General features: G+C 70.6%; 200 protein-coding genes, 4 pseudogenes and 1 riboswitch (2 of these 205 cut by a window edge). Of the genes and pseudogenes, 71 read left to right on the forward strand and 133 right to left on the reverse strand.

All coding sequences use genetic code 11. The features are described from left to right. The 9 genes from OG698_RS14450 to OG698_RS14490 all read left to right on the forward strand — a co-directional run. Positions 1-7 carry the 3' end of a PAAR domain-containing protein gene (locus OG698_RS14450; RefSeq protein WP_406103412.1) on the forward strand. It extends 311 nt beyond the left edge of the window, so 7 of the gene's 318 nt are visible here — the last part of the coding sequence; its start codon lies beyond the left edge, outside the window; its stop codon occupies positions 5-7. After that, entirely contained in the window at positions 7-429 is a 423-nt protein-coding gene (locus OG698_RS14455) for a GPW/gp25 family protein (RefSeq protein WP_406103413.1), read from the forward strand. Before OG698_RS14450 ends, OG698_RS14455 begins: the two co-directional genes overlap by 1 nt. Next, on the forward strand, positions 429-2,390 hold the full coding sequence (locus OG698_RS14460) for a putative baseplate assembly protein (RefSeq protein ID WP_406103414.1): 1,962 nt from the start codon (positions 429-431) through the stop codon (positions 2,388-2,390). Before OG698_RS14455 ends, OG698_RS14460 begins: the two co-directional genes overlap by 1 nt. Next, a complete protein-coding gene (locus OG698_RS14465) occupies positions 2,387-2,953 on the forward strand; it encodes a phage tail protein (protein ID WP_406103415.1) in 567 nt (188 codons plus the stop codon). Before OG698_RS14460 ends, OG698_RS14465 begins: the two co-directional genes overlap by 4 nt. Before the next feature lie 4 nt (positions 2,954-2,957). Next, positions 2,958-4,199: an NADase-type glycan-binding domain-containing protein gene (locus OG698_RS14470; RefSeq protein ID WP_406103416.1), complete on the forward strand. Its 1,242-nt coding sequence runs from the start codon at positions 2,958-2,960 to the stop codon at positions 4,197-4,199. A 125-nt stretch (positions 4,200-4,324) separates the two neighbouring features. Next, complete coding sequence (locus OG698_RS14475) at positions 4,325-5,650, forward strand: DUF692 domain-containing protein (protein WP_406103417.1); 1,326 nt, start codon at positions 4,325-4,327, stop codon at positions 5,648-5,650. A gap of 103 nt (positions 5,651-5,753) precedes the next feature. Next, complete coding sequence (locus OG698_RS14480; RefSeq protein WP_406103418.1) at positions 5,754-6,503, forward strand: DUF4142 domain-containing protein; 750 nt, start codon at positions 5,754-5,756, stop codon at positions 6,501-6,503. Positions 6,504-6,615: 112 nt separating this feature from the next. Then, positions 6,616-7,386 (forward strand): TIGR04222 domain-containing membrane protein, encoded by a 771-nt coding sequence (locus OG698_RS14485; protein WP_329569393.1) that lies wholly within the window; start codon positions 6,616-6,618, stop codon positions 7,384-7,386. A gap of 149 nt (positions 7,387-7,535) precedes the next feature. Further along, positions 7,536-9,128, forward strand: coding sequence for an alpha/beta hydrolase (locus OG698_RS14490; protein ID WP_406103419.1), 1,593 nt, complete (start codon positions 7,536-7,538; stop codon positions 9,126-9,128). Positions 9,129-9,203: 75 nt separating this feature from the next. Here OG698_RS14490 and hemQ read toward each other — a convergent pair whose 3' ends face one another. Further along, on the reverse strand, positions 9,204-9,923 hold the full coding sequence (gene hemQ, locus OG698_RS14495; RefSeq protein WP_100591268.1) for a hydrogen peroxide-dependent heme synthase: 720 nt from the start codon (positions 9,921-9,923) through the stop codon (positions 9,204-9,206). A gap of 4 nt (positions 9,924-9,927) precedes the next feature. Then, a complete protein-coding gene (gene hemG, locus OG698_RS14500; protein WP_406103420.1) occupies positions 9,928-11,394 on the reverse strand; it encodes a protoporphyrinogen oxidase in 1,467 nt (488 codons plus the stop codon). Between the two features lie 193 nt (positions 11,395-11,587). Here hemG and OG698_RS14505 point away from each other — a divergent pair, with 193 nt between their 5' ends. Both OG698_RS14505 and OG698_RS14510 read left to right on the forward strand, forming a co-directional pair. After that, positions 11,588-12,535 (forward strand): DUF4349 domain-containing protein, encoded by a 948-nt coding sequence (locus OG698_RS14505; protein ID WP_406103421.1) that lies wholly within the window; start codon positions 11,588-11,590, stop codon positions 12,533-12,535. A 27-nt stretch (positions 12,536-12,562) separates the two neighbouring features. Further along, positions 12,563-13,942, forward strand: coding sequence for an FAD-dependent oxidoreductase (locus tag OG698_RS14510; RefSeq protein WP_406103422.1), 1,380 nt, complete (start codon positions 12,563-12,565; stop codon positions 13,940-13,942). Between the two features lie 51 nt (positions 13,943-13,993). Here OG698_RS14510 and OG698_RS14515 read toward each other — a convergent pair whose 3' ends face one another. Together OG698_RS14515 and hemE are read right to left on the reverse strand one after the other, a co-directional pair. Next, positions 13,994-14,350, reverse strand: a complete 357-nt coding sequence (locus OG698_RS14515) for a hypothetical protein (RefSeq protein ID WP_406103423.1) — start codon at positions 14,348-14,350, stop codon at positions 13,994-13,996. A 133-nt stretch (positions 14,351-14,483) separates the two neighbouring features. Further along, the gene (gene hemE, locus OG698_RS14520; RefSeq protein WP_406103424.1) at positions 14,484-15,551 is read right to left on the reverse strand and encodes a uroporphyrinogen decarboxylase; all 1,068 of its coding nucleotides are present in this window, start codon (positions 15,549-15,551) and stop codon (positions 14,484-14,486) included. Between the two features lie 152 nt (positions 15,552-15,703). Between hemE and OG698_RS14525 the strand changes: the two genes are divergently transcribed. The 6 genes from OG698_RS14525 (at position 15,704) to OG698_RS14550 (ending at position 23,170) form a co-directional block, all read left to right on the forward strand. Beyond that, the gene (locus tag OG698_RS14525; RefSeq protein ID WP_399967453.1) at positions 15,704-16,339 is read left to right on the forward strand and encodes a DUF3000 domain-containing protein; all 636 of its coding nucleotides are present in this window, start codon (positions 15,704-15,706) and stop codon (positions 16,337-16,339) included. Positions 16,340-16,667: 328 nt separating this feature from the next. Continuing rightward, the gene (locus tag OG698_RS14530; RefSeq protein ID WP_100591261.1) at positions 16,668-17,330 is read left to right on the forward strand and encodes a response regulator transcription factor; all 663 of its coding nucleotides are present in this window, start codon (positions 16,668-16,670) and stop codon (positions 17,328-17,330) included. A gap of 258 nt (positions 17,331-17,588) precedes the next feature. Next, on the forward strand, positions 17,589-18,872 hold the full coding sequence (locus OG698_RS14535; RefSeq protein WP_406103425.1) for an HRDC domain-containing protein: 1,284 nt from the start codon (positions 17,589-17,591) through the stop codon (positions 18,870-18,872). 97 nt (positions 18,873-18,969) lie between these two features. After that, entirely contained in the window at positions 18,970-19,680 is a 711-nt protein-coding gene (locus tag OG698_RS14540) for a ferritin-like domain-containing protein (RefSeq protein WP_406103426.1), read from the forward strand. A gap of 134 nt (positions 19,681-19,814) precedes the next feature. After that, positions 19,815-21,041 (forward strand): thiolase family protein, encoded by a 1,227-nt coding sequence (locus OG698_RS14545; protein ID WP_406103427.1) that lies wholly within the window; start codon positions 19,815-19,817, stop codon positions 21,039-21,041. Beyond that, positions 21,038-23,170: a 3-hydroxyacyl-CoA dehydrogenase NAD-binding domain-containing protein gene (locus tag OG698_RS14550; RefSeq protein ID WP_406103428.1), complete on the forward strand. Its 2,133-nt coding sequence runs from the start codon at positions 21,038-21,040 to the stop codon at positions 23,168-23,170. The genes OG698_RS14545 and OG698_RS14550 overlap by 4 nt, the downstream gene beginning before the upstream one ends. 76 nt (positions 23,171-23,246) lie before the next feature. On the opposite strand, the gene OG698_RS14555 is transcribed toward OG698_RS14550, so the two are convergent. From OG698_RS14555 to OG698_RS14575, 5 genes are all read right to left on the reverse strand, one after another. Then, positions 23,247-24,317, reverse strand: coding sequence for a C40 family peptidase (locus OG698_RS14555; protein WP_406103429.1), 1,071 nt, complete (start codon positions 24,315-24,317; stop codon positions 23,247-23,249). Positions 24,318-24,339: 22 nt separating this feature from the next. Beyond that, complete coding sequence (locus tag OG698_RS14560; RefSeq protein ID WP_100591255.1) at positions 24,340-24,822, reverse strand: poly-gamma-glutamate biosynthesis protein PgsC/CapC; 483 nt, start codon at positions 24,820-24,822, stop codon at positions 24,340-24,342. Next, positions 24,819-26,372, reverse strand: coding sequence for a poly-gamma-glutamate synthase PgsB (pgsB, locus tag OG698_RS14565; RefSeq protein WP_406103430.1), 1,554 nt, complete (start codon positions 26,370-26,372; stop codon positions 24,819-24,821). The genes OG698_RS14560 and pgsB overlap by 4 nt, the downstream gene beginning before the upstream one ends. Before the next feature lie 6 nt (positions 26,373-26,378). Next, positions 26,379-28,613: a HAMP domain-containing protein gene (locus OG698_RS14570; protein ID WP_406111072.1), complete on the reverse strand. Its 2,235-nt coding sequence runs from the start codon at positions 28,611-28,613 to the stop codon at positions 26,379-26,381. Between the two features lie 230 nt (positions 28,614-28,843). After that, a complete protein-coding gene (locus OG698_RS14575) occupies positions 28,844-30,061 on the reverse strand; it encodes a CapA family protein (RefSeq protein WP_406103431.1) in 1,218 nt (405 codons plus the stop codon). 20 nt (positions 30,062-30,081) lie between these two features. On the opposite strand from OG698_RS14575, the gene OG698_RS14580 reads away from it, so the two are divergent. Then, a complete protein-coding gene (locus tag OG698_RS14580) occupies positions 30,082-31,056 on the forward strand; it encodes a hypothetical protein (protein WP_406103432.1) in 975 nt (324 codons plus the stop codon). Beyond that, positions 31,053-31,403 carry an NTP pyrophosphohydrolase gene (locus OG698_RS14585; RefSeq protein ID WP_406103433.1) on the forward strand — a complete coding sequence of 117 codons (351 nt, stop codon included), beginning with the start codon at positions 31,053-31,055 and terminating at the stop codon, positions 31,401-31,403. Before OG698_RS14580 ends, OG698_RS14585 begins: the two co-directional genes overlap by 4 nt. A gap of 306 nt (positions 31,404-31,709) precedes the next feature. On the opposite strand, the gene OG698_RS14590 is transcribed toward OG698_RS14585, so the two are convergent. The 9 genes from OG698_RS14590 to ngcE all read right to left on the reverse strand — a co-directional run bounded on the left by OG698_RS14590 (position 31,710) and on the right by ngcE (position 43,857). Further along, positions 31,710-33,200, reverse strand: coding sequence for an amino acid permease (locus OG698_RS14590; RefSeq protein WP_406103434.1), 1,491 nt, complete (start codon positions 33,198-33,200; stop codon positions 31,710-31,712). Between the two features lie 148 nt (positions 33,201-33,348). Further along, positions 33,349-35,274: a 1-deoxy-D-xylulose-5-phosphate synthase gene (dxs, locus tag OG698_RS14595; RefSeq protein WP_406103435.1), complete on the reverse strand. Its 1,926-nt coding sequence runs from the start codon at positions 35,272-35,274 to the stop codon at positions 33,349-33,351. A gap of 213 nt (positions 35,275-35,487) precedes the next feature. Next, positions 35,488-36,774: a sugar ABC transporter permease gene (locus tag OG698_RS14600; protein WP_406103436.1), complete on the reverse strand. Its 1,287-nt coding sequence runs from the start codon at positions 36,772-36,774 to the stop codon at positions 35,488-35,490. Further along, a complete protein-coding gene (locus OG698_RS14605) occupies positions 36,771-37,562 on the reverse strand; it encodes an ATP-binding cassette domain-containing protein (protein WP_199841620.1) in 792 nt (263 codons plus the stop codon). Before OG698_RS14605 ends, OG698_RS14600 begins: the two co-directional genes overlap by 4 nt. A gap of 233 nt (positions 37,563-37,795) precedes the next feature. Continuing rightward, positions 37,796-38,920, reverse strand: a complete 1,125-nt coding sequence (locus tag OG698_RS14610; protein ID WP_406103437.1) for a substrate-binding domain-containing protein — start codon at positions 38,918-38,920, stop codon at positions 37,796-37,798. Positions 38,921-39,041: 121 nt separating this feature from the next. Continuing rightward, entirely contained in the window at positions 39,042-40,241 is a 1,200-nt protein-coding gene (locus tag OG698_RS14615) for an ROK family transcriptional regulator (RefSeq protein ID WP_100591239.1), read from the reverse strand. A 301-nt stretch (positions 40,242-40,542) separates the two neighbouring features. Continuing rightward, on the reverse strand, positions 40,543-41,451 hold the full coding sequence (locus OG698_RS14620; RefSeq protein WP_406103438.1) for a carbohydrate ABC transporter permease: 909 nt from the start codon (positions 41,449-41,451) through the stop codon (positions 40,543-40,545). Next, complete coding sequence (locus OG698_RS14625; protein WP_398376183.1) at positions 41,448-42,509, reverse strand: carbohydrate ABC transporter permease; 1,062 nt, start codon at positions 42,507-42,509, stop codon at positions 41,448-41,450. Before OG698_RS14625 ends, OG698_RS14620 begins: the two co-directional genes overlap by 4 nt. A gap of 7 nt (positions 42,510-42,516) precedes the next feature. Next, positions 42,517-43,857, reverse strand: coding sequence for an N-acetylglucosamine/diacetylchitobiose ABC transporter substrate-binding protein (gene ngcE / locus OG698_RS14630; protein WP_398376304.1), 1,341 nt, complete (start codon positions 43,855-43,857; stop codon positions 42,517-42,519). Between the two features lie 882 nt (positions 43,858-44,739). On the opposite strand from ngcE, the gene OG698_RS14635 reads away from it, so the two are divergent. Continuing rightward, positions 44,740-48,549, forward strand: a complete 3,810-nt coding sequence (locus OG698_RS14635; RefSeq protein WP_406103439.1) for a GH92 family glycosyl hydrolase — start codon at positions 44,740-44,742, stop codon at positions 48,547-48,549. 74 nt (positions 48,550-48,623) lie between these two features. Here the strand turns inward: OG698_RS14635 and OG698_RS14640 are convergent, their stop codons facing one another. Continuing rightward, the gene (locus tag OG698_RS14640; protein ID WP_406103440.1) at positions 48,624-49,214 is read right to left on the reverse strand and encodes a TetR/AcrR family transcriptional regulator; all 591 of its coding nucleotides are present in this window, start codon (positions 49,212-49,214) and stop codon (positions 48,624-48,626) included. Between the two features lie 153 nt (positions 49,215-49,367). Between OG698_RS14640 and OG698_RS14645 the strand changes: the two genes are divergently transcribed. Further along, on the forward strand, positions 49,368-50,309 hold the full coding sequence (locus OG698_RS14645) for an alpha/beta hydrolase family protein (protein ID WP_406103441.1): 942 nt from the start codon (positions 49,368-49,370) through the stop codon (positions 50,307-50,309). After that, the gene (locus OG698_RS14650; RefSeq protein WP_406103442.1) at positions 50,306-50,524 is read left to right on the forward strand and encodes an NAD-dependent epimerase/dehydratase family protein; all 219 of its coding nucleotides are present in this window, start codon (positions 50,306-50,308) and stop codon (positions 50,522-50,524) included. The genes OG698_RS14645 and OG698_RS14650 overlap by 4 nt, the downstream gene beginning before the upstream one ends. Here OG698_RS14650 and OG698_RS14655 read toward each other — a convergent pair. The 4 genes from OG698_RS14655 to OG698_RS14670 all read right to left on the reverse strand — a co-directional run bounded on the left by OG698_RS14655 (position 50,488) and on the right by OG698_RS14670 (position 59,234). Continuing rightward, positions 50,488-52,056, reverse strand: coding sequence for an ABC transporter substrate-binding protein (locus OG698_RS14655; protein ID WP_406103443.1), 1,569 nt, complete (start codon positions 52,054-52,056; stop codon positions 50,488-50,490). The genes OG698_RS14650 and OG698_RS14655 overlap by 37 nt on opposite strands. Beyond that, complete coding sequence (locus OG698_RS14660) at positions 52,053-54,230, reverse strand: ATP-binding protein (protein WP_406103444.1); 2,178 nt, start codon at positions 54,228-54,230, stop codon at positions 52,053-52,055. The genes OG698_RS14655 and OG698_RS14660 overlap by 4 nt, the downstream gene beginning before the upstream one ends. A gap of 166 nt (positions 54,231-54,396) precedes the next feature. Next, positions 54,397-57,603, reverse strand: a complete 3,207-nt coding sequence (locus OG698_RS14665) for an NACHT domain-containing protein (protein ID WP_406103445.1) — start codon at positions 57,601-57,603, stop codon at positions 54,397-54,399. A 188-nt stretch (positions 57,604-57,791) separates the two neighbouring features. After that, positions 57,792-59,234, reverse strand: coding sequence for an MFS transporter (locus OG698_RS14670; RefSeq protein ID WP_406103446.1), 1,443 nt, complete (start codon positions 59,232-59,234; stop codon positions 57,792-57,794). A 125-nt stretch (positions 59,235-59,359) separates the two neighbouring features. Between OG698_RS14670 and OG698_RS14675 the strand changes: the two genes are divergently transcribed. Beyond that, positions 59,360-59,671, forward strand: coding sequence for an ArsR/SmtB family transcription factor (locus tag OG698_RS14675; protein ID WP_399967407.1), 312 nt, complete (start codon positions 59,360-59,362; stop codon positions 59,669-59,671). Positions 59,672-59,735: 64 nt separating this feature from the next. On the opposite strand, the gene acnA is transcribed toward OG698_RS14675, so the two are convergent. Further along, positions 59,736-62,462 (reverse strand): aconitate hydratase AcnA, encoded by a 2,727-nt coding sequence (gene acnA / locus OG698_RS14680; protein ID WP_399967406.1) that lies wholly within the window; start codon positions 62,460-62,462, stop codon positions 59,736-59,738. A gap of 333 nt (positions 62,463-62,795) precedes the next feature. Between acnA and OG698_RS14685 the strand changes: the two genes are divergently transcribed. After that, on the forward strand, positions 62,796-64,325 hold the full coding sequence (locus OG698_RS14685) for a helix-turn-helix domain-containing protein (RefSeq protein WP_406103447.1): 1,530 nt from the start codon (positions 62,796-62,798) through the stop codon (positions 64,323-64,325). Positions 64,326-64,340: 15 nt separating this feature from the next. On the opposite strand, the pseudogene OG698_RS14690 reads toward OG698_RS14685, so the two are convergent. Continuing rightward, positions 64,341-64,649 (reverse strand): annotated as a pseudogene (locus tag OG698_RS14690) (NAD(P)-dependent oxidoreductase); the annotation flags it as partial. 150 nt (positions 64,650-64,799) lie between these two features. On the opposite strand from OG698_RS14690, the gene OG698_RS14695 reads away from it, so the two are divergent. From OG698_RS14695 to OG698_RS14715, 5 genes are all read left to right on the forward strand, one after another. Then, complete coding sequence (locus OG698_RS14695) at positions 64,800-66,002, forward strand: RNA-guided endonuclease InsQ/TnpB family protein (RefSeq protein WP_406103448.1); 1,203 nt, start codon at positions 64,800-64,802, stop codon at positions 66,000-66,002. Positions 66,003-66,099: 97 nt separating this feature from the next. After that, positions 66,100-66,585: an MFS transporter gene (locus OG698_RS14700; protein WP_406111074.1), complete on the forward strand. Its 486-nt coding sequence runs from the start codon at positions 66,100-66,102 to the stop codon at positions 66,583-66,585. Positions 66,586-66,639: 54 nt separating this feature from the next. Further along, positions 66,640-67,434, forward strand: a complete 795-nt coding sequence (locus tag OG698_RS14705; RefSeq protein ID WP_406103449.1) for an IclR family transcriptional regulator — start codon at positions 66,640-66,642, stop codon at positions 67,432-67,434. 70 nt (positions 67,435-67,504) lie between these two features. After that, entirely contained in the window at positions 67,505-68,545 is a 1,041-nt protein-coding gene (locus OG698_RS14710) for an NAD(P)-dependent alcohol dehydrogenase (RefSeq protein ID WP_406111076.1), read from the forward strand. Positions 68,546-68,746: 201 nt separating this feature from the next. Then, positions 68,747-70,204 (forward strand): NF041680 family putative transposase, encoded by a 1,458-nt coding sequence (locus tag OG698_RS14715; RefSeq protein ID WP_406103450.1) that lies wholly within the window; start codon positions 68,747-68,749, stop codon positions 70,202-70,204. Between the two features lie 169 nt (positions 70,205-70,373). On the opposite strand, the gene OG698_RS14720 is transcribed toward OG698_RS14715, so the two are convergent. Further along, positions 70,374-70,778: a RidA family protein gene (locus tag OG698_RS14720; protein WP_406103451.1), complete on the reverse strand. Its 405-nt coding sequence runs from the start codon at positions 70,776-70,778 to the stop codon at positions 70,374-70,376. Further along, positions 70,775-71,905 carry an acyl-CoA dehydrogenase family protein gene (locus OG698_RS14725; RefSeq protein ID WP_406103452.1) on the reverse strand — a complete coding sequence of 377 codons (1,131 nt, stop codon included), beginning with the start codon at positions 71,903-71,905 and terminating at the stop codon, positions 70,775-70,777. The genes OG698_RS14720 and OG698_RS14725 overlap by 4 nt, the downstream gene beginning before the upstream one ends. Positions 71,906-72,056: 151 nt before the next feature. Here OG698_RS14725 and OG698_RS14730 point away from each other — a divergent pair, with 151 nt between their 5' ends. Next, positions 72,057-73,691: an AMP-binding protein gene (locus OG698_RS14730; RefSeq protein ID WP_406103453.1), complete on the forward strand. Its 1,635-nt coding sequence runs from the start codon at positions 72,057-72,059 to the stop codon at positions 73,689-73,691. A gap of 4 nt (positions 73,692-73,695) precedes the next feature. Further along, positions 73,696-74,517 (forward strand): PaaX family transcriptional regulator C-terminal domain-containing protein, encoded by an 822-nt coding sequence (locus OG698_RS14735; RefSeq protein WP_406103454.1) that lies wholly within the window; start codon positions 73,696-73,698, stop codon positions 74,515-74,517. Here OG698_RS14735 and OG698_RS14740 read toward each other — a convergent pair. Further along, positions 74,501-76,795, reverse strand: coding sequence for a bifunctional salicylyl-CoA 5-hydroxylase/oxidoreductase (locus OG698_RS14740; protein WP_406103455.1), 2,295 nt, complete (start codon positions 76,793-76,795; stop codon positions 74,501-74,503). The genes OG698_RS14735 and OG698_RS14740 overlap by 17 nt on opposite strands. Beyond that, positions 76,780-77,607, reverse strand: coding sequence for an enoyl-CoA hydratase family protein (locus OG698_RS14745; protein ID WP_100591225.1), 828 nt, complete (start codon positions 77,605-77,607; stop codon positions 76,780-76,782). Before OG698_RS14745 ends, OG698_RS14740 begins: the two co-directional genes overlap by 16 nt. Positions 77,608-77,836: 229 nt before the next feature. Here OG698_RS14745 and OG698_RS14750 point away from each other — a divergent pair, with 229 nt between their 5' ends. Continuing rightward, positions 77,837-78,361 carry an ATP-binding protein gene (locus OG698_RS14750; protein WP_406103456.1) on the forward strand — a complete coding sequence of 175 codons (525 nt, stop codon included), beginning with the start codon at positions 77,837-77,839 and terminating at the stop codon, positions 78,359-78,361. Between the two features lie 27 nt (positions 78,362-78,388). On the opposite strand, the gene argF is transcribed toward OG698_RS14750, so the two are convergent. From argF to OG698_RS14770, 4 genes are all read right to left on the reverse strand, one after another. Continuing rightward, entirely contained in the window at positions 78,389-79,396 is a 1,008-nt protein-coding gene (gene argF / locus OG698_RS14755) for an ornithine carbamoyltransferase (RefSeq protein WP_406103457.1), read from the reverse strand. Positions 79,397-79,508: 112 nt separating this feature from the next. After that, positions 79,509-80,732 carry an arginine deiminase gene (locus OG698_RS14760; RefSeq protein WP_406103458.1) on the reverse strand — a complete coding sequence of 408 codons (1,224 nt, stop codon included), beginning with the start codon at positions 80,730-80,732 and terminating at the stop codon, positions 79,509-79,511. A 75-nt stretch (positions 80,733-80,807) separates the two neighbouring features. Continuing rightward, positions 80,808-83,381 carry a polynucleotide kinase-phosphatase gene (locus OG698_RS14765; RefSeq protein WP_406103459.1) on the reverse strand — a complete coding sequence of 858 codons (2,574 nt, stop codon included), beginning with the start codon at positions 83,379-83,381 and terminating at the stop codon, positions 80,808-80,810. Further along, on the reverse strand, positions 83,378-84,892 hold the full coding sequence (locus OG698_RS14770) for a 3' terminal RNA ribose 2'-O-methyltransferase Hen1 (RefSeq protein ID WP_406103460.1): 1,515 nt from the start codon (positions 84,890-84,892) through the stop codon (positions 83,378-83,380). Before OG698_RS14770 ends, OG698_RS14765 begins: the two co-directional genes overlap by 4 nt. A 104-nt stretch (positions 84,893-84,996) precedes the next feature. Between OG698_RS14770 and OG698_RS14775 the strand changes: the two genes are divergently transcribed. Both OG698_RS14775 and OG698_RS14780 read left to right on the forward strand, forming a co-directional pair. Beyond that, positions 84,997-85,920: an LLM class F420-dependent oxidoreductase gene (locus OG698_RS14775; protein ID WP_406103461.1), complete on the forward strand. Its 924-nt coding sequence runs from the start codon at positions 84,997-84,999 to the stop codon at positions 85,918-85,920. A 233-nt stretch (positions 85,921-86,153) separates the two neighbouring features. After that, the gene (locus tag OG698_RS14780) at positions 86,154-86,351 is read left to right on the forward strand and encodes a hypothetical protein (RefSeq protein ID WP_406103462.1); all 198 of its coding nucleotides are present in this window, start codon (positions 86,154-86,156) and stop codon (positions 86,349-86,351) included. Positions 86,352-86,423: 72 nt separating this feature from the next. Here OG698_RS14780 and OG698_RS14785 read toward each other — a convergent pair whose 3' ends face one another. The 8 genes from OG698_RS14785 to OG698_RS14820 all read right to left on the reverse strand — a co-directional run bounded on the left by OG698_RS14785 (position 86,424) and on the right by OG698_RS14820 (position 92,663). Continuing rightward, positions 86,424-86,903: a DUF6099 family protein gene (locus OG698_RS14785; protein WP_406103463.1), complete on the reverse strand. Its 480-nt coding sequence runs from the start codon at positions 86,901-86,903 to the stop codon at positions 86,424-86,426. A 188-nt stretch (positions 86,904-87,091) separates the two neighbouring features. Continuing rightward, the gene (locus tag OG698_RS14790; RefSeq protein WP_329569443.1) at positions 87,092-87,424 is read right to left on the reverse strand and encodes a nucleotide pyrophosphohydrolase; all 333 of its coding nucleotides are present in this window, start codon (positions 87,422-87,424) and stop codon (positions 87,092-87,094) included. Then, on the reverse strand, positions 87,421-88,575 hold the full coding sequence (locus OG698_RS14795) for an AAA family ATPase (RefSeq protein WP_406103464.1): 1,155 nt from the start codon (positions 88,573-88,575) through the stop codon (positions 87,421-87,423). Before OG698_RS14795 ends, OG698_RS14790 begins: the two co-directional genes overlap by 4 nt. 92 nt (positions 88,576-88,667) lie before the next feature. After that, positions 88,668-89,054: a cell division protein SepF gene (gene sepF, locus OG698_RS14800; protein WP_399967376.1), complete on the reverse strand. Its 387-nt coding sequence runs from the start codon at positions 89,052-89,054 to the stop codon at positions 88,668-88,670. 139 nt (positions 89,055-89,193) lie between these two features. Then, positions 89,194-90,531 (reverse strand): FtsX-like permease family protein, encoded by a 1,338-nt coding sequence (locus tag OG698_RS14805; protein WP_406103465.1) that lies wholly within the window; start codon positions 90,529-90,531, stop codon positions 89,194-89,196. A gap of 3 nt (positions 90,532-90,534) precedes the next feature. Then, a complete protein-coding gene (locus tag OG698_RS14810) occupies positions 90,535-91,335 on the reverse strand; it encodes an ABC transporter ATP-binding protein (RefSeq protein ID WP_406103466.1) in 801 nt (266 codons plus the stop codon). 151 nt (positions 91,336-91,486) lie between these two features. Next, positions 91,487-91,882 carry a helix-turn-helix transcriptional regulator gene (locus OG698_RS14815; RefSeq protein ID WP_326773687.1) on the reverse strand — a complete coding sequence of 132 codons (396 nt, stop codon included), beginning with the start codon at positions 91,880-91,882 and terminating at the stop codon, positions 91,487-91,489. 73 nt (positions 91,883-91,955) lie between these two features. Beyond that, positions 91,956-92,663, reverse strand: a complete 708-nt coding sequence (locus tag OG698_RS14820; RefSeq protein ID WP_406103467.1) for a hypothetical protein — start codon at positions 92,661-92,663, stop codon at positions 91,956-91,958. Positions 92,664-93,074: 411 nt separating this feature from the next. On the opposite strand from OG698_RS14820, the gene OG698_RS14825 reads away from it, so the two are divergent. Then, positions 93,075-93,629, forward strand: coding sequence for a hypothetical protein (locus tag OG698_RS14825; RefSeq protein WP_406103468.1), 555 nt, complete (start codon positions 93,075-93,077; stop codon positions 93,627-93,629). A 130-nt stretch (positions 93,630-93,759) separates the two neighbouring features. Here the strand turns inward: OG698_RS14825 and OG698_RS14830 are convergent, their stop codons facing one another. Further along, on the reverse strand, positions 93,760-93,936 hold the full coding sequence (locus tag OG698_RS14830) for a thiazolylpeptide-type bacteriocin (protein WP_406103469.1): 177 nt from the start codon (positions 93,934-93,936) through the stop codon (positions 93,760-93,762). A 141-nt stretch (positions 93,937-94,077) separates the two neighbouring features. Between OG698_RS14830 and OG698_RS14835 the strand changes: the two genes are divergently transcribed. Next, a complete protein-coding gene (locus OG698_RS14835) occupies positions 94,078-94,332 on the forward strand; it encodes a multicopper oxidase domain-containing protein (protein ID WP_406103470.1) in 255 nt (84 codons plus the stop codon). A 63-nt stretch (positions 94,333-94,395) separates the two neighbouring features. Here the strand turns inward: OG698_RS14835 and OG698_RS14840 are convergent, their stop codons facing one another. From OG698_RS14840 to OG698_RS14880, 9 genes are all read right to left on the reverse strand, one after another. Then, positions 94,396-94,737: a MerR family transcriptional regulator gene (locus tag OG698_RS14840; RefSeq protein WP_406103471.1), complete on the reverse strand. Its 342-nt coding sequence runs from the start codon at positions 94,735-94,737 to the stop codon at positions 94,396-94,398. Positions 94,738-94,921: 184 nt separating this feature from the next. Then, positions 94,922-95,233: an SCO5918 family protein gene (locus OG698_RS14845; RefSeq protein WP_406103472.1), complete on the reverse strand. Its 312-nt coding sequence runs from the start codon at positions 95,231-95,233 to the stop codon at positions 94,922-94,924. A 7-nt stretch (positions 95,234-95,240) separates the two neighbouring features. Further along, the gene (locus OG698_RS14850) at positions 95,241-95,435 is read right to left on the reverse strand and encodes a hypothetical protein (protein WP_406103473.1); all 195 of its coding nucleotides are present in this window, start codon (positions 95,433-95,435) and stop codon (positions 95,241-95,243) included. A gap of 145 nt (positions 95,436-95,580) precedes the next feature. Further along, positions 95,581-97,035 carry a DEAD/DEAH box helicase gene (locus OG698_RS14855; protein ID WP_406111078.1) on the reverse strand — a complete coding sequence of 485 codons (1,455 nt, stop codon included), beginning with the start codon at positions 97,033-97,035 and terminating at the stop codon, positions 95,581-95,583. 214 nt (positions 97,036-97,249) lie between these two features. Then, the gene (locus tag OG698_RS14860; RefSeq protein WP_100591190.1) at positions 97,250-97,453 is read right to left on the reverse strand and encodes a cold-shock protein; all 204 of its coding nucleotides are present in this window, start codon (positions 97,451-97,453) and stop codon (positions 97,250-97,252) included. A gap of 284 nt (positions 97,454-97,737) precedes the next feature. Then, entirely contained in the window at positions 97,738-98,205 is a 468-nt protein-coding gene (locus OG698_RS14865; protein WP_406103474.1) for a hypothetical protein, read from the reverse strand. A 51-nt stretch (positions 98,206-98,256) separates the two neighbouring features. Next, positions 98,257-98,688, reverse strand: coding sequence for a cupredoxin family copper-binding protein (locus tag OG698_RS14870; RefSeq protein WP_406103475.1), 432 nt, complete (start codon positions 98,686-98,688; stop codon positions 98,257-98,259). A 175-nt stretch (positions 98,689-98,863) separates the two neighbouring features. Further along, positions 98,864-99,553: a M24 family metallopeptidase gene (locus OG698_RS14875; protein WP_406103476.1), complete on the reverse strand. Its 690-nt coding sequence runs from the start codon at positions 99,551-99,553 to the stop codon at positions 98,864-98,866. A 26-nt stretch (positions 99,554-99,579) separates the two neighbouring features. Continuing rightward, positions 99,580-100,317, reverse strand: a complete 738-nt coding sequence (locus OG698_RS14880; RefSeq protein ID WP_406103477.1) for a class I SAM-dependent methyltransferase — start codon at positions 100,315-100,317, stop codon at positions 99,580-99,582. Positions 100,318-100,442: 125 nt separating this feature from the next. Between OG698_RS14880 and OG698_RS14885 the strand changes: the two genes are divergently transcribed. Both OG698_RS14885 and OG698_RS14890 read left to right on the forward strand, forming a co-directional pair. Beyond that, entirely contained in the window at positions 100,443-100,886 is a 444-nt protein-coding gene (locus OG698_RS14885) for a gamma-glutamyl-gamma-aminobutyrate hydrolase family protein (protein WP_406103478.1), read from the forward strand. A 180-nt stretch (positions 100,887-101,066) separates the two neighbouring features. Next, positions 101,067-102,269 (forward strand): IS110 family transposase, encoded by a 1,203-nt coding sequence (locus OG698_RS14890; RefSeq protein ID WP_406103479.1) that lies wholly within the window; start codon positions 101,067-101,069, stop codon positions 102,267-102,269. A gap of 135 nt (positions 102,270-102,404) precedes the next feature. Here OG698_RS14890 and OG698_RS14895 read toward each other — a convergent pair whose 3' ends face one another. The 3 genes from OG698_RS14895 to OG698_RS14905 all read right to left on the reverse strand — a co-directional run bounded on the left by OG698_RS14895 (position 102,405) and on the right by OG698_RS14905 (position 104,128). Next, on the reverse strand, positions 102,405-102,827 hold the full coding sequence (locus tag OG698_RS14895) for a hypothetical protein (RefSeq protein WP_406103480.1): 423 nt from the start codon (positions 102,825-102,827) through the stop codon (positions 102,405-102,407). Positions 102,828-102,862: 35 nt separating this feature from the next. Further along, the gene (locus OG698_RS14900) at positions 102,863-103,348 is read right to left on the reverse strand and encodes a PLDc N-terminal domain-containing protein (protein ID WP_406103481.1); all 486 of its coding nucleotides are present in this window, start codon (positions 103,346-103,348) and stop codon (positions 102,863-102,865) included. Positions 103,349-103,465: 117 nt separating this feature from the next. Continuing rightward, a complete protein-coding gene (locus OG698_RS14905; protein ID WP_399967324.1) occupies positions 103,466-104,128 on the reverse strand; it encodes an HdeD family acid-resistance protein in 663 nt (220 codons plus the stop codon). Positions 104,129-104,406: 278 nt separating this feature from the next. On the opposite strand from OG698_RS14905, the pseudogene OG698_RS14910 reads away from it, so the two are divergent. Next, a pseudogene (locus tag OG698_RS14910) lies at positions 104,407-104,718 on the forward strand (DUF2252 family protein); the annotation flags it as partial. Here OG698_RS14910 and OG698_RS14915 read toward each other — a convergent pair. The 5 genes and pseudogenes from OG698_RS14915 to OG698_RS14935 form a co-directional block, all read right to left on the reverse strand. Further along, positions 104,719-104,928 carry a hypothetical protein gene (locus OG698_RS14915; protein WP_227297834.1) on the reverse strand — a complete coding sequence of 70 codons (210 nt, stop codon included), beginning with the start codon at positions 104,926-104,928 and terminating at the stop codon, positions 104,719-104,721. A 128-nt stretch (positions 104,929-105,056) separates the two neighbouring features. Then, positions 105,057-105,538, reverse strand: a pseudogene (locus OG698_RS14920) (hypothetical protein). Between the two features lie 35 nt (positions 105,539-105,573). Continuing rightward, the gene (locus OG698_RS14925; protein WP_406103482.1) at positions 105,574-108,234 is read right to left on the reverse strand and encodes a LuxR C-terminal-related transcriptional regulator; all 2,661 of its coding nucleotides are present in this window, start codon (positions 108,232-108,234) and stop codon (positions 105,574-105,576) included. A 430-nt stretch (positions 108,235-108,664) separates the two neighbouring features. Continuing rightward, entirely contained in the window at positions 108,665-108,895 is a 231-nt protein-coding gene (locus OG698_RS14930; RefSeq protein ID WP_406103483.1) for a hypothetical protein, read from the reverse strand. Beyond that, positions 108,892-109,191 (reverse strand): hypothetical protein, encoded by a 300-nt coding sequence (locus OG698_RS14935; protein ID WP_406103484.1) that lies wholly within the window; start codon positions 109,189-109,191, stop codon positions 108,892-108,894. The genes OG698_RS14930 and OG698_RS14935 overlap by 4 nt, the downstream gene beginning before the upstream one ends. A gap of 225 nt (positions 109,192-109,416) precedes the next feature. Between OG698_RS14935 and OG698_RS14940 the strand changes: the two genes are divergently transcribed. Further along, positions 109,417-110,259 carry a helix-turn-helix domain-containing protein gene (locus OG698_RS14940; RefSeq protein WP_406111080.1) on the forward strand — a complete coding sequence of 281 codons (843 nt, stop codon included), beginning with the start codon at positions 109,417-109,419 and terminating at the stop codon, positions 110,257-110,259. After that, positions 110,241-110,450, forward strand: a complete 210-nt coding sequence (locus OG698_RS14945) for a DUF397 domain-containing protein (RefSeq protein ID WP_406103485.1) — start codon at positions 110,241-110,243, stop codon at positions 110,448-110,450. The genes OG698_RS14940 and OG698_RS14945 overlap by 19 nt, the downstream gene beginning before the upstream one ends. 67 nt (positions 110,451-110,517) lie before the next feature. Here OG698_RS14945 and OG698_RS14950 read toward each other — a convergent pair whose 3' ends face one another. The 4 genes from OG698_RS14950 to OG698_RS14965 all read right to left on the reverse strand — a co-directional run bounded on the left by OG698_RS14950 (position 110,518) and on the right by OG698_RS14965 (position 115,272). Next, positions 110,518-111,849 carry a class I SAM-dependent RNA methyltransferase gene (locus tag OG698_RS14950; protein ID WP_399967313.1) on the reverse strand — a complete coding sequence of 444 codons (1,332 nt, stop codon included), beginning with the start codon at positions 111,847-111,849 and terminating at the stop codon, positions 110,518-110,520. 112 nt (positions 111,850-111,961) lie between these two features. Next, positions 111,962-114,010, reverse strand: coding sequence for an APC family permease (locus OG698_RS14955; protein ID WP_406103486.1), 2,049 nt, complete (start codon positions 114,008-114,010; stop codon positions 111,962-111,964). A gap of 111 nt (positions 114,011-114,121) precedes the next feature. Then, positions 114,122-114,544 (reverse strand): lytic transglycosylase domain-containing protein, encoded by a 423-nt coding sequence (locus OG698_RS14960; protein ID WP_406103487.1) that lies wholly within the window; start codon positions 114,542-114,544, stop codon positions 114,122-114,124. Positions 114,545-114,876: 332 nt separating this feature from the next. Beyond that, complete coding sequence (locus OG698_RS14965; RefSeq protein ID WP_406103488.1) at positions 114,877-115,272, reverse strand: ArsR/SmtB family transcription factor; 396 nt, start codon at positions 115,270-115,272, stop codon at positions 114,877-114,879. A 59-nt stretch (positions 115,273-115,331) separates the two neighbouring features. Here OG698_RS14965 and OG698_RS14970 point away from each other — a divergent pair. The 3 genes and pseudogenes from OG698_RS14970 to OG698_RS14980 all read left to right on the forward strand — a co-directional run. Further along, positions 115,332-115,820, forward strand: a pseudogene (locus OG698_RS14970) (hypothetical protein); the annotation flags it as partial. A gap of 169 nt (positions 115,821-115,989) precedes the next feature. Further along, positions 115,990-116,661, forward strand: a complete 672-nt coding sequence (locus OG698_RS14975) for a potassium channel family protein (protein ID WP_406103489.1) — start codon at positions 115,990-115,992, stop codon at positions 116,659-116,661. Further along, positions 116,661-117,338 carry a TrkA family potassium uptake protein gene (locus tag OG698_RS14980; protein WP_100591176.1) on the forward strand — a complete coding sequence of 226 codons (678 nt, stop codon included), beginning with the start codon at positions 116,661-116,663 and terminating at the stop codon, positions 117,336-117,338. Before OG698_RS14975 ends, OG698_RS14980 begins: the two co-directional genes overlap by 1 nt. A gap of 118 nt (positions 117,339-117,456) precedes the next feature. On the opposite strand, the gene OG698_RS14985 is transcribed toward OG698_RS14980, so the two are convergent. The 10 genes from OG698_RS14985 to OG698_RS15030 all read right to left on the reverse strand — a co-directional run bounded on the left by OG698_RS14985 (position 117,457) and on the right by OG698_RS15030 (position 126,531). After that, positions 117,457-118,197, reverse strand: coding sequence for a DUF3159 domain-containing protein (locus OG698_RS14985; protein WP_406103490.1), 741 nt, complete (start codon positions 118,195-118,197; stop codon positions 117,457-117,459). A 3-nt stretch (positions 118,198-118,200) separates the two neighbouring features. After that, entirely contained in the window at positions 118,201-118,611 is a 411-nt protein-coding gene (locus OG698_RS14990; RefSeq protein ID WP_100591174.1) for an OB-fold nucleic acid binding domain-containing protein, read from the reverse strand. 41 nt (positions 118,612-118,652) lie between these two features. Then, on the reverse strand, positions 118,653-119,336 hold the full coding sequence (locus tag OG698_RS14995; RefSeq protein WP_406103491.1) for a response regulator: 684 nt from the start codon (positions 119,334-119,336) through the stop codon (positions 118,653-118,655). Then, the gene (locus OG698_RS15000; protein ID WP_406103492.1) at positions 119,333-121,888 is read right to left on the reverse strand and encodes an ATP-binding protein; all 2,556 of its coding nucleotides are present in this window, start codon (positions 121,886-121,888) and stop codon (positions 119,333-119,335) included. Before OG698_RS15000 ends, OG698_RS14995 begins: the two co-directional genes overlap by 4 nt. 144 nt (positions 121,889-122,032) lie before the next feature. Then, a complete protein-coding gene (locus OG698_RS15005) occupies positions 122,033-122,776 on the reverse strand; it encodes an ABC transporter ATP-binding protein (protein ID WP_406103493.1) in 744 nt (247 codons plus the stop codon). Between the two features lie 73 nt (positions 122,777-122,849). After that, on the reverse strand, positions 122,850-124,076 hold the full coding sequence (locus OG698_RS15010; RefSeq protein ID WP_406103494.1) for an alginate lyase family protein: 1,227 nt from the start codon (positions 124,074-124,076) through the stop codon (positions 122,850-122,852). Positions 124,077-124,193: 117 nt separating this feature from the next. Next, positions 124,194-124,424 carry a hypothetical protein gene (locus tag OG698_RS15015; RefSeq protein WP_406103495.1) on the reverse strand — a complete coding sequence of 77 codons (231 nt, stop codon included), beginning with the start codon at positions 124,422-124,424 and terminating at the stop codon, positions 124,194-124,196. A 229-nt stretch (positions 124,425-124,653) separates the two neighbouring features. Next, the gene (locus tag OG698_RS15020) at positions 124,654-125,421 is read right to left on the reverse strand and encodes a DUF3710 domain-containing protein (RefSeq protein ID WP_399967296.1); all 768 of its coding nucleotides are present in this window, start codon (positions 125,419-125,421) and stop codon (positions 124,654-124,656) included. A gap of 1 nt (position 125,422) precedes the next feature. Further along, positions 125,423-125,950 (reverse strand): dUTP diphosphatase, encoded by a 528-nt coding sequence (gene dut, locus OG698_RS15025; RefSeq protein ID WP_100591168.1) that lies wholly within the window; start codon positions 125,948-125,950, stop codon positions 125,423-125,425. Further along, complete coding sequence (locus OG698_RS15030; RefSeq protein ID WP_383087907.1) at positions 125,947-126,531, reverse strand: PaaI family thioesterase; 585 nt, start codon at positions 126,529-126,531, stop codon at positions 125,947-125,949. The genes dut and OG698_RS15030 overlap by 4 nt, the downstream gene beginning before the upstream one ends. A 58-nt stretch (positions 126,532-126,589) precedes the next feature. On the opposite strand from OG698_RS15030, the gene OG698_RS15035 reads away from it, so the two are divergent. Further along, positions 126,590-127,036, forward strand: a complete 447-nt coding sequence (locus tag OG698_RS15035) for a DUF3093 domain-containing protein (protein ID WP_356281593.1) — start codon at positions 126,590-126,592, stop codon at positions 127,034-127,036. Between the two features lie 6 nt (positions 127,037-127,042). Here OG698_RS15035 and OG698_RS15040 read toward each other — a convergent pair whose 3' ends face one another. The 4 genes from OG698_RS15040 to OG698_RS15055 all read right to left on the reverse strand — a co-directional run bounded on the left by OG698_RS15040 (position 127,043) and on the right by OG698_RS15055 (position 130,684). Further along, complete coding sequence (locus OG698_RS15040) at positions 127,043-128,008, reverse strand: hypothetical protein (RefSeq protein WP_406103496.1); 966 nt, start codon at positions 128,006-128,008, stop codon at positions 127,043-127,045. A 13-nt stretch (positions 128,009-128,021) separates the two neighbouring features. Further along, a complete protein-coding gene (locus OG698_RS15045; RefSeq protein WP_030357326.1) occupies positions 128,022-128,318 on the reverse strand; it encodes a DUF4193 domain-containing protein in 297 nt (98 codons plus the stop codon). A 461-nt stretch (positions 128,319-128,779) separates the two neighbouring features. Then, on the reverse strand, positions 128,780-130,024 hold the full coding sequence (locus tag OG698_RS15050; RefSeq protein WP_406103497.1) for a sensor histidine kinase: 1,245 nt from the start codon (positions 130,022-130,024) through the stop codon (positions 128,780-128,782). A gap of 6 nt (positions 130,025-130,030) precedes the next feature. Then, entirely contained in the window at positions 130,031-130,684 is a 654-nt protein-coding gene (locus OG698_RS15055; RefSeq protein WP_100591163.1) for a response regulator transcription factor, read from the reverse strand. A 322-nt stretch (positions 130,685-131,006) separates the two neighbouring features. On the opposite strand from OG698_RS15055, the gene OG698_RS15060 reads away from it, so the two are divergent. Beyond that, on the forward strand, positions 131,007-131,180 hold the full coding sequence (locus tag OG698_RS15060) for a hypothetical protein (RefSeq protein WP_399967289.1): 174 nt from the start codon (positions 131,007-131,009) through the stop codon (positions 131,178-131,180). Between the two features lie 84 nt (positions 131,181-131,264). Here the strand turns inward: OG698_RS15060 and OG698_RS15065 are convergent, their stop codons facing one another. Both OG698_RS15065 and OG698_RS15070 read right to left on the reverse strand, forming a co-directional pair. Then, entirely contained in the window at positions 131,265-132,062 is a 798-nt protein-coding gene (locus tag OG698_RS15065; protein WP_406103498.1) for an inositol monophosphatase family protein, read from the reverse strand. A 10-nt stretch (positions 132,063-132,072) separates the two neighbouring features. Beyond that, the gene (locus OG698_RS15070; protein ID WP_406103499.1) at positions 132,073-133,209 is read right to left on the reverse strand and encodes a ferrochelatase; all 1,137 of its coding nucleotides are present in this window, start codon (positions 133,207-133,209) and stop codon (positions 132,073-132,075) included. Between the two features lie 106 nt (positions 133,210-133,315). Between OG698_RS15070 and OG698_RS15075 the strand changes: the two genes are divergently transcribed. After that, positions 133,316-134,587 carry an MFS transporter gene (locus OG698_RS15075; protein WP_399967283.1) on the forward strand — a complete coding sequence of 424 codons (1,272 nt, stop codon included), beginning with the start codon at positions 133,316-133,318 and terminating at the stop codon, positions 134,585-134,587. Beyond that, the gene (locus tag OG698_RS15080) at positions 134,514-135,875 is read left to right on the forward strand and encodes a D-arabinono-1,4-lactone oxidase (protein ID WP_406103500.1); all 1,362 of its coding nucleotides are present in this window, start codon (positions 134,514-134,516) and stop codon (positions 135,873-135,875) included. Before OG698_RS15075 ends, OG698_RS15080 begins: the two co-directional genes overlap by 74 nt. A 6-nt stretch (positions 135,876-135,881) precedes the next feature. Here the strand turns inward: OG698_RS15080 and OG698_RS15085 are convergent, their stop codons facing one another. After that, positions 135,882-137,075, reverse strand: coding sequence for a hypothetical protein (locus tag OG698_RS15085; protein WP_406103501.1), 1,194 nt, complete (start codon positions 137,073-137,075; stop codon positions 135,882-135,884). Positions 137,076-137,537: 462 nt separating this feature from the next. Here OG698_RS15085 and sepH point away from each other — a divergent pair, with 462 nt between their 5' ends. Then, positions 137,538-138,608, forward strand: coding sequence for a septation protein SepH (gene sepH, locus OG698_RS15090; RefSeq protein WP_399967277.1), 1,071 nt, complete (start codon positions 137,538-137,540; stop codon positions 138,606-138,608). 70 nt (positions 138,609-138,678) lie between these two features. Here the strand turns inward: sepH and OG698_RS15095 are convergent, their stop codons facing one another. Further along, positions 138,679-139,533 (reverse strand): sulfurtransferase, encoded by an 855-nt coding sequence (locus OG698_RS15095; RefSeq protein WP_406103502.1) that lies wholly within the window; start codon positions 139,531-139,533, stop codon positions 138,679-138,681. Between the two features lie 250 nt (positions 139,534-139,783). On the opposite strand from OG698_RS15095, the gene OG698_RS15100 reads away from it, so the two are divergent. Beyond that, a complete protein-coding gene (locus OG698_RS15100) occupies positions 139,784-140,569 on the forward strand; it encodes a VOC family protein (protein WP_406103503.1) in 786 nt (261 codons plus the stop codon). 78 nt (positions 140,570-140,647) lie between these two features. Here the strand turns inward: OG698_RS15100 and OG698_RS15105 are convergent, their stop codons facing one another. The 4 genes from OG698_RS15105 to OG698_RS15120 all read right to left on the reverse strand — a co-directional run bounded on the left by OG698_RS15105 (position 140,648) and on the right by OG698_RS15120 (position 146,026). Then, positions 140,648-141,298: a thymidine kinase gene (locus tag OG698_RS15105; RefSeq protein WP_326773743.1), complete on the reverse strand. Its 651-nt coding sequence runs from the start codon at positions 141,296-141,298 to the stop codon at positions 140,648-140,650. A gap of 37 nt (positions 141,299-141,335) precedes the next feature. After that, the gene (locus tag OG698_RS15110) at positions 141,336-142,523 is read right to left on the reverse strand and encodes an alkaline phosphatase family protein (protein ID WP_100591154.1); all 1,188 of its coding nucleotides are present in this window, start codon (positions 142,521-142,523) and stop codon (positions 141,336-141,338) included. Beyond that, positions 142,523-143,110, reverse strand: coding sequence for a DUF5998 family protein (locus OG698_RS15115; RefSeq protein WP_326773745.1), 588 nt, complete (start codon positions 143,108-143,110; stop codon positions 142,523-142,525). Before OG698_RS15115 ends, OG698_RS15110 begins: the two co-directional genes overlap by 1 nt. 93 nt (positions 143,111-143,203) lie before the next feature. After that, positions 143,204-146,026, reverse strand: a complete 2,823-nt coding sequence (locus OG698_RS15120; RefSeq protein WP_406103504.1) for a GNAT family N-acetyltransferase — start codon at positions 146,024-146,026, stop codon at positions 143,204-143,206. A gap of 177 nt (positions 146,027-146,203) precedes the next feature. Here OG698_RS15120 and OG698_RS15125 point away from each other — a divergent pair, with 177 nt between their 5' ends. Continuing rightward, positions 146,204-146,485, forward strand: coding sequence for an HPr family phosphocarrier protein (locus OG698_RS15125; protein ID WP_329569543.1), 282 nt, complete (start codon positions 146,204-146,206; stop codon positions 146,483-146,485). A gap of 193 nt (positions 146,486-146,678) precedes the next feature. Here OG698_RS15125 and OG698_RS15130 read toward each other — a convergent pair whose 3' ends face one another. From OG698_RS15130 to OG698_RS15145, 4 genes are all read right to left on the reverse strand, one after another. Then, a complete protein-coding gene (locus OG698_RS15130; protein WP_406103505.1) occupies positions 146,679-147,365 on the reverse strand; it encodes a GntR family transcriptional regulator in 687 nt (228 codons plus the stop codon). 261 nt (positions 147,366-147,626) lie between these two features. After that, a complete protein-coding gene (locus tag OG698_RS15135; RefSeq protein WP_406103506.1) occupies positions 147,627-148,412 on the reverse strand; it encodes a M23 family metallopeptidase in 786 nt (261 codons plus the stop codon). Between the two features lie 13 nt (positions 148,413-148,425). Continuing rightward, positions 148,426-148,582: riboswitch (cyclic di-AMP (ydaO/yuaA leader) on the reverse strand. Between the two features lie 196 nt (positions 148,583-148,778). Next, positions 148,779-150,164: a M16 family metallopeptidase gene (locus OG698_RS15140; protein WP_406103507.1), complete on the reverse strand. Its 1,386-nt coding sequence runs from the start codon at positions 150,162-150,164 to the stop codon at positions 148,779-148,781. Continuing rightward, the gene (locus tag OG698_RS15145; protein ID WP_406103508.1) at positions 150,161-151,576 is read right to left on the reverse strand and encodes a M16 family metallopeptidase; all 1,416 of its coding nucleotides are present in this window, start codon (positions 151,574-151,576) and stop codon (positions 150,161-150,163) included. The genes OG698_RS15140 and OG698_RS15145 overlap by 4 nt, the downstream gene beginning before the upstream one ends. A 235-nt stretch (positions 151,577-151,811) precedes the next feature. Between OG698_RS15145 and OG698_RS15150 the strand changes: the two genes are divergently transcribed. Further along, positions 151,812-154,268: a DNA topoisomerase (ATP-hydrolyzing) subunit A gene (locus OG698_RS15150; protein ID WP_406103509.1), complete on the forward strand. Its 2,457-nt coding sequence runs from the start codon at positions 151,812-151,814 to the stop codon at positions 154,266-154,268. Here the strand turns inward: OG698_RS15150 and OG698_RS15155 are convergent. After that, positions 154,265-155,386 (reverse strand): CobW family GTP-binding protein, encoded by a 1,122-nt coding sequence (locus tag OG698_RS15155; protein WP_406103510.1) that lies wholly within the window; start codon positions 155,384-155,386, stop codon positions 154,265-154,267. The genes OG698_RS15150 and OG698_RS15155 overlap by 4 nt on opposite strands. 332 nt (positions 155,387-155,718) lie before the next feature. On the opposite strand from OG698_RS15155, the gene OG698_RS15160 reads away from it, so the two are divergent. Both OG698_RS15160 and OG698_RS15165 read left to right on the forward strand, forming a co-directional pair. After that, positions 155,719-156,246: a DUF6082 family protein gene (locus tag OG698_RS15160; RefSeq protein ID WP_406103511.1), complete on the forward strand. Its 528-nt coding sequence runs from the start codon at positions 155,719-155,721 to the stop codon at positions 156,244-156,246. 201 nt (positions 156,247-156,447) lie between these two features. Then, the gene (locus tag OG698_RS15165) at positions 156,448-156,684 is read left to right on the forward strand and encodes a hypothetical protein (protein ID WP_406103512.1); all 237 of its coding nucleotides are present in this window, start codon (positions 156,448-156,450) and stop codon (positions 156,682-156,684) included. Between the two features lie 75 nt (positions 156,685-156,759). Here OG698_RS15165 and OG698_RS15170 read toward each other — a convergent pair whose 3' ends face one another. Further along, positions 156,760-157,926, reverse strand: a complete 1,167-nt coding sequence (locus OG698_RS15170) for a citrate synthase/methylcitrate synthase (protein WP_406103513.1) — start codon at positions 157,924-157,926, stop codon at positions 156,760-156,762. A 98-nt stretch (positions 157,927-158,024) separates the two neighbouring features. Here OG698_RS15170 and OG698_RS15175 point away from each other — a divergent pair, with 98 nt between their 5' ends. The 4 genes from OG698_RS15175 (at position 158,025) to OG698_RS15190 (ending at position 162,789) form a co-directional block, all read left to right on the forward strand. After that, positions 158,025-159,305 (forward strand): citrate synthase, encoded by a 1,281-nt coding sequence (locus OG698_RS15175; RefSeq protein WP_406103514.1) that lies wholly within the window; start codon positions 158,025-158,027, stop codon positions 159,303-159,305. 16 nt (positions 159,306-159,321) lie between these two features. Then, positions 159,322-160,275 carry a sucrase ferredoxin gene (locus tag OG698_RS15180; protein ID WP_406103515.1) on the forward strand — a complete coding sequence of 318 codons (954 nt, stop codon included), beginning with the start codon at positions 159,322-159,324 and terminating at the stop codon, positions 160,273-160,275. Positions 160,276-160,402: 127 nt separating this feature from the next. Beyond that, complete coding sequence (locus OG698_RS15185) at positions 160,403-162,112, forward strand: ATP-binding protein (RefSeq protein WP_406103516.1); 1,710 nt, start codon at positions 160,403-160,405, stop codon at positions 162,110-162,112. Continuing rightward, positions 162,109-162,789, forward strand: a complete 681-nt coding sequence (locus OG698_RS15190; protein WP_406103517.1) for a response regulator — start codon at positions 162,109-162,111, stop codon at positions 162,787-162,789. Before OG698_RS15185 ends, OG698_RS15190 begins: the two co-directional genes overlap by 4 nt. A 24-nt stretch (positions 162,790-162,813) precedes the next feature. Here the strand turns inward: OG698_RS15190 and OG698_RS15195 are convergent, their stop codons facing one another. The 3 genes from OG698_RS15195 to OG698_RS15205 all read right to left on the reverse strand — a co-directional run bounded on the left by OG698_RS15195 (position 162,814) and on the right by OG698_RS15205 (position 165,628). Beyond that, entirely contained in the window at positions 162,814-163,872 is a 1,059-nt protein-coding gene (locus tag OG698_RS15195; protein WP_406103518.1) for an ABC transporter substrate-binding protein, read from the reverse strand. Between the two features lie 87 nt (positions 163,873-163,959). Continuing rightward, positions 163,960-164,823, reverse strand: coding sequence for an ABC transporter permease (locus OG698_RS15200; protein ID WP_399967245.1), 864 nt, complete (start codon positions 164,821-164,823; stop codon positions 163,960-163,962). Beyond that, positions 164,813-165,628, reverse strand: coding sequence for an ABC transporter ATP-binding protein (locus OG698_RS15205; protein ID WP_100591136.1), 816 nt, complete (start codon positions 165,626-165,628; stop codon positions 164,813-164,815). The genes OG698_RS15200 and OG698_RS15205 overlap by 11 nt, the downstream gene beginning before the upstream one ends. 160 nt (positions 165,629-165,788) lie before the next feature. Between OG698_RS15205 and OG698_RS15210 the strand changes: the two genes are divergently transcribed. After that, entirely contained in the window at positions 165,789-166,481 is a 693-nt protein-coding gene (locus tag OG698_RS15210; protein ID WP_406103519.1) for a response regulator, read from the forward strand. 78 nt (positions 166,482-166,559) lie between these two features. On the opposite strand, the gene OG698_RS15215 is transcribed toward OG698_RS15210, so the two are convergent. The 6 genes from OG698_RS15215 to OG698_RS15240 all read right to left on the reverse strand — a co-directional run bounded on the left by OG698_RS15215 (position 166,560) and on the right by OG698_RS15240 (position 173,551). Beyond that, positions 166,560-168,152 carry a cation acetate symporter gene (locus OG698_RS15215; RefSeq protein ID WP_406103520.1) on the reverse strand — a complete coding sequence of 531 codons (1,593 nt, stop codon included), beginning with the start codon at positions 168,150-168,152 and terminating at the stop codon, positions 166,560-166,562. Beyond that, positions 168,149-168,646: a DUF485 domain-containing protein gene (locus tag OG698_RS15220; protein ID WP_406103521.1), complete on the reverse strand. Its 498-nt coding sequence runs from the start codon at positions 168,644-168,646 to the stop codon at positions 168,149-168,151. Before OG698_RS15220 ends, OG698_RS15215 begins: the two co-directional genes overlap by 4 nt. A 95-nt stretch (positions 168,647-168,741) precedes the next feature. Then, positions 168,742-169,398: a response regulator gene (locus OG698_RS15225; protein WP_406103522.1), complete on the reverse strand. Its 657-nt coding sequence runs from the start codon at positions 169,396-169,398 to the stop codon at positions 168,742-168,744. Positions 169,399-169,547: 149 nt separating this feature from the next. Then, positions 169,548-170,702, reverse strand: a complete 1,155-nt coding sequence (locus tag OG698_RS15230; protein WP_406103523.1) for a sensor histidine kinase — start codon at positions 170,700-170,702, stop codon at positions 169,548-169,550. Beyond that, positions 170,699-171,223 carry a DUF1453 domain-containing protein gene (locus tag OG698_RS15235; protein WP_406103524.1) on the reverse strand — a complete coding sequence of 175 codons (525 nt, stop codon included), beginning with the start codon at positions 171,221-171,223 and terminating at the stop codon, positions 170,699-170,701. The genes OG698_RS15230 and OG698_RS15235 overlap by 4 nt, the downstream gene beginning before the upstream one ends. 192 nt (positions 171,224-171,415) lie before the next feature. Further along, positions 171,416-173,551: a type IIA DNA topoisomerase subunit B gene (locus OG698_RS15240; protein WP_399967232.1), complete on the reverse strand. Its 2,136-nt coding sequence runs from the start codon at positions 173,549-173,551 to the stop codon at positions 171,416-171,418. 440 nt (positions 173,552-173,991) lie between these two features. Between OG698_RS15240 and OG698_RS15245 the strand changes: the two genes are divergently transcribed. After that, complete coding sequence (locus OG698_RS15245) at positions 173,992-174,222, forward strand: hypothetical protein (protein ID WP_406103525.1); 231 nt, start codon at positions 173,992-173,994, stop codon at positions 174,220-174,222. 125 nt (positions 174,223-174,347) lie between these two features. Here OG698_RS15245 and OG698_RS15250 read toward each other — a convergent pair whose 3' ends face one another. The 9 genes from OG698_RS15250 to OG698_RS15290 all read right to left on the reverse strand — a co-directional run bounded on the left by OG698_RS15250 (position 174,348) and on the right by OG698_RS15290 (position 188,578). Continuing rightward, a complete protein-coding gene (locus OG698_RS15250; RefSeq protein ID WP_406103526.1) occupies positions 174,348-175,178 on the reverse strand; it encodes a S1 family peptidase in 831 nt (276 codons plus the stop codon). Positions 175,179-175,333: 155 nt separating this feature from the next. Continuing rightward, a complete protein-coding gene (locus OG698_RS15255; RefSeq protein WP_100591750.1) occupies positions 175,334-176,863 on the reverse strand; it encodes an RNA polymerase sigma factor in 1,530 nt (509 codons plus the stop codon). Positions 176,864-177,324: 461 nt separating this feature from the next. Further along, positions 177,325-178,212, reverse strand: a complete 888-nt coding sequence (locus OG698_RS15260; RefSeq protein ID WP_406103527.1) for a FadR/GntR family transcriptional regulator — start codon at positions 178,210-178,212, stop codon at positions 177,325-177,327. A 162-nt stretch (positions 178,213-178,374) separates the two neighbouring features. Then, entirely contained in the window at positions 178,375-180,300 is a 1,926-nt protein-coding gene (locus OG698_RS15265; protein WP_406103528.1) for an ATP-binding cassette domain-containing protein, read from the reverse strand. A gap of 190 nt (positions 180,301-180,490) precedes the next feature. Continuing rightward, a complete protein-coding gene (locus OG698_RS15270) occupies positions 180,491-181,252 on the reverse strand; it encodes an NUDIX domain-containing protein (protein WP_406103529.1) in 762 nt (253 codons plus the stop codon). A gap of 119 nt (positions 181,253-181,371) precedes the next feature. After that, positions 181,372-183,288 carry a glycogen debranching N-terminal domain-containing protein gene (locus OG698_RS15275; protein WP_406103530.1) on the reverse strand — a complete coding sequence of 639 codons (1,917 nt, stop codon included), beginning with the start codon at positions 183,286-183,288 and terminating at the stop codon, positions 181,372-181,374. 824 nt (positions 183,289-184,112) lie between these two features. After that, positions 184,113-185,561 carry a DUF4192 domain-containing protein gene (locus tag OG698_RS15280; protein ID WP_406103531.1) on the reverse strand — a complete coding sequence of 483 codons (1,449 nt, stop codon included), beginning with the start codon at positions 185,559-185,561 and terminating at the stop codon, positions 184,113-184,115. Between the two features lie 214 nt (positions 185,562-185,775). After that, complete coding sequence (locus tag OG698_RS15285) at positions 185,776-186,258, reverse strand: SRPBCC family protein (protein WP_406103532.1); 483 nt, start codon at positions 186,256-186,258, stop codon at positions 185,776-185,778. Positions 186,259-186,418: 160 nt separating this feature from the next. Next, positions 186,419-188,578 carry a RecQ family ATP-dependent DNA helicase gene (locus OG698_RS15290; RefSeq protein ID WP_406103533.1) on the reverse strand — a complete coding sequence of 720 codons (2,160 nt, stop codon included), beginning with the start codon at positions 188,576-188,578 and terminating at the stop codon, positions 186,419-186,421. Positions 188,579-189,034: 456 nt separating this feature from the next. On the opposite strand from OG698_RS15290, the gene OG698_RS15295 reads away from it, so the two are divergent. Next, positions 189,035-189,676: a hypothetical protein gene (locus OG698_RS15295; RefSeq protein WP_406103534.1), complete on the forward strand. Its 642-nt coding sequence runs from the start codon at positions 189,035-189,037 to the stop codon at positions 189,674-189,676. Between the two features lie 106 nt (positions 189,677-189,782). Here OG698_RS15295 and OG698_RS15300 read toward each other — a convergent pair whose 3' ends face one another. The 3 genes from OG698_RS15300 to OG698_RS15310 all read right to left on the reverse strand — a co-directional run bounded on the left by OG698_RS15300 (position 189,783) and on the right by OG698_RS15310 (position 191,974). After that, a complete protein-coding gene (locus OG698_RS15300; protein WP_406103535.1) occupies positions 189,783-190,448 on the reverse strand; it encodes a hypothetical protein in 666 nt (221 codons plus the stop codon). Positions 190,449-190,515: 67 nt separating this feature from the next. Further along, on the reverse strand, positions 190,516-191,217 hold the full coding sequence (locus tag OG698_RS15305) for a ribonuclease HII (protein WP_406103536.1): 702 nt from the start codon (positions 191,215-191,217) through the stop codon (positions 190,516-190,518). 133 nt (positions 191,218-191,350) lie between these two features. After that, the gene (locus OG698_RS15310; RefSeq protein WP_406103537.1) at positions 191,351-191,974 is read right to left on the reverse strand and encodes a TetR/AcrR family transcriptional regulator; all 624 of its coding nucleotides are present in this window, start codon (positions 191,972-191,974) and stop codon (positions 191,351-191,353) included. Between the two features lie 137 nt (positions 191,975-192,111). On the opposite strand from OG698_RS15310, the gene OG698_RS15315 reads away from it, so the two are divergent. Further along, complete coding sequence (locus OG698_RS15315; protein ID WP_399967210.1) at positions 192,112-193,686, forward strand: MFS transporter; 1,575 nt, start codon at positions 192,112-192,114, stop codon at positions 193,684-193,686. A 149-nt stretch (positions 193,687-193,835) separates the two neighbouring features. Here OG698_RS15315 and OG698_RS15320 read toward each other — a convergent pair whose 3' ends face one another. From OG698_RS15320 to OG698_RS15335, 4 genes are all read right to left on the reverse strand, one after another. After that, positions 193,836-194,744: an ADP-ribosylglycohydrolase family protein gene (locus OG698_RS15320; protein ID WP_406103538.1), complete on the reverse strand. Its 909-nt coding sequence runs from the start codon at positions 194,742-194,744 to the stop codon at positions 193,836-193,838. Positions 194,745-194,756: 12 nt separating this feature from the next. Further along, positions 194,757-195,416, reverse strand: a complete 660-nt coding sequence (locus OG698_RS15325; RefSeq protein WP_406103539.1) for a histidine phosphatase family protein — start codon at positions 195,414-195,416, stop codon at positions 194,757-194,759. Between the two features lie 95 nt (positions 195,417-195,511). Continuing rightward, positions 195,512-196,117, reverse strand: a complete 606-nt coding sequence (locus OG698_RS15330) for a YdbC family protein (protein ID WP_326773777.1) — start codon at positions 196,115-196,117, stop codon at positions 195,512-195,514. Between the two features lie 33 nt (positions 196,118-196,150). After that, positions 196,151-196,975 carry an arylamine N-acetyltransferase gene (locus OG698_RS15335; protein ID WP_406103540.1) on the reverse strand — a complete coding sequence of 275 codons (825 nt, stop codon included), beginning with the start codon at positions 196,973-196,975 and terminating at the stop codon, positions 196,151-196,153. A gap of 90 nt (positions 196,976-197,065) precedes the next feature. On the opposite strand from OG698_RS15335, the gene OG698_RS15340 reads away from it, so the two are divergent. Then, entirely contained in the window at positions 197,066-197,593 is a 528-nt protein-coding gene (locus tag OG698_RS15340) for a TerD family protein (protein WP_326773779.1), read from the forward strand. Positions 197,594-197,670: 77 nt separating this feature from the next. Here the strand turns inward: OG698_RS15340 and OG698_RS15345 are convergent, their stop codons facing one another. Next, the gene (locus tag OG698_RS15345) at positions 197,671-200,577 is read right to left on the reverse strand and encodes a vitamin B12-dependent ribonucleotide reductase (protein WP_399981999.1); all 2,907 of its coding nucleotides are present in this window, start codon (positions 200,575-200,577) and stop codon (positions 197,671-197,673) included. 137 nt (positions 200,578-200,714) lie between these two features. Continuing rightward, entirely contained in the window at positions 200,715-201,260 is a 546-nt protein-coding gene (nrdR, locus tag OG698_RS15350; RefSeq protein WP_326773781.1) for a transcriptional regulator NrdR, read from the reverse strand. Positions 201,261-201,776: 516 nt separating this feature from the next. On the opposite strand from nrdR, the gene lexA reads away from it, so the two are divergent. Then, positions 201,777-202,562 (forward strand): transcriptional repressor LexA, encoded by a 786-nt coding sequence (lexA, locus tag OG698_RS15355; RefSeq protein WP_100591111.1) that lies wholly within the window; start codon positions 201,777-201,779, stop codon positions 202,560-202,562. A gap of 183 nt (positions 202,563-202,745) precedes the next feature. Here the strand turns inward: lexA and OG698_RS15360 are convergent, their stop codons facing one another. From OG698_RS15360 to OG698_RS15380, 5 genes are all read right to left on the reverse strand, one after another. Then, positions 202,746-204,728, reverse strand: coding sequence for an ATP-dependent DNA helicase (locus OG698_RS15360; RefSeq protein ID WP_399981994.1), 1,983 nt, complete (start codon positions 204,726-204,728; stop codon positions 202,746-202,748). Positions 204,729-204,768: 40 nt separating this feature from the next. After that, positions 204,769-206,739: an IucA/IucC family protein gene (locus tag OG698_RS15365; protein WP_406103541.1), complete on the reverse strand. Its 1,971-nt coding sequence runs from the start codon at positions 206,737-206,739 to the stop codon at positions 204,769-204,771. A gap of 57 nt (positions 206,740-206,796) precedes the next feature. Next, positions 206,797-207,696: a GNAT family N-acetyltransferase gene (locus OG698_RS15370; RefSeq protein ID WP_406103542.1), complete on the reverse strand. Its 900-nt coding sequence runs from the start codon at positions 207,694-207,696 to the stop codon at positions 206,797-206,799. A 39-nt stretch (positions 207,697-207,735) separates the two neighbouring features. After that, positions 207,736-209,952, reverse strand: a complete 2,217-nt coding sequence (locus tag OG698_RS15375; protein ID WP_406103543.1) for an IucA/IucC family protein — start codon at positions 209,950-209,952, stop codon at positions 207,736-207,738. Positions 209,953-210,109: 157 nt separating this feature from the next. Further along, positions 210,110-211,516, reverse strand: a complete 1,407-nt coding sequence (locus OG698_RS15380) for a diaminobutyrate--2-oxoglutarate transaminase family protein (RefSeq protein ID WP_406103544.1) — start codon at positions 211,514-211,516, stop codon at positions 210,110-210,112. 384 nt (positions 211,517-211,900) lie between these two features. Here OG698_RS15380 and OG698_RS15385 point away from each other — a divergent pair, with 384 nt between their 5' ends. Together OG698_RS15385 and OG698_RS15390 are read left to right on the forward strand one after the other, a co-directional pair. After that, positions 211,901-213,127, forward strand: a complete 1,227-nt coding sequence (locus tag OG698_RS15385) for a trypsin-like serine peptidase (protein ID WP_406103545.1) — start codon at positions 211,901-211,903, stop codon at positions 213,125-213,127. A 208-nt stretch (positions 213,128-213,335) separates the two neighbouring features. Further along, positions 213,336-214,538 (forward strand): trypsin-like serine peptidase, encoded by a 1,203-nt coding sequence (locus OG698_RS15390; protein WP_406103546.1) that lies wholly within the window; start codon positions 213,336-213,338, stop codon positions 214,536-214,538. Positions 214,539-214,632: 94 nt separating this feature from the next. On the opposite strand, the gene hflX is transcribed toward OG698_RS15390, so the two are convergent. The 6 genes from hflX to miaA form a co-directional block, all read right to left on the reverse strand. Further along, positions 214,633-216,141: a GTPase HflX gene (gene hflX, locus OG698_RS15395; protein WP_399981977.1), complete on the reverse strand. Its 1,509-nt coding sequence runs from the start codon at positions 216,139-216,141 to the stop codon at positions 214,633-214,635. A 225-nt stretch (positions 216,142-216,366) separates the two neighbouring features. Then, positions 216,367-217,845 carry a M1 family metallopeptidase gene (locus OG698_RS15400; RefSeq protein ID WP_406103547.1) on the reverse strand — a complete coding sequence of 493 codons (1,479 nt, stop codon included), beginning with the start codon at positions 217,843-217,845 and terminating at the stop codon, positions 216,367-216,369. A 67-nt stretch (positions 217,846-217,912) separates the two neighbouring features. Next, complete coding sequence (locus OG698_RS15405) at positions 217,913-220,042, reverse strand: RelA/SpoT family protein (RefSeq protein WP_406103548.1); 2,130 nt, start codon at positions 220,040-220,042, stop codon at positions 217,913-217,915. Positions 220,043-220,179: 137 nt separating this feature from the next. Next, complete coding sequence (gene dapF, locus OG698_RS15410) at positions 220,180-221,058, reverse strand: diaminopimelate epimerase (RefSeq protein WP_406103549.1); 879 nt, start codon at positions 221,056-221,058, stop codon at positions 220,180-220,182. Positions 221,059-221,142: 84 nt separating this feature from the next. Continuing rightward, complete coding sequence (locus OG698_RS15415) at positions 221,143-221,610, reverse strand: hypothetical protein (protein WP_399982017.1); 468 nt, start codon at positions 221,608-221,610, stop codon at positions 221,143-221,145. A 107-nt stretch (positions 221,611-221,717) separates the two neighbouring features. Then, positions 221,718-222,656: a tRNA (adenosine(37)-N6)-dimethylallyltransferase MiaA gene (miaA, locus tag OG698_RS15420; RefSeq protein ID WP_326773792.1), complete on the reverse strand. Its 939-nt coding sequence runs from the start codon at positions 222,654-222,656 to the stop codon at positions 221,718-221,720. A gap of 182 nt (positions 222,657-222,838) precedes the next feature. Here miaA and OG698_RS15425 point away from each other — a divergent pair, with 182 nt between their 5' ends. Beyond that, complete coding sequence (locus OG698_RS15425) at positions 222,839-223,126, forward strand: hypothetical protein (RefSeq protein WP_406103550.1); 288 nt, start codon at positions 222,839-222,841, stop codon at positions 223,124-223,126. Positions 223,127-223,151: 25 nt separating this feature from the next. Then, entirely contained in the window at positions 223,152-223,415 is a 264-nt protein-coding gene (locus OG698_RS15430; protein ID WP_406103551.1) for an antitoxin, read from the forward strand. Positions 223,416-223,536: 121 nt separating this feature from the next. On the opposite strand, the gene OG698_RS15435 is transcribed toward OG698_RS15430, so the two are convergent. Together OG698_RS15435 and miaB are read right to left on the reverse strand one after the other, a co-directional pair. Beyond that, positions 223,537-224,244, reverse strand: coding sequence for a class III extradiol dioxygenase subunit B-like domain-containing protein (locus tag OG698_RS15435; RefSeq protein WP_406103552.1), 708 nt, complete (start codon positions 224,242-224,244; stop codon positions 223,537-223,539). Between the two features lie 47 nt (positions 224,245-224,291). After that, positions 224,292-225,776, reverse strand: coding sequence for a tRNA (N6-isopentenyl adenosine(37)-C2)-methylthiotransferase MiaB (miaB, locus tag OG698_RS15440; protein WP_399981957.1), 1,485 nt, complete (start codon positions 225,774-225,776; stop codon positions 224,292-224,294). A 99-nt stretch (positions 225,777-225,875) separates the two neighbouring features. On the opposite strand from miaB, the gene OG698_RS15445 reads away from it, so the two are divergent. Next, the gene (locus OG698_RS15445; protein ID WP_406103553.1) at positions 225,876-226,871 is read left to right on the forward strand and encodes a TAXI family TRAP transporter solute-binding subunit; all 996 of its coding nucleotides are present in this window, start codon (positions 225,876-225,878) and stop codon (positions 226,869-226,871) included. A gap of 18 nt (positions 226,872-226,889) precedes the next feature. On the opposite strand, the gene OG698_RS15450 is transcribed toward OG698_RS15445, so the two are convergent. Both OG698_RS15450 and OG698_RS15455 read right to left on the reverse strand, forming a co-directional pair. Further along, positions 226,890-228,296, reverse strand: a complete 1,407-nt coding sequence (locus tag OG698_RS15450; RefSeq protein ID WP_406103554.1) for a sensor histidine kinase — start codon at positions 228,294-228,296, stop codon at positions 226,890-226,892. A 9-nt stretch (positions 228,297-228,305) separates the two neighbouring features. Beyond that, a complete protein-coding gene (locus OG698_RS15455) occupies positions 228,306-228,992 on the reverse strand; it encodes a response regulator transcription factor (RefSeq protein ID WP_406103555.1) in 687 nt (228 codons plus the stop codon). Between the two features lie 293 nt (positions 228,993-229,285). On the opposite strand from OG698_RS15455, the gene OG698_RS15460 reads away from it, so the two are divergent. After that, a complete protein-coding gene (locus OG698_RS15460) occupies positions 229,286-230,062 on the forward strand; it encodes an amino acid ABC transporter ATP-binding protein (RefSeq protein ID WP_399981947.1) in 777 nt (258 codons plus the stop codon). 62 nt (positions 230,063-230,124) lie between these two features. After that, positions 230,125-230,686, forward strand: the 5' portion of a protein-coding gene (locus tag OG698_RS15465; protein ID WP_406103556.1) for a glutamate ABC transporter substrate-binding protein. 359 nt of this gene lie beyond the right edge of the window; 562 of the gene's 921 nt are visible here — the first part of the coding sequence; its start codon is at positions 230,125-230,127; its stop codon lies beyond the right edge, outside the window.

The raw sequence follows: 230,686 nt of genomic DNA on the forward strand, positions 1-230,686 counted from the left end.
CGTGTGATGAGCGAGCGGTTCATCGGCCGCGGCTGGGCCTTCCCGCTGCGGGTCGGGCCGACCGGCGGCATCGCCATGGTCGAGCGGGGGCAGGAGATCGAGGAGGCCATCCGGCTCGTCCTCGGCACGGCGCCCGGCGAGCGGCCGATGCGCCCGGAGTTCGGCTGCGGCATCCACGACTACGTGTTCGCGCCGGGCGACGGCCACACCGCCGGGCGGATCGCCCAGCAGGTGCGCGAGGCGCTGGAGCGGTGGGAGCCGCGGATCGCGGTCGACGACGCCGTCGTCGCCTTCGACTCGGTGGACGCGGGGACCCTGTACATCGACGTGCACTACACGGTGCGCACCACCAACGACCGGCGCAACCTGGTCTTTCCCTTCTACACGATCCCCTCCGAGGACGGGGTCGGGAATACGGTCGCGAACTGATGGCCCTGCCCTCACCCAACCTGGACGACCGGCGGTTCCAGCAGCTCGTCGACGAGGCGAAGCGGTACGTGCAGCAGCGTGCGCCGGAGTGGACCGACCACAACGTCTCCGACCCCGGCGTCACCCTGATCGAGACGTTCGCCTACCTCGTGGACCAGCTGCTGTACCGGCTGAACCGGGTGCCGGACAAGAACTACCTGGCGTTCCTCGACCTGTTGGGGATCCGTCTCTTCCCGCCCGCGGCCGCGAGCGCCGACGTCGACTTCTGGCTCTCGGCGCCGCAGCCGGAGACGGTGGTGCTCGCCGCGGGCACCGAGGTGACGACGGCGGCCGGCGAGACGGAGGAGGCCGTGGTGTTCGCCACGGCGGACGAACTGCGGATCGTGCCCAGCGAGTTGGTCCGCCTGGTGACGGCGCCCCGGACCGGCGAGCAGACCGACCGGACCGGCGCGCTCACCGAGGGCCGCGACGTGCCGTGCTTCCAGGCGGCGCCCGAGCCCGGTGACGCGCTGCTGTTCGGCCTGCCGACGGCGGTGCCGCGCTGTGTGGTCGCCATTCGCCTCGACAGTCGCGTCGAAGGCGTCGGCGTCGACCCCCGGCAGCCGCCGCTGGTGTGGGAGGCGTGGGACGGCGGGCGCTGGCAGCGGTGCGAGACCGGCGAGGACAGCACGGGCGGCCTGAACCGGCCCGGTGAGGTGATCGTGCACGTCCCGGCCGGGCACACCGCGTCGGTGATCGGCGGCACGCGCGGCGGCTGGCTGCGCTGCCGGGTCGTCGAGCCCGAGCCGGGCCAGCCGTTCTACTCCGAGTCCCCCACGGTGCGCGAGGCCGCCGTGTTCACCATCGGAGGCACGATGGCGGTCGAGCACGCCGAAACGGTGACCGACGCGCCGCTCGGCACCTCGGAGGGGGTGGCCGGGCAGCGGTTCCGTCTGGACCGCCCGCCCGTCCTGCTCGACGGCGAGCCGCCGGTGGTCGAGGTGTCCTCGCCCGAGGGCTGGCGGCGCTGGGACGTCGTCGACCATTTCGGCCGCTCGGGCCCGCAGGACCGGCACGTTCAAGTGGACGCCACCACGGGGGAGTTCACGTTTCCGCCGGTGCTGCGGGAGGCCGACGGCACGCTGCGCCCCTGCGGCGCCGTGCCCCCGAAGGGCACCCAGGTGCGGGTGGCCCGTTACCGCACCGGCGGCGGCCCGGCGGGCAACGTCGCCCGCGGCGCGATCAACGTGCTGCGCAGTTCCGTGCCGTACGTGGCCCGGGTCGGCAACCGGGAGGCGGCGCGCGGCGGAGTCGCCGGCGAGAGCGTCGACAACGCCAAGCTGCGTGCCCCGCAGGCGCTGCGGATGCAGGAGCGGGCGGTGACGGCGGAGGACCACGAGATCATCGCCCGGCAGGCGGCGCCGTCCGTCCGCCGGGTGCGCTGTCTGCCCGCGGCCGACGATCCGGGCGCGGTCCGGGTCCTGGTGGTGCCGGACGCGGTCGCCGACGAGGGCGACCGGCTCCGGTTCGAGCAGCTGATCCCGTCCGACCAGGTGCTCGCCACGATCACCGAGGCGCTGGACGAGCGTCGTCTCATCGGCACCCGGCTCGTCGTCGAACCGCCCGTCTACCAGGGCGTCACCGTGGTGGCGCGCCTGTCCGTACCGGCCGGCGAGGATGCGGACCGGGTGCGCGACGCGGCCCTGGCCGCGCTGTTCCGTCATCTCAACCCGCTGCACGGCGGCCCGGACGGCACGGGCTGGCCGTTCGGGCGGCCGGTGCAGTACGGGGAGGTGTTCGGCGTGATCCAACGCGCCGTCGGGGACGTGCTGGTGGAGGACATCCGGCTGTTCGCCGCCGACCCGATCACAGGCCGGCGCGGCTCCCCCGCCGACCGCATCGACATCGGCGCGGGCACGCTCGTCTTCTCGTACCAGCATCAAGTGGTCGTCGCTGCCGCGGAGTCGGGAGGCCGCGCATGAGCCGCGCCTCCGTCCCCGGCCTGCCGAGCCGGCACCCGATCGGGGAGCAACTGCCCGCCCTGTACGCCGAGGACGACTTCGCCCAGCGGTTCACATCGGGCCTCGACACGGTCCTGGCGCCGGTCTTCGCCACGCTCGACAACCTGCCGGCCTATCTCGACCCCCGGGTGACCCCGGCCGACTTCCTGGCGTGGCTCGCGTCCTGGGTCGGCGGGGTCGACGATCCGCGCTGGCCCGTCGAGCTGCGCCGCGAGGCGGCCGTCCGCGCCATGGAACTGCACCGCGGCCGGGGCACGCGGTGCGGGCTCGTCGAGGCGCTGCGCCTGGTGCTCGGGGTGCGGGCCGAGGTGGTCGGGGACGGCGCGGCGGTCTGGTCGCGCACGGCCGGGTCCGAGCTGCCGCCCGCGCCGGCCGCGGAGGTCGTCGTCCGGGTCTGGCCGGACCGTGCGGCGACGGTCGACGCCGGACAGGTCCACGAAGTCGTCCGGGCCCTGTGCCCGGTGCACACGGTGTGCCGCGTGGAGGTCCTGCCCGGACCGCCCGCCGGCGGCGAAGGGAGCTGACGTCATGCGCGCGTGTCCCGCCTGTGGGGCGGCCAACGAGGAGACGGACGACTTCTGCGGCAACTGCGGGAGTTATCTGGGCTGGTCGGATGCCGAAGGGGCGGCGGATCCGGAGGGGGCGGGGACACCGGACCGTCCGGCCGACCCTCCGGCGCGGATCGACAGCGCCCCCGGTGACTCCGATGGTTCCAGCGGCTCCGGGGGCACGGACCGCCCGGGAGCAGCGGTCGCCACCGCCCGGCCCGACGAGTCCCGCGAGCCCGAGGTGCCGCCCACCTCCCCGGAGGAAACCCCGTCGGCCGGCACGCGAAACGGCTCCGCCGATGACACCCCCGCTCCGGAGCCCCGGGAAGACACCCCGCCTCCCCCGCGGGAACCGCCCGCGCCACAGCCACAGCCACCGGTCCCGTCACAGCCACCGGTCCCGCCGCAACCGCCGGCCCCCTCGCCGCCCCCGCGCCGGGCCGCCGCCCCCCAGCCGGTCAAACCCGCGAAGGCGGCCGCCCCGCGCCCCGTCGTGCGGCCGGTCTCCGCGGACGACCCGACCGCCGGTGTGCCGTGCCCGCGGTGCGGCACGCCGAACCCGCCGCACCGTCGCTTCTGCCGCCGGTGCGCCGCACCACTGACCTCGGTCTCCGCGCCGGACCCGCTCCCGTGGTGGCGGACCGTATGGCCGCTGCGCCGTCGTACGCGGGCGGGCTCGGGCCGGACGGTGCGGCTCCTGGTGATCCTGGGCGTCGTGCTGGCGCTGTGTGTCTGCGGCTTCCTGCTGCTCCCTGCCGGACGCCACCTGTTCGAGGACACCCGCGACAAACTGGGCAAGGCGAAGCCGGTGACCCCGGCACAGGTGGAGGCGACCGCACAGGTGCCCGGGCATCCGGCGGACGACACGACGGACGGGCTCAGCAACCACTACTGGGGCGCGCCCGGCCCCGGGGCCTCCGTGACGTACACCTTCGAAAAGCCGTTCCGTCTGGTCGACGTGATCATCACCAACGGCGCCTCGAAGTCCGCGACGGCGTACGCCCGCCAGGGACGCGCGCTCCATATGGACATGGAGGTCACGGCACAGGACGGCCAAGTGCATCGGAAACAGCTCACGCTGAGCGACAAACCGGGATTTCAGACGTTCCCCGCCGGCATCAGCGACGTGACGACGATCCGTCTTACGCTCACCTCCCCCGCCGGACTGACCCGTGGCAGCCATATCGCCCTCGCGGAGGTGGAGTTCTTCCGGCGCGACTGACTCCAGGGGGCGTCGCGGAACCTCAAATGAACCTCTGAACGTCCCCTCTCCGGGGTTCGGCGGCGTCCGCCGGGGTCATGACACCGGCATCGCACGGCGTACGGCCGGGGTGGAGGAGGGGAACCATGCAGCGGATCGAGCGTCTGGGTACGGGCATCGGCTGGCGTCCGGAGATCGCGGAGGCCGTGGAGGCGATGCCCGGCATCGACTGGGTCGAGGCCGTCGCGGAGAACGTGTGCCCCGAGCACGTCCCCGACTCCCTGCTGCGGCTGCGCGAGCGCGGCGTCACCGTCGTGCCGCACGGCGTCTCGCTCGGCCTCGGCGGCGCGGAACGGCCCGACGAGAGCAGGCTCGCCGACCTGGCGGCCCGCGCCGAGGCCCTCGGCTCCCCACTCGTCACCGAGCACATCGCGTTCGTACGGGCGGGCGGCGCGCTCACCGCGTCGCAGCCGCTGGAGGCCGGCCATCTGCTTCCGGTCCCGCGCACGAGGGACGCCCTCGACGTGCTCTGCGAGAACATCCGCATCGCCCAGGACGCACTGCCCGTACCCCTCGCCGTGGAGAACATCGCGGCCCTGTTCTCCTGGCCCGGCGAGGAGATGACGGAGGGGCAGTTCCTGTACGAACTGGTGGAGCGCACCGGCGTCCACCTCCTGATCGACGTGGCGAACCTGCACACGAACCACGTCAACCGCGGCGAGGACCCCGTGAAGGCGCTCGGCGAGCTGCCGGTCGAGGCCATCGCGTACGTGCATGTGGCGGGCGGCTTCGAGCGCGACGGCGTGTGGCACGACAGCCACGCGCACCCCGTGCCGCGCCCCGTCCTCGACATCCTCGCCGACCTGGCGTCCCGGGTCTCGCCGCCCGGAGTCCTCCTGGAGCGCGACGAGAACTTCCCGGCTCCCGAGGAGCTGGAGCGTGAACTCGCCGAGATCAGGGGGACGTTGGCGACCGCGCCAGCCGATGGGCGCACCGTGCGCTTCCTTTCGGGCAAGGCTGCTCAGGGCACCGACCCCGCCCGTCAGCGGCTCGCGCTCGCGCAGGCCGCGCTCCTGTCCGCCCTCGTCGCGGGGACGCCCGCGCCGGAGGGGTTCGACCGGGTGCGGCTCAAGGTCCAGAGCCGGGCGCTGTGCGCCAAGCGGGCGGACGTCGTGGCGAAGGTGGCCCCCGAACTGCCGGAGATCCTCGGCGCGGCCGCGTACCGCCCGGCGTTCCTGTCGTACGCGCAGTGCCGGCCCATGACGGGCGGCTACCGCCGTGACGCCCTCGACTTCGCCGAGCACCTGCTCGACTCCGGCGGGCCCGGGGACGCGGGGGTGCGGCGGGAGCTGGAGCGGTGGTGGCGGGAGCGGTCGGGGCCCACCCCGCCGGCCGCGCACCCGGGGGCACGTCTGGTGCGCGCGGCGCGGTACGCCCTGCACCGGGGGCGTCCGGCTCTCCGGTCCGCCTGAGCGTCGCCACCCCGCGCCCGTACCGCAGTTGGCGTATTCGCGGGGTTGCCCGAGCCCACGTCCGTGAGGCGGACTAGCGTGCGGTGCCGCACCAGGAGGCATCATGCGCACCCGATTCGTCAACGGCACCGGACTCATCGTCGCCGGGCTCGTCACCACACTCGCCGCTCTCGTGTTCCCGGTCTGGTCGTACGCCGACCGCTCCGGCACGGGCGTGGACCTGCTCGACGAGGGGACCGTGTCGACCAGATTCGGCCCCCTGTCGGCGCTGGACCGCGAGTTCGTCACGAAGGTGCGTCTCGCGGGCCTGTGGGAGCTGCCCGCGGGCCAGCAGGCCGAGGCGAGAGGGACGAGCACGGCGGTGCGGACGGCGGGTGAGCACCTCGTCGAGGGGCACACCTTCCTGGACGCGCGCGTGCGCGAGGTCGCCGCGCGGCTCGGCCTCGAACTCCCCAACCAGCCGGGCAGCCAGCAGCAGCACTGGCTCTCCGAGCTGAGCGCGGCGCACGGCGACGACTACGAGCGGAAGTTCGCCAACATCCTTCGCCGGGCCCATGGGAAGGTCTTCTCGCTGGTCGCCCAGGTCCGCGCGACGACACGCAACTCGCTCGTACGGGACCTGGCGGACGACGCGAACAAGACCGTCCTCGACCACATCAAGATCCTGGAGTCCACGGGCCTGGTCGACTTCGACGCGCTCGCGCGGGACGCCGCCGGTACGAGTACGCCACCGGAGACCCGCTCCCCCGCCCCGCCGGGTCCGGTGACGTCCCCCGAGCCCCCGACGCCCCTCTCCCCCTCCCCGTCCCCGTCCTTCCCGCTGCCCCCGGCGGCCTCCCGGCCCAAGCCCTGACACGACCTGACGCAACCAGGCACAACAAACGGAACGTCACATACCGACAACGCTCTGTCCATATGGTGAACAAGCCGTGGCGCCAGCCGAACGCGTGGCATAGAAAAACGCCATGTTCTGGCTTCTGTTCCTGCTCATGGCCTGCGCCGCCGCCTTTCTGTCCTGCGCGCGCCTCTGCCTCGCCGCGGTGCACGCCGCGCACAGCGAGCCGGCCGGCGGCGGCGCGCACGAACTGACGCTGTACGAGGCCGCGTTCCTGTCGGGCGGCCCCTTCCGGGTCGCCGATCTGACCCTCGTCTCGATGGCGCGCAGCCGGCGGCTGCTGCTCGCGCACACCGGCTGGGCCACCGTGGTCGACCCGGTCGGCGGCGACGACATCGAGCGCTCGGTGATCGGCGCCATCGGGCCGGACGGGCAGTCGCGGATAGGGGCGGTGCGCCGGGCGACGGCGGCCGCGGACGCGGTACGGGCGCTGGCCGACCGGCTCGTCGCGGCGGGCCTCGCCGTTCCCGACGGGGCGCGGGGCGGGGTCGCGGCCGCGGTCCGCCAGGTGCGGGCCGCCGCGCTCGCCGTCGTGGTCCTGGCCGCCGTATCGCTGACGATGCCGGGCGGGGAGCCGGGCGACGGCGTGCTGATCGCCGCGTGGTTCGCGCTGCCCCTGATCCTCACGCTGTCCTGTCTGGCGATCGCCCGCTTCGAGGTCCACCCCTACACGCGCTGGGCCTCACCCACCGGGCAGCGGCTGATCGGCGCCCTGCCGAGGGGCGTACGTGAAGGGGTCGGGGAGGCCGCCCTGCTGACCGCCGTCGCCGTGCACGGCGTCCGCGCGGTGTCCGACCCCGCGCTGCGCTCGGCCTTCGGAACGGCGCAACGGGGTCATTGAGCCGACACCGGCAGGCCGGTGCTTTACTTCGTCAACTGCCGCACGAAGTATCCCCTTTGTTCACGTCTGCTCCCAGCAGGCGGGTGACAGCCCCAAAGGCCGTGCGAAGCGGCCGTACGAGGGCCGGACGAAAGGGACCCAGAAGAGCGATGAGAGCAGCCCCCTCCGTCTACGCGGCCGCCGGATCCCTGGTCCTGACCGCCCTCGTCGCCGCCCCGGGCCGCGCCGACACCCAGGGCCCTTCCGGCACCGCCGAACTGCGCGGCACGGCCGTCGCCGCCGCCCGCGCCGCGGCCACCGGCATCACCTTCGGCACCTGCGCCGCCGCCGAGAGCCTCCCGGACCACGTCAAGTGCGGCACGGTCTCCGTCCCCCTCGATTACGCCCACCCCGACGGCAAGCAGATCAAGCTCACCGTCAGCCGCGTGAAGGCCACCGGCACGAGGGCGCGGGAGGGCGGCAGGCCGGTCCGCAGGCAAGGCTCCTTCGTCTTCAACCCGGGCGGCCCGGGCGCGTCCGGCATGTACTTCCCGCTCGTCGGGCTGATGCCGGAGTGGAAGCGCATCGCCTCCGCGTACGACCTCGTCGGCTACGCGCCGCGCGGCGTCGGCCGCTCGGCCCCGCTTTCCTGCGCGGACCCGAAGCGGTTCGCGAAGGCCCCCACGCATGCGCCGACGCACCCCTCCGCCTCGTACAAGCTGGAGCGGATCGCGCAGGCCAAGGCGTACGCGCGGGGGTGCGCGAAGAACGCCGGGGGCGCGCTGCGGCACTACACGACGCTCAACAACGCCCGCGACCTGGACGTGCTGCGCGCCGGGCTCGGCGAGCGGAAGCTGAACTTCATGGGGTCGTCGTACGGCACGTACTTCGGGGCCGTGTACGCGACGCTCTTCCCCACGCATGTGCGCCGCATGGTCTTCGACTCGGCCGTGAACCCCGACCCGAAGCAGATCTGGTACACCAACAACCTCGTGCAGTCGGTGGCCTTCGAGCGGCGCTGGGCCGACTTCCGGCGGTGGGTGGCCAAGCACAACAAGACGTACCACCTGGGCGCGACCGCCGCCGGTGTGCAGCTGAGCTACGAGAAGGTCAGGGCGCAGCTCGCGAGCGAGCCGGTGGGCGGCACCGTCGGCCCCGGCCAGCTCCAGGCCGCATACCTCCAGGCCGGGTACTACGACGACTACTGGGCGATGCGGGCGTCCGCGCTGTCCGAGTATCTGAAGGGCAATCCGAAGCCTCTCGCCGAGCAGGCCGCGCCGCGGACCGCGGCGGCCGCCGAGAACGAGAACAGCGCCGCCGTCTACACGGCCGTCGAGTGCAACGACTCGGCGTGGCCCACCGACTTCCGCGTCTGGGACCGCGACAACACCGAGCTCGCGCGCCGCGCCCCGTTCGAGACGTGGGACAACGCCTGGATGAACCTGCCCTGCGCGTACTGGCCCGCCCCGCGCCAGCGCCCCGTCGACGTACGGACCGCCCCCGGCGCGCTGCCTCCGACCTTGATCCTGGCCGCCGAGCGGGACGCGGCCACCCCGTACGAGGGCGCCCGCGAGCTGTGGCGCAGGCTTCCTGGGTCGGTCCTGGTCACGGAGCGCGGCGCGGGCACCCACGGCATCGCCGCCGGCCCGAACAAGTGCGTGAACAGCCACCTCGACGCGTATCTGATGGAGGGGCGGGTCCCGGTGACCCGCGCCGCGTCCTGCGCCCCGCACCCCGAACCGGCGCCGCTCGCCGTGGACTGACGGCGGGCACGGAGTGCGAAGGGGCCGACCGGTCGTCGAACCGGTCGGCCCCTTCGCGTACGGACCGGGTGCGAACTACGCGAGACCCTCGACCAGTTCGGCGACGCTCTTGCGGCGGCCCGTGTAGAACGGGACCTCCTCGCGGACGTGCATACGAGCCTCGGAGGCGCGCAGGTGACGCATCAGGTCGACGATGCGGTACAGCTCGTCGGCCTCGAACGCGAGGAGCCACTCGTAGTCGCCCAGCGAGAACGAGGCGACCGTGTTGGCGCGGACGTCCGGGTAGCCGCGGGCCATCTTGCCGTGGTCCGCGAGCATGCGGCGGCGGTCCTCGTCGGGCAGCAGGTACCAGTCGTAGGAGCGCACGAACGGGTAGACGCTCACGTAGTTGCGGGGCGTCTCGTCGGCGAGGAAGGCCGGGATGTGCGAGCGGTTGAACTCGGCGGGGCGGTGCAGCGCCATGTTCGACCAGACCGGCTCGAGGGCGCGCCCCAGCTTCGTACGGCGGAAGAGGTTGTACGCCTCCTGGAGCTGGTCCGCGGTCTCCGCGTGCCACCAGACCATGACGTCGGCGTCCGCGCGCAGGCCCGACACGTCGTACGTGCCGCGGACCGTCACGTCCTTCGCGGCGAGCTGGTCGAAGAGCTCCTGGACCTCGTCGGCGTAGCCGGCCCGGTCCTCGGGGAGGACGTCTCGGAGCTTGAAGACGGACCACAGGGTGTAGCGGATGACCTCATTGAGGTCCTTGGCCTTCTTGCCTGCGTTCGGGATCTTGGCGGGGGCGTCGTCACTCATGTGGCTATTCTCCCGCGCCGCCGTGCAGACTCTGCACCGGGTTCGCGGTGAGCTCCTCCACGCCCGTCAGGTCGCCGTCCAGCTGGTCGACGGCGGCGTAGGCGCTCGCGATGCAGGCCGGGATACCGACGCCGTCGTACGCCGCTCCGCACACGGCAAGTCCGGGGATCCTGGCGACGTGGCCGCGGATGCGGGCCACGCGCGCGTGGTGGCCGACGGGGTACTGGGGCAGGCCCTCGTGCCAGCGCGTGACGCGCGTGGCGACGGGCGTGGCGCTCAGGCCGGTGGCCTCCCGCAGATCATGGCGCGACACCTCGACGAGCCCGTCGTCGTCGCGCGCGAGGTCCTTCTCGTCCTGGTAGCGGCCCACGGAGGTGCGTACGACGACCAGGCCGGGGTCCTCGGCCGCGATCCACCCCCACTTGTTCGAGGCGAACGTGGACGCCTTGATCGTGTGGCCGTCGACCGGCGGCACGAGGAAGCCGGAGCCCTCGGGCAGGTGTGCCTCGTCGCGCCGGAACGCGAGGGTGATCAGGGCCATCGACGCGTACTCGACGGTGCGCAGCTCGGCGGCGGCGGCCGGCGACTCGGTGTCGAGGAGCCAGGCGGCCTTCTGCGCGGGCACGGCGAGGACGACGGCGTCGGCCTCGATGACGCGGTCGTCGACCCGGACCTCCCAGCCGTCGGGCGTGCGGCGCAGTCCGTGGGCGGGGCTGTCGAGGAGGATCTCGCCGCCCCGCGCGCGCACCGAGTCGGCGACGGCGAGCGGGAGCTGTCCGATGCCGCCCTCGATACCCATGAAGACGGGGCCGGTCTGCTGGTTCCGCGCCGCGCGCTCCTGGATCTCGCGGACGGCCTCGGTCAGGGAGCGGTGGCTGCGGGCCTCCTCGAAGAGCTGGGGGACGGCGCTGCGCATCGAGATGCGGTACGCGTCGCCCGCGTAGACGCCGCCGAGCAGCGGCTCCACTAGCCGGTCGACGACCTCGCGGCCGAGGCGCTCGGCGACGTACGCGCCGACGGCGACGTCGTCGCCGAACTCGGTGGCGGGCAGGTCGCGGTCCTGCTCGATGCGGGCAAGGCCCTCGTCGGACAGGACCCCGGAGAGTGCGGCGGCGGTGCCGGGGACGCCCATCACATGGCCCTTGGGCATCGGGCGCAGCGCGCCCCTGGTCCAGAGCGAGGCCGTGGCCGTACCCGGCGGCTGGAGCCGGTCTCCGAGCCCGACCTCGCGGGCGAGGTCCACGGCCTCGGGGCGCCGGGCGAGCATCGACTCGGCACCGAGGTCGACCCGTACGCCCGCGATCTCACCGGCGCGCAGCTTGCCGCCGAGGCGACCCGACGCCTCCAGGACGGTGACCTGCGCGCCCGCCGCGAGCAGCCGGTGGGCCGCGGCGAGCCCCGCGATGCCACCGCCGATGACGACCGCCTTCGGGGCCTGTCCCGTTCCCGTACCTGTGTCCGCTTCGCGCATGCCCCCACTGTCTCAGACCGGCGAGTCCCGACCGTGACCGCATCGGGACCACCCGGCAACCACCGAAAGGGGCCGCCGGACCGTCAAAGGAGGCGGCCAGGGCCTCTCCTTGGGCCGGCCGTCCCACTCAACCTCCGGGGGTACGTCGATGCGGATATCAGGCACCACAGGAAAGCGGCCGGGGCGCCGCGGGATGCGAGCGGCCGGCGCCGTCCTGCTCGTGGCGGCGCTGGCGCTGACGGGGTGCAGCGCCGGCGCCTCGGACAGCGGCGACTCCAGCAAGGCCGCGGGCGGCGAGGCGGCCGCCGCGGACCAGGGCTCCGCGAAGGAGGCGGGCGGGGGACAGTCGGACGCGAAGTCGTCCCGGCGTGAACCGCCGAAGCTGACCGGCGTCCACATCATCCGCACGGCGACGCTCACCGTGCAGGTCAAGGACGTCCCGCAGGCACTCGACAAGGCGCGCACGGCGGCCGAGGACGCGGGCGGCATCGTCGGCAACGAGTCGACCGACCGCGACGGCAGGGGACATGAGCGTTCCCGGGTCGTCCTGCGCGTGCCGCAGGAGCGCTACGAGCAGGTCCTCGCGGACCTCGCGGGCTCGGGCCGGCTCATCGAGCGGAACGAGAAGGCGCAGGACGTCACCGACCAGGTCGTCGACGTGGAGAGCCGCGTCAAGTCGCAGCGGGCGAGCGTGGCGCGGGTGCGCGAGCTGATGGACAAGGCGACGAAGCTGAGCGATGTGGTCGCCCTGGAAGGGGAGTTGAGCACCCGCGAGTCCGATCTGGAGGCCCTGCTCGCGCGGCAGGCGTCCCTCAAGGACCGCACGAGCCTCGCGACGATCACGCTGTCACTGACCGAGACCCCGGTGAAACCGGCGGGGCACAAGGACGACGACCCGGGGTTCACCGACGCGGTCGCGGGCGGCTGGGGAGCGTTCGTGACGATGCTGCGCTGGGTCGCGGTGGCCGTCGGCGCCGTCCTGCCGTTCGCCGTGGTGGGCGGCCTGCTGGTCTTCCTGTGGCTGCGCCTGGTGCGTCCGCGGCTGCCGCGCAGGTCCACCTCTGCCGGGCGGCCGCCGGCGACGGCGCTCGGCCCGCTGCCCACGCATCCGCCGGCCGGGAAGCGGGGCGAGGAGGAGTGACAGGGGCGCGGACGTAGTTTGGTGGGCATGAGCCCTACACGTGAGCGACTGGTGGTCATCGGCGGCGACGCGGCGGGCATGTCCGCCGCGTCGCAGGCCCGCAGGATGCGCGGCCCCGACGAGCTGGAGATCGTGGCCTTCGAGCGGGGGCACTTCTCCTCGTACTCGGCGTGCGGCATCCCGTACTGGGTCGGTGGCGAGGTGGAAGGGCGCGACGAGCTGATCGCGCGCACGCCCGAGGAGCACCGGGAGCGGTCCATCGACCTGCGCATGCGCACGGAGGTGACCGAACTCGACGTCGAGGGCGGACGGGTGAGGTCGCGCGCGCTCGACACGGGGACGGAGGCCTGGACCTCGTACGACAAGCTCGTGATCGCTACGGGTGCCCGGCCGGTGCGGCCGCGGATTCCCGGCATCGACGCGCCGGGCGTGCACGGCGTGCAGACCCTCGACGACGGCCAGGCCCTGCTCGACACGCTCGCCGCGACGCAGGGGCGGCGGGCCGTCGTCGTCGGCGCGGGCTACATCGGCGTCGAGATGGCGGAGGCGCTGATCCGCCGCGGGTACGAGGTCACGGTCGTCAACCGCGGGCCGGAGCCGATGTCGACGCTCGACCCCGACATGGGCCGCCTGGTCCACGAGTCGATGACCGGCATGGACATCACCATGGTCGACGACGCCGAGGTCACCAAGATCCTCACGGGCGGCGACGGGCGGGCGCGGGCGGTGGCGACGACCGCCGACGAGTATCCGGCGGACGTCGTCGTCCTCGGCATCGGCGTCCGCCCGGAGACCTCGCTGGCACGCGCCGCGGGGCTCCCCCTGGGCGAGCACGGCGGGCTCCTCACCGATCTCGCCATGCGCGTGCGCGGACACGAGAACATCTGGGCGGGCGGCGACTGCGTGGAGGTCCTCGACCTGGTCTCGGGCCGCGAGCGCCACATCGCGCTCGGCACGCACGCCAACAAGCACGGGCAGGTCATCGGCACGAACGCGGGCGGCGGTTACGCGACGTTCCCGGGCGTCGTCGGGACGGCGGTGAGCAAGGTGTGCGACCTGGAGATCGCGCGCACGGGCCTGCGCGAGAAGGACGCGCGGCGAGCCGGTCTGCAGTTCGTCTCCGCGACGATCGAGTCGACGAGCCGCGCGGGCTACTACCCGGGCGCGGCCCCGATGACGGTGAAGATGATCGCCGAGCGCCGCACGGGCCGCCTGCTCGGCGTGCAGATCGTCGGCCGCGAGGGCGCCGCGAAGCGGGTCGACATCGCGGCGGTCGCCCTGACCGCGGGCATGACGGTGGACCAGATGACGGCCCTCGACCTCGGCTACGCACCGCCGTTCTCACCGGTGTGGGACCCGATCCTGGTGGCGGCCCGCAAGTCGAGCGCGGCGGTGCGCAGGGGCTAGGGCCTTTCGTTCGGATCAGGCGCGAGCCCGGCGTGATCCGAACGAGAGGCCCTAGGGCACCTCCGGGCCGGATGATGTGGGCGGCATCGGGGTGGACGTGCCGTTGATCTTCTCTATGGCCTGGCGCGCCTGGTCGCCGGGGGCGCGGGGCGTGGCCGCGCTCAGGGCGGAAGCGGCCGTGGCCTGCGCAGGTTTGGCGTGGGCCGCGGGCAGGCGGGTGCGCAGGCGGTGGCTGACGGCCTCGTCGAGCGTGACCGGGCGGTGCGTGCGGGCGGCGATGCGGCCCGCCTCCTGACCGAGCGCGGCCAGATCCTCCCAGGTCAGGCGCAGTACGACGGCGAGCTGGGCCTCACCGTCGGGCAGGGCGGTGAGGGGAGGGACGGGGGCACCCGGCTGATGGTCGGTCATGGGCTGGTCTCCTCGCTTGGGGCGGCGGGACACTGCTCGGCATGACGTACGCGCGGCGGGCGCCTTGCGTTCAGGAGGGCGGCGCTGTTCGTCCGGCGGGGCGGGGTCGGTCAGGACCCCGCCGTGGCCACCCCTAGCGGGCGGTCTGCGTGTGGACGTACTCCACGAGACGCGACAGGGCGTCCGGGTCGGTGGTGGGCGGCACGCCGTGGCCGAGGTTGAAGACGTGGCCCTCCAGGTCCGCCGCCGCGTCGAGCACCTCGCGGGCCTTGGCCTCCACCGCTTCCGGCGTGGAGAAGAGGACCGCCGGGTCGATGTTGCCCTGGAGCGCCTTGCCGGGGCCGACGCGGCGCGCGGCCTCGTCGAGCGGCACGCGCCAGTCGACGCCGACCACGTCGGCGCCGGCCTCGCCCATGAGACCGAGGAGCTCGCCGGTGCCGACACCGAAGTGGATGCGCGGCACGCCGTACTCCTCGACGGCCTTGAACACCTTGGCCGACGCGGGCATCACGGAGCGCCGGTAGTCGGCGGGGGCGAGCGCGCCGACCCACGAGTCGAAGAGCTGGACGGCGGAGGCGCCCGCCTCGATCTGCACCTTGAGGAACGCGGAGGTGATCTCGGCGAGGCGGTCGAGCAGGTCGGCCCACAGCTGCGGGTCGCCGTACATGAGCGCCTTGGTGTGCTCGTGGTTCTTGGACGGACCGCCCTCCACGAGGTAGCTCGCGAGGGTGAAGGGCGCGCCCGCGAAACCGATGAGCGGGGTGGAGCCGAGCTCGGCCGTCAGCAGACCGATCGCCTCGGTGACGTACCAGACGTCCTCGGGCGTGAGGTCGCGCAGCCGCGCGAGGTCGGCGCGCGAGCGGATGGGCTGCTCGACGACGGGACCGACGCCCGGCTTGATGTCGAGGTCGATGCCGATGGCCTTGAGCGGCACGACGATGTCGCTGAAGTAGATGGCCGCGTCGACGTGGTGGCGGCGCACGGGCTGCATCGTGATCTCGGCGACGAGCTCGGGCATCATGCAGGACTCGAGCATCGGAATGCCCTCGCGCACCTTGAGGTACTCGGGCAGCGAGCGACCGGCCTGCCGCATGAACCACACCGGGGTGTGCGGCACCGGCTCACGCCGGCACGCCTTGAGGAAGGCGGATTCGTACGTCGCTGTCGGCTGCTGGCCCGTGGGGCGGAGGTTGGCACTCACATCGCAAAGTCTCGCACGGCTGCGAACCCCGCCGGGCGCGGGGACATCGGGGCGGAGGTGCCGGGTGTCTCTCCCTGCGCGAAGGCCGCGTTCCCCTTAATCTTCCCCGCATGGCTGCGGCTGAGGGACGACTGTCGGACGGCGCTGAGGGAATGAGTGAAGCGGAGCGGGAGGGGCGCAAGACGAAGGATCCGGTGGACTCGGCACCACCGCCGTTCCGGGCTGCGGTCGAGGCCTTGCAGGGAGCGCGGCTGCGCCCGGAGATCGAGGTGGACCCGACCAAGCCGCCCCAGCGCCTCGCGCCCCACGCATACGCGCTGGAGGCCGCGGTGGTGGACGGCGACGACGACCTCGCGGACGGCCGCCTCGTCCTGCTGCACGACCCGGCGGGGCACGACGCTTGGCACGGGACGTTCCGTCTGGTGACGCTGGTGAGGGCGGAGCTGGAGCCGGAGATGGCGGCGGACCCGCTGCTCCCCGAGGTCTGCTGGTCGTGGCTGACGGGCGCGCTCCAGGGGCGGGGACTCTCGTACGGAGAGGCGAGCGGCACCGTGACGCGGGCGAGTTCGCACTACTTCGGCGGGCTCAGTGAGCGTGCGCCGGCGTCGCAGATCGAGATCCGGGCCTCGTGGACACCGCGTGAAGGGCCCGCCGGGGTGCCGGACACGGCCTCGCACCTGGCGGCCTGGTGCGATCTGCTCAGCCAGATCGCGGGCCTGCCGCCGGCCGGCCCCGGGGACGCATCCGTGGTGACGCTGCCCCAGCGCCGGGGGCCGCAGAAGTCCTGAACGGCGGTGCAGGAGTCCTGACGGGCGAAGAGGTACAGCCATCCGTAGGCGATTTTCGGCCTTTCGCTGCCGGCGACCAGAGGCAGGGACAGTGACAGGTACAGAACGGATCAGGACCGGACCTCGAAGAGTTCCGGTCTCGTTGTGATTCGGTTCGATCTTCGGATGATCGATCGCGTGTCCGAATTGCACGAATTGTTACTCACTAAATCGTGATCTTTCTCTAAAGGCGGGCGGGTTTACTGCCGAAGAGGTCTGTGACCTTGAAAGCACGGTTCGCCCCGGCTTCATCCCCGAGCCGGTCCCGTCCCGCACCCCAGGAGGCCTGGTGTCCGTTCTCCTCGAGCAGCCCGCAAGCCTGGTCGCCTACCGCCCGAACAAGCCGACCGCCATGGTGGTCGTGGCCGACCCGCGCGTCCGTTCCACCGTCACCCGCCACCTGTGGGCGCTCGGTGTACGTGACGTCATCGAGGCCTCGTCCGTCGCGGAGGCTCGTCCCCGCATCGGCAACCCCCGCGACATCTGCGTCGCCGACGTCCACCTTCCCGACGGCTCCGGCCTGACCCTTCTGTCCGAAACCCGTGCCGCGGGCTGGCCCAACGGGCTCGCCCTCTCCGCCGCCGACGACATCGGTGCCGTACGCAACGCCCTCGCGGGCGGAGTCAAGGGCTACGTCGTCACCGGCACCCGTACCAACGTCGGGCTGCCCTCCCGCCCCGGCGCCGCCCCCATCGGGTCCGCCGCGGCCCGTATGCACCGCCGCCCCCCGGGTGCTCCGAGCCACCCGGGCGGCTACCGCGAACTGTCAGGCCGTGAGGTCGAGGTGCTCCGGCTCGTCGCCGAGGGCCAGTCGAACAAGGCCATCGGAGTCTCGATGGGCCTGTCCGCGCTGACCGTCAAGAGCCACCTCGCCCGCATCGCACGCAAGCTCGGCACGGGCGACCGCGCCGGAATGGTCGCCGTGGCCCTGCGCACCGGCATCATCCACTGACCCTGACTGGTTCACGTACCTTCAGCGCCCGTCGACGGAACGTTCCGTCGACGGGCGCTGTACGTGCACAGGTACTTCGATCTGTCACAGCATGGGCCTGAAGTATGGATTGTTGGGACTAAAGTGCATATTCCGGACACTCTGGTGCGAGAACCCCCCAGACGTACCGGGAGCTGTCGAGACGCGTTTTCGCAGGTCAGTTGACCAATGGCCAGAACACGCAGGTCAGGCATACGTACGTGCAGATACCCTTGACAGGTGACCGACGCCCAAGAGACCGCAGCAGACACTTCACTGCGAACCACCGGGGGCGCACCTCCGGACGACGGCGGCTCTGTTGCGGAGGTGCCGATCCCCCTGCTCGAGCCGCGCGAGGGCATCCCGCCGGTGATCGCCGACGAGGCCTCCCTGGCCGAGGTGGTCGCGGCCTTCGCCGCGGGCAGCGGGCCCGTGGCCGTCGACGCCGAGCGCGCCTCCGGCTACCGCTACGGGCAGCGCGCCTACCTGGTGCAGCTGCGCCGCGAGGGCGCGGGCTCCGCGCTCGTCGACCCCGTCGCGTGCCCCGACCTGTCCGCCCTCGGCGACGCGATCGCCGACGCCGAGTGGGTACTGCACGCCGCGACGCAGGACCTGCCGTGTCTGCGCGAGATAGGTATGGTCCCCAGCCGCCTCTTCGACACCGAGCTCGCCGGGCGCCTGGCCGGTTTCCCGCGCGTGGGGCTCGGCGCGATGGTGGAGAGCGTCCTCGGCTACGTACTGGAGAAGGGCCACTCCGCCGTCGACTGGTCGACGCGGCCCCTGCCCGACCCGTGGCTGCGCTACGCCGCGCTGGACGTGGAGCTCCTCGTGGACCTGCGGGACGCGCTGGAGAAGGAGCTCGACCGGCAGGGCAAGCTGGACTGGGCGCACCAGGAGTTCGACGCCATCGCCTCGGCGCCGCCCGCGCCGCCCCGCAAGGACCCGTGGCGGCGCACGTCCGGGATGCACAAGGTGCGGCGCCGCCGGCAGATGGCCGTCGTGCGGGAGCTGTGGACCGCGCGGGACCGGATCGCGCAGCGGCGTGATGTGTCGCCGGGCAAGGTGCTCGGGGACGGCGCGATCGTCGAGGCGGCGCTCTCGCTTCCCCCGAATGTGCACGCTCTGGCGGCGCTGCCCGGTTTCGGGCACCGCACGGGCCGGCGTCAGCTGGAGCAGTGGCAGGCGGCCGTGGACCGGGCGAAGGAGCTGCCCGACGCGGAGCTGCCGCAGCCCGGGGCGCCGCTCGCCGGGCCGCCTCCCCCGCGGGCCTGGGCCGACAAGGACCCGGTCGCCGCGGCGCGGCTCTCCGCGGCGCGGGCCGCGGTGTCGTCGCTGGCCGAGACGCTGAACATGCCGCAGGAGAACCTGATCACTCCCGACACGGTCCGCCGCGTGTGCTGGGAGCCCCCGGGCGACCGCTCCGAGGCGGCGGTGGCCGAAGCGCTGCGCGGGTACGGGGCGCGGCCCTGGCAGATCGAGCAGGTCACGCCGCTGCTCGCCGAGGCGCTGAAGCAGACCGCCTGACGCGGCGCCCCGCGCGGCGCCCCGCGTTCGTCGCGGTTTCGTACCGGTGGGCCCTCCTCGCTCGTATCGGCGAGGAGGGCCTGTCTAACGTCACCCCATGATCACCAGGGGGTACGCGGGATGGGTGCGGGAGTTCGAGGCCGAGCGGGAGCGCCGGGCCGCGGCAGGGGAACCCGCCTGGGAGCGGGGTGCGCGGGTGGATACGGCGATCTGGCGGAGCGTGCGGCGCTTCCAGATCGGTGAGAGCGGTGACGGGGCGAATCTGATCGCCAAGGCCGACCGGGCGGGCGACGCGCCTTACGCGCGTGCCGTCCGGCTGTTCGTGGCCGAGGAGCAGAACCACGCCCGGCTGCTCGGGCTGCTGCTCGGCGCCGGCGGGGTGTCGCCGCTCTCGTCGCACTGGAGCGACACCGTCTTCGTCCGGCTGCGCCGGCTTCTCGGGCTGCGGCTCGAACTCCTGGTCCTCATGGTCGCCGAGGTCGTGGCGCTGCGTTACTACCGGGCGCTGCGCGACGGCACCGACGACGGGCTCACGACGCAGGTGGCCGGCGCGATACTCGCCGACGAGGAGCGGCATGTGCCGTTCCACTGCGAGCGGCTGCGCGGGGCTTTCGCGCGGGTGCCGCGCCCGGTGGGGCGCCTGGCGCTCCTGGGGTGGCGGGCGCTGCTTCTCGCCGCGGCGCTCGTCGTCGCCTGCGACCACGGCTCGGCGCTGCGCGGGTTCGGGGTGGGACGGGTGCGGTTCGTCCGTGACGTGGTGGCTTCGGCGGGGCCCGTGGTGCGCTCGATCCTCGATCGCGCGGTGTGACCTTCGCCGCTCCGGCCGGGGGGACTACACGTCTTGGTTACCCGCAAGTAGCATGACGGTATTCGCAGCGCGCTTCCCGCACCCCGGGTGCGTGCCGCGCGGCAGTGCCATCCCGCATCTGGAGGAGAGCCATCGTGCCTCGTACCGTCAGGGACGTCGTCTTCGTCGACGGCGTCCGCACCCCGTTCGGCAAGGCGGGCCCGAAGGGCATCTACCACGAGACCCGCGCCGACGATCTCGTCGTGAAGGCCATCAGGGAGCTGCTGCGCCGCAACCCGGCCCTCGACCCCGCGAAGATCGACGAGGTCGCCATCGCCGCGACCACGCAGATCGGCGACCAGGGCCTGACCCTCGGCCGCACCGCCGGCATCCTCGCGGGCCTCCCGCAGTCCGTGCCCGGCTACTCCATCGACCGCATGTGCGCCGGCGCGCTGACCGCCGTCACCGCCACCGCGGGCTCCATCGCCTTCGGCGCGTACGACGCCGTCATCGCCGGCGGTGTCGAGCACATGGGCCGCCACCCCATGGGCGAGGGCGTCGACCCGAACCCGCGCTTCGTGTCGGAGAAGCTCGTCGACGAGTCGGCCCTGTTCATGGGCATGACCGCCGAGAACCTGCACGACCGCTACCCGCAGATCACCAAGCAGCGCGCCGACGAGTACGCCGTGCGCTCGCAGGAGAAGGCGGCGAAGGCGTACGCGAACGGGAAGATCCAGCAGGACCTGGTCCCGATCTCCGTGCGCAACACCAACCCGGACGTCGGCGAGACCGGCTGGGGCCTGGTCACCGCCGACGAGCCGATGCGCCCGGGCACCACGCTGGAGAACCTGTCCGGCCTCAAGACGCCGTTCCGCGTGCACGGCCGCGTCACCGCGGGCAACGCCGCCGGTCTGAACGACGGTGCGACCGCGTCGATCATCGCGTCCGAGGACTTCGCCCGCGAGAACAACCTCCCGGTGAAGATGCGCCTCGTCTCCTACGCCTTCGTGGGCGTCGAGCCGGAGGTCATGGGCTACGGCCCGATCCCGGCGACGGAGAAGGCCCTCGCCAAGGCCGGTCTGTCGATCGAGGACATCAACCTCTTCGAGATCAACGAGGCCTTCGCCATCCAGGTCCTCGCCTTCCTGGACCACTACGGCATCGCCGACGACGACGCGCGCGTCAACCAGTACGGCGGCGCCATCGCGTTCGGTCACCCGCTGGCCTCCTCCGGCGTGCGCCTGATGACGCAGCTCGCCCGCCAGTTCGAGGAGCAGCCCGAGGTCCGCTACGGCCTGACGACGATGTGCGTCGGCTTCGGCATGGGCGCCACGGTCATCTGGGAGAACCCGCACCACAAGGACGCCGGAGGCGACAAGTGAGCACCACCACCGCTGAGCTCCTGAAGGGCGCCGCCGAGCTGTTCCCGGACGAGGTCGTCACGTCGGCGAACGTTCGCCACCTCGACCTGCCGTTCGGCGCGGGCCGGTTCGCGCTGATCACGCTCGACAACGGCTTCGACCACACCAAGCCGACCACCTTCGGCCCGGCCTCGCTCGCGAACCTGAACGCCGCGATCGACCAGGTCGAGAAGGAGGCGGCCGAGGGCACGATCGTCGGCGCCGGCATCACCGGCAAGCCGTTCATCTTCGCCGTCGGCGCTGACCTCAAGGGCGTCGAGCTCCTCGAGAAGCACGACGACGCGCTGGCCATCGGCAAGGGCGGCCACGAGGTCTTCAAGCGCCTCTCGGGCCTCGCCGTGCCGACGTTCGCGTACTACAACGGCGCGGCCATGGGCGGCGGTGTCGAGGTCGGTCTGCACTGCACCTACCGCACCGTCTCCAAGGCGCTCCCGGCCTTCTCGCTCCCCGAGGTCTTCCTCGGTCTGGTCCCGGGCTGGGGCGGCTGCGCCCTCCTGCCCAACCTGATCGGCGCCGACAAGGCCGTCTCGGTCATCATCGAGAACTCGCTCAACCAGAACCGCCAGCTCAAGGGCAAGCAGGTCTTCGAACTCGGCATCGCCGACGCGATCTTCGAGGGCGCCGACTTCCTGGAGCAGTCGCTGATCTGGACGGCGAACGTCCTCAAGGGCGACGTGGCCGTCGAGCGCGCCGAGGTCGACCGCGGTGACGCGTGGGACCAGGCCGTCGCGCGCGGCAAGTTCATCGCCGACAGCAAGGTCCACGGCGCCGCCCCGGCCGCGTACCGCGCCCTCGACATCATCGCCGCCGCCAAGGACGGGAACCTGCAGGCCGGGTTCGACGCCGAGGACAAGGCGCTCGCCGACCTCATCATGGGCGGCGAACTGCGCGCGGGCATCTACTCGTTCAACCTCGTCCAGAAGCGCGGCAAGCGCCCGGCAGGCGCCCCGGACAAGTCGCTCGCGCGTCCGGTCACCAAGGTCGGCGTCGTGGGTGCGGGCCTGATGGCCTCGCAGCTCGCGCTGCTCTTCCTGCGCCGCCTCGAGGTGCCGGTCGTCCTGACCGACATCGACCAGGAGCGTGTCGACAAGGGTGTGGGCTACGTCCACGCCGAGATCGAGAAGCTGCTCGGCAAGGGCCGTATCAACCAGGACAAGGCCAACCGCCTCAAGGCGCTGGTCTCCGGTGTCCTGGACAAGGCCGAGGGCTTCTCCGACGCCGACTTCGTCATCGAGGCCGTCTTCGAGGAGATCGGCGTCAAGCAGCAGGTGTTCGCGGAGGTCGAGGCGGTCGCCCCGGCGCACGCGATCCTCGCCACCAACACCTCGTCCCTCTCGGTCTCCGAGATGGCGTCGAAGCTGAAGCACCCCGAGCGGGTCGTCGGCTTCCACTTCTTCAACCCCGTCGCGATCCTCCCGCTCCTGGAGATCGTCCGCGGCGAGCAGACCGACGACGCCTCGCTGGCCACGGCCTTCGGTGTCGCCAAGAAGCTGAAGAAGACGGCGGTTCTGGTGAAGGACGCCCCGGCGTTCGTCGTGAACCGCATCCTCACCCGCTTCATGGGCGAGATCCAGAACGTCATCGACGAGGGCACCCCGGTCGAGGTCGCCGAGAAGGCCGTCGAGCCGCTCGGCCTGCCGATGTCCCCGCTGGTGCTCCTGGAGCTCGTCGGTCCGGCGATCGGTCTGCACGTCTCGGAGACCCTGAACCGCGCCTTCCCGGAGCGCTTCACGGTGTCCCCGAACCTCGCGGCGGTCGTCAAGGCCGGCAAGCGCGGCTTCTACGTGTACGACTCCGGGAAGCCGGAGCTCGACCCCGAGGTGGCCGCGCTCCTCAAGCAGGGCGATGTCGTCCTGACGGAGGAGCAGGTCCGTGACCGCGTGCTCGACGCGGTGGCGCAGGAGATCGGGCTCATGCTCGACGAGGGTGTCGTCGCCGAGGCGCAGGACATCGACCTGTGCCTGATCACCGGTGCCGGCTGGCCCTTCCACCTGGGTGGCATCACGCCGTACCTGGACCGCGAGGGCGTCAGCGAGCGGGTGACCGGCAAGCGGTTCCTGGCGCAGGGCGTGGCCAGCGTTCCGGCGTAACTCCCCGGCGTTCCCGGTGCCCGGCATGCCGACTGGCGTGCCGGGCACCGGCGTTTGCGGACGCCGCGGCGCGGGGTCAGAGCCGCTTCGCGCTGCGCAGGGTGCTCGCGTAATAGCCGTTGCCGTCGAGGCGGGACGTGCCGCCCTTGTCGCCGATCGTCGGGCCGTTGACCTCTTCGCGGCTCGACACGAAGATCATGTGGCCGTCCGTGTCGTGGCCCATGTACAGACCGACGTGGTCGAGGCGCTGATTCGTGCGGGCGTCGAGCTTGAAGAACACGAGGTCTCCGGGCTGGAGCACGTCGATGGACTTGGGCCGGTCCGCGGCGCCGACACCCTTGAGCGGGATGATGTCGGCCCCGACGTCCGAGCGGGCCATGCCGTTGGCGGTGCGCGGCAGACCGTCGCCCGACTTGTCGGAGGACATCAGGGGGTAGCGGGCCCGGTAGCCCCACACCAGACGCTGGAAGCCGGAACAGTCCACGGACCGGGCGCGCTTGGTCTCGGGCTGCTGCGTGACCCCGTCCCGGAAGGTGTACGGGATGCCCAGGTAGTCGTAGAAGTCGGAGAGTTCGTCGCGCAGGTCGTTGCCCTCGCTGCCGTTCGGGTTGATCGGCCCGAAGCTGGCGTCACCGCCGTAGGCGATGCCCTCGTCGTCCTTCTTGACCGGGGCGCCCTCCAGGTACTGGAAGGCGAAGGCGAAGATGTCGTCCTCCTCGCTGCCGTAGAACTCCTTGAACCAGTCCTTGAACCACTTCTCCTTCTCCGCGCCCTTGCGCCAGGGTTCCGGCATGAGGCGCACCCAGTCCTCGGTGACCACGCGGGACTTGGTGTTGGCGGGCTCGGTGAAGGTGCGGCTCGGGCCCTTGAGTGTGGCCGTGCGCGCGCTGTCGGTGAAGGTCGCGAGGACCTGGCCGCCCTCGCCGCGCAGGACGGAACGCTCGGGGTTCTTCAGCCGCTCCCAGTTCTGCTCGCCGCCTTGCTGGCCCGTGCTGGACTCCAGGAGCGGGGTGTCGGTGACGGCCTGGACGGCGGGCGCCTTCGCCTGCTCGTCCTTGCGCAGCTCCACCGTCAGATAGGCGCTGCCGCCGAGCAGCGACAGAACGATCGCGGTGTGCAGTACGGGGTGCTTCTTCTTGGCACTCATGGGGTCGGCTCCGGTGCGTGGTTCAGGCGGACGGCATGACGCCGAGGAGGATTCCGGCGGTGAGGACGACGTACGCCATCAGCGTCACCGAGCCGGTGGCGAGGATCGTGGGGCCCTTGGGCTGGCGGACCAGCTGGTAGGCGATGAGGCCGGGGACGATGAAGCCCAGGGTCTGGTTCGCGTACATCAGCGGGAACTCGAGGGAGAGGACGATCATCACGGTGGCCTGGAGCGTCACTCCGAGCAGCACTACGGCGGCGAACAGGCGCTTGCCGTAGAGGATCACGTAGCGCTGCATCAGGAGCGTGCCCACATAGGTGAGGACGGTGACGCCGACGACCATGGCCGCGCGCTGGAGGTCTTCGACGAGCGTCAGCGCGATCCAGCCCGGGGTGATCATTCCGCCCGGCGAGAGGTTCGTCGTGAGGTAGCAGACCAGGGAGAACAGCAGCCCGATCGCGATGCCGATCGCAGCGATCTCGGGGGTGAGGACGGTGGGGATCAACGTGGTTCTCCTGGGCTGCTGTGCCACTGCTGCGGGTCTTCGGCGGGAGGTGCGGGCGGGATGCGCGGTTCGAACAGGCCACGGGGGACGTTCTGTTCGGCTGGCTGGACGGGCTGGTGCTGAGTGACGGCGGGCCAGGCCTGGCGGGGCCGCTGCGGATCCTGGTACTCGGGATGCGGGTGGTCCGCGTCGCGCTGCACGGGGATGTGCAGCGGGGGCGTGTAGCGCGTCTCGTACGCCTCGGGGTACTGCTGGTACGGGTCGATGCGGGGCGCGTACAGCTGCACCGTCTCGATGTGTTCCGGTACGGCCGGTGCGTCCTGCCAGGAGGCCTCGGCGGGCTCGAAGCGGTCCGCCGGGTCGTCGGACTCGTCCGCGGGGAGTTCGGCGAGGTGCTCCAGGAGGTGCTCACCCTGGCCGTGGATGTTGCCGATGGCGACGAGCGAGGAGTCGGGGCCGAGGCTGCCGAGCAGCTTGCCCATGAACTCCTCGGCCTCACGCCGGTCGCCGCCGAGGTCCACGGCCCGGTCCCGGTACGCGGCTGGGATCGCGTCGATGGCGGACTTGGCCGGGTGGCCGATGACGAAGACCTGGTCCGGATCGAGCTCGGGGATGATCTCGCCCATCTGGCCGTTGCGTTCGACGCGGTCCGGGCGGCAGTTGATGACGACGTTCAGCGGGCGGTGGATGGCACCGAGGTCGAGGAGCTGGTTGATGTTCATCAGCGTCGACTCGGGGTCGTTGGCCGCGAAGACGTTCGCGAAGCGGAGCTTCTTGTCGTCGTGCGTGAGATAGCGCTCGACGGAGAGGACTCCGGGGTCCGGCGGGGCGTCGTACATGCCCTGGAGCGCGGTGTCCCGGTCGACGCCCACCAGCTCGGCGACGGTCAGCGCGATCGCCACGTTCTCCTTGAAGGTGAACCAGCTGAACCCGCGCAGCTCCTCGTCGCTGACCGTCTCGGGGTCGGCGTAGATCAGCTTGCAGTCCCTGGCGTCCGCCTCCTCCTGGAGGATGTGGAAGCGCTCCTGCTCGGCGGTCACGCAGATGCCTCCCTCCGGCATAGAGCGGCACAGCGAGCGCGCCACGTCGTCGAGGGTGGGGCCCATCTCGGCGAGGTGGTCCTCACGGACGTTGCACAGGACGCCGATGGTGGAGCGGATCAGCTTGGACTGGTTGATCTCCTGGAGTGCCGGCATGACGGCCATGCACTCGATGACGAGCGCGTCCGGGTTGTAGGCGGCGGCGCGGCGCACGATGCCGATCTGCTCGACGACGTTGGCGATACCGAACTTGCGGTAGACCGGCTCCTCGGTGGCGTCGGGGTGGATGAAGCGGGCCGCCGTGCCGGTCGTCTTGGCGACCGTGGTCAGGTCGCCGCCGCGCAGGGCGCCCGCGCACAGGCGCGTGATGGACGACTTGCCGCGAATGCCGTTGACGAGGACGCGGGTCGGTATGTGTTCGAGGTTGGCGAAGTGCCGCCGCTGTTCGACGATTCCGGCGATCAGCAGGACGGCTCCGCACACCACGAGCACGGTGTAGAGGAAGAGCACGGGGTTCTAGTTCCTTCCGGCTCCGGCGGGCGTGCGGGCACCGCCGTCGCGTTTGCGCTGCTGGCTCTGGACCTGCTGCCTGATCAGCTCCAGGCTGCGGGCGACGGCGCCGACCTCGTCGTGGTGGCGTGGGAACAGGACGGTCTTGCGGTCACCGTCCGCGAGCGACTCGGCCTGCCGGGCCAGGTCGCGCAGGGGCCGTACGACGACGATGTGCAGCCAGCCCAGGCAGGCGGCCGCCGCGGTGATCCCGAGCAGACCGGCCAGGACCGTGCGGTTCTGGAGGCTGTACTCCGGGATGGCGAGACTCGATGCGGGCTGCCAGCTGACGACGGTCCAGCCGAGCGACTTGGCCGCGCCGCCGCCGACGAAGGGCGCGGCCGCGGCGATCTGGATGTCGCCGCCGTCACGGAACAGGACCCCGCTGGGGCGCGGGCTCATGCCGACCTTCTGGTTGGTGCCGTCGGCGAGCTCGTCGAGGCGGTTGCCGGGCAGCTTGTGGAAGGCGAGATAGCCGGTGTTGCCGCCGATGACGCGCCGCTCGGCGTCGACGACCCGGACGTCACCGAGCCCGGGGCGCTTGAGCAGTGAATTGAGGAAGTCGATACGGAACTCGCCGACCACGGCGGCACCCTGGCGGCCGGGCAGTTCGGCGGTGCCGACGATGACCGGCTTCTTGCCCTGGTCGTCCAGGACGCGGATGGGCTGCGCCGAGGGGCCTTCGCCCTTCTCGTTGTGCGGGCCGTGCCCGGACCTGGCGAGGACCTTGCCCTGGGCGTCGAGTACATAGAGGGACTCGTAGCGCTCGTGTTCGTGCATGGTGGCTTCGAGCACCTCGGTCATCTGCGAGGGCTTGGTGCGGTCGCCGATGAGGGAGGCGACCGACATCAGGTCGGCGTGCCCCTCGTTGAGTGCGCGGCGCACCCGGTCGGACAGGGTGTCGGTGCGTTCGCGCTGGTCGTTGACCATCTGCTGGGGTACGACGACGGTGTCGCCGGCGCGGTTGAGCATGAGCAGCAGGGGGCCCGACCAGACCAGTAGCAGGACCCCGGCGACCGCGAGGAGCGAGCGGGCGCCGAAGCGGCGGCGGGCCGGCGCAGCGGGCTGTGGGAGTTCGCCGAGCAGCTGGCGGCGCAGGCGCTCCAGGGCCGCGCCGATCCTGGCGGCCTCGCCGCGCCGGGGCACGGCGACGGGCCGGGCGAGGTCGCCGCGGGTGATCCGGCGGCTCTCCAGGAACAGCCTGATCAGTGGCCGTTGCACGGTGCCGAGCAGCAGCGCGACGGTGAGGCCGCCGATGAGCAGCAGGGCGGCCGCGGCCGCCAGGCCGAACATCGGGCTGGCGGTGACCGCCGGGTCCTCGGCGACCTTGACCATGGCGACGACGGTCAGGCCGAGGCCGGTGGCGACCGTGGGCTCACCGGGCTGTGGCGACGCGAGCGTGGCGTAACCGGCGACGGACCGCTCGCCCATGTAGCGGTCGCCGCTGAGGCTGCCGCTGACGCCGAGAAAGCCGCCGGAGCCGGGCTCCTTGGACTTGACGGGGTGCTGTTCCGCCTTGGCGGCGGCGCTCTTCGCGAAGGCCTTCAGCTGCCGGTTGGACTCCTTGACCTCGGCGCGCTGAAGGTCGGTGAGCACCTGCTCGGGCTCGGGGATGCCGTCGCTGCTGAGGATCGTGCCGGCCTGGTCGATGACGGCGATGGAGCGGAACTCGCCGAGGCTGATGCCGGGGAACTTCAGACTGTTGGAGGCGACGAGCAGCTGCTGCGGCTGACCCTTCCAGTTCAGGAGCGCGAAGGTGAGCAGGCGCGTCTCGCCGTTCTGGAGGCGCACCATGCGCGGGGCGAGGCCGTTGTCGTCGGAGAGCTTGGCGCGGTCGATCGCGGTCAGCGGCACGTTCTCGCCGCGAGCGGCGAGGAGTTTGCCGGACTTGATCTCGACGACGGCGGTGCCCGTCCACTTCTGGTAGACGTTGCCGATCTTGTCGAGGACGGCGTCGGCCGACACCGGATCGCCGGCGCTGAACAGCGCGGCCGTCCTGGTGAGGTCGGTGACGCCCTCGTCGACGGAGGCGCGCAGGCCGATGGCCCCGTCCTCGGCGAAGTGCTGCTGCGAGGTGCGGACGGCTTCCGGGACGCGGTCGTGTCCGACGCGGCCGAGGGTGAGGGCGGTGATGCCCGCGAGGGCGAGGAGCAGAACCGACAGCACTGCGATGGGCGGACGTATGCCGCCCAGCAGGGACATGTCGGCCCGTCGGCGGACCTTGTGCCGCCGCTTCGGGCGCGAAGCGGCCAACGGAGGGCTCCTCTCTGGAACGTGGGGGCGCGTCCGGACACGCGAAAGTCGCTCCGCGGCCGTGGGGGTTGTGCGCACCGGAACGCACAGGAGTGCGATCCGGAAACATCTGACCCACGTCGACGTCAAAGGGTTGTACTGGTGAGGAAAAAGGTGAGAAGCGTCGCTTTGCCGAGGTCCTACTCGGGCAGCGGCTCCAGCGGGGCGAGTCCGTCCTTGGCCGCGCCGCGGTTGAGCATCGTGCCCTCCGTGCGCTCGAAGGCCAGGCGGTAGCGGGCGCGCTGCTGCTCGCTCAGCTTCGTGTCACCGTCACCCCGGCCGTCCCGCAGGGCCGCCGCGATGTCCACGAGCCGGTGGTTCTCGACCGCACCCTTGGGGAGATTGCCCGACTCGTCCGGGTCCGGTGGGATCTGCGTGAACGTCGGCACGTACTTCGCCTGTACGTCCCACTTCCCGGCCCTCTTGGTGAATTCGAACCAGCCGATGACGCCCTCCTCGGTCAGGCCGGTCGGCACGTCGTGGCGGGCGATCTGGTTGCCGAGCCCGTAGGCGATCCAGGTGCCGTCGACCTTCTCCATGGGCTGCACCACGTGCGCGTGGTGGCCGATGATCAGGTCGATGCCGGTCTCGCGCGCCAGCTTGCGGCCCAGCTGGAGCTGGGAGCGGCTGGGGTTCGGCTGGTTCTCACGGCCCCAGTGGATGCTGAGGATCACCACGTCGGCGCCCGCGGCGCGGGCCCGCTTCTCGGCCGCGGCGATGTTCCTGAAGTCGATCTGGTTGACCAGCCAGGGCTTGTCCGCCGGAATCTCGTTGCCGTTGAACCCGAAGGCGTACGAGAGCTGGGCGACCTTGACGCCCTTGACTTCCATGATGAGCGGCTTGGCCGCCTCGGCGGCGCTGCGTGCCGAACCGGTGTGCTTCAGGCCCGCCCGGTCGAGGACGTTCAGCGTGTTCTGCACACCGGCGGCGCCGTGGTCGAGAGTGTGGTTGGAGGCGCTGGAGCAGGTGTCGTAACCGACGTGCTTGATGGTGGTGGCGATCTGCGGCGGCACCAGGAACGCGGGGTAGCTCTCGAAGGGGCCCTCGGGCTTGCCGGCGACCGGTTCGAAGTGGCAGATGGCCAGGTCGGCCTTGCTGATGACGGGCTTGACCCCGGCCAGCATCGGGTCGAAGTCGAGGCCCTTCTCGCCCTGGCCGGTCACCTTGGCGTCCTTGCGCGCCTGTTCGGTGAGCTGCGGGTGGATGAGGATGTCTCCGGCCGCCGCGACGGTGAACGAGGGGCCGTCCGCGGCCGCCTTGCCGTCGTCCGAGCCGAAGGGGCCACAGGCCGCGGTTCCCGCGAGCAGCACGGACAGGGCTATGCCGGACCACGACCGGCGGGAGGGGCGTCTATTCACCGGGCTATCTTTATACAAGCATGAGGACGAACAGGACGAAGACGGTAACGATTGCAACAATCCTGCTGATCGCAGCGGTCGTTGCGACCGCGCTCGTGGTCGGGACCACGCACCGGGACGAGCCCGTGGACCGCCGCGACCCCGGCACACGGACCGGCGGCCGGACGGGCGTCGACCTGTTGACCCGGATCACGGACTACACCGCCCGCTTCGCACCCGGAACCGGCTACCGGCCCCCGACACGCAATGAGCGGCGCACGGCCGCGAGCGGTCTCCGGCTGCTGCTCGCCGGCCACGCGGACCAGGCAAAGGAGCGCCTGTCCGGCATCGACCTCTCGCTGGACACCGTCACGGACAGCTCCACCGGGCGGCGGTACGCGGAGATCGCCGACCGCACCGAGCAGGGCCGCGCGCCGCGCGGCTGGGGGCGCGTGTACGTGGAGACCGGCTCCCCCGCACGCTGGTCCGTGCAGGTCCCGCACCCCGTCGCCGACCGCAACACCGAGCGGCTCGCGGTGGGCGTCCTGCGCGGCGGCCATGGCGGCGTCCTCGTGATTGCTGGCGCACATCGCAAAGCCGGCGCGGGTGACGCGGCGGACGTCGCGCACCGCCGGGACAGCGTTTTCGACGCGTTCTGCGACGAGCTCGCGGAGCGCGGACTCCCCGGACTCCAGATCCATGGCTTCGCCGACGACTCGGCGCCCGGTCGCGACGTGATCGCGTCGACGGGGCGGGGCCGGGAGGGCCGCGCCGATGGCCGGCTGCTCGCCGACGAACTGCGTGCGCGGGACTTCGACGTGTGCCGCGCCTGGGTACGCTCCTGTCCCCTCGAGGGGCACACCAATGTGCAGGGCGCGAAGGCGGCCGCCGAGCATGTGCCGTTCCTGCACGTCGAGTTCGCCAACGCGCTGCGTACGGACGCCCCGCGCACGGCGCGCGCCGTGGAGGCGATGCGGCGGGTCACCGCCGCGTGGGAGAAGGGCGGGACCTCATGACCATGCTCCTGATCGTCGACGGCGCCAATGTCGTCGGTTCGGTCCCCGACGGCTGGTGGCGCGACCGACGGGGCGCGGCCGAACGCCTGCGGGACAGCCTGGTGACGTACGCCGAGCGCGAGGGCGTCGACATCGTGCTCGTCGTGGAGGGCGCGGCGAGCGGCGTGGAGCCGGTGCCGGGGGTGCGGGTCGAGTCGGCGGCCGGGAGCGGGGACGATCACATCGTGGAGCTGGTCGCCGCCGCCGGGAGGCCGTGCACCGTGGTGACCGCCGACCGTGAACTGCGCCGCCGCGTGGGTGAGTTGGGCGCCACGTGTGTGGGGCCGCGGACGGTGCGTCCCGCGTGAGGCGCGCGGGCCGCAACACGACTTACTGGTCCGACGCCGCGAGCTCCGCGATCGCGGCCGTCGCGCGGGCGCAGTTGTCGCGGTCCTCGAAGGCGAAGAACGCCCGCGCCCTGCGGTCGTACTGCGGCTCGCGCACACCCGTTGCCGCGGTAGCGGATCACTTCGGTCACGACCTCGTCGACGTCGCCGCACACCGGCCCGAATCCGTCGTGCTCCGCCTCGAAGCAGCCAACCCCGAGTCCGCCAAGAAATCCCCGGCGCAGGGTGGCCGACCGGTCGTCAGGCAGCCCTCGCGTCGGCGTACCCCTACTGCCGGCCCGCCTCCTCCGTCCGCCCCAGCCGGCTGTGCGAGCGCCCGTACACGAAGTAGACGATGAAGCCGAGCACCATCCAGGCGGCGAAGCGGATCCAGGTCTCCGCGGGCAGGTTCAGCATCAGCCACAGCGACGCGAGCACCGACAGGATCGGGATCAGCGGTACCAGGGGGGTGCGGAAGGCGCGGGGCAGGTCGGGGCGGGTGCGGCGCAGGATGATGACGCCGAGCGCGACGACGACGAACGCGAAGAGCGTGCCGATGTTCACCAGCTCCGCGAGCTCGCTGAGGCTGGTGAACCCGGCCAGGATCGCGATGATCACGCCGAGCAGGATGGTCGGCCGGTACGGGGTCTTGAACCTCGGGTGGACGACGGAGAAGAAGCGCGGCAGCAGCCCGTCACGGCTCATCGCGAAGAACACCCGGGTCTGGCCGAGGAGGAGGATCAGACAGACCGTCGTCAGGCCGACCGCGGCGCCGAAGCTGATGACACCCGCGTACCAGGGGTGCCCGGTCGCCTTGAAGGCGTCCGCGAGCGGGGCGTCGATGGACAGCTCGCTGTACCTCTGCATGCCCGTGACGACGATCGACACCGCCACGTAGAGCGTGGTGCAGATGATCAGGGAGCCGAGGATGCCGCGCGGCATGTCCCGCTGCGGGTTCTTCGTCTCCTCGGCGGCGGTGGCCACGACGTCGAAGCCGATGAAGGCGAAGAAGACGACGGAGGCGGCGGTGAAGATTCCCATGACGCCGAAGTCGGTCGGCTCGTAGCCGAACATCAGCTGCACGAGTGGGGACTGGATGCTGGCGCCCGCTTCCTGTGCCTGCGCCTTCGGGATGAAGGGCTTGTAGTTGTCGGCCGTGACGAAGAAGGCCCCCGCGACGATCACGATGAGGACGACGGCCACCTTGATGGCGACGACGACCGTGGTGACGCGGGCGGAGAGCTTCATCCCGAGGACGAGGATGACGGTGAGCACCAGGACCAGGGCGGCGGCGAGGATGTCGAAGCCGAACCCTGTGGCCCCGTCCCGCCCGCTCAGCGACAAGGGCAGATGCCAGCCCGCGTTGTCCAGCAGCGAGCGCACATAGCCGGACCAGCCGACGGCGACGACCGCCGTGCCGAGCGCGAACTCGAGTACCAGGTCCCAGCCGATGATCCAGGCCGGCAGTTCGCCGAGCGACGCGTACGAGAAGGTGTAGGCGGACCCGGCGACCGGGACGGTGGAAGCGAACTCCGCGTAGCACAGCGCGGCCAGGCCGCAGACGACGCCGGCCACGATGAACGCCAGCGCCACCGAGGGGCCCGCGTTCTCCTTGGCGACTTTGCCGGTGAGGACGAAGATGCCGGTGCCGATGATGACACCGACCCCGAACACGGTGAGGTCCAGAGCGGACAGCGACTTCTTGAGTGCGTGCTCCGGCTCCTCAGTGTCCAAGATCGACTGTTCGACCTTCTTCGTCCTGAAGAGGGTGCTGCTCACGGGCGTACCTCCCACGCATTGTCGTCCTCGACATGATCGAGGGGGCTTTCGCTCCGTATGCCACGGCGCGGGCGCGTTCACGCGAATGGGCCGGTCCCACCACCCTTGCGTGGTGGTGGGACCGGCCCATGGAGCAGCCTCTGGAGGGTCAGTCGCGCGCGGGCTCCACGGCGTCCGTGGCCGTGGCACGCTCGAAGCGGCCGTCCAGCTTGGCGACCAGCCCGGTGACCTGACGCGCGATGTCGGGGGCCGTGAGGCCGATCTCGGCCATGACCTCCTTGCGCGAGGCGTGGTCGAGGAAGCGCGGCGGGATGCCGAAGTCGCGCAGCGGTACGTCGACGCCCGCGTCGCGCAGGGCCTGCGCGATCGCCGAACCGACGCCTCCCACACGGGAGTTGTCCTCGACGGTGACGACGACGCGGTGCTGCTCGGCGAGCGGCGCGAGCGCCTCGTCGACCGGCTTGACCCAGCGCGGGTCGACGACGGTCGTGGTGATGCCCTGCTTGTCGAGGAGGCCGGCGATCTCCAGGCACATCGGGGCGAGCGCCCCGACGGAGACAAGGAGCACGTCCGGCTTGACGGCCGACGGCCCGAGCAGCACGTCCATGGAGCCGACCTTGCCGACGGCCGGGACCGCGGGTCCGACGACGCCCTTCGAGTAGCGGACGACGGTCGGCGCGTCGTCGACCTCGACGGCCTCGCGCAGCTGGGCGCGCAGTTGCTCGGCGTCGCGCGGGGCGGCCAGGCGCAGGCCGGGGACGACCTGGAGCATGGACATGTCCCACATGCCGTTGTGCGAGGCGCCGTCGTCGCCCGTGACGCCGGCCCGGTCCAGGACGAAGGTGACGCCACACTTGTGCAGCGCGACGTCCATGAGGACCTGGTCGAAGGCGCGGTTGAGGAACGTCGCGTAGACCGCGAAGACCGGGTGCACCCCGCCGGTGGCGAGGCCCGCGGCCGAGGTGGCGGCGTGCTGCTCGGCGATGCCGACGTCGTAGATGCGGTCGGGGAAGGCGTCGGCGAACTTCTTCAGGCCGACGGGCTGGAGCATCGCGGCGGTGATCGCGACGATGTCCTCGCGGTCGTGGCCGAGCTTGACCATCTCGTCGCCGAAGACGGACGTCCAGCTGGCGGCCGAGGCCTTGATGGGCAGGCCGGTGTCCGGGTGGATCGGGCCGATGCCGTGGAAGCGGTCGGCCTCGTCCTGCTCGGCGGGCTTGTAGCCGCGGCCCTTCTCGGTGAGGCAGTGCACGATGACCGGTCCGCCGAACCGCTTGGCGCGGGCCAGGGCCGATTCCAGGGCCTCGATGTCGTGGCCGTCGATGGGGCCGACGTACTTCAGGCCGAGGTCCTCGAACATGCCCTGCGGGGCGATGAAGTCCTTGAGGCCCTTCTTGGCGCCGTGCAGGGTCTCGTAGAGCGGGCGGCCGACGACCGGCGTGCGCTCCAGGAGGTCCTTGCCGCGGGCCAGGAACCGCTCGTAGCCGTCCGTGGTGCGCAGGGTGGCCAGGTGGTTGGCGAGGCCGCCGATGGTGGGGGCGTACGAGCGCTCGTTGTCGTTGACGACGATCACGAGGGGGCGGTCCTTGGCGGCCGCGATGTTGTTCAGGGCCTCCCAGGCCATGCCGCCCGTGAGGGCTCCGTCGCCGATCACGGCGACGACGTGGTCGTCCTTGCCGCGCACCTCGTTCGCCTTGGCGAGACCGTCGGCCCAGCCGAGGACCGTGGAGGCGTGCGAGTTCTCGATCACGTCGTGGTCGGACTCGGCGCGCGAGGGGTAGCCGGACAGGCCGCCCCTGGTGCGCAGCTTGGCGAAGTCCTGCCGGCCGGTGAGCAGCTTGTGCACGTAGGACTGGTGACCGGTGTCGAAGAGCACCCGGTCCTTCGGCGAGTCGAAGACGCGGTGCAGCGCGATGGTGAGCTCGACGACGCCGAGGTTGGGGCCGAGGTGGCCGCCGGTCTTGGATACCGCGTCGACGAGGAAGGTCCGGATCTCACCGGCCAGCTGGTCCAGCTGTTCCGGGCTGAGCCGGTCCAGATCGCGCGGTCCCGTGATGCGGGTCAGCAGCGGCACCCGTGCCTCCTTGCGATAGAGCTGTTCGAGCTTTTGCCGGGTCTGTCGAGTCTAATGTTCCGCCTCAGCGCTCGGCGCCCGGGCTGTGCGTTGTACATCACGCGATCGGCCGTATCCGAGGGGTACGTGCGTTCGGTGGCGGCTTCGCGAGACATGGCTGTGCCCGGCGTCGTCATTGACGCCGGGCACAGGATCCAGGGGGCGTGCTGACCGCTAGGCGCGGCCCGCCGACTTCTGGGTCTTGCGGGTGACCGAGTCGATGACGACCGTGGCGAGGAGCACGCCACCGGTGATCATGTACTGGATCGGCGTGGCGATGCCCTGAAGGGCGAGGCCGTACTGGATCGACGTGATCACGAGGACACCGAGCAGGGCGTTCCAGGTGCGGCCCCGGCCGCCGAAGAGGCTGGTGCCACCGATGACGGCCGCCGCGATGACGTTCATCAGGAGGTCGCCGGAACCGGCGCTCTGGTTGGCCGCCGCGATCTTGGAGGCCCAGAAGAGGCCGCCGACCGCCGCGAACAGACCCGCGACGGCGAAGACCGAGACGCGGACCGCCGTGACGTTGATACCGGCGCGGCGCGATGCCTCGACGCTGCCGCCGAGCGCGAAGATCTTGCGGCCGTACGAGGTGCGGCGCAGCACGAAGTCGGAGGCGACCAGGACGATCGCGAACAGCAGCACGGCGAGCGGCAGGCCCTTGTACTGGTTGAACATGATCGCCACGGCGAAGGCCGCGATCGCGAGCAGCACCGTGCGCAGCACGAGCTCGCTCAGCGGGCGGGACGGGATCCCGGCGGCCTCACGGCGCCGGTTGCCGAGGAAGGCCGACAGGAAGTAGCCGGCGACCGCGACGACCGCGAGCCCGTAGGCGGCGGCGACATCGGAGAAGTAGTACGTGGTGAGCCTGCCGACCACGCCGTCGCCGTCGATGTTGATCGTGCCGTTGGAGCCCAGGATCTGGAGCATGAAGCCGTTCCAGAACAGCAGGCCCGCCAGGGTCACGGCGAAGGCGGGCGCACCGATCCGGGCGAAGAAGAAGCCGTGCAGGGCGCCGATGACGGCACCGGCCGCGAGGGCGGTGAGGACCGCGACCCACTCGTTGACGCCGTGGGTGACGCTCATCACGGCCGTGATCGCCGCGGAGACACCGGAGACGGAGCCGACCGAGAGGTCGATCTCACCGAGCAGCAGCACGAAGATGATGCCGACCGACATCATGCCCGTCGCGACCATGGCGACGAAGATGTTGTTCAGGTTCTCCGCACCCAGGAACGCCGAGTTGAGGCTCTGGAAGATCGCGCAGATGACGATCAGGCCGATGACGACCGGGGTGGCGCCGAGGTCACCGGCGCGCATCTTGCGCTTGAACTCGCCTATGTAGCCCGCGAATCCCTGCTCGCGCACGAGGAGGCGGGGGTCGATGGCGACACTCGCGTCGCCGGCGACCGCCGGGGCGTCCACAGGGGCCTGCGGCTTGTCGGTCTTTTCGATGCTCACTTCTGAGCCTCCGCGTTGCTGCGCGCCGCACGACGGGTCACGGCGTTGTCCGTGGCGCCGGTGATGGCGGAGATGATCTCTTCCTGCGAGGTGGTCTTGACCTCGAATACGCCGTTGTTGCGGCCGAGCCGCAGGACGGCGACCTTGTCGGCGACGGCCTTCACATCGGCCATGTTGTGGCTGATGAGGATGACCGCGTGCCCGCGCTCGCGAAGACGCTCGACGAGGTCGAGGACCTGCGCGGTCTGCTCGACACCGAGGGCAGCCGTCGGCTCGTCGAGGATGACCAGCTTGGGCTCGCCGAGCATGGAGCGGGCGATGGCCACGACCTGGCGCTGACCGCCGGAGAGCGAGGCGATCGGGATGCGCACGCTCGGGATGCGGATGGAGAGCGTCTCGAGGAGCTCCCTGGAGCGGCGCTCCATCTCGACCTCGTCGAGGACACCGCGGCGCTTGAGCTCACGGCCCAGGAAGAGGTTGCCGACGACGTCGATGTTGTCGCACAGCGCGAGGTCCTGGTAGACGGTCGCGATGCCCAGGGCCTGGGCGTCGTGCGGCCGGTTGACCGCGACGGCCTTGCCGTCCCACTCGATGACACCGTCATCGATGGGGTGCACGCCGGCGATCGTCTTGACCAGGGTGGACTTTCCGGCACCGTTGTCGCCGACCAGGGCGACCACCTCACCGGCGTGGACCTCAAGCTCTACATCGGTGAGCGCCTGGACGGCACCGAATCGCTTGGAGACTCCGCGCAACGCCAGCACGGGCGTAGCGGACACGTGAACCATCTCCTTCGCCGCCAAAGGCCTGACCCGGCGGGAGGTTGAACAGAAAAGACTGAGAGGGGGGTGCGTACGTGCAGGGTGGTGCTGTCGTACGTCGTTCCGTCCGGCGCCCCGCCGTTGAGCTTGCGGGGCTGTCGGCGGCGGGGCGCCGGACGTGCTCACACGGGGCGCTCCTTCAAGGTGCGCTCACGTCCCGTGCAGGACAAGGGAGTTGCCGCAGGGCGACTCCGGCCTGGTTAGTTCAGGCCGATCTTGTCGCAAGCGGCCTTGTACTTGGTCGTGCAGATCTCGCCGAGGGTGTAGTAACCCTCCTTGATGACCGTGTCCTTGATGTTGTCCTGGGTCAGGGAGACCACCGGGACGATCACGGAGGGGACAGCCTTCTCGGTGCCGCTGTCGACCGTGCTGGTCTCCAGGGAGCTGTCGAGCTTGCCCGTCTTGGCGATCGAGACGGCCATCTTGGCGACGGTCTCGGCCTCCGCCGGGTACGACTTGAAGACGCTCATGTACTGGTCGCCCGTGACGATGCGCTGCACACCGGCGAGCTCGGCGTCCTGGCCGGTGACCGGCGGGAGCTTGCTCAGGCCCGCGGCCTTCAGGGCGGTGATGATGCCGCCCGCCATGCCGTCGTTGGCGGAGTAGACGCCGGCGATCTTGTCCTTGCCGATCGCGGAGATGGCGCCTTCCATGTTCTGGTTGGCGTTCTCCGGCTTCCACTCCTTGGTGTCGTAGGACTTGGCGACGGTCACCTTGTCCTTGAGCACGGAGAGGGCACCCTTCTTGAAGAAGGCTGCGTTCGGGTCGGTGATCGCGCCGTTCATCATGACGATCTTGCTGCTCTTGGTGGCCTTGGAGCCCATGGCCTTCAGGAGCGCCTCGCCCTGCGTCTTGCCGACCTCCTCGTTGTCGAACGAGGTGTACGCGGCGATCGGACCCTCGGCCAGGCGGTCGTACGCGACGACGGGGATACCGGCGTCCTTGGCCTTCTTCACACCGCCGGCGACGGCCTTGTAGTCGACCGCGTCCAGGATCAGCACGTCGACCTTCTTGGTGATCATCGTGTCGATCTGCTGCGACTGGACGGTCGCGTCCTGCTTGGCGTTCAGGTACTCGACCTTGCCCTTGCCATTGGTCAGCGTCGAAATCTGCTTCTCAATGATCGGCTTGTCGAACTTCTCGTAGCGCGCGGTCTGGTTCTCCGGCAGCAGCAGGCCGACGGTGATGGCGTCGCCCTTCTTGGAGCTCGCCTTGTCGCCGCTGTCCTTGTCGCCGGACTCCTTGGCGCTGCCGCAAGCGGCGAGAGAGACGGCCATACCAGTGGCACAGAACGCAACGGCGGCACGACGCATACGCGTGTTCACTTCAGAAACCTCCCTGACGAGGCCGCGACGTTGCGGCCGAGGTAGCGGGAAGTCAACTCGGCCGCAACCCCAGCGTCAAGGAGTAAATCCTTAACGAGATGGCAACGGTGTCATGCGTTCTCTAAGTGAAGGCAGGTGCCACAGCGGACAGCGATCCGTCCAAAAGGGTCGAATCGCCCATCTCGCTGAGTGCCAGGGCGAGCGCCCCGAGCACCTCCGCGCGGCCGCCCAACGCCCCTGGAAGGACGGACAGTTGGCGCGCCGCACTGGGGATCGCATAGCGTCCCACGGACTCCCTGATCGGCCCCAGGACCAGCTCTCCGGCCTCCGCCAGATCACCGCCGAGGACGACCCGGCTGGGGTTGAGCAGGTTGCAGAGATTTGCGACACCACTGCCGATGTGACGGCCCACGTCGGCGATCACCCGCCGGCACCCCGGGTCGCCGTCCCGCGCGAGCCGCACGACGGACTCCATGGTCAGCCCGGTGCCGTGGCTGGACTCCAGGAGCGGCAGCACGTAGCGCGCCGCGGTGAAGGTCTCCAGGCAGCCGCGGTTGCCGCACCGGCAGACGGGACCCGACTCGTCGAGGGTGATGTGCCCGATCTCGCCCGCGGTCCCGCCGGGGCCCCGGTAGATCTTCCCGTCGATCACGAGCCCGGCGCCGACACCGCTGGCGACCTTGATGTACGCGAGGTCCTTGACGCCGCGCCCGCTGCCCCAGACCAGCTCGCCGAGGGCGCCCAGGTTGGCGTCGTTGTCGACGTGCACGGGCACGCCGAGGCGCCTGCTCATCTCCTCGGCGGGCTTGGTGCCGGTCCAGCCCGGCAGGATCGACGTGGAGCCCAGCGTGCCGCTCTCGACGTCGATGGGGCCCGGTACGCCGAGCCCGACGCCCGCCACCTTCGTACGGTCCACGCCGGTGGCCGCCACGAGCCGCTCGACGAGCTCCTCGGCCCGGTCGAAGCCCTGCGCCGCGGAGGCGTCCACATCGAGGGGTTCGGCCTCCTCGGCGAGCACCTGGTGGGCGAGGTTGCCGATCGCCACGCGCAGGTGGGTGTGGCCGAAGTCGACGCCGATGACGATGCCCGCGTCGCCACTGAGCGACACGCTGCGGGCCCTGCGTCCCCCGGCCGAAGTGGGCGTGACCTCGACCGTTCCCCCGTCCTTGAGCTCCCGGACGATGTTGGAGACCGTCGCCGCGGACAGGCCCGTCGTCCTCGCGATCTCCGCCTGCGTGAGCGAACCCGCGAGCCGCACGGCGCGTACGACCCGCTCCAGATTGGCCCGGTGCAGCGACGACTGCGACCCCGGAGTCTCCATTGACCCACACCCTCGTCCCGTTGACTGGGGAGCCCCTTCGCCCCCCTGTGGTCCGCCTCACACACACAGAGTGACCGGACCTTGTACAAGTTATGAACCCCAAGCTCCGCTGAAGGTACCTATGCCGTCAAGCCCTTGACGGAAATCGGTTCCTGCCGTTGCGCACAGGGGTCGGGCCCCGGAGAGTTCCCTCTCCGGGGCCCGACCCCTGTGCGCAACGGGTGAAGCAGCGGTTACGTGATGGCGCCGGCCGCCGGATTGGCAAAGCGGCCCGGCCGGCCGTACGGCGCGACGGTGGGCGTCAGCGGAAGGTGCCCTGCGACACCGAACCGGCGATCCGGCGCTGGAAGATGATGTACACGATCAGTACGGGCACGACCGTGATCACGATCGCCGCGAACAGGCCACCGTAATCGATGTTATAGACCTGCGAGGACGCGTAGGCGGACATCCCCTGGGTCAGGACCCACTTGTCCTGGTTGGTGTTGAGCGCCACCGGCAGCAGGAACTGGTTCCACAGCCCCAGGAAGTTGAAGATCGCCACCGCCGCCATGCCCGGACGCGCCATCGGCAGCATCACCTGGAAGAACGCCCGCCAGTCACCGGCGCCGTCGATCAACGCGGCCTCGTAGACGTCATGCGGCAGGGACCGGAAGAACGAATAGAGGAAGAACATCGTGAACGGCAGCGCGAACGCGACGTAGGTGAGGATCAGTCCCAGCCGCGTGTTCAGCAGCCCGAAGTTCTGCAGCTGGAAGAAGAGCGGCACGATTGCCAGGAAGACCGGGAAGGTCAGCCCGGCGAGCATCACGTAATAGATCAGCCGGCGTCCGGGGAACTCGAACCGGGCCAGGATGTAGGCACACATCGCGCCCAGCAGCATCACCAGGACCAGCGCGGAGACCACGACGATCACCGAGTTCAGGAAGTACTTCCCGATGTTCGCGTCGGTCCACGCGTGCGCGTAGTTCTCGAACCTCCAGCGATGCGGCAGCTTGAAGGGCGAGGACAGGATCTCGCTGGTCGACTTGAAGGACGAGACCAGCACCCACAGCATGGGCACGATCACGATCACGGACCACAGGATCAGCAGGGCGTGCGCGGTCACCGCGAACCTGCGGTCGCTGCTCACGACGGCCCTCGTCAGCTTCCGGTCGCTCGCCGGCTTCCGGTCACTGGCCGACTTCCGGTCGGCGGCTATGGCGCTCACTGGGCCCCTCCCTTGGCTGCGGCACGCCGAGCCCTGAACCCAGGCGCTTTCGTCTTGCCCTCGCTCTCGCCGCCGCCGGTCAGGCGGTTGACGAGAAACACCAGCGCCGCGAACACCAGGGTGACGACGGCGAGGACGACGCCCATCGCGGTGGCGTATCCGAACTGCTGCTTGGCGAAGGCGACGTTGAACAGCCGCTGGCTGATCGTCAGGGTCGAGTTGTTCGGGCCGCCGCCCGGCAACATCGCCTGTACGTAGACGAACGCGTCGAGGGCGGCAATGCCCAGGTAGATGTACGCCGTCTGCACCGTGTCCCGGATCGCCGGCAAGGTGATCGAGATCGTCGTCCGGAACCGGCCGGCTCCGTCGATCCTGGCCGCTTCGTACAGCTCGCCGGGAACTCCCTTGATCGCGGCGATGAAGAGCACCGCGTAGAACCCGACGAGCCCCCAGACGATGACGAACATCAGGGCCGGCATCGCGCTCACCGTTTCGCCCAGCCAGGCGAACTTGTCGAACCCGTCGAGGCCGAGCCCGGTGAGGATGCCGTTGAGCAGGCCAGCATTCGGGTCGTACATCTGCGCCCAGATCAGGCCGACGATGATCGCCGGCACGACGTAGGGGAAGAACGAGATGATCCGGTAGAAGGACGCTCCCCGGATCCCCCGGACGGGGCCCTTGCTGGGCCCGCCCAGGGTGATGGCCACCGCGACCCCAAGGGCGAGCGTCAACGTCACCAACGGCACGCAGATCGCCAACAACGTGACGTTGCGCAACGCCTTCAGGAAGATGTCGTCCTGGAACATCTTGGTGAAGTTGTCGAAGCCGACGAAGGTGTAGTCCGGGCTGAAGCCGCGCCAGTTGGTCATCGCCCAGAAGACCGCCTGGGCGAAGGGGTACAGGACGAAGAGCACGAAGATGGTCAGCGGGACACCGAGGAACGCGAGGAAGAACGTCACCCGGTCGAAGGTGAGCTTGCGGCGCCGGGGCCGCCCACCGCGAGCGGCCGGCGTAGGCCGGCGGCTCGCGGTGTCGGAGGTGGTGGTCGTGTCTTTCATCGCAGTGCTAGCTGACCTTGATCTTGTCGACGGAGTCGTCTTCCCTGACCTTGTCGGAGATCTTCTGCAGGGCCGAGGTCAGCCCCTTGGCGTCGATGTCGCCGGAGAGGAACGAGTTCCACGGCACCAGTTGGTCGGTGTTCATGCCGTAGGCCTCGACGAAGTTGTAGGTGAAGATGTTGGTGCCGGCGGCCTCGAGCATCTTCGTCTGCGAGACGAGGGCCGACGATCCGTAACCGTCGGCGGGCACGGTGCCCTTGACGATCGTCGGGGCCAGCTTCGTCTTGGAGAAGTTGGCCGCCGCCTTCTCGGACAGCATCGCGCGCAGCACTTCCTTGCCGCCGGCCGGGTTCTTGCCCTGCTTGGGAACGATGAACGGCTCGCCGGCGGCCGCGCGAAGCGACTCGTAGGGCAGCTTCGGCTTGTCGGTGAGCGTCATCGACGGGAACCCGGTCATCTGGAAGTCGGCCTTGGTGGCCTTCTTCATCTCGTTCTCGATCCAGCCACCGGACGGGTAGAGCAGCGCCTTCTGGTCGTTGCTCCAGATCGCCTGCGCCTTCTGGAACTGGGTGCCGGAGCCGCCGGGGACGAACATCTTCTGCTTGACCATGGTCTCCATGACCTTGATCACGCCCTGGACGGCCGGGTGCGACCAGCAGCCCTTCTCCAGGTTCTCCAGCGCGAGCCGGACCTCGTCGCCGCCCTCCTTGATCGCCGAGTCGATCAGGAGCGTGCGGTAGTAGGTCGCCGCCTCCTTGCCGTGGACGAAGAGGTACTTGCCCTTCTTCTTCGCCTTCTGGCCGAGGTCCAGCGCCTCGTCCCACGTCTTCGGCGGGGTCCAGCCGTTCGCCTCGAACAGCGTCTTCGAGTACCAGACGCCGTAGACCGTCATCACGTAGTTGAGCGCGACGAACTTGTCCTTGAACGTGCCGGGGTCCTTGACGCCGGGGTAGACGATGTCGGCGATCTTCTTGCCTTCGTAGGTGTTGGCCTCGAAGACGTCATCGAGCTCCTCGAGCTGGTCGAGGATGCCGAGGAAACCGATCTGGTCCTCACCGGAGTTGTCGATGAGGTCCGGCGGGTTGCCGCCGACGAACCGGGGCTGGAGCTCCGGGGCGATGTCGACGACCGGCTTGACCTGGACCTTGAGGCCCTTGACCTGGCCCCCGACCACCTGGTTGACGTAGTCGACGTAGTCGGTGCCGTAGCCGCCGTCGAAGATGGCCGCGTCGACCTTGGAGTTCGCGGCGACGCCGAACGGGTTCTTGGCGCCCTTCTTGCCCTTCGGGCCGCTGTCATCGTTGTCGTTGCTGGAGGGAGAGCCACACGCAACCGCGAACGAACCCATGGCTGCAGCTGCGATCGCCCCGCGCAGGAGCGTCCGCCTGTCAAGAGAGCCGGCACGAATGGTCATCTCTGCATCCTCACTGATCGATTGGATCTGTACGGTTTGCTGCGTGTTCGGCTGCCGGGCCGGGGTGGCCCCGTGCTTGCCGCACTTCTCTTTGAGCGCGTCCTGGTGTGGGTCTCCGCCTGAAAGTTCGGCGGAGATGCACATCGGGGCGTTTCGCCGTCGTCTCGGAGCCGCTCAGCGGCACCGATGGTGATCAGCTGAGTGATGTGGGAAAAGCGGTCGCCGGGGCCGTGGTTGGAGCGACAGTCGCGCTCCGCTCGATCAGATCGCGATGGCCTACACCGGGGGTGGATCCCATGCTCAAGTCCTCGCCTTCTCCAGGACTCAGGCGGTGAACCGGATCCTCCCCGGCACCGCGGTGATGTGCTGTGTTGTGCCCCTGCTGAGGGGGAACGCAGATGGAGCTGGGTAGTGCGTGAGGACCGGGGTGCGCGGGGAGACACGGATGCGGGGACGCTTGAGCCGCCCCCTGCCGTTTCCCCCCGTCCCCCGGGCCCGGCCTCGGTCTGTGTGCGGTCCGGGCCAGACGCCGACAGGTATAGTCCACTTCACGTCAACTGGGCAAGATCGAAAGCAGGTTTGGACGGCGTTCTTTCCCGAGTTGAGACCTCTCGGATATATGAGGCGCCTTTGAGCGGCCCATGCGTGCCCCGGACGACCGATGACCTCGCTTAATGGATGGTCGCGCCAGTCTTCTCGTCCCGCGCGCCGCACACGCCGATTCCAACACCCTTGACACCACAGGCGACTTACCTCCCTACTGGACCCTGCGCTGCGAACTGACAACGTTGTCTCGCGCCGGGAGGGTGCTCGCGAATGCATGGCAGATCCAGACACAGACTTAGGTCCACGGCCGCCCTGGGGGCGGCCTCACTAGCGCTCGTCGCCGCCGGCCAGGGGGCGTCCGCCGCGTCCCCCGGCCAACAGCCGCGCGCCGACCGCGAGTTCAGCTCCTCGTTCGAAACGGGCGATCCCGCCCCCAACTGGCTGAACACGGTGGATACCGCCGCGGACAGCACCAAGCGGTCATCCGGGGTCGACGGCGGCGACAGCGGTGGATTTCCGGGCAATGTCAACAGCCATGTCACGGAGGTCCGCGCCAGCGACGAGAACGCGGGCGGCGGTGAGACCAAGGAGAACCTCGTCGACGGCGAGTCGAGCACCAAGTGGCTCTCCTTCGAACCGACGGCCTGGGTCGAGTACGACCTGGACGCACCGGCCAAGATCACGACGTACGCCCTGACGTCGGCCAACGACCACGCCGAACGCGACCCGAAGGACTGGACGCTCAAGGGTTCCACCGACGGCAAGGAGTGGACGACGCTCGACACCCGCACCGGGGAAAGCTTCGCCGACCGCTTCCAGACCAAGAAGTACGACCTCCAGAGCCCGGCCGAGTACCAGCACTTCCGGATCGAGTTCACCAAGAACAACGGCGCGAGCGACGCCACGCAGCTCGCCGACCTCCAGCTGGCCACCGCCGACACCGGCTCGCCCACGCCCGACGACATGCTGTCCCTCGTGGACAAGGGCCCCAGCGGCTCCCCCACCGCGAAGGCGGGCGCGGGCTTCACCGGCAAGAAGGCGCTGCGCTACGCGGGCACGCACAAGGCCGACTCGCGCGCGTACTCGTACAACAAGGTCTTCGACGTCGACGTGGCCGTCGCCCGTGACACGGAACTCTCGTACAAGATCTTCCCGTCGATGGCGGACGGCGACCGCGACTACGACGCCACGAACGTCTCCGTGGACCTCGCCTTCACCGACGGCACCTATCTGAGCGACCTGAAGGCCACCGACAGCAACGGCGGGCTGCTGACGCCGCAGGGCCAGGGCGCGGCCAAGCGGCTCTACGTCAACCAGTGGAACGCCGTCGCCTCCTCCATCGGCTCCGTCGCGGCCGGCAAGACCGTCGACCGGATCCTGGTGGCGTACGACTCGCCGAAGGGCCCTGCGAAGTTCCGCGGCTGGGTCGACGACATCGCGCTGAAGGCCGCGAAGCCGGAGCCGCCGAAGGCGCATCTGTCGGACTACGCGGTCACGACCCGCGGCACGAACTCCAGCGGCGGCTTCTCGCGCGGCAACACGTTCCCGGCCACCGCGGTCCCCCATGGCTTCAACTTCTGGACGCCGGTGACCAACGCCGGCTCGCTCAGCTGGCTCTACGACTACAGCCGCGACAACAACGCGGACAACCTGCCGACGATGGAGGCGTTCAGCGCCAGCCACGAGCCCAGCCCCTGGATGGGCGACCGGCAGACGTTCCAGATGATGCCGTCGGCGGCGTCCGGCACCCCGGACACCTCCCGCACCGGCCGTGCGCTGCCGTTCAAGCACGAGAACGAGACGGCCCGCCCCTACTACTACGGGGTGCGCTTCGAGAACGGTCTCAAGGCCGAGATGACGCCGACCGACCACGCGGCGATGCTGCGGTTCACCTACCCCGGTGACGACGCGAGCGTGATCTTCGACAACGTCTCCGACCAGGCGGGCCTCACGCTCGACAAGGACAAGGGCATCGTCACCGGCTACTCGGACGTGAAGTCCGGGCTCTCCGCGGGCGCGACCCGGCTCTTCGTCTACGGCGTCTTCGACACCCCGGTCACCGGCGGCGACTCCACCGGCCCCAAGGGCTACCTCCGCTTCAAGCCGGGCGCCGACAAGGCGGTCACCCTGCGTCTCGCGACGTCCCTGATCGGCATCGACCAGGCCAAGGCGAACCTCGCGCAGGAGCTGCCGTCCGGGTCGTCGTTCTCCTCCGTGCGGGACAGCGCCCGCGCCCAGTGGGACAAGCTCCTCGGCAAGGTCGAGGTGGAGGGCGCCACGGCCGACCAGCGCACCACGCTCTACTCGTCCCTGTACCGGCTGTACCTGTACCCCAACTCCGGCTTCGAGAAGGTCGGTTCGAAGTACCAGTACGCCTCGCCGTTCTCGCCGATGCCGGGCCCGGACACCCCGACCCACACCGGCGCGAAGATCGTCGACGGCAAGCCGTACGTCAACAACGGCTTCTGGGACACGTACCGCACGACCTGGCCGGCGTACTCGCTCCTGACGCCGAAGAAGGCGGGTGAGCTCGTCGACGGGTTCGTGCAGCAGTACAAGGACGGCGGCTGGATCTCGCGCTGGTCGTCGCCGGGCTACGCGGACCTGATGACCGGCACGTCGTCGGACGTGGCGTTCGCCGACGCGTATGTCAAGGGCGTCAAGTTCGACGCGGAGGCGGCGTACAAGGCGGCCCTGAAGAACGCGAGCGTCGTGCCGCCCGCGGCCGGCGTGGGCCGCAAGGGCATGCAGACGTCGCCGTTCCTCGGCTACACGAGCACGGACACCCACGAGGGCCTGTCCTGGGCGCTCGAGGGCTACCTCAACGACTACGGCATCGCGCAGATGGGCCAGGCCCTCTACAAGAAGACCGGCGAGAAGCACTACAAGGAGGAGTCGGAGTACTTCCTCAACCGGGCCCGCGACTACGTGAACATGTTCGACCCGAAGGCGGGCTTCTTCCAGGGCAAGAGCGAGAAGGGCGACTGGCGCGTCGAGTCGTCGAAGTTCGACCCGCGCATCTGGGGCTACGACTACACGGAGACCAACGCCTGGGGCTACGCCTTCACCGCCCCGCAGGACTCGCGCGGGCTCGCCAACCTCTACGGCGGCCGCGACGGCCTCGGCAAGAAGCTCGACACGTTCTTCGCCACCCCGGAGACGGCGTCGAACGATGTCGCGGGCTCGTACGGCGGCGTCATCCACGAGATGACGGAGGCGCGTGACGTCCGGATGGGCATGTACGGCCACTCGAACCAGGTGGCGCACCACATCACGTACATGTACGACGCGGCGGGCCAGCCGTCCAAGACGCAGGAGAAGGTCCGCGAGGTCCTCTCCCGGCTCTACACGGGCAGCGAGATCGGCCAGGGCTACCACGGCGACGAGGACAACGGCGAGCAGTCGGCCTGGTACCTCTTCTCCTCGCTCGGCTTCTATCCGCTGGTCATGGGCAGCGGCGAGTACGCCATCGGCTCCCCGCAGTTCACGAAGATGACGCTGCACCTGGAGAACGGCAAGGACCTCGTCGTCAAGGCTCCCAGGAACAGCGCGAAGAACATCTACGTGCAGGGGCTGAAGGTCAACGGCAAGAACTGGACGTCGACGTCGCTGCCGCACTCGGTCGTCGCGAAGGGCGGGGTCCTGGAGTTCGCCATGGGCCCGAAGCCGTCCAAGTGGGGCACCGGCAAGAACGCGGCACCCGTCTCGATCACGCAGGACGACAAGGTGCCGTCGCCGCGCAAGGACGCCATCACGGGTTCGGGTCCGCTGTTCGACAACTCCTCGGAGACGAGCGCGAGTTCGGAGTCGGTGGAGCTGCCGGTCGGCACTGACGGCGCGAAGGCCGTGCAGTACACGCTGACGTCGGACGACAGGGCGAAGGCCCCGGCGGGCTGGAAGCTGGAGGCCTCGGCCGACGGTTCGTCGTGGCAGACGCTGGACCAGCGGTCCGGCGAGTCCTTCTCCTGGGACAAGCAGACGCGGGCGTTCTCGGTGAGCAAGCCGGGCACGTACAAGCACTACCGGCTGGTGTTCGCCGGTGGGGCCGCGACGGTGGCGGAGGTGGAGCTGCTGTCGTGACGGACTGAGTGACTCGCGCAACGGGCGGGGCGGGACCGGCAGTTGTCGGTTCCGCCCCGCCCGCCGTCGTGGGGTCAGCGCGGCTCGCGCAGGCCTGCGACGAGGAGCCCGACCAGCCGGCGCACGTCGTAGCGGGGGTCGTTCTCGGCGCCGATGCAGAGGTTTCCGATGCCGCGCATGAGCTGGTAGGCGTCGAGGTCGGCACGGATCTCGCCGGAGGCGACGGCGGCGTCGATGAGCTGGGTGCACACCGGCACGAGGCGGTCGAGGAAGTAGGCGTGCAGCGTCTCGAAGCCGGCGTTGTCGGCCTGCATGGCCCCCGCGAGACCGTGCTTGGTGACCAGGAAGTCGACGAAGAGGTCCACCCACCGCCCCAGCGCGACGTGCGGTGTCGGGCCCGCCGCGAGGAGGGCCGGGCCGGCCTCGGCACAGGCCTCGACCTGGTGGCGGTAGACGGCGATGACGAGGTCGGCCCGGGTCGGGAAGTGGCGGTAGATCGTGCCCATCCCGACGCCGGCCTTCGCCGCGATGTCGCGTACCGGCGCTTCCACGCCCGAGGCCACGAAGACCGCGGCGGCCGCGTCAAGGAGGGTCTGCTGATTGCGCCGGGCGTCCTTGCGCTTCGATCCGGCCGCGCCTCCCGTGCCCTGACCGCTGTCGTTCACCGCAGCACTCCTTCTCTGTTCTTCGAGGCCCTGAGGCCTCGAGGCTTGCAAAGCGGAACGGCGCTCCGTATCGTTAGCGGAGCGAGGTTCCGTTTCGCTCATGATGTCAGACCGGGCGACCGGCGAACAAGCAACCGAACGGATGGCACTCCCATGCCCCACTCCCCCACCGCGAACGCGCCGAAGACCGCGGTCGCACCCACCCCCGTGATCTCCGCGAAGCCGGTCGTCCTGCCCGCCCCGGGCCGCGGTGAGGACCTCCAGGTCCGCGTGTCCGCGCCCGCGACCGGCACGGACCTGCCCGTCATCGTCTTCTCGCACGGCTTCGGCTGGTCGATGGACGGCTACGCCCCGCTGGCGGATCACTGGGCCGCGCACGGCTTCGTGGTCGTCCAGCCCACCCACCTCGACTCGCGGACGCTCGGCATCCCCGCCGACGATCCCCGTACGCCGCGGATCTGGCGTATCCGTATCGAGGACCTCACGCGTGCGCTGGACGGGCTCGACGTCCTGGAGGCCGCCGTTCCGGGCCTCGGCGGGCGCGTGGACCACGACCGCATCGCTGTGGCCGGCCACTCCTGGGGAGCGCAGACGGCGAGCACTCTGCTGGGCGCGCGCGTCCTCGATGCCGACGGCGTTCCCGGCGAGGACATGTCCGACCCGCGCGTGAAGGCGGGTGTGCTGTTCGCCCTGACCGGCCTGGGCGACGATCTGACGCCCTTCGCGCTGGAGCATCTCCCCTTCATGAGGCCGTCGTTCGACACCATGACCCCGCCATCGCTGATCGTCGCCGGGGACAGCGACCAGTCCCACCTGTCCACCCGCGGACCGGACTGGTTCACCGACCCGTACACGTACAGCCCGGGCAGCAAGAGCCTGCTCACCCTGTTCGGTGCCGAGCACTCGCTCGGCGGCATCCCCGGCTACGAGGTCGCCGAGACGACGGACGAGAGTCCCGCCCGCGTGGCCCTGATCCAGCAGCTCACCACGGCCTTCCTGCACAGCGCCCTCTCCCCCGAGGGCGCGGACTGGAAGACGGCGGCCGCCGCCCTGGACGACGACCCCAACCCGCTGGGGACGCTGCAGAGCAAGTGAGGAAGGACGACTCCAAGCAGGACCCACAGAAAGGACAGGGGCGATGGTCCTCGTCACCGGTCGTCACCGGAGGTCTCGGCTTCATCGGATCCCACACCGTACGAGCACTGCTCGGCCTGGGCGAGGACTGCGTCGTCGTCCAGCGCCGCGCCATGGCCGGCGGCGCGGCTGACACCGCTCAGGAAGGGCAGGTGCCCGCCTTGTCGCCGCGGTAAGTGCGGTACAGCGGAGGCGACTTCGCTGATGTGGACGGGAACTCGACGATCGGGACGGGCTTGCAGACCGCCCACTGGTCGTTCTCGCCCGGGCCCGTGAAGCCGTACGTGCCGCCGGCGCCCACCAGGCAGCCGGTGCAGTCGTTTCCGTCGATGGTCGAGATGGTCAGGGTGCTGTACACGTCCTTGGCCGTGGGGAGCCCGGCGGGCTCCCGCGTCTGCGTCCCGCCCTCGTTGACCTCGCTGTACGTGCGGTCCACCGCGCCGGCGAGCAGGGTGAAGCCGTCGTAGTACATCGCCGCGTAGCCGTCGGAGAGCGGCGACGGCCCCACACCGTAGGTCTTGTCGATCTTCTGGAAGCGGGCCAGGAAGGCGGCGGAGCCTCGGGGCGGGGAGTTCTCGCCCTTCGCCCAGTCGGGGTCGTAGGCGGAGGCGTCCACGATCGTCGTGTTGGTGGTGTGCAGGCTGAGCACGGTGGACGGGGTGGTGAGGGTGGGCTCCAGGCCGATGCCGATCTTCAGGATCCGCAGCTGCTGACTCCGGTCACAACTGCCCTCGTCCGCGAGGCGGTTGATGAACGCGGGCAGGTCCTGGTCCCGGCCCGCGAAGAAGACCGTGTCCGCCTTGTCACGGCATATCTTCTCGGCCGCGTCGGCGAACCGCCGCGGGATGCCCTGGTCGTCGCCGGACGAGCCGATGAAGTGTGAGTTGTTGGCGTCCAGGTCGTAGTCGGTACCGAAGCGTTTCTTGAAGACGGCCCGCAGGTCCTGCGAGTAGACGTCGTCCTCGCGGCTGTCCCAGACAAGAAAGCCACGGCTCTTGCCGGGGTGTTCCTTCAGGTACTCGCCGAGGGCCTGGGCGAACTGCTCGTTGTTGGGGGACGCCTTGAAGAAGTAGCGGGAGTTCATCGAGGCCGCGGTGATCACGGGGCCCACGGTGGGAATGGAGCGGCGGGAGAGTTCGGCGACCGCCTCGCGGGTGTGGATCGTGCTGCTGGGGATGCCGGTCACACCGACCAGTGGTGCTTCCTTGTCCCGGGTCAGTTCGCCGAGCCGGTCGACGACGTCCTGCCACTGGTCGAGGTCGCGGCCGTCGGGGGCGAGGAGCAGCTGGTAGTGGGGGCCACTGGCGCTGTTCGCCTGCTGCTGCGCCGCGAGCGCGCCGGCCAGACTGCGCCGGATCATCTCGCGGGTCATCGCGCTGGTGGAGTCCGAGGTGAACGGCATCATCAGCGCGATCCGTGCGTACGGGATGCGGGCCGACTGGCCCTGCGGGTCGTCCCGTTGGCGCTTCACGCGCGCGTTTTCGTCCGCCACGGCACGGAGCAGGCTGTCGACGGTGTCGTCGCCCGTCTCGAAGGCCCGGTCGGTGACGCCGACGCAGTCGTCCCCGCGCTTGTCCATGCCGTCGCCGCACGGGCCGGGGCGGGTCTGCTGCCACGCGACGAAGCCACCGATCAGGACGAGTACGACGACCAGGGCGACGCACCAATCCAGCGGACCCCACTCCTTGGGTCGGCCACTGAACATCATGATCCTTCGATGGCGGGGATGGGCAGGGGTTGTCTCTTGCGAGCGGCGGGCGGCCAGTCGCGGGCGGCCCTGCCGAGCGCCGCGTACCACGTGGGGTGGCGCCGGGAGAGGAAGCCCAGTTCGTCGCCGACCGCCTGGCACAGCGTCTCGGCATCGGGGTCGATGGACGCGTCGGCGTACGGCTCGGACAGGTACCACAGGGCGTGCAGCAGGCGGTTGATGCCGCGACCCGCCTCGTCGAGGTGGGTGTAGCGGGAGGCGTGCTCGCCGAGCGCGATCTGTACGCGCTCGTCGGTCCAGGGGGCGGCGCCGTCCGGTGAGCTGTCGGCGGGCGGGGTCGGGGCCGAGGCACAGCGCCGCAGGCAGAGCAGCCAGTGCTCGACGCTCTGCTCGGCCTCCTCGGCGTCGAACTCGTCGGCGAGCATGTCCACGACCTGCGCCGCGTTCCCGGTGGCCAGGCTGTGCCGCAGCGCGTCGGCCTCCTCGGTGTCGGCGCGCTGTACGTGGTGCAGGTGCAGGAAGCGGTGGATCTGGTGCCAGCTGTGCGGCTCGCCCGCCGGGGGCGAGGTGCGGCGGGCCTCGTGGACGAGGAGCGTCTGCAGCAACGCGTGGTCCACCAAGGGCACTTCGGGGGGCACGGGGCGCTGCCAATGGCGCTCGACGAGGTACTGCGCCGCCGCGTTCACGGGCAGTTGCTCCGGGCCGTCCAGGGCCAGGTCCTCGGCGAGCGCCGCCGCGGCCTGGTGGTCCCTGGCCAGACACAGCACGACCAGGCGGTCGCGCTGGCGGCGGTCGGGCAGCAGGTCCTCCAGGAGCACCTGAGTGACGGGCCGCCCGCTCTCCGTCTCCAGGTCGAGCAGGTCCTTGGGCGTGACGGTGCGGCGCTCACCCGCGGCGTGCACCACCGCGTCGCAGAGCAGCTTTCCGGCCAGCGGGTGCCCGCCGGTCAGGGCGTGCAGTGCGGAGGCCAGGTGGGGGTGGAGCAGCCGGGAGGAGGCCCGGTCGAGCATGGCCAGGACGTCGTCGCGGCCGAGCGGGGTGAGCGGCACGACGAGCAGACCGGCCGACGGGTCGTGGCCGGTGCGCTGCCAGACCTGGGCGGCGTGGTCGCCCTGCGGGCCGCCCGCAGGGGGCAGCAGGTCGGCGAGTTCCCTGCGTACGGCGTGCGGGGCCTCGTCCTCGGGGAGGTCGCCGAGGCGGGCGGCGACGACGGTGATGCGGTCGCGGCCGGTCCGCTGCGGCGCGGCGCGGTGTTCGAGGAGCAGGTCCAGGAAGCGCTGCCCTGCGGGGGTGTGCGCCTCGTCGAGCAGGATGAGTGGCCAGGGGTCGCGGTTCAGGAGGTGCACCCAGCCATAGGCCGCGCCGACTTCCTGAAGGAAGGCCGCCATGAGGTCGGACTCGACGGCGCGCCGGTAGTCGCCGCCGCGGTGGAAGCGGCGGCCGAGCTGCACCAGCGGGTCCCGGCCGCCGTCGGCACCCTCCGCACCGTCGACGCCTGCGACATCGTCGGCGAGGGGGTGCCGCTTGGCGTACCACTGGCGGGCTGCGCCCGCCGGGCGCAGCGTGTCGAGTTCGCGCAGGACGGCCCGGGTGACCGGCAGGGAGTCGGCCTCCTCGGCGGCGTCGGCCGCGCCGTCGGCGTGCGCCGCGATGGACGCCTCCACCTGCGCGGACCACTCGCGCGCCACGTCGCGCTCGTCGCCGGTACGCAGGCCGCAGGCGATCAGCAGGCGGGCGTGGCGAGCGCAGAGGGCGTCCCGCTCCTCGACGTCGCCCGCGTGCCAGCCGGAGACGGCGAACAGGCCGGGGACCAGCACGGGGAACCGGGCGAGCGAGGGAGTGAACGCGCACACCAACCGCTCGACGATCTCCACGAGGTCGGCGGCGCGGGCCGGTTCGGGACCGCCCGCAGGGGCCGGCCGTGCGGCGTCCGGTGCGGCGGTGGTGCCCGCGGGCACCACGCGTACATGGGCGAGGGAGAGTCTGCGGTGGTAGTGCCGGGCGAGCCCGTCGAGGACGGCGCTGCGGCCCATGCCGTGCTGACCGGTGATCAGGACGACGGGCACGTCGTCGCCGAACTCCCGCTTTCTGCGGGCCCGTTCGTCGTAGGCGAGGCCGGTGAGGGCGGGGACGAGGGAACGCACCAAGGGGTCGCGCGCGTACAGAAATGGCACTGGCGACCTGCCCATCAGAAGTGTCCCGGTTCCCCTCGGTGTGCACAACTGCCTCTCGTACCACCGAACTTACCGGCGTGGTGGATCTCTCGCCAGAGGATCACGCGGGCGGTCGCGGCCCGGCAGGGCAGGGCAAGGCGTCAGGGCAGTGCGTCAAGGCAGTGCGTCAGGGATGCGGATATATCTCCAGGTCGACTCCGGCGGGCAGTTCCTCGGCCGCGCTCACGTCGCGCGCATAGGCGAGCCGCACCCGGCGCAGCGCGCTCATGCCCTTCAGCGGCGCCAGGTCTATGTCGGTGCCCTGGGTGAGGTGGAGCTCCGTCAGGCCGGGCAGCCAGCGGGCGATACGCCGCAGCGACACGGGGGACCCGGGTTTCGCGTACACGTAGAGGTGGGTGACCGCGGATATCTGCGCGCGCTGGCCGAACAGCAGCACGCTCAGCTGCTCCGGCGACACGGTCAGCGTGCGCAGCGCCGTCAGGGTGGCGAGGGTCTTGCCCCAGTCGTCGGGGAGCAGGTTGTCGCCGGCTTCGTGCAGGCGCAGTTCCCGCAGCGCCGTGCAGCGGGCGAGCTCGGCCAGCTCCACGGTGCCCGGGGGCAGCGCGAGGACCCGCAGCCGGTCGAGGAAGGGCAGTTCGGCGAGGCCGCGCCAGGGTACTTGGGGCCCCAGGTGCAGGGCGTCCAGGCCGGGGCAGCCTGCCAGGTCGGACAGCGCCTCGAACTGCGGCAGGTCGGCGAGGGTGAGGCTGCGCAGCCGGGGCAGCCGGGTGAGCGGGGCGGGGTCCGTGAGGTTGCGGCAGCCCTGCAGGGTGAGCTCTTCCAGGGCGCCGAAGTCGTCGAGCAGCGTCAGGTCGCGCAGCTGCCGGGCGCCACGCAGTCGCAGTTCGCGCAGCCGGCCCGGGTCGAGAGCGGCTCGGATGGCCTCGGGGTCGAAGTCGCCGTGGATCCCCACTCGTTCGCAGCCCGGCAGGGCGGCGAGGGCGGCGAGCTCGGCCGCCGAGCGCACGGTGACGGACTCGGCCGGGGAGGTGGCGAGCAGCGGCCGGATGATCTCCTCGGCGTAGGTGTCGGTGTCGAACCGGTCCCAGTGACCGAGGAGTTGAGCGCGTACGGCCGACTGACGGGTGTCGAGGAACTCGCGCAGCCGAGGGATGGCGGAGTCCCCGCCGATCTGGCAGATGGCGTGGACCGTGGCGAGTTCCTCATCGCTGTCGAGCGCGTCGGCGCGCGGCAACAGGCCGAGCAGGAGGGGCCCGGTGCGGGCGAGAACCCGGGCCTGGCGCAGACTGCGCGGTGGCAGCATGCGCGCGGCCTCGGCCTCGATGGTCTGCCGCACGGCGGGTTGCAGACGGGTCGCCTGCTCCAGGGAGGCGAGGGCGAGGAGACGTAACCGGGCCCGGACGGTGTCGTCCTTCTCGCGGTTGCCGCGGTCGCTCAGCCGCATCAGCAGTTCGGCGCGCCCGTTGTGGTCGGCCTGCGCGACGGCCATCTGGACCACGTCCTCCCATTGATCGACATGAGCGTTCCTCACCAGCATGCCGAAGTCACGCTCCTCCAATACAGCCTTGGCGCCCAGGTAGTCCTGAAACGTGCGATGGATGAAGTCGACGGCGCCCGCGACGGGTTCGCGCAGCAGCCCGGAGCGTTCGAGCAGGTACTGGAGGGCGTCCTCGGGTTCTCCGAGGTGGTCCAGGCTGGGTACTTGGGGCTGGAGGCGGCGCACCACGTCCACGGCGTCGTCCCGCTCGATCTGGGTGCGCTCGTTGCGGATCAGCCAGTACGCGAGGCGCTTGAGAGGCTCGGTGGCGGCCTCCTCGTCCAGCTCGGGTCCGCCGCCGCGTCCGTACAACTCCCTTTCCATGTCGCGCCGTTCGAGCAGCATGGACAGCGCGGCCTTGTAGAGGGCGGCGCGGCCGCGCGGCAGGAATCCGCGGCGCTCGCGGTGCAGGGCGCAGATCAGCCTGCACATCAGCGGGTTGGTGGCGAGCCTGCTCAGGCCGGGGCTCGCGCGCAGCGCCTGGATCAGCTCGTCGCCGAGTCCCGGGCGCGCGCCGGCCGCATCGTGCCAGCGGCCGATGAAGCGGCGCAGGTCGGCGGGGCGCAGCGCGTCGAGGGTGAACTCGTGGAAGTCCTCCCGCCGCAGCCAGCCGGGGCCGAGCGCGGAAGGGCGGGTGGTGGCCAGCCACAGGTTGCCGGGGAAGATGCCGAGGAGCTCGCGCAGCCAGTTCCGGGTGCGGGTGCGGTCGGCCTTGGGGATCTCGTCCAGGCCGTCGACGAGGATCAGGCCGCGGCCGTTCTGCAGCACGCGGGTGGCCCAGCCGTCGGGTTCGGTGCCGACCAGCGGGCAGTCCATCCAGCGCAGGAAGTCGTCGGGCAGCGGGAGCCCGGCGCCTTCGCGGGCGAGGTTGCGCAGCGGGAGCACGAAGGGGACGCGGCCCAGGAGCTGCGGCAGGTTGCCGGGCACGCTGTCCTGCCGCGCGGTGGTGAGCGCGAGCCACTGCACGAGGGTCGTCTTGCCGGTGCCGGCCAAGCCGTGCAACAGGACGCGGCCGCGGGTGGCGAGGGCCTCCTCGACGCTCTCGTCCAGGCCGCTCTCCGGCTCGTCGTCGGGATCGTCGGACTCGCTGCCGGGGGCCGGTGCGGCGACGGCGCGCAGACTCAAGTAGGCGGTGTCCAGGGGCCATTCCAGGCCTCCGGGGTCGCGCAGGTCGACTCCGTAGATGGTGAGGGTGCCGTGCCGCCGGACGACGTACTGCGCGTAGCTCTCCTCGAATCGGCCGTCGAGCAAGGCCCGGTCGTCGCCCGACACCCTGCGCAACACGACCTCCAAAGTCCGGTGGACATCGCGCAGTTCGCGGGCGTCCGCGAGCCGCGCCCGCGCGTCGAACCCCGGCCGCTGCGTGAAGAACCGCACCAGGTGCACACAGGCCGTCTCCAGGAGGCGGTCGTGAAAGAGGGCCGCGTCCCGGGTAAGGAGCCGGCGGGTGTCGGGGCCGGCCTGCCGGGACAGTGCGGCGGCCAGCTTCTCGGGCCCCATGAGGAAGATCTGTACGTCGTCCATGTCCAGCTCGCCGAAGGCGAACAGGGTCCGGGTCAGGGCCTGGCCGACGGCGTCGTGCTCGTCGTCCTCGACGGGCCGCTCGTGGGGACCGGCCGCGCGCACCGCACGCCGCACCAGCTCCCGGGCGAGCCGGTGCAGATCGTCGCGGCTGACGGTGGGGTGGTCCCCCACGAAGGACAGCAGGCCCTGGATGCGCACGGGCCGTTCGGTGAACTCGGCTCCCGGGACCTTGGGCGGGGGCAGCACGAGCCGCTTCAGCAACGGCACCACCACCGCGGACGCGATCCGCAGTCCCACTGTCCCCGGATCCACTGCCCACCCCCGTCGGCCACCTGCGTCGGCGTACGTTCCTCGACGCGCATGCGTCACGGAACGCCTTCCACCATAAGGGCAGGCATCAGGAATCGAAGTAAGTGTCCTGTGGCCGTGGGGAGTTCAGGCCAGCCCGGTGGTGCGCCGGACCTCGCCTCACTTCCGCCAGAACAGTTGGGCCCGGGAACTCATCGCCGCGCGCGACGCGCCAGGTCTGCCCGCGGCGTCCCCACAGGCCCGCGCAGCAGCCATGCAATCACCGCACCGAGCCCCAGACTCACCCCCGCGAGACCCCAAAGGAGGCCGTGGAAAGCGGAGTTGTACGTGTGACCGCCGCCCAGCAGCGTCGTGAGCAACGACCCGTACACCGCCACCGCGACGGCCTCGCTGCCGAGGCGGAGCGTATTGACGAACCCGGCGGCCATGCCGGCCTTCTCCGGGGGTACGAGGGCGAGGGCCTGTCCGTCGACGAGACCGGCCGACAGGCCCATCCCGGCCCCGGTGACGATCATCGGCAGCGCGACGACGGCGACCGCCGCGTGCGCCGAGAAGAGCAGCAGCCCGAGGTCGCCGACGACGAGGCAGCCGAGGCTCGTGAGGATCAACGCCTGTGCGGGAACACCCCGTTCGACGATTTTCGCAGCGGCCACGGGTGAGACCAGGACCGGTGCGGTCAGCAGCAGCATGAGCCATCCGGCGGCCGATCCGTCGCGCCCGGTGACGGCCGTGAGGTAGCTCGGCAGATACGTGAGCTGTGTGACGAAGCCGAACGAGGCCGCGACAGGGACGAGCGCAAGGCCGAGGAAGCGGCGCTCGCCGAGCAGCCCGAGGTCGAGGACGGGGTGCGCGCTGCGCCGCTCCACGCGGACGAACGCGATCAGCGCGAGGGCCGCCGCGGCGAACAGCGCGAGCACTCCCGCACTCCCCCAACCCCACTGCGAGGCCTGCACGATTCCACAGGTCAGCAGCACCATCGCGGCGACGAAGACGAGGGCGCCCGGGACATCGAGGCGCGCCGATCCCCCTACGGTCGCGGGCACCGAGCGCGCGATCACCGGCACCGCGAGCAGCGCCACGGCCAGCGCGGCGGCGTGGAGCGCGAACACCCAGCGCCAGCCGACGCCCGCGACCAGCTGACCGGCGATGGTCGGGCCGAGCGAGACGCCGATGCCCGCGACGGCCCCGAAGAGCGCGAACGCCCGGGCGCGGGTGGGCCCTTCGTACGCCGTGGAGAGGATCGCGGCCCCGGCGGAGAAGATCGCGGCACCGCCGACCCCGGCGAGGGCGCGGGCGGCGTCGAGCACGAGGGCGCTCCCGGCGAGGGCACTCGCTGCGGCGGCGACGGCGAACAGCGCAGCGCCCGCGGCGAAGACACGCACCCGGCCCACATTGTCGGCGACGGAACCCCAGACGAGGGTGCAGCACGCGAAGGCAACGTTGAAGGCGTTGACGACCCACTGCAGGGCGGCGTCGGAGGCGCCCAGGTCGGCGTCGATGCCGGGCAGGGCGACGGCCGTGCCGGAGATCGACATGGGGACGACGAAGACGGCGAGGAGGACGGCGGCGAGGGTGAGGCCCTGGCGCCGCGCCCCCTCAACGGGCGGGACGTGAAGGGTAGTTGTTCCGGACATGCGTAGGAGCCCCCGAAGAAGAGAGGTCGGACAGAGGTTCGCAATTGATCGAACCTGACCCTCGCACGGCAGAAAGGTACGATGCAAGTAGAACCTGGGCGACGATCGGGACGAAGGGACACACCATGCCGGACGAGGACGGCCACCCCACACCGGCCGAGATGGACCTGCGCACGGTCCTGCACGCACTCGCCGACCCGCTGCGCTTCGGGGTGATCGCCCAGTTCCTGAGAGAACCGGCGGACACCGAACGCACCTGCGCCTACTTCGAGTTGCCCGTCTCCAAGTCGACGACCTCGCACCACTTCAAGGTGATGCGCGAGGCGGGCCTGCTGCGCATGGTCGACCACGGCAACAGCCGCACGGCCGTCCTGCGGCGGGCCGAGCTGGACAAGCGCTTCCCCGGCCTGCTGGGCCTGGTGCGCGCCGAGGTCTGAACACACGCGAAGGGCCGCACCCCCGAAAGCTCGGGGATGCGGCCCAACCGCCTTGCCGGACCGCCTACTTGCGGATCAGGCTGCGGAGCACGTACTGCATGATGCCGCCGTTGCGGTAGTAGTCCGCCTCACCGGGGGTGTCGATGCGGACGACCGCGTCGAACTCCACACCGGTGTCGGTGGTGACCTTGACCGTGCGCGGCGTGGTGCCGTTGTTGAGCTCCTCGACGCCGGTGAAGGAGAAGGTCTCCTCGCCGGTCAGGCCGAGGGACTCGGCGGTCGCACCCTCCGGGAACTGGAGCGGCAGGACGCCCATGCCGATGAGGTTCGAGCGGTGGATGCGCTCGTACGACTCGGCGATGACGGCCTTGACGCCGAGGAGCGCGGTGCCCTTGGCGGCCCAGTCACGGGACGAGCCCGAGCCGTACTCCTTGCCGGCCAGGATGGCCAGCGGAATGCCCTGCTCGATGTAGTTGCGCGAGGCGTCGTAGATGAACGACACCGGAGCCGCGTCAGCAGTCGCAGCCTGGGTGAAGTCGCGGGTGTAGCCGCCCTCGGTGCCCGGCGCGATCTGGTTGCGCAGGCGGATGTTGGCGAACGTGCCGCGGATCATGACCTCGTGGTTGCCACGGCGCGAGCCGTAGGAGTTGAAGTCACGGCGCTGGACGCCGTGCTCCGTGAGGTACTGACCGGCCGGGGTGTCGGCCTTGATCGCACCGGCCGGGGAGATGTGGTCGGTGGTGACCGAGTCGCCCAGCTTGGCGAGGACGCGCGCGCCCGTGATGTCGGAGACCGGGGTGGTCTCCATCGTCATGCCCTCGAAGTACGGGGGCTTACGGACGTAGGTGGACTCGGTGTCCCACTCGAAGGTGTTGCCGGTCGGGATCGACAGGGCCTGCCACTGGGCGTCACCCGCGAAGACGTCCTGGTAGGACTTGTTGAACATGTCCTCGCCGATGGAGTTGGCGACGACGTCGTTGACCTCGGCCTCCGTCGGCCAGATGTCCGCGAGGTAGACCGGCTTGCCGTCCTGGTCGATGCCCAGGGCGTCCTTGGTGATGTCGACCTTCATCGAACCCGCGAGGGCGTACGCGACGACCAGCGGCGGGGACGCCAGGTAGTTCATCTTGACGTCGGGGTTGATGCGGCCCTCGAAGTTGCGGTTGCCGGAGAGGACCGACGTGACCGCCAGGTCGTGCTCGTTGACCGCCTTCGAGACCTCCTCGGGCAGCGGGCCCGAGTTGCCGATGCAGGTGGTGCAGCCGTAGCCGACGAGGTTGAAGCCGACCTTGTCCAGGTACGGCGTCAGACCGGCCTTGTCGAAGTAGTCGGTGACGACCTTCGAGCCCGGGGCGAGGGTGGTCTTGACCCACGGCTTGCGGGTCAGGCCCTTCTCCACGGCCTTCTTCGCGACGAGCGCGGCGGCGACCATCACGTACGGGTTCGACGTGTTGGTGCAGGAGGTGATCGCGGCGACGGTGACGGCGCCGTGGTCGATCTCGTACGTCGAGCCGTCGGGGGCCGTGACCAGGGTCGGGCGCGACGGGACGCCGTTGGTGGCGGCCGGGGAGTCGGAGGCCGGGAAGGACTCCTTGCCCGCCTCGTCGTCGTCCTCGACGTAGTTGCGCACGTCGAGCGCGAACTGCTGCGCGGCGTTCGCGAGGACGATGCGGTCCTGCGGGCGCTTCGGGCCGGCGATCGACGGGACGACCGTGGAGAGGTCGAGCTCCAGCTTCTCGGAGAAGTCGGGCTCGGCGGCCGGGTCCAGCCAGAGGCCCTGCTCCTTGGCGTACGCCTCGACGAGCGCGACCTGCTGCTCGTCGCGGCCCGTCAGCTTCAGGTACTTCAGCGTCTCGTCGTCGATCGGGAAGATCGCGGCGGTGGAGCCGAACTCCGGCGACATGTTGCCGATGGTGGCGCGGTTCGCCAGGGAGGTGGCGGCGACGCCCTCACCGTAGAACTCGACGAACTTGCCGACGACGCCGTGCTTGCGCAGCATCTCGGTGATCGTGAGCACGAGGTCCGTGGCGGTGGTGCCGGGCTTGAGCTCACCGGTGAGCTTGAAGCCGACGACGCGCGGGATGAGCATGGAGACCGGCTGGCCGAGCATCGCGGCCTCGGCCTCGATACCGCCGACGCCCCAGCCGAGGACGCCCAGGCCGTTGACCATCGTGGTGTGCGAGTCGGTGCCGACGAGGGTGTCGGGGTAGGCCACACCGTTACGGACCATGACCGTACGGGCCAGGTGCTCGATGTTGACCTGGTGGACGATGCCGGTGCCCGGGGGGACGACCTTGAACTCGTCGAAGGCGGTCTGGCCCCAGCGCAGGAACTGGTAGCGCTCCTTGTTGCGGCCGTACTCCAGCTCGACGTTCTGGCCGAAGGCGTCGGCGGTGCCGAACTTGTCGGCGATGACGGAGTGGTCGATGACCAGCTCGGCCGGGGCCAGCGGGTTGATCTTGGCCGGGTCGCCGCCGAGCTCCTTCACGGCCTCACGCATGGTGGCGAGGTCCACGACACAGGGCACACCGGTGAAGTCCTGCATGATCACGCGGGCGGGCGTGAACTGGATCTCCTGGGACGGCTGGGCCTGGGAGTCCCAGCTGCCGAGCGCACGGATGTGGTCGGCGGTGATGTTCGCGCCGTCCTCGGTGCGGAGCAGGTTCTCAAGGAGAACCTTCAGGCTGTAAGGGAGGCGCGCGGAGCCCTCGACCTTGTCCAGCTTGAAGATCTCGTACGACTCGTCGCCCACGCGCAGCGTGCTGCGGGCGTCGAAGCTGTTCGCCGACACGACAGTCTCCTTCATATATGTGCGCGTTCCACCGCATCCTGCCGCCACGACGATTTCGCCGATCCGCTAAGGTAAGGCTAAGTTAGGTAACCCTTACCGGGCATGGCGGCTGCGGTGTGCCTCTGTAGATATCTCGATGTCGAGATAACTCTAATACATGAGGCCGGACTGGTCATGCCCGGCCTTGGCCGAGCCGTCCCGCCGCGCCACCGGCGGACCGTCCCCCTCATCGTCCCGCACACGCGCCCGCGCGCCACCAGGGCCGATTGACGGCCCGTCACTCCAATGGACCCCTCGGAATGCGGCATCTCATATGTGAGATAGCCTGCCGACATGGCAGACGACTACCTCGTACGCATCGGCAAGCTCATCCGTGACGCCCGTCAGCACCGGGGCTGGACACAGTCGCAGCTTGCCGAGGCGCTCGGTACCAGCCAGAGCGCCGTCAACCGCATCGAGCGGGGCAACCAGAACATCAGCCTTGAGATGATCGCCCGCATCGGCGAAGCGCTCGACAGTGAAATCGTCTCCCTGGGCTACTCGGGTCCGATGCACCTGCGCGTGGTCGGCGGCCGTCGCCTGTCCGGGGCGATCGACGTGAAGACGAGCAAGAACGCCTGCGTGGCGCTGCTGTGCGCCTCGCTCCTCAACCGGGGCCGCACCACCCTGCGCCGCGTCGCCCGCATCGAGGAGGTCTACCGCCTCCTCGAGGTCCTGAACTCCATCGGCGTCCGCACCCGGTGGATAAACGACGGCGTGGACCTGGAGATCGTGCCGCCGGCCGCCCTCGACATGGACGCCATCGACGCGGCCGCCGCCCGCCGCACGCGCTCGATCATCATGTTCCTCGGCCCGCTCCTGCACCGCCTCGACCACTTCAAGCTGCCGTACGCGGGCGGCTGCGACCTCGGCACCCGCACCATCGAGCCGCACATGATCGCGCTGCGCCGGTTCGGCCTGGACATCACGGCGACCGAGGGGCTCTACCACGCGCAGGTCGAGGCGGGGGTCTCCCCCGGCCGGCCGATCGTGCTGACCGAGCGCGGCGACACCGTGACCGAGAACGCGCTGCTCGCGGCCGCCCGCCACGACGGCGCCACCGTCATCCGCAACGCGTCCTCGAACTACATGGTCCAGGACCTCTGCTTCTTCCTGGAGGCCCTGGGCGTACGCGTCGAGGGCATCGGCACGACCACCCTCACCGTGCACGGCGTGCCGCAGATCGACGTCGACGTGGACTACTCGCCGTCCGAGGACCCGGTCGAGGCGATGAGCCTGCTTGCCGCCGCGGTGGTCACCGAGTCCGAACTGACGGTGAAGCGGGTGCCGATCGAGTTCCTGGAGATCGAGCTCGCGGTCCTGGAGGAGATGGGCCTCGACCACGACCGCACGGCCGAGTACTTCGCGGACAACGGCCGCACGCGCCTGGTGGACCTCACCGTCCGGCCCTCCAAACTGGAGGCGCCGATCGACAAGATCCACCCGATGCCGTTCCCGGGCCTCAACATCGACAACGTGCCCTTCTTCGCGGCCATCGCCGCGGCGGCGCAGGGCCAGACCCTCATCCACGACTGGGTCTACGACAACCGCGCGATCTATCTCACCGACCTGAACCGGCTCGGCGGGCGCCTCCAGCTGCTCGACCCGCACCGCGTCCTCGTCGAGGGCCCGACGCGCTGGCGCGCCGCCGAGATGATGTGCCCGCCCGCGCTGCGCCCCGCCGTCGTCGTACTCCTCGCGATGATGGCCGCCGAGGGCACGTCCGTGCTGCGCAACGTCTACGTGATCAACCGCGGCTACGAGGACCTGGCCGAGCGGCTCAACTCCGTCGGCGCGCAGATCGAGACGTTCCGGGACATCTGACTCGATTGGCGCCGTTCAGGGCCGCGGGAAGAGGTTGAGCAGTTCCTCTTCCGCGGCCCATCGGCGTATCTGCTCCGCGATCAGGCGCTCGGCGCGCGGGCGGAAGGCCGCCGAACCGCCGGCCACGTGCGGGGTGATGAGGACTCCGGGGGCGTGGCGCAGGGGGTGGTCCGCCGGGAGGGGCTCCGGGTCGGTGACGTCGAGCGCGGCGCGCAGCCGGCCCGTGGCGGTCTCGGCGAGCAGGGCCTCGGTGTCGAGGGTGCGGCCGCGGCCGACGTTGACGACGAGGGCGCCGTCCGGCAGCGCGGCCAACTCCTTCTTCCCCCGAGTCCTTTCGTGGGTACCCCCTGTCTGAGCCGGGGGAGGAAAGGGAAACCCCCACGGAGCAGGACAGGGAGCGGGGTTTCGCCGCCAAGGGCGAAAGACCGTGCTCTGACCGGCAGGTTTGGCCTTCACGTGTGGCACCACTAGTTTGTGAGAGCGACCACGACGTGCGTGAAGCGGGCGTTCAAGTACCGCTTCTATCCGACCGATGCGCAGGCAGCCGAGCTGTCGCGCACGTTCGGTTGCGTGCGCAAGGTCTACAACCTGGCGCTCGCGGCCCGTACGGAGGCGTGGGCGCGGCAGGAGCGGGTGAACTACAACGCCACGTCGGCGATGCTGACGGCATGGAAGAAGACCGAGGAACTCGTGTTCCTCAACGAAGTCTCTTCGGTACCGCTCCAGCAGTGCTTGCGGCACTTGCAGACGGCGTTCACCCACTTCTTCGCCAAGCGGGCGAAGTACCCGCGCTTCAAGTCGAAGAAGAAGTCCCACAAGTCCGCCGAATACACCACGTCCGGCTTCCGCTTCCGTGACGGCCAGCTGACGCTGGCGAAGATGTCGCAGCCGTTGGACATCGTCTGGTCCCGACCGCTCCCGGAGGGAGCGAAGCCGTCCACCGTGACCGTGTCCCAGGACACGGCGGGGCGCTGGTTCGTCTCCATGCTGTGCGAGGACCCCGGCGTCCAGCCGCTGCCCGCGAACGGCAACGCGGTCGGTATCGACGTCGGCCTTAACCACCTGCTGACCCTGTCCACCGGTGAGAAGATCGCCAACCCGCGCCATGAGCGCCGCGACCGTGCCAGGCTGTCCCTGGCCCACAGTCGCCTGGCGAAGAAGGCCACGGGGTCGGCGAACCGGGCCAAGGCCCGACGCAAGGTCGCCAAGATCCACGCCCGGATCGCCGACCGGCGCCGAGACCACCTGCACAAGCTGACCACCCGACTCGTGCGTGAGAACCAAACGCTCGTGATGGAGGACCTGACCGTCCGCAACATGGTCAAGAATCGGCACCTGGCCCGCGCCATCAGCGACGCGGCGTGGGCCGAGTTCCGGAGCATGCTGGAGTACAAAGCCGCCTGGTACGGGCGGGACGTGGTCGCGGTCGACCGCTTCTTCCCCTCGTCCAAGCTGTGCTCCTCCTGCGGCACTCTCCAGGAGAAGATGCCGCTCAACGTCCGTACCTGGACGTGCGGAAGCTGTGGCACGACCCACGACCGGGACGTGAACGCGGCGAAGAACCTGCTGGCCGTCGGACTGACGGTGACAGCCTGTGGAGCCGGTGTAAGACCTCAACGGAGAACTCCGGGCGGGCAGTCGGCGACGAAGCAGGAAGCCCCACGGCGCGAGCCGTAGGAATCCCCCCTCGTTTACGAGGGGGGAGGAAGTCAACTTCTGGCTGCCGTCGAGAAAAAAGAAGGGCTCCTGTGAGGGCATCGGCAGCACCGGTCTGCTGACCGCCGTGCCGTACGCGTTCGCGGTCGTCGCCATGTTGCTCAACTCGCGCCTGTCCGACCGCAGCGGGCGGCGCAAGGCGGCCGTGTGGCCCTGGCTCGCCGCCGGCGGCCTCGCCCTCTTCGGCTCGTACGCGGCCGGGTCCCACTTCCCCGTGGCGCTCGCGCTGCTCGTGGTGGCCGGACTGTGCCTGTACGCGCCCTACGGCCCGTACTTCGCCCTCGTCTCCACGCTCGCCCCGGCGGGCGTCTCGGGCGCGGCGGTGGCGCTGGTCAACTCGTTCGGCGCGCTCGGCTCGTTCGCCGGGACGTATCTCGTGGGCTGGGTACGCGGCACGTCGCTCGGCGACGCGGGGGCCTTCGCGTTCATGGCGGCGGGCGCGCTGGTCTCGGCCGCGCTGATGCTGGCGGTGCACGAGCCCCGGCCGTCCGGTTCACGCCCGGGTACGGTGAACCGGCAGCCCACCGCTGCCACCACCACCTGAGTGCGCCGGGAACCGGTCCCGGCGTACGGGCGCAGCACACGGGAGACGAGCAGCGTGACCACGACGTCCGGCGACGACATGCTCGGCCGGGGCCTGCGACTCCTCACCGTGCTCGCCGACCATCCCGCGGGCCTCGGGGTGAGCGCCGCGGCCCGCGCCGCGGCGCTCCCGGTCAGCAGCGCCCACCGGCTCCTCGGGCGGCTCGCCGCCGAACGGTTCGTGGCGTACGACGAGGACACCCGGCGCTACGCCCTGGGGGCCCGGGTGCTCGAACTGTCGCGGGGTTTCCAGCGCTCACCGGCCGGCTACTCCGCGGCGGCGGCTCCGATGCGCAGGCTCGCCGACCGCACGGGCCTGCCCGCCATCGCGGGCATCCTCTACGACACGGACGTGCTGCTCGTCCTCACCGCGCAGGGCACCCAGCACCTCCAGCTGCGCAGTGCGGAGGGCACCCGTAACGCCTGGCACGCGACCTCGCTCGGCAAGGTCCTCGTCGCGGGCCTGCCCGAGCGTGAGCGCGACGAGTTGCTCGCGGCCGAGCTGGCCGCGGTGACCGACCGCACGGTGACCGACCCGGCGGCGGTCCGCAAGGAGCTCGACGCCGTGCGCGAACGCGGCTGGGCCGAGGTCGACGAGGAGAACGAGGTCGGCGTCCGGTCCATCGCCGTCGCCGTGCCCTCCCCGCACGGGGAGGCGCCGCGCCTCGCCGTCTCGCTCGGCGCGGCCGTCGCCCTGACCGGCGCCGACGAACTGCGCGCGCGTCCCGGCCCTGCGCGCGTGCGCCGAGGACATCGCGGCGCACATGGACCACTGAGCAGATCTTCGGGTGTGACGGCCGCCGCCCGGTGACATTCATCCCGGGGAGGGCTGCCACGGGGCCCCGCACCGCTCCCGGGAGGAACGCACGATGACCGAGCTGATGAAGGCCGTCCAGTACCGCGCGGTGGGTGCCGCCCCCGAAGTCGTGCGGATCCCCGTGCCCGCCCCCGGTCCCGGCCAGGTGCTCCTGCGCGTGACGGCGGCCGGTCTCTGCCACTCCGACTTCGCCGTGATGAGCCGGCCCGCCGAGCAGCTGGGCTTCCCGCTGCCGCTCACGCTCGGCCACGAGGGCGTCGGCACGGTCACGGAGGTGGGTGACGGGGTGACGGATGTCGCGGTCGGCGACGCGGTCGCCGTCTACGGGCCGTGGGGCTGTGGCACCTGCGTCAAGTGCGCGGAGGGCAAGGAGAATTACTGTCTGCGCGCCAGGGAACTCGGCATCTTCCCGCCCGGCCTCGGCGCGCCCGGCGCCATGGCCGAGTACATGATCGTGGACAGCCCCCGCCACATCGTGCCGCTCGGCGGCCTCGACCCGGTGCAGGCGGTGCCGCTGACCGACGCCGGCCTGACCCCGTACCACGCGATCAAGCGGTCGCTGCCGAAGCTGGTGCCGGGGTCGACGGCCGTCGTGATCGGCACGGGCGGGCTCGGGCACGTCGCGATCCAGCTCCTGCGCGAGCTGTCCCCGGCCTGGGTGATCGCGCTCGATGTGAACGAGGAGAAACTGGCGCTCGCCCGTGAGGTGGGCGCCCACGAGGCGATCCTGTCGGACGCCGAATCCGTGGGAATGGTAAGGGAGTTGACCGGCGGCAGGGGCGCCGAGGCGGTCTTCGACTTCGTCGGGGCCGCGCCCACGGTGGCCATGGCGGGCAGCTGCGTGGCGGTCGAGGGCGATGTCGCCATCGTGGGCATCGGCGGCGGCAGCCTCGCGGTCGGCTTCGGCACGACACCGTACGAGGTGTCGGTGACAGCCCCTTACTGGGGCAGCCGCAGCGAGCTGATGGAGGTACTCGACCTGGCGCGGGCCGACGTCATCTCCGTACACGTGGAGACGTACGGCATCGACGACACGCCCACCGCCTACCAGCGGCTGCACGACGGGACGGTGCGCGGACGCGCGGTGATCCTGCCGCAGGAGTAGTCGGCCGCGAGCGTGCGTTCCGGACGCCGCCAGGCAGGCGGGAATTTGACGACAGGCCCTAGCTTGATCTTTAACGTGCGGCGTCGAATGGTCCGTCGAACTTGATCACTCGGTTTGGTATCTGCCGGACATGAAGGCGGCCTTCGTCTGAACATGTGCTCCGACCAAGGAACACACACATTCAGCACGAAGGCCGTGAGGATGAGTCTGCTGCATCATGCTGTCCGGCGAGAGCCGTTGGCGGAACTGTCATGCTTCCGGGGCGAGTTCTACTCCTGCCTGACCGCTCGTTCGGACGCGTTGTTCGAGCTGGCTGATGCCGTTCTGTGCAGCGACGGACCGGTGAGGTCGCTGGCCGAGCTGTCCCTGGTGGGTGAACATCGCCGCGGCCATGGCGGGCTCTACGCCGCTCTGGCCCGTGGACGCATTAACCCGGGCCAGCTGCGGCGGGCACTGGCCGAAGTGCCACTGCCGCGGACTGCTGACGGCCGACTGGTCCTGGCCATCGATGTCACCTGCTGGCTGCGGCCTGACGCCCACACCTCACCGCAACGGATCCTGTGCCACACCTACGGCAGAGGAAAAGACCAGCACATCCCCGTCCCCGGCTGGCCCTACTCGATCATCTGCGCACTGGAGCCAGGCCGCAGCTCATGGACCGCACCACTAGACGCGCTTCGTCTGGCGCCCGGCGATGACACCGCCACCGTCACCGCCCGGCAGCTGCGCGATCTGCTTCAGCGCCTGATCACCGCGGGGCAGTGGCAGACGGGCGACCCGGACATCCTCATCGTCGCGGACGCCGGATACGACGCCCCCCGCCTCGGCTTCCTCCTGAGGGACCTGCCCGTGCAGGTGGTGGCCCGGATGCGATCAGACCGCGTCCTGCGCAGGGCTGTCCCACCCCGGCTGCCCCACACCCAGGGCCGGCCGCCCCGGCACGGAGGCGAGTTCGTCTTCGGACAGCCTGACACCTGGTGCACCCCGGACACCGAAACCGTCACCGACACACGCCTCTACGGCACCGCCAGGGCCCGTTCCTGGGACCGACTCCACCCCAAACTGACCCACCGCTCCTCCTGGGCCACAACCGACGGCACCCTCCCCATCGTCGAGGGCACCGTGATCCGCCTGGACATCCACCACCTGCCCAGCGGAGCAACACCGAAGCCGGTCTGGCTGTGGTGGTCAGGCACCCACGCCACACCAGCAGACGCCGATCGCCTCTGGCAGGCATACCTGCGGCGCTTCGACATCGAGCACACCTTCCGCCTCTTCAAACAGACCCTCGGCTGGACCTCCCCAAAGCTCCGCACCCCCGAGGCAGCCGACCGATGGACCTGGCTGATCCTCGCTGCCTACACCCAACTGCGGCTCGCCCGCCCACTCGCAGCCGACCGGCGCCGTCCCTGGGAGAAACCCACCCCGCCGGACAGACTCACCCCCGCCCGAGTCCGCCGCGACTTCCGGCACATCCGCCCGCAATCGGCCTGTCCAGCCCAAGCACCGAAACCTTCGCGCCCTGGCCCCGGACGGCCGCCGGGCCAAATGAACACACGACCCACACCCCGCCACGACGTGCATACACCCCGCAAAACAGCGGCAGCGAAAAAGAGAACGACGAAGTCAACCACCCCACGACCACGCCGCACAGGTTAAAGATCAAGCTAGGGTCTTTCGTTTGGATCAGGCCGGATCAGGGAGCGGGGTCATGGGGGTCCCCCCTGCTCGAGCGCAGCCGAGAGCTTGGTGGAGTCGGCGACTGACGACAACGCCGCGAGGTACGGCACCAGACCCCGCGAGCCCGGCCTGATCCAAACGAGAGGCCCTAGTCCGGCAAGACCGCCAGCCCGTCCAGTTCCACCAGTGCCTGCTCGTCCCACAGCCGCGTCGTGCCGATCACCGCCATCGCCGGATAGTCGCGGCCCGCCAACTCGCGCCAGATACGACCGAGTTCACGTGCATGGGTGCGGTAGTCGGCGACGTCGGTGGCGTAGACGGTGACGCGGGCGAGGGTGTCGGGGGTGCCTCCCGCGTGGCGCAGTGCGGTGAGGAGGTTGGTCAGGGCCCGCTCGAACTGCTCCGGGAGCGTGTCGCCGGTGATCTTGCCGTCCGCATTGAGGGCGGTCTGTCCGGCGAGGAAGACCAGGCGGCCGCCGGTGGCGGTGACGGCGTGCGAGAAGCCGGTGGCCGGGGAGAGTTCGGGTGGATTGATCCGCTCGATACTGCTCACGCGTACAACTCCTTGGCGATGATCGCGCGTTGGACCTCGCTGGCCCCTTCATAGATGCGGGGTGCCCTCACCTCGCGGTAGAGGTGTTCGAGGAGGTGGCCGCGTTGCAGGGCGCGGGCGCCGTGCAGCTGGACGGCGGTGTCGACGACGTGCTGGGCGGTCTCGGTGGCCAGGAGCTTCGCCATCGCGGCACGCTGCGGCACGTCGGGAGCGCCCGCGTCGTACGCCGAGGCCGCCGCGTAGACCATGAGGCGGGCCGCCTCCGTGCGCAGGGCGAGATCGGCCACCTGGTGGGCGACCGTCTGGAGGTCCTTCAGCTTGCCGCCGAACGCGTCGCGCCGGGCGGTGTGGTCGAGCGTCGCGTCGAGCGCGGCCTGCGCCATGCCCACGGCGAAAGCCCCGACGCTCGGGCGGAAGAGGTTCAGGGTGGTCATGGCGACGCGGAAGCCGCGGTCCGGTTCACCGAGCACGTCGTCGGCGGTGACCGGGACCGCGTCGAAGTCGAGGGAGCCGATGGGGTGCGGGGAGAGCATGTCCAGGGGGGTGCCGGTGAGGCCGGGGCGGTCCGCCGGGACCAGGAAGGCGGTGACGCCACGGGCGCCGGCGTCCTGGGCCGTACGGGCGAAGACGGTGTAGAAGTCGGCCTCGGGGGCGTTCGAGATCCAGGTCTTCTCGCCGATGAGGCACCAGCCTCCGGTGCCGTCGGGCTCGGCGCGCAGGGCGAGGGCCGCGGCGTCGGAACCCGCGCCCGGCTCGCTGAGCGCGAAGGCTGCGACGGCCGTGCCGTCGCTGACGCGCGGCAGCCAGTGCGCGCGCTGCGCGTCGGTGCCGTACGCGTGCACGGGGTGTGCGCCGAGTCCCTGAAGGGCGAGAGCGGTCTCGGCCTCCGTGCAGACGCGGGCGAGGGACTCGCGCATCAGGCACAGGTCGAGGGCGCCGGAGCGGAACAGCCGCTCCAGGAGGCCGAGCCGGCCGAGCTCGGCGACGAGCGGCCGGTTGACCTTCCCCGGCTCGCCCTTCTCGGCGAGGGGTGCGAGCCGCTCGGCGGCGAGCGCGCACAGCTCGGCACACCAGGCGGTCTGTGCTGGGTCGAGCGAGAATGACGGAGCTGCGGACTTTGCGGTCATCTGTCGGCGCCTCCCGGTTCGCCGGCGGCTCGGGCCGGCTCCGTCACGTTATCGCGGACCGTTGACTGTCGTCACCATCACGATACGCTCGTTCCGCGAGCCCACCGACACCTGTTTGCGCGAGCCCACCATGACAAGGGGGCGCACGGCCATGACAGACGCTCCACCGCAGCACACATCGGCCCACGTCGACACCTTCGCGCGCGACCATCTCCCGCCGCCCGAACTCTGGCCCGACCTCGTCTTCGACCTCCCCGAACTGCGCTATCCGCAGCGGCTCAACTGCGGGGCCGAGCTGCTCGACCGCACCGTCGAGCGGTTCGGCGCGGAGCGTCCCGCGTTCCGCACCGGCGACGGGGAGGTGTGGACGTACGGGGAACTCCTCCGCCGCGTCGACCGGATCGCGCACGTACTCAGCGGCGAGCTGGGCGTGCGGCCGGGGAACCGGGTGCTCCTTCGCGGCCCCACCACGCCCTGGCTCGCGGCCTGTTGGCTGGCCGTGATGAAGGCGGGCGCGGTCGCCGTCACCGTCCTCGCGCAGGCGCGGTCGCAGGAGCTGGCGACGATCTGCTCCATCGCGCGGGTCACGCACGCGCTGTGCGACGCCAGGACCATGGACGACCTGGTGAAGGCCGAGGTGCCCGGGCTACGGGTCACGCCGTACGGCGGCGAGGGGCCCGACGACCTCCTGCGGCGCGGCTCCGGACAGCCGGAGACGTACGACGCCGTGGCGACCGCCGCCGACGATGTCGCCCTGATCGCGTTCACCTCGGGCACGACCGGACGCCCCAAGGGCTGCATGCACTTCCACCGGGACGTCCTCGCCATCGCCGACACGTTCGCGCGCCATGTCCTGCGGCCGAGGCCGGACGACGTGTTCGCGGGGAGCCCGCCGCTCGGTTTCACGTTCGGGCTCGGCGGTCTCGTCATCTTCCCGCTACGGGCCGGCGCCTCGTCGCTGCTGCTGGAACAGGCCGGGCCGCGGCAGCTGCTGCCCGCCATCGCCGAGCACGGGGTGTCCGTCCTGTTCACCGCGCCGACCGCGTACCGCGCACTCCTCGACGGGATCGACGGCACCGACGGGCGCGCCCTCTCTTCGCTGCGGCGGTGCGTCTCGGCGGGCGAGAACCTGCCGGCCGCGACCTGGCGCGCCTGGCACGAGGCGACCGGGATCCGCATCATCAACGGCATCGGCGCCACGGAACTCCTGCACATCTTCATCTCCGCCGCCGACGACGCGATCCGCCCCGGGACGACTGGCGTGCCCGTACCCGGCTGGCAGGCGCGCGTGATCGACGCCACCGGGGCCGAAGTACCGGACGGAGAACCGGGGTTGCTCGCCGTGCGCGGCCCGGTCGGCTGCCGCTACCTCGCCGACGAGCGGCAGACGACGTACGTCCGCGGCGGCTGGAACGTCACCGGGGACACGTATGTCCGCGATCCCGACGGCTACTTCCGGTACGTCGCCCGCGCCGACGACATGATCATTTCTGCGGGGTACAACATCGCGGGCCCTGAGGTCGAGGACGTGCTGCTGCGGCACCCGGACGTCGCGGAGACCGCGGTGGTGGGCCGCCCCGACGACGAGCGCGGGCAGATCGCGGTCGCCTACGTCGTGCTGCGCGAGGGCGCCCGCCGGGACCCGGAGGCGCTGCGGGCGTTCGTGAAGGCCGAGCTGGTGCCGTACAAATGCCCGCGCGAGATCGTGTTTCTGGACGCGCTGCCGCGCACGGCGACCGGGAAGCTGCAGCGGTTCCGGCTGCGCTCCACCGGCGATCTAGAGTGACCACGTGTCCGACCTGCACACTCCCCGGTCCCTGATCGTCACCCTCTACGGCGCCTACGGGCGCGGCTTTCCCGGCGCCGTGCCGGTCGCCGAGCTGATCCGTCTCCTCGGCGCGGTCGGCGTCGACGCGCCCGCCGTGCGGTCCTGCGTGTCCCGCCTCAAGCGGCGCGGGCTGCTCCTGCCGGAGCGCACGGGGTCGGGCGCCGCCGGGTACGCGCTGTCGCCGGCCGCGCGGCAACTCCTGGACGACGGCGACCGGCGCATCTACGGGGCGCCGGCCGGCGGGGCGGACGGCTGGGTGCTCGCGGTGTTCTCCGTGCCGGAGGCCGAGCGCGCCAAGCGGCACGTCCTGCGCTCACGCCTTGCCGGGCTCGGCTTCGGCTCGGCGGCGCCCGGCGTGTGGATCGCCCCGGCGGGCCTGCACGAGGAGACCCGGCACACCCTGGAGCGCCTCGGGCTCTCCCCGTACGTCGATCTGTTCCGCGGCGAGCACCTGGGGTTCGCGGCGACGGCGGACGCGGTCGCGCGCTGGTGGGACCTGGACCGTCTCGCCGCGCTGCACGAGGCGTTCCTGGACGAGCACGCGCCGGTGCTCGCCGCCTGGCAGGCCCGCTCCCCCGGCGACGCCTCGCCGGAGGAGGCGTACCGGGACTACCTCCTCGCCCTCGACTCCTGGCGCCATCTGCCGTACGCCGACCCGGGGCTGCCCGCCGGGCTGCTGCCTGCTCGGTGGCCGGGGACCCGCTCGGCGAGCGTGTTCCGGGCGCTGCACGAGCGGCTGCGGGACGCGGGGGCGGCGTTCACCACCGTCAACCGCCCAGCGTGAGCCGGGGCTTGGGCGCGTCCAGACGTCCGGTCTGCGGTGGCCTGCTGCCCGCCTCGTACGGCTTCGGCCAGGCGACACCGGGACCCGCGTAGCCCTGTTCGGCCGCCGCGTGCAGGGTCCAGTGCGGGTCGTAGAGGTGGGGGCGGGCCAGCGCGCACAGGTCGGTGCGCCCGGCCAGGATCAGCGAGTTGACGTCGTCCCACGAGGAGATCGCGCCGACCGAGACCACCGGAATGCCGGTCTCGTTGCGGATCCGGTCCGCGAACGGCACTTGGTAGGAGCGTCCGTAGGCGGGTTTCTCGTCGGCGACGACCTGGCCGGTGGACACGTCGATCGCGTCTGCGCCGTGCGCGGCGAAGGCACGGGCGATCTCTACGGCGTCGGCCGCGTCCGTGCCGCCCTCCGCCCAGTCGGTGGCGGAGATCCGGACGGTCATGGGCCGGTCACCGGGCCACACTTCGCGTACGGCGTCGAAGACTTCGAGGGGGAAGCGCAGCCGGTTCGTGAGCGGGCCGCCGTACGCGTCGGTCCGGTGATTGCTCAGCGGCGACAGGAACCCGGACAGCAGATAGCCGTGGGCGCAGTGCAGTTCGAGGAGGTCGAAGCCGGCGTCGGCGGCGCGCACGGCGGCGGACGTGAACTGCTCGCGGACATCGGCGAGTTCGTCCCGCGTCAGCTCGTGCGGAATCTGGCTGCCCGGCTTGTACCGGAGCGGGGAGGCGGCCACCAGCGGCCAGTTCCCGTCGGGGAGCGGGTCGTCGATGCCTTCCCACATCAGTTTCGTGGAGCCCTTGCGGCCGGAGTGCCCGAGCTGGACGCCGATCGCCGTGCCGGGGGCCTGGGCGTGCGCGAACTCGGTGATGCGGCGCCAGACCGCGGCCTGTTCCTGCGTGTAGAGACCGGCGCAGCCCGGGGTGATGCGGCCCTCGGGGCTGACACACACCATCTCGGTCATGACGAGTCCGGCGCCGCCGAGGGCCCGCGCGCCGAGGTGGACGAGGTGGAAGTCGCCGGGGACGCCGTCCTGGGACGAGTACATGTCCATGGGCGAGACGACGACGCGGTTGCGCAGGGTCAGCTCGCGCAGGCGCAGCGGCGTGAACATGGGGGGTGTGCCGGGCGGGCAGCCGAAGTCGCGCTCGACGGCCTCGGTGAAGCGGGGGTCGCGCAGGCGCAGGTTGTCGTGCGTGACGCGGCGGCTGCGGGTGAGGAGGTTGAACGCGAACTGGTGTGAGGGCTGGTCGAGATAGAGGCCGAGGTTCTCGAACCACTCCAGGCTGGCGCGGGCCGCGCGCTGCGTGGAGGCGACGACGGGCCGCCGTTCCGCCTCGTACGCGGCGAGCGCCTCGGCCGTGGTGGGCTGCTCCTGGAGACAGGCGGCGAGCGCGAGGGCGTCCTCGACGGCGAGCTTGGTGCCGGAGCCGATGGAGAAGTGCGCGGTGTGCGCGGCGTCGCCGACGAGGACGACGTTCCCGTGCGACCACTTCTCGTTCACGACCGTGCGGAAGGCGGTCCAGGCGGATTTGTTCGACCTCAGGCCACGGCCGCCGAGGGCCTCGGTGAAGATCTTGGCGCAGCGCTCGACGGACTCGCGCACGTCGAGCCCGTCGAATCCGGCCGCCCGCCAGACCTCCTCGCGCATCTCGACGATGACGGTGCTGTCGCTCGCCGAGAACGGGTATCCGTGCAGCTGCATGACGCCGTGCTCGGTCTCGGCGGTCTCGAAGCGGAACGCGTCGAAGGCGAAGTCGGCGGCGAGCCAGATGTAGCGGCAGCGGTGCTCCTCGATGTGCGGCCGGAATGCGTCGGCGTGGGCCTCGCGGGTCGCGCTGCGCACTCCGTCGGCGGCGACGACGAGGTCGTGGTCGCGGGCGAGGTCGGCTGCCGAGGGGGCTTCCGAGCGGAAGCGGAGGTTCACGCCGAGCTGCCGGCAGCGCTCGTGGAGGATTTCGAGGAGCCTGCGGCGGCCGAGCGCGGCGAAGCCGTGGCCGCCCGAGGTGCGGCGGGTGCCGCGGTGCACGACATCGATGTCGTCCCAGCGCACGAACTCGGCCTGGAGTGCGGCGTGGACGACGGGGTCGGCGTGCTCGATGCCGCCGAGCGTCTCGTCGGAGAGGACGACGCCGAAGCCGAAGGTGTCGTCGGGGGCGTTGCGCTCCCAGACCGTGATGTCGCGGCGCGGGTCGAGCCGCTTGAGGAGGGCGGCGGCGTACAGGCCGCCGGGTCCGCCGCCGATGACGGCCACGCGCAGGGGTCCCATGGTCACCGCCCCCGCCATTTGGGGGCGCGTTTCTCCGTGAAGGCCGCGTGGAACTCGGCGTAGTCCTCGCCGTTCATGAGGAGGGCCTGGGTCGCGGCGTCCATTTCGACGGCGGCGGCCAGCGGCATGTCGAGTTCGGCGGTGAGCAGCGCCTTGGTCTGGGCGTACGCGAGGGCCGGGCCCTCGGCGAGGCGGCGGGCCAGAGCCTGCGCGGCCTCGTCGACCTGGCCCTCGTCGGTCAGCTCGCTGATCAGGCCGATGCGCTCGGCCTCCGGGGCGCGCACCGGTTCGCCCAGCATGAGCAGGCGCGTCGCGTGGCCGAGGCCGACGACGCGGGGCAGCAGATACGCGGCACCCATGTCGCCGCCGGACAGGCCGACGCGGGTGAAGAGGAACGCGAAGCGGGCGCTCGGGTCGGCGACGCGGAAGTCGGCGGCGAGTGCGAGGACGGCGCCGGCGCCCGCCGCGACGCCGTGCACGGCGGCGATCACGGGGAAGGGGCACTCGCGCACGGCCCGTACGACCTGGCCGGTCATCCGGTTGAAGTCGAGGAGCTGGGCGGTGTCCATGGCCAGGGTGGCGCCGATGATCTCGTCCACGTCACCGCCGGAGCAGAAGCCGCGCCCCTCTCCGGCCAGGACGAGGGCGCGTACGGAGCGCTCACGGGACAGCTCGGCGAGCAGGTCGCGCAGGTCGGCGTAGGCGCCGAAGGTGAGCGCGTTGAGCTTGTCGGGGCGGGCCAGGGTGACGGTGGCGACCCCGTCGTCGACGGCGTACCTCAGGTGCCGCCAGTCGTCGGTGCGGGGCGCGGAGCCGGTGAAGGGACTCATGGCGGTGCGGCCTCCTCGGGCGGGGGCGGCGGACGGGACGGCGCGCCTGCCTCGGGCACGTCGCCCCATGAAGTTATCACCGGTTCGTGACTTCCGTCACGAGTACGCGATACGCCATCCTGACAGCGCGCCACCTACAGCCCATGTAGGGCGGGTGCGGGGAGGCCAGTGCCGGACGTCACGAAGAAGGGAGTCGGGCGGCTCTGTCCACCGACGCCCTACCATTCGTATGGTTGAAAGCAGGACAGCTCCTCCGCTGTCAGCCCCTGTCACCCCCTGTCAGGACACCTGCACCCTGAACGGACCCGCCGTGCCCACACCGCCCGCCCCCACCTCGTGGCGCATCGCACTGCCGCACACCGCGGCCGCGGTGCCGGTCGCGCGCGCTCTGGTGCGCACGGCCCTGACGGAGATCGAGTCGCCCGCCGCCGACAGCGACACGGCGGAGCTGCTCACGGCCGAGCTGGTGGCGAACGCCGTCGAGCACACGGCGGGGGCGGGCCCCATAGAGCTGGTGGTGGAGCTGCTGCCGTCGGGCTGTCAGGTCGAGGTGCACGACGGTGACCCGGAGCCGCCCGGCGATCTGACCCTGCCCGGCCCGGCCGAGGAGCCGGACCCGTGGCAGGAGCACGGGCGCGGCCTGCTGCTGATCCGCACCCTGAGCTCGTCCTGCGGACATCGCCCCACCGCGTCCGGCAAGGCGGTCTGGTTCACCCTTCCCGCGATACCGGCGCAGCGGACGAGCCCGGAGTAGTACGCCCCTCCCCTGTCGGGGCGGGCGTCAGGCCAGTGTGGCGACCATGATCGCCTTGATGGTGTGGAGCCGGTTCTCGGCCTCGTCGAAGACGACCGAGTGCGCCGACTCGAAGACCTCGTCCGTGACCTCCAGCGAGTCCAGGCCGTACGTCTCGTGGATCTCGCGCCCGACCTTGGTGCCCAGGTCGTGGAAGGCGGGCAGGCAGTGCAGGAACTTGACGTCCGCGTTGCCGGTGGCGCGCAGGACGTCCATCGTCACGGCGTACGGCTTGAGAGCGGTTATGCGCTCGGCCCACACCTCCTTGGGCTCGCCCATGGAGACCCAGACGTCGGTGGCGATGAAGTCGGCTCCCGCGACGCCCTCGGCGACGTCCTCGGTGAGCGTGACGCGGGCGCCGCTCGCCTCGGCGAGCTTGCGGGCCTCGGCGACGATCTCCTCGGCCGGCCAGTACTCGCGCGGCGCCACGATCCGGACGTCCATGCCGAGCAGCGCGCCGGTCACCAGGTACGAGTTGCCCATGTTGAAGCGGGCGTCGCCGAGGTAGGCGAAGGCGATCCGGTCGAGCGGCTTGCCGCAGTGCTCGACCATCGTGAGCACGTCGGCGAGCATCTGCGTGGGGTGCCAGTCGTCGGTCAGGCCGTTGTAGACCGGCACGCCCGCGTACGCGGCGAGTTCCTCGACGCCGGACTGGCTGTCCCCGCGGTACTCGATGGCGTCGAACATCCGGCCGAGCACCCGGGCGGTGTCCCGCACGGACTCCTTGTGGCCGATCTGCGAGCCGGACGGGTCCAGGTAGGTCGTGAACGCGCCCTGGTCGGCCGCGGCGACCTCGAAGGCGCAGCGCGTACGCGTGGAGGTCTTCTCGAAGATCAGCGCGATGTTCCGGCCCGCCAGGTGCCGCGTCTCCGTCCCCGCCTTCTTGGCCGCCTTCAACTCGGCGGCGAGGTCGATCAGGCCGCGGAACTCCTCGGCGGTGAAGTCCACCTCCTTGAGGAAGTGGCGGCCGGTGAGGTCGGGACGGACTGTCGCCATGGGGCGCTCCTGGGGTACGCGTAAAGGACTAGGGCATCAGAGACACTGGAAGTCTATACGACGTTACACATTTCTATACAGGACTCCACGGGCAGCCTTTTCCACAGGGCCCCTATACAGGGTCCCTCTCCACCGGGCAGCTCATGCAGCGCGGGCCGCCCCTGCCGCGCCCCAGCTCGCTGCCGAGGATCTCTATGACCTCGATGCCCTGCTTGCGCAGATAGGTGTTCGTCGTGGCGTTGCGTTCGTAGGCGACGACGACGCCCGGCTCCACGGCCAGCACGTTGCACCCGTCGTCCCACTGCTCCCGCTCGGCCGCGTGCACGTCCTGCGTGGCGGTCAGGACCCGGATCTCGCTGAGGCCGAGCGCGGCCGCGATGGCCCGGTGCATGTGCTCCGGCGGATGGTCGGTTACCTTCAATTCCCGCTCGCCCACGCCAGGTTCGATGGTGTACGAGCGCAGCATGCCGAGACCCGCGTACTGCGTGAACGTGTCGCCGTCGACCATCGTCATCACGGTGTCGAGGTGCATGAACGCCCGGCGCTTCGGCATGTCGAGCGCCACGATCGTCTGCGCGGAGCCCGCCGCGAACAGCTTGTGCGCCAGCATCTCGACGGCCTGCGGGGTGGTGCGCTCGCTCATCCCGATGAGGACGGCGCCCCGCCCGATCACCAGGACGTCGCCGCCCTCGATCGTGGACGGGTAGTCGGCCTGCCCCTGAGACCACAGGTGGAAGCCCGCGTCGCGGAACAGCGGATGGTGCCGGTAGATCGCCTCGAAGTGGACGGTCTCGCGCTGCCGGGCGGGCCACCGCATCGCGTTGATGGAGACGCCGTCGTAGATCCAGGCCGAGGTGTCGCGGGTGAAGAGGTGGTTGGGCAGCGGGCCGAGCAGGAAGTCGTCGAGGTCCATCGCGTGGAAGCGGACCGACGTCGGCTCCGGGTGCCGGTCGAGGAACTCCCGCTTGGTCATTCCGCCGACCAGCGCCTCGGCCAGGTCCGTGGCCGGCATCGTCTCGAAGGCGGCCCTGAGGTGGTCGGTGGCGAGCGGCCCGTACTCCTTCTCGTCGAAGACCCGGTCGAGGACGAGGGATCTGGCGTCCCCGACGGCGAGCGTCTCGGTGAGCAGATCGCCGAAGAGGTGCACGGTCACACCGCGGTCGCGCAGCACGTCGGCGAACCCGTCGTGCTCCTGCCGCGCGCGGCGTACCCACAGCACGTCGTCGAAGAGCAGCGCGTCCTTGTTGCTCGGGGTGAGCCGCTTGAGCTCCAGATCGGGGCGGTGCAGGATGACGCGGCGCAGCCGCCCGGCCTCGGAGTCGACGTGGAATCCCATGGATCCATCTTTCCCCGGCCGGACGGCCCGTGCCCGTGCAATCAAGGAGCTGGGTGGTGGCTCACATCCGCGCGCTCACAGCCTGGGGTCGACCGGCTCCGACTCGAGCGCGAGGACCGCGAACACCGCTTCGTGGACGCGCCACAGCGGCTCCCCGTCCGCGAGCCGGTCGAGTGCCTCGAGACCGAGCGCGTACTCGCGCACGGCGAGCGAGCGCTTGTGCCCGAGGAAGCGGCCGCGCAGGCGTTCCAGGTGGTCGGGGCGCGTGTACTCGGGACCGTAGATGATCCGCAGGTACTCGCGGCCCCGGCACTTGATGCCCGGCTGTACGAGACGGCCCTTGCCGTCGCGCGTGAGCGCCTCGACCGGCTTGACGACCATGCCCTCGCCGCCGCGGCCCGTCATCTCCAGCCACCAGTCGACACCGGCGCTCACGGACGCCTCGTCGCCGGTGTCCACGAAGAGCCGCCGGGTGGTCTGCAGGAGCCCGGACCCGTCGTGCTCGACCATGCGGTCGATGAGGGCGAGCTGCTCGTCGTGCGGGAGCGCGGCCAGCGACCGGCCCTGCACGGCCAGGATCTGGAACGGCGCGAGCCGCACCCCGTCGAGCCCGTCCGTCGTCCAGCAGTAGCGCCGGTAGGCGTCCGTGAACGCGGCCGCGTCTTCGGCCCGTTCACGCTGCCTGCCGAGCAGTTCACCCACGTCGACGCCGCGCGCCGCCGCCGCTTCCAGGCCGGCGATGGCACCCGGGAACACGGCACCGGACGCGGCGCCCACGGCGGCGTACTGCGAGCGCAGCAGGCCCGACGCCTTGAGCGACCAGGGCATCAGCTCCGAGTCGAGCAGCAGCCAGTCCGTGTCGAGTTCGTCCCACAGGCCGGCGTCCGTGACGGCGGCGCGCACCCGGCCGAGGATCTCCTCGGTGACCTGCTCGTCGGCGAAGAAGGACCGTCCGGTACGGGTGTAGAGCGCGCCGGTGGGCCCCTCCGGGACGCCGAAGCGCTCGCGCGCCACGTCCGCGTCCCGGCACACCAGGGCCACGGCCCGCGAGCCCATGTGCTTCTCCTCGCACACGACGCGCCCCACTCCGTCGGCGGCGTACTGGGCGAAGGCCTCGGCGGGGTGCTCCAGGAAGTGCTCATCAGCGGCTCCGCCGCGGGCCCCTTCCCGTGACGTCGCCGTCGGCGCCATCGTCGGCGGCAGGTACGGGACCAGGCGCGGGTCGACGGCGAAGCGGCTCATGACCTCCAGGGCCGCCGCCGCGTTCTCCTCGCGCACGGCTACGCGTCCGGCGTGCCGGGTCTCGACGGCCCGCCGTCCGTGCACGTCGGCGAGGTCGAGCGGCCGCCCGTCGTGTCCGCCGGGCGCCTCGGTCCGCAGCGGCCTCGACGGCTCGTACCAGACCCTCTCGGCGGGTACGTCGACGAGTTCGCGCTCCGGCCAGCGCAGCGCGGTCAGCTTGCCGCCGAACACGGCGCCGGTGTCGAGGCAGATGGTGTTGTTGAGCCAGGTGGCCTGCGGGACCGGCGTGTGGCCGTAGACGACGGCCGCGCTGCCCCGGTAGTCCTCGGCCCACGGGTAGCGCACGGGCAGGCCGAACTCGTCGGTCTCGCCGGTCGTGTCCCCGTACAGCGCGTGCGAGCGCACCCGCCCGGACGTGCGGCCGTGGTACTTCTCGGGCAGGCCCGCGTGGCACACGACGAGCTTGCCCCCGTCGAGGACGTAGTGGCTGACGAGGCCGTCGACGAACTCCGCGACCTCCTGTGTGAACTCCTCGCTCTCACCCGCGAACTGCTCGACGGTCTCGGCGAGGCCGTGCGTGTGCTGGACCTTTCTGCCCTTGAGGTAACGGCCGAACTTGTTCTCGTGGTTCCCGGGCACACACAGCGCGTGGCCCGACTTGACCATCGACATGACGCGGCGCAGGACGCCCGGGGAGTCGGGCCCCCGGTCGACGAGGTCGCCGACGAACACCGCGGTGCGGCCTTCGGGGTGCACACCGTCCGTGTAACCGAGCCTGGTGAGCAGCGTCTCCAGTTCAAAGGCGCAGCCGTGGACGTCGCCGATGATGTCGAAGGGGCCCGTGAGGTGCGTGAGGTCGTTGTAGCGCTTCTCGCGTACGACCTCGGCGCTGTCGGCCTCTTCTGCGCCGCGCAGGATGTGGACCTTTCGGAAGCCCTCACGCTCCAGGTGACGCAGGGAGCGCCGCAGTTCACGGGTGTGCCGGGAGATGACGCGGCGGTGCATGCCGGCGCGGTCGGCGCGCTCCGCGTTGCGCGCGGCGCAGACCTCCTCCGGGATGTCGAGGACGATGGCGATGGGCAGCACGTCGTACTGCCGCGCCAGGTCGACGAGCTGCTTGCGGCTCTCCTGCTGGACGTTGGTCGCGTCGACGACGGTGAGCCGCCCGGCCGCGAGGCGCTTGCCCGCGATGTAGTGGAGCACGTCGAAGGCGTCACGGCTGGCGCTCTGGTCGTTCTCGTCGTCGGCGACGAGCCCCCGGCAGAAGTCGCTGGAGATGATCTCGGTGGGCTTGAAGTGCCGCCGCGCGAAAGTCGACTTGCCGGACCCCGAGGCGCCGACGAGGACGACGAGCGACAGGTCGGTGACGGGGAGCGTACGAGCGTGGGAACCGGGGGTGGTGGTCATGCTGCCTTCGCCTCCTTCGGACTCGGGTCGGCCGGGGTCCGGTCAGTCAGGGTCTGGTCGGTCGAGGTCTGATCGGTCAGGGTGAAGACGGCCATCTGCGTGGGCGGGCCGACCTCCGGGTCGTCGGGTCCTACGGGCTCGAACTCCACGTCGTAGCCGTGCCGTTCGGCCACCGCGCGCGCCCAGGTGCGGAACTCCTCGCGGGTCCACTCGAAGCGGTGGTCGCCGTGCCGGACGTGCCCGGCGGGCAGGGTCTCCCAGCGGACGTTGTACTCGACGTTCGGCGTCGTCACGAGGACGGTCCTCGGCCGCGCGGAGCCGAACACCGCGTACTCCAGTGCGGGCAGCCGCGGCAGGTCGAGGTGCTCGATGACCTCGCTGAGGACCGCCGCGTCATACCCCTTGAGCCGCTTGTCGGTGTACGCGAGCGAGCCCTGGAGCAGCGTGACGCGGGCGGCCTGGCGCTCGCCCATCCGGTCGATCCTGAGGCGCCGGGCGGCGATCGTCAGGGCCCGCATCGACACATCGACACCGACGACCTCGGTGAACCGGGTGTCCTTGAGTAGCTCGTGCACCAACTGGCCCTGCCCGCAGCCCAGGTCGAGCACCCGCCCGGCCCCCGCCGCCCTGAGCGCGGCGGTGATGGCGTCGCGCCGCTGAACAGCCAGCGGTACGGGCTGCTCCTCGGTGTCCGTCGCCTCGTCGACCGCGTTGTCGATGGCCTCGACGTCGGTGTCGTCCGCGTCGGCGAGCCGCACCAGCTCCAGGCGCTCCATGGCGCTGCGGGTGAGTGCCCAGCGTCGCGAGAGGTAGCGGCTGGTGATCAGCTTCTGCTCGGGGTGCGTGGGCAGCCAGCCCTCACCCGCCCGAAGCAGCTTGTCGACCTCGTCGGCCGAGACCCAGTAGTGCTTGGCGTCGTCGAGCACGGGCAGCAGCACATACAGGTGCCGCAGCGCCTCGGCGAGCCTCAGCTCGCCCTCCAGGACGAGACGCACGTAGCGCGAGTCGCCCCACTCGGGGAACTGCTCGTCGAGCGCCACCGGGTCGGCCGTCACCGTGGTCCAGCCGAGCGGCTCGAAGAGTCGGCGCACCAGCGCGGCCCCGCCGCGCGCGGGCACCGCGGGCACCTCGATGCGCAGCGGCATCGGCTGCTCGGCCCGCTCGGGCATGGCCTTGCACTGTCCGCGCAGGGCGCTGGAGAACACATTGCCGATCGCCACGGCGAGCAGGGACGACGCGGCGTACGGCCGGTCGTTCACATACTGCGCGAGCGCCGCGTCGGGGGCACCGCCGCGGCCCTTGCCCTTGCCGCGGCGCACGAGCGCGACCGGATCCACCTCAAGGAGCAGCGCCGCGGTGCAGCGCTCCGGGGACGCCTCCGGGTAGAGGACGTGCGCGGTTCCGTGCGAGGTGGAGAACGCCTGCGCGTTGTCGGGATGCTTGTGCAGCAGAAACCCGAGGTCGGTCGCGGGGCGTTCAGGGGTGCCGGTCGTACTGATCGTCAGGAACACGCGTCCGAGTATGGTCCGCCGGTACCGCCTCCGACCACGCATTTCTCTCCGGGGACGCTGCGGTTCTAAAAGGTCACCAGAAGTGACCGGTGCATGATGGATGAATGGATCTTCGAGTCTTCACCGAACCGCAACAAGGCGCGACCTACGAGACGCTTCTCCGCGTCGCGAAGGCCGCTGAAGACCTCAATTATGGAGCGTTTTTCCGGTCTGACCATTACTTGCACATGGGCTCCGCCGACGGGCTCCCCGGCCCCACCGATGCCTGGATCACGCTGGCCGGGCTCGCCCGCGAGACCAGGCGGATCCGCCTGGGCACACTGATGACCGCCGGCACCTTCCGCCTCCCCGGCGTCCTCGCGATCCAGGTCGCGCAGGTCGACCAGATGTCGGGTGGGCGCGTGGAGTTGGGCCTCGGCTCCGGCTGGTACGGGGCGGAGCACGAGGCTTACGGCATCCCCTTCCCGAAGGAGAAGTTCGGCCGCCTTGAGGAGCAACTCGCCATCGTCACGGGCCTGTGGAGCACGCCCGTCGGCGAGCGATTCAACTTCAACGGCACCTACTACCAGCTGACGGACTCCCCCGCGCTGCCGAAGCCGACGCAGGGCAAGGTGCCCGTCCTGATCGGCGGGCACGGCGCCAAGCGGACCCCGGCGCTCGCCGGGCAGTATGCCGACGAGTTCAACATCCCCTTCGCGTCGCTCACCGACACGGAGCAGCAGTTCAAGCGGGTCCGTGCGGCGGCGGAGCAGCACGGCCGCAGCGCCGACAGCCTCGTCTACTCCAACGCCCTGGTGGCGTGCGTCGGCAAGACCGACGCCGACGTCAGGCGCCGCGCCGCCACGATCGGCCGTGACGTGGACGAACTGAAGGCGAACGGGCTCGCCGGGTCGCCGGCCGAGGTCGTCGAGCAGATCGCCGCGTACCAGGCCGTCGGCTCGCAGCGGATGTATCTCCAGATGCTCGACCTGGACGACCTGGACCACTTGGAACTGATCGCCACCGAGGTGATGCCCCAGCTGTCCTAGGCCACGCGTCAACTCCGCTGTTCCCGGTGCTCCGGCCCCGCCCCTGTCGGGTGAATATCCGTCAACCGGGCACGTGGCCGGGGACCCGGCCAGTGACCCGTTCACGCGAGTGATCGTTGGCTCGGGCGGAGCCGGACCGCCCGGCACCCGCACCGGCGGCGGCTGCCGCTGTCGGGCGACGCTTGCGTCAACTGCCTTCCCCCGCGGGGAGGGCGAGGGCCGAGGAGGCCGCCATGTCCCAGGAAGCCATGTCCGAGCAGGTCGTCCACGAACCGGCAGGGCCGGATCAGGAGGGCGCGCCCAAGGGTCTGGTGCAGCAGATGGAAGAGCTGATGGCCGCGCTCAACGCGGATCTGTCGCAGCTCGACGCCGACCTTCAGCAGTCCACCGGACCCGGCGCCCCGTCCGCCGACGAGAGCCACCGCCTCTGACCCCGCCGGGGGCGCGTCGCACCGATGCCGGTGCGCCCCCGAAGCCCGCCACCGCACCAACTGGCGCGCCCTCTACGCCGCCGAGTCAGGCTCCGACTCCGACATGGTGTCGCGGCGCAGCGTGAGCCGGCGGATTATCTCGAGGGCCCTGTCCCGTGATTCGTCGGCGGCGTCGATGGCGTCCATGCAGTGCCAGTAGTCCCCCTCCTCCTCCGCCTCGCTGGCTATGCCCACCAGGGCGATCCCCACTTCCCCGAGCAGCGCCGCCAACCCGATCAGTGCCTTGTGCGCCTCCGGCAGCTCCGTGAGCTGCGCCGCCCGTATGCCGCCCGCCCCGATGACCGGGATCGCCGAGCCCGAGCAGCCTCTGCCGCCCGCCTCGCTCAGTCCGCGCGCCTCACCCCTCAGCTCCGGCGGGCCCTCTCTCGCCAGCCTGTTCCCCATTGCCTGTGCGAGGGCCTGGGCCTGCCATGCCTCCCGCGTGATGGCCGGCGCGTCCTGGCTCTCCGCCAGGGCCCGTCGGCTCGCCCTGATGAGTCGCACCGCGTCCATGCGCCGCCCCCGTCCCGAACTCCCTTGTCCACTACCCAGAGTGAGGGTCGGAGAGGCGAAAAGCCAGAGGACGACCGAAATCTGTGGACACGGAATCCAATGTTGATAATTCTGTGACTCCATAGAGTGACAAGACCGGTCGTGCGGTCCTTCCAGCCGGTCTCAGCCGCCGGTCTCAGCCGCCGACCTCAGCCCTCCCCCGGCACCGGAAACCGTTCCTCGTTGCGGTCGATCTTCGCCGACAGGGCCGCCAGCGCGTCGATCCCGAGCACCTCGCACAGCTGCAGCAGATACGCGAGGACGTCCGCGACCTCGTCGCGCACCCGGTGCGCCGTGTCCGGGTCCGCCATCACGCCGGCCGACTCCTCCGGGGTCAACCACTGGAAGATCTCGACCAGTTCGGACGCCTCCACGCTCAGCGCGGCCACCAGGTTCTTCGGCGTGTGGTACTGCTCCCAGTTCCTGGCCTCAGCGAACTGCGCCAGCCGGCGCTGCAGTCCCGCCACATCAAGTTCTGTCACGGCCCCAGGTCTACCACCGCCGCTCCGTGCTCCCGCGCCGCCCACGTCCCGTCGCCGACCGCCCCCGCCAGCCGGATGTGCCCGCGCCCGCACATCCGCACCGCGAGCGCCGTCAGCTCCCGCAGCTGCCGCGGGTCGAGGCTGCGGTCGAGGCCGTCGGCGAGGACGGTGAGCGTCTGGTACGCCTCGGGGACCTCCGCCGCCGGGTCGACCGCGAGCACACGGGGGCCGGTGAGCAGGACCAGGGCGAGTGCCAGGTACCTCAACTCGCCGTCCCCGAGCCGGTCGACGGGGGTGCGCAGACCGTCGCCGCGGTCGAGCACGGCCCGTACCGTGCCGTTGCCGAGGTCCTCCGACAGGACGTCGACGACGGGCCCCGCGCAGCCGGCCCGGGCGGCGGCGACGAGCAGCGCGTGCCGGATGCCGCACTCGGAGCGCGTACGCCACAGGACGGCGGCGAGGTTGTCGCAGCCGCTCAGCAGACGGTCGGCGGTGGCCTGGGCGGGGCCGCGCATGCGGGCGGGCTGGGGGTCGCAGGAGAAGACGCAGCGCAGGGCGACCACCACTTGTTCGGCGGCGGCGATGACGAGCCGCTGGCCGTCCGTCTTGCCCGCGACGCGCAGCGGCAGGAGCGCCGTGCCGAGCAGGTCGTCCGGCAGGGGCGCGCGGGTCACCGGGGTCACGCCCGCCGTGTGCCAGGCGGCCTGGACGACGCGGCGTCCGGGGTCTCGCAGGGCGGTCTCCAGGAGGATGCGGCCGTCGCAGGCCAACCGCTCGCCGACGATGCGCAGTTCGGGCTCGGCCTGGATCGCGAGGTCGAGGCGGACCGGGCCGACGGGCCCGGTGACGGTGCAGCCGATGCGGAAGCCGCGGCGCCGCTGGGCGTCGGGGCGGGCGCGGTCGGGGACGTAGGCGGACGGATCGGGGAACACCTCGTCGAGGGCCGCGCCGCCGCCGAGCCGGGCCAGGCCCTCGTAGGCCTTCAGGGCGCTGGACTTGCCGCTGCCGCTCGGTCCCGCGAAGAGGGTCAGCGGGCCGAGCGTGAAGCCGGCGCCTCGGTGCGCGGCGAAGGCGGACAGCCGCAGTTCGGTGAGGCTCGGCCGGTCCTGGGGAGCCGGGGGTGCGCCGCCGTCCCGCGCGAGCAAGGTCATGTTCCGGACGGTAGGCGGCACTCCGCCCGGAGAACCGTTCTTCCGGGCGGATCTTCCTTCGATCGGGGGACCGGAGGGCCTGGGCCGGGTGACTAGACTCGGGGAACGGCCCCCGCCACGAAGTCCTGCACCTCGGTGCCGGGAGGGGCGAGCAGGAAGACATTGCGGTCGACGCGGTGCATTCCGCAGCCGAGGCCCATGACCACTCCGCTGCTGAAGTCCAGGACGCGCTTGGCGACATCGGACTCTGCGCCGCTCAGGTCGAGCAGCACGGGGATGCCCGTCATCACGGTCTCGGCGACCTCGCGGGCGTCCGCGAACACATTGATCCGCAGCACGACGAACCGTCGCCGCGCCTCGGTCTCCGCTTCGGGGACGGCCCTGTGGTCGACCGCCGACGGCCATGCGTTACGGCCGCGCAGAGGTACGACCTGGGCGAGCCCTTCCCACTGTTCGTCAGTGACGTCGTGGCTGTTCACTGCCCCCACCCCGTCCGGGCTCGTACTTTTGTCTGCACCCGCCATTCTTACGCCAAGTCACCCGTTCAGCCCAACAGCGACACGGTCCGCATCCGCCGTGGTGGCGGGTGCGGACCGTGCCGGGCGCTTCGATCCGGTGTCAGGCGGCGATCGCGACGGCGTCCACGGCCTTGACGCGCAGGGTCCTGCGGGCCGTGCCCAGACTGGTCACCAGGGTCGCTGCGGCCGCGAGTGCCACGACCGTGAGCCAGATGCCGAGGCCCTGGTCGGGCAGGAGCGAGTCGGTGCGGACCGCGGTGAAGGGCACGATTCCCGCGAGGCCCGCGACCGTGCCGAAGAACACACCCGTCACCGTGAGGACGAGGCTCTCGACCGCGACCGTCCCGAGGACCTGGACCGGCGTGGCACCGGCGAGGCGCTGCTGGCCGAACTCGCGGACCCGATAGGAGGTGGCCGCGTACAGGGTGTTGACGAGCATGACGCAGGCGAAGACGACGATGATGCCGACGACCGCGAAGTTGAGGGTCTCCAGGTTCTTGTCCCCGACGGACTTGGCGACGCCGGACGCCTTGATCGCGTCGCTCTCGACGGCCTGCATGTAGAGGGTGGCCGTGGCCATGCCGGTGAACAGGATCAGCGGCATCAGGACACCGGAGAGCTGGTCGGCGCGCTGCCGCATGTTTCGTACCGTCAGATAGCCGCTCGCGCCGGTGAGTGCGGTGAGCAGGGGTTCCGTGCGGCCGAGGAAACCGCGCAGCAGCGTCGGGGAAAGCATCGCGAAGCCCACGGAGAGCAGGATCGCGCCGTAGGCGGGCGCCGCCATGAGGGCCGCGTCGGTGGCCTTCATGGCGAAGGTGCAAAGGACACCGGCGGCGCCGACGGCGAGCGCGCCCCAGGCCGCGAACTTCCGTGCCCTGCCTCGCCCTTGCCGCATCCCGGCGGCGGCCTTCGTGGCGCGCCGCACCGCGAGGAACGCGGCGCCCGCGGAGGCGAGCACAGTGATGGCGACGCCGGACGTGAGGGCGACGGGACCGAATACGTAGCTGACGCCGTCGGCGACCTGGCCGCTGTCCTTGAACACGTCGAGCAGGGCCTGGCCGCCGAGCATCGCGGGCCCGACGGCGAGCGCCGAACCGGCGAGGGCGACGATCACGGACTCGCCGACGATCATGCGCTTGATCTGGGCGGGGGTGGCGCCGGTGTTGCGCAGGAGGGTGATCTCGTCGGCTCGCCTGCTGACGTTGACGGTCAGGGTGGAGGCGACGGCGAAGAACACGAGGAGCGTCCCGTAGCCGCCGACGACACTCGCCGCGGTGGTGAGGGTCTCCGCGCTGACGTGGTCGACACCGGCGGCGCCCGCCGTGTCGTGCAGCGAGTTGAACGTCATGATGATCGCCGCGCCGAGGAAGGCCGACAGGAGCGTCGCGAGGAGACGTCCGGGGCGCAGCCTGACGGAGCGCAGGGCGAGTGCGAACATCCCTCACACCCCCGTCAGCGTGCTGTCGCCGAGGTGCGCGAGGCGTTCGGCCACGGCGTCGACGGTGGGTGCGGTCATCTCCCCGGCGAGGCGGCCGTCCGCGAGGAAGAGCACGGAGTCCGCGTACGAGGCGGCGACCGGGTCGTGCGTCACCATGACGACGGTCCTGCCGTGCAGGCGCACGGCTTCCTGGAGGAGGCGCAGGACGTCGCGCGCGCTGCGGGTGTCGAGGGCGCCGGTCGGTTCGTCCGCGAAGATCACGGCGGGTTCGGTGACGAGGGCGCGGGCGATGGCGACACGCTGGCGCTGGCCGCCGGAGAGCTGGTCGGGGCGGTGGCCGAGCCGGTCGCCGAGGCCGACCTGGGTGAGGATGTCCTGGGCGCGGGCCCGGTTGACACGCCGCCCGGCGAGCCTGAGCGGCAGGGTGGTGTTCTGCGCGACGGTCAGCGTCGGCAGCAGGTTGTACTGCTGGAAGACGAAGCCGATCCGGCGGCGGCGGAATTTGGTGAGGGCCGCCTCGGTGCCGCCCGTCATCTCCTCGCCGTCGACCATCACGATGCCGCTGTCGGGCCGGTCGAGTCCGGCCGCGCACTGCAGGAGCGTGGACTTGCCGGAGCCGGAGGGCCCCATCACTGCGGTGAACGTCCCGGCCCGCAGGCTGAGGGTCACGTCGTCGAGTGCGGTGACGGCGTTCTCGGCGCCCTCTCCCGCCCCGTACGTCTTGCTGACCTTGACGAGGCGCAGGGCCTCGCCGCCGTGCCCTGCCGGTCCGCTGCCGCCCGCTCGGCCCGTACGTCGGAACATGGTCTCTCCCCGTCCACCGTCGTTGTCACGGCGCTGTCTGCACCGTGACTACGACGTTAGGGACGGCGGCGTTCCCGCACATGGGGCGTACAACCCGGACCTCGGGTGTCGCTACGTACACCCCGCACATACGGGTGCCCGGTGGGCCGGGTCAGGTGAGGTCGATGTGCACGTTCGTCGACTTCACGCGGGCGATGGCCTGCATGCCCACTTCGAGGCCGAGCTCCTCGACGGCCTCGCGGGTCAGGAGCGAGACGAGCCGGTGCGGGCCCGCCTGGATCTCGACCTGGGCCGCCACGTCGCCGAGCTTCACGCCGGTGACGATGCCGGGGAAGGCGTTGCGCGCGGAGGTGTACGAGGCGTCCTCGTCGTCGCCGCCCGACTGGCCGACCTCGATCGAGAACGCCGCCAGGTCCTGGCCGCGGATCAGGCGGCGGCCGCCCTCGTCGCGGTGGGTGGCGACGCGGCCCGCGTCCGCCCAGCGGCGTGCCGTGTCGGGGCTGACGCCGAGCAGACGCGCCGCCTGCCCGATGGTGTAGGACTGCATGTGCGGAAGACTATGCGGCGGCCCGACGCCCGGTCACATTCCCCCGTCACGCCCCGAGGACAGACCCCCGAAGTCACACCCCTGAAGGCACCACGCTGCGTCCCGTCTCGTGGGCGTACAGCGTCGTGCGGTCGCGCAGGGCCTCCTCCAGGGAGCAGCCGTCGGCGCCGCGCCGGTCGAGCATGCGCGGCAGGACGCGGGCGCTCAGGGCGCTGGTCAGGTCGATGTACTGCGGCTTCTGCTGGAGCCGCTTGGACTGCACGTCGGGGGCGCCCACCGAGAGGGGTCCCTCGCCCTCGGGCGCGTTCTTGATGACGACCTCCGCGGCGACGCCATGGCGGACGCGCCACGCGGTGAGCGCGAGGAACCGGTCGTACTCGTCGGGTCCCGCGGCGACCGCGGTGATGAGTTCGTCGCCGCCGTACCAGCGGCGGCGGCCGATGAGGACGCCGCCGACGGCCATGCGGGGAGCGGTCCAGGTGGTGGCGCGGTCCCACGGCGTCGCGGCGTGCCGGCTGTTGGGCAGGCTGTTGAGGAGCCGGCCGCTGATGGCGAGGCCCGAGACGGCGGACAGCGGTGGCGGGAACAGGCCGGGGTGGCCGGTGCCGAGCGGCAGGACGCGCAGGGGCGCGCCGTCGGCGTCCTCGACGCGCAGCGTGTCGATGTCCGGGTCGTGCGCGAGGCGCAGCGTGAACCAGTCCTCAAGGGTGAGGCCGCCGGGCAGGATCGGCGCGTGCGCGTTGACGTTGAGGCGATCGGTCCAGTCGGGGCCGCCCGGCACCGCGAGGGCGAGGACGTCGATGTGCGGGCCGTGCAGCCGGCCGCCTCAACTGGACGGCTGAGGCGCCCCGTTCGCTCAGGACGCGGGCGACCGGCGCGACGTGCGTGGCGAGCCACGCCGGTGTCACCGGCATCCGTGCGTGGAGCCGCACTCCCGTCAGGCCGGCGGAGTCCGGCTTCACGGCAGTACGCTCCGGCGCTTCGGCCCTTTTCGCACGTTCCAGGAAATCTTCAACAGATCTTGCGGAATGTTTTGACTGGAATTCCGTGGCGCCGGATTGTGCCCGGAAAGGGAATGTGGGGCGGCCGCTTACATACGCCACTGCTTTCGTGACAGCGACGCCCGCCGAGTCACGGACGGGTTGACCGAAAGCTGCCAGCCAGGCGCCAAGATCGCTGTACCCTCCGGGCCATGACTACGGACACGGAGTGCCTGGCACTCACGCAGAATCTGCGCCGCCGCGGGGCTGTCGTCCTCGCGGTTTTTGCCCTGGTGTGGGCTTTTGCGGGCGGCTCCGGCATAAGTGCCGTGGGGGTTTCGGTGACGGTCGGCGTGCTCGCCGCCGCGGTGACCGTCGTGGCGGTGGTCCTGGCCTTCCGCGGCGGGGCCGGACCGGCCTCGCGCATGGTGCGACTCCCGGAGAAGTGGAACCGCGGGGTCGGCATGGTGAACACGGCCGAGCTGGTGGCGATCTTCGTGGTCATCGCGGCGTCGAACGCGAGCGGCCACCCCGAGCTGATCCCACCCGGTATCTGTCTGGTCGTGGGCCTGCACTTCTTCCCGCTCGCCCGCCTCTTCGACCAGTGGCAGTACAAGTGGACGGCGGTCTTCCTGACAGCGGTCGCGGTGGCCGGCCTGGTGGTGGCGGCGGCCGGCACGACCATGGAGACCGTGCGTGTGGTGGTCGGCCTGGGCGCCGCGCTGGTGCTGTGGGCCTCGTCGTTCCACGTCGCCGTGCGCGGCTGAGGCAGGGACCCGGCGGCACCGCAAAGGTCCCCCGAAAGGCCGCGCGAAAGGTTCCGGAAAAGGTCCCCACACAAGGATGTACCCATCCAGCTCCCGGCTGGATGAGCGACGCATCCTTTGGAACGGTGGATCAGCAGGCGGAGCAGGTGCTGGACGCGGACGACGAGGTGCCGATCGAACCGCTGGAGGCGCCCATCTCGGGGAGCGCGACACCCTGCGCGACCTCAAGGGTCTCCAGCTCGTCGACGTCGAAGCTGTCGAACGCCTTCTCCGCGTCGTCGCCGTTCTTGATGTCGTTGATGCTCATGTGGTGAATTACTTTCTCGAGTTCACGAGTTTCCGGAGATTCCCCGGAGCGATGTTCCCAGAAATTTCCGGGGCTCCTTCTTCTTTCCGCAACCGGTGGCTGCGCAATTGATAATGCTCGGCCGGTCATTTGCCGGTCCCCGTGTCCAAGGTCCTCGCCCCGTACCGGAGAACGAGCACCGCCGACTACTACACGGTCACCATGAGCCGCACCAGCCACCAGATCCTGCCCGGCACCCGCACGGACGTCCTCACCTGCAACGGCACGTTCTCCGGCCCCACCGTCCGGGCCCGCAAGGGGCGCACCGCGGTGGTCGGACAGATCAACGCCCCGGACATGCCGACCTCCGTCCATCTGCACGGCGGCAGCAACCCCGTGGAGCACGACGGGGCATGACGGACACGGTCGCGCCGGGCGCTCCAGGACGTACGTGTACGCCAACGGGTCTTCGGGTGGGGCCTATCGGCCCTCGGCCCCCGCGTCCGGTACTTCCGCCGCGCGGCGGAACTCCGCGTTGATGCGCAGGGCCTCCTCGAGCTGGTCCTCGAGGATGATGATGCGGCAGGCGGCCTCGACGGGGGTGCCCCGGTCGACGAGCTCGCGGGCACGTGCCGCGATGCGCAGCTGATAGCGGGAGTAGCGGCGGTGTCCGCCGGCCGACCGCAGCGGAGTGATCAGGCGCGCTTCGCCGAGGGCCCGCAGGAACGCGGGCGTGGTGCCGATCATCTCGGCGGCCCGTCCCATCGTGAAGGCGGGGTAGTCGTCGTCGTCGAGACGGCCGAGCGGTCCTTCTGCAGTCATTTCACCTCGTCGAGGGGCGCATGGAGGGGCCCCGGCGCCGCCGCGGCGGCCGTGCCCCGGGCAAATTGAACACCATGCGTCCGCAAGGACACGCCGCCGGGCCGCGCACACGCCGAGGACCCCGACCGGTGATCCGGTCGGGGCCCTCGGCACCGCCCGGCCTCGGGGGCCGGCGGTGGCGTGTCTACGCGGAGACCGGCAGGCCCATCAGCGCCGACGCCGCCTGGAGCGGGGTGAGTTCAGCCCCGGCGGAGCCGCCCGCGGAGACCTCGGTACAGGTGAAGCCGAGCGCGGTCAGTGCCCTGACCACCTCACCGGAGGTGAAGTCGCGCCGGTCCTGCCGGGTGATGACGGCCCCGACCTGCTTGACGGGGTAGCGGCGCCGCCCGATGAGCACGGAGTCGCCGGTGACGGGTTCGGGTTTGACGCCCTTCATCGCCTCCAGCACATCACTGCTGAACAGGTCGAAGGGGAATCTGGCGATGACACAGCGCATGAGGGCCTCACAGGGAGAAGGACGGTCCGGAGCTGTGGACGATGTCCCGCAGCTGGATGCGATCGGTGTAGCCGGCGCTGTCGCGCACGGCGCTCAGCTCGGCGCGGCTGACCGTACCGGTGCAGCGGCCGTCCTCGTCGCAGAGGAGAAGCCGGCCGGCACGGGAGCTGTCGAGGACGGACAGGGCGACCTCGACGGTCATGTCGGCCCAGACGCGAGGTCCCGACGGCCTCAGGGACGCGGCCCCCGAAGGGGGGCGGGCCGTCTCGCGCGGATGTGTCTCGACCAGTGTCAAAGTGCCTCCTACGGGATGGCGGAAGGGGACAAGGGGGCCGTGGCGCAACAGGTCAGGACGCCGTGGCGACCGCGGACGCGGACTGCCGGAAGGTTCCCGTGCCCTGCCCCGTGCACGGCTGGTCGGCGGCGCGCCTCGGATCGGTGGCGCGCCGGGCCTCGGCGGAACGGCTGCGGCGGCCACGGGTGCTCGACCCGCTGCGCCGAGGGCGCTCCGCCACCGGCGCGGTGATGACGACCGGCACACCGGACGGCGCCCGCGCCCCGGTGATGCGGCTCAACTCGGCTTCGCCCGAGCGGACTTGGGCGATCTGCGGGGTGATCCCGGCGTCGCGCATCAGCCGGCTCATGTCGCGGCGCTGGTTGGGCATGACCAGGGTGACGACGCTGCCGGACTCACCGGCACGGGCCGTACGGCCGCCGCGGTGCAGGTAGTCCTTGTGGTCGGCGGGCGGGTCGACGTTGACGACGAGGTCGAGGCTGTCGACGTGGATGCCGCGGGCGGCGACGTTGGTCGCGACCAGGACGGTGACGTGGCCGCTCTTGAACTGGGCCAGGGTGCGGGTGCGCTGCGGCTGGGACTTGCCGCCGTGCAGGGCGGCGGCGCGCACACCGACGGCGAGCAGGTCCCGGGTCAGCCGGTCCACCGCGTGCTTGGTGTCGAGGAACATGATGACCCGGCCGTCGCGGGCGGCGATCTCGGTGGTGGCCGCGCGCTTGTCGACGGGATGCACGTGCAGGACGTGATGTTCCATCGTCGTCACCGCGCCGGCCGACGGGTCGACGGAGTGGACCACGGGGTCGTGCAGGTAGCGGCGCACGAGGAGGTCGACGTTGCGGTCGAGCGTGGCGGAGAACAGCATGCGCTGCCCCTCCCGCCGCACCTGGTCGAGCAGGGCCGTGACCTGGGGCATGAAGCCCATGTCGGCCATCTGGTCGGCCTCGTCGAGCACGGTGACTGCCACCTCGTCGAGCCGGCAGTCCCCTCGGTCGATGAGGTCCTTGAGCCGCCCCGGGGTAGCGACGACGATCTCAACGCCCCCTCGCAGCGCTCCCGCCTGACGTCCGATGGACATGCCGCCCACGACAGTGGCCGTCCGCAGCTTCAGCGACCGCGCGTACGGGGTGAGTGCCTCGGTGACCTGCTGGGCGAGTTCACGGGTGGGGACGAGGATCAGAGCGAGCGGCCTGCGGGGCTCGGCGCGTCGCCCTGCGGTACGGGCGAGGAGCGCGAGCCCGAACGCGAGGGTCTTGCCGGACCCGGTACGGCCGCGGCCGAGCACGTCACGCCCGGCGAGGGAGTTGGGCAGGGTCGCTGCCTGGATGGGGAACGGCTCGTTCATGCCGAGGCTGGTGAGCATCCGCAGGAGCTCGTCCGGCAGAGCGAGCTCCCCGAAGGAAGCGACGGCGGGGAGGCCCGGCTGAACGGTCTTCGGCAACGCGAACTCCCCGGAAACCACACTCTGGCTCGTTCGCCCGGCTCGACTCTCTCGACCTGCCCCATACATACGTTTCATGATCGGCACTACCTTCCTGGACGCGGCACGAAAATGCACGGCACGCGTCAAGGAATTCCCGCGACATTTGAACAGCGCAGGGAAACGCAGGAACGAGCCGAATAATTGGATGCCAAAAAGATGAACGGCACCCGGAAAAGCAACGAGCTGGGGCCCGCACCCCAAGGTGCGGGCCCCAGCTACGGTCTACGCGTCAGCGACGACGTCAGGCGGGAACGATGTTCTCGGCCGTCGGGCCCTTCTGGCCCTGACCGATGTCGAAGCTCACCTTCTGGCCTTCCTGCAGCTCACGGAAGCCCTGGGCGGCGATGTTCGAGTAGTGGGCGAAGACGTCGGGGCCGCCACCGTCCTGCTCGATGAAGCCGAAACCCTTTTCCGCGTTGAACCACTTCACGGTGCCAGTAGCCATGTCATATCTCCTTCGGGGCAGTGCCCGGAGCCCACACTGTGCGAACTCCTGTCGCCGCGATCATCGCCCCGCCCGGAAAGACACCGGAAACACAGAAGCGCTCCCGCCGGAACAAATATCCCGGCGGAGGCACTCGAAGTTTTTGGGAACCACAACTGCAACTAAATCCAACAGTAGCATGCCACCCCGAAATCCCGCAGAACTCCAATTTCCCAGCCCTGTCGCCCGGAAAAAAGCTTCAGCCTCCCGCCCTCGATTTCTGCACTCGCCGGAACAGATATCACTCAGTGTCCGGAGACCGACCGCCGGGTCAGGAGCCGTTCGCGACCCCGGCCGACCAGGAGCACGGTCATCGCCACGACGGTCAGGACCTGCGAGATCACCACAAGGTCCTTCTCGGCGTACCAGACGGGTTCGTACATGTTGGGCAGCGGTCCGAATGCGCCGACGTCGACGTAGCGGTAGACGAGCAGGGCAGCGAGCCCGCCGGCCGCGGTGAGCCAGGCGAAGACGTCGCCGAGGGACCGGCGCCAGAACAGGACGAGCACGGCGGCGAGCGCGGCGAGGGCGGTCTCGATCCTGAAGAGGGAGCCCTGGCTGATCGTGGCGCTGACAGGGTCGTAGCGGGAGGCGAGGTCCGCGTGCACGTACGCGTTGACGGCGAGCCCGGCGGCGGCGAGGATGCGGGCCGCCGCGCGCCATGGCCGGCGCGCGGGGCGGGGGGACGGGGGGTCGGTCGGTTCATGGGACACGGCGGGGGCCTCCCGGTGACGCGGGCGTGCGGGGTGCGGGGTGCGCCGACGTCAGCGGACCGTGAGAGTGCCCTTCATATTCGGGTGGATGGTGCAGGTGTAGGAGTACGAGCCCGGCTCGGACGGCGCGGTGATGGTCGCCGACTTCCCCTGCGCGAGGTCGCCGGTGTCGAAGGACTTGTCGTCCGCGGTCAGCGTGTGCGTGGCCGAGTCCTCGTTCGTGACGGTGATCTTCGTGCCGGGGCTGACCTCGAACGTGGCCGGGTGGAAGGCGAAGTCCTTGATGGTGACCTTCACTTCGCCCTTTCCGCTCTCGGAGGACGAGGGGGACGCCGAGGCAGGGGCGGAGACACTTGCGGAGGCGGACGCGGGCGGGGTGCTGCTGGAGGAGGGCCCGTCGCCCGAGTCCGAGCATCCGGTGAGGGTGGTGACCAGACACAGGGCGGCGCCGATCAGGGCCGAGTGCGGTCGGCGGTGTCGCATGGGCATCGTGTCTCCAAGTGGTGTGCGGGGCACGCCGATGTCCGGCAGGAGCCCGGCCCGTGCACGGATCCGTCCGTCGGACGGTGAACACGGGCACCGCTGAGAGATGTCGACAGGAGGAGGCCGTCGCACGAGTGACAGCGCCTGAACGGCCTACACAACGGCCTGCATACGGTCATCCCAGGTCGAGAAGCTCCTCGTGGAAGCCGCCGAAGCCGCGCTCGCGGTCGATCAGATGGATCTCCAGGATCCAGTGGCAGTCGCGTCCGGCCCGGTCGGGGCGCCGGAGCCGGGTGGCGTTCCCGGGTGCGATGTACGACTCGATGTCGGCGCCGTCGATCTTCTCGTGCGGGAACTCACCCACCGGGTGACCGGCGTGCCAGCCGCCCAGTTCCCAGCCGCGCGTGGCGGCCAGCCGGGCGACCTCGGCGTGGAGCGCGGCGCCCGTGATGTCCGGGTCGGCCTCGAAGGCGCGGCGTCCGGCGGCGAAGACCTCGGGCAGGTCGTCGCGCAGCCGGAGCTTGTCGGGGTCGTCACCGAGGACGAAGGTGCGGCCGAAGTCGGCTTCCCACTCCTCGAAGATCGGCCCGAAGTCCGCGAAGGCGATGTCGTCGTGGCCGATGATCCGGTCCGGGGGATTCTCCTTGTACGGGTGGAGGGTGTTCGGGCCCGAGCGCACGATGCGCTTGTGCCAGTGGCGCGTGGGCCCGAACAGTTCGTTCGCGAGGTCGCGGATCCGGTCGCTGACCGCCCGCTCCCCCTCCCCCGGCGCGACCAGCTTCCTCGACTCGATCTGGGCGAAGAGCTCGGCGGCTTTGGCCTGGGCGCCCAACAGGCGTGCGGCGCGGTCGAGTTCGGCGTTCATGAATCCCCTCCGGTCGGGTGTTCCGCTCAGTTGTGCGCCTCGTCGGCGACGCGGACGGCACGGGCCAGGAAGTACTCGGACTTGTCCTCGTAGCAGACGAGTTGCCAGCCGTTGCCGTCCAGCATGGGCCTCAGATTCGGCTCGCCCAGCGGGTCGTCGGAGCTCAGGGGGCGGCCGTGGCGGGCTGCGCGTTCGGCGCGGCCGGAGGGGTGGAAGAGGAGAAGCGTGCCGCCGGAGGCGGTGACGCGGGCCCATTCCCGCAGGGCTACGGGTGGGGCGGGGAGATGGTCGAGCAGCCCGGCACTGAAGATGCCGTGGGTCGCGCCCGTCGGCAACGGCAGGCGGTGGCAGTCGGCGACCAGCAGGCAGGCCGGACCGGCGCGCCCCTCCCGGGCGGCTGCCGTGAGCATGGCCGAGGTGACGTCCACCCCGAACACCTTCCCCTTGTCACCCACCCCGGCACGCAGGGCAGGCAGGGCGCGTCCGCTGCCGCAGCCCAGGTCCAGGGCCGTCTGGCCGGGGAGAAGTCCCATGCGGGCGACCGCTGCCGCGTACCTCGGGCCGTCAGCGGCGAAGCGCGCCTCCCAGGCATCGGCCCTGGGGGCGAAGAACGTACGGGTGGCGGTGTGCGCGGCGCGTGCGGCCACCAGCGCGGCGAACCGCCCGAACACCAGGTCCCGGTACGGGGCCGGCTCGGCCGGTTCACCCGTCGCGGCATCGCGGATGTCGGGAGCGGTGGCGGCCTCTTCCGGGAATGTCGTCACGAAGGCGTCCACGGCGGCCTCGTCGGCCTCCAGGTGAAACTACAGCCCCCACGCCGAGCCGCCCACCCGGAACGCCTGCACCGGATGCCTCTCGCAGGAGGGCACTGGTGGTGATGGGCGGGCCCATGGCCGCTCACAGCGATGCCGGGTTCCCTGCGCGTCGTGTCGAACTGGCCCTGCTGCGTCAGGCGTTGGCCGCCGAGGTGCCGGTGCTCGGGGTGTGTCTGGGGGCCCGGCTTCTTGCCGTTGCGGCGGGCGGCGCGGCCCGTACGGGTTCCGGCTCGCAGCTGGGGTGGGGTGAGGTACGCACCGGTCCGGCGGCCGACCGGGATCCGCTGTTCGCGGGTGCGCCCGAGCGGCTGCGTGTGCCGCACCGGCACGGCGACACCCGGTCGCCTCGAGCACGCCGAGGTCGAACAGCGCGTGAACCAGGCGCTCCTGCGCCGGCCGGCCGACGCCTCGGACGTCATCCCGGCCGACGAGCCCCCCCGTTATGTTTTCCGCGGTCCTGCAAGAGGGCCGCTGGCCTCCGGGCCCGGCATGGCTGTTCCCCCCTGTCGAGGGCATGACCTGGGGGGTGGTGCTACCGGGCCCGAGAGGCGCCGTTGGAGACGCTGATGAGAGGTCCGACTACCGCCCCGCCGAGCGCAATGCCCGGCACCTGGTGGGCGGCAGGTCTGCATAACGTGGATGCGCGCACGACGCCAACGCCCCGGCCAGCACCGCACCAACCCGTTCGGGAGGACGGCGTGAACGACAGCGACGAGATAGGCGTCTTCCTCGGCCTGGACGTCGGCAAGAGCGCCCACCACGGCAATGGACTCACCCCTGCCGGCAAGAAGGTCTTCGACAAGCAACTTCCCAACACCGAACCGAAGTTGCGGCAGGTCTTCGACAAGCTCCGCGAAAAGTTCGGCACCGTCCTGGTCATCGTGGACCAGCCCGCCTCGATCGGCGCCCTGCCCCTGACGGTCGCCCGGGACACCGGCTGCAAGGTTGCCTATCTGCCCGGCCTGTCGATGCGGCGGATCGCCGACCTCTACCCCGGCGAGGCCAAGACCGACGCCCGCGACGCGGCCGTGATCGCGGACGCCGCCCGCACCATGCCCCACACCCTGCGCTCGCTCGAACTCACCGACGAGATCACCGCCGAGCTCACCGTCCTTGTCGGCTTCGACCAAGACCTCGCGGCCGAAGCCACCCGCACCAGCAACCGGATCCGCGGCCTGCTCACCCAGTTCCACCCCAGCCTGGAACGCGTGCTCGGGCCGCGCCTGGACCACCAGGCCGTCACCTGGCTGCTCGAACGCTACGGATCCCCGGCCGCACTGCGAAAGGCCGGACGCCGCAGGCTCGTTGAGGTCATCCGGCCCAAGGCGCCCCGCATGGCCACGCGCCTGATCGACGACGTCTTCGACGCGATCAACGAGCAGACCGTCGTCGTTCCCGGCACGGGCACCCTCGACATCGTCATCCCGTCCCTGGCCCGCTCGCTCGGCGCCGTCCACGAACAACGCCGCGCGGCAGAAGCCCAGATCAGCGCCCTGCTGGAGGCACACCCTCTTTCCGCGGTCCTGACCTCGATGCCGGGGATTGCGGTCAGGACCGCCGCCACACTGCTGGTCACCATCGGCGACGGCACCAGCTTCCCCACCGCCGCCCACCTCGCCTCCTACGCCGGACTCGCCCCGACCACCAAGTCGTCCGGGACCTCGATCCACGGCGAACACGCACCCCGCGGCGGCAACCGTCAGCTCAAACGCGCGATGTTCCTGTCCGCGTTCGCCGCCCTGCACGACCCCGCCTCCCGCACCTACTACGACAAATGCCGAGCCAGAGGAAAGACCCACACCCAAGCCCTCCTCCGCCTCGCCCGACAACGCATCAACGTGCTCTTCGCGATGCTCCGCGACGGCACCTTCTACGAACCAAGAACCCCACGCCTCGCTTGACGAAAGACATAGAGGCACCCCCCCCGCTGTCCCGGCGTCGACCTACCGGTCCCGGCGGGCCACCCGGGCCCCGCCGGCGAGGTGGAGACCGCCTCGCAACAGTTCGCGCGTCACTCACACGCCGTGAGGTGTGCCCTAGAGCCAGTCGGACTCGTCCTTCCGGACCACGCACAGCGCCCAGATGACGAAGCCCGAGATCGCGATCAGCACGACCGACCAGACCGGGTAGTACGGCAGGGAGAGGAAGTTGGCGATGATGGCGAGTCCGGCGATGACCACACCGCCGACGCGTGCCCACGTCGCGGTCCGGAGCAGCCCGACGCTGACGATCACCGCGAGTACGCCCAGGACGAGGTGGACCCAGCCCCAGCCCGTCAGGTCGAACTGGAAGATGTAGTTGCGTGTGGTCACGAAGATGTCGTCCTTGGCGATCCCCATGATGCCCCGGCAGATGCCGAGCACACCGACGAGCATGAGCATGGTGCCGGCGAAGATCGTCAGGCCGCCTGCCCACGCCTGCTTCGTCGTGTCGGCCGGCTGCGAGTGTGTCGCGGTCATGGTGGTGCCTCGTTTCGTGTTCGTCCGGCACGCGCTCAGCGTCCGGAGCCGGAGGAGCCGGAGCCAGCGGCGGTGTCGGTACCCGGGCCTTCGGCCGGACCGTGGCCGGCCAGCACCAGTTGCTTCGCCTTGCTGAACTCCTCGTCCGTGATGTCGCCGCGGGCGCGGATCTCGGACAGCCTGGCCAGTTCGTCGACGCTGCTGGGCCGGTCCGTACCGCCCGCGGTCTTCTTGATGTAGCTGTCGAAGGCCTTCTGCTGCTCACGGGCCTGCGCTATCTCCCGGCGGCCCATGTTCTTGCCACGGGCGATCATGTAGACGAAGACGCCCAGGAAGGGCAGGAAGACGGTGAGCACCAGCCAGCCGGCCTTCGCCCAGCCGTTCATGCCGTCGTCGCGGAAGATGTCGCCGATGACGCGGAAGAGCAGGACGAACCACATGATCCACAGGAAGAACCAGAGCATGCTCCAGAAGACGCTCAGTAGGGGATAGTCGTACGCCAGGTACATCTGCGCGTTCATGTCTCTTCTCCGTCCGTCCCGGGCGCTCGCCCAGCCGCCTTTGCCTGCCGTCTTCAGCGTGGGCCGACGGGGGCCGGGTGGCCTCACCCGACGGGGGTGAGCTCGGTGGGTGGGGTGTCAGGCCGTCGGGGCCTGGCCGGGCGAGCCCGTGACGCCCGCATTCCGAAGCGCGGACCGCCAGGCGAAGGCGACCGCCGCCTCGGCCAGAGCGAGCACGACGAGCCACAGGCCGAGCAGCCGGGTCAGGGCCTGTGCCGACTCGGCAGGCAGGGCCAGGACGACGATCCCCGCGACGATGCCGAGCACCGCGACGCCAAGGAGCACGCCGCGGTGCGGCAGGTCCTTGGCGGCGATGGCGGTGTAGAGGGTGAGGACGCCGGACACGAGCCAGACGATGCCGACGATCAGGGAGAGCGCGGTGATGGTCTGCAGCGGGTTCCGCAGGCACAGCACCCCGGCCAGGAGGAACAGGACGGCCAGGAGCAGCCCCGACAGCCGTTCGCCGTGCTCCTCCCGCGCGAAGACGGCCACGAACCTGAACACTCCCATGACCAGCAGGTACAGGCCGATGAGGACCGCCAGGACGTGCAGTGTCTCCGACGGCCAGACCAGGATCAGGACGCCGGGCACCAGCGTGACGACCGCCGAGCCCAGGATCCAGGTCCATGAGCGGCCCAGTCGCCCCAGTGCGTCGGCGGGATCGTCGACCGGCCGGGGGGCCGCCCCGCCGGCGGGGGGTTCCGGTCCGGTCTGCGGCGCCGGACCACGCGGCATGGTCATGGCTCCTCCTCACACGATCGAGCGGGTCGTTCCCGGACCGCCGAAGGGGCCGGCGATACGCGGGGACCTGACCGCCTCAGCGTCCCGCGTGCCGCTGCCCGCCGGGTCACCCACGGCGGGTGATCCGGCGGCGCCGCCAGGGCGATGAGGTGGAACCGGAGGAGGCGTTCGCACGCCCTGCGGCTGGACGCGCGGCGGACGGGAGCTAAGAGCGACGAGACGACCGATCCCACAGCCGCCCGGACGGTTGCCGGCCGATCCGGGCCCGCCCCGGCGGAGGCCGCGACGGGCAGGACCGGGACCGGGGCTTCTACGTGCGCCGGTTGCGGGACTGGAAGAGCATCGCGCGGCCGGAGACCATGGATCCGGGCCTGCTCACCCTCTTCGGCCGGCTGTGCGGGGCCTCCCTGGCACGGGCCCACGCCCGCTCCGGCGACCCCATCGCCATCGCCGCGTGCCTGGGCGCCAGCGACCAATTCGACCGCGCGCTCACCGGGTTCGCCCAGTCCTGGACCGACCAGAACGAGCGGGACTTCGAGGCGCTGGGAGCCGCCGGCCGCTCCGGGCGGATCAGGGCGGAGCGCCTCTGATCAGTCGGCCCGGCCCTCCGGCAACTGCCGCATCTCCAGCACCCGCAGTCCCAGCGACTGGAGCCGGGCCAGCAGCCCGTACAGGTGCGCATCGTCCACGACGGGGCCGAACAGGACCGTCTGGCCGGCCATCATCACGTGGCCCAGTTCCGGGAAGGCCTTGGTCAGTGTTTCCGACATGTGTCCCTCGACGCGGATCTCGTAACGCATGGGCTTTTCTCCCGCGAGCAGCGTGGGGCGGGTGGGCGACGTCCTTACCTGCGAGCGTCCGCCTCCGCGCCCGGCCCGGCCTCACCCGGTACAGGTGACCGGGCTTCTCCGGCGCACGACGATCCGGCTCAGTACTTCAGGACGATCTTGAAGGTGATGATCAGCAGACCGAGCACAGGTTGACCAAGGCGGTGACGGCCATGAGACGCCGGGGCACCGGCCCGGCGTGCCGCGGCCACGGACCAGCCCTCCTGCCCGGCCACGGCGACCGGCAGCGCCGGCCAGAGCGCGCCCTTCACGTCCAGCCCGATGAGAGGGCTGAGGGAGACGGTGGCGGCGGGCGGGATGGCCGCATTGACGATCGGCCACTCGTCGCGGCACACGCGCAGCACGGTCCCGCGGTCCAGTGCCTTCCGCCGCGCGCCGGCCGCGCTCCGAACAACTGCGCGCGTACGTGGGCGATCCAGAACACCAGGCCGGTGAGCAACAGCCGCAGCACCAGCTCCGCGAGGGGAGAGGAGCCCAGCGAGCCGGCGCCGACGACCACGGAGGCCGCGAGCAGGGATCCGTAGACACCGCCCGTGCAGGGGAGGGACTGCGCTCGCGGCAGGGCCGGCGTGTTCGGTCCCGGCCGCCGAAGCCCGTTCACACCAGTCCGAGTTCACGCGCGCGGCGCACCGCTTCGTTGCGCCGGTTCACCGCCAGCTTCCGGTAGACGCTCTTGAGGTGGGTCTTCACCGTGTTCACCGACACGTAGAGGTCGGCGGCGATCTCCTCGGTCGACATCATCCGGGCCAGCCGCTCCAGCACGTCCCGCTCGCGTCCGCTCAGTTCCTCCGCGACGAGCGCAGCGGGCCGGGCGTCGACCGTGGCCGGTTCACCAGGACGCGACGGAGCGGGCGTCAGCCAGTCCGCGGCCAGTTCCTGGAGCGGCGCGGCGGAGAGCAGAGGCCGGATCCACTGCCGCGCATCGAGGAAGGGTCTGCGAAGCCGCTCGCGCCGGGCGCTGAGGAGTGCCTGCGCGACGAGCCTGTGTGCTGTGGCGTCGTCTCCCGCCCCCTGCGCGGCCTGTGCCCTGACAAGCGCTGCCCGAACGGTCACCGCCGGCCCGGTCCGCCCCCCGGTGTCGATGCTGTCGAGCAGACCGACGGCCTCTTCCGGGCGACCTGCGGCGAGCAGCATCCGCGCGGCTTCCACAGCGCAGGCCGGCTGGTCGCCGGGGACGTCCTGGAGCACCTCGGCGGCCGTCCGAGGCCGTCCTTCGGCCATGTGCGCGGCCGAGGCGACCACCGCCTCCTGGCCCGCCGCCCAGGGCGAGGCCGCAACGACGCGAATGCCTGGGTCCGCCGCCTCGACGGCGGCCCGAGCGTGGCCCTGGACCAGCAGGAGACGCGCCTTGGTGACGGCCCGGACCGCGGCGATCACCGGATCGTGCGTCGCAGAGGGGAGTTGGTCCGTCTCGTCGAGAAGAGTCTGCGCCCGGCTCAGCTCGTCACGGTCCACGGCCACGGCGGCCAGCACCAGCAACCCGATGCCCGTGCCGGCACCGGAGACGCCCGGCTCGGGAAGACGGAACCTCTCCGCCTCGGAGGCACCCGCGAGCGCCTTGCGCTCCGCCCTGCCGATCCAGCCGTTCAGGTAGTCGATCAGTGCCAGGTGCCCCAGCGACTCCTCACGGGGCACGACGGTGGACGCCTCGCCATGGGTGCCCGCCACTGTGGTCAGGGCGGCACGCGCGTCCTCGAAGCGCCCGGCCCACAGGCGGGCGGAGCCGAGATGGGTCATGAGGAGGGCATGGAGTTCGGGATGCCTGTCCAGGAGGTGCTCCGGCACCTCCCGCCGGAGCCGGGCGGCCGTCTGAGCGGCCTCCTCGGCCCGCTCGGGAGAACCGGTCAGCCGGGCGGCCAGCGTCTCCAGCAGCGCACAGCTCAGCTGCGCGGCCGCCCCGACGTGCGGATCGGCGGCAAGACGCTCCTCGGCGCGGCGCAGATGGGAGAGACCGCGCTCGACGTCGCACCGGGACAGGTCGCGGGCCGCCCGGACGAGCTCCGGCGCGGGGCCGGTGGCCTCGGGGTCCATCCCGGAGAACAACTGGTCGAGGTCGGCCGAGCGCAGACCGGTGAAGAGCTGTCCGATCGCCAGGTCGTCGACGAGGGCGCCGGCGGTGAAACCCCAGTCGCCCGATGCGGCACCGTGAGCGAGTGTCTCCGGCAGGAATCCGGAACGGCGCAGCCACAGCGCGGCACGTCGGTGGAGCTCGGGCTCAAGGCCCGGCAGGCGGACCCGCAGGTGGGCCCGGAGTATCTCCCCGAACAGCGGGTGGAGCCGGTACCACGAGTGCCCGAGGTCCTCGACGAACGCGTTCGCGCGGTGCAGCTCGACGAGCAGGGGCTCGGCGTCGGTCCGCCCGGTCAGCGCGTTCGCCAGATCAGGACTGAAACGCTGGAGGACGCTGACGCGCAGCAGGAGATCCTGTGTCTCCTCCGGCTGCCGTTTGAGCACTTCGGCCAGCAGGAAGTCCGCGACCGCGCTCCGGTCCGCCTCGAACTCCTTCAGATAGAGCTCCGGGGCCGCGCTCTCCCGCGCGGCCAGGGCGCACAGGCACAGGCCGGCGGCCCAGCCCCGGGTGCGGTCCACCAGGCCGCGCGCGGCGTCGACCGGCAGGCGCAGACCGTGCAGTTCCAGCAGCGAGACGGCCTCCTCGGGGGTGAAGGCCAGCTCGGCGCCGCGCAGCTCCGTCAGCTCGCCGGCCGCCCGGTAACGGTGCAACGGCAGCAGGGGTTCGGTGCGGGTGACGAGGACCAGGCGCATGCCCTGCCCGGCGTGGTGCAGGACGAATTCCAGCTGCTCCGCGACCTCGGGGGTGGTCACGCGGTCGAACTCGTCGATCACGACGGTCACCGGCTGGTCGCGTGCGTCCAGATCGGCGGCGAGCGCCGCCAGGAGCTTGCGGTCCACGCGGGCCGCCTCCATCGGGACCCCGACCGCGCCGGAGACCGGCGCACCGCACGCGCGCAGAGCCTCCAGCACGTACGCCCAGAACACACCGGGCTGCCGGTCCTCGTCCTCAGCGGTGAGCCAGGCGACCGGCTGTGGCAAGCCGGCGGCCCAGTCGGCGGCCAGCAGGGTCTTGCCCGCGCCCGCCGCTCCGTTGATCAGGGTCAGCCGCGTCCGAAGAGCCTTGTCGAGGTGCCGGTCGAGCCGCTGCCGCCGCAGGTAGACGGCGGGTCGCGTCGGCAAGGCGATCCGCGTGCGAAGAAACGAGTCCCCCAGAGGATCCACGCACGGAACAGTCGAAGGATCCACGCCCGGAACAGTCGGACCGGCCGCTCCAGCAGCATCCTCGTGGATCTCCGCCACAGCGCTCACCACCGCTGCCTGTCAGGGGTCGAGTCATGGGCCCGCTCACCCATAGGATCCCAGCGTTTCCGCCGCGGCGCGCGGGGGCGGATTTCTCGACGGGGAATGCAGGTCGTGCCGGCACCCGCACACCAACGGTCACCGCACCCTCAAGAAGGGCGGCGGGAATCGCTCGCCCACACGAGCCGCCGACAGCAAGGAAACGCCCCCAGGCAGCACGAAGACTCGTGCGAGTGGAGGCATGCCCCCAGTTTCCGCGAGCGGGCGGATCAGGAAGCCCGCCGGGCCGCCGAGAGGGTTCTCGTCATCCCGGGTCAGCGCGGGGATCACGAGGAGGGCGTCGGCGGGATTCCGCGCTCGGTGGACCGCCGCGCCGTCAGATGCCCTGTCTGCTACGGGCGTTCGCCTCGGCCACCAGGGCGCGCAGCAACTCGTCCTGGGTCAGGATCCGGAGGTCGCCGGTCTGGGCGTCCCATTCGCGGCCACCGGCCAGCGGACGGATCTGGAGATACGGCCCTTCATGGCCCATGACCCGCCCGAACCGGTCGCGCACGGTGTCGTGGACGGCGTCTCCCACCTCCGGGAACGGCACCGGCTCCGGCGTCACGAACCGACCCCCTTGGCGATCACAGCCGCCAGCTGCAGCGCCACGGGCGCCGAGCAGACCCCGAGGTGGACGAGCGCGTAGCGGCTCTCGCCCTCTCCGTCACCCGCCCATGGGGTGCGGACGTCCATTGCGGGGAGCTGGACGCCTGCCTGGCTGAGAGCACCGGCCAGGGCGTCGCGGGCATCGAGCGCTTCCTGGACCTTGGGCGTACGGGGTTTCGAAGGGCCCGTGACGATGGCGGTGTGGCCGGTGGCGGGGGTGATCGAGTGGTGCGGGGGCCGCTGTGTGGGGGGCATATGTGTCCTCGTTCTTCGCCGGTCGGGCTGTCGGGTTCGTCGGTCCGACTGATTCCATGGCCCCGGCAAGCTGCGTGAATTACGCTGCGTAGTCCGGGTGTTACGAGGATGCGCCCGGATGTGACCGATCACGCCGTGGACGTGCGGTGCTTCCCCGCCGTACGGCGCTGGTTCCACACCTTCCACACCGACCACGAGCCGGCGGCTCGGAGGGGAGTCGGCCGTATGCCGCAGCGACGGGTCGTCACCGGCCGCAGCCAGGAGCCGCGTCAGAGGTTCGCCGAGGAGCTGCGGACCCTGCGGGCCGGGAGCGGGACGAGTCTGCGGCAGCTCGGCGAACGGCTGGGCTGGGACTACTCCCTGTTCGGCAAGATGGAGAAGGGCGAGACGCTCGGCAGCCCCGAGGTCGTCCAGGCCCTGGACCAGCACTACGGGACGCCGGGGCTGTTACTGGCGCTGTGGGAGCTCGCCGCCGGGGACCATACGCAGTTCCGCGAGCGGTACCGGCGGTACATGGCGCTGGAGGCCGAGGCGGTGAGTCTGTGGCACTTCGCGGTGAGCGTGCTGCCGGGGTTGCTGCAGACGCCGGGGTATGCGCGCGAGGTGCTGGCGGCGGGCGGGCTCCGGGGTCAGGAGCTGGAGCAGCAGGTCGAAGCCCGGATGGGGCGGCGGGAGTTGCTGGAGGGAGAGGACGCGCCGCCGTTCCGGACGATCCTGTCGGAGGCGGTACTGCGGACGCCGTTGCGGGAAGTGGCGGAATGGCGGAGGCAGTTGGAGTACGTCGCAGAGGTGGCGGAGCGGCCGACTGTGACGATGCAGGTGCTGCCCCTGAGCGCCGGGATGCACGGCCTGGACAGCACCGCACTCATGTTCCTGCGGCTCTCCGGCGGGCTTACGGTTGCGTATACGGAGAACGCACACCGTGGCGAACTCATCGAAGCGGACTCACCAGTTGAGCGGCTACAGCGTGCGTACGATGCGATGCGCGACTTGGCGCTGTCCCCAGCTGAGTCGCGGAATTTCGTCCTGGCCACCTTGGAGGAAGTACCGTGCGAGGCATCGACCTGAGTGCCGTTAGCTGGCGTAAGAGTTCCTACAGCAACTCGGATGGTGGCGAGTGCGTCGAGGTCTCTGACGACTTCACGGTCATCGTCCCGGTACGGGACAGCAAGGTTTCGCACGGGCCGGTGCTCGTGTTCCCGGCCGCCGGCTGGTCCTCCTTCGTCTCAGCAGTCAAGGGCGGACGGCTGAGCGCCTGAACGAGCAAGCTGGCGGCCCCGCGACGGTTCGCCTCGCGGGGCCGCCTCACACTCGTGAAACCTCAGGTCAGGCGTCCTTCTTCACCGGCTCCAGAATCGCCACGCACTCCACATGGTGCGTCATCGGGAACAGATCGAACGCCCGAAGCATCCGCACCTTGTACCCACCGTCCCGGAAGTACGCCAAGTCCCGCGCCAGCGCCGCCGGGTCACACGCCACATAGGCGATCCGGCGGGCGCCGAGCGACGCCAGGTGCTCCACCGTCTTCTTGCCCGCGCCCGCGCGGGGCGGGTCCAGGACGATCAGGTCTACCTCGGTGATGCCCGTGCGCGGGAGGACCGATTCGACCTTGCCCTGTTCGATGCGGACGCGGTCGAACGCGGCCAGGTTGTGGCGGGCGTCCTCGACCGCGCGCTTGCCCGACTCGATGCCGAGCACCGCGCCCTCGTCGCCGATGCGGTCCGCGATCGCGCCGGCGAAGAGGCCGACGCCGCAGTACAGGTCGAGCGCCATCTCGCCCTTGCGGGGCAGCAGGCCCTGCATGACCGCCTTGACCAGCGTGTCCGCCGCCTGCGGATGCACCTGCCAGAAGCCGCCGCTGCCGACGCGGTGCGTGCGGCCGTCGGCGCGCTCGCGGACGAACCCGCGGCCGTGGACCCGGTGGATGCCGCCGTCCTTCTCGTCGACGCGCAGCACGGAGACCGGCTTGTCGAGTTCGACCAGGGGCAGGCGCGCGCCGGGGCGCGGGGTCAGGATGACCTGGCGGTCCTGGGAGCCCGTCGCCGCGATCGCCTCGATGGACTCCATGCCCGTCCAGTCGCGCTTCTCGATGCCGAGCTCGGAGACCCCCGGCGCCGCGATCATGCAGTGCTCGACCGGCTCGACCTCGTGCGAGCGGTGGCGGCGCAGGCCCGCCTTCCCGGTGTCGGGGTCGACCGCGTACTGCACGCGCGTGCGCCACTGCGGGACCTCGCCCGCCGGGAGCTTGTCGCCCTCGGCCGGCATGACCGTGCCGTCCCAGCCGGCCTCCTCGGGCGTGAGGCCCGCGAGGCGCTGGAGCTGCTCGGCGATGACCTCGCCCTTGAGGCGGCGCTGCGCGCCCGGCTTGGCGTGCTGCCAGTCGCAGCCGCCGCAGCGGCCGGGGCCGGCGTACGGGCAGGGCGCCTCGACGCGGTCCTTGGACGCCTCGATGACGGTGACCGCGTCGGCGCGCAGGAAGCGGGCGCCTTCCTCGCCGTCCGTGACGCGGGCCACGACCTTCTCACCGGGCAGCGCGTGCCGGACGAACAGGACCTGGCCCTCGTCCGTGCGGGCGATGCAGTGGCCTCCGTGGGCGACGGGGCCGATCTCGACCTCGTACTCCTCCCCGACCAGCGACTTCTTCGGTTCTGCCTGCATGGCGGGGGACTCCACAACGTAAGAAAGCAAGGGACACGGCGAACGGCCGGACAACAGCCCACCAGTCTACGTGGGTGTTGTCCGGCCGTTCGCCACACGACAGCCGAGGGGGTCAGCCCTTGTTCGAGGGCTCCTTGGGGCGCTTCTCGACGGGACCGCGGCGCACCGCACCCGGCGCGTTCCACTCCGAGCGCCTGCGGGCCCGCTTCTTGGCGGCCTCGGAGGACTCCAGCTGGTAGGGCACCGAAGTGACCATGATGCCGGGGGTGAACAGGAGGCGGCCCTTGAGGCGCAGAGCGGACTGGTTGTGGAGCAGGTGCTCGTACCAGTGGCCGACCACGTACTCGGGGATGATCACGCTGACCGCGTCGCGCGGGGAGTCGCGGCGCAGGCTCTTCACGTACTCGATGATCGGGCGCGTGATCTCGCGGTACGGCGAGTCGAGGACCTTGAGCGGTACGTCGATGCCGCGCCGCTCCCACTCCTCGCGCAGGGCCTTCGTCTCGGCCGGGTCGACGTTCACGCTGAGCGCCTCGAGGGTGTCGCTGCGCATGAGCTTGGCGTAGGCGAGGGCACGCAGCGTCGGCCGGTGGATCTTGGAGACGAGGACGATCGAGTGCACGCGGGACGGCCGGACGCTGTCGTCGGTCGGTGTCTCGGGGGCCTGGATCTCCTCGGCCACGCGGTCGTAGTGCTTCCGGATCGCGGTCATCGTCGCGTAGAAGATGCACATGCCGAGGAGGGCGACCCAGGCGCCGTGCGTGAACTTCGTGACGAGGACCACGACGAGCACGAGGCCGGTGAAGAACGCGCCGAAGGTGTTGATGGCGCGCGAGCGGACCATGTGGCGGCGCTTGGCCGGGTCCTTCTCGGTGCGCAGGTGGCGGTTCCAGTGCCGGACCATGCCGGTCTGGCTCAGCGTGAACGAGACGAACACGCCGACGATGTACAGCTGGATGAGGCGCGTCGAGTCGGCGCCGTAGATCACGACGAGGAGCGCCGCCGCGCCCGCGAGCAGCACGATGCCGTTCGAGAACGCGAGGCGGTCGCCGCGGGTGTGCAGCTGGCGCGGCAGGTAGCGGTCCTGGGCGAGGATCGAGCCGAGGAGCGGGAAGCCGTTGTACGCGGTGTTGGCCGCGAGGAAGAGGACCAGCGCGGTGGCCGCGGCCAGGATGATGAAGAGGAAGCTGCCCTTGCCGAAGACGGCCTCGGCGACCTGGGAGATCACCGGGTTCTGGACGTAGCTCCCGCCGACCGCGACGCCGTTGTGGATCAGGTCGGTCGCCGGGTTCTCGGCCATGCGGACCTTGGTCGTCATGGCCAGGGCGATGATGCCGCAGAACATGGTGACGGCCAGCAGGCCCATCGCCGCGAGCGTGGTCGCCGCGTTCTTCGACTTCGGCTTGCGGAACGCCGGTACGCCGTTGCTGATCGCCTCGACGCCGGTGAGCGCGGCACAGCCGGAGGAGAACGCGCGAAGCAGCAGGAAGACGAGGGCGAAGCCCGCGAGGCCCTGGTGCTCGGCCTTGATGTGGAAGTCGGCGGTGGGCGCCTTCATGGTGTCGTCGAGGACGAGCCCACGGAACGCACCCCACGCGATCATGATGAAGACGCCGGCCACGAAGACGTAGGTCGGGATGGCGAAGAGCTTCCCGGACTCCTTCACGCCGCGCAGGTTCATCAGCGTGAGCAGGACGATGACCAGGACCGCGCACAGGACCTTGTGCTCGACGACGAACGGGATCGCCGAGCCGAGGTTCTCGATGCCGGAAGCGATCGACACGGCGACGGTGAGGACGTAGTCGACGAGGAGGGCGCTCGCGACGGTGAGGCCGGCCTTGGGGCCGAGGTTCGTGGTCGCGACCTCGTAGTCGCCGCCACCGCTCGGGTACGCGTGGACGTTCTGGCGGTAGGAGGCGACCACGGTGAACATCAGCACCACGACCGCGACCGCGATCCAGGGGCTGAAGTGGTACGCCGACACGCCCGCGATGGACAGGACCAGCAGCACCTCTCCCGGCGCGTAGGCCACGGAGGACAGCGGGTCGGAGGCGAAAACGGGGAGGGCGATGCGCTTCGGCAGGAGCGTTTCTCCGAGCCGGTCGCTGCGCAGAGCGCGCCCGATCAAGATCCGTTTGGGCACGTCGGTCAGTTTGGACACGCAGAGGATCGTAAGCGTTCGAACGGGGAGCCGCCCACCCACCACCCCTCAAGTGCACCGGAACCTCACACCGGGCGCCTGACCGGGCAGCCCTGGCGAGGGCTTGCGGCCTCAGTTGCCGCCGGTACGGGAGGCGGATCGCCCCGCCTTGTCCCAGTTCGAACGCAGCCGGGCCAGATAGTCGGCGGCCTGACTCCCGGGCTTCGCACCGCGCGCGAAGGCCTGCATGTTGCCCGCGCCCGTGTTGTAGCCGAGGGCAAGCAGTTCCTCCCTGTCGTACGGGCCCGAGGGGTGCGCGGGCAGTTGCCGCGCCAGGTCGTGGAGATACCAGGCAGCCGCGCGCACAGCGAGGTCCCGGTCGTCGGGCAGTTCCTCCCACCGGCGCCCCGCGAAGGCCCGGCCCCGCTTGGTCTCGTCGAACGCGGCGCGGTGCATATTGGCGATCCCGAAGGCGGCGCCCGGCTTGTAGCGCTGCCAGGCGCGCTCCAGGGCCGGGTCGTGCGGCTTGTACGACTCGTTGTAGAGGATCGCCATGAGGAGTTGCGGGCTTACGCCGGCCTCGGCGGCGCGGGAGCGGACCTGCGGGGCGTATGCCGCCGGGTCGTACTTGCCTGCGGGGACTGAGGAGGTGGTGGGGCTGCTGAGGCTGGGCTTCGGGGCGTGGCTCGGAGTGGGCGTTCGCGAGGGGTGGGCGGACGTATCCGGCTTCCCAGTGGTTCCCGTGGCCCCCCTGGCCCCACCGGTCCCGTCAGCCCCCGTCTCCCCCGACCGCCCGCACGCCCAAGCCGCAACCAGAACGAGCACCGCCGCACCCCAGAGCCAGGGCCTGCGCCTGGCGTGCCCGCCCCGCTCCGCCATCACACGGCCTAGGCCCCGGCGCCGCGGAGCCGGCGGGCCGGGGTCCGGTCGCCGCGTTCGGCGAGGCGGCCGATCAGCAGCCGCACCACGGCGACGATGTCCGGGTCGTCCACGAAGTAGACCTGGCGGCGCCCCTCGCGCCGGGACCGGACGAGCCCGGCGAGCTTCAGTTTGGTGAGGTGCTGGCTCACTGCCGGCAGCGCGCCGCCGACGCGTTCGGCGAGGCCTGTGACATCACTCTCACCCTGCGCGAGGGCCCACACGATGTGCAGCCGGGCCGAGGACGCGAGCAGCCCGAACGCGCCGGCCGCCTCCGCGATGACCTCGGCGGGCGGGTCGTCGAAGGCGGGCCGGTCACCGAAGTCGCGTACGCGCGTCACCACCGTCGTCGTCCTCTTCCACATCCGCTTCGGCTCACCGGGCCAAGGAGGACCCCAGTCTAGGTGGGCACTGTGACGCCCGGGCGCGGATCCTTGCCGCCCCCGTCTTCGCGGTCGCGCTGCTGTTCGCGTACTGGGCGGCCCCGCGCATGAACGCCGCCTGGTTCTACCGACGCGACAGCGCGCAGGAACTCGGCGCCCCCGGCTGGTCGGGCGCCGTCATGACGCTCGCGATGTTCGGCTGCTCCGTCGTGCTCGTCGCGTGCTTCTTCGCCTGGGTCCCGCGCCGCAAGATGTGGTTCACCGCCCTCGGCGCAGGCACCCTGTACGGCTACCTGCTGCACGGCTTCGTCGCCAAGGGCTCCCGCTTCTGGGACTGGTACGACCTTCAGTGGCTGCACACCCCGCTCGGCGAGATCACCGTCACGCTGACAGCAGCCGCCCTCATCACCAGCCTGTGCACCCCGCCCGTGCAGCGCCTGTTCCGCTTCGCGATGGAGCCGGAGATGAAGTGGGCGTTCAGGCGGGACGCGGCCCGGATCGCGGGCGGGGGCAGCGCGCGACCAAGCTGATCAAGCTTCCGGCTACGCGGATGCTGGCAACGGAGGCCATGCGGCTTAAGCTCGTCTCCTGGCAACGCGGCACGCGATTGCCTCTAGTTGCCCGGCAGACTGAGAGAGAAGAGTGAGCGAGATGTTTTCGCAGGTCATCGGGGCGACCAGGAGTGCGGGGTAGCGGCCGGTGCACATCGTCATCATGGGGTGCGGCCGGGTGGGTTCCGCCCTGGCCCAGACCCTTGAGCAACAGGGGCACACGGTCGCGGTCATCGACCGGGACCCCACGGCCTTCCGCCGCCTGGGTTCCGGCTTCGGCGGCCGCCGCGTCACCGGGGTCGGCTTCGACCAGGACACCCTGCGCGAGGCGGGGATCGAGGAAGCCGGCGCGTTCGCCGCGGTCTCCAGCGGCGACAACTCGAACATCATCGCCGCCCGCGTGGCCCGCGAGATGTTCGGCATCGAGAACGTCGCGGCCCGTATCTACGACCCGCGTCGCGCCGAGGTCTACCAGCGCCTGGGCATCCCGACCGTCGCGACCGTGCGGTGGACCGCGGACCAGATGCTGCGCAGGCTCCTGCCGTCGGGCGCCGAGCCGCTGTGGCGCGACCCCACCGGGGGCGTCCAGCTCGCCGAGGTGCACGCCTCGGTGGCATGGGTGGGACACAAGATCAGCCGGCTCCAGGAGGAGACCGGCGTCCGGGTCGCGTTCGTCACCCGGCTCGGCGAGGCGATCCTGCCCACGTCGCAGACGGTGCTGCAGGAGGGCGACCTGGTGCACGTGATGATGCGCACCGACGACGTCGAGAAGGTCGAAGCGGCGTTCGCCGAGGGTCCTGAAGAGGAGGGCGGTCACTGATGAGGGTCGCCATTGCCGGAGCGGGCGCGGTGGGCCGTTCCATCGCCGGTGAGCTCCTGGAGAACGGGCACGAGGTCCTTCTCATCGACAAGGCGCCGACGGCCATCTCGGTCGAGCGCGTCCCGCAGGCGGAGTGGCTGCTCGCCGACGCCTGCGAGATCACGTCCCTGGACGAGGCGGCGCTCCAGCGCTGCAACGTGGTCATCGCGGCCACCGGCGACGACAAGGTCAACCTCGTCGTCTCGCTGCTCGCGAAGACCGAGTACGGGGTCCCGCGGGTCGTCGCCCGTGTGAACAACCCGAAGAACGAGTGGCTCTTCAACGAGTCGTGGGGCGTCGATGTCGCGGTCTCCACGCCGCGCCTGATGTCCGCGCTCGTCGAGGAGGCGGTGAGCGTGGGCGATCTGGTCCGCCTGCTGCGCTTCAGCCACGGCGACGCGAACCTGGTGGAGCTGACGCTGCCGCCCGAGTCGGCCCTCGCCGGCACGCGCGTGGGCGACGTCCAGTGGCCCGAGGACACGTCCCTGGTGACGATCATCCGCGGGACCCGCGTCCTGGCCCCGTCCCAGGACGACTCCCTGGAGGCGGGCGACGAGCTCCTGTTCGTGGCGGCCCAGGCTCGCGAGGAACAGCTCGAGGACCTGCTGTCGGTCCGCCGCGAGGACGTCGCGGGCTGAGGGTTCTTCCGTAGGTACGAAGAGGGGCCCCGGAGTCGAAACCCCGGGGCCCCTCTTGCTTTAGGGGCGCGGGGAACTGCGCGACCAGCCCCCACCGGCCCGCAGACGCCAACGAACCTCAAGCCTTGCGATGCCGCGCAGCCCCCGCCTCCTTGCGGGCAGCCTCCGCTTCCTTCTCGGCCTTCTCCTCCGCCTCCATCTCCGCGAACACGTCGATGGGCGCGGGCGCCTTCGCCAGGAAGACCCAGGTCAGCCAGACGGCGAGCAGGAACGGGGGGATCTTCAGGGCGATCAGGACCCAGCCGAACTTCGTGGTGTCGGCCCACCAGTACATCGGGAAGAGGATCGCGCACTTGGCGAGCAGAATCAGGCCCCAGGCCCAACTGGCCTTCGCGTAGGCCTTCTTGCGGCCGGGGTTGCGCGTGCGCCAGGAGAGGTTCTCCTTGAAGACCGGCCCGAGGATCAGGCCGATCAGCGGCACCCCGCACAGCGTGGTCACGATGTAGGCGACGGCCAGGCCCAGCGTGTAGAGCATGCCGGGCAGGTAGAAGTCCTTGGCGTTGCCCGTCATCATCGCGAAGACGACGCCGAAGGCCACGCCGAAGACGCCGCTGAAGGCGTGCTTGACGGTGTCCTTCATGACCAGGCGGACCACGACCAGGACCAGGGACATCGCGAGGGCCGCGATGGCCGACATGTGCAGGTCCTTGTTGATCGTGAAGATGGTCACGAAGAGGAGGCCGGGAACGACCGTCTCCACCATGCCCCGCACGCCGCCGAAGGCCTCGAAGAGGGCGGCCTCGGTCACCGCCTTCGAGTCGGCGTCCTGATCCGCGGTCGGCTTGTCGAGGGACGTCACCGGCTACTCCCGTCCGAGCGGTCTGAGTTCGTACTTCGGGTTGAAGAGCACCCTACGGCCCCGGCTCATCGAAACCCGTCCGGAAGCGATCAGCTTGCGGCCCGGTTCGATGCCGACGATGGACCGGCGGCCGAGCCATACGACGTCCAGAGCCGCGGAGCCGTCGAACAGCTCCGCCTCCAGGGCCGGGACTCCGGCGCGTGGTCGGAGGGTGACCGTGCGCAACGTACCAGTAACGGTGACTATCTGCCGGTCCTGGCAGTCACCGATGCGGGTACAGCCCGTGGTCTGCGAGTCCTCGCGCAGCTCTTCCGACTCCAGGTCCTCCTGGGAGGAGGACAGCCGGTCGAGCATGCGCCGGAAGCGGCCTGCCGGCTTCTCGGACGGCGTATCGGAACGAGGGACAGCACTCATAAATCAAGCGTACCGGGGGGCAGGGACAACGGATGAGCGGGTCAGCGCTCGAAGCGATACCCCATGCCGGGCTCGGTGATGAAGTGCCGCGGGTGGGAGGGGTCGGACTCCAGTTTGCGGCGGAGCTGGGCCATGTAGACGCGCAGATAGTTCGTCTCGGTGCCGTAGGAGGGGCCCCAGACCTCCTGGAGGAGCTGCTTCTGGCTGACGAGGCGGCCCGTGTTGCGGACCAGGACCTCCAGGAGGTGCCACTCGGTGGGGGTCAGGCGCACGTCGCGGCCGTCGCGGTTGACCTTCTTCGCGGTCAGGTCGACGGTGAAGTCGTCGGTCTCGACGATGCCCTCGTCCTCGCCGCCGCCGGTGGGCTCGGCCCGGCGGACCGCGGCGCGCAGCCGGGCCAGGAGCTCGTCCATGCCGAACGGCTTGGTGACGTAGTCGTCGGCGCCCGCGTCGAGCGCCTCGACCTTCTCGTCGGAGGAGTGCCGGGCGGACAGCACCAGGATCGGTACGCGGGTCCAGCCGCGCAGGCCCCTGATCACCTCGACACCGTCCATGTCGGGCAGGCCCAGGTCGAGCACGACCACGTCGGGGTGGAACGCGGCGGCGAGCTGGAGCGCGCCCGCGCCGTCGGCCGCGGCCTCCACCTCGTACTTGCGCGCCTTCAGGTTGATGACGAGGGCGCGCACGATCTGCGGCTCGTCGTCGACCACGAGCACCCGGGTCATGCGTACCTGCCTCTCTGAGCAATGGCTGAGCTGGTGGGGCCGGCCGGCGGGTGGCCGGGCGCGGCAGTGAGCGTGAGGACCATGGTCAGGCCTCCGCCGGGGGTGTCCTCCGCCGTGAGCGTGCCGTTCATCGCCTCGACGAAGCCGCGCGCGACGGCGAGGCCGAGGCCCACACCGGCGCCGCGCGGTGCGTCACCGTAGCGCTGGAACGGGGCGAAGATCCGGTCCTTCGCGGTGTCGGGGACGCCCGGCCCGCGGTCCACGACGCGGACCTCTACGCGGTCGCCGAGCGTGCTGGCGGCCACGAGGACCGCCTCGTCCTCGGGGCTGTACTTGACCGCGTTCTCGACGATATTGGCGACGGCGCGCTCCAGGAGTCCCTTGTCGACGGTGACCATGGGCAGGCTCTCCGGAATGTCGAGGTCGACGCTGCCGTCGGGAACGCCCACCAGCGCCATCGGGACCACCTCATCGAGATCGATCTCGCGCATCAGCGGGGTGACGGTGCCGGTCTGGAGGCGGGACATGTCGAGGAGGTTGCCGACGAGGTGGTCGAGGCGGTCGGCGCCCTCCTCGATGCCGGCGAGGAGTTCCGCCTGGTCCTCCTCGGACCAGGCGACGTCGTCGGAGCGCAGCGAGGAGACGGCGGCCTTGATGCCGGCGAGCGGGGTCCGCAGGTCGTGGCTGACGGCGGCGAGCAGGGCGGTGCGGATGCGGTTGCCCTCGGCGAGGGTGCGGGCCTGGTCCGCCTCGGACTGGAGGCGCTGGCGGTCGAGCACGACGGCGGCCTGGGCCGCGAAGGCCGCGAGGACGCGGCGGTCCTCGGCGGGCAGCACGCGGCCGGACAGGGCGAGCGCCATGTGGTCGCCGACCGGCATGTCGACGTCCGCGTCCTCGGGCCGTTCCTGAGGGTGCGGGCCGACGCTGGCGGCGCAGGTCCACGGCTCCACGTCGTTCGCGCGCTCGAGGAGGGCCACGGAGTCCATGGCGAAGGTCTCGCGGACCCGGTCGAGCAGCGCGTCGAGGCTGTTCTCGCCGCGCAGGACGCTGCCGGCGAGGAAGGAGAGGATCTCGGACTCGGCCCGGAGCCTGGCGGCCTGATGGGTGCGCCTTGCCGCCAGGTCGACGACGGAGGCGACCGACACCGCGACCCCTACGAAGATCACGATGGCGACGATGTTCTTGGGGTCGGCGACGGTGAACAGGTGCAGGGGCGGCGTGAAGTAGTAGTTCAGGAGGAGCGAGCCGACGGCGGCCGAGGCCAGGGCCGGCAGGAGGCCGCCGACGAGCGCGGCGGCCACTGTCACGGACAGGAAGAGGAGCATGTCGTTGGCGAGGCCGAGATCGGTGGCGACATGGGTGAGCGCGAGGGCCAGCAGGGCGGGCCCGCCGACGCCGACGAGCCAGCCCCAGATGATCCGGGAGCGGCCGAGGCGGGCGCCGCGTGCGACGGGCAGGCCGCGGCCCTTGGCCACTGCCTCGTGCGTGACGATGTGCACATCGAGGTCGGGGCCCGACTCCCGGGCGACGGTCATGCCGACGCCGGGTCCGAAGATGTACTGCCATGTCTTGCGGCGCGAGGAGCCGAGGACGATCTGGGTCGCATTGACACCGCGCGCGAACTCGAGGAGCGCGGCCGGTATGTCGTCCCCTATGACGTGGTGGAAGGTGCCGCCCAGGTCCTCGACGAGGGTGCGCTGGAGGGCGAGTTCCTTCGGGGACGCGGCGGTGAGGCCGTCGCTGCGGGCGATGTAGACGGCGAGGATCTCGCTGCCTGAGCCCTTGGCGGCCATCCGCGCCGCGCGCCTGACCAGCGTGCGGCCCTCGGGTCCACCGGTCAGGCCGACGACGATGCGCTCGCGGGCCTGCCAGGTGGAGCGGATGTTGTGTTCGCCGCGGTACTGCTGGAGGTATTCGTCGACGCGGTCGGCCACCCACAGGAGGGCCAGTTCGCGCAGGGCGGTGAGGTTGCCGGGGCGGAAGTAGTTGGAGAGGGACGCGTCGATCCGGTCGGGCTTGTAGATGTTGCCGTGGGCCATGCGGCGCCGCAGCGCTTCCGGCGACATGTCGACCAGTTCGATCTGGTCGGCGCGGCGCACGACCTCATCGGGGACGGTCTCGCGCTGGCGCACGCCGGTGATCGACTCGACGACGTCGCCGAGTGACTCCAGGTGCTGGATGTTGACGGTGGACACGACGTCGATGCCGGCCGCGAGGAGTTCCTCGACGTCCTGCCAGCGCTTGGCGTTGCGCGAACCGGGCACGTTCGTGTGGGCGAGTTCGTCCACCAGGGCGACGTCGGGGCGGCGGGCCAGTACGGCGTCGACGTCCATCTCGGTGAAGGCGGCGCCGCGGTAGGTGAGCTCCTTGCGGGAGATCTGTTCGAGGCCGTGGAGCATCACCTCCGTACGGGGCCTGCCGTGGTGCTCGACGAAGCCCACGGCGCAGTCCGTGCCCCGCTCGATACGGCGGTGGCCCTCGGAGAGCATCGCGTAGGTCTTGCCGACGCCCGGTGCCGCACCGAGGTAGATCCGAAGCTTGCCGCGTCCCATGGCCCCATTGTCTTCCCGCTTCACGTGTTGTACGCAGCGTCGACCCTACGGCCACCAATTGCGGCAAATGGGGTGAGGGGGCCGCGGACGTGCGTCTTTGACGCAACTCTGATGCGAGCCTCGCCGCACCGGGCGGCGTGTTGGTCAGCGCCCCCGCACTGCGGTGATCTCCGTGATCTCGCCGTCGCGGAGTTCGAGCACCCGGTCGGCGAGGTCGAGCAGCGCCGCGTCGTGGGTGGCGACGAGCGCGGTGACGTGTTCGCTGCGGACGACGGCGCGCAGCAGCTGCATGACGGCGAGGCCGGTCTCGGCGTCGAGCTGGCCGGTGGGTTCGTCGGCGATGAGGAGGGCGGGCCGGTTGGCCAGGGCGCGGGCGATCGCGACGCGCTGCTGCTGGCCGCCGGACAGTTCGCCGGGGCGCTGCTTGGCGTGGTCGGCGAGCCCGACGAGGGCGAGGAGCAGCTCGACGCGTTCCTCGCGTTCGCGGGGGTCGGCCTTGCGCAGCCGCATCGGCACCCCGACGTTCTCGGCGGCGGACAGGATGGGGATCAGGCCGAAGGACTGGAAGATGAAGCCGATGCGGTCCCTGCGCAGTTCCAGGAGCCCGTCCTCGCCGAGCCCGGAGAGGTCCTGGCCGTCGACGGTGATGCGGCCGCCGTCGGGTTCGTCGAGCCCTCCGACAAGGTTGAGGAGGGTCGTCTTGCCGGATCCCGAGCGGCCCTTGAGGGCGACGAGTTCACCGCGCGGCACCTCGAAGGACACGCCGCGCAGGGCGTGCACGGCCGCGGCCCCGGTGCCGTAGGAGCGGTGCAGGTCCTCGATGACGACCATGGGGCCGGCACCGTCCCGGTCGAGGACGGCGGCCCCCGCTTCCGTGCTCTCGCTCATGTGCGCTCCCCCGTGCGTTCCCCGGCCGGGCGCCAGTATGGTCACGCGGCGCCCGGCCGGGCAATGGCCGGGATCAGTTGGGGTTCTCGGCGTGGGTCAGGGTCTCCCAGGCGACGAACAGGTTGTTGGAGCCCGCCGGGCGGTTCTGCTCGGTGAGCTTCTGGGTGTTCGTCATGGCGTTGCCGAGGCGGGTGTGCATCGCGTTGTAGCCGACCTCGGTGACGGGGCCGAGCCCGCGCTTGACGGACCCGCCGCACAGCCAGCTCGGCGGCGCCTCGCCGAGCTCGTACTTGGCCTGGAAGCCGAGAGCCTGCTGGAGGCGCTGCCCGACGTCGGTGCCGTACAGGTCCTGGCCCTGGATGCGGCTGGTCTCGGCGATGTGGGAGATGGCGGAGATGCCGTATCCGGTGTGCACGAAGTCGCGGCAGGTCTCCTGGGTGAGGCCGGTGACGAAGGTGGACTGCCCCTGCCAGTAGCTGACGATCTTGGCCTTGGTGTCGAGGTTCTGGCTCGGCACGGTCTTCGGCAGGTCGCCGTCGGAGGCGAGGTAGACGTAGGCGGCCGTGCGCGTACGGAACTTGGCCATGGCCTTGTCGTACGACGTCTTGTCCTCCAGGAAGACGGAGATGCCGACGGCGGCCTCCATCATCGACAGCTCCCAGTTGCCGTTGGAGTTCGAGCCGTTGATGACCTTGGGGAGGTAGACGTCGCGCAGCATCGTCCCGAAACGGCCCTCGTTCGCCCAGCCGCCGGTGTACGTGTACTTGATGATCTCGGCGGCCTTGGGCCAGGAGGAGCCGGCCCAGCCGGTCTGGAGGGGCGCGTTGCTGTTGGTGTGCTCCTTGATGGTGGCCGACCAGGCGTCCATCAGCTCGATGGCCTTCTTCGCGTAGCGGTCGTCACGCGTGATGTACCAGGCCAGCGCGTCGGTGTACGCGGCTATCGCGTCCTCGCGCTCGTCGGTGCAGCCGTAGTTGGGGTTGGAGTACGAGCCGCACTCGACGGTGGCGCGGGGCTTGGCGGTGCGCGTGAGGGAGGCGTACTTGCTCGCCAGCATCTGGTCGTACGCGCCCTTCCAGGGCTGGGCGCCGGCGTTGACCTTGTCGCGGGCGAAGTCCAGCTGCCCCTTGGAGACGGTGACGCCGGGGTGGGTGAAGGTGGCGGGCGCGGCGTCGGCGCGGTCGGCGCCGGGCCAGGCGAGGAGGGTGGCGACGAGAGCGGTGGTGGTCGTCGCGAGGGTGGCGAGGAGGGCGGTGCGTCGTCTGCGCCGGTGGCGGGCGGGGGCCTGTGTGTTCGGCATGTGGGGGGCCATCCGTTCTTCTATGTGAACGTGAAGTACCTTTATGAACACGGGTGTTGGCCGGAGACCCTAGGTACGGACCAGCCTTCCGTCAAGAGGTGAAGAAAGAGCCGCAGTTCAGCTGTCGGTCCCGTCGTCGCGATCCGGCCACACGTCCACGTGGCCCGCCTCACCCGTGGGCCGAACCCGACCGCGGAGCCCGTACCGCTCCACGTAGTCGTGCGGCAGCTGGAGCCGGCCCGCCCGGTCCAGAACCGTGAACCCCTCGCCCTCCCCCCGTTCGCGCAGCGTCTCCGTCGACGTGCGGCCGTCGCGGATGCGGACCGTGCGGCGCACCTGGCCGGACACGAGCGGGTCGCCGGGGACGACGAGAACGGTCGCCCCAGCTCCTCGTCGGCGCGCCGCAGGGCCGTGAACACGCCCTCCCCGCTCGCCGTGTCGAGCTCGCCGGTCGGCTCGTCGGCCGGCAGGACGCGCGGCGCGTTCGCAGAAACCTTCAACTGCCCCGCCGCGCAACGCCGATGGGCCGCACACTCCCATGGAGTGTGCGGCCCATCGATGGCCGTACAGGTGCGGCTCAGCGCACCTCGGTGATCTCGGGGCCGCGCGCCAGCTGCCCCATGCCGCCGGCGAACCGGGAGCCTTCCTGCGGCTCCTGCTGCACGCCCTCGGCGACCATCTGCGCGTCGTCCGGCAGCTTCAGGACGATCGGGTCGCGCGGAGCCATCGGGCCCTCACCGCGGACCACGACGGTGTCCCGGAAGATCTGCTCGAGAAGCCCGGCGGCCTGCGGCTGCACCGCGCCCTGCCCGGAGATCACTCCGCGCAGGAACCAGCGGGGGCCGTCGACGCCGATGAACCGGACGACCTGGAAGCCGCCCGTGCCGTCCGGCAACTGCACCGGCACCTGGGCCCGCAGCTCCCAGCCGAGCGGACCCTCGACCTCGTCGATCACGCCACCCTGCTGAGTGATGCCCGAGGCGATCTCCTCACGGACCTCGCCCCAGATGCCCTCCTTCTTGGGGGCGGCGAAGCCCTGGAGCTGCACGGCGCTGTCCTGGAGGACCACGGTGGCCGCGACGATCGCGTCACCCGCGACCTCGACCCGCAGCTCCATGCCCTCGACTCCGGGTACGAAGAGTCCGCCCAGGTCCACGCGGCCCTCGCCGGGCTCACGGACCTCGGAGGCGTCCCAGGGGCCGTCGGGACGCGGCTCGGGCTCGAGCCGCACGCGCTGGGGCTCGTCCTCGTCCGCGTCGCTGTCGCCGGCTACGCCGTCGACGACCTGCTCGGCCTCGCCCGCCGCGTCATCGGCGGCGCCGTTCTTCTTGCGACGTCCGAACACGTCACTGTCCTTCCCGGTCGGATACGACCGATGCGTATCGATTCCCACCCTGATGCCCACCCGGGCCCGGCCCCACGGCGGCATGACCACCGGTGGACCCGAAGCCCCCCTCGGCCCGCGCCGAGTCGGGAAGTTCCGCCACCTCCTGGAAGCGCACCTTCTCGACCTGCTGGACGACCAGTTGGGCAATCCGGTCGAAGCGCTCGAACCGCACGCTGTCGCGCGGGTCGAGATTCACCACGATCACCTTGATCTCTCCACGGTACCCGGCATCCACCGTCCCTGGGGCATTCACCAGGGCGACACCGCAGCGGGCGGCGAGGCCGGATCTCGGGTGCACGAAGGCGGCGTACCCCTCGGGCAGTGCGATCGACACCCCCGTGGGGAGTACGGCCCGCTCGCCCGGCGCGAGCTCGCACGCCTCGGTGGTCCGCAGATCCGCGCCCGCGTCACCGGGGTGCTCGTACGACGGCAGCGGTACGTCGGGGTCGACACGCCTGATCAGCACGTCGAGAGGGGCTCGGGTCACGGGTTCACCTCGAAGGCACGGGTGCGCCGGACCTGGTCCGGGTCGCTCATGGCCGCCTGGATCTCCTCCGGGCGTCCGTTGTCGATGAAGTGGTCGACCTTCACCTCGATGAAGAGGGCCTCGGCGCGGACCGCGACGGGCCCGTCGGGGCCGCCGATCCGGCCGGTGGCGGTCGAGTAGATCTTGCGGCCGGCGACGGCGGTGACCTCGGCGTCCAGGTACAGCACGGTGTCCACGGGCACGGGCCGCACGAAGTCCGTCTCGAGCCGGCCGGTCACCGCGATGACACGCAGCAGCCAGTTCAGCGAGCCGAGCGTCTCGTCGAGGGCGGTGGCCAGGACTCCGCCGTGCGCGAGGCCGGGCGCGCCCTGGTGCGCGGGGCGCACCGTGAACTCGGCGGTGACGCGGACGCCGTCCTGCGCGCGCGCCGCCAGGTGCAGCCCGTGCGACTGTTCGTCGCCGCAGCCGAAACAGTGTCCGTAGTGCGCGCCGAGGAGCTCGCCGGGTGCGGGGGCATCGGGGTGCCGCACGGGCGCTATGGCGTCGGCGGGGGGCGTCAGAGCTGCAGAAGTACCACTCACAGGCGCAGACCTTACCCGCGCGTCCTGGGAGAAAGCGCACCGTGCCAAGCTTGGCTGCATGGAGCTCTCCACCGCACCGTTCGAAGAACGCCTCACCGCCCCCCGCTCGTGGTGGCTCGTCTCACTCCTGCTCGGCGTCGCCTGCGCCCTGGTCCTGCTGCCGTTCGGCACGCTGCCGCTGCTCGGAGGGCTCGTCGGCGGGACGGCCGCGGCGGCGGTGGTGACGAGTTCGTACGGCTCCGTACGCATCCGTGTCGTGGCGGACTCGCTGGTCGCCGGGGACGCGAAGATCCCGCTGTCGGCGCTGGGTGACGCGGAGATCCTGGACGCCGAGGGGGCGCGCGCCTGGCGCACGCACAAGGCCGACCCGCGCGCCTTCATGCTGCTGCGCAGCTATGTGCCGACGGCCCTGCGCGTGGACGTCACCGACCCGCAGGACCCGACCCCGTACCTGTACCTGTCGACGCGGGACCCGAAGGGGCTGGCCAAGGCGCTCGGCAAGTAGCGCCGGTCAGCTTCCGAGCTCCTTGGGATTGGACGCGTCACCCGGGATCAGCGGGTGCGGGTCGCTGGGGCGCTCCAGGGGCGGCAGCTCCGGGAGGGCGTCCCAGGGGACCTGGATCTTGCGCAGGTCCTTGCGGATCCGCTCCGCGAGCTTCTTGGTGTCGCGGCGGTTCATGACCGCCCCGACCGCGGCGCCGACCATGAACGGCATCAGGTTCGGCAGGTTGCGCACCATGCGCTTCATGATCTGCTGGCGCAGCTCGCGCTTCATCTGGCCGCCGAGCGCCGCGTTGATCGTCGCGGGCTTCGTCACCTCGATGCCGCGCTCCTCGGTCCACGAGGCCAGATAGGCGGCGCTGCGGTCCTTGAGGGCGCCGGGCGGGCGCACGCCGTAGACCTCGTGCAGCTCGGCGACGAGCTTCATCTCGATGGCGGCGACGCCGGTGATCTCGGCCGCAAGCTCCGCGGGCATCGCGGGCGGTACGGGCATCATCGCGGCGGCGCCGATCCCCGCACCCACGGTGGAGGTGGCGTTGGCCGCGCCCGCGACGAGTTTGTCCGCGAGCTGTTCGGCGCTCAGGCCGGGGAACTGTCTGCGCAGGGTCGCCAGATCGCGCACCGGCACACGCGGCGCGTTCTCGATGATCCGGTCGGCGAGGTAGCCGAGTCCTGCTTTGGCGGCGGTGCCGCTCTTGCGGACGCCGTCTCTGACGGCGGCCACACGGCGCCTGGCGACCTGCACACGGCCGCCGCTCGGCGCTTGGTCACCCGCGGTGGGCACGACGGGAAGGTCGCTGTATCCCGCCGCCGCGAGGTCGCCCGTCACTTCTTGGTCGTCCGCGTCCTCGAGCGAGGCTGCTCCAGTGGGGGAAGAGCCTCGCTCGTCGTCACGCACGCCGTCGTCGGACGGGCCACCGTCCGCTTCCCGGTCCTTCCGGGAGCGGCGCTTCCAGGGCGGGGTCGAGCCAGTCACGGCCGACCCTGCCTCAGTCGCAGTCGCGGCAGATCGGCTGGCCGTTCTTCTCCCTGGCCAGCTGGCTCCTGTGGTGCACCAGGAAGCAGCTCATGCAGGTGAACTCGTCCTGCTGCTTGGGCAGGACCCGGACGGCCAGCTCCTCGTTCGAGAGGTCGGCGCCGGGGAGCTCCAGGCCTTCGGCGGCCTCGAACTCGTCGACGTCGACCGACGAGGTCGACTTGTCGTTCCGCCGAGCCTTGAGCTCCTCGATGCTGTCCTCGTTGACGTCATCGTCGGTCTTGCGTGGGGTGTCGTAATCCGTTGCCATGTGTCGCTCTCCCCCTCTGGGTGTATGCGGTGTCTCCAGCGCACAACGCGCGGGAGGCCGGACTTTGTGCCCGACCTGAGGCGGAGATTTTGCCTCACATCAAGGTCTGTTACTCAATCGACACCCAACCGGATCCCTCATGAGTGATCGGGTTGGATGGCGATCGGGACCGTACACGGTCCGAAGGTGGCACCTCACGGGCGCCACCCCGTGTACTTCCCGTGATCCGGACCCCTGAAAACCCGGATTTTCCCGGCTTTCCGGGGGCTTTCACGATCACGGAGAGTAGATGGCCGGAAATTCGCCCTTGTGATCGATCACACACGGTCTCTCCGGGATCAGGTCCCGAAAATTCCGCTAAAAGCGAACTCGCCCGGCACGTCGGCGGAAGCATCTCAGATCGGTCGCCGAGCCGCATCTCGGAAGGCTCGAATCGGCGGGTGACACGCGTCTCGGAGGCCTCAGATCGGCAGGGTGACCCGCATGACGAGCCCACCCCCTTCACGCGGCTCCGCGATGATACGGCCCCCATGAGCGCGCGCCACCGAGCGGGCGATCGACAGACCGAGCCCCACTCCCTTGTCGCTCCCGGTGCGCTCGGTGCGCAGCCGCCGGAACGGCTCGAAGAGGTTGTCGATCTCGTACGCGGGCACCACGGGCCCCGTGTTGGACACCACGAGGACCGCCTGACCGTGCTGGGCCTCGGTGGTGACCTCGACCCAGCCGCCCTCCGGGACGTTGTACCGGACGGCGTTCTGGACGAGGTTCAGGGCGATGCGCTCCAGGAGCACGCCATTGCCCTGGACGACGGCCTCCTTGCGCTCGCCGCGGATCTCGACGCCCTTCGCGTCGGCCTCCGAGCGGGTCTGGTCGATGGCCTGCGAGGCGACCTCGGCGAGGTCGACCGGCTTGCGCTCCACGATCTGGTTGTCGCTGCGGGCGAGCAGGAGCAGGCCCTCGACGAGCTGCTCGCTGCGCTCGTTCGTCGCCAGGAGCGTCTTGCCGAGCTGCTGGAGCTCCACCGGCGCTCCGGGGTCGGAGAGGTGGACCTCGAGCAGTGTGCGGTTGATCGCGAGCGGCGTGCGCAGCTCGTGCGACGCGTTGCCGACGAACCGCTGCTGCGCGGTGAAGGCTCTCTCCAGGCGGTCGAGCATGTCGTCGAAGGTGTCGGACAGCTCTTTCAGCTCGTCGTCCGGGCCGTCCAGCTCGATGCGCCGCGACAGGTCCGTGCCGGCCACCCGGCGCGCGGTGCGCGTGATGCGGCCCAGCGGGGACAGGACGCGGCCCGCCATCGCGTACCCGAAGGCGAACGCGATCACGGCGAGGCCGAGCAGGGCGAGGAGCGAGCGGCTGAGGAGATTGTCGAGTGCGTGCTGACGCATCTCGTTGACGCACTCGTTCAGCGCGGAGTTGAGCTGGCCCGTCGTGGGGTGGTCGGGCAGGCCCGAGAAGTTGCGGCAGGTCCCGCTGCTCACCGAACCGTTCGTGACGGTGAACGGCAGGTCACTGCCGACGTTCAGGGCCTGCGCGGCGAGCAGATAGATGATCGACAGCAGCACAATGCCGGCGATCAGGAACATGCCGCCGTACAGCAGGGTGAGGCGTATACGGATGGTGGGGCGCAGCCACGGGTAGGGCGGCTCGGCTTTTCTGGGGTCCCACGTGGGTTTCGGAGGCGCGGCCGGTGGCGCGGGTGACGAGGCCACAGGGGATCAGATCCGGTATCCGGAGCCGGGCACGGTCACGATGACAGCGGGCTCTCCGAGCTTGCGGCGCAGGGTCATGACGGTGACCCGTACGACGTTCGTGAAGGGGTCCGTGTTCTCGTCCCAGGCCTTCTCCAGGAGCTGCTCGGCCGAGACGACGGCGCCCTCGCTGCGCAGCAGCACCTCGAGGACGGCGAACTCCTTGGGCGCGAGCTGGATCTCCTTGCCGTCGCGCAGGACCTCACGACGGTTCGGGTCGAGCTTGATGCCCGCGCGCTCGAGGACGGGCGGCAGCGGCACGCTCGTACGGCGTCCGAGCGCCCGCACACGGGCCGTCAGCTCGCTGAACGCGAACGGCTTGGGCAGGTAGTCGTCGGCACCGATCTCGAGGCCCTCGACGCGGTCGCTGACGTCGCCGGAGGCGGTCAGCATCAGGACGCGGGTCGGCATGCCGAGTTCGACGATCTTGCGGCAGACGTCGTCGCCGTGCACGAGCGGGAGGTCCCGGTCGAGGACGACCACGTCGTAGTCGTTCACGCCGATGCGCTCGAGGGCGGCCGCGCCGTCGTACACGACGTCGACGGCCATGGCCTCCCGGCGCAGTCCGGTGGCCACCGCATCGGCGAGCAGCTGCTCGTCCTCGACGACGAGTACGCGCACGTCGCTGTCCTTCCTGTGTGACCTGCGGGCAGGTTCTGAGCACCTGTGAGCAGGTCCGGGTCGTGGAGTGTGGCCTCCATCCTGCCCCTTTCGGCCATAAACCGGCTGTAAGGCGGTGTGGCGCCCCGGGCATGCGGATTTTCTCGCCGGTCGAGGTTTCTGCGGAAGTGAGCGCGGGGAGGACGGATTTACACCCGCGATCACGCTTTGTATGTGGCGTGCCACGACCCGCTTTCCGCAGGGCGGTTTGAGACGTGATCGCCCCTTCCGAGGGCACACCCCCGTGCCACTGACCCACGACCCAGGACGAGGGGGCGCAACCATGGACGCATTCACCGCAGGACTTCTGCAGCGCATCAAGGCGACCGAGTCCGATCTGAGCCGGGCTCGCGAGACGGGCGACGAATTCCTCGTCGAGATCGAGCAGGACGAGCTGGACGACCTGCACCGGCTCGCCGCCGAACACGGCGTGGAGCTCGGCGTCTCGCCCGTCTGACGCAGCACGGAAGGGCCCCGGCGCCTGGTCGATCCAGGCAGGCACCGGGGCCCTTCTCTGTGCTCAGCGGGCTGGGGACGCCCTTCAGTCGTGCCAGGCCCCGAGCTCCTCGAGGCGGTTCTGGAGCTGCTCGAAGAGTCCGGGCGGCGCCGCGATCGTCAGCTCGCCGGACGGCACTTCGCCCGGACGGCCACCGGTGAGCGCGCCCGCCTCCCGCGCGATGAGGTCGCCGGCCGCGAGGTCCCAGGGGTTCAAGCCGCGCTCGTAGTACGCGTCGAGGCGTCCGACGGCGACGTCGCAGAGGTCGATGGCGGCCGAACCGCCACGCCGGATGTCGCGCACATGAGGCACCAACTCCCGTACGACATCGGCCTGGTGGGCCCGGCGGGCGGCGAGGTAGCCGAATCCCGTGCCGACCAGCGCCTGCTCGAAGGGGGGCGCCACGCGCGCGTGTGCCGGGCGGTCGTTCACGTACGCGCCCTGGCCGAGGACCGCGCGGTAGGTCTCTCCGCGCAGGGGCGCAGCGACGACCCCGACGAGGGTCTCGTCGCCCTGGCGCGCGGCGATGGAGACCGACCATTCGGGGCGCCCGTACAGGTAGTTGACCGTTCCGTCGATGGGGTCGATCACCCAGGTGATCCCGCTGCTGCCCTCGGTGCTCGCGCCCTCCTCGCCCAGGACGCCGTCGTCCGGCCGGCGCTCGGCGAGGAAGCCCGTGATCAGCTTCTCGGAGGCGATGTCCATCTCCGTGACGACGTCCACGACGCTGGTCTTGGTGGCGGCGACGCCGAGGTCGGCGGGGCGTCCGTCGCGCAGGAAGGTCCCGGCGCGGGCGGCGGCCTCCAGGGCGACCTCGAGGAGTTCGGCCTTCAGGTCTGTCACGTCGGGATCCTTATGCGTACGGGCTGTCGGCGCCCGCGGCCGCGGGCTTGGGGGCACGGGAGGGGCAGCAGCCCACCGGGCAGAGGTTGTGGCTCGCGCCGAGCGCGCCCAGGGCGCAGGGCGTGACGGCCCGGCCGCTCTCGGCGGCGGACCGTTCGAGGACGAGGTCGCGGACCGCGGCGGCGAAGCGGGGGTCCGCGCCGACCGTGGCGGAGCGGCGCACCGGGAGGCCGAGCTCGGCGGCCTTGGCCGTGGCCTCGGTGTCGAGGTCGTAGAGGACTTCCATGTGGTCGGAGACGAAGCCGATGGGCGCCATCACGACGGCAGGCACACCGGCGCTGTGCCGCTCCTCGAGGTGGTCGCAGATGTCGGGCTCCAGCCACGGGATGTGCGGGGCGCCGGAACGCGACTGGTAGACGAGCCGCCAGTGGTGCTCGATGCCGGTCTCCTCGCGGACCGCGTCGGCGATCACGCGCGCGACGTCCAGGTGCTCCTTCACGTAGGCGCCGCCGTCGCCGTGGTCACCGACGGGCCCGGAGACGTCGGCTGCCGCGGTCGGGATGGAGTGCGTCGTGAACGCGATGTGGGCGCCGTCCCGTACGCCGTCGGGGAGGTCGGCGAGCGACTTCAGGACACCGTCGATCATGGGGCGCACGAAGCCGGGGTGGTTGAAGTAGTGCCGCAGCTTGTCGACGCGCGGCACCTCGAGCCCCTCCGCTTCGAGGGCGGCGAGCGAGTCCGCGAGGTTCTCGCGGTACTGACGGCAGCCCGAGTACGACGCGTACGCGCTGGTCGCGAGGACGAGGATGCGCTCGTGGCCGTCGGTGACCATCTCGCGGAGGGTGTCCGTCAGGTACGGCGCCCAGTTCCGGTTGCCCCAGTAGACGGGCAGGTCGAGGCCGTGGTCCGCGAAGTCCTTGCGGAGCGCGTCCAGCAGGGCGCGGTTCTGCTCGTTGATGGGGCTGACCCCGCCGAACAGGAAGTAGTGCTGCCCCACCTCCTTGAGCCGCTCCTTGGGGATTCCCCGGCCGCGCGTCACGTTCTCCAGGAACGGGACCACGTCGTCGGGGCCTTCGGGGCCTCCGAACGAGAGCAGCAGCAGGGCGTCGTAGCCGTCGAAGGGCGTGGGATCGAGCGCATCGGACATGCCTTTGATCCTGCCATCCGTCACTGACAGGCGGAAAACGGGCATGCCCGCAAGCCCCGGGACCCGTAAGCTGTCTTGGCCACCTACGCGCCTTACCGGAGTCGACTTGCCCAGCCCCTACCGCGCCATTTTCGCCCTGCCTGGCACCAAGAGCTTCTCGGTCGCCGGGTTCCTGGGCCGGATGCCCCTGTCGATGATGGGCATCGGGATCGTCACGATGGTCTCCCAGCTGACCGGCCGATACGGGCTCGCGGGTGCCCTGTCCGCCACCGTGGCGCTCTCGGCGGCGGCCATCGGCCCGCAGATCTCACGCCTCGTCGACCGCCACGGACAACGCCGTGTGCTGCGGCCCGCGGCCCTGGTGTCGCTGGTCGCGGTCGCCGGTCTGCTGCTGTGCGCGAAGTTCGAGGCGCCGGACTGGACGCTGTTCGCCTTCAGCGCCCTGATCGGCTGTGTGCCGAGCGTCGGCTCGATGGTCCGGGCGCGCTGGGCGGCCCTCTACAGGGACACCCCTCAGCTGCACACCGCGTACTCCTTCGAGTCCGTCATCGACGAGGTGTGCTTCATCTTCGGGCCGATCATCTCGATCGGTCTGTCGACGGCATGGTTCCCGGAGGCGGGGCCCCTGCTCGCGGGCGGCTTCCTCGCTGCCGGGGTCTTCTGGCTGACCGCGCAGCGCTCGACCGAGCCGGTGCCGCACCCGCGCGGACAGCACTCCGGGGGGTCCGCCCTGAGGTCGCGCGGTCTTCAGGTCCTGGTGGCCACGTTCGTCGCGACGGGCACGATCTTCGGTGCGGTGGACGTGGTGACCGTCGCGTTCGCCGAGGACGAGGGCCACAAGGCGGCGGCCAGTCTCGTGCTCGCGGTGTATGCGGCGGGTTCCTGCGCCGCCGGAGCGGTCTTCGGGCTGCTGCACTTCAAGGGAGCGCCCGCGCGCAGGTGGCTGGTCGGTGTCTGCACGACGGCCGTGAGTATGATCCCCCTCCTACTGGTCGGGAACCTTCCGTTTCTGGCCGTGGCGCTCTTTGTCGCGGGCCTGTCCATCGCACCGACGATGATCACGACGATGGCCCTCGTCGAGCAGCACGTACCACGCGCGAAACTGACCGAGGGCATGACCTGGGTGAGCACCGGACTCGCGGTCGGTGTCGCGCTCGGCTCCTCCGCGGCCGGCTGGGTGATCGACGCCGCCGGTGCGAAGGCCGGGTACGGGGTTCCGGCCGTGGCCGGCGCCGTCGCGGTGGCGGTCGGGTTCCTGGGGTACCGCCGGCTGAAGCAGCCGGTGCCGCAGCGGGGAGGAACCAATGAGTACGGGGAACTCGGGCAGCGACACGACGAACGCCCGGCAGGCCAGGACACGGAACGAACCGTGGCGTAACTGGGCGGGGAACGTCACCGCGCGGCCGGTCCGCGAGGTGACGCCCGCGTCGGTGGAGGAGCTGTCGGCGGCCGTCCGCGCGGCGGCCGATGACGGCCTCAAGGTGAAGGCCGTCGGTACGGGGCACTCGTTCACCGCGGCGGCGGCCACCGACGGTGTGTTGATACGCCCTCAACTGTTGACCGGCATCCGCAACATCGACCGCGACGCCGGCACTGTCACGGTGGAGGCCGGCACCCCGCTCAAGAGGCTCAACCTCGCCCTGGCCCGCGAGGGCCTGTCGCTCACGAACATGGGCGACATCATGGAGCAGACCGTCTCGGGCGCCACCAGCACGGGCACGCACGGCACGGGCCGCGAATCGGCGTCCATATCCGCGCAGATCAAGGGCCTCGAACTGGTCACCGCCGACGGCACGGTCCTCACGTGCTCGGAGAAGGGGACCGCAGAAGAACGCGCGGTCTTCGCGGCCGCACGGCTCGGACTCGGCGCCCTAGGCATCATCACGGCGATCACGTTCGCCGTGGAGCCGATCTTCCTGCTCACCGCCCGCGAGGAGCCGATGACCTTCGACAGGGTCACGAGCGACTTCGACGCGCTGTACGCGGAGAACGAGCACTTCGAGTTCTACTGGTTCCCGCACACGGGCAACTGCAACACCAAGCGCAACAACCGCAGCGCCGGCCCGGAAGCCCCTGTCAGCAGGTTCAGCAGCTTCCTCGAGGACGAGCTCCTGTCGAACGGCCTCTTCCAGGCGGTCAATTCACTCGGCCGCGCGGTCCCCTCGACGATCCCGTCGATCGCCAAGATCTCCAGCCGCGCGCTCTCCGCCCGCACCTACACGGACATCCCCTACAAGGTCTTCACGTCCCCGCGCCGCGTCCGCTTCGTGGAGATGGAGTACGCCGTCCCACGGGCGGCCCTCGTCGAGACGCTGCGTGAGCTGAAGACCATGGTCGAGCGCTCGAACCTGCGCATCAGCTTCCCGGTCGAGGTCCGCACGGCCCCCGCGGACGACATCACGCTCTCCACGGCGTCCGGCCGGGAGAGCGCGTACATCGCCGTCCACATGTACAAGGGCACCCCGTACCAGGCCTACTTCACGGCGGCCGAGCGCATCTTCACCGCGCACGAGGGCCGGCCGCACTGGGGCAAGGTGCACACGCGCGACGCGGGCTACTTCTCGACGGTCTATCCGCGCTTCGGCGAGTTCACGGAGCTGCGCGACCGTCTCGACCCGGACCGCCTGTTCGCCAACGACTATCTGCGCCGGGTCATCGGCGACTGACCTCGCTCATCCCTCGGGCGTCTCGTCCTGCTGCTGCGGCACGTCAGCTCCGTCGCTGCTCTCCGAGGTGCTCGGAGAGGGCGTCGGGGTAGGCGTCGGCGTGGACTTGTCCCCGCCGGTCCCGGAACCGCTGCCCGAGCCGTTGTCGTGACCGGTGTCGGAGCCCTCGCTCGCGCTGGGCGTGGGCGTGGGCTGCTCGGTGTCGCCCTTCTGCCTCCCGTCCCCGTCCTGCGGCGTGCCGCTCTGCGTCCCGGAACTGCTGCTGTCCGACGGCTCCTGCGAGGTGCTCGGCACGGGGGTGTGGTCGTTACGGGACGGGTGGCCGCCTCCGCCGGTGAAGGCCTCGCGGAGCGTGGTCCGCTGCCCGTCACCGCTGAAACTCTGCCCCGAGGCGAGTTCGTACGTCGTGATGCCGCCCATCGTCACTCCGAAGACCACGGCAGCGGCGACGAGGGGCCGCTTCCAGCTCCGCACACGCGCGCGATGCGTGGTCCCTTCGGTGAACTCGTCGCCCAAGTCGCCCGGCGGAGGCGGCAGTTCCGGCCTGACGGGCCCGACCCCTCCCCCGTCCGCCGGTGCGGCACGCAGCACGCGCGTGGCGTCGTCCACGACACCGGGACCGGCTCCGGCCCCGACCCTCAGCAACTGGGTCTTCTCCGCGGCGGCACCACCGGCCGTCAGAAGCTGCGTCCGATCCGGATCGCCGGCATCCGCCGTGAGGAGCTGCGTCCGCTCGGCGTCCAGCGCCGGGAGGACAGTCGTCGCGTCGGCACCCTGTGCCGATGCGCCGCCCATCCCCCACGACGTGGTCCTCGGCAGCACGTCCGTCCGCATCGCCGCCGTGGCCGCGGGCGGCGTCACGGAGGCGGGGACCATGTCGGACCGGAAGGTCTCCGGCACCGGACGCCCGTCGCCCGTCACCGGGGTCTGCCGGCCCTTCGGTATCGCCTGGCCCGCGACGTCACGTATCTGCTCGCCCGTGCGCCGGAAGAAGTGCTGGAAGAGCGAGCCACCGCAAGTGGCCAGCGCGCTCACCACGCCCGCGCCCACGATCGTCCCGTACACACCGAGCCCGGCGGCCAGCTTGGCAGCCACCACGGCGGCCACGGCGCTGCCCGCCACCTGCGGCACACTCAGGTCGAGCCGCTTCCCCTTGGGCTTTTCCTGTGCATCCTGGGAGGTTTCCGGCTTCTCGCCCATCTCCGACCCTTGCCTGCCTTTCTCGACTTACTTCACGAGAAAGGGACGGATGGACGAAGTGATTGGTTCCGTTTCTGGGGATTCCGTGAAGCACGCCACGTCCATGAACCCCGAACGAGGGACACCCCGCACCCAACTCCCGTCCCCCATGAGAACTTCGATGGCGTGCCGGTCCACCCGAGTGGCCCGAATGGAGTACCGTTGCGAGCCCTGGGTCCGGTCTCCCGTCAGGGTGCCCGGGGCCTTCCAGGACCGCCGGGAGGGGGTTCGTTGCACAGGGTGACGAGCTCGGTCACTTAGCGTTGCGAACAGGTAACCGTGCCATAACGGCGATCCAGGGCCCATGCCCGACACGCCGGGCAACTCGGCAAGGTTGTGGCAGGCTGCACCCGGGCAGGCCACACTCGACTAGCGGAAGCAGCGACGCACGTGACGTCGGCAGGCACCACCCGGGAGGTCCCCATGCCCGAACTGCGTGTCGTGGCCGTCTCTAACGACGGCACACGGCTGGTGCTGAAGGCTGCGGACAGCACGGAGTACACGCTTCCGATCGATGAGCGCCTCCGGGCCGCCGTGCGCGGCGACCGTCCGCGCCTCGGCCAGATCGAGATCGAGGTGGAGAGCCATCTCCGCCCCCGCGACATTCAGGCGCGTATACGTGCCGGTGCCTCCGCCGAGGAGGTGGCCCAGCTCGCCGGCATCCCCGTCGACCGCGTCCGCCGCTTCGAGGGCCCTGTCCTCGCGGAGCGCGCCTTCATGGCCGAGCGGGCCAGGAAGACCCCCGTACGCCGTCCCGGCGAGAACGCGGGCCCCCAGCTCGGCGAGGCGGTGCAGGAGCGTCTGCTGCTGCGCGGCGCCGACAAGGAGACCGTCCAGTGGGACTCGTGGCGCCGCGACGACGGCACCTGGGAGGTCCTGCTCGTCTACCTGGTCGCGGGTGAGCCGCACTCGGCGAGCTGGACGTACGACCCGCCCCGGCGGCTCGTCCAGGCCGTCGACGACGAGGCGCGCTCGCTCATCGGCGAGACCGACGACATCGCCGCGCCGGAACCCAGCTTTCCGTTCGTGCCGCGCATCGCGAGGCTGCCCCGCGACCGCCCGCTCGACCGGGCCCTCGACCGGCAGTTGGAGCGCCCCCTGCCGCCGGCCCCCGCACCGGAGATCACCGAGGAGAGCCCGGCGGCCGTCTCCGCCGCCGAGCGTGACTCGCTGACCAGCCTTCTGGAAGCCGTACCCAGCTACCGGGGCGACATCGTGGTCCCCGAGCGCCCCACGGTGCCCGCACCCGATCCCGTCACGGACGAGCCGGAGCCCGCCGAGGCGGAGGAGCCCCCGGCGCCCGCCGCGTCCGCGGGAGCGGGTTCCGCCTACGCGGACGTCCTCATGCCGCGCAGCGTCGCGGGACACCGGGACCGTCTCACCGGCACCACCGACCGCCAGGCCGAGGCCGACGGGGTCCGTCCCGGACGGCGCGCGGCCGTGCCGAGCTGGGACGAGATCGTCTTCGGCACGCGCCGCAAGAAGCAGGACTAGCCGCAGACGGCACGCAGAAGAGGCCCGCGCCGATCGGCGCGGGCCTCTCGCGCACTCACCTGCCGAAGCCCTACTGAGGCTCCTGGCCGGTCGCCACGGGGCGTGACTCGTCCGAGGACCACTCGGACCACGAACCGACGTACAGCGCCGCGTCGATGCCCGCCACCGCGAGGGCGAGCACCTCGTGGGCGCCCGAGACGCCGGAGCCGCAGTACACGCCGACCTCGCCCGAATCCCCGGACGCGCCAAGGGACTTGAAGCGGGAGGCGAGCGCGTCGGCGGGCAGGAAACGGCCGTCCTGCGCCACGTTCTCCGACGTCGGCGCGGACACCGCGCCCGGGATGTGACCGCCGACGCGGTCGATCGGCTCCACGTCGCCCCGGTAACGCTCGGCGGCGCGGGCGTCGAGCAGGGTCCCCGAGCGCGCCAGCGCGGCCGCGCCGTCGGCGTCCAGGAGCCCCACTGCGCCCGGCGCGGGCTCGAACGTGCCCGGCGCGGGCGACGGCACCACGGTCTCCAGCGGGCCCTCCCACGCGCCGAGACCGCCGTCGAGAACTCGCACGGACGGGTGACCCGTCCAGCGCAGCATCCACCAGGTGCGCGCGGCGGCCCAGCCCTGCCCGCCGTCGTACACGACCACGTCCCGGTCGGCCGACACGCCGGCCCGCCGCATCACGGCGCCGAAGGACGCCACATCCGGGAGGGGGTGCCGACCTGTCGCTCCGGCCGGTCCCGCGAGGTCGGCGTCGAGGTCGACGTAGACCGCGCCGGGGATGTGTCCGGCCTCGTATGCGGCCCGTCCGTCGAAGGCCGGGGCGCCCGCCGCCTTGGCCACGCTCAGCTGCCAGCGGATGTCGAGGATGGTCGGCGGGGCCCCACCGGCCAACTCGCTCGCGAGTTCGATTGCGGAGATGATGGCATTCATGAGGGCCATCCTTGCTCATGCTCTGGCCCGAGCGCCGTCGGTCGGCTAGCGTGCACGATCGACTACCGAGCGTTGACCGACCGGACATCGCGAGGCCGTGGCGCGGCAATGGATGCGGACATCTCACCGGGCATCCTCGTGCGAGGATCCGGCCGTGGCGGCGCGGCCGATGGGCGTCGTGCGGCACGGAGTGCCACCATCAGCTCGGGCGCGTTGCGACACGTGATTTTGTTCCGAGGAGAGAGTGACGATGACCGAGGCAGCAGCCAGGCGCGCGCCGGGCACCCCGTGCTGGGTGAGTCTCATGGTGCACGGCATGGCGGCGACCCAGGAGTTCTACGCGGCGTTGTTCGGCTGGGAGTTCCGGCCGGGACCGCAGCAGCTCGGCCCCTACGTGCGGGCCCTGCTCGACGGTCATGAGGTGGCCGGGATCGGGCAGATGCCGCCCGACCGCCATCTGCCCGTCGCCTGGACCCCGTACCTCGCCTCGGACGACGTGGACGCCACGGCCGAAAGCATCCGCCACTGCGGCGGCACCGTCGGCGTCGGCCCGCTCGACGCCGGGGAGGCGGGCCGGATGGCCATCGCCTCGGACCCGGCGGGCGCCGTGTTCGGCGTCTGGCAGGCGGCGGAGCATCTGGGGATGGCGCTCACCGGGGTGCCGGGGGCGCCGGCGTGGAACGAGCTGGTGACGCAGGAGACGGCGAGCGTCGCCAAGTTCTACGAGGTGACCTTCGGCTACGAGGAAGAGGCCGTCGTCTCCGCCGACTTCGACTATCTGACGCTGCACCTCAACGGCAGCCCGGTGGCATCGGTGCACGGCGTGGGCCAGGCGCTCCCCCGCGACCGGGGCGCGCACTGGATGACGTACTTCGAGGTGGCTGACGTCGACGAGTCGGTGTCCCTGGTCGAGGAGCTCGGCGGCCACGTCCTGAAGCCCGCACGCGACGGCTCCCAGGGCCGCCTGGCGACGGTCGCGGACCCGGAGGGCGCGGTGTTCACCCTCGTACGGTCAGCGCCGCGCGAGACGGACTAGGGTCTCGCGTTCGGATCGAGCCCGGCATGATCCGAACGAGAGGCCCCAGGGTCTCCTGAAACGGATGCCTGCGACAGCTCAGGCCGAGGCGACGGGCAGAACTTCGGGTGACAGGGCCGCCGCGTGCGCGGTGGCGCTTGTCAGTTGCTTGCGGTGGTGGCGTCGGCAGAGGACCTCGTAGCCGACCTCGTCGTCGCTCCGGTCGACGTCGCCGACGACGACCTGGGCGCCCTCGACGACCATCCGCCCGCCCACCGTGCGGGCGTTGTGCGTGGCGCGGGCGCCGCACCAGCACAGGGCCTCGACCTGGAGGACCTCGACGCGGTCGGCGAGTTCGACCAGGCGCTGGGAGCCGGGGAACAGCTTGGACCGGAAGTCGGTCGTGATGCCGAAGGCGTAGACGTCGAGGCCGAGGTCGTCGACGACGCGGGCGAGCTGGTCGATCTGGTCGGGCGCGAGGAACTGCGCCTCGTCCGCGATGACGTAGTCCACGCGGCCGCCCTGGGACAGCTGGTCTACGACGTACGCGTACACGTCGAGGTCGTCGGCCACCTCGACGGCGTCGGTGACGAGGCCGAGGCGCGAGGAGAGCTTGCCCTCGCCGGCCCGGTCGTCGCGCGTGAGGATCATGCCCTTGAGGCCGCGTGCCGAGCGGTTGTGCTCTATCTGGAGAGCCAGGGTGCTCTTTCCGCAGTCCATCGTTCCGGAGAAGAACACGAGCTCGGGCATGGGGAGTTGAGGACCTTTCCGCGGTGGTGGGGGACGATCAGGAGCGTACTTCGAGCAGCGGTACTAGCTGCTCGGCGGGGGTCATCGAGCCGTGGTTGCCGACCATGGCCGACTCCTTGGGCTCCCGCTCCGAGGCGATGATCACCACGTCGTCGTGGGCGGCCGCGATGACGTCGCCCAGGCGCGCGTAGACCCGCTCGTCGATCTGCGGGCCGAACCAGCCGGCCTCGATCGCCTCGTCCCGGCTCGCGATCCAGAACTGCTCGCCGAGCACCTCGCGCCAGACGGTCAGGACGTCGGACTCGGCGCCCGGCACCGCGTAGACGTGGCGGGCGCGGCCCTCGCCGCCGAGGAGGGCGACGCCTGCGCGCAGCTCCCAGTCCTCGTCGAAGTCGATGCGGGACTGCTCGTCGAACGGGATGTCGATCATGCCGTGGTCGGCCGTGATGTAGAGGGCGCTGCGCGGCGGGAGCTGCTCGGCGAGGCGCTGGGCGAGGCGGTCGACGTACATGAGCTGGCCGCGCCACGGGTCGGAGTCGACGCCGAAGCGGTGACCCTTGCCGTCGACCTCGCTGTAGTACGTGTACACCAACGACCGGTCGCCGGCCGCCAGTTGCTCCGCGGCCAGGTCCATGCGGTCCTCGCCGGAGAGACGCCCGCGGAAGGTGCCGCCGCTGAGGGCGATCTTCGTGAGAGGGGTCGACTCGAACGCGGGGGCGGAGACCTGTGCGGTGTGCACCCCGGCCTCGTGGGCGCGCTGGAAGATCGTCGGGTACGGCTGCCAGACGTGCGGCTGGGTCCAGGGGATCCAGCGGAGCTGGTTCATCAGCTCGCCGGTGTCCGGGTTACGGACCGTGTAGCCGGGCAGGCCGTGTGCGCCGGGCGGCAGGCCGGTGCCGACGGAGGCGAGCGAGGTCGCGGTGGTCGCCGGGTAGCCCGCGGTGATCGGGCGGCCCGTGCCGCCGCGCGAGGACGCGAGCAGCGAGGTCAGGAACGGCGCCTCGTCGGGATGGGCCTGGAGCTGCTGCCAGCCGAGCCCGTCGATCAGGAACACGCACGCGCGGTCGGCGGGCGCGAGCTCGGGTATCGCCGGAGCGCAGTCCGGGACGCCCAGGTGGGAGCCGAGGGTGGGCAGCAGGTCGGCGAGGGAGCCGGCGCCGTACTCGGGCACGGGGGCGGACCGGACGGCGAGCGGCTCCACGTCGTCCCAGCTGGGCATGGCCATCAGCGCGCGGTCGCCGCGGTGGCCTCGGACAGGGACTGGGCGAAGGCGAGGGTCTGCCGGACGGTGTCGGGACCGTCCCCGGTCTCGCTGACGCGCAGGCTCAGGTCGTCGGCCGTCGAGCTGCCCGTGTACCCGTGGTCCGCCTCGCAGTTGGGGTCGCCGCAGGCCGCGGGCTCCAGGTCGATGCGGGCGACGGCGCCCCAGCCGATGGTCAGGACGACTTCGCGGGGCAGGGTGCCCGGAACGTACTTCTCCGGGTTGGCGACGACGCGGCTGAGCACGACCGACGAGATCCGGCCGAGCTTCACGGACTCGGTGGACGTCGTGGCGTACGGCGTCGGCGACGTGTTGTCGGCGGCCTGCTCGTCGGTGTGGCTGACGATGAAGCGGGTGCCGGTGAGGACGAGCACGGTGACGTGCCTGCGCACCTCGTTCGAGTCGAAGGTGGTCTCCTGGTGGACCAGGTACGACCCGATGGGTTCGCCGCCGACCGCGGCCTCCACCGCCTCGGCCACGAGGGCCGGGTAGTAGCCGCTGCGCTCGATCGCCGCGCGAAGCCCTTGGGTCGTCGTACTGGTCTTGGCCATGAGACCCATCCTAAAGCCCGGCGGGGGGCTCGCGGTGCGCCTGTGGACGGGTGCGGAAATCACCCGTATGTGGGGCTCGTCTCACCGGTCTGCTCAGTACGCGGGCAGGGTGCGCGGGCCGAGGTCGTCGCGGGCGGGCGGCGGGGCGAGCCGTATCGAGGCGCCGAGGACCGACAGGCCTCTCTGGGCGACGACGACGGGCTCCAGGGAGACGGCGACGACCTCGGGGTGGTCGTCCACGAGCCGCGAGACCCGTTGCAGCACCTCTTCGAGCGCGGCCGTGTCGACGGGCGCGGAGCCGCGCCAGCCGAAGAGCAGGGGCGCGGTCTTGATGCCCCTGACGATCGACTGGGCGTCCCGGTCGGTGACCGGAATCAGCCGGTGCGCGGTGTCGCCGAGCAGCTCGGAGGCGGCGCCGGCGAGCCCGAAGGAGAGCACCGCGCCTGCGGCCGGATCGATGACCGCACGGACGACGGTGTCGACGCCTCGGGGTGCCATGGCCTGGACGACGGGCCGCAGCTCCTCGGGCTTGCCGAGCGTTTCGGACAGCTCTTCGTAGGCGCGGCGCAGCTCCTCCTCGTTCGCCAGGTCGAGGCGTACTCCTCCGAGGTCGGCGCGGTGGCGCAGGTGCGGGGCGGTCGTCTTGAGGGCGACGGGGTAGCCGAGGATGCGCCCGGCGGCGGCCGCCTCGTCGGGTCCGGGGGCGGGCAGGGTCTGCCGTACGACGATGCCGTAGCGGGCGAGGAGGGCGCGGGCGTCCTCGGGGGCGAGCTCGGCGCCGCGCGGGTCGTCGTCCTTCGCGAGGAGCGCGGTGATGAGCTCGGCGGCGCCCGTCTCGTCGATGCCGTCGTACTCGGGGACCTTGCCGGGCTCCGCGGCGTCGCGCCGCCACTGGGCGTACTTGACGGCTTCGGCGAGGGCGTGGACGGCGCGCTCGGCCGCGGGGTAGGCGGGGATGAGCGCGGGCGTGGGGGCGGGCTCGTCCGTGGGCGGGCGTCCGGCCGGGGGGCCGCCCGGGGTCTTGGCGAGCGCGCGCGGGCCGGTGCTGGTGGCCGCGGAGAGCGCCTCGGCGAGGCCGCCGAGCTCGACGTGCACGACCAGGACCGGCTTGGTGGGGGTGCCGGCGGCGGCCGAGCTGAGTGCCTCGGCGAGCGCCGCGTCCTCGGCGGTCGACTCCCCCACCGCGGGCATGGCCGTGACGACGACCGCGTCGCACTTGTCGTCCGCGAGCGCCTCCGTGAGCGCCGCGTGGAAGTCCTCGGCGGACGCCGCGGTCGTCAGGTCCCGCGGCGGCTTCGGCCGCAGGCCCTCGGCGAGGCAGACGTCGTACGTGAGGAGGCCGAGCGACTCCGAGTTCCCGAGGATCGCCACGCGGGGGCCCGGCGGGAGGGGCTGGCGGGCCAGCAGCAGGCCGGTGTCGACGAGTTCGGTGATGGTCTCCACGCGGATGACACCCGCCTGGCGCAGCAGGGCGGAGACGGTGGCGTACGGCAGGCGGGTGGCGCGGACGGCATGGCCGAGGGGCGCGATGCCACTGTGCCGGGCGCCCTGCACCACGACGAGGGGCTTCGCTGCGGCCGTGCGGCGGGCGAGGCGGGTGAACTTGCGCGGGTTGCCGATGGATTCGAGGTACATCAGGGCGACGTCCGTGTCGGGGTCGTCGTACCAGTACTGGAGTACGTCGTTCCCGGACACGTCCGCGCGGTTGCCGGCGGAGACGAACGTCGACACACCTGTCACCCCGGTCACGCCGCCGCCGCGCCGCTGGAGGCGGGCGAGCAGCGCGATACCGATGGCTCCGGACTGGGCGAACAGGCCCATGCGCCCCGCGCGCGGCATCTCGGGCGCGAGCGACGCGTTGAGCCGCACCTCGGGCGAGGTGTTGATGACGCCGAAGGCGTTCGGCCCGATGAGGCGCATGCCGTACGAGCGGGCCTGGCGCACCAGTTCTCGCTGGCGGGCGCGGCCCTCGCTGCCGGACTCGGCGTATCCGGCGGAGATCACGACGATCCCCTGCACGCCACGCTCGCCGCATTCGGCGACGACTTCGGGGACCTGCTCCGCGGGAACCGCGACGACGGCCAGGTCGACGGGCTCGGCGGCGTCGATGTCGTGGACGGAGCGGTGGGCAGGGACGCCGTCGAAGTCGCTCAGGTCGTCGGGGAACGCCTTGTTCACGGCGTGGAGGCGGCCGGTGAAGCCGGCGTCGCGGAGGTTGTCGAGGACGCTGCGGCCGACTCCGCCGGGCGTGCGGCCCACGCCGATGACGGCGACGGAGCCGGGGGCGAGGAGCCGGTGCACCGAGCGGGCCTCGGCGCGCTGCTCGCGGGCGCGCTGCACGGCGAGCGAGGCCTCGGTGGGTTCGAGGTCGAACTCCAGGCGCACGACGCCGTCCTCGAAGTGGCGCTTCTGGGTGTATCCGGCGTCCGTGAACACCTTGATCATCTTGGTGTTGGCGGGCAGCACCTCGGCGGCGAAGCGGCGGATGCCACGCTCACGGGCGACGGCGGCGATGTGCTCCAGGAGCGCGGACGCGACGCCCCTGCCCTGGTGGGCGTCCTGTACGAGGAAGGCGACCTCGGCCTCGTCGGCAGGGGCGGAGGCGGGCATTCCCTGGGCGTTGATGCGGTCGTAGCGGACGGTCGCGATGAACTCGCCGCCCACAGTCGCCGCGAGGCCCACCCGGTCCACGTAGTCGTGATGGGTGAAGCGGTGGACGTCCTTGGCGGACAGTCGCGGGTACGGCGCGAAGAAGCGGTAGTACTTCGACTCGTCGGAGACCTGCTCGTAGTAGCTCGTGAGCCGCTCGGCGTCGTCGATCGTGATGGGCCTGATGCGCGCGGTGCCGCCGTCGCGCAGCACCACGTCTGCTTCCCAGTGGGCGGGGTATGCGTGCCGGTCCGACGGGGTCTGCATGGGGCCAGCGTACGGCGCAGCGGTGACAGTCGTACGGGTCGCGGCGCGAGCGGACCGAAGGCACGCTATGAGGGCCGACGGGCGTGTGCGGGCGGTACGCAGGGCTCACATCGGGCACGTCCACCGATATGGCAGACTGGTCTAGACAACTGTGAGAATCCTGAAGGGCAGCATCACATGGCTGAGCGCCGCGTCAACGTCGGCTGGGCCGAGGGCCTTCACGCCCGCCCCGCCTCCATCTTCGTCCGCGCGGCCACGGCGGCCGGCGTCCCCGTGACGATCGCCAAGGTCGACGGCAACCCCGTCAACGCCGCGTCCATGCTCGCGGTGCTCGGCCTGGGTGCCGGCGGCGGCGAGGAGATCGTCCTGGCCTCCGACGTCGAGGGTGCGGACATCGCGCTCGACCGTCTGGCCAAGCTGGTCGCCGAGGGGCTCGAGGAGCTTCCCGAGACCGTCTAGTACGGGCCCCGGTACCGGGTCTCTCGATTCTTGGGCGCCGCCTCCTGCTCACAGAAGATCGCGCCACATAAAGGGTCTGTTCGGATTTTCCGAGCAGACCCTTTTACTTTCTGCGGCTCTGTTCTCAGAATTCCGGGGCAGCGGAAATAGAGCCCCTGGAAATGAGCCGCCCCCTTTGTATACGGCGCCTCTGTTAATGCTGAAGCCCCACCGTGTTGACGGGATGTTGCGAAGTCCTCACACGGCCACCCGGACGGGGGGCGCGCAAGCGGTGAGCGGCCGCGGCGCGCTCTGTGTGCTGCGCCGTGAGCGCCCGCGCGCGCTCCACGTCGCCGCGCGCCACGGCGTCGACGATCGCCCCGTGCTCGGCCCAGGAGTCGGCGGGCCGCGCGGGCTGCTCGACGGTGTACATCCACGCGATCTTGTGGCGGAGCTGCGTGAGCATCGTGATCAGCCCCGGGCTGCCGGACGCCTGCGCCAGCGTCTCGTGGAACCAGCTGCCCAGCGAGCGCAGATCCTCGCTCTGACCTCGCCTGGAGCGCTCCTGGCCGAGCCTGACCAGGCCCCGCAGGACCTTCAGGTGCGCCTCGGTGCGGCGCTGCGCGGCGCGGGCCGCTGCGAGCGGTTCGAGGAGCATGCGGATCTCCAGCTGGTCCGCCGCCTCCTGCGCGGAGGGTTCGGCGACGCACGCACCCGCGTGTCTGCGGGTGACGACGAAGCCCTCGGCCTCCAGCGTGCGCAACGCCTCGCGCACGGGGACGCGCGAGACGCCGTAGCGGCGGGCGAGCACCTCCTCGGTGAGTCTGCCGCCGCGCTCGTAGACACCGGAGACGATGTCGTCGCGGATCGCCGTGCATACCGAGTGCGCCGGAATGCGCATGCCCCGACCTCCGCCTTAATCCCCGCGAAACGCGGTCGATAGTCGCCCGTACAGCGCGATTGACGTCTGTTCAGCTCGCCTGTCCAGCGACTCTATTCCAGCGGGCGCGAATTTCCGACGGCAGGCCGTAATCCATGGATATTTTTTGGACACCGACGTCAGGAACAAGCGGGCCGGGAACGAGCGGATCCGGGAACGACGAATGCCCCGGCTCGGTGAGCCGGGGCATTCGGTGCGTCTTCGCGAGGTACGCGGCGAAGGTCAGACGTTCACGCCGTGGGAGCGCAGGTACGCGACGGGGTCGATGTCCGAGCCGTACTCGGGGCTCGTGCGCGCCTCGAAGTGGAGGTGCGGGCCCGTGACGTTGCCGGTCGCTCCGGAGAGACCTATCTGCTGCCCCGGGGTGACCGTCTGGCCGACGGAGACACCGATGGACGACAGGTGGCCGTACTGCGTGTACGTACCGTCGTTCATCTTGATGACGATGTTGTTGCCGTAGGCGCCGCCCCAGCCTGCCTCCACGACCGTGCCCGCGCCCACCGCGTGGACCGAGGTGCCGCTCGCGGCGTGGAAGTCGATGCCGGTGTGGCTGCCGGAGGACCACAGGCCGCTGCTGGCCTTGTACGCGGTGGACACGTACGAGCCGGTGACCGGAATGACGAAGGCGTTCAGGCGCTTGCGCTCGGCCGCACGGGCGGCGCGCTCCTTGGCCTCGCGCTCGGCCTTGGCCTTGGCGGCGGCCTTGCGCCGGTCCTCCTCGGCCTTCTTCTCGGCCTCGGCCTCCGCCTTCTTCTTCGCGGCGGCCTCGTCGGCGGCCTGCTGCTGGGCGGCGGCCTGCGCGTCGATCTGCTCCGCGAGGGAGTCACCGATGGAGATGGCCTTGGTCAGGCCGGTCTGCTCCACAGCCGCGTCGGCGGCGAGGGCGGGGGCGGCGAGGCCCCCGATGACACCGGTCGTGGTGAGCGCGGCGACGCCGGCGACCTGCGCGGTGGTGCGCGTGAGACGGCTCGGGCGACGGTGCTTCCCGGTGGCACGGGTGAACGCCATGGGGTGGCTGAGTCCTTTCCTTCCTTCTCGCCTACCGGGTTAGCTGACGGGTTCGGAGCAGGAAGGTCTCCTACGGACCCCCTTCAGGGAAGGGCGTCCGATTCACCCCAGGGACGGTGGGTCCCCGGCTCCCCCGGCTCGCGCCTTGGGGGACTCGGCGATGACTGTCCGGTGCCACGGGCGCGGCGTACATCTGGCGGACAGCCGGACCGACGCTAAGCGGGGCAACTTTCAATCAACAAACGGAACCGGGCTTTTGTAGCGCATGCCACAGGGCAGACAGGCAACCACCGGTTCAATTCGGACAAACAAGGGCCCCGGTGGTCATCTCGCCCACCGGGGCCCCTCGTTGCGCACCGGTCACGATCAGCCCGTGACGACGGTCACCTCTCCGATACCGAGCGCCCTGACGGGCTCCTCGATCTGCGCGGCGTCACCGACGAGCACCGTCACCAGACGGTCCATCGGGAAGGCGTTCACGACGGCCGCGGTGGCCTCCACGGTGCCCGTCGCGGCGAGCCGCCGGTACACCTCCGCCTGGAAGTCGTCCGGCAGGTGCTGCTCGACCTGGTCGGCGAGCGTCCCCGCGACGGCCGCGGCGGTCTCGAACTTGAGCGGGGCGACGCCCACCAAATTCTGTACAGCCACGTCCCGTTCGGCGTCGGTGAGGCCCTCCGCCGCGAGCGTGCGCAGCACCCTCCAGAGGTCGTCGAGCGCCGGACCCGTGTTCGGCGTGTCCACGGAGCCGCTGATGGCGAGCATCGCGGCGCCCGTCCCGTCCGGCGCCGAGCGCAGCACCTGGGCGAACGACCGCACGCCGTAGGTGTACCCCTTCTCCTCGCGCAGGACGCGGTCCAGGCGGGAGGTGAGGGTGCCGCCCAGGCAGTACGTGCCGAGCACCTGCGCCGGCCACACCCGGTCGTGCTTGTCCGCGCCGATGCGGCCGATCAGGATCTGCGTCTGCACCGCGCCCGGGCGGTCGACGATGACGACCCTGCCGGTGTCGTCGGCCGTCACGGGCGGTACGGGGCGCGGCTCGGCCGTGTTCCCCGTCCAGGCGCCCAGCGTGTCCGCGAGGAGGGCGTCGAGGTCGATGCCCGCGAGGTCGCCCACGACGACCGCGGTGGCCGTGGCGGGACGCACGTGCCGGTCGTAGAAGGCACGTACGGCCGCCGCGTCGACAGCCGCGACGGTCTCCTCGGTGCCCTGGCGCGGGCGGGACATGCGCGCGGCGGCCGGGAAGAGCTGCTTCGAGAGCTCCTTGGCGGCGCGGCGGCCCGGGTTCGCCGTCTCGTGCGGGATCTCGTCGAGGCGGTTGCGCACGAGGCGTTCGATCTCGCTGTCCGCGAACGCGGGCGCCCTGAGGGCGTCGGCGAGCAGGCCGAGCGCCTTCGGCAGGCGGGAGACGGGCACTTCCAGGGAGACCCGTACGCCGGGGTGGTCGGCGTGCGCGTCGAACGTCGCGCCGCAGCGCTCCAGCTCGGCGGCGAACTCCTCGGCGGCCAGCTTGTCGGTGCCTTCGGAGAAGGCCCTCGCCATGATGGTGGCGACGCCGTCGAGCCCGGCGGGCTCGGCCTCCAGGGGCGCTTCGAGGTTGATCTCGACCGCTACGACCTGCTGGCCCGGGCGGTGGCAGCGCAGCACCGTCAGGCCGTTGTCGAGGGTGCCGCGCTCGGGCGCGGGGAAGGCCCACGGCCTGGCCGTGCCGGCCTGGGGCTGCGGGTGGAAGTCCATGGTCGCGAGCTCGGTCACTTGCCGGCCTCCTTGTCTGCGGTCTCGACGGCGTCTGCGGTCTCGCCGACGGCCTCGTCCGCGGCCTCGTCCGTGATGGACGCTTCGGCGGTTTCCTCGGCCTCTTCGGGGGCCGTGGGCTCGTAGACGAGCACCGCGCGGTTGTCGGGACGCAGGTGGGCCTTGGCCACCTCCTGGACCTCCTCGGCGGTGACGTCGAGGACGCGCTGGACGGCGGTCAGGGCGAGCTGCGGGTCCCCGAACAGGACGGCGAACCTGCACAGTTCGTCGGCGCGGCCCGAGACCGTGCCGAGCCGGTCGAGCCACTCGCGCTCCAACTGGGCCTGGGCGCGCTCCATTTCCTCCGGGGTGGGCCCGTCGGCGGCGAACCGCGCGAGCTCCTCGTCGACGGCCTCCTCGATGGCCGGGACCTCGACGTCGGCGGACGTCTTCACGTCCAGCCAGCCCACGGAGGGCGCCCCCGCGAGCCGCAGGAGACCGAACCCGGCGGCGACGGCGGTCTGGTCGCGCCGTACGAGACGGTTGTAGATCCGGGACGACTCGCCGCCGCCGAGGACCGTCAGGGCCACGTCGGCCGCGTCGCACGCGCGCGTACCGTCCTGCGGCAGCCGGTAGGCGGCCATCAGCGCGCGGGCCGGGACCTCCTCCTCGATGACCTCGCGCACGCCCTCACCGATCAGGTCGGACAGGGCGCCGTCGCGCGGGGGCTGCTTGCCGTCGTGGCGCGGGATGGAGCCGAAGTACTTCTCGACCCAGGCCAGCGTCTCCTCGGGGTCGATGTCCCCGACGACCGAAAGCACGGCGTTGTTCGGCGCGTAGTACGTACGGAAGAAGTTCCGCGCGTCCTCCAGGGTGGCCGCGTCCAGGTCGGCCATGGAGCCGATGGGCGTGTGGTGGTACGGGTGGCCCTCCGGGTAGACGAGGGCGGTCAACTTCTCGAACGCGGTCCCGTACGGAACGTTGTCGTAGCGCTGGCGGCGCTCGTTCTTGACGACGTCGCGCTGGTTCTCCATCGACTCCTCGTCGAGCGCGGCGAGGAGGGAGCCCATCCGGTCGGCCTCCAGCCAGAGCGCGAGCTCCAGCTGGTGGGTCGGCATGGTCTCGAAGTAGTTGGTGCGCTCGAAACTCGTCGTCCCGTTCAGCGAGCCGCCGGCGCCCTGCACCAGCTCGAAGTGCCCGTTCCCGTGGACCTGCTTCGAGCCCTGGAACATCAGGTGCTCGAAGAGATGAGCCAGGCCCGTGCGGCCCTTGACCTCGTGGCGCGAGCCGACGTCGTACCAGAGGCAGACGGCTGCGACCGGGGTCAGGTGGTCCTCGGAGAGCACCACGCGCAGGCCGTTGGCGAGGCGGTGCTCGGTCGCTGTCAGGCCGCCGGAGCCGGCCTCGGCGGTGGCCGTGTGACCCATGGGCATGTACGTCCCTTCGATCGCTGAACTATCGCGGAAACTGCAGATGTGCTGCCAGTTCTGCCACTGTATGCAAGCGTTCTGACGCCTGGCGAAGTTCCCGCACTGGGTACGCCGAGAGCGAGCACCGAACGCGCTACGGACGGGTCGCGGTCGGCGTTGTCAGTGGGGCGGTCCACAATGGTGCGCGTCAGATTCTCGTACATGCCCCGGCAGCATCTGTGAAGGAGCCGCAGCAGCGATGGCCCGCCGCAGCACGAAGACCCCGCCTCCCGACGACTTCGAGGAGCGGATCCTCGACATCGACGTTGTCGACGAAATGCAGGGCTCCTTCCTCGAGTACGCGTACTCGGTGATCTACTCCCGGGCCCTGCCGGACGCCCGTGACGGCATGAAGCCCGTGCACCGGCGCATCGTCTACCAGATGAACGAGATGGGCCTGCGCCCCGACCGCGGCTACGTGAAGTGCGCCCGCGTCGTCGGCGAGGTCATGGGTAAGTTGCACCCGCACGGAGACGCGTCGATCTACGACGCCCTGGTGCGGCTCGCCCAGCCGTTCTCGATGCGTCTCCCCCTGGTCGACGGCCACGGGAACTTCGGCTCCCTGGGGAACGACGACCCGCCGGCCGCCATGCGGTACACCGAGTGCCGGATGGCCCCGGCGACGTCGCTCATGACGGAGTCGATCGACGAGAACACGGTCGACTTCGGGCCGAACTACGACGGCCAGGAGCAGGAGCCCGCCGTCCTGCCGGCCGCCTACCCGAACCTCCTGGTCAACGGCGCGTCCGGCATCGCCGTCGGTATGGCGACGAACATGCCGCCGCACAATCTCGGCGAGGTCATCGCCGCCGCGCGCCACCTGATCAGGCACCCGGGCGCCGACCTCGAGACGCTCATGAAGTTCGTCCCGGGCCCCGACCTGCCGACGGGCGGCCGGATCGTCGGCCTGTCCGGCATCAAGGACGCCTACGAGTCGGGCCGCGGCACCTTCAAGATCCGCGCCACGGTCTCCGTGGAGGACGTGACGGCGCGCCGCAAGGGCCTCGTCGTCACCGAACTGCCCTTCGCGGTGGGCCCCGAGAAGGTCATCGCGAAGATCAAGGACCTGGTCGGCTCGAAGAAGCTCCAGGGCATCGCGGACGTCAAGGACCTCACCGACCGCCAGCACGGCCTGCGCCTGGTCATCGAGATCAAGAACGGCTTCGTGCCGGAGGCCGTCCTCGAGCAGCTCTACAAGCTGACGCCGATGGAGGAGTCCTTCGGTATCAACAATGTGGCGCTGGTCGACGGCCAGCCCCTGACCCTCGGCCTCAAGGAGCTCCTGGAGGTCTATCTCGACCACCGCTTCGAGGTCGTGCGCCGCCGCAGCGAGTTCCGCCGTACGAAGAAGCGGGACCGGCTGCACCTGGTCGAGGGCCTCCTCGTCGCGCTGGTGGACATCGACGAGGTCATCCGCCTCATCCGCTCCAGCGACAACTCCGCACAGGCGAAGGAGCGCCTGATGGAGCGCTTCTCGCTGAGCGAGATCCAGACGCAGTACATCCTGGACACGCCGCTGCGCCGCCTCACCAGGTTCGACCGCATCGAGCTGGAGACGGAGCGCGACCGGCTCAACGGCGAGATCGACGAACTGACCGGGATCCTCGACTCCGACGCCGAGCTGCGCAAGCTCGTCTCGGCCGAACTGGCGGCGGTGGCAAAGAAGTTCGGCACCGAGCGCCGCACCGTCCTCCTGGAGTCGGCGGGCACGACGGTCGCCGCTGTGCCCCTCCAGGTCGCCGACGACCCGTGCCGCGTACTCCTGTCGTCCACGGGCCTCCTCGCGCGCACGGCGAACGCCGAACCGTTCGGGGAGGACGAGGACGCCAGGCGCACCAAGCACGACGTGATCGTCTCCGCGGTGCCGGCGACGGCACGCGGCGAGATCGGGGCGATCACGTCCACGGGGCGCCTGCTGCGGCTCAATGTCATCGACCTGCCGCGGCTCCCGGAGACGGCATCGGCGCCGAACCTGTCCGGGGGCGCGCCTGTCACGGAGTTCCTGTCGTCCCTGGAGGCGGACGAGAAGGTGGTCTGTCTGACCACCCTCGACGAGTCCTCGCCCGGCCTCGCGATCGGCACCGAGCAGGGCGTGGTCAAGCGCGTCGTGCCCGACTACCCGACCAACAAGGACGAGTTGGAGGTCATCGGCCTGAAGGACGGTGACCGCATCGTCGGTGCCGTGGAGCTGCGCACCGGCGAGGAGGACCTCGTCTTCATCACGGACGACGCGCAGTTGCTCCGCTACCAGGCGTCGCAGGTACGTCCGCAGGGCCGGGCCGCGGGCGGCATGGCGGGCATCAAGCTGACCGATGGCGCCAAGGTGATCTCGTTCACCGCCGTCGATCCGGCTGTCGACGCGATCGTCTTCACGGTGGCCGGGTCGCGCGGCACGCTCGACGACTCCGTCCAGACGACCGCGAAGCTCACCCCGTTCGACCAGTACCCGCGCAAGGGGCGCGCCACGGGCGGCGTGCGCTGTCAGCGCTTCCTGAAGGGCGAGGACTGCCTGAGCCTGGGCTGGGCGGGCCCGACGCCGGCCCGCGCGGCGCAGAAGAACGGCACCCCCGCCGAGCTGCCCGAGGTCGACCCGCGCCGCGACGGCTCGGGCGTCTCTCTCGCGAAGACGGTCTCGGTGGTGGCGGGACCGGTCTAGCCCGCGTCGCTTTCCGCGTCGCTCGGCTCCTGTACGTATCTCAGGACGCCCCACATGCTGTGCTCGTCGGCATAGGTGTGCGGGGCGTCCTGGGCGCAGGCGGTCAGTTCCTTGCTCAGCCGCGGTGCGTCGATCCCGGCGCCGATGAGGACGAGCCGGCTGAGGCGCGGCTCCCCTGGAGCCCAGGGCTCCGGCGAGAACCGCAGGAACCGCCCGACGGCGTGCACGGTGTACTTGTTGCGCGCGTCGGCCGCACCGAAGTCGACGTACCCCTTGATGCGGTAGAGCCCTTCGGGCCTGCTGTCGAGGAAAGCCATCAACCGGCGCGGATCGAGCGGCACTTCGGACTCGACGGAGACGCTGTCGTAGGCGGAGTGCAGATGGCCGTCGTGCACGTCGCGCTTGTCGCACTCGTCTCCACCCGAACTGCCGCCGTCGTACCGGTGGAGGTCATCGAACGACAACTGGCCGATCCGCTCGCGCGTCGGCCGGCAGTCGAAGAGGAACTCGGGGTCCACGCGCGCGTACGTCGCGGGAACGACTGCCGCGCCTCCGGCGAGCCCGCGCACACGCTCCAGGACGCGCCGGTGCTCTGTCTCCGGGATCCGGTCGGCCTTGTTGACCACCACGAGGTCGGCGATGGCCAGATGCCGGTCGAGCTCGGGGTGCCGTTCCCGCGTCGCGTCGAACTCGACGGCGTCGACGACCTCGACCAGACCGCCGTACATGATCCGCGGATTCTCGCTGGCGAGCACCATGCGCACGAGCTCCTGCGGCTCGGCGAGCCCGCTCGCCTCGATCACGATCACATCAATGCCATCGATGCCGTTGCGGGCCGACGGCCGGGTGAGCCGGTCCAGATACTCGTCGAGCTCGCTCGCGTCGACGGCGCAGCACAGGCACCCGTTTCCGAGGGAGACGGTGGAGTCACCGAGCTGCCCGGCGACGGCCATGGCGTCGATCTCGATGGAGCCGAAGTCATTGACGATCGCACCGATCCGCGTGCCGCCGCCGTGGTGCAGCAGATGGTTCAGCAGGGTGGTCTTGCCGGAACCCAGAAACCCGGCAAGCACGACGACCGGGATCTGCTGCGAAAGCTCCTGCCTCGGCTGACTCAACGCACGACCTCTCTCACACCGACGCGCACGCCGGTCTCATACGGACGCGCATACCGGCGTTCTTACGACGAATGAATGCCGCCCCAGGATACGAGCGCGTAGAAACACCGCGAAGTGAACGATTGTTAGCGTCGCGGGCTGGGCACACGACAGGCATGGCGCCCGGACGAGCGACCCCTGCTTCCCTCCGTGTGCCTCCTCTCCGCCTCCCCGCCGACCAGCGCCGCTCGGCACCCCGGGGGGCGGCAAGCGCGCCGCCCACCGCTCGCCGGTCCTTTCCCGTCGCCCCGCACCCGACGACCGGCGGACGGTCGCCTGATTCGGGGGTTGACATGGCCACACAGAGTTCTGGGATACGGGGGATCGGGTCCGCCGCCACGGCAGGCCTGGCTTTCGCGCTGGGCGCAGTCACGATCCTGACCACTTATCGGCGCAGGTACGAGCAGCAGTCCGAGCACCATCGCCACGCGGCCCTGGCCGCACAACAGCGGCTGCAGTTCGACATGTTGGGCAAGGCCATGGACGACCCCGACCTGGCAGCCGTCCTGGACACGTTCGACGCCCCCCTGGACCCCCGGACGCTCAGGCAATACCTGTTCGCCAACGCGCTGTACACGAATGCCCTGCTCGCCTGGCGCGTCGGCATCCTGGGGTGGGAGGAACTGCACGGGCATCTGCGGCTCATCTGCCAGAATGCGATCTTTCGGGGCTACTGGGAGGCCACACGACCGCATCGGGCGAGCCTGGTAGACGCTTCGGACGAGGCCCGTCTGGGCCGAATGGTCGACAAGATCGTTCAGGATCTCGGGGATGCAGATACCGACGAGTGGTGGGTTGTCGGTGAACCGCCTTCGAAATGAAGGCTAGTTGAGGATCAGCAGGGGCGCCACGCCGGTTGACGGCCCCGGTTGTGATCGGACATCTCCTGTCCCTAAGGTGGGCGCGCGCGTCATACCCCAGGCCGCCAGTATCGAAACTTTACTGCCACACCAAGGGCAGCAAAACCGCTCTGTCACACCCGCGGCAGCGATCCCCCTGCTACTCCTACGACTGGAATACCGTTGAAGATCGTGCGCCGCATCGGTGCCTCACCCCAGCAGCGGGGGAGCGTTTCAGGACAGTCATGCCCCGACGTCTTCGAACTGAGCGATGGAAACTTCGCCATCATCGGGACAGAGGCAACCGCGGTGCTCGAGAAGGAACTCCCACCCGATGCCTCACGAGCAGACTACGAACGCATCGTGGTCGTCAGCCGAGAGACGCTCGTCCGGGCCAGACTCGACATTCCCGAGGCGTAGGCCCGGAGCCGGCCAGTCGGTCGGCACGCAGGGCTCAGTGGCCCGGCATCCTGCAGGTGCCGGGCCGCCCCGTGTTCACCTCTGCTCGGGCACCGGCACCGGAGCCGCCGGGCCCACATACCGGGCCGCCGGGCGAATGATCTTCGAATCCCGTGCCTGCTCGAGGATGTTGGCGCTCCACCCCACCACCCGCGCAGCGGCGAACGTGGGGGTGAACATCGTGCGCGGCAACCCGCACAGCTCCATGACCACGCCCGCGTAGAACTCCACGTTCGTGTGAAGTTCCCGCCCCGGCTTCAGCTCCGCGAGGATCGACTCCACATGGCGCTCGACCTCGACGGCGAACTCCACCATCGGCCCGCCGAACCCCTCGGCGATGCCCCGCAGCATCCGCGAGCGAGGGTCCTCCGTGCGGTAGACGGGGTGACCGAAGCCCATGATCCGGTCACCCGCGAGAACCCGCTCGCGGATCCACCCGTCGATCCGGTCCGGCGTGCCGATCGCGTCGAGCGTGTCGAGCGCGCGGCTCGGGGCACCGCCGTGCAGCGGCCCGGAGAGCGCCCCCACGGCGCCGACGAGACAGGCCGCGACATCGGCACCGGTCGATGCGATGACTCTCGCCGTGAACGTTGACGCATTGAACCCGTGATCAATGGTGGAGATCAGGTACTGCTCGATGGCACGGGCGTGAGCGGGCTCCGGCTCCGAACCCGTAAGCATGTAGAGGTAGTTGGCCGCGTACGACAGGTCGTCGCGCGGTTCGACGGGTTCGAGCCCGTCGCCGAGCCGGTGCAGCGCCGTGAGCAGCGTCGGCACGACCGCCGCGGCGGCCAGCGTGTCGTCGCGCCTCCGCCCGTCGTCGATGTCGTACACGGGGCGGAAGCCCTGCGAGGCGCCGAAGAGCGACAGAGCGCTGCGCAGCCCGGCGAGCGGGCCGGAGAGCGCTCCGGCGCGGGCGATCGCAGGCAGTGCGGCCCGCACGTCGTCGGGCAGGCTGCGCAGGGCGGCAGTACGCGTGGCGAAGGCCGCGGACTGCGCGGCGTCAGGCAGCTCGCCGTGGATCATCAGGTGCCATACGTCCTCGAAGCTGCGGGTCTGCGCGAGCGCGACGGCCGAGTACTGGCGGTAGTGGTAAAAGCCCTCACGCCCTCTGACGTCACCCAATTCGGTGTCGGTGACGACGACGCCCGCGAGTCCCCGCGGTACGTCGACAGGGGCGGCCGTGATCCCGTTGATCGGCATGTTTCCTCCCTGGACTTGATTCGACTGTCTATGCTTGACTCAATGCTTGTCAATATTGATTGAATCAATACAAGCGATGCGGATATACGGTGGCGCGCATGACGGATCACGAACCCGCACCCGCGCGGGAAGCCCGGCGGCTCAGCACCAAGGAGACGGCCGAACTGCTGGGCGTGAAGCCCGAGACCGTGTACGCGTACGTGAGCCGCGGTCAGCTCAGCAGCCGCCGGGCGGCGCCGGGCTCGCGCGGCAGCACGTTCAACGCGGCCGAGGTGGAGGCGCTCGCGCAGCGCAACAAGCGGGAACCCACGGTCGGTTCGACCCCTGGCGAGCTCTCGGTGCGCACCCGCATCACGTTGATCGACGAGGACCGCTACTACTACCGCGGGGTCGACGCGGCCGAGCTCGCCGCGCACCACAGCTACGAAGAAGTCGCCGAGTGGCTGTGGACCGGGGTACTGCGGCCGGGAGTCCGGTTCACCGCTCCCCGGCAGTCGCTCGCAGCGGCCCGGCGCGCCGTTGGGGCCCTGCCGGAACACAGCAGTCCCGTCGACCGCCTGCGGGTCGCCGCGGTCGCCGCCGCCGTCGCCGATCCGCTGCGCTTCGACCTCTCCGAAGAGGCCGTACTCGGCACGGCCCGCACCCTCATCCCGACACTGGTGACCGCCTTGCCACCCGTACGGCACACGCACCGCGACGGCGGGCCGCTCGCACAGCGCCTGTGGGGTCGCCTCTCCGGACGCGAACCCGACGATCCGTCACTGCAGGCACTGGACACGGCACTTGGGCTCCTCGTCGACCACGATCTCGCCGCGTCGACGCTCGCCGTCCGGGTCGCAGCGTCGGCGCGCGCGCACGCGTACGCGGCGGTGTCCGCGGGCCTCGGTGTCCTGGAGGGGCCGCTCCACGGCGCCGCCAGCGGACTCGCGCACCGCATGCTCCTCGAAGTCCTCGACCGCGGCAGCGCGGCCCCCGTGGTGGCGGACGAACTGCGTGCCGGGCGCCGCGTACCGGGTCTCGGCCACCGCCTGTACCAGGGCGAGGACCCGCGCGCCCAGGCCCTGTTCGCCCTCCTCGAAGAGATCCCGCAGGCCCACTCGGCGCTCGCCGCGGCCCGTGACGTCGTGACGACGACCGCCCGTCACACCGATCTCCACGCCAATGTGGACCTCGCCCTCGCGGTCTTCACCGTCTCGTGCGGCATGCCCGCCGAGGCCGGCGAGACCGTATTCGCGGTGGCCCGGACGGCGGGCTGGATCGCGCACGCCCTGGAGGAATACGGCGAGCGCCCGCTGCGGATGCGGCCGAGCGGCCAGTACGTGGGACGGCGCCCGCCTCAGCCGTTGCCCGCGCCCGACGCCCCAATGCCGGCCAGGTGAGGTTAGGCTCCCCTACGTGAGTACGTGTACGACCGCCTCGCAGGACCTGAACGAGCCCCTCGCGGGGACCGCCGCCACCGCGAGTACCTGGCTACTGATCGAGCAGCCGGGCCCCTGGGGTGTGAAGGCGCTGACGTCCAGCCATCTGGACCCGGAGCTCGGCAGGGCCCTGGAGGCGGCCGCGGACGGGACCGGCGTACGCGTGGCCCTCATCAGGCGCCCGGGCCGGCATGCGGACTTCCACGCCACCACCCGGCGCCATGTGTATGTGGCCCACACCATCCCGGGAAACACCTGGCTGCGCGGCACCATGACCGAGTCCCCACAGGACTTGCTCGCGCTCGACTTCGCCGCCCTCGGAGCGGGTGACCATCGCGGCTTCGGCGCGCCGCACGAGGGCGCGCCGCTCGCCCTCGTCTGCACCAATGGCAAGCGCGACCGCTGCTGCGCCCTCCTGGGCCGGCCTCTGGCCGCCGACCTCGCCGCGTCCGGACAGGACGGCATCTGGGAGGTCACCCACCTCGGCGGCCACCGCTTCTCCCCCACGCTCCTCGTCCTGCCCTACGGGTACGCGTACGGCCGTGCCGAGGCCTCGCACGTCAGGGACACCCTCGACGCGGTACGGGCCGGCCGGATCGCCACCGACGGGTGCCGCGGGAACTCCGCGTGGGAGCGGCCCGGGCAGGCCGCCGAGCTCGCCGTGCGCACGTCTGCGGGCATCGATGACGCAGGAGTGCTGAGTGTCGTCGGCACGAAGGGCGTGGCGCAGGGAGCCGTGGCTCCGCTCTGGGAGGTGACCGTCGCCCACACGGACGGCCGCCGCTGGCACGTCACCGTCGCGCAGAGCGCTTCGCAGCCGCCCCGCCCCGAAAGCTGTGGTGCCGCACTGGGCGCTCCGGCGCGCATGGACGTACTCGCCGTGGACGAGACCGCGCCCGTCGCCACAGGCCGCCTCAGCGCGAGCGGCTGACCCGGGGAACGCCCCGCAACGGCTTGCTCGCGGCACCCCACCACCCCGTACGAGGCGCGTCCCAGGTCGCGAGATACCCGCCACATCCGCTACGGAGTAGCCCGCTCGCCCCCTTACCGTTCTTCGTATGAGCCCCACTCCCCCCACGCGCCGGCTGCGCTTCGGCCTGCCGCGGCGCGTCTTCGCGCAGGTGCTGCTGATGCAGGTGGCGATCGCCGCCGGGGTGGCCGTGCTCGCGACGGGGCTCTTCCTCGCGCCGCTCAGCGATCAGCTCGACGACCAGGCGATGCGCCGCGCGCTCGCCATCGCGCAGACCACCGCGGCCCAGCCGAGCATCGCCGAGGACCTGCGTCATTCGCGTCCCACGGTCGACGGTCCCGTCCAGCGGGAGGCCGAGCGGATCCGCCGGGCCAGTGGCGCCGAGTACGTAGTGATCATGAACAAGGAAGGCGTCCGCTGGTCCCACACGGATCCGGGCGAGGTCGGCAGGATCGTCTCCACGGACCCCAGCGAGGCGCTCGCGGGCCACGAGGTCATGGAGATCGACAGCGGCACCCTGGGGCGCTCAGCGCGCGGGAAGGTTCCCCTGCGCGACGCACAGGGCGACATCGTCGGGGCCGTCTCCGTGGGCATCGAGTACGACAGCGTCAGGGCGCGGCTCATCCACGCCATTCCGGGTCTGTTCGCGTACGCGGGCGGCGCCCTCGCGGTGGGCGCGCTGGCCGCCTACCTGATCTCGCGCCGGGTCCAGCGGCAGACCCGTGACCTGGCGTTCTCCGATATTTCGGGGCTGCTGTCGGAGCGCGAGGCCATGTTGCACGGCATTCGCGAAGGCGTCGTCGCGCTGGACCGGAGCGGGCGGATCCGGCTGCTCAACGACGAGGCGCACCGGCTCCTGGGCATCGGCGACGAGGTGATCGGGCAGTCGCTCGACGACGTCCTGGGCCCAGGTCGTACGACCGATGTGCTGGCGGGCCGGGCCACGGGCACGGATCTCGTGACCGTCCGCGGACAGCGCGTCCTGATCGCCAACCGCATGCCCACGGACGACGGCGGCGCCGTCGCCACCCTCCGGGACCGCACCGAGCTGGAGCAGCTGGGGCGCGAGCTCGACTCGACGCGCGGGCTGATCGACGCCCTGCGCGCCCAGGACCACGAGCACGCCAACCGCATGCACACGCTGCTCGGCCTGCTCGAACTGGAGATGTTCGACGACGCCGTCGAATTCGTCGGCGAGGTGGTGGGCGACCACAGGGCGACCGCGGAACAGGTGACCGAGAAGGTGCACGATCCGCTGCTCGCGGCGCTCCTGGTCGGCAAGGCGACGGTGGCCGCGGAACGCGGAGTCGCCCTGTGGATCTCCGACAGGACACTCCTCCCCGACCGGTTGATCGACCCGCGGGGACTCGTCACGATCGTCGGAAATCTGGTCGACAACGCGGTGGACGCGGTCGCGGGCACCCCCCACGCGCGCGTGGAGGTCGATGTACGGGCGACCGACGACCGCACAGTGGAGTTGCGGGTACGCGACACGGGACCCGGCATCCCCGCCGCCCGACGGGAGTTGATCTTCACGGAGGGGTGGTCCACCAAGAAGCTGCCCTCCCACGGGAAGCGCGGCATCGGCCTGCCCCTCGTGCGCCGGCTCGCGGAACGGCAGGGCGGCAGCGTCCTCGTCGGCGAACCGGACGGCGGGGGCGCCGAGTTCACCGTCGTCCTGCCCGAGGCGCTCACAGATCCGGGCCTCGCGCAGGACGCCACCGAAGCACCCACGACCACCACAGCCAACACCGTCGCCGATGCCATGGCCACCCCCACGAAGGAGGACCCGCGATGATCGAAGTGCTGGTCGTGGACGACGACATCCGCGTCGCGCGCGTGAACGCGGCCTACGTGCAGAAAGTGGCGGGCTTCCGCGTGACGGCCGAGGCGCACAGCTCGGCCGAGGCCCTGCGCGAGGTGGAGGCCCGGCCGCAGATCGACCTGATCCTCATGGACCACTACCTCCCGGACGAGACGGGTCTGGCGACCGTTCAGGAGATCCGGCGCCGCGGCCACCAGACCGACGTGATCATGGTGACGGCGGCGCGAGACGTCTCCACCGTGCAGGCCGCCATGCGACTCGGGGCGCTGCAGTACCTGGTCAAGCCGTTCGCGTTCGCGGGTCTGCGCGCCAAACTGGAGGCGTACGCGGGGCTGCGCCGCACCCTGGACGGCGGCGGCGAGGCCGAACAGGCCCAGGTCGACCGGATCTTCGGCGCCCTCTCGGCCGACACCGAACCGGACCTCCCGAAGGGGCACTCCCTCAGCACGGCGGAGCTCGTCCGCAGGGCGCTGGTGGACGCGGAGGGCCCGCTCTCGGCGCAGGAGGTCGCGGACCGTACGGGGCTGAGCCGGCAGACGGCCCAGCGCTACCTGAAGCTCCTGGAACGCACCGGTCGGGCCGGCCTGACCCTCAAGTACGGCGATGCGGGCCGCCCGGAACACCGTTATGTCTGGGCGACCCGCATCTGAGCCACGTACATCGAGTCGACGTGGTCAGCCGGCGGCCTTGTCCACGAACTCGGTGGTGTAGGTCTTGCTCAGGTCGACCTTGGCGTTCTTGATGTTCGGGTTGAACGCCTTGAGCACACTCTCAACAGTCTCGGGGCCGTTCTTGGGCATCACGCCGTCCGTCGTGAACATCGGCAGTGTGGCCTTGATCGCCTCGGCGTACAGCTTCTTGTCGCCCTGCGAGTAGTCGGCCGGCATCTTGGCCGCGATCTCGTCGGCGCTGTGCGTGGACATCCACTTGAGCGTCTTCACGAACGCGTTGGCGAGCTTCTGGACCGTCGGCTTGTGGCTGTTGACCCAGTCGGTCTGCATGTAGAGGCTCGACGACGGGTACGGGCCGCCGAGCGCCTCCTGGGACCCCTCCGGGGTCCGCATGTCGACGAGGACCTTGCCGAGCTTCTTGTCCAGGATCGTGGCGACGGTGGGGTCCGTCGTCATGCCGCCGTCGATGGCGCCCTTCTGGAGCGCGGAGACGAACGTCGGGCCGGCGCCGACGGCCACCGGCGAGAACTGGCTCGGCTGGACGCCGTTCTTGACCGCCAGGTACTTCGTGAGGAAGTCCGTCGAGGAGCCGAGACCCGTGATGCCGAGCTTCTTGCCCTTGAAGTCCTTGGGCGAGGAGATGGCCCCTGCCGCCTTGTTGGAGACGATCTCCACCTCTCCGGGGGCGCGTGAGAACTGCACCACGGACTCGACGGCCTTGCCCTTCACCTGGAGGTCGAGGGTGTGGTCGTAGAAGCCGACGGCCCCCTGGACCTGGCCGGAGACGAGCGCCGTCTCGGCCTGGACACCCGCAGGCTCACTCAGAAGTTGGACATTCAAACCCTCACTCTGGAAGTAGCCGAGCCGGTCGGTGAGCATCGCCGGCATGTAGATGACCTTGTCCAGGCCACCGACCATGATCTTGACGTGCTCACCCTTGCCGTCCGCCTTCTTGCCGGAGCCGGTGCTCGTACTGGCGGCGTCGTTGGCGCACGCCGTGAGCGAGGAGAGGGCGAGCAGGCCGGTCGCTGCGAGGGCAAAGAGCCGCGCGGTGTTACGCATGGTGGTTCACGTCCTTGTGAAGAGACTGAAGAGGGTGGAGAGAGCGGTACGGGGGAAGCGCTCGTGACTCGCGCCGAGCGGCGGTGGTCAGCTGTCCGAATCCGCCGGCTTCCAGCGGAAGATGCGGCGCTCGGCAAAGGTGAGCAGCCCCTCGGCCAGCAGGGCCACGACGGCGAGGATGACCATCGCCGCGTACACACCGGCCGCGTTGAACGTGCCCTGCGACTGTGCGACGAGCAGGCCGACGCCCTTGGTCGCGCCGATGTACTCGCCGACGATGGCGCCGATCAGCGCGAAGCCGAAGCTCACATGGAGGCTGGTGAAGATCCATGACGTGGCGGACGGGATGACGACCTGAAGCGTCACGCGGCGGTCGCTGGCGCCGAGGATGCGGGCGTTGGCGACCAGGTTCCGGTCGACCTCACGGGCTCCCTGGAAGGCGTTGAAGAACACCGGGAAGAACACCAGGACCACGGCGGAGGCCACCTTCGAGGCCGGGCCGAGACCGAACCAGATCACGAAGATCGGGGCGAGCACGATCCTCGGGATCGAGTTGAGGACCTTGATGTACGGGCCGAGGATGTCGGCGAGGAAGGTGATGCGCCCGAGCGCGATACCGAAGACGACACCGGCGATCACACCGATGATCCAGCCGACGAGCGCTTCGTAGAGCGTGAACCAGACCTGTTCGCCCAGCGAGCCGAGCGCCGTGCCATGGGTGGTCCACGTCCAGATCTGGTCCCAGATCTTCGACGGCATCGAGAAGTTGAACGGGTCGATGATCCCGGCGCGCGAGAGCACCTCCCAGAGGCCGAGCACGGCGACGAGAAGCAGGACCCGGGCGCCGCCGATCAGTACCTTGCGCCGGCGGGCGGCACGGGCCTTGGTGACGGCGCGTCCCGGCTTGGCGGTTTCGGTGGCGGGCACGGCGGTGACGGCATCAGGCGACATCGGCGGCACCTCTCTCGCGCGTGATGCGGACCTCTTCGCCCAGGGACTCCCAGATCTCGCGGTAGATCTCGATGAACTCGGGCAGCAGGCGCACCGATTCGACCTTCCGGGGGCGCGGCAGGGCGATGTCGAAGACCTGCTTCACGGTGGCCGGGCCCGCGGTCATGACGACGACCTTGTCGGCCAGCGCGATGGACTCCTCCAGGTCGTGGGTGACGAAGACGACCGAGGCGCCCGTTCCCTCCCACAGCTCCAGGAGCTCGTCCGACATCAGGGCCCTGGTCTGCACGTCGAGCGCCGAGAACGGCTCGTCCATGAGCAGGATCTCTGGGTCGTTGACGAACGTGGCGGCGAGCGCGACCCGCTTGCGCTGGCCTCCGGAGAGCTGGTGCGGGTAGCGGTCCTCGAAGGAGGCGAGGCCGACGCGGGCCAGCCACTCGCGGGCCTTGGCCTTCGCCTCGGCCTTCGGTACGCCGCGGAAGCGCGGACCGGCCATGACGTTGGACAGCACCGTTCGCCAGGGGAACGTCGCGTCCTGCTGGAACACGAATCCGACCTTGTCGCCGACTCCCTCGACGGGTTCGCCGGCCACCAGGACCTCGCCGTCGGTGGGTTCCTCCAGGCCGCTGACGAGGGTGAGGGTGGTCGACTTGCCGCAGCCCGTGGGGCCGACGACGGCCACGAACTCGCCGCGTCCGACGGTCAGATCGAGCTCCCTGACCGCGGTGTGCAGGCCGCCCGAAGGCGTCCTGAAGGTTTTGCTCGCGCCCCGCAGTTCGATGGCGGGGCCGGTGTCTGTGCTCATGGCCGGAAGGTAGATGTGACCTGGGACACCGCATCAGTCTTCTGGGCGCAAGGCGGACTTCTGCTTGCAAGAGGCTGTTGTGCTCGTTTTGCTCGCGCTACAACAGCTGAGCCGAAACACGGGCTTAACAGCTCGCCTGGGCTTGAGGGAGAGAGGCCCGATGATTGACGTCCTGGTCGTGGACGACGACTTCCGTGTCGCCGAGATCAACGCGAAGTACGTGGGAAAGGTTCCCGGCTTCCGGGTGGTGGCCCGCGCCCACAACGCCGCGCAGGCACTGGCCGCCGTGGAGCGCCAGCGCATCGATCTCGTGCTGCTCGACCATTACCTGCCCGACATGACGGGCCTCGAACTCGCCCACCGGATGCGGGAGAACGGCCACAACACCGACGTCATCATGATCACCGCGGCGAGCGACGTCCTGACGGTGCAGGCGGCGATGCGCCAGGGAGCCCTGCACTACCTGGTGAAGCCGTTCACGTTCGCCGCGCTGCGTTCGCGGCTCGACTCGTACGCGGCGCTGCGCCGCACCGTGGACCGGGTCAGCGGCCGCGGCGCTGCGGGCCAGGAGCAGGTCGACCGGATTTTCGGTGCGCTACGAGCGCTGCCCATGCCCGCGTCGCCCGGCCTGCCGAGCGGTCAGTCGGAGCCGACCGCGGATCTGATCTGCGATGTGCTGCACCGCGCCGACCATCCGCTGTCCGCCCACGAGGTGGCGGCGGAGACCGGCCTGAGCCGCTCCACGGCGCAGCGGTATCTGCGCCACATGGAACAGTCGGGCCGGCTCCACCTCACGCTCAAGTACGGGGATACCGGGCGTCCGGAGCATCGCTATGTGTGGGTGGCGCCCTGAGGTGGCCGGCGGCGGCCTGACCTGAGCGCTCAGGGGCAGCCGCGCGGGGGGCCCGGCCACACCTGTGGGGCGCGGTCCTCAGACGGCTCCCGCCCCGGTCAGCGCACGCACCTCCGTCTCCGCGTGCTTGGCCTCGTCCGGTGGCTCATGTGAGGTGACCGTGCCGAGCCAGCCCGCCAGGAAACCGAGGGGAATGGAGATGAGGCCGGGGTTCTCCAGCGGGAAGTACTGGAAGTCCACGCCGGGGAACAGCGAGGTCTCGCTGCCGGACACGACCGGTGACAGGACCACCAGGACGAGGGCGGGCACGAGCCCTCCGTAGACGGACCACACGGCGCCGCGCGTGGTGAAATTCCGCCAGAACAGGGAGTAGAGCAGTACCGGCAGGTTCGCGGAGGCCGCCACGGCGAAGGCGAGGCCCACGAGGAACGCCACATTGAGGTCCCGGGCGAGCAGTCCCAGGGCGATCGCGACCACGCCGATCCCGGCGGCGGCGACGCGGGCCACGGCGACCTCGCTGCGCGGCTTGGCGTGGGGGCGACGCAGGGACGCGTACAGATCGTGGGCCACGGAGGCCGAGGAGGCGAGCGTGATCCCGGCGACGACGGCGAGGATCGTCGCGAAGGCGACGGCCGCGACGACGGCGAACAGAACCGTTCCACCTGTGGAATCCGGGCCGCCGCCCAGGTCGAGCGCGAGCAGCGGAACCGCCGTGTTCCCCGCCGCGTTCGAACCCCGCACGGCGTCGGATCCCACGATCGCGGCCGCACCGAAGCCGAGCACGATGGTCATCAGGTAGAAGCTGCCGATGAGTCCGATGGACCAGATGACCGAGCGGCGCGCGGCCCGTGCCGTGGGAACGGTGTAGAAGCGCGACAGGATGTGCGGCAGTCCGGCCGTGCCGAGCACGAGCGCGAGGCCAAGGCTGATGAAGTCGAGCCTCGCGGTCCAGTCGCCGCCGTACTTCAGTCCGGGCGCGAGGAACGCGGCTCCGTGCCCGCTGCGCTGCGCCGCCGTACGCAGCAGCTGGTCGAAGTCCCCGTGGAAACGCACCAGGACGAGCACGGTCAAGGCGATCGCCCCGCCCATGAGCAGGACCGCCTTGACGATCTGGATCCAGGTGGTGGCCCGCATCCCTCCCAGCGACACATAGATGACCATGAGCCCGCCGACGCCGATGACGGTCCACGCCTGTACGGCTCCGCCGGTGCTGCCGAGCAGCAGCGCGACCAGGCTGCCCGCACCCACCATCTGCGCCACCAGATAGAGAACGGACACCGTCACCGAGGAAGTTCCCGCCGCGATCCGCACGGGACGCTCTCGCATCCGGGCGGCGATGACATCGGCGAGGGTGAACCGCCCGCAGTTGCGCACGAGTTCGGCAACCAGCAGCAGCACGACGAGCCAGGCCACGAGGAACCCGACCGAGTAGAGCAGGCCGTCGTAGCCGAAGAGCGCGATCAGGCCAGAGATCCCGAGGAAGGAGGCGGCCGACATGTAATCGCCCGCGATGGCGAAACCGTTCTCCATCGGCGAGAACAGCCGGCCGCCCGCATAGAACTCCTCCGCCGATCCGTGCCTGTTGCGGCTCACCCATGTGGTGATCGCCAGCGTGACGGCGACGAACACGCTGAACAGCAGCAGAGCCAGTGTCTGATGGTTCCCGGTCACCGCTGGCCACCCTCGATCACTCGGGTCATCTCCTGGGTGTCCCAGCGCAGTTCGAGCGCCGCGCGGTCCCTTCGCAACCGCGCGTGGCGCGCGTACAGCCACGTCAGAAGGAAGGTGCTGAGGAACTGCCCGAGCCCCGCCAGCATCGCCACATTCACCGCTCCCGCGACGGGCCTGCCCATCAGACCGGGCGCCGTCGTCGCCGCCAGGATGTACGCGAGGTACCAGGCGAAGAAGGCCGCGGCGGACGGAATGACGAACCTCCGGTAGCGGCTGCGTACTTCCTGGAAGGCCGCGCTGCGCTGTACCTCCAGATAGATCGCCGCCGCGCTCCGCTCCGGTGGGGCGGCCTGGGGAGGCACGGCCGGGGCCGGTGCCCCCGTGCCGTCCAACTCGCCCCACCCGGAGGCCAGCGCGTCGTACCAGGGATCGCCGAGAACACCGCGATCACCGGGCCGGGTCTGCGCCGCCTCGCGCCCGTCGTGCTTCTCCACCGAACTCTCCTTGTCCGCGGGCCACTTAGGCCGCGAGCCCAAGGATGGGCAGAACGGGAAGATCCCGGACTCTTCTCACATCTCCCTTCACCCCATTAGGTGATGGCCGACCCCGGTGGCTGAACAAGGCCGTGCCGATAGGCATACCGCACTGCCTGGGCCCGGTCCTTGAGGCCGGTTTTGGCGAAGAGATTGTTGATGTGTGTCTTCACCGTCGCGGTGGAGACGTGCAGGGCGTGGGCGATCTCCTGATTGGTGAGCCCTTCGGCGATGAGCCCCAGAACTTCGGCCTCTCGCGCGGTGATTCCGTCGGGCGGCTCCACGGGCGCGGGGGCCTGCGCCGGCTCCGAAAGACGCTCCAGAAGTCGGCGCTGGATCTTCGGGGAAAGGCCCGCGTCACCGGAGAGCACGTCCTCGACTGCCCGCACGATCTCGTCGCCGCCCGCATCCTTGGTCAGATAGCCGCGGGCTCCGGCCTTGAGCGCGGGGAACAGTGACTCGTCGTCCGCGTAGGTGGTCAGGATGACGACCTGGGTTCCGGGGTACTTCGATCGGATGCGCCGCGTCGCCTCCACCCCGTCGCAGCGCGGCATACGGAGGTCCATGAGGACGACGTCCGGGGCGAGTTGGGCAACCAGCGCGACGGCCTCGTCGCCGTCGCCGGCCGCTCCGACGACCGTGATGCCGGGCAGTAGCCCGAGCAGCATCACGATGCCTTCGCGCACGACCGTCTGGTCATCGGCGACCACCACTCTGGCGTCCCTACGCGCCGGCCCGCCCCCTTGCGAACCTGCCGCGTCCGCCGCGCCCGTCTGCGAACTTTCCGCGTCCGCACCGACCCTTTGCGAACCTGCCGAGTCCGCTGGACGATCCGTCCCGTTCGCCCCCGGGTCCGTCCCGCTCATGCGGGTACCTTCAGCTTCACTGCGAAACCCTCCTCGCACGGCCCTGCCACCAGCGTGCCGCCGAGCAGCTCCGCACGCTCCCTCATCCCCAACAGACCGTAGCCGGAGCCACTGACAGTGAGCTCCCCCGCCGGCGTGGCCGAGCCCGAATCCCTTACCTCAAGGGTCACTTCGGCGGTGCCGTACTCCAGTCTCACCTGGGCCTTCGCGCCGGGCGCGTGCTTGCGTACGTTCGTCAGGGCCTCCTGGGCGACCCTGCGTACTGTCTGTGACGCCTCGACGGACAACGGCCGCCGCACCCCCTCCACCGAGACCGTCGCGCCGTCCGTGGCGACGAGTTCGCGCAGGAAGTCCTCCAGCGGGGTCATCTCTCCGCGCAGCGCCGAGAGTGCCTGGCGCGTCTCGGTGAGCCCGTCGCGTGCCATGCCCCGGGCGGCGACGACGCGCTCGTGGATCTGGTCGAGATCCGCGCCCCGCTCGATGAGCAGGCGTGCCGCTTCGAGGTGGACGAGCTGGGCGGAGAGGCTGTGCGCCAGCACGTCGTGGATCTCCCGCGCGATCCGGGCCCGCTCGGCCAGGGCGGCGGATTCCGCCTCCGCGGCGCGCGCGGCCCGTTCCTGGCGGAGCAGCCGCTGGGCGCTTCCTCTGGCCTCCGCGTCAAGGCGCAGGACGTATCCCGCAAGGCAGAGTCCGATGGTGGTGACCGCTGTGGTGAACCATGCGTCGTTGTTCAGGACCGCGAACCCTGTGAGCGCACCGGCCGTGAGAGGAATGGCCGCGACCAGGGGCAGCCGCTCAAGAGCGGTGACGGCGCAGCCGCACCAGAGGACGAGCGCCGGCCCTCTGAACCCCGTCTGCTCCGCCGCGAACGCCGCACCCAGCAGGACGGCGAGCAGACCCACGGAGGGCCACAGCAGGTGTTCCAGCGTGGTCCGGAAGAATCCCCAGGCCGCGGCGCCACAGGCGATGAGCGCGACCGGCGCCAGGGCAACGGTCCAGCCGTGCACGCCACGCTCCGCTGCCGCGGTCCACACGAGAGCAGTGAGCGCGACCGCTCTCACGACGCGAGCAAGGACCCGCCGCGCCCGAGTGAGCCCTTCGCGGGAGAGCGCCTCCCGCGAGGGCCAGCTGGTCCAGGCTCCGGACGTCACACACGGTCCTTCCACGACGGCACGGGCACGCCGTCACCGTACGCCCCGGCCCCCTGGGGTGCAGGCCGCAGGGACTGCGCACGCCAGATGAGGACTCCGGAGCGGACGAGCAGTGTGGCGGCCAGGGCGAGCATGAGCGCGGCGCTGCCCTGCTTGATACCGAAGGCCGCGCCGGCGGCGTAGAGACCGGCCCGTACGGCGATTCCGACGACCCAGACGGCGCCGCTGGCCTTGGTGCTCTTGCTCCACACCGTGCCGTCCTGCGCGGTCCAGATCCGGGTGGTCCAGGCCCAGCCGGCGCCGAGGGCGAGACCGACGAGCAGCTCAAGGCCTATGAGCGAGGCCGATTGGACCTGATGGTGGGAGTCGAGGAGGTCCGGCTTGCGCAGTGCCATGAAGACGAGCACGGCGGGCACGACCCACCAGCGCTTGTCCATGGTGATCTGCTGCGCCTTGAACTGACGGACGACCACCAGCACGACGACTGCGATGATCACCAGCACATTGGTGAGCCCGGACATGGCGGCCTCCGACTTTCCGTGACTTCGAGGATTTCGAGCAGTTCGAGAACTTCGCCGGACGACGCCGAGCAGCGGCGTCGAGCGACGTCTTCGAAGTTACGGAAAAGGCCAGTTCACGGGATCGGAGCTGGGGTGGATCGTGGGTGGATCAGCCGGCTCCACCCACGGGTGGAGCCGGCGTCCGGGGCGCCCCTAGGCGTCGATGCGCGAGCGGTCGAGCGTCGCGGCCGAGCTGCTGATGAACTCCTTGCGCGGCGCCACGTCCGTGCCCATGAGCAGATCGAAGACCTGCTCCGCGGCGTCCAGCTCGCCGATGTTGATACGGCGCAGCGTGCGGTGACGCGGGTCCATCGTGGTCTCGGCCAGCTGGTCGGCGTCCATCTCTCCGAGGCCCTTGTAACGCTGGATCGAGTCCTTGTAGCGCACGCCCTTGCGCTGGTACTCGAGGAGCGTCTCGCGCAGCTCGCGGTCCGAGTACGTGTAGACGTACTTGTCCTGGCCCTTCTTCGGCTGGACGAGTTCGATGCGGTGCAGCGGCGGCACCGCGGCAAACACGCGGCCCGCCTCGATCATCGGCCGCATGTAGCGCTGGAAGAGGGTCAGGAGCAGGGTGCGGATGTGCGCGCCGTCGACGTCGGCGTCGACGAGCAGGATGATCTTCCCGTAGCGCGCGGCGTCGATGTCGAAAGTCCGCCCGGACCCGGCTCCTATGACCTGGATGATCGCGCCGCACTCGGCGTTCTTCAGCATGTCCGACACGGACGACTTCTGAACGTTGAGGATCTTGCCGCGGATCGGCAGCAGCGCCTGGAACTCGGAGTTCCGGGCCAGCTTGGCGGTGCCGAGCGCCGAGTCCCCCTCGACGATGAAGAGCTCGCTGCGCTCCACGTCGTCGCTGCGGCAGTCCGCCAGCTTGGCCGGCAGCGACGACGACTCGAGGGCCGTCTTCCTGCGCTGCGCGTCCTTGTGCTGGCGGGCCGCGATCCGCGTACGGGCCGCGGCGACGGCCTTCTCCATGACGGCGCGAGCCTGGGCCTTCGCGTCGCGCTTGGTGGAGGTCAGGAACGCTTTGAGCTCCTTGGCCACGACGTTCGCGACGATCCTGTTGGCCGCCGAGGTGCCGAGCACCTCCTTGGTCTGGCCCTCGAACTGCGGCTCGGCGAGACGCACCGTGACGACGGCCGTCAGGCCCTCGAGGGCGTCGTCCTTGACGACGTCGTCCTCGGCGACGCGCAGCAGTTTCTGGGAGCGCAGCACCTCGTTCATCGTCTTGGTGAGCGAGCGCTCGAAACCACTCACATGGGTGCCGCCCTTGGGGGTGGCGATGATGTTGACGAACGACCTGAGTGTCGTGTCGTAGCCGGTGCCCCAGCGCATCGCGATGTCCACAGCGAGCTCGCGGGTGACCTCGGTCGGCGTCATCTGGCCGTGGTCGTCGAGGACCGGGACGGTCTCCTTGAAGGTGCCCTGTCCGGAGAAGCGGAGGACATCGCAGACCGGCTTGTCGGCGGCGAGGTACTCGCAGAACTCGCTGATGCCGCCGTCGAAGCGGAAGGATTCCTCGCCCTTGCTGCCGCCGTCACCGAGCCCGTACTCGTCGCGCACGACGATGGTCAGGCCCGGCACGAGGAACGCGGTCTGGCGGGCGCGCTGGTGCAGGTTCTCCAGGGAGAGCTTGGCGTCCTTGAGGAAGATCTGGCGGTCGGCCCAGTAGCGCACGCGCGTGCCGGTGCGGTTCTTCGGGATCCGCTTGACCTTGCTGAGCCGCGCGGCGGAGTCGAAGGTCGCGTCGGGTCCCTGCTTGGCGAAGGCGCCGGGGACGCCGCGGCGGAAGCTGATGGCGTGCGTGTTCCCGCCTCGGTCGACCTCGACGTCGAGCCGCGCGGAGAGCGCGTTCACCACGGAGGCGCCCACGCCGTGCAGGCCGCCGGAGGCCGCGTAGGAGCCTCCGCCGAACTTGCCGCCCGCGTGCAGCTTGGTCATGACGACCTCGACCCCGGAGAGCCCGGTCTTCGGCTCGACGTCCACGGGGATGCCGCGGCCGTTGTCCCGCACCTCTACGGAGGCGTCGTCGTGGAGGATGACCTCGATGTGGTCGCAATAGCCGCCGAGGGCCTCATCGACGGAATTGTCGATGATTTCCCAGAGGCAGTGCATCAGGCCACGGCTGTCCGTCGACCCGATGTACATGCCAGGGCGCTTGCGTACGGCCTCGAGCCCCTCAAGGACGAGCAGGTGCCGCGCGGTGTAGTTGGAACTGTCCTTGTCCACGATGCCGCCTGCTCCGGTCAGCAGCGCTGTGGACGGCACGGACGTTTCGGCGGTCACGCAGTTCGCTCCTCGCTGAATTTCAGTTGGAACCCTTTTGGGTAAGGGGTCGGCTTCGGTCGCCGCTCAGAGGGTACCGAGGCCTGGTAGAGCCGTTGTAACGCAACCCTCGCCTCTGCCCAGACTAGTCCAGCACCGTATGCGTGTTCGATCCCTCGATGGGGTGAAGCACACATCACGTTCCCTTTGGCGCATGAACCATTTAGGCTCCGGGCACGTCCTCATGCACAACCGACAAGCCAGTCGGCGAGGACCGACCCTGACGGAACGCGCGAACCCGTAAGACACGTAAGAGACGCAATACGGCACATTCGCCGCCAACCGGCAGCAGACAGCCCCTCGGAAAGATTTTTCGAGGAAAAGCCACGAGCGGGAACGTTTTCGGCCTGGTTGGATGTTGACCCTGGTACGACAGCTCGTCGAGCTAGAGAAGAGGCGACGTGACTACTGTTCTGACCCCCGCGAGCCCACTGACGGCCGCTGACCGCTGTGACCGTTGCGGCGCCCAGGCGTACCTGCGTGTCGTCCTCATCAGCGGTGGTGAACTGCTCTTCTGCGCCCACCATGGCCGCAAGTTCGAGCCGGAACTCAAGAAGATCGCCGCTGAGATACAGGACGAGACGGAGCGCCTGACCGCCGCTCCGGCAAGCACCGAGACCGAGGAACGCTGACGCCTCGCACAACGACGAGCCAGCTCCGGCCCAGGCCGGTGATCGGGCGGCCATCCCTGCACCACAGGGGTGGCCGCCCGTCCTCGCATCAGCCCCACATATGCCCGTGAGGCGCCCTGGGTGCCTCAGACAGGCTTCGGCGTGACGCGCATTACCTCCGACACCCGGGTGTAGACGCCGGGGCTTCCAGGGCGCCCACAGCCGTTCCCCCACGACACGATCCCGATCAGGCGTCCGCGCGCCACGAGAGGGCCACCGCTGTCCCCCTGGCAGGCATCCCGCCCGCCCTGCGGCACCCCCGCGCACAGCATCGTGCGAGCGTAGAACGTTCCCTCGGAGCCGCCCGAATAGGCCGCCTTGCACACGGAGCCACGGAGCACCCGCACGTCCGCGGCCCGCAGCATGGTCGCGTAGTCACCGGCCCCGGTGGTGTCGCCCCAGCCGTAGACAGCGGCGCCGGTCCCGGCCGCGTACGCAGAGTCCCCCGCCCCCGCCATCGGGATCACGTACCTCTCGGGTAGCGGCGCGTCCAGTGTGACGATCGCCACATCTCCGGAGTTGGTCTCGGGGTCGTAGTCGGGGTTGACCCAGGTGCGGCGCACCCGGATCTCCGCGCCCGACCGGGTCCGCAGGTCATCACGCCCCGCGATGACCTTGAGGTCACCCAGGGCGCGCGGCGTGGCGCCCAGGACCTCGGGACCAAGACAGTGGGCGGCGGTCATGACGGTCGACCGCCCGACCACGGCACCCCCGCAGAACTGCCCGGATCGCGTACCCCCGAACCGGTCACGACTGGAGAGCGCCACCACCCACGGAGTGTCGGCCACCCGGACCGGCCGGCCCCCGATGACGACGCTGTCCGCCGCTGACGGGGCGGGGGAGGCCAGGGGCAGCAAGGCCGCCGCCGCCAGCAGGGCAGGTGCCCGGAACAGCGTTCGGACGAAGGGGCGACGCATGCGGTGTCCTCACTCTGGGTTCTATCGACCCACCCAGCGTGAGCGAACTTCGTGCGTCATGCATACGAGCACATCGAAGGGCCCGGCCCCCACAGAGGAGCCGGGCCCTTCGATGACGTACCTACCGACCGGATCGGGTCCGGGCGGCCGCGCTTCTAGTCCAGGTAGTCGCGCAGCACCTGCGAGCGCGACGGGTGACGCAGCTTCGACATCGTCTTGGACTCGATCTGACGGATCCGCTCACGCGTGACGCCGTAGACCTTGCCGATCTCGTCGAGGGTCTTCGGCTGACCGTCCGTGAGACCGAAACGCATCGAGACGACGCCCGCCTCGCGCTCCGACAGGGTGTCGAGGACGGAGTGCAGCTGCTCCTGGAGGAGCGTGAAGCTGACCGCGTCGGCCGGCACGACCGCCTCGGAGTCCTCGATGAGGTCACCGAACTCGCTGTCGCCGTCCTCACCCAGGGGGGTGTGGAGGGAGATCGGCTCGCGGCCGTACTTCTGGACCTCGATGACCTTCTCCGGGGTCATGTCGAGTTCCTTGGCCAGCTCCTCCGGGGTGGGCTCGCGGCCCAGGTCCTGGAGCATCTGACGCTGCACGCGCGCGAGCTTGTTGATGACCTCGACCATGTGCACCGGAATACGGATGGTGCGGGCCTGGTCGGCCATCGCGCGGGTGATCGCCTGACGGATCCACCAGGTGGCGTACGTGGAGAACTTGTAGCCCTTGGTGTAGTCGAACTTCTCGACCGCGCGGATCAGACCGAGGTTGCCCTCCTGGATCAGGTCCAGGAAGAGCATGCCGCGGCCGGTGTAACGCTTGGCCAGGGAGACCACCAGACGGAGGTTGGCCTCCAGGAGGTGGTTCTTGGCGCGGCGGCCGTCCTCGGCGATGATCTCCAGCTCGCGCTTGAGCTTCGGCGCGAGCTTGTCCGCGTTGGCGAGCTTGTCCTCGGCGAACAGGCCGGCCTCGATGCGCTTGGCGAGCTCGACCTCCTGCTCGGCGTTGAGCAGCGGGACCTTACCGATCTGCTTCAGGTAGTCCTTGACGGGGTCGGCGGTGGCGCCGGCCGCGGCGACCTGCTGCGCGGGCGCGTCGTCCTCGTCCTCGTCGGACAGGACGAAGCCCTGCGCACCCTCCTCGCCGGGCTCGCCTTCGGCCTTGGCCGTGCCGGGGGTCTCCTCGGCCTCGTCGTCGGCCTCGTCGTCCTTCTTGCCGGACGTCTTCTTCGCCGCCGCCTTCTTGGCGACGGTCTTCTTGGCGGCGGCCTTCTTGGCCGTCGTCTTCTTGGCTGCGACCTTCTTGGGTTCGGCGTCCTCAGCCTCGGCCTCTACGGCCGGGGACTCGGGGGTGGCCGTGGCAGCGACCTTCTTCGCCGTGACCGTCTTGGCTGCGACGGTCTTGGTGGCGGTGCGCTTGACCGGGCTCTTAGCTGCGACGCTCTTGCGGGGGCGCTTCGGCTCCGCGGCACTGACCATCAGCGTCACACCCTCTTCCTCGAGGATCTGGTTGAGGCTGCGCAGAACGTTCTTCCACTGAGTGGCCGGAATCTGGTCGGCCTCGAAGGCACGGCGCACGTCGTCGCCGGCGATCTGGCCATCAGCCTTTCCCCGCTCAATGAGCGCCATGACAGAGACGGACTCGGCGATCTCCGGCGGGAGCGTACGGGATGTGCTGGCCGACACGAACAACCTCTCGGAACGTTGGAAAACGGCTTCCGGCCCCGTCCTGTGAGGACCGGAGCCGACGACCGCCGACTTGGGGATGGGCCGACGGCGTGGGCGGGGGCCGGGGAGATGGACAGCGCCATACGTGGCTGCTGTATTCCCTCCTCGACTGTCGCCTCTTAGGTCATCGCGCTGTTCCGAGGAGCGTTACGCCCAATCTGCGTGGCCCGAGTCACACCCCGTAAGCGGTCAAAAACTAATGGATGCGGTCAAACATGGCCACTCTTCGACTACCCAGCTCGAACCGGCGGAACCCATGGTCCACGCATGTGTCGCCGGATCGCGCCGGGTCCGGGGGGATCAGGCGCGATCCGGCGACACATGGGGAACAGATGGTGGGCGCACCCGGACCGTGCGGTGCATCGGACACCGGGGGGCCTGCACCGAGGCGCCGGATCACCGAATCGCCGTGGGAGGCGTCAGTGCTCGCGGGGCGCGGGGACCACACGTTCGACATCGGGGTGGACGGTGAGCAGCTGCCGCATGGCGGCCTCCGCGCCCGTGCCGTCACCCGCGGCGAGGGCGTCGGCGATCCGGCTGTGGTGGGCGACGGCCACCTCGTTCGGACGGTCGCAGCCCGTGACGGGCCCCCCGGAGACCTGGAGGGCCGCGGAGACGATGCCGGACAGGTGCTCGAGCATGCGGTTGCCCGCGAGCTGGATGAGCAGGGAGTGGAACTCGGCGTCGGCGCGGGCGAAGGTGATCGGGTCACCCTGGCCCAAGGCGTGCCCCATGATCTCGACCATGTCGGTGAGCCGCTGCTGGACGTCCTCGCGGCCGTGTCCGGCCGCGAGCCGGGCGGCGAGGGGCTCGATCGTCCAGCGCAACTCGTTCAGCTCCCGGCGCTGGTCGTCGCGCTGCGGGCCGAAGGCGCGCCATTCGATGATGTCCGGGTCGAGCAGGTTCCAGTCACTGACGGGGCGGACGCGGGTGCCGACATTGGGGCGGGCGCTGACCAGGCCCTTGGCCTCGAGGACGCGGAGCGACTCGCGGACGACGGTGCGGGACACCTCGAATCGCTGGCCGATCTCCTCGGGGACGAGCGGGCGGTCCGCCCCCAGGTCCCCGGAAACGATCATCTGGCCCAGCTGCTGGACGAGCTGGCCGTGCAGGCCGCGGCCGCGACTTCCGGCGGCGCGCCGCCCCATCCGGCCGAGATCCTGATCCGCGACGTCCCAGACAGGGGCTCCGACGCGGTCGGCACCATTGGCCTCCCCATAGGGGTAACGGTCGATTTCGCCCGGGCCGGTCAGGCCGGAGTCGGCGGAGCGGGCGGCGGTCATCATGGTGTGCGCAAGGGTACTCACGGATCAGTTGTCGGCGCCGCTCCCAAGTCCCTTGAGGTCTTTGGTGAAAAGCACACGAAAGGGTGATCGCTTACCCCGTCGCAATTGACGCCTTATCGGACGGAAATAGGCGATCGTCGGGGAGTTGTGCGCGTGACCGGACCGGAAGGTACCCGACGGTCGTCATCGAGCCCTGGGACGCAGCACCGTGAGCAGATAAGCGCAGAGCAGAGCGGTCAGTGACAACATCAGGGCGCCGCCCACAGGTTGAGCGATCATCCGCAGTCCCGCGGCCAGAAGACGCTCCGCCCCGAACGGCCAGTGCACAAGTGCCAGATCACGAAGCCTCGACGGAAGTCCCGCCGCCGTTCGCACAGATGGACCTGCCAAGGCCTCCTGTACGAGGGGCACGACGAGGATCGGAACGGCGAGTACGGCGGCCAGTCCGGCCGTCGTGGACCGGAAGACACCGGCGGCCAGTACCCCGGCCCAGGCGCAGCCCATGACGAGCGCGAGCCAACTCGCGCTCGATGAAAGCCAGTCGGCGGGAACCTTGGTGAGCTCTTCTCCGTATACAACGTGAAGCAGCACCGCGTCGGACGCGACGACGAGGAAGGCCAGCGAGACGGCGATGGCCGCTGCGACGACGAGTTTCGCGCAGAGAAGTCCCAGGCGACGGGGGACGGTGCCGCGGTCGGCGGCCAGCGCGGGGTGACGGAATTCGTCGCCGAACGCGAAGGCCCCGAGCAGCCCCGCACCGAGGGCGGCCGGCGGAAGCGGCAGCTCCTGCGGCCAGGCTGCGAGGAGACGGGACTGCGGCGTGTGACCGGTCCGGGCGAGCAGTACGGCGACGATCGCGGAGGCGACGAGAACGGCGGCCGCCGTGAGGTAACCGGTGGCGATGCCGGTCGCCCGGCGAACCTCGTAACGCAGCGGACGGAGCGGGCTGGGTGCGGGGTGGATCGTGATGGGGGGTGGGAGGGGGGACAGGAGGGAGGGGGGAGGGACCGGGGCGGGGCTTGAGGAAGTTCCGGGCGCCTGAGGGCCCGGGTCGTCGCGCTGCGGCGACTCAGCCGGGGAGGAGGCGCCGGCAAGGTCCGCGTCGGGTTCCGACGACTCTGTGGCCGGAGGTGGCGTCTCGGCGGGCGAAGCCTCCGCGACGGTCGTCCGAGGCGCGGTCGGCTCCGCGTCGCGGACTGCTTCAGTGTGCGCCCGTGCCGGAACGCTCACCGTCGGCCCCGCATCCCCGACCTCGTCCGCGAGTTGGTGGACCAGGATGCTGTGTCGGAACGCGGTTTCGCCGACGTCCGCGCAGTTACTGCCGTATACGGAGAGGCGGTTGCCGTCCTCGTTCACGACCTCGACGGATCGCTGTGCCGCGCGTGCCTCCTTGGCCAGCAGGACACCGAGCCGGGCGGCATGCGGGCTGCGCACGGCGACGCGGGGGCGCAGCCGCGTACGGGAGAAGTCCGCGACTCCCTGGTCCGCGATGACGCGTCCAGCCTCCATGGTGACCACGCGGTCAGCGGTCCGCGCCGCTTCCTTGGCATCGTCGGTGGAGAAGAGCACGGTGCCGCCGAGCGACGCGTGGGCCCGCAGGATGCCGTGCAGCCACTTGCCCTCACGCACCGAGAGCCCGTCGGCGGGTCCGTCGAGGACGAGGGTGTGGGGGTCCGCGAGAAGCGCGCAGGCGAGGCCGAGGCGCCTGTCCATGCCTCGCGAGAGCGTGCCTAGTCGCTGCTCACGCAGGCTGACGATGCCGACGACTTCGAGGACCTCGTCGGCACGCTGCACCGGCACGCCTGCGGCCGCGCACAACATACGCAGTTGTCCGCGCACGGTTCGGGACGGATGCCCCTGGACCTCGCCGAGCAACACGCCCACCTCGCGGGATGGATGGGGGATGCGGTGCAGGGGGCGGCCTCTGAAATGCGTGATTCCACGGCCTTGTTGGAGTTCGAGCATCAGCCGAACCGCCGTCGTCTTGCCGGACGCGCGGGCACCGAGCAGCGCCGTGACGCGCCCCGTCGGCGCCTCGAAGGACACGTCGTCGACAGCGGGCGGGAGCTCCTGGCGGGGGTTGCTGGTCAGTCCGAAGGCCTGGATCATCGCTTCTCTCGCAGGATGTGCGACCGCTCGGCGGCCGGGACCCGTCCGCCGAGCGGGGACGGACGAACCCCGTGGGTACCGCAGCAAGATAACGCGATATTTCCGTCTTTTCGGGCAGGGTGCGCGCTTCGGGTGTCCCTGCGCGGCGTGGGCGGGCAGAGCCCGGAGGTCAGGCCCGGTCAGCTCCCGGTCACACCTCGGGGCGCAGCATCGGCGGGTTGAGCAGTGTCGCGCCCCCGGCTCGGAAGAGCTGGGCCGGCCTGCCGCCCTGGCGGGTGGTGGTCCCGCCGGTGGGCACGAGGAAACCCGGGGTGCCTGTCACCTTGCGGTGGAAGTTGCGCGGATCGAGCGCGACGGCCCACACCGCCTCGTACACGCGCCGCAGCTCGCCGACCGTGAACTCGGGTGGGCAGAAGGCCGTAGCGAGCGACGAGTACTCGATCTTCGAGCGGGCGCGCTCCACGCCGTCCGCGAGGATCTGCGCATGATCGAAGGCCAGGGGCGCCGCCTGCTCACCCTCGCGCCCGTACCCGCTCTGGTTCAGCAGTGCCTCTACGGGTGCCCAGCGCGCGCTGTGCGCGTCGCCACCCGCACGCGGTGCGGGCAGATCCGGCGCCAGGGCCAGATGAGCGACGCTGACCACGCGCATACGAGGGTCGCGCTTGGGGTCGCCGTAGGTGGCCAGCTGCTCCAGGTGCGCACCATTCACCTGGTCCCGGTCTGCGGGATCATGGGCGCAGAGCCCGGTCTCCTCGATCAGTTCGCGCGCCGCGGCGGAGGACAGGTCCTCGTCGTCCCGTACGAAGCCGCCGGGGAGTGCCCAACGCCCCTGGAACGGCGGTTCGCCTCGCCGTACCGCGAGCGCACAGAGCGCGTGACGACGCACGGTCAGCACGACCAGGTCGACGGTGACTGCGAAGGGCGGGAAGGCCGACGGGTCGTAGGGCGACATGCCGCGATCATAGTCGTCTTCCTGACGATAAACACTCCCTTCGCGATCGTCGATCAAGGCCTTCTTCGAAGTCCCCGAGGTGGGACCCCGCCGATCTCCCGAACTCACGTCCGCCCCGGTCACACCCCCAACTGCAGCCCGTCGGCCGCCTCCTCGACCATGGCGAGACCGAGTCTGCTGACCCGCACCGAGAATGGTGCGCCCGCGACCCGCAACCCGGCCAGTTCGATCTCCCCCAGGGGTGCGCTGCGCATCGGCCTCAGCGTCACCGTCCCGGCGGGCGCGTCCGGCCGGATCCCGGCGAGGGCCGCGAGGATCTGCACCCCCGCCGCCGCGGCGGTGGCCGCGGGTCTGCAGGCGGCCGGATGCGGAAGCGGCGCGCCCCCTTCGCAACGCTGCTCCCCCGCGTACATCTCGGGCAGCCGGAACCCGAATGCCTCGGCCGCCGACAGGACGCCCCGCAGCAGCGAACTCGACTCCTTCTCGTAGCCGGCAGCGGCCAGGCCGCCCACGGCCAGCGCCGTCTCCTGCACCCGCACGGCTCCGCCACGGTGCCCGAACGGGTTGTACGACGCCTCCCGCACGCCCAGACTGCGCAGCCCCCACCCTGAGTCGAGTGCCGGACCGCCGAGGAGCCGTGCGAGCTGTTCGGTCTGCACCTTGTCCAGGAGTCCCGGGGCCATCACACCGCCGCCAAGCAGCCCTGTGTCGAGGAGGTGGGCCGCGGCGCTGCCCAGGTGGGGCAGGAGGCGCCCGTCCGGCATGCGGGCGGCGGCGGGCCTGCCGCCTCCGCGGTCCTCGGCCCAGAAGTCCTCCCTGAACCGTGTCCGCAGCACTTCGGCCCACTGCCGCAGTTCTACGGCGCCGGGTCGGCCATGGGCGTCGAGGAGATCCGCTCCGAGCAAGGCGGCCCGGTGGGCGTGGGCCTGGGTCTCGCAGCGCAACGGTCCTCCGGGGCCGGGGCCGGGGTCCGCCAGGTACGTCCCTTCGCCAACGGCTGCCCGCAGCCAGTGCAGGCAGCGCTCCGCGGTGGGTAGCAGCTCGGCGACCTCCTGCTCGGGAAGGCCCCAGCGTCTCGCCTCCGCGAGGAGCGCCGGGAACAGGAGCGTCGCTTCGGTTCCGGTACAGCCGGGCGGCAGATGCGGGCCTGCGTCTCTCAGCGGGCCGGGGATCATCCCCGACTCCCCTCCTGCTCCTGGGAGTTGGGTCCGAGCGAGGGCCCTGAGAGTGCCCGCGGCCAACCGTGTTCCCAAAGGCAGCGCCATCCGCGCGGCCGCCAACGCCTCGGCCGGAGCCAGACCACAGCGCCAGGGCGCGCCTGCGGCGAGGTAGAGCTCCGAGGGGTGCGCAGGGTCGCGCAGCAGCAATGCGTGCAGGTCCTCGGCGCAGGTTCTCAGCAGCGGCCCCACGCGCGCGTCGTCCCCTGCGGCTTCCGCCCCGGCGAGCGGACGTACGGTGCCATGCCCGACCGGCCGGCCCGTCCCTCCTCCGTCGGCCCGTACCCGTAGTTCGACACTCCACGTGCCCCCCGGAGGCAGGTCGAACTCCCAGCGCAGCAGGCCGGCGGAGGCGAGCGCATCCCGGGGCGGCGGGTCAGCGGTGACGACGGCGTGGCCCGCGGGCGACGACCATCGCATGCCGGAGTCGTGGACGGTGGCGGACAGTGCACGCCCCGGCCGTCCGGCCGCCACCGCGCCCAGCTCGGCCAGATCCGTACCGAGCGCGACCTCGACCGGCAGCCGCAGCGGGCGTATGGCCGAGCTGCGCAGCGTGATCCGCTCCGTGCCGTCGGCATGCCGCATCCGCTCGACCATGATGTCCGGGTCGGGGCCGCCGTCCACGACAGGCCTCAGCGTCGCCACGAACCGGGCCCGGTCGGCGGCGACCATACGGGCCTGAACCGCGACCGGCTCGCGCCCCGCCACACGGAGCAGGCAGCGCGACAACAATCGGCGCCCGGCGCGGTAGAACCCCTCCAGGCCATCGCCCGTCAACTGCCCCTGCTGCGAGGAAATCGCGAGCGAGGGCAGGGCCACGCAGATCAGCGCCGTGTGCGCCGGCGGCAGCTCCGCGGAGCGCCGGGGAGCGGGGGTGTTCGCGCGACCGGCGTGCGCAGTTAGGGGCGGAGCGTTGCGGGTAGCAGGTGGAGCCGGGTCCTTGCGGTGAGCGGACGAGATCGCTGGGGAGATTACAGATGTCGCTGCATGAGCGGATGGCGCTCCCGCGATGGCGGTTGACGGCCCCGCGGTGCCGGATGCTCCCAGCCCTAAGGTCGCGGACGACACCTCAGCGGGCGCCGTCGATACCCCAGCCGGTGGAGGGGGCGCCATCCCTGCGGGGGTTCCAGAGGCGCGGCCCGCACCTCCGCCGAGGCGGTCGACGAACGAGTCCTCCAAGGGACTCTCGCAGGACGCCTTGAACGAGTCTTCGGGCTCCGGCGCGCGTGCAGCTGAAGGCATCACCGCCGCCTCGTCCCCGGACAACCAGCGGTACCGGTCTCGCGGGGCGGTCCGACGGCACCTGGTGGAGCGTCTTCCTCCAGGGCGAGCAGCACCGGCACGGCGCAAGTCGATACGGCGGACACGGTCGACGACGCGGGGGGCAGCATGGGGTGGCTCCTTCCGCGCTGGGCGCGCGCGAGGCGCCGATGGCGCTCCGAAGGGTCGGCGGGGGGACAACGGCGCAGCCCGATCACGGGCTGTGCCACAGTGGTGAACGGGCCTGCCCCACCCCAAGTCACGCCCGCGGCAAAGGAAGCCGAGCAGCCGACGCCCCATTCCCCTCCCCAACTCCCCCACGCCGGCCGGTGCCCGCGCCGCTACAAAGGCGGGCATGCGGAACCTGCGCCACGATCCGGTACTCATCCGTCCCGCCTCGTCCCCTGCCGCCCCACTCGGCGACGTCCCTGCGGTCGCCTCGGCGCACGCGCCCCAGCCTGGGCGGGTCCCTTACCCGGGCCTGCACGTCGCGATCCGCGCCGGCGCAGGGACGCTTCCAGAGCCCGCGTCACTCGATCCTCGGCCGGTTCCCGCGAGTCCTCGGCACTTGGCCGCACAGGGGATCCCGCGCCCTTACGGCCAGCGGCGCCTTCGACATTGACGCCGGCAACGGGCCCCGCGCCTACCGCTACTCCTGCCCCGGCTCCGTCAGAGTCCTCCTCAGAACCCGCCCCGGACGGCGTCACGTTCCGCTCGTCCCGGGTCTTGCGCAGGCTTCGCCGCACCGGCTCCGGATCCAGGTCCGCGCTGCACGCCTCCATGAGGAGCCGGGCGAAGACGTACCGGGGATCCGCCGCCAGCGCCATGTCCAATGCCTCGCCTGCCTCCACTCGGTCGCCCAGCGACCACGCGACCCAGCCGGCGAGCGTCAGCGGCGCCGCCGCGTGTTCGCCGTACGGGCCCACGCAGCGGCGGGCCAGGGCTCGCCACAGACGCAGAACAAGCGGTGCCTCGTCGCCCTCCATCCACTCGGCGGCGTGATCCCGGGTCAGCCGGTCCTGGAGGCCGAGGATCAGCCTCGCCGCTTCGTCATGCGCGAGCTGCTCGTCGTCCTTGAGATCAGCTTCGAGTGTGTCGCCGCCGGTCGGCAGGTGCCCGAAACGGCTCCAGACCCGCCGTGCGAGATCGAGCGTCTCGTCCGCGACCTCAACGCGCGGGACTCCGGCGAGAATCCTGGGGACCAGAGTCATGGCCGCGGCATCCAGCGCACGCTCCTGCTCCGGCACGGCCGCCGTCTGCCACGGCGCGAGCCTGGCCCTCATCTCCCTCAGCGGGCGCCGCACTTGGATGCCCGCGTAGGTCATCGCGGCCGCCGTGACGGACGTACCGGACGCGGCCAGCGGTGTGCCGTCCGGCGGGCAGCACTCCGCGACCGGGCAGCTGTACGACCAGAAGTGATCGTCGGCGATGCAGAGGGTCTCGACCACGGGCACGTCGAGGCGGCCGCAAGCCAGGCGCAGCATCTGCGCCAGTGGGTGCAGGCGCTCCATGATCTGCCGACCGGTCTCGGTGGTCTTCGGATCCCGGCACAGGAACGCGACGATGCCGTCCGGCGTTCCGTCCTTCCTCTTGCAGCCACTGATCAGGCACTTGGCCATCTCGTCCGCGACGGACGGCCAGTCGCCGGGGCGCTCGGGGATCCCGAGTCGCACGCGTCCGCCGAAGCGTCCGCGGTGCAGGGCGACAAGCACGATGCTGTCCTCGGGCTTGAACCCGAGCAAGTACGGGAGCGCTTCGGCCAGTTCGGACGGGTTGCGCAGGGTGACCTGTTCCGTGCCGGGTGCGCCGGCTGCTTCGCTGTGATTCGTCATGCGACGACCATGCCGCGAATCTCGAGATTCCGTTTTGACCTGTGGATAACCCGGATCAGGGACACGACAGGAGTTGTCCACAGGCCGGCAGGGCCACTCGCGCGAAGCCGACCCATCAGGCCATGCTTCTCCCAGCCATGTCGTTCACTTGCTGACGTCAGCTCAGTGGCCGTATGTGGAAGGGAACTTCGGGCACGCGGCGCACGCACCGCGATCAGGAGTGGCTCTCGCTCCCGTGCTTGAGGTTGTTGACCCAGGCTTGGAGCGAGGCATCGAGGGCGGCCTGCAGGTTGGCGGTGTCGGTATCGACCGGTGCGCCGGTCCAGGACCCCTCGGTGTGGACGAGCACGCCGTTCTTGGTGGGCGTGAACGTCCACACGTGGACGGCGGTGATGCCCTGCGCGGGACCTCCCCAAGCCAGCCGCTTGCCGGGCACGACCTGCTTGACGGTGGAGGTGATGCCCAGCCTCTGGGTCTCCCAGCGGAACACCGAGCCCGGCCGCAGCCGGCCCGGCGTGTCCTTCGTGACCGTGGTGACGTCGGGCTGCCACGACGGCCGGTTCTCGACGTCCGTCTGCACCTTCCAGATCGTGCGCAGCGGCGCATGGATCACGATGTCCTCGCGAGTGACAACGGGGGCGGTCTCGTCGATCTGCGCGTCCGCGGCGGTGAACCTGAAAGTCGCAGAACCCGTCAACGGCGCGGGCCTCAAGCCGCACACGCCGACAGGAGCAGAAGCCGAAACGGACACGGAAACGGAAAGGGACGCGCCCGCCCATACTTCGGGCTCGCACGTCCCCTTCTACGGCTCCGGTCAGTGGCTCAGCTCAGCGCCTCAGCCCTGAGCACCCAATGACTCAGCCCGCCGCAGCCAGTACCAACGGCAGAACCTGCTCGCTTCCCGCCTGCCGGAGCAGCCGCGCGGCGACCGCGAGGGTCCAGCCGGAGTCCGTGTAGTCGTCCACGAGCAGGACGGGACCCGGAGCGCCGGCCAGGGCCGCGGCCAGATCGTCAGGAACGGTGAAAGTGCCGGACAGTGTCCTGAGCCGCTGGGCGGAGTTGCTGCGGCGTGCCGCGTGTACGTCCCCCGGCCCCGTATACGCAAGCGTGCCCAGGAAGGGGAGGCGGCCGATGGTCGCGATTCCCTGGGCGAGGGAACCGACCAGTTGCGGCCGGGTCAGGGACGGCACCGCGACGACTCCCACCGGCCGGGCAGAGGCGTCCGGAACACTCGGCGCCCACCCCCCGGGCGAGCGCGCCCAGTCGGCGATGACGGCTACCGCGGCCTTCAGGACGTCGTCGGGGACGGGCCCGTCGGGCGCGTTCTCGGCCAGCAGCGGGCGCAGTCGGTTGCCCCAGCCGATGTCCGAGAGCCGCCCCAGGGCGCGCCCGGTGGAGCACTGTTCCTTGGCCGGGATGCGCCCCTTGAGGTCAATGCCCAGCGCGGGCATCCCCGTCGGCCACATGCGGCGCGGCTCGACCTCCACCCCCGGGCGGTCCAGTTCCCTGGCAGCCCCCGTCAGCATCTCCGCCGAAACCGAGGAATCGGCCCAGGCCCCCGCACAGTTGTCGCAACGGCCACACGGAGCCGCACCCTCGTCGTCCAGTTGCTGGCGCAGGAACTCCATCCGGCACTGGGACGTGCTCGCGTAATCACGCATGGCCTGCTGCTCGGTCGCCCGCTGCTTGGCCACCCACGCGTAGCGCTCGGAGTCGTACACCCAGTCGGCTCCCGTGGCCGTCCAGCCGCCCTTCACCCGCTTGACCGCGCCGTCGACGTCCAGCACCTTCAACATCGACTCGAGTCGACTGCGCCGAAGATCCACCGCCGCCTCCAGGGCGGGCACGGACAGCGGCCGTCCCGCACCCGCGAGAGCCGAGAGGGTCTGGCGGACCTGCGCCTCGGGCGGGAAGGCCGTATCGGCGAAGTAACGCCAGATGGCCTCGTCCTCCTTGCCCGGCAGCAGCAGCACATCGGCGTGGGCCACACCGCGGCCCGCACGCCCCACCTGCTGGTAGTAGGCGATCGGCGAGGACGGCGAGCCGAGATGGATCACGAATCCCAGGTCCGGCTTGTCGAAGCCCATCCCCAGCGCGGAGGTGGCGACCAGCGCCTTCACGCGGTTCTCCTGGAGATCGATCTCGGCCTGGAGCCGGTCGGCGTTCTCCGTCTTGCCCGTGTACGACGCCACGTTGAAGCCGCGCTGGCGCAGGAAGGCGGTGGCCTCCTCGGCCGCGGCCACCGTCAGCGTGTAGATGATGCCGGAGCCCTGAAGCTCATCCAGGTGTTCGGCAAGCCAGCCCAGGCGGTGTGCGGCATCCGGCAACTGGACCACGCCCAGGCGCAGACTCTCCCGATCCAGCGGGCCGCGGAGCACCAGTGCCTCGCCGGCTCCCGTACCCAGCTGATCGGCGACATCCGCCGTGACCCGCGCGTTCGCCGTAGCGGTGGTGGCCAGCACCGGAACACCGGCGGGAAGCTCGGCCAGCATCGCCCGCAGCCGGCGGTAGTCCGGCCGGAAATCATGGCCCCAGTCGGAGATGCAGTGCGCCTCGTCGACCACGAGCAGACCGGTCGTGGCCGCGAGCTTGGGCAGGACCTGGTCGCGGAAATCCACCGAATTGAGGCGTTCCGGACTCACGAGAAGAACGTCGGTCTCGCCACGCTCGACCTCCTCATAGATCGTGTCCCACTCCTCCGGGTTGGCCGAGTTGATCGTGCGCGCCTGGATACCGGCCCGCGCCGCCGACTCGACCTGGTTACGCATCAGCGCCAGCAACGGCGAGATGATCACCGTGGGACCGGAGCCACGCCGCCGCAGCAGGGCCGTGGCCACGAAGTACACCGCCGACTTGCCCCAGCCGGTGCGCTGCACCACAAGGGCACGCCGACGCTCCTCGACCAGGGCTGCCACCGCCTGCCACTGATCCTCCCGAAGGCGCGCCGAACCCCCCGGATCGCCGACCAGCTCAGCGAGGATGGCGTCGGCTTCGGCACGCAGCTCCTGGTTACTCATCCCCCCATGCAACCCCACACCACTGACAACGGCCCAATCCGCCGCCGCGATGATCACCGCCGGTCCCTTCCATCCGGCCGCCTGGAGGGTGTCCCGCCAGATGCCGAGCCCCTCTGGATCCGAGCCCCTCCAGATCCAATTCTCGGGGCGCCCGGGTCACCGAGGTCAGGGGGTGTTACCGCTGGTCGTGGCGGTAACGACGTGATCCTGGCGTCCGGTCGAAGCCGTAAAAACGTGATCCTGGCGTCACGGGTGACGGCGGTGGGCAGGGATATAGCCGACGCTTCCCCAGATACCGGCCCCCGGCCCCGATTGCTCGTTGCCGCAAGCCAGTGCGAAGGGAAGAATTGGAATCGCTCCCGCGCGGCTCGATCGTGGTCCGGTAGGGCTGTGCCGCGGTGCGCTCCCGCAGTCCGACCCCGCCCGCAGTGTGGGCGCGTAGCCGAAGGGAGGACCGTGACCTTCGGATTCGCTCCGTCCTCGGCGACATCATTGTCGACGTCATCGACGCGTGCCGACATGTCCGCCGACTCCGCCAATCAACTCGCCAGGGTGCTCGAACCCGCGGAATGGGCCGCGGCGGGGATCCCCTTGCTGCGCAATCCGCGCGAGGTCGTCAGCGGCCTGCACGCCCGGCACCGCCCCAACCCTCAGACGGCCGTCGTGGCCGTTCTTGACACGGAGGAGCGGCTCAGTGCCAGCGCGTCGTTCACCCGGCGCGCGAGCGCGGCGGACGGCTGGGTGTTCCGCAACGCGCTGCTCACGCACCTGCGCCGGGTCATCCCGCACGACCTCCGACGCCGTACACCGGTGCGTACTGCCGTACTGCTCTACTGCCGTGAGGGCGACGCGCATTGGACGGAGGAGGACGGTGCGTGGATGTGGGGGCTGCGGGATGCCTGCACACTTCATGGGCTGCGCTGCGGGGCGTACATCACCATGACGCGGGACGGCTGGCAGGTACTCGGCGAGGGACGTGCCGGCCGGCGGCCGAGCCTTGGGTCGGCGCCCGAAGCGTTCGAGGGCGGCGTCGAGCCACCCCTGCCGCGCACAGGAGGAGCCGCGTCGGAGGTACTGCGCCGCGCGGCCGCCCGCTGAGAGCTGCCGCTGAAAACGAGCCCGTCGCGACGCGGTCCGCAGTCACACGACGCCGCCGGCCGCCCGCGGAACCGTCGAGCGGTCCGGGCAGCCGGCGTGCGGCGTGTCAGACTCCGGCGCCCAGCAGGGAGTTGATCCGCTGCGGGTCGCCACACACGATCAGCAGGGCGCCCGCCCGGCCGAGGGCGAGAGGCATTGCCGCGGCGGCCGCCTCATCGGCGCCGCCGTTCAGCGCGACGACGACCACAGGCCGCTTGGCGGCACGCTCAGCGGCACCGGCGTCGGCGTAGAAAACGTCGTCACCCGCGTCGTGCTGCGCCCAGTAGGCGGTGTCGCCGAAGGACAGCTCGTGCGTGGCCCACGGGTGCGGGTCACCGGTGGTGATCACCAGCACCTCGCCGGGCGCACGGCCCGAGTCGAGGAGCAGGTCGACGGCTTCCTCCGCGGCGTCCAGGGCGCCCTCGACCGAAGCCGGGATCAGCTGGATCTGCGGCTGCGCGCTCGCGTCCGCCGCAGCGGGCGCGGTCGGCACGGCCGCGGGGGCGGCCGGAGCCGAAGGCCCCGGCTTGGCGGCGGACACCGACTCGCGCGACGTGCGCTGCGCGGGCGGCATCGGCCGTGCGGGACCCGGGCGTCCGGGTCGCGGCGGCGCCGCGGGACGCGGGCCGGGTACAGGGCGGGGGGTCGGCGCGTTGCGGCCGCTGGGGGCCGAAGTGGCGCGGGGACCCTGGACACTCTCGTGAATCTGAGGCTCCTCGGGAAGGAGAGGCATGAGCTGATATCTATCAAACGCCGGTGCGGGTGGCCCCGGCGGGTGGCACATGAGTGCGAACGGAAGATCAGAAGTCGAAACCGAGTTGGCCTTCGATCTCCGGAACGTTTCCGTTCGCCCAGACGCGGGCCTTCTTGAGGTGCCGCCACTGGGGCAGCGCATCAAGATACGCCCACGTGAGCCGGTGGTACGGGGTGGGCCCCCACACCTCCAGCGCGGCTTTGTGGACCGGCGACGGATAACCGGCGTTGGCCGCAAAACCGAAGTCTGCATGTTCGATGCCCAGTTCGGCCATCATTTTGTCGCGCCGAACCTTGGCGATCACCGATGCCGCGGCGACGGCCACACAGGACCGGTCACCCTTGATCACCGTGCGGACCTGCCAGGGAGCGCCGAGGTAGTCGTGCTTGCCGTCGAGGATGACCGCGTCCGGACGGACCGGAAGGGCCTCGAGGGCGCGCACCGCGGCGAGCCGCAGAGCGGCCGTCATCCCCAGCTCGTCGATCTCCTCGTGGGAGGCGTGCCCGAGAGCATGTGCCGTCACCCAGCTCTCCAGCGTCTCGGCGAGCACTTCGCGCCGCTTCGGGCTGATCAGCTTGGAGTCGGTGAGACCTTCGGGCGGTCGGCGCAGCCCGGTGACAGCGGCGCACACAGTGACCGGTCCCGCCCACGCACCGCGACCGACCTCGTCCACACCGGCGACGATCTTGGCTCCGGTGGTGGCGCGCAGTGAACGCTCGACGCTGTGAGTGGGTGGTTCGTACGGCATGGCGCCAGATAGCGTACGCCGTCTCGCCCCCTCAGCGACACCCCGGTACGACCGGCCCGTTCTCCGTCAACGCGGCGCGATGCCGCCACACACTCCGGCGCCGGGTCAAATCCACGGCCGACGCCGCCCCGCGTCACGCCCCCCGCGGCCGCAGCAGCGGAACCATCACCTGATCGATCATCTCCGTGAGATCACGCTCTCCCCATTCGCTCGCGCACACCTTGGAGCGATACATCATCATCGCAGGGATGACATCGCAGACGTACGCGTCAGCGGCGCCGGGGCGAACCTCTCCCCGCTCGATCCCGCGGTTCACGACCTCTTTGATCAGCTCGACGCTCGGCTGGACGACGCCCTCGAAGATCACCCCATGGAGGCGCTGCGCCGTCGCCGAGTCGCATTCGTGAAGAACCGAACGCAGAGCGAATCCGGGGCGCGAGTACATCGCCTCACGCATCAGGCCGCACAGCTCGATCAGGTCCTCCCGGACGCTGCCGCGGTCCGGCGCTCCGTCGAGCCTGGGCAGCGCCGCCTGGAGGGCGTCGGCGACGAGCTCCTCCTTGGACGGCCAGCGGCGGTAGACGGCGGCCTTGCCCGTCTGCGCTCCGGCGGCGACGCCTTCCATCGTGAGGGCGTTCCAGCCGACCGTACTGAGCTGCTCCAGCGCGGCTTCCAGGATGGCCCGCTCCAGCACGGGGCCACGCCGGCGCAGGGTGGCCGTCCGAGCGGGGGCGGCCGTCCAGCGCGAAGTATCCATCGTCTTCTCTCCGTTGGGGAACCGGGTGTTCCAGGCAGCTTCTTCAGTGAACGGTTGCGTTCACTGATGGGGAGTCACTACCGTTCGAGGCAACAGTGAACGGTTGCGTTCACTAACGCACTTGTGGGGGATCCATAGTGTCAACCTCTCAGTTAACTCAAGATCAGAAACCGAACAAGCCGGGGAAGCCGGGACAGGCACGACGGGCGGGGCGCCCCGGCATAGCCCTCGCCGTCATCGCGGCCTGCCAACTCATGGTGGTACTGGACGCGACGATTGTGAACATCGCGCTCCCGCACATTCAGGGCGCGCTCAAGTTCTCCACGACAGACCTCACTTGGGTCGTCAGCGCGTACACGCTCACCTTCGGCGGCCTGCTGCTTCTCGGTGGCCGTGCGGGAGACATCCTCGGTCGCCGCCGGGTCTTCATGTCCGGCATCCTGCTCTTCACACTCGCCTCCCTGCTCGGCGGACTCGCCCAGGAACCCTGGCAGTTGCTGGCGGCCCGGGCCCTGCAGGGCGTCGGTGGCGCGATCGCGTCGCCCACCTCGCTCGCCCTCATCACCACGACGTTCCCCGAAGGCCCGGAGCGGAACCGCGCGTTCGGCGTCTTCGCGGCCGTCTCCGCGGGCGGCGGCGCCGTCGGTCTCCTCGCCGGCGGCATGCTCACGGAGTGGCTCGACTGGCGCTGGGTGCTGTTCGTGAACGTGCCCATCGGCATCCTCATCGCGGTACTGACGCCGATGTACATCAACGAGTCCGAACGCCACCCGGGACGCTTCGACATCGCGGGCGCGCTCACCTCCACGGCGGGCATGGCCTCGCTCGTGTACGGCTTCATCCGGGCGTCGGAGGAGGGCTGGCGGGACAGCATCAGCATGGGATCGTTCGTCGCCGCCGTGGTGCTGCTGCTCGCCTTCGTGTTCATCGAGAGCCGGGCGAAGGAACCGATCACTCCGCTGCGGATGTTCGCCGACCGCAACCGCTCCGGCACGTACGTGATCATGCTGAGCCTGGCCGCGGCGATGTTCGGCATGTTCTTCTTCATTGTCCTGTTCGCACAGAACGTCCTCAACTACACGCCGATCGAGGCGGGCCTCGCCTTCCTGCCCGTGACGGCCGCGATCATCGTCGGCGCGGGCCTGTCGCAGCGGCTGCTTCCGGTCCTCGGCCCCAAGCCGTTCATGATGACCGGCGCGACGTTCGTCCTGCTCGGCCTCGGCTGGCAGACGTTCATCTCCCCCGACAGCTCGTACGTGAGTGGGGTGCTCGGCCCGATGCTGCTGTTCGGCATCGGGATGGGGCTCAACTTCGTGACGCTCACCCTGACCGCCGTCTCCGGAGTCGCACAGCACGAGGCGGGCGCGGCGTCCGGGCTGCTCAACGCGATGCAGCAGGTGGGAGGTTCACTCGGCCTCTCCATCCTGACGACCGTCTTCGGTACGGCCAGCAGGAACGAGGCCAAGGACCAGATCCCCTCCTTCATGGCGCAGGCCACGCCCGAGCAGAAGGCGGAGTTCGCCAAGACCCATCAGCTCCCGGCTCCCTGGGGGCACCAGGTCCTGGCTGAGGGCATCTCGACCGCGTTCATTCCGGCCGCGGCGATGGCGCTGCTCGCCCTGATCGTCGCCACTGTGGTGATCCGGGTGCGCAAGAGCGACCTGGAAGCGCTCGCGGGTACCGCGGGTGCGGCCGGGCCGGCGGGCGGCTGACTGGGGGAGCCGCCCACCGGGGGAGGTGGATGCCGGGCCATCCGGCTCGACGAAGGCGGCCCGGCATCCATCACACCCAAGCCGATGCGTTCACCAGCAGAGCCCTACGGGTGCATCCGTCACACCGAGTGAGGCGTGAGGTCCACAGGTCAGACCGGCAGTCCGGGCGCCCACTCCGGCAGGGGCTCGGTCCGCCGCAGCCACAGGTCCGCCGGAGCGCCACCCGAGCCTGAAGCGACCACTCCGCCCACGATCGCGCACGTCGTGTCCATGTCGCCGCCCACCTGGGCCGTCTCCCAGAACGCGCGCTCGAAGTCGCCGAGCCCGCGCGCCGCCGACCACAGGGCGAACGGCACGGTGTCGTGCGCCGTGGTGCGTCGGCCGCAGCCGAGGACCGCGGCCACCGTCCCCGGGTCGCCGTAGTCGAGCATGTCCCTGGCCCGCCGGAGCCCCGCGCCCACCGCACTGCGCGGCACGAGCGCGATCACTCCGTCGAGGAGTGCCTGCGGCGTCGGCGGTCCTGCCGGATCGGCCACGATCGCGGCAGCTGCGGCCACGGCCATGGCCCCGACCACGGCCTCCCGGTGCTGATGCGTCGGATAGGCGGAGATCTCGGCCTGATGCGTGGCCTGCTCCGGATCGTCCGCGTACCAGGCCCCGAGCGGCGCGATCCGCATCGCCGCGCCGTTGCCCCAGGAGCCCTGGCCCTTGAAGAGCGCGGAGGACAGGGAACGCCAGTCGCCGCCCTCGCGGATCTGCCGGAGCAGCCGGTTCACCGCGGGACCGTAGCCGCGGTCGAAGTCGTGGTGCTCCGCGAAGGACCGGGCGAGCGCGTCCTGCTCGATCCGGTTCTCGGCGGCCAGGACCGCCACTACGGAACACGCCATTTCGGTGTCGTCGGTCCACTGCCAGATGCCGTCGGGCAGGTCGCGGCGCTTGAGCAGCGGATGGTTGGCGGGCACGAAGAACTGGGAGCCCAGCGCATCCCCCACCGCCAGGCCGCGCAGGCTGGACAGGGCGCGGTCAAGCCGCACATGAGGAGAGGAGTCAGCGGTCATCGCCCTGCCACTCTAACCGGTGACTCCGTACGGCTCCGGGTCACGCCATCGTTCGAACGGCCGGTCCAAGGTGTATTTGCCGTCCTTCCCGAGAACGAGTGCCCGCGTCTCACCGTTCCTGGGATTCGACAGACATTCGAAGTCGGCGACGGTCCAGTGGAACCAGCGCATGCAGAACAGCCGCATGGTGAGCCCGTGGGTGACGAGGAGGACATTCGAGGGGTGGTCGTGCGCCTCGAAGCTCCGGTACAGACTCTCCAGAAAAGCACCCACACGGTCGTACACGTCAGCCCCGGACTCGCCCTGGGCGAAGCGGTAGAAGAAGTGGCCGTACGCGTCGCGGTACGCCTTCTGGAGGCGTACGTCGTCCCGGTCCTGCCAGTTTCCCCAGTCCTGCTCCCGCAGCCGCGGTTCCTCGCGCACCCGTACGAGTTCGGGGTCGAGCCGGAAGGCGCGGAACGTCTGGTGCGTACGGCGGTAGGGCGACACGTACACGCTCACCTGCTCACGGCCGAACAGCTCCCGCAGGTACTTCCCTGTCTCGTCCGCCTGCCGGTGCCCGGTCTCGGTGAGGGCCAGGCTGTGGTCGGGCTCGCGTTCGTAGACGGTGTCGTCGGCGTTGCCCTCCGACTCGCCGTGCCGGACAAGGACAATGCGCCGCGGTCGTGCCATGCGGAAACCCTAGATCGGAAGGGCCCGGTTCGAGCACCCGTACGGGCTCCATCCGGCGTATGTCACACCGCGGTCGCTGCTGTGGCCGATCCGGATCAGACCGTCCAGGAGGGTTCGAGCTGGACGATGTCGCCTGTGATCCCGGCGATGTCGGTCTCCGTCTGGGCGCGGGTCGAGAGCCGCTCCACGCGTTCGGCCTGGTATTTGCCGTGCTCGGCCACGGAGTGCCACATCGACAGGATCAGGAACTCGTTGCCCGGCGCCTCACCGAACAGTCCGCGCACCATCCCCGGGGAGCCTGCCATCGCGGGGTTCCAGACCTTCTCCTGCATGAGCGCGAAGTGTTCCTCGCGGTCCGCGTGCACCCGGCAGTGCGCGAGGCGCACCGTGTCCGCATCCGTGAAGCGCGGCTCGAAGCCCGTCTTCACATCGAACCGGTGGTCGAAGAGCTTCACTTGAATGTCTTTGTACGTGCCCGACTGAGCGGCCGCGAGCCGGTCGTGCGAGCGCGCCATGAAGGAGTCGTAGAAGGCACGGCTCTCCCAGAAGCCGAGGACATGAGCCACCCCCGGCCGATTTCTGCTCCAGCCCCCGCCCTGTCCCCGGAATCCCGGCTCCCCCAGAAGCCCCGCCCACTTTCGCTGCCCCCGCTCGAACCCGCGTCGATCGGTCACGGTGCAGCGAATCCACTTGACCAGCACCGCGCCATCGTACGGCCCACGACGTGGGTTCGGTCACGCTCCGGCGTCGCGCATCCTGGCCAGTCGTGCCGCGTCCTCGTCACTCAGTTCGATCCCGAACTCACGGGCGAGAAGGTCTGTCAACTCGCCTTCCTGTACGTCCCGTTCGTCCCGGGTGCCGTCCGGCAGCTCGACCGACATCCGCATGTCGATGAGGGAGCGCTGGCTGTCGACGGCGGCACGCTGGACGACGGGGCGATGAGTGAAGGCGGACCGCGGATGCGTCGACGTGTAGTGGTTCATCACCACGTAGTCGACGGGATGGCGCTCCTCCAGGGTGAAGGCGTATATCTCCTCCCAGCCGCCGGGACGCAAGCCGCACAGGACCAGAACGCCGGGGTTCTCCGACATGAGGCCGAAGGTCCACGGTCCCTGACGCACCTCGATCCCGTCCCGCAGGGGGATCGGTTCGCGCAGGCCCTGGGCGCCGAAGCCCACGTCGCACAGCCACTCCTGCCCGTCCTCCACGGTGACGCGGGTCAGCATGTGAGTGACCGCGCGAAGCGCCGTGGCGCCCACCCGGACGCGGGCCCCAAGTCCCCTCACGGAGTAGCCGATTCGCTCCAGGACCGCCGCGAAGACCAGGTTCTGCTCGTAGCAGTAGCCGCCGCGGCGCTGCCGCACAAGCTTCGCCTGCAAGGCGGCGAGGCCCAGGTCCACCGGCCGCCCGAGCATGATCTCCAGGTTCTCGAACGGGATCGCCGCGATATGCGCCCGGTGCAGCGCGCGCAGCGTGTCCAGATCCGGTTTGACCTGCCCCGTGAAGCCGATTCGCGCCAAGTAGGCGTCGAGATCGAGGTCTTCCCCGTTCCAGTTCATGGTCACAATCGTAGGACGTAGCGTGTCCGTAGCAGTCATGAGCAGTCAGTGATGAACAGCCGTAACCAGCAGCCGAGAAGGGGGAGTTCGGTGAGCAGCTTCAAGAAAGGACTCAAGAAGGTCGAGGTCGCGCTGAAATGGGACCCGAGTCCGATCGGCCAGCCGCCCCATGATCTCGACATCATCGCGGCGACCTACACATCCGACGATCCGGGCGGAGCGCCGGCCTACGTAGTGCACTTCGACAGCCGCTCCCCCGACGGGACCATCACCCTCAACCGGGACAGCACGACGGGCCAGGGCTTCGGATTCGACGAAGTCATGACACTGGAGCTGGAGCGCCTGTCGCCCTCCTACGCGCGCGTGGTCGTCGGTATCGCCATACAACAGGGAGAGCGGGCAACGGTGTTCGGAGCGGTGGCGAACACGGCGGTCCGTATTCGCGAGGGGTACACCGGCCTCGCGCAGAACGACTTCTCCGAAGTGGCCGATTCCACGGCGGCCGTGATCGCCGAATTCGCGAGGGACGACTCCGGAGAGTGGGCCTTCCGCGAGGTGCTCCAGGGCTACGACAGCGACCCGACGTCGTTCGCCGCCGCGATGGGCGGCGCGCACTGAGCGCTCCGGGGACGCGGAACGGGTGAGGGGCGGCGGGCCTGGTGGCCCGCCGCCCCTCACCTCACTGCGTCAGCGGATCAGCTGCAACCGCTGGTCGAGCCGCAGCCCTCGCAGATGTAGCAGGAACCGGCGCGCTGCATCTTCGTGCCGCAGGAGAAGCACAGCGGGGCGTCCGCCTGGATGCCCAGCTGCATCTCCACGAGCTCGGCGCTGGTGTGCGCCTGCTGCGGAGCGGGCGCCGCGGCGACGGCCTCGGCCTTGGGGGCCTCGACGACGGCCTTCAGGGACTCGGTCTGCCGCGGGGCGGACTGAGCCAGACCCTCGACGTCGACCTCGACATCGTCGATGGACTGCTCGTACGAGCCCGTCTCCAGGTGACGCTGACGCTCCTCGGCCGAGTGGATGCCGAGCGCGGAGCGCGTCTCGAAGGGCAGGAAGTCGAGCGCCAGGCGGCGGAAGATGTAGTCGACGATCGACTGCGCCATCCGCACGTCCGGGTCGTCCGTCATGCCGGCCGGCTCGAAGCGCATGTTCGTGAACTTCGAGACGTACGTCTCGAGCGGGACGCCGTACTGCAGACCGACGGAGACAGCGATCGAGAAAGCGTCCATCATGCCGGCGAGGGTGGAGCCCTGCTTCGACATCTTCAGGAAGACCTCGCCGAGACCGTCGTCCGGGTAGGAGTTGGCGGTCATGTAGCCCTCGGCGCCACCGACGGTGAAGGAGGTGGTGATCCCCGGGCGGCCCTTGGGCAGACGCTTGCGGACCGGACGGTACTCGACGACCTTCTCGACCGCGGTACGGATGGTCTCCTCGGCCTTGGCGGTGACCGCCTCCTTCTCCTTCTCCTTGGTCTTGGCGGAGAGGGGCTGGCCGACCTTGCAGTTGTCGCGGTAGATGGCGAGCGCCTTGACGCCCATCTTCCACGCCTCGAAGTAGACCTCTTCGACGTCCTCGACCGACGCGGTCTCGGGCAGGTTGACCGTCTTGGACAGCGCGCCGGAGATCCAGGGCTGGATGGCGGCCATCATGCGGACGTGGCCCATCGCGGAGATGGAGCGCTCGCCCATCGCGCAGTCGAAGACCTCGTAGTGCTCGGTCTTCAGGCCGGGGGCGTCGATCACATTGCCGTTGTCGGCGATGTGGGCGACGATCGCCTCGATCTGCTCCTCCTGGTAACCCAGGCGGCGCAGGGCCTGCGGGACGGTGCCGTTGACGATCTGCATCGAGCCGCCGCCGACGAGCTTCTTGAACTTGACCAGGGCGAGGTCGGGCTCAAGGCCGGTGGTGTCGCAGGACATCGCGAGACCGATGGTGCCGGTCGGGGCGATGACCGAGGCCTGCGAGTTGCGGAAACCGTTCTTCTCGCCAAGGCGGACGACGTCCTGCCAGGCCTCCGTGGCGGCGGCCCAGATCGGCGTGTCCAGGTCGTCCATGCGGACGGCCTTGGTGTTCGCGTCGGCGTGCTGCTTCATGACCCGCTGGTGCGGCGCGGCGTTACGGGCGTAGCCGTCGTACGGGCCGACGACCGCGGCGAGCTCGGCGGAACGCTTGTACGAGGTACCGGTCATCAGCGACGTGATGGAACCGGCCAGGGCGCGGCCGCCCTCGGAGTCGTACGCGTGACCCGTGGCCATCAGCAGGGCGCCGAGGTTGGCGTAGCCGATGCCCAGCTGGCGGAAGGCGCGGGTGTTCTCGCCGATCTTCTGCGTCGGGAAGTCCGCGAAGCAGATCGAGATGTCCATCGCGGTGATGACCAGCTCGACGACCTTGGAGAAGCGCTCGACGTCGAAGGACTGGTGGCCCTTGCTGTCGTCCTTCAGGAACTTCATCAGGTTCAGCGACGCGAGGTTGCAGGACGTGTTGTCCAGGTGCATGTACTCGCTGCACGGGTTCGAGCCGTTGATCCGGCCGGACTCCGGGCAGGTGTGCCACTGGTTGATGGTGTCGTCGTACTGGATACCGGGGTCGGCACACGCCCACGCGGCCTCGGCCATCTTGCGGAAGAGCGACTTGGCGTCGACCTCCTCGATGACGTCACCGGTCATCCGGGCGCGCAGACCGAACTTGCCGCCGGTCTCCACGGCCTTCATGAACTCGTCGTTCACGCGGACCGAGTTGTTGGCGTTCTGGTACTGGACGGACGTGATGTCGTCTCCGCCCAGGTCCATGTCGAAGCCCGCGTCACGCAGCGCGCGGATCTTCTCCTCTTCCTTCACCTTGGTCTCGATGAAGTTCTCGATGTCGGGGTGGTCGACGTCGAGGATGACCATCTTGGCCGCGCGGCGCGTGGCGCCACCCGACTTGATCGTTCCTGCGGAGGCGTCGGCACCGCGCATGAAGGAGACAGGACCGGAGGCATTGCCGCCCGAGGACAGCAGCTCCTTGGAGGAACGGATCCGCGAGAGGTTCAGGCCGGCGCCGGAGCCGCCCTTGAAGATCATGCCCTCTTCCTTGTACCAGTCGAGGATCGACTCCATGGAGTCGTCGACGGCAAGGATGAAGCAGGCGGAGACCTGCTGGGGCTGCGGCGTACCGACGTTGAACCACACCGGAGAGTTGAAGCTGAAGATCTGGTGCAGGAGGGCGTACGCCAGCTCGTGCTCAAAGATCTCGGCGTCGGCGGGCGAGGAGAAGTAGTTGTAGTCCTCTCCGGCCTTCCGGTACGTCTTCACGATCCGGTCGATGAGCTGCCTGAGGCTCACCTCGCGCTGCGGGGTGCCGACCGCGCCGCGGAAGTACTTGCTGGTGACGATGTTGACCGCGTTCACCGACCAGAAGCCGGGGAACTCGACGCCACGCTGCTCGAAGTTGATCGAGCCGTCGCGCCAATTGGTCATGACGACGTCACGGCGCTCCCACTCCACCTCGTCGTACGGATGCACGCCGGGAGTCGTGTGGATGCGCTCGATACGCAGCCCCTTGTTGGCCTTGGCTCCCTTGGCGCGGGAACCTCGTGCCGGGCCACTCGTCGTCTCTGTCATGCCGCCTCCCTATACCGGGCTAAAACGCCCCGAAGTGCCTCGATCTTCCCGTGGCACGGTGTGTGTCTTGTATTGCGGACGCCGCTCTTGCCGCCCGCAACCAGGTCTGGATGGCCGCCGACCGACCCCTGGGCCGGTCAGTCGGCAGCGGTGGCGGGCACGGGGACTTCGACAGTCCCTCCGGGCCCGCAGCCACATGGTTCGCGCTCTCCGCCCGCGTCCCCCCGGCTCGCACCGGGCAGCTGTTCCCTCAGCTCCGCGATGGCCGAGTCGAAGTCCTCCAGCGAATTGAACGCCCGGTACACGGACGCGAAGCGCAGGTAGGCGACGAGGTCGAGTTCCTGAAGGGGGCCGAGTATGGCCAGGCCCACGTCATGGGTGGTCAGCTCCGCGCTGCCGGTGGCACGCACCGCCTCCTCGACCCGCTGGCCGAGCTGAGCGAGGGCGTCCTCGGTGACGGGGCGACCCTGGCATGCCTTGCGGACGCCGTTGATCACCTTCGTACGGCTGAAGGGTTCGGTCACCCCGCTCCGCTTGACCACCATGAGCGAGCACGTCTCCACGGTCGTGAAACGACGGGAGCAGTCGGGGCACTGGCGGCGCCTGCGGATCGACGTGCCGTCGTCGGTGGTGCGACTGTCGACGACACGGCTGTCGGGGTGCCTGCAGAAGGGGCAGTGCATGGAACTCCAACCCTCCTTCACAGCACGACTCAATGGCCTCGCGAGGCCCTTGAGGCCCCTCGAAGCAGCCCCAAGCATAGGCGATGGCGGAGGCCTCGAAGGACCGGGGACCACAACTTCTGGGCTGCTGATGCAATCCAACCACTAGATCTGGGGTTTGGTCGCAAATTCGCCCCTACGCGTGTCGCTTTCACCTCGCGAACACCGGGGCGGGGGCGCGCCCATGACGGATGCGCGCAGTTCACGGGCGGCGGCGCACGGAGAGGGGGCCGGTTCCGGGTTGACGGACCACCGGATGGCACACTGGGAGCCCCACGGAGCGGGGCTCGGCCTCGGCGGTGAAGCGTACCGCAATGAACCGAATTGCCACTCCGGCGAAGTGCAAGGCATACACCCAGGCACATGATCACGACAAGCAATCTGCGATTTTTCACTCGAACGTGTGTTTGGCGCAACCTTTCGAAAGCAACTACCGTTGGCTAGCTAGGGAGAACATCTCGAGAGGGGCCGACCGACGTGACCACCACCGCAGACAGCGCCACCATCACTGCCCAGGACCGTTCCCAGGGCCGACTCGAGCCGGTGCATGCCATGAATGACGCATCCATGAGCGCGGAGGGGCCAAAGCCCGCGCGCTCCTTGCCGGGCCGACCTCCCGGAATCCGCGCGGACAGCTCGGGGCTCACGGACAGGCAGCGCCGCGTCATCGAGGTGATCAGGGACTCCGTGCAGCGGCGTGGTTACCCGCCGTCGATGCGGGAGATCGGCCAGGCGGTGGGCCTGTCGAGCACGTCGTCGGTCGCGCACCAGCTGATGGCCCTCGAGCGCAAGGGCTTCCTGCGCCGGGACCCGCACCGCCCCCGTGCCTACGAGGTCCGCGGGTCCGACCAGCCGAGCGCGCAGCCCACGGACACCGCGGGCAAGCCGGCCGCGTCGTACGTCCCGCTCGTCGGCCGCATCGCCGCCGGTGGCCCGATCCTCGCCGAAGAGTCCGTCGAGGACGTGTTCCCCCTCCCCCGGCAGCTGGTCGGAGACGGTGAGCTGTTCGTCCTGAAGGTCGTCGGCGACTCGATGATCGAGGCCGCGATCTGCGACGGCGACTGGGTCACGGTCCGCCGTCAGCCGGTCGCGGAGAACGGCGACATCGTCGCCGCGATGCTCGAGGGCGAGGCCACCGTCAAGCGCTTCAAGCGCGAGGACGGCCATGTGTGGCTGCTCCCGCACAACTCCGCGTACCAGCCGATCCCCGGTGACGAGGCGACCATCCTCGGCAAGGTGGTGGCCGTTCTGCGGCGGGTGTGACCCCGCGCCCCTAGACCGGGCCCCGGAACCAACTGCGCCGGTTCCGGGGCCCTGCTGCGTCCTGCGTCTGATGTGTCCTGGGCCTGCCGAGTGTCATTGGCCTACCGAATCCGGGGGGCCTGCTGTGTGGGCGGAGCCCCGGGTGTCCGGGGCTCCGCCCACACGATGGCGCGGTCCGCGCGGCTACGCGCTCTCTTCGGCTTCGGCGGTCGCCTTCGCGTCGATCGCGGCCAGCGAGCGCCGCACCTGGTTCCGGTCCGTCGTGTACCAGAAGTCCGGCATCGAGGCCCGCAGATAGCTGCCGTACCGGGCCGTCGCCAGCCGCGGGTCCAGGACCGCCACCACGCCGCGATCCCCCGTCGCCCGTACGAGACGGCCCGCGCCCTGGGCCATCAGCAGGGCCGCATGCGTCGCCGCAACGGCCATGAAGCCATTGCCGCCGGCGTCCTCGACGGCCTTCTGCCGGGCGCTCATCAGCGGGTCGTCCGGCCGCGGGAACGGGATCTTGTCCATGACGACGAGCTGGCAGCTGGCGCCCGGCACGTCCACGCCCTGCCAGAGCGAGAGCGTGCCGAACAGGCACGTCTTCGGGTCGGCCGAGAACCCCTTGATCAGCTCGCCGAGCGTCTCCTCGCCCTGGAGGAGGATCGGGTACTCGGGAAGCCGGGTCCGCAGCTCCTCCGCCGCGGCCTGTGCGGCGCGCATCGACGAGAAGAGCCCCAGTGTCCGACCACCGGCGGCCTGCATCAGCTCGGCCAGCTCGTCCATCATGTCGCTGCGGGTGCCCTCACGCGCGGGGCGTGCCAGATGCTTGGCGACATAGAGAATGCCCTGCTTGCGGTACTCGAACGGCGATCCGACGTCGACGCCCCGCCACTGCGGGAGGCCCTCGCCCTCCTGGCCCTCGGGGGCCAGGCCCAGAGAGGCACCCACCCCGTTGAAATCGCCGCCGAGCTTGAGTGTCGCCGAGGTCAGGACGACGGAGCGGTCCGAGAAGAGCTTCTCCCGCAGCAGGCCGGACACCGACATGGGGGCCACTCTGAGGGACGCGCCGAAGCGGTCGTGGCGTTCGTACCAGACGACGTCGTATTCGGAGCCGTTCGTGATGCGCTCCGCCACGTCGTGGATGCTCTCCACGGAGGCCAGGGCCTGCTTGCGTACCGCGTCCTCGTCCTGGACGGACTTGTCGCGCGTGGTGCCCATGGCCGAGATGACAGTCCTCGAGGCGTCCCTCAGCGCCATCAGCGCGTAGCCGAGGTCCTCCGGGATCTCCTCGAGACGGCCGGGCAGCGCCAGCTCCATGAGCCGCTCGAAGCCCTCGGCGGCGGTCTGGAGCTGATCGGCCGCCTTCTCGTTGACGAGCTTGGCGGAACGGCGCACCGCGCGGTTCACCTGCCCCGGGGTGAGCTCGCCGGTCGCCACACCCGTGACCCGGGAGACGAGCTCGTGCGCCTCGTCCACGATCAGCACCTCGTGGGACGGCAGGACCGGTGCCCCTTCGATGGCGTCGATCGCCAGGAGCGCGTGATTCGTGACGATCACATCGGCGAGCTTGGCCCGCTCGCGGGCCGCCTCTGCGAAGCACTCCTGCCCGTACGCACACTTGGTGGCGCCCAGACATTCCCTGGAGGAGACCGACACCTGGGACCAGGCCCGGTCGGAGACTCCGGGGGTCAGATCGTCCCGGTCGCCCGTCTCCGTCTCGTCGGCCCAGTCCCGCATCCGCAACAGGTCCTGGCCGAGCTTGCTGGTCGGAGCGGCCGCCTCGAACTGGTCGAAGAGCCCCTCCTCCTCGTCCTGCGGCGCTCCTTCGTGGAGGCGGTGCAGGCACAGATAGTTCGACCGGCCCTTGAGCATGGCGAACTGGGGGCGCCGGCGCAGCAGGGGGTGCAGCGCGTCGACCGTGCGCGGCAGGTCCCGCTCTACGAGCTGGCGCTGGAGGGCCAGCGTGGCCGTCGCGACCACGACCCGCTCCCCGTGCGCCAGGGCAGGGACCAGGTAGCCGAGGGACTTACCGGTACCCGTGCCTGCCTGGGCGAGCAGGTGGGAACCGCCGTCGATCGCCTCGGCGACGGTCTCGGCCATGGTCACCTGGCCAGGTCGTTCCGTACCGCCGACAGCGGCGACGGCGGCGTGCAGGAGCTCGGGGAGGGGGGGCTTCGTCATAGCTCGACCACCCTACGGGGCACCACTGACAATCCCGCGATCAAGGCTGGTGCAGAGGATTGGGGACCGTGCCGTGCACGGCCGCGTGGGGGCGCTGGGACCGGTCGCGGTAACCGTCCAGGTGCAGTCGGTTGCGATTGAGGCAGAGCCGCTCGATACGGGGAGTGAGGAGGTCGAACATCTCGTACCGCTCCTTGAGCTCGGGGAAGCGCGCCTGATGCCGCAGGATCTCCGTCCGCAGCAGGAACCAGAACCTCTCTTCCGTGACCCCCAGTTGTTCCTCGCACAGGGGCGCCAGATATCGGAAGACGCCGACGAAGAGCCCCGAGTGGATGAACTGGGTCAGGAAAGCGGGCGGCTCGGTGAGCAGGATCTCGCGTACGTCCTGTGGCATGCGGTCGTGTTCGGGCAGCTGCTCGGCGCTCACGTTCACGTCGTCGACGAAGTCCTTCACCGCGAGCCGCACGGGCACCTCGTGGTCGTCGAAGACGACGATGGTGTTCTCCCCGTGCGGGGAGAACACGGTCCCGTAGCGATAGAGGAAGTGGAGGAGCGGGGGCAGCAGGGCCGCGAAGAGCCGGCGCAGCCACACCTCGGGGGTCAGGCCCGAGCGGGCGACGAGTTCCGCGGTGACCGCCCTGCCGTGCGGGTCTACGTGGAGCAGCGAGGCCAGCGTGCGGGCCCGCTCGCCGGGGGCGAGATACCGGAACACCGGCTCGCGCCAGATGGCGCCCAGCAACTCCTTGTACTGATAGGGGACTTCTTCGAGGCCGTCGTACGCGGGGTGCTCGACGGCGACGGAAGCCACCTCTCCAAGGAGAATGACCCTGCAATCGTCCTTCAAGAAGGGGTCTGTTTCGCGGAGGGAGTGCATCCACGCGGTCACCGACGGTGCAGCGAGCGTGCGCTCTGTGGGCAGGCCGCGCCACACAAGGGTGTTGAGCACGGACAGCGGGAGCTTCACCGTGTGGCGGTCGGGGCGCGAGATGTTGAGGAACGTACGGATGGACTGCTGGGGCAGGCGGACATCGCCGTCGGTGGGGAGCGGCACGATGGCGTCCGTCGCAACGGCGCCGGCGAAGAGCGGTAGCACGATGTTGCTCCACTGCCATGGGTGTACCGGTAGGTACAGGTAGGCCTGTGGGTCCAGGCCGCGCTCCCGGAGGGCCTCTGCGAAGGAGTCCCGCACCGCCGGGGAGAACTCACGGTCGTAGAGGCGTTCGGCTGTCGCCAGGTCCGCGACGCCTCTGTAGGCGGCGATCCTCGTGTGGACGGCGATCCACGGGAGCGTCCCGGGGATACGGGCCTCGGGGGCCCAGCGGGCCGTGTCGGTCGCCGAGAATCCCATGCGGCCCTTGTTGAGGACGAGCCAGGGGTGGCCCGTCTGGTGGCCTTCCAGTTCGGCGTATCCGAGATCGGCGAGCTGGGCCGCGTCGAGCGCGGTGTCGGCGAGACGGGCGTCGGCGGCAAGGGTGACGGTGAGCTCGCGGATGAGATGCCCGAGCGTGGCGCCGTCGAGGCCGAGGACGTGCTTGGCGCGGAGGAGGAAGGCGAGGGGGTCGGTGAAGCGTTCCGGCGGGTTCGCTGCGGTGAGTGACGGCTCGGGCTCGGTGGCGCCCCCGTCCATGTCCGTCTGCGCGGGGCGGCCGGCGGTTTTCTCTGGGCGGCCGGCGATCCACTGGATGCTGCCCGGATCTACGAGCCAGCTGCCGTACGCGCCCCGGCGGGCCCTGAACCGGAACGCGCTGCCCGGCGGCACGTGGGATCCGTCGACGGGAAGGGTGTACAGGTCTGTCCGCAAGGGCCCTGGTGCATGCCCCGACCCACGCCCCCGCTCCGACTCCGACTCCGGCTCCCGTTTCGGTTCGATGATCTCCTCGTACGCGAACTCCCCGATCATCTTCGCCAGCAGCCGGGCCGCGGCGCGCTCCCAGTTCTCGGAGGTCAGCTCCGCTGGGTCGTACAGAGCGGAGGACGCTGCGGACATCTGGGGCTCGGACGGATTCGGCACGGGGACTCCTCGGGAAGGAACCGGATCGGGGTGAGCGGTGTACTAAAAGTGACGGGCTCACAGCAGAGCGCGCAGGGCCCGGTCTCGGATCATGAGTGCGGCTCGCTTGTCGGGGAGGTCCACCTCGGCGGAGAAACGGAAGCCGGCACTCAAGAACGCTGATACGGAGGGGGTGTTGCGAAGGTCCGGCTCTGCGACGACACGTGCGCAGCGCGGGCGATGGTCGAGTACGAGGTCGGCGACGGCCTTGAGCAGTCCTGTGCCGAGTCCTCGGCCGCGGTTGGCGACACCACCGATCAGGAGGTGAACACCTGTGTCGTGCGGGCGGGCGGGGTAGTGGCGCGCCAGCGGGTCGAGGTCGGCGCGGTAGATCTCCCAGTAGCTCATCGGGGTGCCGTCCAGTACGCCGAGGCAGGGGACGCTGCGCCCGTCGCCGTCCAGCTGGGGGCGGAGATGGTTCTCCGTGACGCTCTCCGGGCCTTCAAGTTCCCAGAAGGCAGCGACGGCTGGATCGTTCATCCAGCGACTGATCAGCGGCAGGTCGCGTTCGATACGGACGGGAACCAGCTGGAAGACGCCGGAACGTGCGGTGACCGGTCGCCACGCTCCGACGTTGTCGAGCAGGTCGTCGTCCGCCAGGGCCGTCGAGGTGCCGCCCGCTACGTACGCTCGCGTTCCGTCGCCTGCGTGCCCGTAGCCGCCGGAACCCGCATCGGTCCCCTGGCCCGCGCTGCCGTTGACCTGTCCGCCGGGTCCACCCTGCCCGGCGATCAGGTCGATGAGTTCATCGGGCAGACGCAGGTCCAGGGTGTCGGCGACATCCGTGTCGCCGCCGGGGTCGGAGCCAGTGAGCTCGTCGGCGCCGGGGCCCGTGTCGGTGATCTCGTCGGTGACGGCATCGGTAGGGGCGGTGGCGGGCGTGACTCCGGCGTCGGTGCGCGCGTCGGTGGATGACACGGCGACGTTCCTCTCAGGGGATGGGGTGGGGCATGTTCCTCAGGAATGAAGGGGGTTGGCGATGGTGACGTAGACGGACTGGGTGTCGACGGGGCCGACGAGTTCGTCGAGTCCGTGCAGGCGGGTGAGGAGGTTGGCCTTGCAGCGCAGGGCCGGGGAGTCGAGGAGGTATCCGGGCAGGGGAGTGCGGAGCTTGTCCGGGCCTGACCCGACATCGGACAGGAACCCCCGGAAGGCGGCGAGCAACAGTCGTTCGTCCGCAAGCTGCTGGGAGCCGAAGGCGCCGATGAGACCGAGGATGTTGTTGATCCCGAGGTAGTAGGCGAACCTTTCGTCGGTGACGTCGTCGGAGACGAAGGTCTCGCTGTGTCTGCCGATGCCGGGCAGCCGGCCGTCCAGCTCGGCGCGCCGGGACTCGCGGAAGTAGTAGCCCTGGTTGTCGCGGTAGCGGCCGCCGACGGGCCAGCCTTCGGGGTCGAGCAGCAGCAGCGTGTTCTGCTGATGGGCCTCCAGGGCTACGCCTGCGGTGCTGTCGAGCCAGAGCACGGGGCGCACGACGTGTTCGAGGTAGCGCAGGAACCACTCGGCGGCGACGGCACCGCGGGGGCGTCCGGTGCGGCCGGCGAGGCGGGTGATGGTCTCGGCGAGACGGGAGCGCATGAGCTGGCGGTCCCGTTGCCCCTGGGGCAGAGCCGGGGGCCTGGGTGACACGAAGCCGGCAATGCAGGCTGCGTCGTCTCCGGGCGCGAACGGGTTGTTCCGGATCATCACGTCCAGGCCGGGCACCGGTTCGCCGTCCGGGCCGTTGACAGCGAGCCAGGCCGGGTCGCGAACGATGTCGAATCCCGGGTGAGCGGCCTGCCACTGCTCGAAGAGGCCGGTGCGCAGCAGTCGGTGCACCTCGACGCCGCGGTGGAGTTCCTTACGGAGGTTCTCCCGACGGGAGTTGGTGATGCGCAGGCCGAGCGAGAGCTTCAGCATGGCCGACGCGTCGGGCTGGTAGAGGGTACGGACGGAGGAGGTGGGGTACCAGGGGGCGCCATGCGGACCGAGGTCACGCAGAAGGCCGGCGTCCAGAAGGGCCGCTGTCTGGGGGCGGTGCTTGAGCTCGCGCACCTGCCACGGGTGCAGGGGCAGCGCGGCGTGGCCGTCGGGCAGGGGCAGTTCCGTCCCGGCCAGTTGGAGAGCGAGCTGGTCCGCGGGGAGGGGGCGGCCTCGCTCGGTCCAGGCCGAGTCCATCGCGAGCACCGAGCGGTTCACCGCCATCCAGTGCACGGGGAAGGACCCCTGCAACTCGGGTGAATAGAGCCGGGATTCGGCCTCGGACAGGCCCTCGCGACTCTTCGGGGTCGGGTGCAGGGGGTGGCCGAGCAGGAGGGACTGTTCGGCGGCCAGGAAGAGGTCGGTCGTGTCGCGGGGATTGCTGCGTCGGTGAGCGATGAAGTCGGCGGTGCGGCGAACCGAGTCGGCCACGCGCCCCACCAGGTCGGCTCCGTCGCCGGAGGGGGTGGTCGGGCGAGAGGGCTCTGGGTGTGAGGGCTCTGGGTGGGGTGACTGCGGCTCCGGGTGAGGGGCCACAGGGGCGGAGGCAGCAGCGACGGTCTCCGGGACGGTCTGCGTGCGCGCGGGAACGCTCGGGGCCGGCGACGAGGCGGTCGGCGCCGGGCCGGCTACCGACTCGGGCCCGGTGAGCGTGCCGGACGTGGTGTCCGGCGTACCCGCCAGTCCCGGGACGCCCCCCTCCCGTGGGGCGACATCGGCGCCGCTTCCGCCGGCGTCCCTCGCCGGGACACCGCCCCGCACCGCGGCCGCGGTTCCCGGCCCCGATGCCTCGCGGCTCAGGAGGGCGGCGACTGTCACGGCGTCGACGCGCGGGGCGTCGAGCGGGCCGTCCTGGAGATGGGGCATGCCGAACCGGTGCCAGCCGGTCACGGACCAGTAGTGGACAGGGATGAGGAGGGCGGTGCCACTTGCGGGCAGAGGGATACGCAGAGTGCCGTGCGGGGGTTCGGCCAGATCGTTCTCCCGCACCCAGCAGCGGAGCAGGTTCTCGACGGCCGCGGCCTGGGCCGCGGTGCCGGGGTCGGGATGCTCCAGCAGGTCGGCGGTGGAGCCGTGTAGATGCCCGGCCTCCTGGCCGCCGTCCTTCTGTCGGGGGACCGTCGTCCCGCGTTCCGGGGCTAGTTGGGGCTGCGTGTCGCAGGCTCCGCTCGCCTGGGGGCGGTGTCGGTCGTCGGGTGCGGGAGTGGCGTTCAACGGGGCTTCCTTGTGGGGTAGTTGACTCCGTGATGCGGTTGTCCGGACTGTCCGGTGTTCCGCGGCTGTCCGTGGTCGTCCGTGTCGTGGTCGTCGGTGGCGTGGCGGTCCTGGCCTGGTGGGTTTCGGGCCTCAGAACGCGCCCGTCCTGGCCGGGCTATCCCCGATGGGTGCGGGCCGCTTCGGCCAGGGCGTCGGCGAGACGCTCGACGACCGCGGCGGCCTGTTCGTCGGTGATCGTGAGGGGCGGCAGGAGGCGTACGACGCTGGAGTGGCGGCCGCCGAGCTCGACGATGAGTCCACGACGGAGGCATTCGTGCTGCACGGACGCGGCGAGTTCGGGCGCGGGAAGATGCGGGCTCGCGTCGGGTCCGGCGGGCCGGTTCGGGTCCTGGGCGGCGCCCACGTCGACCAGTTCGACGCCGATCATCAGGCCGCGGCCCCGTACGTCCCCGATGCAGGGGTGTTCGGCTGCGAGACCCTGGAGCTGGCCCACCATGCGGGCGCCCAGGAGGGCGGCGCGTTCGGCGAGACGGTTCTCCCGGACATGGGCGAGGGTCGCGGCGCCGGCGGCCATGGCGAGTTGGTTCCCGCGGAACGTGCCGGCGTGGGCTCCGGGCTGCCAGACGTCGAGGTCGTCCCGGTAGACGACGACGGCCAGGGGGAGGCTGCCGCCGATCGCCTTGGACAGGACCATGACGTCGGGCACGACTCCGCTGTGTTCGACGGCCCAGAAGGTGCCGGTCCGGCCCACTCCGGTCTGGACCTCGTCGGCGATCAGCGGGATGGAGCGTGCCGCGGTGAGTTCGCGCATCCGGCGCATCCAGGAGTCGGGCGCGGGAATCACTCCGCCTTCCCCCTGGACGGGTTCGAGGATCATGCCGGCGGGGTGCGGCACCCCCGACTTGGGGTCATCGATGAGGGATTCGGTCCAGCGCGCGGAGAGTTCGGCGCCGCGCTCGCCGCCGATGCCGAAGGGACAGCGGTAGTCCTGCGGATAGGGCAGCCGCGCGACCCTGACGTCCTGCGCCCCGCCGGATGCTTCGAGCGCCCCCGCGGTCATCCCGTGGTAGGCGCCGGTGAAGGCGAGCATTCCGCTGCGGCCGGTGGCCGTGCGGACGAGCTTCAGGGCGGCCTCCACCGCGTCGGTGCCGGCCGGTCCGCAGAACTGGATCCGTGCCCGCTCGGCGAGCCCGGCGGGCAGCGTGCGGAAGAGTTCCGTCGTGAAGGCGTCCTTCACGGGGGTGGCCAGATCAAGCACGTGCAGGGGGGCACCGGAGTCGAGAACGCGTCTGATCGCTTCGAGGACGACAGGGTGGTTGTGGCCGAGGGCCAGCGTGCCCGCGCCGGAGAGGCAGTCGAGGTACCGGCGTCCGTCGGCACCCTCGATGGTCAGGCCGCGCGCCCGCACGGGCACGATCGGCAATGCGCGCGCATAGGTGCGGGCCGCCGACTCCCGCGCGGACTGCCGCCGCAGGATCCCCTCTTGGGCAGCGCCCTCACGGGCGGCGCCCCCCTCATACCCCGCGGGCACCGCCGCGGGCGCAGGCTCGGTGACGGCCACGACTGCTGGTCCTCCCCCTGGATCCCGCTGGATCCGGTCGAATTCTCGGTGTGGGGGGATCAGTTGACGTACGTGTGTCCGGGGCCGAACCCCAAGGACCGAGCGACGACCGCGAATCCCCCCTACGTACCAACGACGGTGACTGCGCCGGATCACGGGTCGGCGGAAAATCCTTGGCGCGCGGAAGATCCCTGCCGTGACGGAACCGTTGCTGTTCCGTGGGTAGTCACCCACAGCGCGCGCATAGGGTGGGTTGCCGTTCGACGGAGGGCGGAGGGTTCGGTCGCGGGGCGAGGCACATCAAGTGCCGAGCGTGGCGCGGCCGGTTCACGACCGCCGGCGGCCGGCACTGCACAGTTCTCGAAGCCCAGGGGGATTCACGACATGCGACCCATACGTCCGCTCTTGACCGTTCAGCGCGGGAGGAGCGTGCGCCGCAGAACCTCCCCCGTGGCGGCCGCTCTCGCCATCGGTGCGGCGCTCGCGCTCACCGCCACCGCGTGCGGTCCCGGCGACGACAACGCGGACTCGAAGCCGACGTCGTCCGCGACGCAGGGCGGCAGCGACAAGATCCAGATCCCGGACGACATCAAGGACCGGCTCAAGGAGCACGGTATTGATCTGGACAAGTGGAAGAACGGCGAGTGGAAGAACTGGGACAAGGACAAGTGGCTGCGTGAGGCGCAGGACTACGTCAACCCCATCATCGACGGTCTGTGGGACCCGGACCGAATGCGTGACGCCGACAAGAACCCGGACAACGAGGTCGACGACAACGACATCTCGGGCGACCAGGGTGTGACGGACCCGACGCCGCAGCCGGTGAAGGCCGCGGCCGTCGGCACGCCCTACCACGAGAGCGCGCCGTACGCCGGAAAGCTCTTCTTCGACGGCCCCGAGGGGTCGATGGTCTGTTCGGCGACGGTCGTCACGGACCCCGCGCACCCGGGCAAGTCGAACATGGTGTGGACCGCGGGCCACTGCGTGCACGCCGGTAAGAACGGCGGCTGGTACCGCAACATCGCCTTCGTGCCCTCGTACAACAACGCGGGCCTGTCGGACGAGCAGCTCAAGACCGCCACCAAGGAAGAGGTCGCTCCGTACGGCGTCTGGTGGGGTGCGTGGGCGCAGACGTCCGACCAGTGGATCGAGCAGGGCGGTCCGACGGGCGGGCAGGGCGCGCCGTACGACTTCGCGGTCATCCAGGTCACGCCGGAGAAGGGCAGCGAGGGCAAGCCCCTTGAGGAGGCGGTCGGTACGGCCGTGCCGGTCGACTTCAACGCGCCCGCGGTGCCCAAGATCGCGACGATGACGGCGAAGGGCTACCCGGCGGCGCCGCCGTTCGACGGCCAGACGCTGTACCAGTGCGCCGACAAGCCGGGCCGGCTCTCACTGGCGAAGGCCGAGCCGACGATGTACCGCATCGGATGCACCATGACCGGCGGTTCGTCCGGTGGCGGCTGGATCGCGCAGGGCTCCAGTGGCAAGCCGTCGCTGGTGTCGAACACGTCCATCGGCCCGGTGACGGCCGGCTGGCTCGCGGGCCCGCGCCTCGGCAAAGAGGCCAAGGGAATTTACGACGCGGTCAGCAAGAAGTACGCCGGCCAGTAGGCAGGCTGCGCCCGTAGGCAGCCCGTAGGCAGGCACCGCCAACAGGCGGGCGATGGGCGGCGGCGGGGTGACGAAACCTTCACCACCCCGCCGCCGTTCGTCCCCAACTCCACAGGCATAGTGGGGTGCTGCGTCCGAGATCTCCGCACGGAGCCAACTCGGATCTGACAAGCTCATGACACGTTCGCTCAACGGGGGTAACTGCACCATGCGTTCCACACGTCCGTCATCCACGCGGAGCCGGGGCCGGCGTACCGTCCTCGCCGCTACGGGGCTCGCCGCGGCCCTGGCGCTCACCGCCACGGCCTGCGGCCCGAGCGACGACAAGACGAGTGACAAGTCGGCCGCCTCCGCTTCGCAGGGCGCCGACGACGGATCCAACGGCCAGCTGCCCGGGGGCATCGCCGACCAGCTCAAGAAGCACGGCATCGACCCGGACAAGTGGCAGAACGGCGCCTGGAAGAACTGGGACAAGGACGACTGGCTGCGCGAGGCCAAGGACTTCGTCAACCCGGTCATCAAGGACCACTGGAAGCCCGAGCGAATGAAGTCCGCCAAGGACCCGGACAAGACGATCGCCGCGAAGGATGCCTCGGCCGACCAGGGCGCCACGGACCCTGAGCCGCAGCCCGTCAAGGCCGTGCCCGAGAAGACCCCGTACCACGACAACGCCGCCCCGGTCGGCAAGGTCTTCTTCGACTCGCCCGAGGGTTCGATGGTCTGCTCCGGCACCGTCGTGAAGGACCCGCGCAACCCGGGCAAGTCCAACCTCGTCTGGACCGCGGGTCACTGCGTGCACGCGGGCTCGGCGGGCGGCTGGTACCGCAACATCGCCTTCGTCCCGGCCTACAACGACCTGGGCAAGTCCGAGGCGCAGCTGCAGAACGCGGCCCCGCAGGAGATCGCCCCGTACGGCACCTTCTGGGCCGACTGGGCCTCCACCTCCAACGAGTGGATCGACACGGGCGCCGAGTCGGGCGGTGCGGGCGCTCCGTACGACTACGCGGTGCTGCACGTGAAGCCGGAGCAGGGTTCCAAGTCTCTTGAGGAGACCGTCGGCAACGCGCTGCCCGTCGACTTCTCCGAGCCGGCGGTCCAGTCGGTCAGCAGCATGGGCGCCTGGGGCTACCCGGCCGCGCCGCCCTTCAACGGCCAGCTGATGCACAAGTGCATCGACCGCCCGGGCCGTCTCTCCCTCAGCCCCGACATGCCGACGATGTACCGCATCGGCTGCACCATGACCGGCGGTTCGTCCGGTGGCGGCTGGTTCCGGATGGTCGACGGGAAGACCCAGCTGGTGTCGAACACGTCGATCGGCCCGGCCGAGAACACCTGGCTGGCCGGACCGCAGTTGGGCAAGGGCGCCCAGCAGGTCTTCGACACGATGAGCGAGAAGTACGGCAGCCAGTAACCGCCGGCTTCACCGAACGAACGAGGGCCCGCCCCCAGGAAGTTGGGGGCGGGCCCTCGCCGTCGGCACGGGAGGCCCGGCTGCTGCCGGAGCGTCAGCTCGCGGCCGCCGCCGGAAGGTACGGCGCGAACTCTGCGGCGAGTCCCTCGTGCACCCGCGCCTTGAGCAGGGTGCCGTCCGGGGTGTGCTCCTCGGAGATCACCTCGCCGTCGGCGTGCGCACGCGCGACCAGCTGGCCATGCGTGTACGGCACGAGCGCCTCGATCTCGACCTCGGGACGCGGCAGCTCGTCGTCGATGATCGCGAGCAGCTTGTCCATGCCGAGCCCGGTGCGGGCCGACACCGCGATCGCGCGCTTCTCGACGCGCAGCAGCCGCTGGAGGACGAGCGGATCGGCCGCGTCCGCCTTGTTGATCACCACGATCTCGGGCACCTTCGTGGCGCCCACGTCGCGGATGACCTCGCGTACGGCGGCCAGCTGCTCCTCCGGCGCCGGGTGCGATCCGTCCACCACGTGCAGGATCAGGTCGGATTCACCGACCTCCTCCATCGTGGAGCGGAACGCCTCGACGAGGTGGTGCGGCAGATGCCGTACAAAACCGACCGTGTCGGCCAGCGTGTACAGCCGGCCGGTGGGCGTCTCCGCTCTGCGGACGGTCGGGTCGAGGGTGGCGAACAGGGCGTTCTCCACCAGGACACCGGCGCCCGTCAGGCGGTTGAGCAGGGACGACTTGCCCGCGTTGGTGTATCCGGCGATGGCCACCGAAGGCACCTTGTTGCGCTTGCGCTCCTGGCGCTTGATCTCGCGGCCGGTCTTCATCTCCGCGATCTCCCGGCGCATCTTCGCCATCTTCTCGCGGATCCGTCGCCGGTCCGTCTCGATCTTGGTCTCACCGGGACCACGGGTGGCCATGCCGCCGCCGGAGCCGGAGGAGCCACCGCCACCCATCTGCCGGGAGAGCGACTGGCCCCAGCCGCGCAGTCGCGGCAGCATGTACTGCATCTGCGCGAGGGCGACTTGCGCCTTGCCCTCTCGGGACTTGGCGTGCTGGGCGAAGATGTCGAGGATCAGGGCGGTCCTGTCGACCACCTTGACCTTGACGACGTCTTCGAGGTGGATGAGCTGGCCGGGGCTGAGCTCACCGTCACACACGACGGTGTCGGCTCCGGTCTCGAGGACGATGTCGCGCAGCTCCAGTGCCTTGCCCGAGCCGATGTACGTCGCCGCGTCGGGCTTGTCCCGGCGCTGGATGACGCCGTCGAGCACCAGGGCGCCGGCGGTCTCGGCGAGGGCGGCCAGCTCCGCGAGGGAGTTCTCCGCGTCGTTCACCGTTCCCGAGGTCCACACACCGACGAGCACGACCCGCTCCAGGCGGAGCTGCCGGTACTCGACTTCGGTGACGTCTTCGAGCTCGGTGGAGAGGCCCGCCACGCGGCGCAGGGCCGCGCGCTCGGAGCGATCGAACTGGTCGCCGTCCCGCTCTCCGTCGATCTCGTGGCTCCAGGCGACGTCCTCTTCCATCAGGGCATCGGCCCGAAGACCTTCGGGGTTGTTCTGCGCGAAGCTCTGCGCGTCCTGGGAAGGGGAAGAAGAGGAGGTCATTGGATCCTTACGTCGAGGTGGTTCGAACTGGTGACGGTCCGCGCATGACAGCGTGGTCCTTCGACTGACACAACGTCCCGGGGCGTCCGTAGATTCCCGGGGCGGCCGTGCCGCCGACCTGGAAGATGGTCGCACGGTACGGCCCGTCTCGTCACCCGACTTATTGCCCGCCGACGCCGGGCCCGAAGCCTGTCCTGCCTGGGCTGTGCGCCGCCGGTCGACGGCCTAACCCTTGGCCGGCTTCGCCTTCGCCACCGGCGTCGACTTCCAGTCCGGGTGCCCCGGCATCGGCGGCGTCTTCTTCCCGTAGAGCCAGGCCCGGAGGAAGCCCTGGAGGTCGCGGCCCGAGGTCTGCGAAGCGAGGCTGATGAAGTCCGCCGTGCTCGCCGTGCCGTCACGGTGCGTGCGCACCCAGTCGCGCTCCAGGCGCTCGAACGCCGCGGTGCCGATCTCCTGGCGGAGCGCGTAGAGGACGAGGGCGCTGCCGTCGTAGACCACCGGCCGGAAGATGCTGATCTTCTGGCCCGGCTTCGGGGCCTTGGGGGAGGCCGGCGGGCCGCCCGCGGCCCGCCAGCCGTCCGAGGCGCGGTATGCCTCACGCATGCGCTTGGCCATGGACTGGTGCCCCTTCTCCTGGGCGTAGAGGGCCTCGTACCAGCTGGCATGTCCCTCGTTCAGCCACAGGTCGGACCAGGTGCGGGGGCTGACGCTGTCGCCGAACCACTGGTGCGCCATCTCGTGGACCATGATCGAGTCGATGTACCAGGCGGGGTACGCGGGCTCCGTGAAGATCTCCTTCTCGAAGAGGGAGAGCGTCTGGGTCTCGAGCTCGAAGCCGGTCCGGGCCTGGGCGATCAGGAGGCCGTAGTTCTCGAAGGGGTAGCCGCCGACCTTCCCTTCCATCCAGGCGAGCTGGGCGGGCGTCTTCTTGAGCCACGGTTCGAGGACCTTCCGGTCCTTGGCGGACACGACGTCGCGGACGGGCAGCCCGTGCGGCCCCTCCCGATGCAGCACCGCGGAGTTACCGATCGAGACCTGCGCCAGCTCGGTGGCCATGGGGTGGAGGGTGCGGTACGACCAGCTGGTGTCCGCGCCGTGGCGCATCTTCAGGAAGGGCACCCCGTTGGCCACGACCGTGAGCGCCTTGGGGGCGGTGACCCGGAACGTGAACAGGGCCTTGTCCGAAGGGTGGTCGTTGCTCGGGAACACACGGTGCCCGGCGTCGGCCTGATTGGCCATGGCGAGACCGTCCTTGGTCTGCACCCAGCCCCCCTCCTCCTTGCCGGGCGCCGGGTTGCTGGTGTGCCGCACCGTGATCTCCAGTGGGGCACCCTCCGGGACGGCCCTCTCGGGCGTGACGACCAGGTCCTCGTCGCTGGTGTCGAACCGCGCGGGACTGCCGTTGACCTCTACGGAGCGGACGGTTCCGTTCGAGAAGTCGAGATTCACCTGCTCGAGGCGGGCGGTCGCCGTGGCCTCGATCTTGGTGACGGCATCGAGCGGCTTCTTGTTGTCGCCGTGGTAGGTGAACGCGATGTCGTACGACTCCACGTCGTAACCGGGGTTGCCCAGGTGCGGGAAGAGCCGGTCGCCGATGCCCAGCGGGACGGCCGGCGGCGGGGCGCTCGCGGCGAGAAGTGCGGTGGAGGCGGCCGCGGCGACGAGCGCGGTGCCCATGCGGATGGTGCGGGGGGTGAGCAGCATGAACTACGGCTACCAGCGTGCGCGTCCGGACTCCGGCGGGACGCGCCACTCCCACCCGAACGAGACCCTACGAGGTGGTCTGGGCGGAGTGCTGTGCGCGGCTGACGTCGTACACCCCGGCGATGTTGCGCATGGCGCGCATCAGTCCGGGGAGCGTTGCCGCGTCGGGGAGTTGGAGCGTGTAGGTGTGGCGTACGCGGCCCTGGGTCGGCGGTTCCACGGTCGCGGAGATGACGGCGACGCTCTCCAGGGCAATGGCTTCGGTGAGATCGGCCAGCAGATGCGGCCGGCTGAACGATTCGGCGATCAGGGAGACCCGGCACTCCGTGGTGTCGCCCCAGTGCACGCCGACCTCGGGGCGTCCCGCGCTCTTCATACGCGCCACGCCGTGACACTCCGCGCGGTGCACGGTCACGACACCGCCGCGTACGGCGAAGGCGGTCACCGCATCGGGCGGCACGGGCGTGCAGCAGCCCGCGAGGCGGACCGGGGCGCCCGGCTGGTCCACTACGGCGTTCGCCTCGGCGAGGCGGCCCGCCGGCGCGCCCTGTGGCGTCCTGGCGGCCGCCTCCGGGGCGCGCCTGTCCTCGGGCTCGGGCTGGGGCGTGGCCGGGTGGGTCGTGAGCCAGCGCCGGATGGCGATGCGCGCGGCGGGTGTACGGGCGTGGTCGAGCCAGTCCCTGGACGGCTCGGAGGCGGGGTCCTGGCCCATGAGGAGCTGGACGGTGTCCCCGTCGCTCAGGACCGTGCTGAGTGTCGCCAGCCGGCCGTTGACCCGGGCTCCGATGCAGGCGTGGGCGTCCTCGCCGTACTGGGCGTACGCGGCGTCTACGCAGCTGGCGCCCGCGGGCAGGCCGAGCGTGCCGCCGTCGGGCCGGAAGACGGTGATCTCGCGGTCCTGGGCGAGGTCTTCGCGCAGCGTCGACCAGAAGGTGTCCGCGTCCGGGGCGGCCTCCTGCCAGTCGAGGAGGCGGGAGAGCCACCCGGGCCTGGTCGGGTCGGCGCGCTCGCCGTCGCTGTCGGCCTGCTCCTCCGAAGGAGGAGCGTAGGGATTGCCGAGGGCGACGACGCCGGCCTCGGCGACCTTGTGCATCTGGTGGGTACGGATGAGGACTTCGGCGACCTCCCCGTCACCGCGCGACACGGCTGTGTGCAGCGACTGGTACAGGTTGAACTTCGGTACAGCGATGAAGTCCTTGAACTCCGAGACGACCGGCGTGAAGCACGTGTGCAGCTCGCCGAGCACCCCGTAGCAGTCGGCGTCCTCGCCGACGAGTACAAGCAGGCGCCCGAAGTCCGCACCGCGCAGTGTTCCGCGCTTGCGCCTCGACCGGTGCACGGAGACGAAGTGCCGTGGCCTGATCAGCACTTCGGCCGTGATCCCGGCGTCCTTCAGGACGGCGCGGGCGTCCTCGGCGATCTCCGCGAGGGGGTCGGTGTCCCGCGCGTCGTTGGCCGCGATGAGCTCGCGGGTCGCCGTGTACTCGTCGGGGTGCAGGATCGCGAAGACGAGGTCCTCGAGCTCGGTCTTGAGTGCCTGGACGCCGAGACGTTCTGCGAGCGGGATGAGCACGTCCCGGGTGACCTTGGCGATGCGCGCCTGTTTCTCGGGACGCATCACGCCGAGGGTGCGCATGTTGTGCAGCCGGTCGGCGAGTTTGATCGACATGACCCGCACGTCGTTGCCGGTGGCGACGAGCATCTTGCGGAAGGTCTCGGGTTCGGCGGCCGCTCCGTATTCGACCTTTTCGAGCTTGGTCACGCCGTCGACGAGATAGGCGACCTCTTCGCCGAATTCCGTACGCACTTGATCGAGCGTCACCTCGGTGTCCTCGACGGTGTCGTGGAGGAGGGACGCGGTCAGCGTCGTGGTCTCGGCGCCCAGCTCGGCGAGGATCAGCGTCACCGCGAGGGGGTGTGTGATGTAGGGCTCGCCGCTCTTGCGCATCTGTCCCCGGTGGGAGGACTCGGCGAGGACGTATGCCCGGCGCAGCGGCTCAAGGGGGGCTTCCGGGTGGTGGGCGCGGTGGGCCTCGACCACGTGTCCGATCGCGTCGGGCAGCCGGTTGCCAGCGGCCGGGCCGAGGAGCGCGGCCCAGCCGATGCGGCGCAGATCGATCCGGGGACGGCCGCGCCGGCGGTGCGCACCCGGTGTGACCGGGCCCGGCGTCGCGGGATTGGTCGCCTCCGCACTCATGAGCACCTCCGGCTGCGTCGACCGGCGGCGGTCTGCGGGGTTCCCGCCCGGGCCGGTGCTTGATGCTACCGAGCCCATCACGTGGAGCAGTCCCCCTCTCGCCCAGCGTGAAACGGATCACCCATTCGAGCGAACGTTCAGGGGTTTACGGTTTCGAGACCGGCCAGCCAGTCCGTGTCGATCTCTCCCTCGGCGACGATCGCCGCGGGCCCTGTCATCTCGATCTCCCCGTCGGCCCGCTCCGTGATCACGAGCTGTCCGCCGGGCAGATCCACCGCGTACGTCACCGGCGATCCGGTGACCGCCGGGTCCAGGCCGTCCCTGCGGGCCGCCGCGACGGCCACGGCGCACGCGCCCGTGCCGCACGAGCGGGTCTCGCCCACGCCGCGCTCGTGGACCCTCATGGCTACGTGACGGGGGCCACGGTCGACGACGAACTCGACGTTCACCCCGTCCGGGTAGGCCGTGGCCGGGGTGAAGGGCGGGGCGGAGAAGAGGTTGCCGGCCTGGGCGAGGTCGTCCACGAAGGCGACGGCGTGGGGGTTGCCCATGTTCACGTTGCGCGCGGGCCAGCTGTGGTCGGCGACGCTGACGGTGACATCCCCTTCGGGGAGGAGGGCCTTGCCCATGCCGACCGTGATGTCGCCCTCCTTGTCGATGTGCACGCTCTTCACGCCTCCGCGGGTGGCCACCGCGAGGTCGCCCTCGCCGACATGGCCGGCGCGCTGAAGGTAGTGGGCGAACACACGCACGCCGTTGCCGCACATCTCGGCGACCGAGCCGTCGCCATTGCGGTAGTCCATGAACCACTCGGCCTCGGAAGCCAGGTGCCGCGCGTCGGGGTGGGCTGCGGAGCGCACCACGTGCAGCAGGCCGTCACCGCCGATTCCGGCTCGTCGGTCGCACAGGGCTGCGACGGCCGCCGGGGGCAGCTCCAGGGCGTTCTCCGGGTCGGGGACGATCACGAAGTCGTTCTCGGTCCCGTGCCCCTTGAGGAAGGCGATCCGCGTGCTCATTCCTCGATCGTACGGGGTGGCGACGACAACTCATCGGGACGGCCCCTTACGCGGACCGGCCCAGCCTGATCCGAACGAAAGGCACTAGCGCAGGCGGGCGACGCGCCACACGGCGAGGACGGCGACTGCGGCAACCACGACTGCGTACGCGCCGACGACCCGCCAGTCCGGGCGCCGGCCCGATCCCCGGGCCGGGAAGCCGGGCCAGGTGTAGCCGACGCGGCGCGCGGCCATCATTCCCCAGCCGGCGGCGCAGGAGCTGATCAGCAGCCCCAACATCGCCACGACGGCCCCGCCGTCCCCGAACTCGAAGAAGAGCGGGAAGGCGAACATCAGGGAGCCGATCGCGGAGAGGATCACAATGGGCGCGAGCTGCCACAGGCGCAGGCGGCGCTGCGGGCGCAGCTCCACCTCGACCTCGGCGCCTTCGGTCTGCGATGCGAGCTCCTCGGCCGTGGGGCCGTCGGCGATCACACCGTCCGGGGTCGCGTCCGGTCCGTCAGGGCTCAGCTGTTCCCCGCCGGGTGCGGTGTCACGAGGGCCGGCCTCCATCGCCACGCGCCCTCCCACTTCGGACTCCACTGGTCGATCGATGGTCGATGATGGCACGCTCCCAGGGGCCTCGATGACGGCCGGAGCGTCCCGATGCCATCACGTGATCAGGCTGTAACCGGTCGTTCGATCAACGTCATTGCCCGGGCCGGGAGTTCCCCGCGTTCGGCCGCCTCGCCGCTGAGCCAGTGGACGCGCGGATCGCGCCGGAACCACGAGTCCTGACGGCGCGCGAAGCGCTTGGTGGCGCGGACGGTCTCGGCGCGCGCCTCGTCCTCGGTGCACTCCCCGGCCAGCGCGGCGAGCACCTGCTGGTAGCCGAGCGCCCGCGATGCCGTACGCCCTTCCCGCAGGCCGCGCGCCTCCAGGGTGCGCACCTCGTCCACGAGCCCGGCGTCCCACATGCGGTCGACGCGGGTCGCGATGCGCTCGTCGAGTTCGGGGCGCGCCACGTCCACGCCGATCTGGACGGTGTCGTAGACGGACTCATGTCCGGGCAGGTTGGCCGTGAAGGGCTTGCCTGTGATCTCGATGACTTCGAGGGCCCGGACGATGCGCCGGCCGTTGCTCGGCAGGATCGCCTTGGCGGCCCCGGGGTCGGAGACGGCGAGGCGGGCGTGCAGGGCGCCGGAGCCGCGCAGGGTGAGCTCCTCCTCCAGGCGTGCGCGCACCTCGGGGTCGGTGCCCGGGAACTCCAGGTGGTCCACCGCTCCGCGGACGTAGAGGCCGGAGCCGCCGACCAGGACGGGCCAGCGTCCCGCGGCGAGCAGCCGGTCGATCTCGGCGCGGGCGAGCTTCTGGTACTCCGCGACGCTGGCCGCTTCGGTGACGTCCCAGATGTCCAGGAGGTGGTGCGGAACCCCGTCACGTTCCTCGGGCGTCAGTTTGGCGGTGCCGATGTCCATCCCCCGGTAGAGCTGCATGGAGTCGGCGTTGACGACCTCGCCGCCCAGTTCTCTGGCGAGAAAAACGCCCAGATCGGACTTTCCGGCCGCAGTGGGTCCAACGACGGCGATGACCCGCGGAGCGGGAGCTGCACTACTCACCGCCCCAGTCTCGCAAACCTCGGGACCTCTTCCCGAACGAGCTACGTGACGCCACAGGTCCGGGGTCGTTCCCTGTTGCGAGGTTCCGACCGCCGGTTTCGAGTGCCTCAGACCCGGGCGACGCAATCGGACGCACCGGGCGGCGCGGGATTTCGCCCGCACGAGTAACGTATGGAGTTGAAATGGGCGTTTTTGCCAGGTTCCGCAGGAAGTCGAAGGACGCGGAGGAGGCGTCAACCACGGAGGCGCAGGCCGCCACTCCGACGGCCGGGCCCGAGGCCGAGGACTCCTCCCCCGGGATTTCCGAGGCTGCCGACACCTCCGCGGCCACCGACACCGCGAAGCCTGAGGCATCCACGGAGGCTGCCGATGCCCCCGAGCCCGCCGCGGCGGAGCCCGTGGAAATCCCCAAGCAGCAGTCCGCGGAGCAGGCCGCCGACAGCGAGGCCGGTGAGGGCGCCCGCAAGTAGTCCCCCCGCGAGTGAAGGTGAACCCATGGGCATCCTGGACACGTTGAAAGCCAAGCTCAGCAAGGACAAGGTCGCGGGCCTCGCGCACCAGCACGGGGACAAGATCGACCAGGGCATGGACAGGGCCGCGAAGACGGCCGACGAGAAGACCCAGGGCAAGTACAGCGACCAGATCCGGACAGGCACCAGCAAGGCCAAGGACGCCAGGGACCGCTTCGGGCAGCCGGGTCAGGACAAGGGCGGCAGCTCGGGCGGCGGCGCCACACCGCCGTCACCTCCCGCCTCCTGAGGAGCGCGGTACCAGCACACTGCGGACGGCCGCGGAGCCTTTCACGGCTCCGCGGCCGTCGCCGTTCGTCCGTGGTCTCGCTGTTCGTCCGTGGTCTCGCCGTTCGTCGCCAGGCGCTCGTCTACGACCAGTGGGCCACGAAGTAACCCACTCCGTAGGGAGCGTCCTCGTACAGGACGTTCCAGATCCGGTCCTCGTCGGCAGCCGCCGTGAGGATCTGCCACGGGGAGCGGCCGGAGATCTTGAGTTCGCGGGCGAAGTCCGCGTCGAGGGTCGCGAAGAATCCGTCGCGGTCGCCGTTGCCCAGAGCCCGCGCGATCGACGCGTCGACCCCTTCTGCACGGTCGTCCAGGTAGCCGGGCGCCTTGACGCTGCGGCAGGCCGTGCCGTCGCCCATCACGACGAGTCCTACGCGCTCGGCCCGCGCAGCGAGGCGCACGCCGTCCTCGCGGTTGGCCGGCCAGGACCTGTCACCCTCGGCCTCGAAGCCCTCCACAGGGCCGGTCCACCCGGCCCGGCCGAGCAGCCAGGCGCCCACCGTGAGGGACAGGGGCAGCCGGTGCGCCGGTGCCTCGGAGTCGGGAGCCGCGCCCAGGCGGACCTCGCGGTCGACACCGAACGGCTGGAAACCGCCCATGGCGCCCTGCTTGTGCGTACGGGTCCCGGGCCCTTCGCCGACGACCACGATCAGGTCGGGCCGGGCGGCCAGGACCGCGCGGACGGCCTCGTCGCAGGCCGCGCGCGCGGCCTCCAGCTCGGGGGCCGCACCCACGGCGACCTCGGGTACGAGCAGGGGCGGGCAGGGGCAGACGGCGGCGGCGACAAGCATGATCGGCAGCCTACTGCGCGACACGTGGCCCGCAGGGAGTGGTGCCGTCAGTTGACGGCGCAACCGCCCGTGGCCGCCGGCAGCGGGGCCGGGACGCCCACCGAGGGCAGGCCGAGCATGACGCCCTGTTTCTGCTGGGGCTCCGCGTTCCGCTTCTCCCAGGCGTCACCCGCGCGCGTGCGGCGCACTTCGAGGACGTCCCCCTCGGCGAGCAGGTGGTGAGGGGCCGCGTACGTGATCTCGACAGTGACGACGTCACCGGGGCGCACCTCGGCGTCCGGCTTGGTGAAGTGCACCAGGCGGTTGTCGGGGGCGCGGCCGGACAGGCGGTGGGTGGCGCCGTCCTTGCGGCCCTCGCCCTCGGCGACCATCAGCTCCAGGGTGCGGCCGACCTGCTTCTTGTTCTCGTCCCAGGAGATCTCCTCCTGGAGCTCGACCAGGCGCATGTAGCGCTCCTGGACGACCTCCTTGGGGATCTGGCCCTCCATGGTCGCCGCCGGGGTCCCGGGGCGCTTGGAGTACTGGAAGGTGAAGGCATTCGCGAAGCGGGCCTCGCGGACCGCGTGCATGGTCTGCTCGAAGTCCTCCTCGGTCTCGCCGGGGAAGCCCACGATGATGTCCGTGGAGATGGCGGCGTGCGGGATCGCGGCGCGCACCTTCTCGATGATCCCGAGGTAGCGTTCCTGCCGGTAGGACCGGCGCATCGACTTCAGGACGGTGTCCGAGCCGGACTGCATCGGCATGTGCAGCTGCGGCATCACGTTCGGCGTCTCGGCCATGGCCGCGATCACGTCGTCCGTGAAGTCGCGCGGGTGAGGGGAGGTGAAGCGCACCCGCTCCAGGCCCTCGATCTTCCCGCAGGCGCGCAGGAGCTTGCTGAAGGCCTCGCGATCGCCGATGTCCGAGCCGTACGCGTTCACGTTCTGGCCGAGCAGCGTGATCTCGCTGACGCCCTCGCCGACGAGCGCCTCGATCTCGGCGAGGATGTCACCCGTCCTGCGGTCCTTCTCCTTGCCGCGCAGGGCGGGCACGATGCAGAAGGTGCAGGTGTTGTTGCAGCCTACGGAGATGGAGACCCAGGCCGCGTACGCGCTCTCGCGGCGCGTGGGCAGCGTCGAGGGGAACGCCTCCAGGGACTCGGCGATCTCGACCTGCGCCTCCTCCTGGACGCGGGCGCGCTCCAGGAGGACCGGCAGCTTGCCGATGTTGTGCGTGCCGAAGACGACATCCACCCATGGGGCCCGCTGCACGATGGTGTCGCGGTCCTTCTGCGCGAGGCAGCCGCCGACGGCGATCTGCATGCCGGGCCGCTTCGTCTTCATCGGCGCCAGGCGGCCGAGATTGCCGTACAGCCTGTTGTCCGCGTTCTCGCGGACGGCGCACGTGTTGAAGACGACGACATCGGCATCACCGTCGGCGTCCTCGGGCGCACGGACGTATCCGGCGTCCTCAAGGAGGCCGGAGAGCCGCTCGGAGTCGTGGACGTTCATCTGGCACCCGTAGGTGCGCACCTCGTAGGTCTTCGCGCTCATCTCGCACACCAGGGTACGGGGTCACCACGCGCGCGTGCCCCGGTGTTCCCCGACCTCGGCCCTGGTCCTCACGGTGAGTGAAATGGCAGGATCGCCCGCATGCCCAAAGCCCTCCCCCGTGTCAGCAGGCGCCGAGCCCTGGAGGGCTCGGCCGCCGCCCTCGTCGTCCTCGGGCTGATCCTGTGGTGGCTGCTGCCGCTGGACGACGGGACACCGGGGGGCAGCGTGACGTTCAGTACGGGCCAGCGGACCGGGGTGTACGAGCGCTACGGCAAGCTCCTCAAGACCGCGCTCGGCCACGACCTGCCGGACCTCGATGTGCGCCTGACGAACAGCGAGGGGTCCCAGGAGAACGTCGAACGGGTCGCCACGGGGAAGGCCGATTTCACGATCGCGGCCGCCGACGCCGTGGAGAAGTACAAGCTTCAGGGCGGCGCCGGAGGGGACCGGCTGCGTGGCTGTGCCCGCCTGTACGACGACTACGTGCAGCTGGTCGTGCCCCGCTCGTCGTCGATCCGGTCGGTCCAGGATCTGCGGGGCCTCAAGGTTGCCGTGGGCGGCAAGGGCTCCGGGGTCAGGCTCATCGCGGAGCGCGTGGCCAAGGCAGCCGGGCTCGACCTGGAGAGGGACATGAAGCCCGTCTCCACAGGGATCGACGGCATGCCCCAGGCGCTCAAGGACGGTGACATCGACGCCTTCTTCTGGTCGGGCGGCCTGCCGACGAACCATGTGCGCACGCTGTCCGAGAACTACCCCATCCGTCTCGTCGAGCTCGGCAACCTCGTCGACGCACTGCACAAGCAGGGCGGCGCGTCCCGCTACTACCGGGCCGCCGTGATGCCCGCGGACGCCTATCCGGACGCGCAGCAGGGTGTCTCGGTGCCCACGCTGGCCGTGGCGAATCTGCTGGTGACCACGGACCGTGCCGACCCCCGCCTGACGGAGGCACTGACGCGCACGGTGATAGACAGCCGCGACCACATCGGCACACAGGTGCACGCGGCGCAGCTCGTGGACCTGCGGACGGCGCTCTACACGGATCCGCTGGCGCTGCACGAGGGCGCCCGCCGCTACTACCGCTCGGTGAAGCCGTAGGGCCCCTGGCTCGCCGCCTCAGCCTTCCCGGCGGGTCCGGGGCACCGCCACCGTCACGCACAGCCCGTGAGGCTCGTGAGGGGCGTACGTGATGGAGCCGCCCCCGGCCGCGAGCAGCGCCCGCGAGATGGACAGGCCGAGGCCCGATCCCTTCACGTTCTGATGGCCGGCGCTGCGCCAGAACCGGTCGCCGATCCGCGCGAGTTCGTCCTCGCGCAGGCCCGGCCCCCGGTCCGCGACGACGATCTCGGTGGACTCTCCGTTACGGGCGACGCAGACCCGTACCTCCTCGCCTGAGGGGGTGAACTTCAGGGCGTTGTCGATCACCGCGTCCAGGGCGCTCGACAGCGTCACGGGGTCCGCCCACCCGGTGACCGCGGGGCAGTCCCCGGTCAGCCGTACGCCCTTCTCGTCGGCGACCGGCCGCCAGGCGCCCACGCGTTCGGTCACCAGCTCGCCGATGTCCGTGAGCCGCAGATCCGCCTCGGTGTGCTCGGCGAGGGCCAGGTCGAGCAGGTCGTCGAGGACCGAGGCGAGCCGCTTGCCCTCCGTGCGCACGGAGGCGATCTCCTCGTTCCCCTCGGGCAGTTCGAAGGCCAGGAGTTCGATGCGCAGGAGCAGTGCGGCGAGCGGATTGCGCAGTTGGTGCGAGGCGTCGGCGACGAAGGCGCGCTGCTGCTCCAGGACGTCCTCGACGTTGTCGGCCATCTCGTTGAACGACCGGGCGAGGCGCTGGAGTTCCGGCGGTCCCCCGGCCGAGGCGACGCGGGACTTCAGGCGGCCGGTCGCGATGTCGTGGGTGGTCGCGTCGAGGACGCGCACGGGCCGCAGGACCCAGCCCGTCAGCCGCAGGGCCGCGCCGACGGCCAGAAGCATCGCGGCCGCCTCGCCCGCCGCGATGAGCAGCCACCCCTGAAGTGTCTTGGAGCGCATCTTGCCGGTGGGAGAGTCGGTGACGACGACCGCGACGACATCGCCGTCGCTGATGACCGGTGACGCGACGACGAGCCGGCCGCGCCTCCAGGGCCACACCTGCTGCGGGTCGTGGCTGCCGCGCGAGAACAGGGCCTCGTCGAAGGCCTCGCGCACGGCTCCGTCGCGGGGCAACTGCCAGTCGTCCGGGGCGCGCCCCATGGGGTCGCTGTTGCGGTAGAAGACGCCCGCGCGGATCCCGTACACCTCGTAGTAGCGCGTGAGTTCGTTCTGCAGGGTCTGCTGGCGCTCGTCCGTGACGCGTACGCGGGAGCCCGTCGAGCGCTTGGTGACGAACTGGGCCAGCGCGGCAAAGCGTGCCGTGTCGTCGATGCGGTCGACGACGACCTTCTGCTGCTGGGCGGCCGCCACGCTCACGGCGAGCGGGAAGCCGAGCGCGAGCAGCACGCCCGCCATCAGGACGATGAGCAGCGGGAGGAGGCGAGCGCGCACCCGCGGCCTCTAGGCGACCGGCGCGACGAGCCGGTACCCGACGCCGCGCACGGTCTCGATGAGGGCGGGCATGCGCAGCTTGGAGCGCAGGGACGCGACATGCACCTCCAGCGTGCGGCCCGTCCCCTCCCAACTGGTGCGCCAGACCTCGCTGATGATCTGTTCCCGGCGGAACACCACCCCGGGGCGCTGCGCGAGAAGCGCCAGGAGGTCGAACTCCTTGCGGGTCAGTTGGACAACCGAACCGTCCACGCTGACCTGGCGGGTGGGCAGTTCGATGTGCACGGACCCGAGCCGCAGTCCGTCCTCGGCCGACGCGGAGGACTCGTCCGGCACGCTGCGCCGGCTGACCGCGTGGATCCGGGCCAGCAGCTCCCCGGTGTCGTACGGCTTGACCACGTAGTCGTCGGCACCGAGGTTGAGGCCGTGGATGCGGGAGCGTACGTCCGCGCGCGCGGTCACCATGATCACGGGCGTCGACGTGCGCTTGCGGATCTTGCCGCACACCTCGTAGCCGTCCTGGTCGGGCAGGCCGAGATCGAGGAGGACGACTCCGAAGGCGTCCGCCTCGGGGACGAGCGCCCGGAGCGCTTCCTCGCCGCTGCGGGCGTGCGCCACCTCGAAGCCGTGCCGGGCGAGGACCGCCGACAGAGCAGCGGCGACATGGTCGTCGTCCTCGACGAGAAGCAGTCTCATCGCGGCCCCCTTCGGTTCATCGGTCGTTCGGCCCCGGCACGCCGGCAGGCGTTATCCGTGCACGCGCGTGCGGCACACCAGGGCATCCACTCCGATACATAAGGACGCCGTCAAGAGCGTTCCGGTTACGGGCGCCTTCCGTTATCCAGCCGGTACGCACAGGGCCACCCTCTTCACGCATCGTGGCCGGTTGAAGCCGGATCGTTATGCTCAAGTTCCCCTCAGATGTAATGACGCTGGTCGTACGGCATTACTACTGTCCTCCCAACCGAGGAGGATGGAGCAAGACCCCGATGACCGATGTATCGGTGACCAAGGACGCCATTCCCGCGGCCGACGAGCTGGTCGTGCTGAATCAAGTCAACAAGCACTTCGGCGCGCTGCACGTGCTCCAGGACATCGACCTGACCATCGCGCGTGGTGAGGTCGTCGTCGTCATCGGACCCTCGGGCTCCGGCAAGTCGACGCTGTGCCGCACGATCAACCGCCTGGAGACCGTCGACACGGGTGACATCACGATCGACGGCAAGCCGCTGCCCCAGGAGGGCAAGGAGCTGGCCCGCCTCCGCGCGGACGTGGGCATGGTCTTCCAGTCCTTCAACCTCTTCGCGCACAAGACCGTGCTCGAGAACGTGATGCTGGGGCAGATCAAGGTCCGCAAGGCGGACAAGAAGGCGGCCGAGGCCAAGGCGCGCACCCTGCTCGACCGGGTGGGCGTGGGCACGCAGGCGGACAAGTACCCCGCGCAGCTCTCCGGCGGGCAGCAGCAACGCGTCGCGATCGCACGGGCGTTGGCGATGGACCCCAAGATCATGCTCTTCGACGAGCCGACGTCGGCCCTCGACCCGGAGATGATCAACGAGGTCCTGGAGGTCATGCAGCAGCTCGCCCGTGACGGCATGACGATGATCGTCGTCACCCACGAGATGGGCTTCGCGCGCTCGGCGGCCAACCGCGTGGTCTTCATGGCGGACGGACGGATCGTCGAAGAGGCCACCCCCGACCAGTTCTTCAGCAACCCGCGCAGCGACCGGGCCAAGGACTTCCTCTCGAAGATCCTGCACCACTGACGCTGACGCACGGGCGTCTGACTTTTCACGGCCGAAACCTGCCGACACGAAGGATGTTCACCATGAAGCTCCGCAAGTCCGCCGCGGCGGCGGCCACTGTCGCCGTGCTCGCCCTCACCGCCACCGCGTGTGGCGGCGACTCCGGCAACGCCGGTGACAAGCCCGCCGGCGGCGCCGGCGGCAAGGACCAGCCGAAGCTGCCCACGTACACGGTCGCCTCGGGCGTGAAGCTGGACTCCGCGACGCTGAAGCGGGCGCAGAAGGCCGGCAAGCTCGTCATCGGCGCCAAGAACGACCAGCCGTACCTGGGCTTCCAGGACACCGACGGCAAGCGCTCGGGCTTCGACATCGAGATCGCCAAGATGGTCGCCGCCGACCTCGGCTTCAAGCCGTCGCAGATCGAGTTCAAGACGATCGACTCGAACGTCCGTGAGACGACCATCTCCAAGGGCGAGGTCGACCTCTACGTAGGCACCTACACGATCAACGACGAGCGCAAGAAGCAGGTCGGTTTCGCCGGCCCGTACTTCATGGCCGGCGCCGACCTCCTCGTCCGCGGCGACGAGAAGGGCATCACGGGCTCGGACTCCGTCAAGGGCAAGACGGTCTGCTCCATCAAGGGCT

Source organism: Streptomyces sp. NBC_01003 (assembly GCF_045162695.1).
GTDB lineage: Bacteria > Actinomycetota > Actinomycetes > Streptomycetales > Streptomycetaceae > Streptomyces.

Coding starts and splice junctions, on each gene's coding strand:
- OG698_RS14455 (WP_406103413.1), top strand. CDS start 7: ATGAGCGAGCGGTTCATCGGCCGCGGCTGGGCCTTCCCGCTGCGGGTC.
- OG698_RS14460 (WP_406103414.1), top strand. CDS start 429: ATGGCCCTGCCCTCACCCAACCTGGACGACCGGCGGTTCCAGCAGCTC.
- OG698_RS14465 (WP_406103415.1), top strand. CDS start 2,387: ATGAGCCGCGCCTCCGTCCCCGGCCTGCCGAGCCGGCACCCGATCGGG.
- OG698_RS14470 (WP_406103416.1), top strand. CDS start 2,958: ATGCGCGCGTGTCCCGCCTGTGGGGCGGCCAACGAGGAGACGGACGAC.
- OG698_RS14475 (WP_406103417.1), top strand. CDS start 4,325: ATGCAGCGGATCGAGCGTCTGGGTACGGGCATCGGCTGGCGTCCGGAG.
- OG698_RS14480 (WP_406103418.1), top strand. CDS start 5,754: ATGCGCACCCGATTCGTCAACGGCACCGGACTCATCGTCGCCGGGCTC.
- OG698_RS14485 (WP_329569393.1), top strand. CDS start 6,616: ATGTTCTGGCTTCTGTTCCTGCTCATGGCCTGCGCCGCCGCCTTTCTG.
- OG698_RS14490 (WP_406103419.1), top strand. CDS start 7,536: ATGAGAGCAGCCCCCTCCGTCTACGCGGCCGCCGGATCCCTGGTCCTG.
- hemQ (WP_100591268.1), bottom strand. CDS start 9,923: ATGAGTGACGACGCCCCCGCCAAGATCCCGAACGCAGGCAAGAAGGCC.
- hemG (WP_406103420.1), bottom strand. CDS start 11,394: ATGCGCGAAGCGGACACAGGTACGGGAACGGGACAGGCCCCGAAGGCG.
- OG698_RS14505 (WP_406103421.1), top strand. CDS start 11,588: ATGCGAGCGGCCGGCGCCGTCCTGCTCGTGGCGGCGCTGGCGCTGACG.
- OG698_RS14510 (WP_406103422.1), top strand. CDS start 12,563: ATGAGCCCTACACGTGAGCGACTGGTGGTCATCGGCGGCGACGCGGCG.
- OG698_RS14515 (WP_406103423.1), bottom strand. CDS start 14,350: ATGACCGACCATCAGCCGGGTGCCCCCGTCCCTCCCCTCACCGCCCTG.
- OG698_RS14525 (WP_399967453.1), top strand. CDS start 15,704: ATGAGTGAAGCGGAGCGGGAGGGGCGCAAGACGAAGGATCCGGTGGAC.
- OG698_RS14540 (WP_406103426.1), top strand. CDS start 18,970: ATGATCACCAGGGGGTACGCGGGATGGGTGCGGGAGTTCGAGGCCGAG.
- OG698_RS14555 (WP_406103429.1), bottom strand. CDS start 24,317: ATGAGTGCCAAGAAGAAGCACCCCGTACTGCACACCGCGATCGTTCTG.
- OG698_RS14570 (WP_406111072.1), bottom strand. CDS start 28,613: ATGTCCCTGCTGGGCGGCATACGTCCGCCCATCGCAGTGCTGTCGGTT.
- OG698_RS14580 (WP_406103432.1), top strand. CDS start 30,082: ATGAGGACGAACAGGACGAAGACGGTAACGATTGCAACAATCCTGCTG.
- OG698_RS14585 (WP_406103433.1), top strand. CDS start 31,053: ATGACCATGCTCCTGATCGTCGACGGCGCCAATGTCGTCGGTTCGGTC.
- OG698_RS14605 (WP_199841620.1), bottom strand. CDS start 37,562: ATGGTTCACGTGTCCGCTACGCCCGTGCTGGCGTTGCGCGGAGTCTCC.
- OG698_RS14615 (WP_100591239.1), bottom strand. CDS start 40,241: ATGGAGACTCCGGGGTCGCAGTCGTCGCTGCACCGGGCCAATCTGGAG.
- OG698_RS14625 (WP_398376183.1), bottom strand. CDS start 42,509: ATGAAAGACACGACCACCACCTCCGACACCGCGAGCCGCCGGCCTACG.
- ngcE (WP_398376304.1), bottom strand. CDS start 43,857: ATGGGTTCGTTCGCGGTTGCGTGTGGCTCTCCCTCCAGCAACGACAAC.
- OG698_RS14635 (WP_406103439.1), top strand. CDS start 44,740: ATGCATGGCAGATCCAGACACAGACTTAGGTCCACGGCCGCCCTGGGG.
- OG698_RS14645 (WP_406103441.1), top strand. CDS start 49,368: ATGCCCCACTCCCCCACCGCGAACGCGCCGAAGACCGCGGTCGCACCC.
- OG698_RS14655 (WP_406103443.1), bottom strand. CDS start 52,056: ATGATGTTCAGTGGCCGACCCAAGGAGTGGGGTCCGCTGGATTGGTGC.
- OG698_RS14670 (WP_406103446.1), bottom strand. CDS start 59,234: ATGTCCGGAACAACTACCCTTCACGTCCCGCCCGTTGAGGGGGCGCGG.
- OG698_RS14675 (WP_399967407.1), top strand. CDS start 59,360: ATGCCGGACGAGGACGGCCACCCCACACCGGCCGAGATGGACCTGCGC.
- OG698_RS14685 (WP_406103447.1), top strand. CDS start 62,796: ATGGCAGACGACTACCTCGTACGCATCGGCAAGCTCATCCGTGACGCC.
- OG698_RS14710 (WP_406111076.1), top strand. CDS start 67,505: ATGAAGGCCGTCCAGTACCGCGCGGTGGGTGCCGCCCCCGAAGTCGTG.
- OG698_RS14715 (WP_406103450.1), top strand. CDS start 68,747: ATGAGTCTGCTGCATCATGCTGTCCGGCGAGAGCCGTTGGCGGAACTG.
- OG698_RS14725 (WP_406103452.1), bottom strand. CDS start 71,905: ATGACCGCAAAGTCCGCAGCTCCGTCATTCTCGCTCGACCCAGCACAG.
- OG698_RS14730 (WP_406103453.1), top strand. CDS start 72,057: ATGACAGACGCTCCACCGCAGCACACATCGGCCCACGTCGACACCTTC.
- OG698_RS14740 (WP_406103455.1), bottom strand. CDS start 76,795: ATGGCGGGGGCGGTGACCATGGGACCCCTGCGCGTGGCCGTCATCGGC.
- OG698_RS14745 (WP_100591225.1), bottom strand. CDS start 77,607: ATGAGTCCCTTCACCGGCTCCGCGCCCCGCACCGACGACTGGCGGCAC.
- OG698_RS14750 (WP_406103456.1), top strand. CDS start 77,837: ATGGTTGAAAGCAGGACAGCTCCTCCGCTGTCAGCCCCTGTCACCCCC.
- argF (WP_406103457.1), bottom strand. CDS start 79,396: ATGGCGACAGTCCGTCCCGACCTCACCGGCCGCCACTTCCTCAAGGAG.
- OG698_RS14760 (WP_406103458.1), bottom strand. CDS start 80,732: ATGGGATTCCACGTCGACTCCGAGGCCGGGCGGCTGCGCCGCGTCATC.
- OG698_RS14765 (WP_406103459.1), bottom strand. CDS start 83,381: ATGACCACCACCCCCGGTTCCCACGCTCGTACGCTCCCCGTCACCGAC.
- OG698_RS14775 (WP_406103461.1), top strand. CDS start 84,997: ATGGATCTTCGAGTCTTCACCGAACCGCAACAAGGCGCGACCTACGAG.
- OG698_RS14780 (WP_406103462.1), top strand. CDS start 86,154: ATGTCCCAGGAAGCCATGTCCGAGCAGGTCGTCCACGAACCGGCAGGG.
- OG698_RS14785 (WP_406103463.1), bottom strand. CDS start 86,903: ATGGACGCGGTGCGACTCATCAGGGCGAGCCGACGGGCCCTGGCGGAG.
- OG698_RS14795 (WP_406103464.1), bottom strand. CDS start 88,575: ATGACCTTGCTCGCGCGGGACGGCGGCGCACCCCCGGCTCCCCAGGAC.
- OG698_RS14805 (WP_406103465.1), bottom strand. CDS start 90,531: ATGTTCGCACTCGCCCTGCGCTCCGTCAGGCTGCGCCCCGGACGTCTC.
- OG698_RS14810 (WP_406103466.1), bottom strand. CDS start 91,335: ATGTTCCGACGTACGGGCCGAGCGGGCGGCAGCGGACCGGCAGGGCAC.
- OG698_RS14815 (WP_326773687.1), bottom strand. CDS start 91,882: ATGCAGTCCTACACCATCGGGCAGGCGGCGCGTCTGCTCGGCGTCAGC.
- OG698_RS14825 (WP_406103468.1), top strand. CDS start 93,075: ATGACTACGGACACGGAGTGCCTGGCACTCACGCAGAATCTGCGCCGC.
- OG698_RS14830 (WP_406103469.1), bottom strand. CDS start 93,936: ATGAGCATCAACGACATCAAGAACGGCGACGACGCGGAGAAGGCGTTC.
- OG698_RS14840 (WP_406103471.1), bottom strand. CDS start 94,737: ATGACTGCAGAAGGACCGCTCGGCCGTCTCGACGACGACGACTACCCC.
- OG698_RS14845 (WP_406103472.1), bottom strand. CDS start 95,233: ATGCGCTGTGTCATCGCCAGATTCCCCTTCGACCTGTTCAGCAGTGAT.
- OG698_RS14850 (WP_406103473.1), bottom strand. CDS start 95,435: ATGACCGTCGAGGTCGCCCTGTCCGTCCTCGACAGCTCCCGTGCCGGC.
- OG698_RS14855 (WP_406111078.1), bottom strand. CDS start 97,035: ATGTATGGGGCAGGTCGAGAGAGTCGAGCCGGGCGAACGAGCCAGAGT.
- OG698_RS14860 (WP_100591190.1), bottom strand. CDS start 97,453: ATGGCTACTGGCACCGTGAAGTGGTTCAACGCGGAAAAGGGTTTCGGC.
- OG698_RS14870 (WP_406103475.1), bottom strand. CDS start 98,688: ATGCGACACCGCCGACCGCACTCGGCCCTGATCGGCGCCGCCCTGTGT.
- OG698_RS14875 (WP_406103476.1), bottom strand. CDS start 99,553: ATGAACGCCGAACTCGACCGCGCCGCACGCCTGTTGGGCGCCCAGGCC.
- OG698_RS14885 (WP_406103478.1), top strand. CDS start 100,443: ATGGCCGCTCACAGCGATGCCGGGTTCCCTGCGCGTCGTGTCGAACTG.
- OG698_RS14895 (WP_406103480.1), bottom strand. CDS start 102,827: ATGACCGCGACACACTCGCAGCCGGCCGACACGACGAAGCAGGCGTGG.
- OG698_RS14900 (WP_406103481.1), bottom strand. CDS start 103,348: ATGAACGCGCAGATGTACCTGGCGTACGACTATCCCCTACTGAGCGTC.
- OG698_RS14905 (WP_399967324.1), bottom strand. CDS start 104,128: ATGACCATGCCGCGTGGTCCGGCGCCGCAGACCGGACCGGAACCCCCC.
- OG698_RS14915 (WP_227297834.1), bottom strand. CDS start 104,928: ATGCGTTACGAGATCCGCGTCGAGGGACACATGTCGGAAACACTGACC.
- OG698_RS14935 (WP_406103484.1), bottom strand. CDS start 109,191: ATGCCCCCCACACAGCGGCCCCCGCACCACTCGATCACCCCCGCCACC.
- OG698_RS14940 (WP_406111080.1), top strand. CDS start 109,417: ATGCCGCAGCGACGGGTCGTCACCGGCCGCAGCCAGGAGCCGCGTCAG.
- OG698_RS14950 (WP_399967313.1), bottom strand. CDS start 111,849: ATGCAGGCAGAACCGAAGAAGTCGCTGGTCGGGGAGGAGTACGAGGTC.
- OG698_RS14960 (WP_406103487.1), bottom strand. CDS start 114,544: ATGGCGATCCTCTACAACGAGTCGTACAAGCCGCACGACCCGGCCCTG.
- OG698_RS14965 (WP_406103488.1), bottom strand. CDS start 115,272: ATGTGGAAGAGGACGACGACGGTGGTGACGCGCGTACGCGACTTCGGT.
- OG698_RS14980 (WP_100591176.1), top strand. CDS start 116,661: ATGAGGGTCGCCATTGCCGGAGCGGGCGCGGTGGGCCGTTCCATCGCC.
- OG698_RS14990 (WP_100591174.1), bottom strand. CDS start 118,611: ATGAGTGCTGTCCCTCGTTCCGATACGCCGTCCGAGAAGCCGGCAGGC.
- OG698_RS14995 (WP_406103491.1), bottom strand. CDS start 119,336: ATGACCCGGGTGCTCGTGGTCGACGACGAGCCGCAGATCGTGCGCGCC.
- OG698_RS15000 (WP_406103492.1), bottom strand. CDS start 121,888: ATGGGACGCGGCAAGCTTCGGATCTACCTCGGTGCGGCACCGGGCGTC.
- OG698_RS15005 (WP_406103493.1), bottom strand. CDS start 122,776: ATGAGCGAGAGCACGGAAGCGGGGGCCGCCGTCCTCGACCGGGACGGT.
- OG698_RS15010 (WP_406103494.1), bottom strand. CDS start 124,076: ATGCCGAACACACAGGCCCCCGCCCGCCACCGGCGCAGACGACGCACC.
- OG698_RS15035 (WP_356281593.1), top strand. CDS start 126,590: ATGGAGCTCTCCACCGCACCGTTCGAAGAACGCCTCACCGCCCCCCGC.
- OG698_RS15045 (WP_030357326.1), bottom strand. CDS start 128,318: ATGGCAACGGATTACGACACCCCACGCAAGACCGACGATGACGTCAAC.
- OG698_RS15060 (WP_399967289.1), top strand. CDS start 131,007: ATGGACGCATTCACCGCAGGACTTCTGCAGCGCATCAAGGCGACCGAG.
- OG698_RS15070 (WP_406103499.1), bottom strand. CDS start 133,209: ATGTCCGATGCGCTCGATCCCACGCCCTTCGACGGCTACGACGCCCTG.
- OG698_RS15080 (WP_406103500.1), top strand. CDS start 134,514: ATGAGTACGGGGAACTCGGGCAGCGACACGACGAACGCCCGGCAGGCC.
- OG698_RS15085 (WP_406103501.1), bottom strand. CDS start 137,075: ATGGGCGAGAAGCCGGAAACCTCCCAGGATGCACAGGAAAAGCCCAAG.
- sepH (WP_399967277.1), top strand. CDS start 137,538: ATGCCCGAACTGCGTGTCGTGGCCGTCTCTAACGACGGCACACGGCTG.
- OG698_RS15095 (WP_406103502.1), bottom strand. CDS start 139,533: ATGAATGCCATCATCTCCGCAATCGAACTCGCGAGCGAGTTGGCCGGT.
- OG698_RS15100 (WP_406103503.1), top strand. CDS start 139,784: ATGACCGAGGCAGCAGCCAGGCGCGCGCCGGGCACCCCGTGCTGGGTG.
- OG698_RS15105 (WP_326773743.1), bottom strand. CDS start 141,298: ATGCCCGAGCTCGTGTTCTTCTCCGGAACGATGGACTGCGGAAAGAGC.
- OG698_RS15110 (WP_100591154.1), bottom strand. CDS start 142,523: ATGGCCATGCCCAGCTGGGACGACGTGGAGCCGCTCGCCGTCCGGTCC.
- OG698_RS15115 (WP_326773745.1), bottom strand. CDS start 143,110: ATGGCCAAGACCAGTACGACGACCCAAGGGCTTCGCGCGGCGATCGAG.
- OG698_RS15120 (WP_406103504.1), bottom strand. CDS start 146,026: ATGCAGACCCCGTCGGACCGGCACGCATACCCCGCCCACTGGGAAGCA.
- OG698_RS15125 (WP_329569543.1), top strand. CDS start 146,204: ATGGCTGAGCGCCGCGTCAACGTCGGCTGGGCCGAGGGCCTTCACGCC.
- OG698_RS15130 (WP_406103505.1), bottom strand. CDS start 147,365: ATGCGCATTCCGGCGCACTCGGTATGCACGGCGATCCGCGACGACATC.
- OG698_RS15135 (WP_406103506.1), bottom strand. CDS start 148,412: ATGGCGTTCACCCGTGCCACCGGGAAGCACCGTCGCCCGAGCCGTCTC.
- OG698_RS15145 (WP_406103508.1), bottom strand. CDS start 151,576: ATGCCCATGGGTCACACGGCCACCGCCGAGGCCGGCTCCGGCGGCCTG.
- OG698_RS15150 (WP_406103509.1), top strand. CDS start 151,812: ATGGCCCGCCGCAGCACGAAGACCCCGCCTCCCGACGACTTCGAGGAG.
- OG698_RS15160 (WP_406103511.1), top strand. CDS start 155,719: ATGGCCACACAGAGTTCTGGGATACGGGGGATCGGGTCCGCCGCCACG.
- OG698_RS15170 (WP_406103513.1), bottom strand. CDS start 157,926: ATGCCGATCAACGGGATCACGGCCGCCCCTGTCGACGTACCGCGGGGA.
- OG698_RS15175 (WP_406103514.1), top strand. CDS start 158,025: ATGACGGATCACGAACCCGCACCCGCGCGGGAAGCCCGGCGGCTCAGC.
- OG698_RS15185 (WP_406103516.1), top strand. CDS start 160,403: ATGAGCCCCACTCCCCCCACGCGCCGGCTGCGCTTCGGCCTGCCGCGG.
- OG698_RS15190 (WP_406103517.1), top strand. CDS start 162,109: ATGATCGAAGTGCTGGTCGTGGACGACGACATCCGCGTCGCGCGCGTG.
- OG698_RS15195 (WP_406103518.1), bottom strand. CDS start 163,872: ATGCGTAACACCGCGCGGCTCTTTGCCCTCGCAGCGACCGGCCTGCTC.
- OG698_RS15200 (WP_399967245.1), bottom strand. CDS start 164,823: ATGTCGCCTGATGCCGTCACCGCCGTGCCCGCCACCGAAACCGCCAAG.
- OG698_RS15205 (WP_100591136.1), bottom strand. CDS start 165,628: ATGAGCACAGACACCGGCCCCGCCATCGAACTGCGGGGCGCGAGCAAA.
- OG698_RS15210 (WP_406103519.1), top strand. CDS start 165,789: ATGATTGACGTCCTGGTCGTGGACGACGACTTCCGTGTCGCCGAGATC.
- OG698_RS15235 (WP_406103524.1), bottom strand. CDS start 171,223: ATGTCCGGGCTCACCAATGTGCTGGTGATCATCGCAGTCGTCGTGCTG.
- OG698_RS15250 (WP_406103526.1), bottom strand. CDS start 175,178: ATGCGTCGCCCCTTCGTCCGAACGCTGTTCCGGGCACCTGCCCTGCTG.
- OG698_RS15265 (WP_406103528.1), bottom strand. CDS start 180,300: ATGATCCAGGCCTTCGGACTGACCAGCAACCCCCGCCAGGAGCTCCCG.
- OG698_RS15270 (WP_406103529.1), bottom strand. CDS start 181,252: ATGTCGCCCTACGACCCGTCGGCCTTCCCGCCCTTCGCAGTCACCGTC.
- OG698_RS15280 (WP_406103531.1), bottom strand. CDS start 185,561: ATGACGAATCACAGCGAAGCAGCCGGCGCACCCGGCACGGAACAGGTC.
- OG698_RS15290 (WP_406103533.1), bottom strand. CDS start 188,578: ATGAGTAACCAGGAGCTGCGTGCCGAAGCCGACGCCATCCTCGCTGAG.
- OG698_RS15300 (WP_406103535.1), bottom strand. CDS start 190,448: ATGCCTCTCCTTCCCGAGGAGCCTCAGATTCACGAGAGTGTCCAGGGT.
- OG698_RS15305 (WP_406103536.1), bottom strand. CDS start 191,217: ATGCCGTACGAACCACCCACTCACAGCGTCGAGCGTTCACTGCGCGCC.
- OG698_RS15310 (WP_406103537.1), bottom strand. CDS start 191,974: ATGGATACTTCGCGCTGGACGGCCGCCCCCGCTCGGACGGCCACCCTG.
- OG698_RS15320 (WP_406103538.1), bottom strand. CDS start 194,744: ATGACCGCTGACTCCTCTCCTCATGTGCGGCTTGACCGCGCCCTGTCC.
- OG698_RS15325 (WP_406103539.1), bottom strand. CDS start 195,416: ATGGCACGACCGCGGCGCATTGTCCTTGTCCGGCACGGCGAGTCGGAG.
- OG698_RS15335 (WP_406103540.1), bottom strand. CDS start 196,975: ATGAACTGGAACGGGGAAGACCTCGATCTCGACGCCTACTTGGCGCGA.
- OG698_RS15345 (WP_399981999.1), bottom strand. CDS start 200,577: ATGACAGAGACGACGAGTGGCCCGGCACGAGGTTCCCGCGCCAAGGGA.
- nrdR (WP_326773781.1), bottom strand. CDS start 201,260: ATGCACTGCCCCTTCTGCAGGCACCCCGACAGCCGTGTCGTCGACAGT.
- OG698_RS15360 (WP_399981994.1), bottom strand. CDS start 204,728: ATGACGAAGCCCCCCCTCCCCGAGCTCCTGCACGCCGCCGTCGCCGCT.
- OG698_RS15385 (WP_406103545.1), top strand. CDS start 211,901: ATGCGACCCATACGTCCGCTCTTGACCGTTCAGCGCGGGAGGAGCGTG.
- OG698_RS15390 (WP_406103546.1), top strand. CDS start 213,336: ATGCGTTCCACACGTCCGTCATCCACGCGGAGCCGGGGCCGGCGTACC.
- hflX (WP_399981977.1), bottom strand. CDS start 216,141: ATGACCTCCTCTTCTTCCCCTTCCCAGGACGCGCAGAGCTTCGCGCAG.
- OG698_RS15400 (WP_406103547.1), bottom strand. CDS start 217,845: ATGCTGCTCACCCCCCGCACCATCCGCATGGGCACCGCGCTCGTCGCC.
- OG698_RS15405 (WP_406103548.1), bottom strand. CDS start 220,042: ATGAGTGCGGAGGCGACCAATCCCGCGACGCCGGGCCCGGTCACACCG.
- dapF (WP_406103549.1), bottom strand. CDS start 221,058: ATGAGCACGCGGATCGCCTTCCTCAAGGGGCACGGGACCGAGAACGAC.
- OG698_RS15415 (WP_399982017.1), bottom strand. CDS start 221,610: ATGGAGGCCGGCCCTCGTGACACCGCACCCGGCGGGGAACAGCTGAGC.
- OG698_RS15425 (WP_406103550.1), top strand. CDS start 222,839: ATGGGCGTTTTTGCCAGGTTCCGCAGGAAGTCGAAGGACGCGGAGGAG.
- OG698_RS15430 (WP_406103551.1), top strand. CDS start 223,152: ATGGGCATCCTGGACACGTTGAAAGCCAAGCTCAGCAAGGACAAGGTC.
- OG698_RS15435 (WP_406103552.1), bottom strand. CDS start 224,244: ATGCTTGTCGCCGCCGCCGTCTGCCCCTGCCCGCCCCTGCTCGTACCC.
- miaB (WP_399981957.1), bottom strand. CDS start 225,776: ATGAGCGCGAAGACCTACGAGGTGCGCACCTACGGGTGCCAGATGAAC.
- OG698_RS15445 (WP_406103553.1), top strand. CDS start 225,876: ATGCCCAAAGCCCTCCCCCGTGTCAGCAGGCGCCGAGCCCTGGAGGGC.
- OG698_RS15455 (WP_406103555.1), bottom strand. CDS start 228,992: ATGAGACTGCTTCTCGTCGAGGACGACGACCATGTCGCCGCTGCTCTG.
- OG698_RS15460 (WP_399981947.1), top strand. CDS start 229,286: ATGACCGATGTATCGGTGACCAAGGACGCCATTCCCGCGGCCGACGAG.